Source organism: Achromobacter sp. ACM05 (genome assembly GCF_019218915.1).
Classification (GTDB): Bacteria; Pseudomonadota; Gammaproteobacteria; order Burkholderiales; family Burkholderiaceae_B; genus Achromobacter; species Achromobacter animicus.
The window spans coordinates 457,473-682,042 of record NZ_JAHUWQ010000002.1 but is presented as its reverse complement, the minus strand read 5'-3'; the positions used below and the strand labels follow the sequence as shown (position 1 = coordinate 682,042).

The 224,570-nt window shown below is 66.3% G+C and carries 220 protein-coding genes (2 of these 220 cut by a window edge); 109 read left to right on the top strand and 111 right to left on the bottom strand.

Translation table 11 applies throughout. The annotated features are described in order from the left end of the window. The 9 genes from KW836_RS14055 to KW836_RS14015 form a co-directional block, all read left to right on the top strand. Positions 1–211, top strand: partial view of an HlyD family secretion protein gene (locus KW836_RS14055; RefSeq protein WP_218343661.1) — the final stretch only. It extends 743 nt beyond the left edge of the window; the window shows 211 of its 954 coding nt (coding positions 744–954); its start codon lies off the left edge, out of view; its stop codon occupies positions 209–211. Then, positions 208–1,155, top strand: a complete 948-nt coding sequence (locus KW836_RS14050; RefSeq protein ID WP_218343660.1) for an ABC transporter ATP-binding protein — start codon at positions 208–210, stop codon at positions 1,153–1,155. The genes KW836_RS14055 and KW836_RS14050 overlap by 4 nt, the downstream gene beginning before the upstream one ends. Then, positions 1,152–2,297: an ABC transporter permease gene (locus KW836_RS14045; RefSeq protein ID WP_175121761.1), complete on the top strand. Its 1,146-nt coding sequence runs from the start codon at positions 1,152–1,154 to the stop codon at positions 2,295–2,297. Before KW836_RS14050 ends, KW836_RS14045 begins: the two co-directional genes overlap by 4 nt. A 5-nt stretch (positions 2,298–2,302) precedes the next feature. Continuing rightward, positions 2,303–3,772: an efflux transporter outer membrane subunit gene (locus KW836_RS14040; RefSeq protein WP_218343659.1), complete on the top strand. Its 1,470-nt coding sequence runs from the start codon at positions 2,303–2,305 to the stop codon at positions 3,770–3,772. Between the two features lie 132 nt (positions 3,773–3,904). Next, complete coding sequence (locus KW836_RS14035; protein WP_175185393.1) at positions 3,905–4,636, top strand: response regulator transcription factor; 732 nt, start codon at positions 3,905–3,907, stop codon at positions 4,634–4,636. Positions 4,637–4,702: 66 nt separating this feature from the next. After that, a complete protein-coding gene (locus tag KW836_RS14030) occupies positions 4,703–5,185 on the top strand; it encodes a YbaK/prolyl-tRNA synthetase associated domain-containing protein (RefSeq protein ID WP_175185394.1) in 483 nt (160 codons plus the stop codon). 23 nt (positions 5,186–5,208) lie between these two features. Further along, on the top strand, positions 5,209–7,233 hold the full coding sequence (locus KW836_RS14025; protein WP_255595598.1) for an FUSC family protein: 2,025 nt from the start codon (positions 5,209–5,211) through the stop codon (positions 7,231–7,233). 3 nt (positions 7,234–7,236) lie between these two features. Next, positions 7,237–8,022, top strand: coding sequence for an NRDE family protein (locus tag KW836_RS14020; protein WP_218343658.1), 786 nt, complete (start codon positions 7,237–7,239; stop codon positions 8,020–8,022). A gap of 142 nt (positions 8,023–8,164) precedes the next feature. Then, positions 8,165–8,599 carry a carboxypeptidase-like regulatory domain-containing protein gene (locus tag KW836_RS14015; RefSeq protein ID WP_218343657.1) on the top strand — a complete coding sequence of 145 codons (435 nt, stop codon included), beginning with the start codon at positions 8,165–8,167 and terminating at the stop codon, positions 8,597–8,599. A gap of 61 nt (positions 8,600–8,660) precedes the next feature. On the opposite strand, the gene KW836_RS14010 is transcribed toward KW836_RS14015, so the two are convergent. Continuing rightward, on the bottom strand, positions 8,661–9,035 hold the full coding sequence (locus tag KW836_RS14010; protein WP_056560668.1) for an MAPEG family protein: 375 nt from the start codon (positions 9,033–9,035) through the stop codon (positions 8,661–8,663). Positions 9,036–9,300: 265 nt separating this feature from the next. Between KW836_RS14010 and KW836_RS14005 the strand changes: the two genes are divergently transcribed. Continuing rightward, positions 9,301–10,137 carry a CPBP family intramembrane glutamic endopeptidase gene (locus tag KW836_RS14005; protein ID WP_239214558.1) on the top strand — a complete coding sequence of 279 codons (837 nt, stop codon included), beginning with the start codon at positions 9,301–9,303 and terminating at the stop codon, positions 10,135–10,137. Between the two features lie 12 nt (positions 10,138–10,149). On the opposite strand, the gene KW836_RS14000 is transcribed toward KW836_RS14005, so the two are convergent. The 4 genes from KW836_RS14000 to arfB all read right to left on the bottom strand — a co-directional run bounded on the left by KW836_RS14000 (position 10,150) and on the right by arfB (position 12,836). After that, on the bottom strand, positions 10,150–11,205 hold the full coding sequence (locus KW836_RS14000; RefSeq protein ID WP_175121768.1) for an alkene reductase: 1,056 nt from the start codon (positions 11,203–11,205) through the stop codon (positions 10,150–10,152). 51 nt (positions 11,206–11,256) lie between these two features. Next, the gene (locus KW836_RS13995) at positions 11,257–11,604 is read right to left on the bottom strand and encodes a helix-turn-helix transcriptional regulator (RefSeq protein ID WP_056560656.1); all 348 of its coding nucleotides are present in this window, start codon (positions 11,602–11,604) and stop codon (positions 11,257–11,259) included. Between the two features lie 69 nt (positions 11,605–11,673). Beyond that, positions 11,674–12,411: a DUF2238 domain-containing protein gene (locus KW836_RS13990; protein ID WP_218343656.1), complete on the bottom strand. Its 738-nt coding sequence runs from the start codon at positions 12,409–12,411 to the stop codon at positions 11,674–11,676. Between the two features lie 8 nt (positions 12,412–12,419). After that, positions 12,420–12,836 carry an alternative ribosome rescue aminoacyl-tRNA hydrolase ArfB gene (arfB, locus tag KW836_RS13985; RefSeq protein ID WP_175121770.1) on the bottom strand — a complete coding sequence of 139 codons (417 nt, stop codon included), beginning with the start codon at positions 12,834–12,836 and terminating at the stop codon, positions 12,420–12,422. Positions 12,837–13,037: 201 nt separating this feature from the next. On the opposite strand from arfB, the gene queE reads away from it, so the two are divergent. The 11 genes from queE (at position 13,038) to KW836_RS13930 (ending at position 23,988) form a co-directional block, all read left to right on the top strand. Then, on the top strand, positions 13,038–13,670 hold the full coding sequence (gene queE, locus KW836_RS13980; RefSeq protein WP_175121771.1) for a 7-carboxy-7-deazaguanine synthase: 633 nt from the start codon (positions 13,038–13,040) through the stop codon (positions 13,668–13,670). A gap of 28 nt (positions 13,671–13,698) precedes the next feature. Continuing rightward, positions 13,699–14,142, top strand: a complete 444-nt coding sequence (gene queD, locus KW836_RS13975; protein WP_175121772.1) for a 6-carboxytetrahydropterin synthase QueD — start codon at positions 13,699–13,701, stop codon at positions 14,140–14,142. A gap of 152 nt (positions 14,143–14,294) precedes the next feature. Further along, positions 14,295–14,768 carry a MarR family winged helix-turn-helix transcriptional regulator gene (locus KW836_RS13970; protein ID WP_175121773.1) on the top strand — a complete coding sequence of 158 codons (474 nt, stop codon included), beginning with the start codon at positions 14,295–14,297 and terminating at the stop codon, positions 14,766–14,768. Further along, positions 14,765–16,816: an FUSC family protein gene (locus tag KW836_RS13965; RefSeq protein ID WP_218343655.1), complete on the top strand. Its 2,052-nt coding sequence runs from the start codon at positions 14,765–14,767 to the stop codon at positions 16,814–16,816. The genes KW836_RS13970 and KW836_RS13965 overlap by 4 nt, the downstream gene beginning before the upstream one ends. Beyond that, a complete protein-coding gene (locus KW836_RS13960; protein WP_175121775.1) occupies positions 16,813–17,025 on the top strand; it encodes a DUF1656 domain-containing protein in 213 nt (70 codons plus the stop codon). The genes KW836_RS13965 and KW836_RS13960 overlap by 4 nt, the downstream gene beginning before the upstream one ends. 2 nt (positions 17,026–17,027) lie before the next feature. Continuing rightward, positions 17,028–17,939, top strand: coding sequence for an HlyD family secretion protein (locus KW836_RS13955; protein WP_218343654.1), 912 nt, complete (start codon positions 17,028–17,030; stop codon positions 17,937–17,939). Positions 17,940–18,005: 66 nt separating this feature from the next. Next, complete coding sequence (locus KW836_RS13950) at positions 18,006–19,427, top strand: efflux transporter outer membrane subunit (RefSeq protein ID WP_218343653.1); 1,422 nt, start codon at positions 18,006–18,008, stop codon at positions 19,425–19,427. A gap of 156 nt (positions 19,428–19,583) precedes the next feature. Further along, positions 19,584–20,417, top strand: coding sequence for a hypothetical protein (locus KW836_RS13945; RefSeq protein ID WP_218343652.1), 834 nt, complete (start codon positions 19,584–19,586; stop codon positions 20,415–20,417). A gap of 13 nt (positions 20,418–20,430) precedes the next feature. Continuing rightward, on the top strand, positions 20,431–22,155 hold the full coding sequence (locus tag KW836_RS13940; protein ID WP_218343650.1) for a thiamine pyrophosphate-binding protein: 1,725 nt from the start codon (positions 20,431–20,433) through the stop codon (positions 22,153–22,155). Positions 22,156–22,214: 59 nt separating this feature from the next. Further along, positions 22,215–23,192, top strand: a complete 978-nt coding sequence (locus KW836_RS13935; protein ID WP_175121780.1) for a tripartite tricarboxylate transporter substrate binding protein — start codon at positions 22,215–22,217, stop codon at positions 23,190–23,192. 1 nt (position 23,193) lies between these two features. Continuing rightward, a complete protein-coding gene (locus KW836_RS13930; RefSeq protein WP_175136681.1) occupies positions 23,194–23,988 on the top strand; it encodes an SDR family NAD(P)-dependent oxidoreductase in 795 nt (264 codons plus the stop codon). 91 nt (positions 23,989–24,079) lie between these two features. On the opposite strand, the gene KW836_RS13925 is transcribed toward KW836_RS13930, so the two are convergent. Then, entirely contained in the window at positions 24,080–24,904 is an 825-nt protein-coding gene (locus tag KW836_RS13925) for an IclR family transcriptional regulator (RefSeq protein WP_218343648.1), read from the bottom strand. Next, positions 24,904–25,608, bottom strand: a complete 705-nt coding sequence (gene ypfH / locus KW836_RS13920; protein WP_218343646.1) for an esterase — start codon at positions 25,606–25,608, stop codon at positions 24,904–24,906. The genes KW836_RS13925 and ypfH overlap by 1 nt, the downstream gene beginning before the upstream one ends. Positions 25,609–25,806: 198 nt before the next feature. Here ypfH and KW836_RS13915 point away from each other — a divergent pair, with 198 nt between their 5' ends. The 5 genes from KW836_RS13915 to KW836_RS13895 all read left to right on the top strand — a co-directional run bounded on the left by KW836_RS13915 (position 25,807) and on the right by KW836_RS13895 (position 33,402). Beyond that, a complete protein-coding gene (locus KW836_RS13915; RefSeq protein WP_255595588.1) occupies positions 25,807–27,312 on the top strand; it encodes an amino acid permease in 1,506 nt (501 codons plus the stop codon). Positions 27,313–27,431: 119 nt separating this feature from the next. Further along, positions 27,432–28,136: a translesion DNA synthesis-associated protein ImuA gene (gene imuA / locus KW836_RS13910; RefSeq protein WP_175121783.1), complete on the top strand. Its 705-nt coding sequence runs from the start codon at positions 27,432–27,434 to the stop codon at positions 28,134–28,136. Continuing rightward, on the top strand, positions 28,066–29,535 hold the full coding sequence (locus tag KW836_RS13905; RefSeq protein ID WP_218343645.1) for a DNA polymerase Y family protein: 1,470 nt from the start codon (positions 28,066–28,068) through the stop codon (positions 29,533–29,535). Before imuA ends, KW836_RS13905 begins: the two co-directional genes overlap by 71 nt. Before the next feature lies 1 nt (position 29,536). Next, positions 29,537–32,806, top strand: a complete 3,270-nt coding sequence (locus KW836_RS13900) for an error-prone DNA polymerase (protein ID WP_218343643.1) — start codon at positions 29,537–29,539, stop codon at positions 32,804–32,806. A 212-nt stretch (positions 32,807–33,018) separates the two neighbouring features. Then, positions 33,019–33,402 carry an I78 family peptidase inhibitor gene (locus KW836_RS13895; protein WP_175121786.1) on the top strand — a complete coding sequence of 128 codons (384 nt, stop codon included), beginning with the start codon at positions 33,019–33,021 and terminating at the stop codon, positions 33,400–33,402. Here the strand turns inward: KW836_RS13895 and KW836_RS13890 are convergent. From KW836_RS13890 to KW836_RS13840, 11 genes are all read right to left on the bottom strand, one after another. Further along, positions 33,399–34,424 carry a LysR family transcriptional regulator gene (locus tag KW836_RS13890; protein WP_370633027.1) on the bottom strand — a complete coding sequence of 342 codons (1,026 nt, stop codon included), beginning with the start codon at positions 34,422–34,424 and terminating at the stop codon, positions 33,399–33,401. The genes KW836_RS13895 and KW836_RS13890 overlap by 4 nt on opposite strands. Before the next feature lie 25 nt (positions 34,425–34,449). Beyond that, positions 34,450–35,184 (bottom strand): amino acid ABC transporter ATP-binding protein, encoded by a 735-nt coding sequence (locus KW836_RS13885; protein WP_175121787.1) that lies wholly within the window; start codon positions 35,182–35,184, stop codon positions 34,450–34,452. Positions 35,185–35,196: 12 nt separating this feature from the next. Then, complete coding sequence (locus KW836_RS13880; RefSeq protein ID WP_175122014.1) at positions 35,197–35,886, bottom strand: amino acid ABC transporter permease; 690 nt, start codon at positions 35,884–35,886, stop codon at positions 35,197–35,199. Continuing rightward, positions 35,879–36,568: an amino acid ABC transporter permease gene (locus KW836_RS13875; RefSeq protein ID WP_175121788.1), complete on the bottom strand. Its 690-nt coding sequence runs from the start codon at positions 36,566–36,568 to the stop codon at positions 35,879–35,881. The genes KW836_RS13880 and KW836_RS13875 overlap by 8 nt, the downstream gene beginning before the upstream one ends. Before the next feature lie 123 nt (positions 36,569–36,691). Beyond that, complete coding sequence (locus tag KW836_RS13870; protein ID WP_218343642.1) at positions 36,692–37,513, bottom strand: ABC transporter substrate-binding protein; 822 nt, start codon at positions 37,511–37,513, stop codon at positions 36,692–36,694. 74 nt (positions 37,514–37,587) lie between these two features. Continuing rightward, entirely contained in the window at positions 37,588–38,790 is a 1,203-nt protein-coding gene (locus tag KW836_RS13865) for an aminotransferase class I/II-fold pyridoxal phosphate-dependent enzyme (protein ID WP_218343641.1), read from the bottom strand. Continuing rightward, positions 38,787–39,467: an RraA family protein gene (locus KW836_RS13860; protein ID WP_175136690.1), complete on the bottom strand. Its 681-nt coding sequence runs from the start codon at positions 39,465–39,467 to the stop codon at positions 38,787–38,789. Before KW836_RS13860 ends, KW836_RS13865 begins: the two co-directional genes overlap by 4 nt. 157 nt (positions 39,468–39,624) lie before the next feature. Then, the gene (locus tag KW836_RS13855; protein ID WP_218343640.1) at positions 39,625–40,503 is read right to left on the bottom strand and encodes a hypothetical protein; all 879 of its coding nucleotides are present in this window, start codon (positions 40,501–40,503) and stop codon (positions 39,625–39,627) included. Between the two features lie 27 nt (positions 40,504–40,530). Beyond that, positions 40,531–41,142: an LON peptidase substrate-binding domain-containing protein gene (locus tag KW836_RS13850; RefSeq protein ID WP_175121793.1), complete on the bottom strand. Its 612-nt coding sequence runs from the start codon at positions 41,140–41,142 to the stop codon at positions 40,531–40,533. Positions 41,143–41,155: 13 nt separating this feature from the next. Next, positions 41,156–41,563, bottom strand: coding sequence for a carboxymuconolactone decarboxylase family protein (locus tag KW836_RS13845; protein WP_175121794.1), 408 nt, complete (start codon positions 41,561–41,563; stop codon positions 41,156–41,158). Between the two features lie 85 nt (positions 41,564–41,648). Further along, positions 41,649–41,993: a GFA family protein gene (locus tag KW836_RS13840; protein WP_218343639.1), complete on the bottom strand. Its 345-nt coding sequence runs from the start codon at positions 41,991–41,993 to the stop codon at positions 41,649–41,651. 121 nt (positions 41,994–42,114) lie between these two features. Between KW836_RS13840 and KW836_RS13835 the strand changes: the two genes are divergently transcribed. After that, the gene (locus tag KW836_RS13835) at positions 42,115–42,543 is read left to right on the top strand and encodes a VOC family protein (protein ID WP_218343638.1); all 429 of its coding nucleotides are present in this window, start codon (positions 42,115–42,117) and stop codon (positions 42,541–42,543) included. A 16-nt stretch (positions 42,544–42,559) separates the two neighbouring features. On the opposite strand, the gene KW836_RS13830 is transcribed toward KW836_RS13835, so the two are convergent. Continuing rightward, positions 42,560–43,414 carry an IclR family transcriptional regulator gene (locus KW836_RS13830; protein ID WP_175185415.1) on the bottom strand — a complete coding sequence of 285 codons (855 nt, stop codon included), beginning with the start codon at positions 43,412–43,414 and terminating at the stop codon, positions 42,560–42,562. Positions 43,415–43,549: 135 nt separating this feature from the next. Between KW836_RS13830 and KW836_RS13825 the strand changes: the two genes are divergently transcribed. Both KW836_RS13825 and KW836_RS13820 read left to right on the top strand, forming a co-directional pair. Beyond that, positions 43,550–45,211 carry a GMC family oxidoreductase gene (locus tag KW836_RS13825; protein WP_218343637.1) on the top strand — a complete coding sequence of 554 codons (1,662 nt, stop codon included), beginning with the start codon at positions 43,550–43,552 and terminating at the stop codon, positions 45,209–45,211. Between the two features lie 73 nt (positions 45,212–45,284). After that, positions 45,285–46,625 carry an MFS transporter gene (locus KW836_RS13820; RefSeq protein WP_175121799.1) on the top strand — a complete coding sequence of 447 codons (1,341 nt, stop codon included), beginning with the start codon at positions 45,285–45,287 and terminating at the stop codon, positions 46,623–46,625. A 78-nt stretch (positions 46,626–46,703) separates the two neighbouring features. Here the strand turns inward: KW836_RS13820 and KW836_RS13815 are convergent, their stop codons facing one another. The 3 genes from KW836_RS13815 to KW836_RS13805 are packed head-to-tail and all read right to left on the bottom strand — an operon-like array spanning position 46,704 to position 52,523. Continuing rightward, a complete protein-coding gene (locus tag KW836_RS13815) occupies positions 46,704–48,140 on the bottom strand; it encodes an efflux transporter outer membrane subunit (protein WP_218343635.1) in 1,437 nt (478 codons plus the stop codon). Positions 48,141–48,143: 3 nt separating this feature from the next. Next, a complete protein-coding gene (locus KW836_RS13810) occupies positions 48,144–51,305 on the bottom strand; it encodes an efflux RND transporter permease subunit (protein ID WP_218343634.1) in 3,162 nt (1,053 codons plus the stop codon). Between the two features lie 39 nt (positions 51,306–51,344). Next, complete coding sequence (locus KW836_RS13805; protein WP_218343633.1) at positions 51,345–52,523, bottom strand: efflux RND transporter periplasmic adaptor subunit; 1,179 nt, start codon at positions 52,521–52,523, stop codon at positions 51,345–51,347. A 211-nt stretch (positions 52,524–52,734) separates the two neighbouring features. On the opposite strand from KW836_RS13805, the gene KW836_RS13800 reads away from it, so the two are divergent. Further along, positions 52,735–53,286, top strand: coding sequence for a TetR/AcrR family transcriptional regulator (locus KW836_RS13800; RefSeq protein WP_218343632.1), 552 nt, complete (start codon positions 52,735–52,737; stop codon positions 53,284–53,286). 45 nt (positions 53,287–53,331) lie between these two features. Here KW836_RS13800 and KW836_RS13795 read toward each other — a convergent pair whose 3' ends face one another. The 3 genes from KW836_RS13795 to KW836_RS13785 all read right to left on the bottom strand — a co-directional run bounded on the left by KW836_RS13795 (position 53,332) and on the right by KW836_RS13785 (position 56,722). Then, complete coding sequence (locus KW836_RS13795) at positions 53,332–54,342, bottom strand: aldo/keto reductase (RefSeq protein ID WP_175136701.1); 1,011 nt, start codon at positions 54,340–54,342, stop codon at positions 53,332–53,334. 108 nt (positions 54,343–54,450) lie between these two features. After that, the gene (locus tag KW836_RS13790) at positions 54,451–55,503 is read right to left on the bottom strand and encodes a serine hydrolase (protein ID WP_175136702.1); all 1,053 of its coding nucleotides are present in this window, start codon (positions 55,501–55,503) and stop codon (positions 54,451–54,453) included. A 22-nt stretch (positions 55,504–55,525) separates the two neighbouring features. Further along, positions 55,526–56,722 (bottom strand): alanine--glyoxylate aminotransferase family protein, encoded by a 1,197-nt coding sequence (locus KW836_RS13785; RefSeq protein WP_218343631.1) that lies wholly within the window; start codon positions 56,720–56,722, stop codon positions 55,526–55,528. Positions 56,723–56,922: 200 nt separating this feature from the next. On the opposite strand from KW836_RS13785, the gene KW836_RS13780 reads away from it, so the two are divergent. The 7 genes from KW836_RS13780 (at position 56,923) to KW836_RS13750 (ending at position 64,548) form a co-directional block, all read left to right on the top strand. Then, positions 56,923–57,681, top strand: coding sequence for a GntR family transcriptional regulator (locus KW836_RS13780; protein ID WP_218343630.1), 759 nt, complete (start codon positions 56,923–56,925; stop codon positions 57,679–57,681). 23 nt (positions 57,682–57,704) lie between these two features. Next, on the top strand, positions 57,705–59,291 hold the full coding sequence (locus tag KW836_RS13775; RefSeq protein ID WP_175185423.1) for an ABC transporter substrate-binding protein: 1,587 nt from the start codon (positions 57,705–57,707) through the stop codon (positions 59,289–59,291). Positions 59,292–59,354: 63 nt separating this feature from the next. Next, complete coding sequence (locus KW836_RS13770; RefSeq protein WP_175121809.1) at positions 59,355–60,272, top strand: ABC transporter permease; 918 nt, start codon at positions 59,355–59,357, stop codon at positions 60,270–60,272. A 1-nt stretch (position 60,273) separates the two neighbouring features. Continuing rightward, a complete protein-coding gene (locus KW836_RS13765; RefSeq protein WP_175121810.1) occupies positions 60,274–61,182 on the top strand; it encodes an ABC transporter permease in 909 nt (302 codons plus the stop codon). A 2-nt stretch (positions 61,183–61,184) separates the two neighbouring features. Next, positions 61,185–62,174, top strand: a complete 990-nt coding sequence (locus KW836_RS13760) for an ABC transporter ATP-binding protein (RefSeq protein WP_105238664.1) — start codon at positions 61,185–61,187, stop codon at positions 62,172–62,174. Beyond that, complete coding sequence (locus KW836_RS13755; RefSeq protein WP_105238663.1) at positions 62,171–63,151, top strand: ABC transporter ATP-binding protein; 981 nt, start codon at positions 62,171–62,173, stop codon at positions 63,149–63,151. Before KW836_RS13760 ends, KW836_RS13755 begins: the two co-directional genes overlap by 4 nt. After that, the gene (locus KW836_RS13750) at positions 63,148–64,548 is read left to right on the top strand and encodes a M20 family metallopeptidase (protein ID WP_218343629.1); all 1,401 of its coding nucleotides are present in this window, start codon (positions 63,148–63,150) and stop codon (positions 64,546–64,548) included. Before KW836_RS13755 ends, KW836_RS13750 begins: the two co-directional genes overlap by 4 nt. Here KW836_RS13750 and KW836_RS13745 read toward each other — a convergent pair. From KW836_RS13745 to KW836_RS13735, 3 genes are all read right to left on the bottom strand, one after another. Beyond that, complete coding sequence (locus KW836_RS13745) at positions 64,532–65,446, bottom strand: MBL fold metallo-hydrolase (protein WP_175121813.1); 915 nt, start codon at positions 65,444–65,446, stop codon at positions 64,532–64,534. The genes KW836_RS13750 and KW836_RS13745 overlap by 17 nt on opposite strands. 83 nt (positions 65,447–65,529) lie before the next feature. Beyond that, positions 65,530–66,486 (bottom strand): alpha/beta fold hydrolase, encoded by a 957-nt coding sequence (locus tag KW836_RS13740; RefSeq protein ID WP_218343628.1) that lies wholly within the window; start codon positions 66,484–66,486, stop codon positions 65,530–65,532. A 141-nt stretch (positions 66,487–66,627) separates the two neighbouring features. Continuing rightward, on the bottom strand, positions 66,628–67,377 hold the full coding sequence (locus tag KW836_RS13735) for a hypothetical protein (protein ID WP_370633026.1): 750 nt from the start codon (positions 67,375–67,377) through the stop codon (positions 66,628–66,630). A gap of 117 nt (positions 67,378–67,494) precedes the next feature. Here KW836_RS13735 and KW836_RS13730 point away from each other — a divergent pair, with 117 nt between their 5' ends. Then, on the top strand, positions 67,495–68,199 hold the full coding sequence (locus KW836_RS13730; RefSeq protein ID WP_218343627.1) for a hypothetical protein: 705 nt from the start codon (positions 67,495–67,497) through the stop codon (positions 68,197–68,199). Positions 68,200–68,289: 90 nt separating this feature from the next. Here the strand turns inward: KW836_RS13730 and KW836_RS13725 are convergent, their stop codons facing one another. Further along, positions 68,290–70,743 (bottom strand): mechanosensitive ion channel domain-containing protein, encoded by a 2,454-nt coding sequence (locus tag KW836_RS13725; protein ID WP_218343625.1) that lies wholly within the window; start codon positions 70,741–70,743, stop codon positions 68,290–68,292. A 374-nt stretch (positions 70,744–71,117) separates the two neighbouring features. On the opposite strand from KW836_RS13725, the gene KW836_RS13720 reads away from it, so the two are divergent. Continuing rightward, complete coding sequence (locus tag KW836_RS13720) at positions 71,118–72,092, top strand: tripartite tricarboxylate transporter substrate binding protein (protein ID WP_218343624.1); 975 nt, start codon at positions 71,118–71,120, stop codon at positions 72,090–72,092. Positions 72,093–72,106: 14 nt separating this feature from the next. Here the strand turns inward: KW836_RS13720 and KW836_RS13715 are convergent, their stop codons facing one another. Together KW836_RS13715 and KW836_RS13710 are read right to left on the bottom strand one after the other, a co-directional pair. After that, positions 72,107–72,439, bottom strand: coding sequence for a hypothetical protein (locus KW836_RS13715; RefSeq protein WP_218343622.1), 333 nt, complete (start codon positions 72,437–72,439; stop codon positions 72,107–72,109). A gap of 100 nt (positions 72,440–72,539) precedes the next feature. Beyond that, complete coding sequence (locus KW836_RS13710) at positions 72,540–73,154, bottom strand: TetR/AcrR family transcriptional regulator (RefSeq protein ID WP_218343621.1); 615 nt, start codon at positions 73,152–73,154, stop codon at positions 72,540–72,542. Positions 73,155–73,379: 225 nt separating this feature from the next. Here KW836_RS13710 and KW836_RS13705 point away from each other — a divergent pair, with 225 nt between their 5' ends. Next, complete coding sequence (locus tag KW836_RS13705; RefSeq protein WP_191579145.1) at positions 73,380–73,973, top strand: hypothetical protein; 594 nt, start codon at positions 73,380–73,382, stop codon at positions 73,971–73,973. Between the two features lie 81 nt (positions 73,974–74,054). Here KW836_RS13705 and KW836_RS13700 read toward each other — a convergent pair whose 3' ends face one another. The 3 genes from KW836_RS13700 to KW836_RS13690 form a co-directional block, all read right to left on the bottom strand. Further along, on the bottom strand, positions 74,055–74,375 hold the full coding sequence (locus KW836_RS13700) for a hypothetical protein (RefSeq protein WP_255595561.1): 321 nt from the start codon (positions 74,373–74,375) through the stop codon (positions 74,055–74,057). Then, a complete protein-coding gene (locus KW836_RS13695) occupies positions 74,362–74,868 on the bottom strand; it encodes a DUF523 domain-containing protein (RefSeq protein WP_218343620.1) in 507 nt (168 codons plus the stop codon). The genes KW836_RS13700 and KW836_RS13695 overlap by 14 nt, the downstream gene beginning before the upstream one ends. A 145-nt stretch (positions 74,869–75,013) precedes the next feature. After that, positions 75,014–76,903: an NYN domain-containing protein gene (locus KW836_RS13690; RefSeq protein WP_218343619.1), complete on the bottom strand. Its 1,890-nt coding sequence runs from the start codon at positions 76,901–76,903 to the stop codon at positions 75,014–75,016. A gap of 120 nt (positions 76,904–77,023) precedes the next feature. Here KW836_RS13690 and KW836_RS13685 point away from each other — a divergent pair, with 120 nt between their 5' ends. The 11 genes from KW836_RS13685 (at position 77,024) to KW836_RS13635 (ending at position 86,876) form a co-directional block, all read left to right on the top strand. After that, positions 77,024–77,599 (top strand): GNAT family N-acetyltransferase, encoded by a 576-nt coding sequence (locus KW836_RS13685; RefSeq protein WP_218343617.1) that lies wholly within the window; start codon positions 77,024–77,026, stop codon positions 77,597–77,599. Between the two features lie 180 nt (positions 77,600–77,779). After that, positions 77,780–78,703, top strand: a complete 924-nt coding sequence (locus KW836_RS13680; protein ID WP_218343616.1) for a motility protein A — start codon at positions 77,780–77,782, stop codon at positions 78,701–78,703. Continuing rightward, complete coding sequence (locus tag KW836_RS13675; protein WP_175136723.1) at positions 78,700–79,788, top strand: OmpA family protein; 1,089 nt, start codon at positions 78,700–78,702, stop codon at positions 79,786–79,788. The genes KW836_RS13680 and KW836_RS13675 overlap by 4 nt, the downstream gene beginning before the upstream one ends. Positions 79,789–79,934: 146 nt before the next feature. Further along, positions 79,935–80,321, top strand: a complete 387-nt coding sequence (locus KW836_RS13670; RefSeq protein ID WP_175136724.1) for a hypothetical protein — start codon at positions 79,935–79,937, stop codon at positions 80,319–80,321. Beyond that, positions 80,318–80,509 (top strand): helix-turn-helix transcriptional regulator, encoded by a 192-nt coding sequence (locus KW836_RS13665; RefSeq protein ID WP_175121827.1) that lies wholly within the window; start codon positions 80,318–80,320, stop codon positions 80,507–80,509. The genes KW836_RS13670 and KW836_RS13665 overlap by 4 nt, the downstream gene beginning before the upstream one ends. Before the next feature lie 93 nt (positions 80,510–80,602). Beyond that, positions 80,603–80,956 (top strand): YciI family protein, encoded by a 354-nt coding sequence (locus KW836_RS13660; protein WP_056570518.1) that lies wholly within the window; start codon positions 80,603–80,605, stop codon positions 80,954–80,956. Positions 80,957–81,397: 441 nt separating this feature from the next. Continuing rightward, positions 81,398–81,811: a YciI family protein gene (locus tag KW836_RS13655; protein WP_218343615.1), complete on the top strand. Its 414-nt coding sequence runs from the start codon at positions 81,398–81,400 to the stop codon at positions 81,809–81,811. A 41-nt stretch (positions 81,812–81,852) separates the two neighbouring features. After that, complete coding sequence (locus KW836_RS13650) at positions 81,853–82,260, top strand: VOC family protein (protein ID WP_175121831.1); 408 nt, start codon at positions 81,853–81,855, stop codon at positions 82,258–82,260. Then, the gene (locus KW836_RS13645) at positions 82,257–83,555 is read left to right on the top strand and encodes an RNA polymerase sigma factor (RefSeq protein ID WP_218343613.1); all 1,299 of its coding nucleotides are present in this window, start codon (positions 82,257–82,259) and stop codon (positions 83,553–83,555) included. The genes KW836_RS13650 and KW836_RS13645 overlap by 4 nt, the downstream gene beginning before the upstream one ends. 106 nt (positions 83,556–83,661) lie before the next feature. Further along, positions 83,662–84,309, top strand: a complete 648-nt coding sequence (locus KW836_RS13640; RefSeq protein ID WP_218343612.1) for a TetR/AcrR family transcriptional regulator — start codon at positions 83,662–83,664, stop codon at positions 84,307–84,309. Next, positions 84,306–86,876 (top strand): PEP/pyruvate-binding domain-containing protein, encoded by a 2,571-nt coding sequence (locus tag KW836_RS13635; RefSeq protein ID WP_218343611.1) that lies wholly within the window; start codon positions 84,306–84,308, stop codon positions 86,874–86,876. The genes KW836_RS13640 and KW836_RS13635 overlap by 4 nt, the downstream gene beginning before the upstream one ends. Before the next feature lie 6 nt (positions 86,877–86,882). Here the strand turns inward: KW836_RS13635 and KW836_RS13630 are convergent, their stop codons facing one another. Next, a complete protein-coding gene (locus KW836_RS13630) occupies positions 86,883–88,361 on the bottom strand; it encodes a HAMP domain-containing sensor histidine kinase (protein ID WP_218343610.1) in 1,479 nt (492 codons plus the stop codon). Then, positions 88,358–89,077, bottom strand: a complete 720-nt coding sequence (locus KW836_RS13625; RefSeq protein WP_218343609.1) for a response regulator transcription factor — start codon at positions 89,075–89,077, stop codon at positions 88,358–88,360. The genes KW836_RS13630 and KW836_RS13625 overlap by 4 nt, the downstream gene beginning before the upstream one ends. Before the next feature lie 142 nt (positions 89,078–89,219). Between KW836_RS13625 and KW836_RS13620 the strand changes: the two genes are divergently transcribed. From KW836_RS13620 to KW836_RS13590, 7 genes are all read left to right on the top strand, one after another. Beyond that, entirely contained in the window at positions 89,220–89,939 is a 720-nt protein-coding gene (locus KW836_RS13620) for a cytochrome b/b6 domain-containing protein (protein ID WP_218343608.1), read from the top strand. 10 nt (positions 89,940–89,949) lie between these two features. Then, a complete protein-coding gene (locus KW836_RS13615; protein ID WP_175136732.1) occupies positions 89,950–90,738 on the top strand; it encodes a molybdopterin-dependent oxidoreductase in 789 nt (262 codons plus the stop codon). 40 nt (positions 90,739–90,778) lie between these two features. Continuing rightward, the gene (locus tag KW836_RS13610) at positions 90,779–91,135 is read left to right on the top strand and encodes a pentapeptide MXKDX repeat protein (protein ID WP_218343607.1); all 357 of its coding nucleotides are present in this window, start codon (positions 90,779–90,781) and stop codon (positions 91,133–91,135) included. 60 nt (positions 91,136–91,195) lie between these two features. Next, on the top strand, positions 91,196–91,705 hold the full coding sequence (msrB, locus tag KW836_RS13605) for a peptide-methionine (R)-S-oxide reductase MsrB (RefSeq protein WP_175136734.1): 510 nt from the start codon (positions 91,196–91,198) through the stop codon (positions 91,703–91,705). 33 nt (positions 91,706–91,738) lie between these two features. Further along, positions 91,739–92,458, top strand: coding sequence for a peptide-methionine (S)-S-oxide reductase MsrA (msrA, locus tag KW836_RS13600; RefSeq protein ID WP_218343606.1), 720 nt, complete (start codon positions 91,739–91,741; stop codon positions 92,456–92,458). A gap of 185 nt (positions 92,459–92,643) precedes the next feature. After that, positions 92,644–93,759 (top strand): diguanylate cyclase, encoded by a 1,116-nt coding sequence (locus tag KW836_RS13595; protein WP_218343604.1) that lies wholly within the window; start codon positions 92,644–92,646, stop codon positions 93,757–93,759. Between the two features lie 12 nt (positions 93,760–93,771). Then, positions 93,772–94,827 carry an RNA methyltransferase gene (locus KW836_RS13590; protein ID WP_218343603.1) on the top strand — a complete coding sequence of 352 codons (1,056 nt, stop codon included), beginning with the start codon at positions 93,772–93,774 and terminating at the stop codon, positions 94,825–94,827. Positions 94,828–94,881: 54 nt separating this feature from the next. Here KW836_RS13590 and KW836_RS13585 read toward each other — a convergent pair whose 3' ends face one another. Next, entirely contained in the window at positions 94,882–95,760 is an 879-nt protein-coding gene (locus KW836_RS13585; protein ID WP_218343602.1) for a LysR substrate-binding domain-containing protein, read from the bottom strand. Positions 95,761–95,905: 145 nt separating this feature from the next. On the opposite strand from KW836_RS13585, the gene KW836_RS13580 reads away from it, so the two are divergent. The 6 genes from KW836_RS13580 (at position 95,906) to KW836_RS13555 (ending at position 102,374) form a co-directional block, all read left to right on the top strand. Then, positions 95,906–96,301 carry a RidA family protein gene (locus tag KW836_RS13580; protein ID WP_218343601.1) on the top strand — a complete coding sequence of 132 codons (396 nt, stop codon included), beginning with the start codon at positions 95,906–95,908 and terminating at the stop codon, positions 96,299–96,301. 1 nt (position 96,302) lies between these two features. Further along, positions 96,303–97,454, top strand: a complete 1,152-nt coding sequence (locus tag KW836_RS13575) for an NADH:flavin oxidoreductase (protein ID WP_218343600.1) — start codon at positions 96,303–96,305, stop codon at positions 97,452–97,454. A gap of 115 nt (positions 97,455–97,569) precedes the next feature. After that, entirely contained in the window at positions 97,570–98,070 is a 501-nt protein-coding gene (locus KW836_RS13570; protein WP_175121850.1) for a hypothetical protein, read from the top strand. 174 nt (positions 98,071–98,244) lie between these two features. Continuing rightward, positions 98,245–98,751: a sigma-70 family RNA polymerase sigma factor gene (locus tag KW836_RS13565; protein ID WP_175121851.1), complete on the top strand. Its 507-nt coding sequence runs from the start codon at positions 98,245–98,247 to the stop codon at positions 98,749–98,751. A 47-nt stretch (positions 98,752–98,798) separates the two neighbouring features. Beyond that, on the top strand, positions 98,799–99,833 hold the full coding sequence (locus KW836_RS13560; protein WP_218343599.1) for a FecR domain-containing protein: 1,035 nt from the start codon (positions 98,799–98,801) through the stop codon (positions 99,831–99,833). 135 nt (positions 99,834–99,968) lie between these two features. Then, entirely contained in the window at positions 99,969–102,374 is a 2,406-nt protein-coding gene (locus KW836_RS13555; protein WP_218343598.1) for a TonB-dependent siderophore receptor, read from the top strand. Positions 102,375–102,425: 51 nt separating this feature from the next. Here KW836_RS13555 and KW836_RS13550 read toward each other — a convergent pair whose 3' ends face one another. Continuing rightward, complete coding sequence (locus KW836_RS13550; RefSeq protein ID WP_175121854.1) at positions 102,426–103,223, bottom strand: helix-turn-helix transcriptional regulator; 798 nt, start codon at positions 103,221–103,223, stop codon at positions 102,426–102,428. A 217-nt stretch (positions 103,224–103,440) separates the two neighbouring features. On the opposite strand from KW836_RS13550, the gene KW836_RS13545 reads away from it, so the two are divergent. The 3 genes from KW836_RS13545 to KW836_RS13535 are packed head-to-tail and all read left to right on the top strand — an operon-like array spanning position 103,441 to position 105,771. After that, positions 103,441–104,409 (top strand): tripartite tricarboxylate transporter substrate binding protein, encoded by a 969-nt coding sequence (locus KW836_RS13545; protein ID WP_255595548.1) that lies wholly within the window; start codon positions 103,441–103,443, stop codon positions 104,407–104,409. Then, a complete protein-coding gene (locus KW836_RS13540; protein ID WP_218343597.1) occupies positions 104,402–105,283 on the top strand; it encodes a PhzF family phenazine biosynthesis protein in 882 nt (293 codons plus the stop codon). The genes KW836_RS13545 and KW836_RS13540 overlap by 8 nt, the downstream gene beginning before the upstream one ends. Continuing rightward, positions 105,271–105,771 carry a RidA family protein gene (locus tag KW836_RS13535; RefSeq protein ID WP_218343596.1) on the top strand — a complete coding sequence of 167 codons (501 nt, stop codon included), beginning with the start codon at positions 105,271–105,273 and terminating at the stop codon, positions 105,769–105,771. The genes KW836_RS13540 and KW836_RS13535 overlap by 13 nt, the downstream gene beginning before the upstream one ends. Before the next feature lie 89 nt (positions 105,772–105,860). Here KW836_RS13535 and KW836_RS13530 read toward each other — a convergent pair whose 3' ends face one another. Then, the gene (locus tag KW836_RS13530; protein WP_175121857.1) at positions 105,861–106,412 is read right to left on the bottom strand and encodes a Dps family protein; all 552 of its coding nucleotides are present in this window, start codon (positions 106,410–106,412) and stop codon (positions 105,861–105,863) included. 158 nt (positions 106,413–106,570) lie between these two features. Between KW836_RS13530 and KW836_RS13525 the strand changes: the two genes are divergently transcribed. Then, entirely contained in the window at positions 106,571–107,749 is a 1,179-nt protein-coding gene (locus KW836_RS13525; protein ID WP_218344275.1) for an MFS transporter, read from the top strand. Positions 107,750–108,868: 1,119 nt separating this feature from the next. On the opposite strand, the gene KW836_RS13520 is transcribed toward KW836_RS13525, so the two are convergent. Then, positions 108,869–109,081 carry a YbdD/YjiX family protein gene (locus KW836_RS13520; protein ID WP_085945451.1) on the bottom strand — a complete coding sequence of 71 codons (213 nt, stop codon included), beginning with the start codon at positions 109,079–109,081 and terminating at the stop codon, positions 108,869–108,871. A 21-nt stretch (positions 109,082–109,102) separates the two neighbouring features. Then, on the bottom strand, positions 109,103–111,190 hold the full coding sequence (locus KW836_RS13515) for a carbon starvation CstA family protein (protein WP_175121859.1): 2,088 nt from the start codon (positions 111,188–111,190) through the stop codon (positions 109,103–109,105). A 314-nt stretch (positions 111,191–111,504) separates the two neighbouring features. Between KW836_RS13515 and KW836_RS13510 the strand changes: the two genes are divergently transcribed. The 7 genes from KW836_RS13510 (at position 111,505) to KW836_RS13480 (ending at position 119,005) form a co-directional block, all read left to right on the top strand. Further along, positions 111,505–112,929 (top strand): cache domain-containing protein, encoded by a 1,425-nt coding sequence (locus KW836_RS13510; protein ID WP_175121860.1) that lies wholly within the window; start codon positions 111,505–111,507, stop codon positions 112,927–112,929. Next, positions 112,926–113,582 carry a response regulator transcription factor gene (locus KW836_RS13505; RefSeq protein ID WP_175121861.1) on the top strand — a complete coding sequence of 219 codons (657 nt, stop codon included), beginning with the start codon at positions 112,926–112,928 and terminating at the stop codon, positions 113,580–113,582. The genes KW836_RS13510 and KW836_RS13505 overlap by 4 nt, the downstream gene beginning before the upstream one ends. A 153-nt stretch (positions 113,583–113,735) precedes the next feature. Then, entirely contained in the window at positions 113,736–114,281 is a 546-nt protein-coding gene (gene folE / locus KW836_RS13500; RefSeq protein ID WP_056316955.1) for a GTP cyclohydrolase I FolE, read from the top strand. A gap of 280 nt (positions 114,282–114,561) precedes the next feature. Beyond that, positions 114,562–115,590, top strand: a complete 1,029-nt coding sequence (gene tauA, locus KW836_RS13495; RefSeq protein ID WP_175121862.1) for a taurine ABC transporter substrate-binding protein — start codon at positions 114,562–114,564, stop codon at positions 115,588–115,590. Positions 115,591–115,696: 106 nt separating this feature from the next. Next, on the top strand, positions 115,697–116,530 hold the full coding sequence (locus KW836_RS13490) for a taurine ABC transporter ATP-binding protein (protein ID WP_218343595.1): 834 nt from the start codon (positions 115,697–115,699) through the stop codon (positions 116,528–116,530). Then, on the top strand, positions 116,523–117,350 hold the full coding sequence (locus KW836_RS13485; RefSeq protein WP_105238604.1) for an ABC transporter permease subunit: 828 nt from the start codon (positions 116,523–116,525) through the stop codon (positions 117,348–117,350). Before KW836_RS13490 ends, KW836_RS13485 begins: the two co-directional genes overlap by 8 nt. A 110-nt stretch (positions 117,351–117,460) precedes the next feature. Next, positions 117,461–119,005: a PLP-dependent aminotransferase family protein gene (locus KW836_RS13480; protein WP_218343593.1), complete on the top strand. Its 1,545-nt coding sequence runs from the start codon at positions 117,461–117,463 to the stop codon at positions 119,003–119,005. Between the two features lie 124 nt (positions 119,006–119,129). Here KW836_RS13480 and KW836_RS13475 read toward each other — a convergent pair whose 3' ends face one another. The 11 genes from KW836_RS13475 to xsc form a co-directional block, all read right to left on the bottom strand. Then, positions 119,130–120,545: an FAD-binding oxidoreductase gene (locus KW836_RS13475; protein WP_175139212.1), complete on the bottom strand. Its 1,416-nt coding sequence runs from the start codon at positions 120,543–120,545 to the stop codon at positions 119,130–119,132. A gap of 8 nt (positions 120,546–120,553) precedes the next feature. Next, entirely contained in the window at positions 120,554–120,946 is a 393-nt protein-coding gene (locus KW836_RS13470) for a nuclear transport factor 2 family protein (RefSeq protein ID WP_175121866.1), read from the bottom strand. A gap of 113 nt (positions 120,947–121,059) precedes the next feature. Continuing rightward, entirely contained in the window at positions 121,060–122,163 is a 1,104-nt protein-coding gene (locus tag KW836_RS13465) for a CobW family GTP-binding protein (RefSeq protein ID WP_218343591.1), read from the bottom strand. A gap of 1 nt (position 122,164) precedes the next feature. After that, positions 122,165–123,820, bottom strand: a complete 1,656-nt coding sequence (locus KW836_RS13460; RefSeq protein ID WP_218343590.1) for an amidohydrolase — start codon at positions 123,818–123,820, stop codon at positions 122,165–122,167. Positions 123,821–123,899: 79 nt separating this feature from the next. Further along, positions 123,900–124,922, bottom strand: coding sequence for an ABC transporter ATP-binding protein (locus KW836_RS13455; protein WP_218343589.1), 1,023 nt, complete (start codon positions 124,920–124,922; stop codon positions 123,900–123,902). After that, the gene (locus KW836_RS13450; RefSeq protein WP_175121870.1) at positions 124,919–125,920 is read right to left on the bottom strand and encodes an ABC transporter ATP-binding protein; all 1,002 of its coding nucleotides are present in this window, start codon (positions 125,918–125,920) and stop codon (positions 124,919–124,921) included. Before KW836_RS13450 ends, KW836_RS13455 begins: the two co-directional genes overlap by 4 nt. Next, on the bottom strand, positions 125,917–126,819 hold the full coding sequence (locus KW836_RS13445) for an ABC transporter permease (RefSeq protein ID WP_175121871.1): 903 nt from the start codon (positions 126,817–126,819) through the stop codon (positions 125,917–125,919). The genes KW836_RS13450 and KW836_RS13445 overlap by 4 nt, the downstream gene beginning before the upstream one ends. Further along, positions 126,816–127,784 carry an ABC transporter permease gene (locus KW836_RS13440; RefSeq protein WP_175121872.1) on the bottom strand — a complete coding sequence of 323 codons (969 nt, stop codon included), beginning with the start codon at positions 127,782–127,784 and terminating at the stop codon, positions 126,816–126,818. The genes KW836_RS13445 and KW836_RS13440 overlap by 4 nt, the downstream gene beginning before the upstream one ends. Positions 127,785–127,795: 11 nt before the next feature. Next, the gene (locus tag KW836_RS13435; RefSeq protein ID WP_218343588.1) at positions 127,796–129,373 is read right to left on the bottom strand and encodes an ABC transporter substrate-binding protein; all 1,578 of its coding nucleotides are present in this window, start codon (positions 129,371–129,373) and stop codon (positions 127,796–127,798) included. 124 nt (positions 129,374–129,497) lie between these two features. Further along, positions 129,498–130,418 carry a bifunctional enoyl-CoA hydratase/phosphate acetyltransferase gene (locus KW836_RS13430; protein ID WP_175139206.1) on the bottom strand — a complete coding sequence of 307 codons (921 nt, stop codon included), beginning with the start codon at positions 130,416–130,418 and terminating at the stop codon, positions 129,498–129,500. A 99-nt stretch (positions 130,419–130,517) separates the two neighbouring features. Then, positions 130,518–132,329: a sulfoacetaldehyde acetyltransferase gene (gene xsc / locus KW836_RS13425; RefSeq protein ID WP_218343586.1), complete on the bottom strand. Its 1,812-nt coding sequence runs from the start codon at positions 132,327–132,329 to the stop codon at positions 130,518–130,520. Between the two features lie 161 nt (positions 132,330–132,490). Between xsc and KW836_RS13420 the strand changes: the two genes are divergently transcribed. Then, a complete protein-coding gene (locus KW836_RS13420; protein ID WP_175139204.1) occupies positions 132,491–133,249 on the top strand; it encodes an IclR family transcriptional regulator in 759 nt (252 codons plus the stop codon). Between the two features lie 9 nt (positions 133,250–133,258). Here KW836_RS13420 and KW836_RS13415 read toward each other — a convergent pair whose 3' ends face one another. Next, on the bottom strand, positions 133,259–133,777 hold the full coding sequence (locus KW836_RS13415) for a hypothetical protein (protein ID WP_218343585.1): 519 nt from the start codon (positions 133,775–133,777) through the stop codon (positions 133,259–133,261). A 146-nt stretch (positions 133,778–133,923) separates the two neighbouring features. On the opposite strand from KW836_RS13415, the gene dbpA reads away from it, so the two are divergent. After that, a complete protein-coding gene (gene dbpA / locus KW836_RS13410) occupies positions 133,924–135,312 on the top strand; it encodes an ATP-dependent RNA helicase DbpA (protein ID WP_175186141.1) in 1,389 nt (462 codons plus the stop codon). A 93-nt stretch (positions 135,313–135,405) separates the two neighbouring features. Here the strand turns inward: dbpA and KW836_RS13405 are convergent, their stop codons facing one another. The 3 genes from KW836_RS13405 to KW836_RS13395 are packed head-to-tail and all read right to left on the bottom strand — an operon-like array spanning position 135,406 to position 141,769. After that, positions 135,406–137,775 (bottom strand): DUF6493 family protein, encoded by a 2,370-nt coding sequence (locus tag KW836_RS13405; RefSeq protein WP_218343584.1) that lies wholly within the window; start codon positions 137,773–137,775, stop codon positions 135,406–135,408. Positions 137,776–137,783: 8 nt separating this feature from the next. Beyond that, on the bottom strand, positions 137,784–140,381 hold the full coding sequence (locus KW836_RS13400; protein WP_218343583.1) for a DUF6493 family protein: 2,598 nt from the start codon (positions 140,379–140,381) through the stop codon (positions 137,784–137,786). After that, on the bottom strand, positions 140,378–141,769 hold the full coding sequence (locus KW836_RS13395) for an SWIM zinc finger family protein (protein ID WP_218343582.1): 1,392 nt from the start codon (positions 141,767–141,769) through the stop codon (positions 140,378–140,380). Before KW836_RS13395 ends, KW836_RS13400 begins: the two co-directional genes overlap by 4 nt. 349 nt (positions 141,770–142,118) lie before the next feature. Between KW836_RS13395 and KW836_RS13390 the strand changes: the two genes are divergently transcribed. The 4 genes from KW836_RS13390 (at position 142,119) to KW836_RS13375 (ending at position 145,163) form a co-directional block, all read left to right on the top strand. Continuing rightward, positions 142,119–142,526 carry a DoxX family protein gene (locus KW836_RS13390; RefSeq protein WP_175121881.1) on the top strand — a complete coding sequence of 136 codons (408 nt, stop codon included), beginning with the start codon at positions 142,119–142,121 and terminating at the stop codon, positions 142,524–142,526. 268 nt (positions 142,527–142,794) lie between these two features. Further along, the gene (locus tag KW836_RS13385; RefSeq protein ID WP_175139197.1) at positions 142,795–142,962 is read left to right on the top strand and encodes a hypothetical protein; all 168 of its coding nucleotides are present in this window, start codon (positions 142,795–142,797) and stop codon (positions 142,960–142,962) included. 31 nt (positions 142,963–142,993) lie between these two features. After that, positions 142,994–144,550 carry an adenylate cyclase gene (locus KW836_RS13380; RefSeq protein WP_218343581.1) on the top strand — a complete coding sequence of 519 codons (1,557 nt, stop codon included), beginning with the start codon at positions 142,994–142,996 and terminating at the stop codon, positions 144,548–144,550. Between the two features lie 76 nt (positions 144,551–144,626). Then, positions 144,627–145,163, top strand: coding sequence for a peroxiredoxin (locus tag KW836_RS13375; protein WP_175121884.1), 537 nt, complete (start codon positions 144,627–144,629; stop codon positions 145,161–145,163). A 40-nt stretch (positions 145,164–145,203) separates the two neighbouring features. Here KW836_RS13375 and KW836_RS13370 read toward each other — a convergent pair whose 3' ends face one another. Next, positions 145,204–146,652, bottom strand: coding sequence for a CoA transferase (locus tag KW836_RS13370; protein ID WP_218343580.1), 1,449 nt, complete (start codon positions 146,650–146,652; stop codon positions 145,204–145,206). A gap of 307 nt (positions 146,653–146,959) precedes the next feature. Between KW836_RS13370 and phrB the strand changes: the two genes are divergently transcribed. Further along, positions 146,960–148,378: a deoxyribodipyrimidine photo-lyase gene (phrB, locus tag KW836_RS13365; RefSeq protein WP_218343579.1), complete on the top strand. Its 1,419-nt coding sequence runs from the start codon at positions 146,960–146,962 to the stop codon at positions 148,376–148,378. 94 nt (positions 148,379–148,472) lie between these two features. Then, on the top strand, positions 148,473–149,495 hold the full coding sequence (locus KW836_RS13360; protein ID WP_218343578.1) for a PAS domain-containing methyl-accepting chemotaxis protein: 1,023 nt from the start codon (positions 148,473–148,475) through the stop codon (positions 149,493–149,495). Here the strand turns inward: KW836_RS13360 and KW836_RS13355 are convergent. Next, positions 149,485–149,817 carry a tetratricopeptide repeat protein gene (locus KW836_RS13355; RefSeq protein WP_218343577.1) on the bottom strand — a complete coding sequence of 111 codons (333 nt, stop codon included), beginning with the start codon at positions 149,815–149,817 and terminating at the stop codon, positions 149,485–149,487. The genes KW836_RS13360 and KW836_RS13355 overlap by 11 nt on opposite strands. Before the next feature lie 158 nt (positions 149,818–149,975). On the opposite strand from KW836_RS13355, the gene KW836_RS13350 reads away from it, so the two are divergent. Then, positions 149,976–150,467, top strand: coding sequence for a glutathione peroxidase (locus tag KW836_RS13350; protein ID WP_175139191.1), 492 nt, complete (start codon positions 149,976–149,978; stop codon positions 150,465–150,467). Here KW836_RS13350 and KW836_RS13345 read toward each other — a convergent pair. Then, positions 150,464–150,931, bottom strand: coding sequence for an Lrp/AsnC family transcriptional regulator (locus KW836_RS13345; RefSeq protein ID WP_105238577.1), 468 nt, complete (start codon positions 150,929–150,931; stop codon positions 150,464–150,466). The two genes, KW836_RS13350 and KW836_RS13345, sit on opposite strands and share 4 nt — an antisense overlap. Then, positions 150,909–151,055, bottom strand: coding sequence for a hypothetical protein (locus KW836_RS13340; RefSeq protein ID WP_175186130.1), 147 nt, complete (start codon positions 151,053–151,055; stop codon positions 150,909–150,911). Before KW836_RS13340 ends, KW836_RS13345 begins: the two co-directional genes overlap by 23 nt. Between KW836_RS13340 and KW836_RS13335 the strand changes: the two genes are divergently transcribed. From KW836_RS13335 to KW836_RS13310, 6 genes are all read left to right on the top strand, one after another. Continuing rightward, complete coding sequence (locus KW836_RS13335) at positions 151,054–151,959, top strand: DMT family transporter (RefSeq protein ID WP_218343576.1); 906 nt, start codon at positions 151,054–151,056, stop codon at positions 151,957–151,959. The two genes, KW836_RS13340 and KW836_RS13335, sit on opposite strands and share 2 nt — an antisense overlap. A 168-nt stretch (positions 151,960–152,127) precedes the next feature. Further along, positions 152,128–152,826 (top strand): glutathione S-transferase N-terminal domain-containing protein, encoded by a 699-nt coding sequence (locus KW836_RS13330; RefSeq protein WP_175139190.1) that lies wholly within the window; start codon positions 152,128–152,130, stop codon positions 152,824–152,826. Positions 152,827–152,843: 17 nt separating this feature from the next. After that, entirely contained in the window at positions 152,844–153,308 is a 465-nt protein-coding gene (locus KW836_RS13325) for a GNAT family N-acetyltransferase (protein WP_218343575.1), read from the top strand. Between the two features lie 38 nt (positions 153,309–153,346). After that, positions 153,347–153,622, top strand: coding sequence for a lipoate protein ligase C-terminal domain-containing protein (locus KW836_RS13320; RefSeq protein WP_218344274.1), 276 nt, complete (start codon positions 153,347–153,349; stop codon positions 153,620–153,622). Beyond that, a complete protein-coding gene (locus KW836_RS13315) occupies positions 153,619–154,395 on the top strand; it encodes a biotin/lipoate A/B protein ligase family protein (RefSeq protein ID WP_105238573.1) in 777 nt (258 codons plus the stop codon). Before KW836_RS13320 ends, KW836_RS13315 begins: the two co-directional genes overlap by 4 nt. Before the next feature lie 28 nt (positions 154,396–154,423). Continuing rightward, positions 154,424–155,242 (top strand): RsiV family protein, encoded by an 819-nt coding sequence (locus KW836_RS13310; RefSeq protein ID WP_175121894.1) that lies wholly within the window; start codon positions 154,424–154,426, stop codon positions 155,240–155,242. Positions 155,243–155,429: 187 nt separating this feature from the next. Here KW836_RS13310 and KW836_RS13305 read toward each other — a convergent pair whose 3' ends face one another. The 11 genes from KW836_RS13305 to mltG all read right to left on the bottom strand — a co-directional run bounded on the left by KW836_RS13305 (position 155,430) and on the right by mltG (position 165,715). Then, positions 155,430–156,719 carry a Glu/Leu/Phe/Val dehydrogenase gene (locus tag KW836_RS13305; protein WP_175121895.1) on the bottom strand — a complete coding sequence of 430 codons (1,290 nt, stop codon included), beginning with the start codon at positions 156,717–156,719 and terminating at the stop codon, positions 155,430–155,432. Between the two features lie 338 nt (positions 156,720–157,057). Then, entirely contained in the window at positions 157,058–158,005 is a 948-nt protein-coding gene (gene hutG, locus KW836_RS13300) for a formimidoylglutamase (protein WP_218343574.1), read from the bottom strand. Continuing rightward, positions 158,002–158,790 (bottom strand): amino acid ABC transporter ATP-binding protein, encoded by a 789-nt coding sequence (locus KW836_RS13295; protein WP_286898685.1) that lies wholly within the window; start codon positions 158,788–158,790, stop codon positions 158,002–158,004. Before KW836_RS13295 ends, hutG begins: the two co-directional genes overlap by 4 nt. Beyond that, positions 158,787–159,455, bottom strand: coding sequence for an amino acid ABC transporter permease (locus tag KW836_RS13290; protein ID WP_056570374.1), 669 nt, complete (start codon positions 159,453–159,455; stop codon positions 158,787–158,789). The genes KW836_RS13295 and KW836_RS13290 overlap by 4 nt, the downstream gene beginning before the upstream one ends. Next, positions 159,452–160,195, bottom strand: coding sequence for a transporter substrate-binding domain-containing protein (locus KW836_RS13285; RefSeq protein ID WP_175121897.1), 744 nt, complete (start codon positions 160,193–160,195; stop codon positions 159,452–159,454). Before KW836_RS13285 ends, KW836_RS13290 begins: the two co-directional genes overlap by 4 nt. A gap of 126 nt (positions 160,196–160,321) precedes the next feature. Further along, a complete protein-coding gene (locus KW836_RS13280) occupies positions 160,322–161,062 on the bottom strand; it encodes an IclR family transcriptional regulator (RefSeq protein ID WP_175139186.1) in 741 nt (246 codons plus the stop codon). 181 nt (positions 161,063–161,243) lie between these two features. Beyond that, positions 161,244–162,122: an ankyrin repeat domain-containing protein gene (locus KW836_RS13275; protein WP_218343573.1), complete on the bottom strand. Its 879-nt coding sequence runs from the start codon at positions 162,120–162,122 to the stop codon at positions 161,244–161,246. A gap of 38 nt (positions 162,123–162,160) precedes the next feature. Further along, a complete protein-coding gene (locus KW836_RS13270) occupies positions 162,161–162,931 on the bottom strand; it encodes a TatD family hydrolase (RefSeq protein WP_175186124.1) in 771 nt (256 codons plus the stop codon). Positions 162,932–162,948: 17 nt separating this feature from the next. Then, on the bottom strand, positions 162,949–163,998 hold the full coding sequence (gene holB / locus KW836_RS13265) for a DNA polymerase III subunit delta' (protein WP_218343571.1): 1,050 nt from the start codon (positions 163,996–163,998) through the stop codon (positions 162,949–162,951). Beyond that, positions 163,995–164,618, bottom strand: coding sequence for a dTMP kinase (gene tmk, locus KW836_RS13260; protein ID WP_175121902.1), 624 nt, complete (start codon positions 164,616–164,618; stop codon positions 163,995–163,997). The genes holB and tmk overlap by 4 nt, the downstream gene beginning before the upstream one ends. Further along, positions 164,615–165,715: an endolytic transglycosylase MltG gene (gene mltG, locus KW836_RS13255; RefSeq protein ID WP_370633025.1), complete on the bottom strand. Its 1,101-nt coding sequence runs from the start codon at positions 165,713–165,715 to the stop codon at positions 164,615–164,617. The genes tmk and mltG overlap by 4 nt, the downstream gene beginning before the upstream one ends. Positions 165,716–165,874: 159 nt before the next feature. On the opposite strand from mltG, the gene KW836_RS13250 reads away from it, so the two are divergent. Next, positions 165,875–166,873: a folate-binding protein YgfZ gene (locus tag KW836_RS13250; RefSeq protein WP_218343569.1), complete on the top strand. Its 999-nt coding sequence runs from the start codon at positions 165,875–165,877 to the stop codon at positions 166,871–166,873. A 53-nt stretch (positions 166,874–166,926) separates the two neighbouring features. Here KW836_RS13250 and KW836_RS13245 read toward each other — a convergent pair whose 3' ends face one another. The 7 genes from KW836_RS13245 to KW836_RS13215 all read right to left on the bottom strand — a co-directional run bounded on the left by KW836_RS13245 (position 166,927) and on the right by KW836_RS13215 (position 172,501). After that, complete coding sequence (locus KW836_RS13245; RefSeq protein ID WP_175121905.1) at positions 166,927–167,616, bottom strand: VIT family protein; 690 nt, start codon at positions 167,614–167,616, stop codon at positions 166,927–166,929. Positions 167,617–167,687: 71 nt separating this feature from the next. Beyond that, positions 167,688–168,125, bottom strand: a complete 438-nt coding sequence (locus KW836_RS13240; protein ID WP_218343567.1) for a PaaI family thioesterase — start codon at positions 168,123–168,125, stop codon at positions 167,688–167,690. Between the two features lies 1 nt (position 168,126). After that, positions 168,127–169,017 (bottom strand): 3-hydroxyisobutyrate dehydrogenase, encoded by an 891-nt coding sequence (gene mmsB, locus KW836_RS13235; RefSeq protein ID WP_175139178.1) that lies wholly within the window; start codon positions 169,015–169,017, stop codon positions 168,127–168,129. Positions 169,018–169,141: 124 nt separating this feature from the next. Continuing rightward, a complete protein-coding gene (locus KW836_RS13230; protein WP_191578054.1) occupies positions 169,142–170,317 on the bottom strand; it encodes an enoyl-CoA hydratase/isomerase family protein in 1,176 nt (391 codons plus the stop codon). Further along, a complete protein-coding gene (locus KW836_RS13225) occupies positions 170,314–171,468 on the bottom strand; it encodes an acyl-CoA dehydrogenase family protein (protein WP_175121909.1) in 1,155 nt (384 codons plus the stop codon). The genes KW836_RS13230 and KW836_RS13225 overlap by 4 nt, the downstream gene beginning before the upstream one ends. A 261-nt stretch (positions 171,469–171,729) precedes the next feature. Then, positions 171,730–172,077, bottom strand: a complete 348-nt coding sequence (locus tag KW836_RS13220; RefSeq protein ID WP_175121910.1) for an RnfH family protein — start codon at positions 172,075–172,077, stop codon at positions 171,730–171,732. After that, positions 172,067–172,501 (bottom strand): type II toxin-antitoxin system RatA family toxin, encoded by a 435-nt coding sequence (locus KW836_RS13215; RefSeq protein ID WP_056316825.1) that lies wholly within the window; start codon positions 172,499–172,501, stop codon positions 172,067–172,069. Before KW836_RS13215 ends, KW836_RS13220 begins: the two co-directional genes overlap by 11 nt. A gap of 137 nt (positions 172,502–172,638) precedes the next feature. Between KW836_RS13215 and smpB the strand changes: the two genes are divergently transcribed. Continuing rightward, complete coding sequence (smpB, locus tag KW836_RS13210; protein ID WP_224776897.1) at positions 172,639–173,148, top strand: SsrA-binding protein SmpB; 510 nt, start codon at positions 172,639–172,641, stop codon at positions 173,146–173,148. 1 nt (position 173,149) lies between these two features. On the opposite strand, the gene KW836_RS13205 is transcribed toward smpB, so the two are convergent. The 3 genes from KW836_RS13205 to KW836_RS13195 form a co-directional block, all read right to left on the bottom strand. Further along, positions 173,150–174,337, bottom strand: a complete 1,188-nt coding sequence (locus tag KW836_RS13205) for a GGDEF domain-containing protein (protein WP_218343566.1) — start codon at positions 174,335–174,337, stop codon at positions 173,150–173,152. A gap of 26 nt (positions 174,338–174,363) precedes the next feature. Then, positions 174,364–175,290, bottom strand: a complete 927-nt coding sequence (locus KW836_RS13200; RefSeq protein WP_008167745.1) for an SPFH domain-containing protein — start codon at positions 175,288–175,290, stop codon at positions 174,364–174,366. 96 nt (positions 175,291–175,386) lie between these two features. Further along, positions 175,387–175,818 carry an NfeD family protein gene (locus KW836_RS13195; protein ID WP_191578059.1) on the bottom strand — a complete coding sequence of 144 codons (432 nt, stop codon included), beginning with the start codon at positions 175,816–175,818 and terminating at the stop codon, positions 175,387–175,389. A 170-nt stretch (positions 175,819–175,988) separates the two neighbouring features. On the opposite strand from KW836_RS13195, the gene KW836_RS13190 reads away from it, so the two are divergent. After that, positions 175,989–176,729 (top strand): glutamine amidotransferase, encoded by a 741-nt coding sequence (locus KW836_RS13190; protein ID WP_175139174.1) that lies wholly within the window; start codon positions 175,989–175,991, stop codon positions 176,727–176,729. Between the two features lie 136 nt (positions 176,730–176,865). Then, positions 176,866–177,711: a bifunctional transcriptional activator/DNA repair enzyme AdaA gene (locus KW836_RS13185; RefSeq protein ID WP_218343565.1), complete on the top strand. Its 846-nt coding sequence runs from the start codon at positions 176,866–176,868 to the stop codon at positions 177,709–177,711. Between the two features lie 59 nt (positions 177,712–177,770). Here the strand turns inward: KW836_RS13185 and KW836_RS13180 are convergent, their stop codons facing one another. The 5 genes from KW836_RS13180 to ppsA form a co-directional block, all read right to left on the bottom strand. Continuing rightward, complete coding sequence (locus tag KW836_RS13180; protein ID WP_218343564.1) at positions 177,771–178,766, bottom strand: DUF6708 domain-containing protein; 996 nt, start codon at positions 178,764–178,766, stop codon at positions 177,771–177,773. Next, positions 178,766–181,366, bottom strand: a complete 2,601-nt coding sequence (locus KW836_RS13175; RefSeq protein WP_218343562.1) for a T6SS effector BTH_I2691 family protein — start codon at positions 181,364–181,366, stop codon at positions 178,766–178,768. Before KW836_RS13175 ends, KW836_RS13180 begins: the two co-directional genes overlap by 1 nt. A gap of 8 nt (positions 181,367–181,374) precedes the next feature. Further along, a complete protein-coding gene (locus tag KW836_RS13170) occupies positions 181,375–182,247 on the bottom strand; it encodes a DUF4123 domain-containing protein (RefSeq protein ID WP_218343561.1) in 873 nt (290 codons plus the stop codon). A gap of 7 nt (positions 182,248–182,254) precedes the next feature. Then, positions 182,255–184,405, bottom strand: coding sequence for a type VI secretion system Vgr family protein (locus KW836_RS13165; RefSeq protein ID WP_255595516.1), 2,151 nt, complete (start codon positions 184,403–184,405; stop codon positions 182,255–182,257). A gap of 268 nt (positions 184,406–184,673) precedes the next feature. Then, entirely contained in the window at positions 184,674–187,040 is a 2,367-nt protein-coding gene (gene ppsA / locus KW836_RS13160; RefSeq protein WP_175121919.1) for a phosphoenolpyruvate synthase, read from the bottom strand. A 215-nt stretch (positions 187,041–187,255) separates the two neighbouring features. Here ppsA and KW836_RS13155 point away from each other — a divergent pair, with 215 nt between their 5' ends. Then, entirely contained in the window at positions 187,256–188,083 is an 828-nt protein-coding gene (locus tag KW836_RS13155) for a pyruvate, water dikinase regulatory protein (RefSeq protein ID WP_175121920.1), read from the top strand. A gap of 42 nt (positions 188,084–188,125) precedes the next feature. On the opposite strand, the gene KW836_RS13150 is transcribed toward KW836_RS13155, so the two are convergent. From KW836_RS13150 to rpsB, 20 genes are all read right to left on the bottom strand, one after another. Beyond that, positions 188,126–188,602: a DUF2846 domain-containing protein gene (locus KW836_RS13150; protein ID WP_218343560.1), complete on the bottom strand. Its 477-nt coding sequence runs from the start codon at positions 188,600–188,602 to the stop codon at positions 188,126–188,128. 22 nt (positions 188,603–188,624) lie between these two features. Then, positions 188,625–189,104 carry a DUF2846 domain-containing protein gene (locus tag KW836_RS13145; RefSeq protein ID WP_218343559.1) on the bottom strand — a complete coding sequence of 160 codons (480 nt, stop codon included), beginning with the start codon at positions 189,102–189,104 and terminating at the stop codon, positions 188,625–188,627. Next, entirely contained in the window at positions 189,101–189,433 is a 333-nt protein-coding gene (locus KW836_RS13140) for a hypothetical protein (RefSeq protein WP_255595513.1), read from the bottom strand. The genes KW836_RS13145 and KW836_RS13140 overlap by 4 nt, the downstream gene beginning before the upstream one ends. Positions 189,434–189,600: 167 nt before the next feature. Further along, entirely contained in the window at positions 189,601–190,068 is a 468-nt protein-coding gene (locus tag KW836_RS13135) for a DUF2846 domain-containing protein (RefSeq protein ID WP_218343557.1), read from the bottom strand. A gap of 128 nt (positions 190,069–190,196) precedes the next feature. Further along, a complete protein-coding gene (locus KW836_RS13130; RefSeq protein ID WP_218343555.1) occupies positions 190,197–190,985 on the bottom strand; it encodes an RNA methyltransferase in 789 nt (262 codons plus the stop codon). Then, complete coding sequence (gene rnhB, locus KW836_RS13125) at positions 190,982–191,590, bottom strand: ribonuclease HII (protein WP_175121922.1); 609 nt, start codon at positions 191,588–191,590, stop codon at positions 190,982–190,984. The genes KW836_RS13130 and rnhB overlap by 4 nt, the downstream gene beginning before the upstream one ends. Further along, positions 191,577–192,773, bottom strand: coding sequence for a lipid-A-disaccharide synthase (gene lpxB / locus KW836_RS13120; RefSeq protein WP_218343554.1), 1,197 nt, complete (start codon positions 192,771–192,773; stop codon positions 191,577–191,579). The genes rnhB and lpxB overlap by 14 nt, the downstream gene beginning before the upstream one ends. After that, positions 192,770–193,564, bottom strand: coding sequence for an acyl-ACP--UDP-N-acetylglucosamine O-acyltransferase (gene lpxA / locus KW836_RS13115; protein WP_175121924.1), 795 nt, complete (start codon positions 193,562–193,564; stop codon positions 192,770–192,772). The genes lpxB and lpxA overlap by 4 nt, the downstream gene beginning before the upstream one ends. Then, positions 193,565–194,020 carry a 3-hydroxyacyl-ACP dehydratase FabZ gene (gene fabZ, locus KW836_RS13110; RefSeq protein WP_006385190.1) on the bottom strand — a complete coding sequence of 152 codons (456 nt, stop codon included), beginning with the start codon at positions 194,018–194,020 and terminating at the stop codon, positions 193,565–193,567. Positions 194,021–194,085: 65 nt separating this feature from the next. After that, a complete protein-coding gene (lpxD, locus tag KW836_RS13105) occupies positions 194,086–195,183 on the bottom strand; it encodes a UDP-3-O-(3-hydroxymyristoyl)glucosamine N-acyltransferase (RefSeq protein WP_175186111.1) in 1,098 nt (365 codons plus the stop codon). A gap of 18 nt (positions 195,184–195,201) precedes the next feature. Next, a complete protein-coding gene (locus KW836_RS13100) occupies positions 195,202–195,762 on the bottom strand; it encodes an OmpH family outer membrane protein (protein ID WP_175121926.1) in 561 nt (186 codons plus the stop codon). Between the two features lie 109 nt (positions 195,763–195,871). After that, a complete protein-coding gene (bamA, locus tag KW836_RS13095) occupies positions 195,872–198,208 on the bottom strand; it encodes an outer membrane protein assembly factor BamA (protein WP_175121927.1) in 2,337 nt (778 codons plus the stop codon). 53 nt (positions 198,209–198,261) lie between these two features. Then, complete coding sequence (rseP, locus tag KW836_RS13090) at positions 198,262–199,593, bottom strand: RIP metalloprotease RseP (protein WP_218343553.1); 1,332 nt, start codon at positions 199,591–199,593, stop codon at positions 198,262–198,264. Positions 199,594–199,635: 42 nt separating this feature from the next. Next, positions 199,636–200,835, bottom strand: a complete 1,200-nt coding sequence (locus KW836_RS13085) for a 1-deoxy-D-xylulose-5-phosphate reductoisomerase (RefSeq protein ID WP_218343552.1) — start codon at positions 200,833–200,835, stop codon at positions 199,636–199,638. Further along, complete coding sequence (locus KW836_RS13080; RefSeq protein ID WP_218343551.1) at positions 200,832–201,689, bottom strand: phosphatidate cytidylyltransferase; 858 nt, start codon at positions 201,687–201,689, stop codon at positions 200,832–200,834. Before KW836_RS13080 ends, KW836_RS13085 begins: the two co-directional genes overlap by 4 nt. 51 nt (positions 201,690–201,740) lie before the next feature. Beyond that, positions 201,741–202,505, bottom strand: a complete 765-nt coding sequence (uppS, locus tag KW836_RS13075) for a polyprenyl diphosphate synthase (RefSeq protein ID WP_175121931.1) — start codon at positions 202,503–202,505, stop codon at positions 201,741–201,743. A 175-nt stretch (positions 202,506–202,680) separates the two neighbouring features. Next, positions 202,681–203,241: a ribosome recycling factor gene (gene frr / locus KW836_RS13070; RefSeq protein WP_056316760.1), complete on the bottom strand. Its 561-nt coding sequence runs from the start codon at positions 203,239–203,241 to the stop codon at positions 202,681–202,683. A 15-nt stretch (positions 203,242–203,256) separates the two neighbouring features. Continuing rightward, entirely contained in the window at positions 203,257–203,973 is a 717-nt protein-coding gene (pyrH, locus tag KW836_RS13065; protein ID WP_054425864.1) for a UMP kinase, read from the bottom strand. Positions 203,974–204,152: 179 nt separating this feature from the next. Beyond that, positions 204,153–205,031: a translation elongation factor Ts gene (gene tsf / locus KW836_RS13060; RefSeq protein ID WP_092582300.1), complete on the bottom strand. Its 879-nt coding sequence runs from the start codon at positions 205,029–205,031 to the stop codon at positions 204,153–204,155. 180 nt (positions 205,032–205,211) lie between these two features. After that, on the bottom strand, positions 205,212–205,961 hold the full coding sequence (rpsB, locus tag KW836_RS13055) for a 30S ribosomal protein S2 (protein ID WP_175121932.1): 750 nt from the start codon (positions 205,959–205,961) through the stop codon (positions 205,212–205,214). Positions 205,962–206,924: 963 nt separating this feature from the next. On the opposite strand from rpsB, the gene map reads away from it, so the two are divergent. The 5 genes from map to KW836_RS13030 all read left to right on the top strand — a co-directional run bounded on the left by map (position 206,925) and on the right by KW836_RS13030 (position 212,221). Further along, positions 206,925–207,746 carry a type I methionyl aminopeptidase gene (gene map / locus KW836_RS13050; RefSeq protein ID WP_218343550.1) on the top strand — a complete coding sequence of 274 codons (822 nt, stop codon included), beginning with the start codon at positions 206,925–206,927 and terminating at the stop codon, positions 207,744–207,746. Between the two features lie 15 nt (positions 207,747–207,761). Next, complete coding sequence (locus tag KW836_RS13045) at positions 207,762–210,368, top strand: [protein-PII] uridylyltransferase (RefSeq protein ID WP_218343549.1); 2,607 nt, start codon at positions 207,762–207,764, stop codon at positions 210,366–210,368. A gap of 68 nt (positions 210,369–210,436) precedes the next feature. After that, positions 210,437–211,150: a MarC family protein gene (locus tag KW836_RS13040; RefSeq protein WP_056570280.1), complete on the top strand. Its 714-nt coding sequence runs from the start codon at positions 210,437–210,439 to the stop codon at positions 211,148–211,150. A 49-nt stretch (positions 211,151–211,199) separates the two neighbouring features. Further along, entirely contained in the window at positions 211,200–211,682 is a 483-nt protein-coding gene (locus KW836_RS13035; RefSeq protein WP_175121935.1) for a disulfide bond formation protein B, read from the top strand. A gap of 17 nt (positions 211,683–211,699) precedes the next feature. Next, on the top strand, positions 211,700–212,221 hold the full coding sequence (locus tag KW836_RS13030; RefSeq protein ID WP_175121936.1) for a M48 family metallopeptidase: 522 nt from the start codon (positions 211,700–211,702) through the stop codon (positions 212,219–212,221). 84 nt (positions 212,222–212,305) lie between these two features. On the opposite strand, the gene purF is transcribed toward KW836_RS13030, so the two are convergent. The 4 genes from purF to folC form a co-directional block, all read right to left on the bottom strand. Beyond that, positions 212,306–213,826 carry an amidophosphoribosyltransferase gene (gene purF / locus KW836_RS13025; RefSeq protein WP_175121937.1) on the bottom strand — a complete coding sequence of 507 codons (1,521 nt, stop codon included), beginning with the start codon at positions 213,824–213,826 and terminating at the stop codon, positions 212,306–212,308. Between the two features lie 30 nt (positions 213,827–213,856). Further along, complete coding sequence (locus KW836_RS13020; protein ID WP_175186107.1) at positions 213,857–214,345, bottom strand: CvpA family protein; 489 nt, start codon at positions 214,343–214,345, stop codon at positions 213,857–213,859. Further along, positions 214,345–215,175, bottom strand: coding sequence for an SPOR domain-containing protein (locus KW836_RS13015; RefSeq protein WP_175121939.1), 831 nt, complete (start codon positions 215,173–215,175; stop codon positions 214,345–214,347). Before KW836_RS13015 ends, KW836_RS13020 begins: the two co-directional genes overlap by 1 nt. A gap of 73 nt (positions 215,176–215,248) precedes the next feature. After that, entirely contained in the window at positions 215,249–216,559 is a 1,311-nt protein-coding gene (gene folC / locus KW836_RS13010) for a bifunctional tetrahydrofolate synthase/dihydrofolate synthase (protein WP_175121940.1), read from the bottom strand. Between the two features lie 166 nt (positions 216,560–216,725). Between folC and KW836_RS13005 the strand changes: the two genes are divergently transcribed. The 4 genes from KW836_RS13005 (at position 216,726) to KW836_RS12990 (ending at position 220,575) form a co-directional block, all read left to right on the top strand. After that, positions 216,726–217,142 (top strand): cupin domain-containing protein, encoded by a 417-nt coding sequence (locus KW836_RS13005; RefSeq protein ID WP_175121941.1) that lies wholly within the window; start codon positions 216,726–216,728, stop codon positions 217,140–217,142. A 67-nt stretch (positions 217,143–217,209) separates the two neighbouring features. Next, positions 217,210–218,181, top strand: coding sequence for a tripartite tricarboxylate transporter substrate binding protein (locus KW836_RS13000; RefSeq protein ID WP_191578080.1), 972 nt, complete (start codon positions 217,210–217,212; stop codon positions 218,179–218,181). After that, entirely contained in the window at positions 218,178–219,419 is a 1,242-nt protein-coding gene (locus KW836_RS12995; RefSeq protein ID WP_218343547.1) for a CaiB/BaiF CoA-transferase family protein, read from the top strand. Before KW836_RS13000 ends, KW836_RS12995 begins: the two co-directional genes overlap by 4 nt. After that, positions 219,409–220,575, top strand: a complete 1,167-nt coding sequence (locus KW836_RS12990; RefSeq protein ID WP_175139156.1) for an acyl-CoA dehydrogenase family protein — start codon at positions 219,409–219,411, stop codon at positions 220,573–220,575. The genes KW836_RS12995 and KW836_RS12990 overlap by 11 nt, the downstream gene beginning before the upstream one ends. A gap of 21 nt (positions 220,576–220,596) precedes the next feature. Here KW836_RS12990 and KW836_RS12985 read toward each other — a convergent pair whose 3' ends face one another. Then, positions 220,597–221,334 carry an IclR family transcriptional regulator gene (locus KW836_RS12985; protein WP_175121945.1) on the bottom strand — a complete coding sequence of 246 codons (738 nt, stop codon included), beginning with the start codon at positions 221,332–221,334 and terminating at the stop codon, positions 220,597–220,599. Between the two features lie 139 nt (positions 221,335–221,473). Between KW836_RS12985 and KW836_RS12980 the strand changes: the two genes are divergently transcribed. The 5 genes from KW836_RS12980 to KW836_RS12960 form a co-directional block, all read left to right on the top strand. Continuing rightward, positions 221,474–221,851 (top strand): flagellar protein FlaG, encoded by a 378-nt coding sequence (locus KW836_RS12980; RefSeq protein ID WP_175121946.1) that lies wholly within the window; start codon positions 221,474–221,476, stop codon positions 221,849–221,851. Positions 221,852–221,994: 143 nt separating this feature from the next. Beyond that, the gene (gene fliD / locus KW836_RS12975; protein WP_218343546.1) at positions 221,995–223,389 is read left to right on the top strand and encodes a flagellar filament capping protein FliD; all 1,395 of its coding nucleotides are present in this window, start codon (positions 221,995–221,997) and stop codon (positions 223,387–223,389) included. Positions 223,390–223,409: 20 nt separating this feature from the next. Continuing rightward, the gene (fliS, locus tag KW836_RS12970) at positions 223,410–223,838 is read left to right on the top strand and encodes a flagellar export chaperone FliS (RefSeq protein WP_175186102.1); all 429 of its coding nucleotides are present in this window, start codon (positions 223,410–223,412) and stop codon (positions 223,836–223,838) included. A 47-nt stretch (positions 223,839–223,885) separates the two neighbouring features. After that, positions 223,886–224,236, top strand: a complete 351-nt coding sequence (locus tag KW836_RS12965) for a flagellar protein FliT (protein WP_175121949.1) — start codon at positions 223,886–223,888, stop codon at positions 224,234–224,236. Then, positions 224,233–224,570: the 5' end (the start) of a flagellar hook-length control protein FliK gene (locus KW836_RS12960; RefSeq protein ID WP_218343545.1), read on the top strand. It continues 1,030 nt past the right edge of the window; only the first 338 of its 1,368 coding nucleotides appear in the window; the start codon lies at positions 224,233–224,235; its stop codon lies beyond the right edge, outside the window. The genes KW836_RS12965 and KW836_RS12960 overlap by 4 nt, the downstream gene beginning before the upstream one ends.

The window sequence follows — 224,570 nt, the reverse complement described above, 5'->3', positions numbered from 1 at the left end:
CGGCCAGCAGGCCACGCTGCGCTGCGACGGCTGCGGCGATCCGATCCCCGTGCGCATCGACTACGTGTCTGACCAGGCCGAATACACGCCGCCGGTCATCTACAGCCGCGAAAGCCGCAGCAAGCTGGTGTACATGGTGGAGGCCCGCCCCGCCGCCGACCAGGCGGCGCGGCTGCATCCGGGTCAGCCGGTGGAGGCGACGCTGCCATGAACGCGCCCGACGCCGGCAGCAACGTCATCGACGTGCGCGGCCTGAACAAGCACTTCGGCAACAAGCATGTCGTGAACGACGTGTCGCTGCAGGTTCGCGAAGGCGAGATCTTCGGGTTCCTGGGGCCCAACGGCAGCGGCAAAACGACGTGCATCCGCCTCATGTGCGGCCTGCTCACGCCGGATTCCGGCAGCGGCACATGCCTGGGCTACGACATCCTGCGCGACAGCGCCGAGATCAAGCGCAATGTCGGCTACATGACGCAGAAGTTCTCGTACTGGGAGGACCTGACCATCCGCGAGAACCTGGACTTTGTCGCGCGCATGTACGGCATGCCGCAGCGCAAGGAAGCCGTGGACCGCGCCCTGCAGGACCTCGGGCTGCAAACGCGCGCCGGGCAATTGACGGGATCCTTGTCAGGCGGGTGGAAGCAGCGCCTGGCGCTGGCCGCCTGCCTGCTCCACCAGCCCCGCCTGTTGCTGCTGGACGAACCCACGGCTGGCGTGGATCCGACGGCGCGGCGCGACTTCTGGGAACAGCTGCATGAACTGGCGGCGCGCGGCATCTCGGTGCTGGTCAGTACGCATTACATGGACGAGGCCGAACGCTGCCACAAGCTGGCCTACATCTCGTACGGCAAGCTGCTGACCCAAGGCACCGCCGACGAGGTCATCGCCGAGCAGCAACTGACCACCTGGGCGATCCACGGCGTCAACCTGGTGCCGTTGGGCCAGCAACTGCGCAGTGCGCCCGGCGTTGACCAGACGGTCGCGTTCGGATCCGCGCTGCACGTCAGCGGCCGGGACGCGGCCACGCTGGAAAGCACGCTGCGCGCGGCCATCGCGGGCCAGGATCTGCGTCTGGAACGCATCGACACCAGCCTGGAGGACGTCTTCATCTACCTGATGAACCGGTCCACCGACAACTTCGCGGGCCAGCCATGACCGCGCGCCTGAACGGCTTTTCGTGGTCGCGCTGGTGGAGCATGGTGCTCAAGGAGTTCCTGCAGCTGCGCCGCGACCGCATTACCTTCGGCATGATCGTGGGCCTGCCGATCATGCAGCTCGCGCTCTTCGGTTATGCCATCAACACCGATCCGCGCCAGATGCCCACCGCCATCATCGCGGCGGACCACAGCCCGTTCACGCGCAGCTTCATCGCGGCGATGCGGTCGTCGGACTACTTTCACATCGTCGAGGAACTGGACACCGAAGAAGCGGGCCGCGCCGCGCTGGCGCAGGGCCGCGTGCTGTTCGTCGTGACCATTCCGCCGGATTTCACGCGCAGCCTGCTGCGCGGCGAACGCCCGGCGCTGCTGATCGAAGCCGATGCCACCGACCCCATGGCGACCGGGATGGCGCTGGGCGCAGCAACGCAGCTGACCCAGGCCGTCGCGCAAAAGGATCTGACCGGACCGCTTGCCAGCCTGGCGGGCGGCCAGCCACCTTTCGACGTGCGCATCCACCAGCTCTACAACGAAGAGCAGATCTCGCAATACAACACCGTGCCGGGGCTGATGGGCGTGATCCTGACGATGACGCTGGTGATGATGACCGGACTGGCGATGACCCGCGAGCGCGAACGCGGCACCATGGAAAACCTGCTGGCGATGCCGGTGCGGCCGATCGAGGTGATGACGGGCAAGATCGTGCCGTACATCGCCATCGGATTGATCCAGGCCAGCATCATTCTCGCGGCGGCGCATTTCGTCTTCCACGTGCCCATCATGGGCAGCCTGCTGTCCGTGTACCTGGCCGCGCTGCTGTTCGTCGCGGCGAACCTGACCGTGGGCATCACGCTGTCGTCGCTGGCGCAGAACCAGCTGCAGGCGATGCAGCTGACCATGTTCTATTTCCTGCCGAACATGCTGCTGTCCGGCTTCATGTTTCCGTTCCAGGGCATGCCGATGTGGGCGCAGCACCTGGGCAACCTGCTGCCGCTGACGTATTTCAACCGGCTGATCCGCGGCATCCTGCTCAAGGGCAACGGCTGGTGGGACCTGTGGCCCAACATCTGGCCCCTGATGCTGTTCACCGTCATCGTCATGACCGCCGCCGTGAAGTTCTACCGCCGCACCCTGGATTGAAGCCCATGTCCTGCCCCGCCTTCATGCCCGCTTCCCGTCCCCTGGTCTCGATGGCGCTGTGCGCGCTGCTGTCGGCCTGCGCGGTCGGCCCCGACTTCGATACGCCCGCCGCGCCGGACGTTGCAGCCTATACGCCAAACGGGCAGGACGCGCTGCCCGCGGGCCAGCAGCGTCTGCAAGCGGGCGCCGACATTCCCGCGCAGTGGTGGCAATTGTTCCGGTCGGACGCGCTGGACCGGCTGGTGCGGCAGGCGCTGGACGCCAGCCCCACGCTGGAAGAAGCGCGTGCGCGCTTGCGGCAGGCGCAGGAAGACTTGGCCGCGGACACCGGCGGGCGCATGCTGCCCGCGGTGGACGGCAATCTGTCGGCGGCGCGCAAGAAGGTCGATCCCGCCGCCTACGGCGTGCCGGTGGCCGAGCCGCCCCCGCCTTTCACGCTGTACAACGCCTCGATCGACGTGTCCTACACGCTGGACGTGTTCGGCGCCAACCGCCGCGAGCTGGAAAGCCTGGCCGCCCAAACGGATTACCAGGCGCATGAACTGCAGGCGGCGCGCATGTCGCTGGCGGCCAACGTGGTCACCGCCGCGATCCGCCAGGCGGATCTGGCCGAGCGGCTGACCGCCACACGCGACCTGCTGGCGGCGCAAGTCAGCCAGCAGGACATCATGCGCAAGCGCCTGGACGCCGGGGGCATTGCCCTGGCCGATCTGCGCAACCAGGAGCTGCTGGTCGCGCAGACCCGCGCCACCGTCCCGCCGCTTGAATACCAGCTTGCGCAGGTGACCCACCAGCTTGCCACCTACCTGGGCGTGCTGCCCGCCGCCCTGCAAACGCCGCCGCTGCGCCTGGCGGACCTGACGCTGCCGCCCGACGTCCCGACCGGCGTGCCGTCGGCGCTGACGCGCCAGCGGCCCGACATCCTGGCGGCCGAAGCCCTGTGGCGCAAGGCGTCGGCCGACGTGGGCGTGGCGACGGCCAACCTGTATCCGCAGTTCACGCTGACCGCCAGTTTCGGGTCGCAGCGCACGGGCGTGAACGAACTGTCAGACGGCGTCAACGTGTGGAACCTGGGACTCGGGCTGGTTCAGCCCCTTTTTCATGGTGGCGAGCTGCGGGCCCGCAAACGCTCGGCGGAAGCGGCGTATGACGCTGCCGCCGCATCATTTCGCCAGACGGTGCTTGACGGCTTTCGCCAGGTGGCCGATGCGTTGCGCGCGCTGCAGACGGACGGTGACGCCTTCGCGGCCTACGACGATGCGTGGCGCCGCGCAGACGAGGCCGAACGCATCGCGGCGGGCCGCTACCAGGCCGGCGGCATCAGCCACCTGAGCCTCCTGGACAGCCAGCGGCAGGTGTTGCAGACCAGGATTTCGCGCATCGAAGCGGATGCCGCGCGCTACACCGACACGGCGGCGCTGTTACAAGCGCTGGGCGGCGGCTGGTGGAATGAGGCGGTTGCTCCCGCCCCGTAAGCCCGCAAAACGCGCTCTGCGCGGCCATGTTCGAGAATTCGGGTAGGAAAGTGTCGTTGTGCGGGGCTTGGGAAAGCGCGGTATCCCGTCATCATGCAAGCGCTCAAGCTGCATGATGTTTACAACGATTTCATGAATGACCTATTAGACCTGATCGTCTTCGCGCCCGACGCCGGCCAGCGCGTCCGCCGTAGCGACGAACTGGCCGAAATGGGGTTCTCGCCGCGCCCTTGCGAAGACTCCAACGGACTGTTCCGCCTGTTTCAGGCCCGCCGGACCCCGCTGCTCGTGATGCAGGCCGAATTCACCGATCTCTGCATGGCCGTCGCAGGTCTGCGCGCCATGGACACCACCGCCGGCATCGTTGCCATTTCCGCCTTCGATACCCCTGAGAACCGCATCCTCGGCCTGCATTGCGGCGCCGACGCCTGCTTTTCGCCCGAGGTCGTCACCGGCGAAATCGCCGCAGCCCTGCAGGCGCTGGTGCGCCGGGTCCCCACCACCGCCAACCGCCGCGGGGCGGCCGAGGCCGATGCCCGGCCCGCGCCGCCGCCCGTGGCGTCCGCCGAGCCGACCGGCAAGTGGCAATTCCTGGACGCCGCCTGGACGCTGGTCAGCCCCCAGGGCAGACGCCTGGCGCTGACCCAGGCCGAGCGCGAGTTCCTGCTCAAGCTGACCGGCGCGCCGGACAAGCGCATGCCGCGCGGCGATCCGCCTGGCATCGACCCGCATTCCGGCCGCGAGTCCATGCGCCGCACGGACGTCGTCGTCAGCCGCCTGCGGCGCAAGGCGCAGGACGTCGACGTGGAACTGCCCATTCGCACCGTCTGGGGCTGGGGCTACGCGTTCACCGGGGAAATCTGACGCGCGGCGGGCGTATGATTCCGCGTACAGGGCCGACTCCCGGCCCGCCTCTGCCCCATCCGTCCCATGGAAGTCTTTGAACGCCTGCAAGCCCTGCTCATCCAGAATCAGGCGCGCTACCGCCTGCTCGAACACGCTGCCGCCGGCAAGTCCGTCGAAGTCGCCGCCATCCGCGGCACCGAGGTCAGCCAGGGCGCCAAGGCGCTGGTCTGCCGCGTGAAGATCTCGTCCAACCAGCGCAAGAACGTGCTCGCCGTCTTTCCGGCGGACAAACAGGCCGACCTGGACGCCATCGCGCGGGCGGCGGGCGGCAAGAAGGCCTCGCTGGCCTCGCAGGACCTGGCACGTGAACTCACGGGCTGCGAGATCGGCGCCATCCCGCCCTTCAGCTTCAATCCCGACCTGACGCTGCTGGTGGATCCCAGCCTGCGAGAGCGCCACGACGAAATCGTGTTCAACGCCGGACGCCTGGACGCGTCCATCCTCCTGAACACCGACGACTACTTCCGCCTGGCCGCGCCCGACGAGGCGCCGCTGATCAAGGCCTGACCGGCGCCGCCCATGAGGCCACCTTGTCCCGCCCTTTGATGACCCACGGCGCGCGCGCCTCCAACATGCGCTGGCTGATGAGCCTGGCGCACATGGAGCCGTCGCCGGTCAACCCCTGGGTGATGCTGCGCGCCGCCCTGGCCATCGGCCTGCCGACCGCGGTGGGCATGGCGCTGGACCAGGGTGCGGCGGCCGCGCTGGTGGCGCTGGGCGCGCTGCCCGCCATCACCGGCGACAACGGCGGCCCCTACCGCAGCCGCGCGCTTTCCATCGGTTCCACGGTGTTCGGCGGCGCGTTCGGTTATCTGCTGGGCAACCTGATGTCCGGCCACGGCCTGTGGACGTCCGCCGGCATGACGCTGCTGGTGCTGGCGGCCAGCCTGGTCGGCACCTTCAACAACATCGCCGCGGTCGCGACGCTGCAATTTGCCACGTATGTCATCGTCGGCTCCAGCTTGACGCCCACGCTGCCGCCCTGGCTGCCGCCGGTGCTGGTGGGCGTGGGCGGCCTGTTCGGGCTGGCGCTGACGCTGTCCGGTTGGGTCGTCAACCCGATCGCGCCGGAGCGGGCCGCCGTGGCGCAGGCCTACCGCAAGCTGGCGGCGATGTTCGCGGCCATCGGCACCTCGCGCGTGATGGCCGCGCGCCGCGACATGGAAGCCGCCATGGCCACGGCCTACGACACCGTCCTGGCCGCGCGGGGCCGGTCGGCGGGTCCGTCGCCCAGGCTGGCGCGGCTGGCCGCACAGTTGCAGGCCTGCACGCCGCTCACCAACGCCGCGCTGGCGCTGGCGCGCGCCGGCCGCGTGTTGCCGGACGAATGTGCCCGGGTCATGAACCATCTGGCCGACCGGGTCGAAAACGATGCGCCACCGGACGCCCGCGACGACATCGCCGCGCTGCACCGCGCCGGCATGCCGCAGTTGGCCGAGGCGCTGGAACAGGTGCGGCCGCTGCTGCACGGCGCGCGGGCCAGCCAGGCCAACCAGGGCCCCGGGACCAGTGAAGCCAGCGAGGCCACCGAGGCCGACGCCTTCGCCACCCTGCAGCCCGCACCGGCGCGCACGCCGTGGCGGGTGCTGATCCGCACGTACCGGCCCGGGCCGACGACGGTCCGTTACCTGGTCCGGTTGGGCCTGTGCCTCGTCGCCGCCGAGGCCGTCGCCCTGGCGGCCGCGCTGCCGCGGTCCTACTGGGTGCCGCTGATCGTCGTGGTGGTGTTCAAGCCCAACTTCGGCTCGGTGTTCGCGCGCGCGCTGCAAAGCTGCGCGGGCAGCGTGGTCGGCGTGGCGATCAGCGCCACCGTGCTTGCGCTGGATCGTGGCGGTCTGGCCAGCCTGCTTACCGTTGCTGCGCTGGCCGCGTTGCTGCCGTGGTCGATACGGCGCAACTACGGGCTGTTCTCGGCGATTCTGGTGCCGATCCTCATGCTGCTGATCGGGGCGCTGCAGCCGGGAAGCTGGGCCATTGCGCTGGCGCGGCTGATCGATGTGGGCGTTGCGGCGGCCATCGTGCTGCTGGTGGGCTACCTGCCGTGGATCCGCATCGAACGCAGCAACCTGGACCATGCCGTTTCCGCCGCCACGTCCACGCTGGCGGCCTACCTAAACACCGTCTTCCAGACCGACCCCGGCAACCGGCATGACCTGCGCGCCCGCGCCTACGCGCGCCTGTCGGACCTGCGCATCGCCCTGCAGCGCGGGCTGTCCGAACCCCGGCTGGTCAGCCGCCGCGCACTGGCCTGGTGGCCGGTGGAAGTCGCACTGGAACGCGTGGCCAACGCGATTTCGGACACGGCCTGGTCGCTGCCCGCCGGACAGGACGCGCCCGCCGCCGCGCAGGTCGCCCAATTGGCCGCCGCGCTGGACGGCATTGCGGCCGCCGTCGAACAAGGCCTGCCCGTGCCCGCCGCCCCCATCGTGGCGCCATCACCGGCGCTGCGGGACGTCGCCGCCGAAATCGAATCCCTGCGCGTCACGCTGGCCGGCCCCGACTTCACGGCAACGCCCGGCCGCCCCGCCGCCCCTTCCCCCCTTCATCAGGTCTGAATCATGTGTCTTGCCGTACTGGCTCTGCATACGCTGCCCGGCATCCCTGTGCTGATCGCCGCGAACCGCGACGAATTTCATGCGCGTCCCACCCTTCCCGCGGCGCAATGGCCCGACGCGCCAGCCATCTACGCCGGGCGCGATGGTCAGGCGGGCGGCACCTGGATGGGCGCAACCGTTCAGGGGCGCTATGCGCTGGTCACCAACTTCCGCGAGCCCGGCCGGCATCTGGACAACGCCCCTTCGCGCGGCGCGCTGGTCGAGGACTTTCTGCGCGGCGAAATGACGCCGCAGGCCTACCTTGAGACGGTGCACGCCATGGACCAGGCGTACAACGGCTTCAATCTGATCGTGGGCGACACGCGGCAGGCGTGGTATCTGAGCAATCGCGACGGCGGGCCGCGTGCGTTGGACCCTGGCATCTACGCCCTGTCCAACCATCTGCTGGACACGCCCTGGCCCAAACTGGCGCGCACGAAGGCGGCGTTCTCGGCCGTGCTGGAACATCCGTCGCAGCCCGACCTGCCCGCGCTGTTTACCGCGCTTGGCGACCGCAGCCCGGCGGACGACGCCGACCTGCCGGCCACCGGCCTGCCCTTGGCGCGCGAACGCCTCTTGAGCAGCCCGTTCATTGTCAGCCCGGAATATGGCACGCGCAGTTCCAGCGTCATGGCGCTGCACAGCGACGGCGCCGGCGAACTGGAGGAACGGCGGTTCGCCCCGGACGGCTCGGTCAGCGGCGTCAGCCACCTGACGTTTTCCTGGCAAACGGCCGGCGGCGGCGTTTGATGCGCGGCGCTTGATACAAACGGTTGATTTCCGAGGCGGACGGACGCGAACTCGCCTTGCGCGCGCACGTCGAATGGTTGCAAGCTACCGGCGGAGGCAGCCACAACGCGCTGCCACGCCGGTTTTTCTGCAGGAGAACTCCATGAACAAACGTTTTGAACGCTGCACGATCACCGCCGCCATGACCCTGGGCACCTTTGCTTTAGCGGGTGTCTTGTCCACCGCCCAAGCAGCCATGCCGCCCGTGCAGCACCAGGGCGCTATCGAATATGTCAGCGGCGGCATCGGCATTGACGAATCCGAATCCATGAAAGCCGCGTCCAGCAGTTATCCGCTGGCATTGACCTTTGCTGCGCAACGCGGCGGCAAGGCCGATTATGTCGCCGACGTGACCGTCGCGATCCGGGATGCGCAGGGCAAGGCCGTGTTGCAGACGACCGCGCAGGGGCCCTACATGCTGGTGAAGCTGCCGGCGGGCAACTACCGCATCTCGGCCACGTTTGATGGCAAGGCGCAGGAGCGCGAGGTCACCGTGCAAGGCTCGGGCACCGCGCGCGCCATGTTCGAGTGGAAGTGATGGCGCTGAGGCGCGGCTGATACGGCCGCGCCCCCTATCCTGTTCAAAGGCGCCGGACGCGTCAGACGCCCGCGAACAGGATCGCAATGACAAAGCCCACGCCCGCCGTCCAGACCAGCGAGCGCAGCGCGCCCCAGTTCGCCAGGTACATCGCCAGATAGCCCAGCCGCGTGCCCAGCCAGCACGCCATCAGCGTCGCGACGTGCGCGGGGGACGCCTGGTTATACAGCGCAAACAGCACGGCGGCGTAGAAGAACGGCAGCGCCTCGAAGGTGTTGACCTGCGCGGCGTTGGCCCGCGCGCGCCACCCCTCCTGCCGGGCCAGCCAGGCCCGCGGATCGTTGTTGTCGAATTTCTTGCCGCCTGCCTTGGCGATGATCGTGGACACGAACGGCAGCAGCGCCGCCGCCAACATCAACCACGCGATTGTCTTCATTCCTGACTCCATTGCTGGCGGCTTGATGTCCGCCGGACGCGCGGGGCGTGTGCCGCCGCTGCCGCATGGTCGCCTGAAAAGCGGGGGAAGGCAAAGGCGCTATGGGGGCTCGGGCGGCACGAGTGGCACCGCCGGCGTTGGAGCTGAAGTTGGCGTTGGCGTTGGCCGCATCAACCTCGCCGGCGTCGAAAGCGCCAAGGTTGGCGAAGACCGCGCTTACACTCGGTCCTTTGCGATTGCCGCCCGCCTGTCGATGCCGCCTGTCATGCCTTGGTTTGCCCTGTTCCTGGCCGCCGCCTTGCTATGGCCGCCCTGCACGCGCCGCTGGGCGCTTGCCCCGCTGGCGGTGACATGGGCCTGGGCATTGGCCGACGGATCGGTCGACCTCGTTGCGCTCGCATGGCCCGCGTTGCTGCTGATTGCCGCGGCGCTGGTGCGATCCCACGCGGGGCCGGCCGCGCGCATGGCCGGGCACGGACTCTTCGTGATCCTGGCCGTGCTGCTCTTTGCACATCTGCTGCCCGGCTTTCACAACCTGCGCGTGATTGATCCCGCGCCGCTCAGTCCGGATGCAGTTCCTTTCAGCATGTACCTGAATCTGGACAAACCGCTCGTGGGCTTCTGGGTGGTGCTGGCGCTGGCGCCGCCCATGGCCGCGGCCCATGCGCGTCTGACCATGCAGGCGGCGATCCTCGCCTGCGCAGCCGCGGTGGCGGTCTGCCTGGGATTGGCGCTGGCGCTGGGCGTGGTGGCATGGGCGCCAAAATGGCCGGCGTCAGGCTGGATCTGGCTGATCAACAACGCCTTGCTGGTGACGCTGGCGGAAGAGGCGCTGTTCCGAGGTTATGTGCAGCAACGCCTGGCGCAGTGGTGGCGCCATCGCGCATGGGGCGCGTGGGCGGCGATGGCTGTGGCGGCCTTGCTGTTCGGATTGGCCCATTACGCGGGCGGTTGGCAGTGGATGCTGCTGGCTGGCCTGGCGGGTACGGCGTATGGCGCGGCCTATCGTTACGGCGGTCTGGGCGCCGCCGTGCTGGCGCATCTGGGCTTGAACGCGGCGCACTTCGGATTGTTCACCTATCCGATGCGCGCCGCGTTCTGAAAGGCCGCCGCTTCAGGCCGCCAGCGCCGGATAGTCCGTATACCCTTCAGGACCCGAGGCGTAGAAGGTGGCCGGATTCGGCGTATTCAGCGGGGCCTTGCGCGCCAGGCGCTCGGCCAGGTCGGGCGTGGCGATGTACGGCACGCCAAACGCCACGGCGTCGACCTTGCCGGCCGCGATGGCGGCCTCGGCGGTGTCGCGCGTGTAGCCTTCGTTGCCGATATAAACGCCGCCGAACTCGGCCTTGATCATCGGCGCCAGGCTGTCGGGCGCTTCGTGTTCGCGGGCGCAAATGAAGGCGATGCCGCGCTTGCCCAATTCACGCGCCACGTAGCCGAACAGACCCGGCAGATCCGAATCACCCATGTCGTGGGCATCGGCGCGCGGCGACAGATGTACGCCGACGCGGCCCGCGCCCCACACCGCCACGCAGGCGTCGACCACTTCCAGCAGCAGCCGCGCGCGGTTTTCGATGGAACCGCCGTATTGGTCCGTGCGGTGGTTGGTGCTGTCCTGCAGGAACTGGTCCAGCAGGTAGCCATTGGCGGCATGCACCTCGACGCCGTCAAAACCCGCCTCCTTCGCCATCTTCGCGCCGTGGCGGTAGGCTTCGACCACGCCGGGGATCTCTTCGGTTTCCAGCGCGCGCGGCGTCACGTATTCGCGCTTGGGGCGCACGTGGCTGACGTGGCCCTTGGCGGCGATGGCGCTGGGCGCGACCGGCAGTTCGCCGTCCAGGAACATCGGGTCGGAAATGCGGCCCACGTGCCAGAGCTGCGCGACGATCAGGCTGCCCTTGCCGTGCACGGCGTCGACCACCTTGCGCCAACCCTTGACCTGCTCCGGCGACCAGAGCCCAGGCGTGTCGGCATAGCCCACGCCCTGCGGCGTGACCGCCGTGGCTTCCGTCAGGATCAGGCCGGCGCCCGAACGCTGGGTGTAATACTCGACCATCAGATCGTTCGGCACGCGGCCGGCGCTGGCGCGTTGGCGGGTCAGCGGCGCCATCACGACGCGGTTGCGCAGGGTCAGGTCGCCGACTTTCAGCGGTTCAAACAGGGGGTTCATGCAAAATCCTTTCGTCCCGGCAATGGGGCGCTTGCGGGTATGGCAGACGGGCTACATATCCAGATTCAATTGCCGCAGAAATGCGGCAATCACGGGTTCATTGCGACGGAAAAAGACCCACTGCCCCACCTTGGTCGCCGAAATCAGGCCGGCGCGCTGCAACACGGCCAGATGCGACGAGACCGTCGACTGGGACAGGCCGCAGCGATCATCGATGTGGCCCGCGCACACCCCGTGTTCGAAGGTGTGGCCCGGACGCTCCTCGAAATACGCATGCGGCGTCTTCAGCCAGGCCAGGATGTCGCGGCGAACCGGATTGGCCAGCGCCTTGAGGATGGCGTCGGCGTCGATCGCGGGTTGCGCGGCGTTCTGGTCGGAGGGTGAGGAAGTTGCGGTCATATTGGTATATCGCAATTTATCGAATCATATATCGGGTTTATCCGATATATCGTTATGCCCCTGTTGCAATCAAGGATTTCGGGCGCCGGTCGCGCGATCCTGCGGCAGGCGGTCCTGCGCCCGGCGATCCGGCCGGCGGCTCTCCGGCTTCAGGCTATCGGCCCAGTCACGGGCAAGGTCGCGCTGTGCCTTCCAGTTGACCAGCGCCGTGATGGCCATGGCAATCACCGCGCCCAGCGCCGCCAGCGCCATGTCCTTCTGCGCGTCCCAGATGTCGCCCTGGGTGCCCAGGTAGGCCGCCCCCAGGTCACCGCCAAAGAACTCCGCGGCGCCCCACTCGATCAGTTCGTAGAGCGCCGAGGTCGACAGCGTCACGTCCATCGGCAGGAAGTACGCCCAAAAGCCGCGCACCTCGGCCACCCGGAGGAAGATCTCGCGGATCGGATAGGCCAGCAGCAGCCCATACGAAAAATGCACGACGCGGTCGAAATTGTTGCGTTCCCACCCGAGCACGCTGTTCAGGGTGCGGCCGGTCAAGGCGCGCCACCAGCCGTCGTACGGCACGAGCGAATACGTGTAGTGCGCGCCCACCGTGTGCAAGCACAGGAACAGAAAGATCAGCGTGTATGACACCCGCGAAAACACGAACGCCCGCCGCGTGGCAAACAGCACGAAGCCCAGTCCCAGCACCAGCGCGTTCTCCAGCGCCCAGGCCGAGCGGTCGTGCGGATTGATGGCCAGCGCCACCCAGATGACGGCGAACACGCCGGCCAGCGTGACCAGATAGCGGCGGCGCGCGTCGGCCATGGTGCGTTCTAGTCGCCCTGCACCCGGCCGCGCAGCCGCTTGACCTCGCCATGCAGCACCTTGCGCTGCACGCGGCGGCGTTGCGACGAGCGCGTCGGCTTGGTGGGGCGGCGCGGCTTGTCGACCTGGATGGCTGATCGCACCATGCCCACCAGCCGTTCGATGGCCTCGGCACGGTTCTTTTCCTGGCTGCGAAAGGATTGCGATTTGATGACGATCACGCCCTCTTTCGAGATGCGGTGGTCGTTGACGGCGCACAACGCATCCTGCACCTCGGGCGGCAGGCGGGAAGCGCGCACATCGAAGCGCAGGTGGACGGCGCTGGACACCTTGTTGACGTTCTGCCCGCCCGCGCCCTGGGCGCGAATCATGGTGAAGGTCAGGTCGCGCTCGTCGATGAAAAGCGAATCTTGGACGTGAAACATAGGCGGGAAGTCTACAGGGCCGGCCGTCTTCCTGCACCCGGCGGTTGAAACCGCTGGATCCGCGGCTTGGCGCGACACAGCGGCCATGCGCCGCCCGGCGGCGGACCCGTCTTGCAGGGTCTTTCGGCGGATATCGGCCGCGCCAAGTAAAATAGTGCGCTTTTGCTCGAATTCCGTGGCGCCCTGCCGCCCGCATCTCCTATGACTTACTCCGCCAAAGAAATCTTCAAGACCCTGCAAGGCGAAGGCGCCCACGCAGGCCGCGCGGCGGTATTCTGCCGGTTTGCGGGCTGTAATCTGTGGACCGGCCGCGAAAGCGACCGTGCCAGCGCCGCCTGCACCTTCTGCGACACCGATTTCATCGGCACCGACGGCGACGGCGGCGGCAAGTTCGCCACGGCCGAATTGCTGGCCGACGCCATTGCCGCGGCCTGGGGCCCGGACGCCGGCAACCGCTACGTGGTCTTTACGGGCGGCGAGCCGCTGCTGCAACTGGACGCGCCGCTGCTCGACGCGATCCACGCCCGCGGCTTTACCGTCGCCATCGAAACCAACGGCACGATCAAGCCGCCCGCCGGCATCGACTGGATCTGCGTCAGCCCCAAGGGGACGGCCCCGGTCGTGATCGAACGCGGCAATGAGCTCAAGCTGGTCTATCCGCAGCTCAACGCCCTGCCCGACGCTTTCGCACATCTGGATTTCGAGCATTTCTTCCTGCAACCCATGGACGGACCGGCGCGCGCAGCCAACACCGAGCAGGCCGTTCAATACTGCATGCAGCATCCGCAATGGCGGCTCAGCCTGCAAACCCACAAATACATAGGCATTCCATGATTTACCCCCACGCCTTGCGGAGCACGCGATGATTTCCGTGACCCGCAGGCTCGAGTTCGACGCCGGCCACCGCATCCCCGACCACCGCAGCCAGTGCCGCAATCTGCACGGCCACCGCTACGTGCTGGAAATCACGCTGACGGGTGACATCGTGCAGGCGCCCGGCGAGTCCGACAACGGCATGGTCATGGACTTCTCCGAGATCAAGCAAATCGCCAAGACGCATATCGTGGACGTCTGGGACCATGCGTTCCTGGTCTACGAGGGCGACGACGCCGTGCGCGGCTTTCTGGATACCCTGCCCGGCCACAAGACCGTCGTGCTGGACCGGATTCCCACCGCTGAAAACCTGGCCACCATCGTTTTCGAGACGCTGGCGCCGCAATACCACGGCCATTACGGCGCCGAACTGCGCCTGACGCGCGTGCGTCTGTACGAAACGCCGAACTGCTGGGCCGACTGCAACGGTTGATCCCCGATAGCGCATGAAGGCGGGCTTCGGGCCCGCCTTCAGTTTTCCACCCACGGAAAACCGCACCGCCATCTTCCCAATTGAAAGAATCTATCGCGATAGTCGCCATTTTCAATCATTAGTAAGCTAATAGATAGGATACAATCGAATTCATGCTTACTCCATCCGACTCCCAGCTCATGGCCACCACCGCCAACCTGATGGTGCTGTCGCGCGCCTACCGCGGCGCCGCCGATAAAGCGCTCGCCGACTACGGCCTTTCTCAAGCGACTGCGTGGCCCGTCATTCTGGCCGGCCGTCTTGGCGACGGAGTTCGCCAAGGCGCGCTGGCCGAAGCTTTGGGCGTCGAAGGCCCCTCCCTTGTGCGCGTGCTGGATCAACTTGTGGCCGCCGGCCTGATGGAACGGCGCGAAGACCCCCACGATCGCCGCGCACGCACCCTGCACCTGACCGAAGCCGGCCACGCGCTGCGCGCGCAGGTCGAAGACGTGCTGGTTGAACTTCGCCGCCGCATCTTTCACGACGTCAGCGAATCCGATCTGCAAGCCTGCCTGCGCGTCTTCGACGCCATGAAGGTGTCGCTGGGCCGCAGCGGCGCCGGTGCGCAAGAGGACGCCCGGCCATGAAACTGCCCAACGTCCGCGAAACCATCTTCTCGCTCAAGAGCTACCTGAGCGCCATCATGGCGCTCTATCTGGCTTACAGCATGGGTTTGCCGCGTCCGTTCTGGGCCATGACCACCGCCTACGTCGTGGCGCAGCCCTGGTCCGGCGCGGTGCGTTCCAAGGCGCTGTACCGTCTGGTCGGCACCTTCTTCGGGTCGGCGGCCACCGTGTACATGGTGCCGCGGCTGTCGAACTCGCCCGTCGTCATGACCGGCGCGATGGTGCTGTGGGTGGGCGCCTGCCTGTACATGTCGGTGCTGGACCGCACACCGCGGTCCTATCTGTTCATGCTGGCCGGCTACACCGCCGCGATGATCGGCTTTCCCAGCGTCACCGACCCTTCCCTGGTGTTCGACACGGCGCTGGCCCGTGTCGAGGAAATCAGCCTGGGCATCGTGTGCGCCACGCTGATCCACAGCATCGTGCTGCCGCGCGGCCTGGCGCCCGCGCTGACGCTGCAATTGGACAAGGCCGTGCGCGATGCGCGCAACTGGATGCACGACACGCTCAGCGGCAAGACCGCCGAACAGCGCGACAAGGACCGCCGCGAGCTGGCCAACGACATCACGCAACTGCGCCTCTTATCCACGCACGTTCCCTTCGACACCAGCAACCTGCGCTGGACCGCGGGCGCCGTGCGCGCCATGCAGGACCAGATCGCGGCGCTGACGCCGGCCGTGTCCGCCGTCGAAGACCGTATGCGCGCCTTGCAGGCCAATGGCCAGCCGCTGTCCGAACCCGTGCAGTCGCTGCTTGCCGATATCTCGGAATGGATCAACGCCGGCCCGCAGGCCTCGCACGAAACCGCCGTCCAGTTGCGCGCCGCCGTGACGCGGCTGACGCCCGGCATCGACAGCCGCTCCACGTGGCGCGACGCGCTGCTTGCCAGCCTGATGGCGCGCCTGCGCGAACTGATCGACACCTATGACGAATGCCTGGCGCTGCGCCGCGACATCCGGGCCGGGCTGCAGGGCGCGCCGGTTCGCGCCCCGCGCACGACCCGCGATCCGAACTCGGCGCTGCACCGCGACCACGGCATGGCGCTGCTGTCGGCGCTGGCCGCGGCGCTGGCGATTTCGGTCTGCTGCCTCTTCTGGATCGGCACGGCCTGGAGCAACGGCGCTACCGCCGCGCTGATGGCCGCGATCTTCAGCTGCTTCTTTGCGTCGCAGGACAATCCCGTGCCGGGCATCATGCAGTTCCTGACCTACACGGTGTATTCCATTCCGCTGTCGGCGCTGTATCTGCTGGGCATCATGCCGGCCATCCATTCGTTCGAGATGCTGGCGCTGTCCATGCTGCCGACCGCCTTCGTGCTGGGCGTGTTTATTGCCCGCCCGGCCAGCACCGGCAAGGCCATGGCCATGCTGTTCGGGTTCCTGGGCACGATGGCGCTGCAGGACACCAACACCGCCGACGTCGTGTCGTTCATCGACACGCAGGTTGCGCAGTGCATGGGCGTGGCCACGGCCGCGATCATTGCCGCCATCTTCCGCACCGTCAGCGTCGACTGGAGCGCGCGCCGCATCCAGGCCGCCAACTGGAAGGAACTGGCGACGCTGGCCAGCTCGCCCCGCGCGCCGTCGCGCCATACCTACACCGCCCGCATGCTGGACCGCATCGGCCTGTTGCAGCCGCGCCTGGCGCTGGCAAAACGGCCCGATGATCTGGTGGCCGCCGACGCGCTGAAGGACCTGCGCGTGGGCCGCGACATCACCGAGCTGCAGCGGGCGCGCCGCCAACTGCCGATGGCCGAGCCCACGATCCAGCCGGTGCTGAACAGCCTGGCGCAGTTCTTCAAGATCCGTTCGTCGGGCCGCATGCAGGACAAGACGCCCGAGTTCCTGGCGCAGATTGATCGCGCGCTGAGCAGTGTGGCCGCCACCCCGCAAGGCCCGCATGCGCGCGACCGCGCCGTGGTGGCGCTGGTCGGCATCCGCCGCGCCTTCTTTCCCGACGCGCCCGATTATCAACCCGCCCATCCGACCCTGGAGGGCCAAGCATCATGATTGGCGAATTCAATCTCTACGGCATTTATTTCCCCTGGCTGCTCGTGCTGGGCGTCGTCACCCTAGCCGTGGCCTGGGGCGTGCGCCGCGTGCTGGCGCGCGCCGGGCTGTATCGCCTGGTGTGGCACCCCGCGCTGTTTGACCTGGCGCTGTTCGTGGTGCTGCTGTACGGCGTCTCCCTCATTTCCCCTTATTTTCTTCAGAGATAGGTATGAAACTCCCCAATGCCCTTCGCCCTGCTGCTATCGGCAAGTTCGCTGTGACGGCTGTCGTCGTCGCCGCCGCCGCTTACGCCGGCTGGCAGCTTTGGGATCACTATGAAGTCGAGCCCTGGACGCGCGATGGCCGCGTCAAGGCCTATGTGGTGCAGGTGGCGCCCGACGTCTCCGGCCTGGTGACCAGCGTGCCCGTGCACGACAACCAGGACGTGAAGGCCGGCGACCTGCTGTTCGAAATCGATCGCGCCCGCTTCCAGTTGGCGTTCGACCAGGCGCAGGCCTCGGTCCGTTCGCAGCAGGTGGCGCACGACCAGGCGCTGCGCGACGCCAAGCGCAACCGCTCGCTGGGCCAGCTTGTCGCGGCCGAAGCGGTGGAACAGAGCCAGACCAAGGTGCAGCAGACCGAAGCCGCGCTAGCGCAGGCGCAGGTGCAACTGAACACCGCCCGTCTGAATCTGGAACGCAGCCGCGTCGTGGCCGCCAGCGATGGCCGCATCACCAACCTGGACCTGCGCGCGGGCTCCTACGCCACCGCCGGCCACGGCGTGATGGCGCTGGTGGACGCCGGTTCGTTCTACGTCGAAGGCTACTTCGAAGAAACCAAGCTGCCCGGCATCCACGAAGGCGACCCCGTCACCGTGACGCTGATGGGCGAACCGCGTCACATCCGCGGCCACGTCGAAAGCATCGCTCTGGGTATCGCGGACCGCGACCGCAGCACCGGCGCCAATCTGCTGCCCAACGTGAACCCGACCTTCAACTGGGTCCGTCTTGCGCAGCGCATCCCGGTGCGCGTGAAGATCGACGAGGTGCCCGAAGGCGTACGCCTGGTCGCCGGCCAGACCGCCACGGTGTCGGTGGACGACCGCCCGGCCCAGACCGCCGCCGCGCCCCACGCGTCCTGACGGGACGCAGGACCACTTTTCTCCGGAAACTCCGCAATTTCTTATCGACGCCAAGCCGTACCTGCCATGAAAACCAGACTCCTCCTTCCGCTGACGCTGGCCCTCGCGCTGGCCGGATGCGCCTCCGTGGGCCCCGACTACAAGGTGCCGCCGGAGGCCGTCTCCCAGCGGCCGAGCGCGCAATCCTCCTTTATAGAGGCGCAGGCCGGCGTGTATCGGCAAGAGGAAGTCCCTGGCCACTGGTGGCGCCTGTACAACGACCCCGTGCTGGATGGTCTGGTGGAAAAGGCCCTGGCCGCAAACACCGACCTGCGCGTGGCCAGCGCCAATCTGGAACGCGCGCAGGCCGCGGTGCAGGAAACGAAGGCGCAACAACAGCCGACGATCGGCGTCAATGCCTCGCCCACGTTCGGCCACGTTTCCGGCTTGCAGGAACTGCAACCCGGCATCGATCCGCCCAATCGCTGGTCGTACTCCACCGGCGCCAGTGTGTCGTATCAGCTGGACCTCTTCGGTCAGATCCGCCGCGCCGTGGAAGCCTTCACCGGCGACGCGCAGGCCGCCCAAGCCGCCTATGACGCCACCCGCGTCACGGTGGCGGCCGAGACCGCGCGCGCCTACGCCAACATGTGCGCGGCGGGCATGCAGCTTGCCTCGGCGCAGCATTCCGTGCAGGTGCAGAAGGAATCGGTTGACGCCGTCAGCCGCTTGCAGCGTGCCGGGCGCGGCACCGCGCTGGACGTCACACGGGCGCGCAGCCAGCTCGAACAATTGCAGGCCAATCTGCCGCCGTTCCAGGCGCAGCAGCGCACCGCGCTGTACCGTCTGGCTGCGTTGACCGGCCAGACGCCGGGCCAGATTCCGCAAGCCCTGCTGCAATGCGCCAGCGCCCCCAAGCTGACCGAAACCATCCCCGTCGGCGACGGCGCCGAACTGCTGCGCCGCCGACCCGACATCCGTCAGGCCGAACGGACGCTGGCCGCCTCCACCGCCCGCATCGGCGTGGCTACGGCCGATCTGTACCCGAAGATCACGCTGGGCCTGTCCGCCGCGTCGGGCGGCCCGGCCGCCATGTTCGGCGATCGCGGCACGTTCAGCTGGAGCGTGGGCCCGCTGATCTCTTGGACCGTTCCCAACACCGGCGCCGCGCAGGCCCGCATCGCCGAAGCCGAAGCCAACACCAAGGCCGCGGCCGCGCGTTTCGATGCAGCCGTGCTGAACGCCTTGCGCGAAACCGAAAGCGCGCTGGTCGTCTATGCCCGCCAGCTGGACCGCGACACCGCCCTGCGCGCGGCCCGCGACCAAAGCGCCGAAGCGGCCTCGCAGGCGCGCCGCCTGTTCCAGTACGGCAAGACGGATTACCTGACCGTGCTGGACGCCGAGCGCACGCTGGCCAGCAATGAAAGCGCGCTGGCCGCATCGCAGGCGGAGTTGAGCAGCGACCAGATCGCCTTGTTCCTGGCGCTGGGCGGCGGCTGGGAAAAGTAGCCCGCCAAAAATTGATTTCCATATTATGGGGATGACATTGATCTCCCCAAACCCCCGCTCCTAGAATCGTCTCAAGCCAATAACTACATCAGACGATTCGACGGCATCGCGCCGGCCACGCCGACACGATACTCGAGGACGGGGACAATTCATAATATGGAACAACCTGCAAGCGCCGGCGACGCGCGCGTGCTGGACAGCATCACCAAGCTCACGCCGCAGGATGCCGGACGCATCGTGATCGCCGGGTCGCATGGCGGCAGCTATGCCGCCTACTGCGCGGCGCGCGGTGGCGTGCTGGCCGTCGTCTTGAACGACGCCGGCGTGGGCTGGATGCGTGCCGGCATTGCAGGCCTGGACGACCTGCAACGCTGGGGCGTGCCCGCCGCCACCGCAAGCTATCAAAGCTGCCGCATCGGCGATGGCGCGGACATGGCGCGGCACGGCGTCCTCAGCTTTGCGAACGCGCTGGCGCAAGAGCTGGGCTGCAAACCGGGTATGCCAGTGGCCGAGGCCGCCTCGCGGCTGGCGCGCGCGTCGCGCAGCGCCCGTCCGCCCGCCGACGTCAAGGAATCCCGCACGGTATTCAAGACAGGCCCGGACGGCGCGCCGCTGGTGATCGGCGCCGACTCCGTCTCGCTGGTCGACTCCCGCGACGACGGTCTCATCGCCATCACGGCCTCGCACGGGGAGCGGCTGGCGGGCCTGCAATCGGACGGTGTCCGCGCGTCCCCCCGCCTCGTCACGTTCAACGACGCGGGCATCGGCAAGGACAGCGCCGGCATCGGCCGCCTGCCTTTGCTGGACCAACGCGGCATTGCCGCCTTGACCGTATCCGCGCAAACCGCCCGCATCGGCGACGCCCGTTCCTGCTACGAGGAAGGGACCATTTCTTCTGCCAACGCCCGCGCCCGAAACCTGGGCTGCCGCGTCGGCACGCCGCTCAAAACCTTCATCGACGCCCTGCTGACCGGGCGCGACCCCTACTAGGAGCATCACCCGCATGTCCGAAAAACTGGAAATCACCGGCGGCGAAGCCATCGCCCGCATGTTCGCGGCGCACGACGTCGGCCTGATGTTCGGCATGGGCGGCTTTCAACTGCTGCCTTTCTATGACGCGGCGCGCCGCCTGAAGCTGAATCACAACCTGATCAACGACGAGCGCTGCGCGGTGTTTGCCGCCGACGCCTATACCAAGGTCAGCGGCCGTCCCGGCGTGTGCGACGCGACGCTGGGTCCGGGTGCGACCAATCTGGTGACCGGCCTGGCCGAAGCCTACAACGCCGGCACCGCGCTGGTCGCGCTGGTCGGCGACGCGCACCGGATGCACGCGTGGAAGAACATGACGCAGGAAGCCCGGCAACTGGAAGTGCTGCGCCCAGTCGTGAAAGACGTGCTGCGCGTGGAGATGGTCGAGCGCATTCCTGAACTGGTGCGGCGCGCGTTTGCCGTGGCCACCAGCGGACGTCCCGGCCCGGTAGTGCTGGACGTGCCCGAGGACATCGCACACGCCGTCCATGCCTTTGACGCCGACGACTTTTATTCCAGCCCCAACTACCGGCGCTCGCCCGCGCTGCGCTGCCGGCCATCGGCCGAGGACGTGGCGCAAGCCGCCAGCATGCTGGCCGGCGCCGACCGCCCGCTGATGCTGTGCGGCGGCGGCGTACACATCAGCGATGCGGCCGAGACGGTCCAGGCCTTCGCCCGCAAGTTCGGCATCCCCGTCGCCCATACCATGAGCGGCAAGGGCGCGATCGCCTGCAACGACCCGCTGAACGCGGGGCTGTTCGGCCGCTACAGCCGCATTGCCAACGACCTGATCGCCAAGTCCGATTGCCTGTTCGTCGTCGGCTGCAAACTGGGCGAGGTGGCGACGCGCCGCTACGACCTGCTGGCCGCCGGCGCGCCGATCATTCATCTGGACATCGTGGCCGAGGAATTCGACCGCACCACCACGCCCGCCCTGCGGCTGTGGGGCGACGTGCGCGCCACGCTGGATGACCTGGACACGCGCCTGGCCGCCCACGGCGAGCACGCGCGCCAGAACTACGTGGACGAGGTCGGCCAGGCCATGCACGCATGGCGCGAATCCGTGAACGCCAAACTGACGTCGGCCGACCGGCCTGTCGGCATGGCGCGGCTGCTGCACGAGATCAACGCCTCGCTGCCGGAAGACGGCATCCTGGTCGCGGACGGCGGCTTCGCGGCACACTGGGGCGGCCTGCTGTTCGACACCAAGCGCGCGGGCCGCGGCTTTGTGCCGGATCGCGGCTTTGCTTCCATCGGCTACGGCATCCCCGGCGCCATCGGCGCAGCCGCGGCGGCGCCGGGACGCCAGGTGATCAGCCTGACCGGCGACGGCGGCTGCAACATGTCGCTGGGCGAACTGGAAACCGCGGTGCGCATGAAGCTCGCCTTTACGCTCGTGGTGGTCAACAACGCGGCCTCGGGGTACATCAAGGCGCTGCAGCATCTGATGTACGGCGCGGGCAGCTACCAGTCTTCGGACCTGGTCGACACCAATTACGCCAATGTGGCGCGCGCGCTGGGCTGCCACGGCATCCGCGTCGAAGACCCCGCAGAGCTGCCGGCCGCGCTGGCAGAGGCGTATGCCTGCAAGGACCGTCCCACCATCCTGGACGTGGTGGTCACGCGCGACCCCGCGCACATGCTGCCGGGCGTGGACAGTCGGGCGGCCAAGATCAAGCCGGGCGACCGCATCGCCTGACGGCGGCGCGCAACGCCCGGTTCAAGACACAACAAAATCAAGCAAGGAGACAACCCATCATGAAGCGCAGAACCTGGATCAAGCTGGCGGCCGCCGCTGCAACGCTGTCGCTGGCGGGCGCCGCCGCGGCGCAGGCCACCTACCCCGACCGCCCCATCCGCCTGATCGTGCCCTTCCCGCCCGGCGGCACGTCCGACGTGGTCGGCCGCATCTTCGCCGAGGCGCTGGCCAAACAGATCGGCCAGCCCGTGGTGGTGGAAAACCGGGGTGGCGCGGGCGGCACCGTCGGCAGCCGCGCCGTGGCCTCGGCCGCGCCGGACGGTTATACGCTTCTGCTGGGCACGTCCAGCACCAACGGCACCAATCCTGCCGTGTACAAGAACCTGCCCTACGACGCGGTGAAGGACTTCACGCCGGTCACGCAGATCATCCGCGTGCCGGGCGTGATCGTGGTGAACAAGAACTTTCCCGCCAAGGACTATGCGTCGTTCACCGCCTTGATCAAGGGCGCGCCCGGCAAGTATTCCTATGCCTCGTCGGGCAATGGCGGCGCCACGCACATGGCGATGGAATACTACAAGTCGCTGTCCGGCCTGGACATGATGCACGTGCCTTACCGTGGCACCGGCCCCGCGCTGAACGACGTGATCGCCGGCCAGGTGCCCATCCTGTGGGATACGGCGGCGTCTTCGATGGCGCACATCCAGTCGGGCAGTCTGCGCCCGATCGTGGTGGCCGCCAAATCGCGCCTGCCGCAATTGCCCGACGTGCCCACCTTTGCTGAGGTCGGCCTGCCCGACTACGACGCGGAAATGTGGAACGGCCTGCTGGCCCCCGCGGGCCTGCCGAAAGACGTGCTGGCCAAGCTGAACGACGCATCCCGCAAGGCGTTGGCCGACAAAGACGTGCAGGCCAAGTACGCGGGGGTTGGCGCGTATGTGGTCGCCGACAAGCCCGAGGCCTTTGCCGCGATGATCCAGGACGACGTGGCCAAGTGGAAGAAGGTGGCGGACTTCGCCCACATCTCGGCGGAATGACATGGGCGAGCGGCTGAAGGACAAGGTGGCGCTGGTGTTTGGCGCGGGGTCGTCGGGGCCGGGCTGGGGCAACGGCAAGGCCGCGGCGGCGCTGTATGCGCGTGAAGGCGCGCGGGTCTTCGCGGTGGACGTCAGGGAGGACGCCGCGCGCGAAACCTGCGCCATCATCGAGGCCGAGGGCGGCCGTTGCCAGGCGTTGACCGCCGACGTAACGGACTCCGCGCAGATCCAGGCCGCGGTCGCCGCCGTGCTGGCGGCCGCCGGACGCATCGACGTGCTGCACAACAACGTGGGCATCACCGAAATGGGCGATCCCATCGAGGCCAGCGAGGAAAGCTGGCATCGCGTGCTGGACACCAACCTGACCGGCGTGTTCCTGACCTGCAAGCATGTGCTGCCCGCCATGCTGGCGCAGGGCTCGGGCAGCATCGTCAACATTTCGTCGCTGGCGTCGATTCAGGTCAATTCGTATCCGTACACCTCGTACTACGCGGCCAAGGCGGGGCTGAACCATCTGACGCGGTCGCTGGCGGTGCGTTATGCGCCGGACAATATCCGCGTGAACGCCGTGCTGCCCGGCGTCATCGACACGCCGTTGATCTACAAGCAGATTGCGGGGCAATTCGACGATGTCGAGGAAATGCGGCGGCGGCGCAATGCCGCCAGTCCGATGGGGAGGATGGGGGATGCGTGGGACGTCGCCCACGCCGCGCTGTTCCTGGCGAGCGACGAGGCCAAGTACATCACCGGGGTGTGTCTGCCGGTAGACGGCGGCAAGGCCTGCGCGGGGCGTTGATGCTCGCGGGCGCGCGGCTTTTCGCCGAGGCGCCGGCTGCGCGGCGTTTCCTGACGGGCCGGGCGCCGGACTTCCGTTTGCCCGGCAGCGATCAGAAGCGCGGGGCCAGGTCCGCGGACAATTCCGAAGCCGCCCGCTGCAACGCGGCCACCACGTCCGCGAGGCGCGCGCCGGACAGGCGCGAACGGATCGCCGCCACGCTCAGCGCCGCCACCACGTGCTGCTCGCGGTCGAACACCGGCACGCCCACGCCTAGCATGTCGGGAATGATGCGGCCCGGGTTGAGCGCGTAGCCGTTCTTGCGCGCGGCGGCGATGTCATCGCGCAGCATGTCGGTGGACGGCAGATCGGGCGCGGCGCTGGCGTCGTAGCGCGCCAGTACGCGGTCGATATCGTCGTTGGGCAGGAATGCCAGCAGCGCCAGGCTGCCCGCCCCCACGCCCAGCGGGCGGCGGTGGCCGACTTCCAGCGTCAGGATCTTGATGGGAAAGTCGCCCGTCTTGCGGTCCACGCAGACCGCTTCGTGTCCCGATCGCACCGACAGGAAGCTGGTGTCGCCCGTGGACTGCGCAAGCCGGAGCACGGCGGATTCGGCGATGGCCTTGATGCCGTGCCGGCTTTCGGCGGCCAGCCCCAGGATGTAGGACTCGCGGCCCAGGCTGTAGGTCTTGAGCCGCGGATTGAGCGACAGAAAGCCTTCCTGCAGCAAGGCCGACAGCATGCGGTGCGCGGTGGGCGGCGTCAGGCCGACGTCACGCACCACATCCGTCAGACCGACGCCGCGCGCGGGCGCCGCCCCGACGTATTTAAGGATGCGCAGCACGCGGAAGATGCTTTGCGCGCCGCCGACGGCATCGGCCGCGCGTTGCTGCGCGGGCGCGGAGGTTTTCGCGCCGGTCGTGGCAGATGCCGCCATCAATGCACCGTCGTCCCGTCCGGCGGCGTCTGGTTCAGGCCCAGCGCGGCCTCCCAACTGCGCAGCGGCACGCAGGTCTGCAGGCGGACGATGGCGCGCTGGATCAGGGCGGGATGCAATTCGTGACCGACGTGGGTGGCGATGTCAATGGTGGAGTCGCCGTGCAGTTCGGCCAGGCGGGCCTGCGCGGCCTGCGCCTGCGAAACGCTCATGACCGCGTCGTCGGCGCCGTGCAGCAGATGAATCGTGGTGTACAACGGGGCGTTCTTGGGCAGTTGCGCATAGCGGCCCGAGAACGCGATGACGCGGCCGGCCATGCCGTCGTGCGCCTGCACCAGTTCCAGCGCCATGATGGCGCCTTGCGAAAAGCCGGCCACCGCGGTGTCGGACTGCAGCAGGCCGAAGCGCGCCTGCGCCTCGCGCACGTAGGTTTCAAGCTGCGGCATGGCCTGGGCCACGCGCTCGGCGCGGTTGTCTTCGGTGACGCCGCGCACGGAGAACCACTGCCGGCCCGCCCCGCCGCCATCAAAGACCTCGAAACCTTCGGGGATCAGCACGGCCGCCGTCGGAAAGGCCGCGCGCACCGCCTGGGCCAGGGGCTCCAGGCTGGCGGGCGATCCGCCCACGCCGTGCAGCAGGATGAAGAGCTGGCGCACGTCGACGCCCGGGTCGGGAAGAAATTCGATAGAACTGGAAGACGCCATGAAACTGCTCCGTGCTGGCCTGGGACGGTGGGACTGCGCCCCGATTGCCGCATTGTAAAATGCGCCGCGCCTGGCATCGTACCGACGACGCCGGGCTTTTTTGCACGCCGCCCCGCGCTTGCCCGCAACGACGGGCGCCCGCCGTTGGCAATGTCCAGCGCCGGCGATGTCCGGGCGGCGGCCACCACACGCCTTGTCATGCACACACCGAACATCGACTCGGGCGCCGCCGCGCCTGTCAGCAACACTGCCAGCAACACTACCGGCGACACCGCCGGCAACAATCAGCTGCACCGCGTGCTGAAGGCACGCCACCTAACGATGATAGCGCTGGGCGGGGCCATCGGCACCGGCCTGTTCGTCGCTTCCGGCGCGGCCATCGCGCAGGCGGGCCCCGGCGGCGCGCTGATGGTCTACCTGGTGATCGGCCTGATGGTGTACTTCATCATGACCAGCCTGGGCGAGCTGGCCACCTTCATGCCGGTGTCGGGTTCGTTCTGCACGTATGCGTCGCGCTACGTGGATCCGGGTTTCGGCTTTGCGCTGGGCTGGAACTTCTGGGTCAGCTGGGCCACGGTCGTGGCGGTGGACGTCGTGGCGGCGCAGCTCGTTATGGCGTACTGGCTGCCGGACACGCCAGGCTGGATATGGAGCGTGGCGTTCCTGGCGCTGACCTTCGGGTTGAACGCTTTCTCGGCGCGCAGCTTCGGCGAGGCGGAATACTGGTTCGCCATCATCAAGGTGGTGGCGGTGCTGTGCTTCATCGTGGTGGGCGTGGCGATGCTGGCCGGCATCATCCACGGCGGCGGACCGGTGGGACTGGACAACTGGAAGGTGGGCGACGCGCCCTTCGTCGGCAACGCGGCGACGTGGGTGGGCGTGGCGATGGTGGTGGCCTACTCCTTTCAGGGCACCGAACTGGTGGGCGTGGCGGCCGGCGAGTCCGAAAACCCCCGGCGCAACGTGCCCCGCGCGATCAACAGCGTCTTCTGGCGCATCCTGCTGTTCTATGTGCTGGCCATCCTGATCATCGGCCTCTTGGTGCCCTACACCGATCCGCAACTGCTGCGCAACGAGGTCGAGGACATCGCGGTCAGCCCCTTCACGCTGGTGTTCGAGCACGCGGGCCTGCTGTCCGCGGCCACGGTGATGAACGCGGTGATCCTGACGTCCGTGCTGTCGGCCGGCAATTCGGGCATGTATGCGGCGACGCGGATGCTGTTCAACATGGCGGCCGAGGGCCAGGCGCCGGCGATCTTCAAGCGTCTGACCCCGCGCGGCGTGCCGCTGTATGCGCTCTTGGCCACGACGCTGCTGGCTTGCCTGTGCCTGTTCAGCGTGGTGTACAGCCCGAAGGCGGTGTACATCTGGCTGCTCAATTTTGCGGGCATGACGGAATTCATCGTGTGGCTGAGCATCGCGGTCAGCCACTACCGCTTCCGCCAGGGCTACGTGAAGCACGGTTACGACACGGCCGACCTGCCCTACAAGGCGGGACTTTTTCCGTTCGGGCCGCTGCTGGCCTTCGTGCTGTGCCTGGTGGTCACGCTGGGACAGAACTATCAGGCGTTCCTTGAAGAACGCATCGACTGGATCGGCGTGGTGTCGACGTACCTGGCCATTCCGCTGTTCCTGGGACTGTGGATCGGCCACCGGCTGCTGCGCGGCTCGCGGTGGGTGAAGTACCAGGACATGCGGTTCTAGCACTTTTCGGGGACACATTCGGGACACATTCGGGGGCACTTTTCGATACGTCCGCCCGGCGCAAAGCCCGGTACAATACTGTACATTCATACAGGTATTGAGCACCGGGCGCTTTCGCCATGCAGTCCCCCGAACAGATCCATCCCGCGTTGTGGCGCGCCACGCAGTTGGCCAAAGGCGCCGCACGCACCCTGCCAACCGGGCACGCGGCGCTGTCAGCCGAACTGCCGGATAACGGCTGGCCGCTCGGATCGCTCGTTGAACTGCTCACCCCCCATCCCGGCATCGGAGAAATCCGCCTGCTGCGTCCCGCGCTGGCCCAACTGGAAACCCGTCGTCCCATTGCCCTGGTGCAGCCGCCGCACGTGCCGCACATCGCCAGCTGGATGAGCTGGCGGCTGGATCCCCGGCAACTGCTGTGGGTGGCGCCCGAAAAGCCGGTCGACGCGCTGTGGGCCAGCGAACAGATCCTGAAAAACGCCAGTTGCGGCGCGCTGATCTGCTGGCTGCCCCACGTGCGCCCCGAATCCCTGCGCCGCCTGCATCTGGCCGCCCAGGCCAGCGACCTGCTGTTCATCGCCGTGCGCCCGTCCCGCGCCGCGCAGACCGCCACGCCCGCCGCCTTGCGGCTGGCGCTGGCGCCCGCGCCCGGCGGCCTGTCCGTCCACATCCTGAAGCGCCGGGGGCCTGTCTGCGACACCCCGCTGTACGTGGGCCTGGAGCCCGGCGCGCTTACCCCCTCTTCTCCCCGCCATGCGCCTCTGGATCGCCGCCTACCTGCGCTGCCTGCCGCTGGACGCCATACGCCCGCACTGGCCGCATGAACAGGAGGCTTTCGCCGTTCTGGATCAGGAACGGGTCGCCGCCCTGACCCCCGCCGCCCGCCAGGCCGGCGTGACGCCCGGCATGCGCCGCGCGGGCGCGGCGGCCATCGCCCCCGGCGTGGAACTGCTGCCCCGCAATGCGCTGGCCGAGGCCGACGCCCTGCACGGCGCGGCGCTGGCCCTCTTGCAGTACACCCCGGAAATCGCGCTGGCCGACGGCGACACCGTGCTGCTGAACGTGGGCGCCAGCCTGATGTTCTTCCGCGGGCCGCGCGCGCTGAGCCGGCGGGTGGCCGCCACGCTGCGGGCGCTGGATCTGCGGGTGTCGCTGGGCATGGCGCCCACGGCCAAGGGCGCCTGGCTGCTCGCGCGGCGCGCCGGCCGGCGCGTGCCCCGGCGCACACTGAAGCTGCCCACCCTGGCGCGGCGGCTCGATGCCCTGCCGCTGTCGCTGCTGCCCCAGGCGCAAGACCGCCGCAACTGGCTGGACGACATCGGCTGCCACACGCTGGCGCACCTGCGCGCCCTGCCGCGCGGGGGGCTGCAGCGGCGCAGCGCGCCCGATCTGCTGCAGGCGCTGGACGCCGCCTACGGCCAGGTGCCCGAACTCTACCGCTGGCTCGAACCGCCCAACCAGTTTTCGCGGCGGATCGAGCTCATGGACTACATGGAGAACACCGATGCCGTGCTGGCCGTGGCGGGCCGGCTGGCCGAGCAGCTGGGCGGCTGGCTGACCGCCCGGCAACTGGCCGTGCGGCGCGTGGTGCTCAGCATGGACCACGAACGCGGCCGCCACGCCCGCCCGCCCACCGAACTTGAAGTGGCCCTGGCCCAGCCCATCTGGCAGGCGCCGCAGCTGCTGCATCTGCTGCGCGAAAAACTCAACCACTTCACGCTGGAAGCCCCCGTCATCGCCGTGACGCTGCACGCGCCCGACACCGTCGAGCAGCCCGCGGCCAGCACCACCCTGTTCCCCGAACCGGGCGGCACCGCCGCCGACCACGCGCGGCTGCTGGACCTGCTGGTGGCGCGGCTGGGCCGCGACCGGGTGCGCCATGCCCAGCCCACCGCCGACCACCGTCCCGAAGCCGCCAATTCCTGGGGCGATGCGCTGGCCGCGCCCGAACGTCCCGCTCCCCTGCCGCCGCTGCTCGACCGGCCGTTCTGGCTGCTGGAAACCCCGCAGCCCCTCAAGCTGTCCGGTCATCGCCCCCACTACGCCGGCCAGGCGCTGCGGCTGATGCGCGGCCCCGAACGCATCGAAAGCGGCTGGTGGGACCCCGCCCTGACCGTGCGCGATTACTTCGTCGCCGAAGACGCGGCGGGCGCGCGCTACTGGATCTACCGCGAGCGCGACGCCGAGGACGCGCGCTGGTTCCTGCACGGACTGTACGCCTGACATGCGCATGGACGACGACGCCCCCGATCCCCTGGACCCGGCCGAGGTCCTGGCCCAGCTGCCCGGCTACGCCGAGCTGCAATGCCAGTCCAATTTTTCGTTCCTGCAAGGCGCCTCGCATCCCGAGGAACTGACCGCGCGGGCGGCCGAACTCGGTTACACCGCGCTGGCCCTGACCGACGAATGCTCGCTGGCCGGCGTCGTGCGCGCCCACACCGAAGCCAAGACCCTCAAGCTGCCGCTCATCGTGGGCGCCACGTTCCAGCTGCGCGCCGCGCCCGACGCCGCGCCGCTGGGGCTGACGCTGCTGGCGCAGACGCGCGAAGGCTACGGCAACCTGTCGGAATTCATCACGCTGGGCCGCACCCGGGCGCCCAAGGGCGAATACCGGCTTTCCCCGCAAGACCTTGCCGATCCGCCCGCCGGCTACGCGCACCTGCGCAGTCTGCCGGAATGCCTGGCCATCCTGACGCCCGCCTACGGCACCGACGCCGACCGCATGGCTGACCAGGCGCGCTGGCTGGCCCGCGTCTTTCCGGGGCGCGCGTGGGTGGGACTGAACCTGCTGCACCAGTCGCGCGACGACCTGCACCGCGCCGCCGTCGAACACGCAGCCCAGGCCTCGCAATTGCCGATCGTGGCGGTCGGCCAGGTGCAGATGCATGTCCGGTCGCGCAAGCCGCTGCACGACACGCTGACCGGCATCCGCACCCGCCAGCAGGTGTCGCAATGCGGCTACGAACTGTCGGGCAATGCCGAACAGCACCTGCGCAGCCGCATGCGGCTGGCCAGCCTGTATCCGCCCGACGCGCTGGCGCAGACCCTGGCGGTGGCGCGCCGCTGCACGTTTTCGCTGGACGAGCTGCATTACGAATATCCCGACGAGATCGTGCCGCCCGGCCACACGCCCGCCAGCTATCTGCGCCAGGAAGCGCTGGCCGGGGCGGACCGGCGCTTTCCCCAGGGCGTGCCCGACAGCGTGACGGCGCAGATCGACAAGGAACTGGACCTCATCGCGGACCTCAACTACGAGGCCTACTTCCTGACCGTCTACGACATCGTGCAGTTCGCCCGCAACGCCGGCATACTGTGCCAGGGCCGGGGCTCGGCCGCCAATTCCGCCGTCTGCTATTGCCTGGGCATCACGGCAGTGGACCCGCAGCGCGGCAACAACCTGTTCGAACGCTTCATCAGCAAGGAACGCAACGAACCGCCCGACATCGACGTCGACTTCGAACATCAACGCCGCGAAGAAGTCATCCAGTACATCTACGGCAAATACGGCCGCGACCGCGCCGCCCTGACCGGGGTGGTCATCTCGTACCGTCCGCGCAGCGTGCTGCGCGATACGGGGCGCGCGCTGGGCGTGGACCCGGGTGTCATCGACGCCGTGGCCCGCGCGCACCAGTGGTGGGACGGCAAGAAGGAAATGCTGCGTACGCTGGGCGCCTGCGGTCTGGACCCGGAATCCCAGGTGGCGCGCCAGTGGGCATCGCTGGCGCAGACCATGATGGGCTTTCCGCGCCACCTGTCGCAGCACCCGGGCGGCTTCGTCATTTCACGCGGCAAGCTCTCGCGCCTGGTGCCCATCGAGAACGCCGCCATGGAAGACCGCAGCGTCGTGCAATGGGACAAGGACGATCTGGACGCCCTGAAGCTGCTCAAGGTCGACGTCCTGGCGCTGGGCATGCTGTCGGCCCTGCGCCGCACACTTGAACTGGCCAGCCAGCGCCGCGGCCGGCCGCTCGCCCTGCAGGACATCCCGGAAGGCGACGTGCCCACCTACGACATGATCTGCGACGCCGACACCATTGGCGTCTTCCAGATCGAATCGCGCGCCCAGATGACGATGCTGCCGCGCCTGCGGCCGCGCGAATACTACGACCTGGTGGTGCAGGTGGCGATCGTGCGCCCCGGACCGATCCAGGGGGGCATGGTCCACCCCTACCTGCGGCGCCGCCAGGGCAAGGAGGACGAAACCTACCCCAGCGAAAAAGTGCGCGGCGTGCTCAGCCGCACCATGGGCGTGCCCATCTTCCAGGAACAGGTCATGCAGATCGCCGTCGTGGCCGCCGGTTTTTCGCCCGGCGAGGCCGATCAGCTACGCCGGTCGATGGCGGCCTGGCGGCGCAAGGGCGGCGTGGACAAGTTCCGCGTCAAGCTGGTGGGCGGGCTGCTGGCCCACGGTTACACGCTGGACTTCGCCGAAGCCCTGTTCCGCCAGGTGGAAGGGTTTGGCGAATACGGCTTTCCGGAAAGCCATGCCGCCAGCTTCGCCCTGCTGGCGTATGCCAGCTCCTGGCTCAAGCGCCACGAACCGGAGGCCTTTCTGGCCGCCCTGCTCAATTCCCAGCCGATGGGGTTCTACGCACCCGCCCAACTGGTGCAGGACGCGCGCCGCCACGGCGTCTGCGTGCTGCCCGCCGACGTGACGGTAAGCGGCTGGGATTCGGTGCTGGAAACGCTGCCCGACGGGCATCCGGGCGCCCGCCGCCGTCCCCACCCCCACGCGCCGTCCGCAGAGGCGTCGGGCGTCGATACGCCGGGCGTCCCCACGCCCCGCCCCGCCGTGCGGCTGGGACTCAGCCTGCTGCAAGGCATGCGCGAGGACGCCGCCCGCCGCATCGAGGCCGCGCGGGCCGACGCCCCCTTTGCCAACACCGCCGACCTGGCCCGCCGCGCCGGCCTGAATCGCCACGACCTGAACGCGCTGGCCGCCGGCGATGCGCTGCGCACCCTGGCCGGCCACCGGCGCCAGGCCAGCTGGGAGGCCGCCGCCAGCGTACAAAGCCGCGACCTGCTGCGGGACGCCGAAATCGTGGAAACCCAGGCCCCGCAGCTGTCCGCCCCGTCGGAGAGCCAGACCGTGGCCGCCGACTATCGCAGCGTCGGCCTGACCCTGCACAGCCATCCCGTGTCGCTGCTGCGCCCCCAACTGGCCGCGCGCAACTTCCAGCCCGCCTCGGTGCTGAACGACTATCCCAACAAGCGGGTCGCGCGCGCCTGCGGCATCGTCACCGTGCGCCAGCGCCCCCAGACCTCCAAGGGCGTCATCTTCGTCACCCTCGAAGACGAGACCGGCCCGGTCAACGTGGTGGTCCGCCCCGACCTGATCGAACGCCAGCGCCGCGAGCTGCTGGGCGCCACCCTGCTGGGGGTGTTCGGGTCCTGGCAAAGTGTGGACGGGGTGCGCCACCTGATCGCGCAGCGGCTGGTGGACATGTCCGACCTCCTGGGCGGGCTGACGTCGCAGAGCCGCGACTTCCATTGAGGATGCGGGAGCAACTTGACGGTGTCTGACACCCTTGAAGCACCCTTCAAGCCTGAAGACCGTCCATACGGGTGTCAGACACCTGGCGAACACCTGACGCGCGCCCAGCCGCACCGTTGTTGCCCGGTTGCACATGCCCGCGGCGCCTTGAGCACAGCGCACCGCCGCTGGTCTATCATGGCTTTTTGTCCGCTCGTTGTAAGGAGTCCTACATGATCCGCAAGCTGATCCCCTTCCTGCTGGTTGCCAGCCTGGCTGCGTGCGCCAATACCGGCGGTTCGCGTACGTCCAGCGCGCCGGCCTCCAGCTCCTCGAGCGCATCCTCTTCATCGAGCACCGGCGCCGGCTCTTCCTACGGTTCGTCCTCGGCCATGCCCGGCAGCAGCACCGGCAAGACCTGCGACGCCGGCCCGCTGCAATCGCAGATCGGTCAGAAAGCCACGCCGTCCGTCATGGAAGACCTGCGCACGCGCAGCGGCAGCGCCACCGCGCGCATGCTGCGTCCGGGCCAGCTGGTCACCATGGAATACAACAACACCCGCCTGAACCTCATCGTGGACGACAAGGACGTGATGACGGCGATCCGCTGCGGTTAAGCGCGCCGGCCGGCCGGACTTCCGTCCGGCAAGTCGCCTTCCCCTGCCTCGATGGGCCGCGCCGCCGGCGGCACATGGGGCAGGAAGGCCCCCGCCACCTCAAACGCGCATTCCTCGCGCGCAATGTCGATCACCCGGGATACGACCGGATTGACGATGTTCTTTTTGTGCACCGCGTAGTAATTGATGGTCGGCAGGTCCGGCTGCACATTCAACTGGCACAGCGCCCCGCGCGCCACCAGCGGCGCAAAGTACGCGCCCGGCAGGTAACTGATCCCCAATCCCAGCATCGTCAGCTGCGCCATCATGCCCAGGCTGTTGCAGGTCAGCACGCGCTTGACCGGCATCCCCTGTTCCGCGAACCATGCGTCGTACAGATGCGATAGCGCGGAATTGGTGGGCTGCGAGATCACCGGATACGGCGCCAGATCCTGCGGCGTCAACGCGGCAGCGACATCGATGTCCAGCGCCGGACTCGCCATCCAGACATTGGTGACCGCTCCCAGGTGCGTGCAATCGTACTGGTAGCCCCAGAACGGGCCGGGCATGATCGCCAGATCCAGTTCGTCCTGCTCCAGCCGTTCATAGAGCGTGATGCCGCCATCGATCTCGGGCATCAACTGCACGCGGGGGTAGCGCTGGCTGATCTGCTTGATCAGCCCGGCAAGCCAGGTCATGCCCACCAGTTCCGTCACGCCCAGACGCACCACGCCTTCGAAGCTGGCCGGATCGGCCATGTTCTGCACGATGCGGCTGTTCAGCTCCAGCATCTGGCTGGCCAGCTCGAACAGCTTGCGGCCCTGCGGGGTCATCAGGAGTTTCTTGGCGCGCCGCTCGAACAGGGGCGCGCCGGCAAAGGCCTCGAGTTCCCCCACCCGTTTGGCCACGGCCGATTGGGTGGTGTGCAGCTTGCGCGACGACGCGCTGAAGCTGCCCAGTTCGGAACTCCAGTAAAAGGCCTCCAATTGCTTGAGGGTGTACATCGCCGCGGTCGAAGAAAAGCGCATGGAAACCCCAGACATTACCACCGCGGACGATCGGCGCGGATCAACCCCGCGGATGCAGGATGTCCGCCAGGAAGCGCTGCGCGCGCGGATGCGCCGGCGCGCTGAAGAAGCGCTCGGGCGTATCCATCTCCAGGATTTCGCCCGCGTCCATGAACACCACGCGGTCGCAGACGTCGCGCGCAAAGCCCATTTCATGCGTCACGCACACCATCGTCATGCCGTCCTTGGCCAGGCCCTTCATCACCTGAAGCACCTCGCCCACCATTTCCGGATCCAGCGCGCTGGTCGGTTCGTCGAACAGCATGACGGGCGGCTGCAGCGCCAGCGCGCGCGCGATCGCCACGCGCTGCTGCTGCCCGCCCGACAGCGATCCCGGATAGGCATCGATCTTGTGCGCCAATCCCACGCGGTCAAGCAGGCTGCGCGCCAGCTCCACGGCCTCCTTGCGAGGCTGCTTGCGGATGTTCACGGGCGCGAAGATCACGTTTTCCAGCACGCTCATGTGCGGAAACAGGTTGAACTGCTGGAACACGAAGCCGATCTTCTGGCGTAGCGCATTCAGGTTGGCGCCCTTGCCGTAGATGTCCGCGCCGTCGATCAGGATGCGGCCCTTTTCGATGGGTTCCAGCCGGTTGATCGTGCGGATCATCGTGGACTTGCCGGACCCCGAGGGTCCGCACACCACCAGCACCTCGCCGCGCGCCACCGACAGGTCCACGTCCTTGAGCACATGATGCTCGCCGTACCACTTGTTCACTTTCTCGAGTTTGATCATGTTTTTGTTCCTTTAAGCCATGGCCCGCGTGCGGCGGATGCGCAGGTCCAGCCAGCTCAAGCCACGGCTCAGGCTGAAGCACACGATGAAGTAGATAATGGCCAGAATGCCGAACACCTGCAGCGGCTGGGTCAGCACCAGGTTGTTGACCTGGTTGGCGGCAAACGTCAGCTCATTGACGCTGATGACGTAGCCCAGCGAGGTTTCCTTGACGGTGGACACGAACTGGCTGGTCATGCTGGGCAGCACGTTGAACAGCGCCTGCGGCAGCACCACCTTGCGCATCGTCGTCCAGTAGCCCACGCCCAGCGAGCGCGAGGCCTCGATCTGCCCGCGCGGCACCGCCTCGATACCCGAACGGATGACCTCGGACAGGTAGGCGCTTTCGTACACCACCAAGGCAAAGATCAGTGTCCAGAAGCCGCTGACCACCTGGCCGGTGATCTTGGGCACCACAAAGTAAGCCCAGAAAATCAGCATCAGCAGCGGCATGCCGCGCACCACATTGACCAGCGCCTTGCTGGCCGTGCGCAGCCACCCGTAGGGACTCACCCTGGCCAGCGCGATCAAGAGCGCCAGCGGCAGGGACATCGCCAGACCCAGCGCGGCCAGGATGAGCGTCAGCGCCAGTCCGCCAAGCGGACCGTTGGGGTATTGGCCCACAAGCAGTGTGGGCCAGTATTGCATCAGGAGATCAAGCACCATGGCCTCCGCGGTTCAGACGATAACGGGCGTAGATGCGCGATCCGAGCGCCATGATGAGGAACGATCCCAGCAGGTACATGATCGTCGCCGCGCCGAAGGTGGCGAAGGTGCGGTAGGTCTCGTTCTCGATTTCCCGCGCCTGGTAGGTCAGCTCCATCACGCCGATCGCCATGGCCACGCTGGTGTTCTTGAAGAGCAGCAGCGCGCGTCCGACCAGCGGCGGAATGGAGATGCGCAGCGCCTGCGGCACGATGACGAAGCGCATGCATTGCAGGTAGCTGGCGCCCAGCGCGCGGGCAGCCTCGAACTGGGTGCCGGGAATGGCACGCAGCCCGCTGCGGATGTCTTCGGCGATATAGGCGGCCGACCCCAGCGCCAGCGCGATCGCGGCCAGCGACATTTCGGCGTTGTGCGCATACAGCCACATGCGGAATCCTTCGGGCAGCAGCTCGGGCATGCCGAAGTACCAGAACAGCACCTGCACCAGCAGCGGCACATTGCGGTGGTATTCCACATAGGCGTCGACCACCCAGCGGCATGGCGCCAGGTTGGTGGCGCGCACCACCACCAGCGTCACCGCGATGGAAAACGCCATCACCCAGGCAACAAGAAACAGTTGCACGGTGACCGCCATGCCGCTGAGCAGCAGCTGGTATTGGGAAGCGTCTAGAAAGCTCATAAACCTGTCAATCTCCTGCGTTCGGGCGCGCAACGCCAAGCATCACGGCTTCCCGCGCATCGCCTTGCAAGACGCGGGAAGCCGTGACGGATACTGGCGAACGGCAGCGCTCGGATCGACCCCTTAGCCGGCGATCGGGCCGATCTTGAAGCCGCGCTCCAGCTTGTAGGGGGTGTCGGGGCCAAACCACTTGTCGAACAGCCTGGCAGCCGCGCCCGAGGTTTCGGCCTCGTCCAGCGCCTGGTTCACCGTTTCCAGGAATCGCGGCTCGGACTTGCGCACGCCCAGACCCCACGGCTCATCGAACACGGCCTTGCCGATAACAGTGACGGGCGCGGTGGGCGGGCTTTGCAGCACCAGTCGCGCCAGCACCAGCTCCGACGCAAACTGCGCGTCCACCTTCTTCTGCTGCAGCGCCAGGTACGTGGCCGAGCTGTCGCCGTAGCCGATCACCTGCGACTTGTCGAGAATGCGCTTGATCTCGCGCTCGGAGCTGGAACCCTTGGTCGCGCCGATGCGGCGGCCGTTCAGGGCTTCGATCGAGTCCAGGCCCGAATCCTTGCGCACCATCAGCTTTTGCGGGCTGACGTAGTACGCGTGGCTGAAGGCGATCTGCTGCGCGCGGTCGGGCGAATAGCCCAGGTTGGCCGCCAGGATGTCCACGCGCCCTTCGTTCAGTTCCGGCACGCGCGCCGCCACCGACAGCAGCTTGTAGTTGACCTTGACGCCCAGCTTGTCCGCGACGAGCTTGCACACGTCCACGTCATAGCCCACGAGCTGGCGCGTTGCGCCGTCCTGGAAGCTGAACGGCTGCGACGTGCCCAGCGTGCCGCAAACCAGCTCGCCGCGCGCCTTGATGTCGTCAAGCTGGTCGGCGTGGGCAATTCCGCCCGCGGCCAGCGAAGCCAGGGCCAGGCTGGCGGCGATGAGAGTGTGACGCTTCATGGTTCATTCCCCTTGAATGGTTGTTAGGTGTACAGACTGGCGATGACGCCGTATGGGTGCGAAAGCGTGGCCCGTCAGGCCAGCTTGGCGCAGGCCTCGCGGATGGCCGCGCATCCCTGCCGGATATCGTCCAGCGAGGCGGCAAACGACAACCGGAACGTGCCGGGCGCGCCGTAGGCATGGCCGTCGATGACCGCCACGCCGGCTTCGCGCAGCAGGTAGTGCGTGAGGTCCGTGTCGCTGGCGATCACGTCGCCGGCCGGCGTCTTCTTGCCCAAGAGGCCCGAGCAGTCCGGAAAGACATAGAACGCGCCCTGCGGCACGACGATGTCCAGGCCCGGCGCGCCGGACAATTCGGCGATCGCCAGGTCGCGACGCTCGCGGAATACCTTGGCAAACTCCACGACGCAGTCCTGCGGACCCGTCAGCGCTTCCAGCGCGGCCGCCTGGCTGACCGACGAGGCGCCCGACGTGCTTTGCGACTGCAGGATCGCCATTGCCTTGATCAGTTCGTCGGGACCGGCGCCGTAACCGATGCGCCAGCCCGTCATGGCATAGGCCTTGGACACGCCATTGACGACCAGCGTGCGGGCGGCCAGTTCCGGCGCCACTTGCAGCGGATGCACCGTCGGTTCGCCGGTGAAATTCAGGCGTGCGTAGATGTCGTCGGTCATCAGCCAGACGTGCGGATGACGCGCGAGGACCTCGGTCAGACCACGCAGTTCGTCCGCGCTGTAGACCGATCCCGTCGGGTTGCTGGGGGCATTCATCATCAGCCACTTGGTGCGGGGCGTGATGGCGCGTTCCAGGGCCTCGGGCGTCACCTTGTAATCGGTGGCGGGCGACGTTTCCACGGCCACCGGCACGCCGCCGTTGACCAGGACCATGTCCGGGTACGACACCCAGAACGGCGCGGGGATCAGCACTTCGTCGCCGTCGTTCAGCGTCGCGGCCAGGCCATTGAAGATCACCTGCTTGGCGCCGGTGCTGACGATGACGCGCGATGCCGGGTATTCCACGCCGGTCGCTTCCCGCAGATGGACGGCGGCGGCCTTGCGCAGCGCCACCGTGCCCTGCGCCGGCGGGTACTTGGTTTCGCCGCGGTTCATGGCGGCGGTGGCGGCCTGGCGGATGTGTTCGGGCGTCGAAAAATCCGGTTCGCCGATGGTCAGGTCGATGATGCGGCGGCCCTGCTCGCGCAGTTCCGCAATGATGGCGCGCGCGGCGACGCTGGGCGACAGCTTGATGCGCTTGATGCGGTCGGCAACGATGCTCATTTTGCCGCTCCCATCTTTTCCGCCAGCGTCTTTTCCAGCCACGGCTTGGTGTACGTGCCGGCGCGCAGCTTTTCCTTGGCCACGGCTTCGTCGGCTTCCTTCTTCAGCGCCAGCGCCAGCACGGCGCTGGCGTGTTCGGCAGGAATCACCACCACGCCGTCGGCATCGCCCACGACCACGTCGCCGGGATTGACCACCTGGCCGCCGACCGACACGGGCACGTTGATCTCGCCCGGGCCGTCCTTGTAGGGCCCCTTGTGCGACACGTCGCGCGCAAAGCAGCCGAATTCGCCCTGGGCGAACACGTCCGCATCGCGCACCGCGCCGTCGATCACGAAGCCTTCGATGCCGCGCGACTGCGCATCCATCATCATCAGTTCGCCAACCAGCGCGTTGCTGGTGTCGCCCGAGCCGTCCACGACGATCACGTCGCCCGCGCCGCCCAGCGAAATCGCCTTGTGGATCATCAGGTTATCGCCCGGACGGGTCTTGACCGTGAGGGCCACGCCCACCGTGCGGCGTGCGCCGTTATGCAGCGGACGCAGGCCCGACACGCCGTACAGGCGATTCATGCAGTCGCTGATCTGGGCCGAGCCGATGCTGGCAAAACCGGCCAGCACGTCGGCGGCGACGGCCGTCTCGGGCCGGGAAAGAATGCGATATCCGATGGGATTCATAAGGAAAGTCAGGTGTGAATGCAGGAAGCGTTGAAGCGAACCTGCATTACAAAGCCGCGCAAGCCTTTCCTCAAAACGATATAAATTCCCAGCGATCCACGAATTTTTTTCGTGGATTATGCAGTTTAAGGGTTATCCCTTATTCCTGCATCGACGCTCAATCATCCCCGCTGCCGGATCCGCTGCGGGCTTCCGACAACGCGACTGTCAGGTGCATGACCTTCTTCTTGAGCTGATCGCGTTCATCGGTCAGCTTGGCCAGCAACTGGCGCAGCCGCGCGATTTCCGCCGGCATGTCCGCGATGTTTTCAATAGGTTCTTCCGGCGGCGCCTCGCGCGGCGGCGCCTTGGCCTGCCGGACCTCCCGGGCGGCCTGCTGCAGTTCCTTGCGCCCGCCTGCAACGGCGGCGGTCTGCCGCTCGGCCGGCAGCGACGCCACGGCCGCCGCGGCGTTGATGGAGATGGCGCCTTCCTTCACCGCACGCACCAGTTCCGGCGCCGCGGACTTCTGGATCTTTTCGATCTGATTGAGCGTATTGCTGCTGATGCGGGCGGCGCGCGCCAGCGCCTGGCGGCTGGGGACGGCGGGCTTCCAATCGGGATTGGCATGCCCGCGCATCGGCGCGGCGCTGGCCCCGGGCGCGTCCTCGTCCCAAGGCGGGGAATCGTCCGCCGGCCCACCTTCGGCCGCACCGCCCGCTTCCGGGCCGGTGCGCGCCAGCAGGATTTCTTTCTTGCGAAGCGCCAGCACCCCGCGCTGGAAGTCCGACACGCTGCGCCGACCCAGATGGTTTTCGATCATCCACAGATGCACGTCGTCCATGGACTTGAAGTGCGGATGCTGAATCGTCTGGAACGGGATGTTGTGCTTGACGCAGATGGCGTAACGGTTGTGCCCGTCGATCAGCAGGTCGCCCCACAGGACCAGGGCGTCGCGGCACCCCTCGGCCAGCAGGCTGCGCTCCAGCGCGGCGTGTTCGTCCTCGGTCAGCGGGTCTATATAGGCACGCAGGCCTTCGTCTACTCTGATTTCCATGGTGTCCAAATAAAGTCGGGCGGCGCCCTACGCCAGCCCCTGTCCGCGCAGCACGTCCTGGATCGCGGCCAGGCGCGCCACGGGGTCCGTCAGGCCCAGCAGCGTCGCCTTGTCGTCCGGGGGCAGCGGCAAGAGTTCGCACCAGCGGTTTGCCACCCAGCCGCAATCGTCCAGCCGGAACGGCGGCGCCAGCGGCATTCTTTCGGCGGGCACGCCGTCCTGCTGCCACTGCGCCACCAGGCGCCCCAGCGCATCGGCGCTGGCCTGCATGGCCGCGGGCACGGGCGTGGGCGGGTCATCGGCAATGGGCTCGGCCTCGCCCATCCAAAGGCCGTATTTTGCCACCTCGCTGGACCGGAGCCGAAAGCGCGAGGTGCCCCGGCACCGGATTTCCAGCAAGGCCGGCATGGGCGCCTCCCAGGTTTCGACCCGCGCCATGGTGCCCACGGGCGACAGCGTCTCGACGCCCTCGGGCGAGCGGACCTCGCTGCCGGCCAACAGGCCCACGATGCCGAACTCGGTGTTGTCGGCGATGCTGCGCCGGATCATGTCCAGATAGCGGACCTCGAAGATGCGCAGATGCACCACGCCCGCGGGAAACAGCGCATTGGACAGCGGAAACAAGGGAATCAGCGACATGGCCGCCTCCTGGTCATTTCACGTGGAAGGCATCGTCCACGGGCACCTGCAGCGCCGTCGCCAGCGCGTTGGTCTGCGACGCCATCGCCATGACCGCCAGCAGTTCGGCGTGCTGGCCATCAGTCATGCCCTTGGCCCGGGCCGAGGCCGTGTGGGAATGGACGCAATACGAGCAGCCATTGGCGGTGGACACCGCGATGTAGATCATTTCGCGCACCAGCGGCGAGAGCTCGCCCTCGGCCATCATCACCGTCTTGAGCTGCTCCCAGACGCTGCGCATCCTCGGGGGATCGTTGGCCAGCGCCCGCCAGAAGTTGTTGACGAAGTCCGACTTGCGCGTGGCGCGGATGTCCTCGAACACCGCCCATGCCTCGGGACTTCTGCGGATCTCGTCATCGCTCAGCAGCCTTACCGTGCTCATTGCCCCTCTCCATCGTGACAAAACACATCGGCCCACCGCATCGCGGCGGCCCCCTTTTGACCCGTCCAGGAACGCAGCCGGCCGCTCAAGTGTTGCGGCCGTCGTACGGAATGCGGGTCAGCGTATTCAGGTCGACGGTTTCCAGGCAACGCACGTTGACCGCGGCCGTTTCCTTGCCTTCTGCCCCGACCCCGAACCCGAAGGGCGCACAGCCGCAGTTGGCGCAGAAATGGTGCGAGATCACGTGTTTGTTGAACGTATACGTCGACATGGCCTGCGTGGACGACGTGATGCGCAGGGCGGCGCGCGGCACGAACCACAGCAGATAGCCCTTGCGGCTGCAGTGCGAGCAGTTGCATTCCAACACCTGCGACACATCGCCATCGACTTCATAGGCGATCTGTCCGCAGTGGCAGCTTCCTAGTTGCATGGATTGTCTCCCGGCCGTAATCGGATCAGACTCCCATCATAGGCCTGCCCCGCCCGCCTTGCCCATGCGGACGCACCGCACCCCAGCCCCAACCCCACCCCCGGCCACGCACGGAGCCATCATGCCCCAGTTATCCGCGTATCTCAGTTTTGACGGCAATTGCGCCGAGGCCATGCGCTTTTACGAACGCGTGCTGGGCGGCCGCCTTGACGCGCTGGTCCGCTACGCAGATGCCCCGCCCGATGCCGCCATGCCGGTGCTGTCGGACGAGGACGCCGGGCGCATCATGTACGCCCGCCTGACGTTGGACGAACAGACCTTGCTTGGCAGCGACGCCACTGCCGGCCATCCCTACCCCGGCAATCGCGGGGTGGCGCTGGCGCTGGTGTATCCCACCGTGTCGGATGCGCATCGCGTGTTCGAGCACCTGGCCGAAGGCGGCAGCGTCACGATGCCGCTGCAAAAGACCTTCTGGGCCGAAGCCTACGGCGCGCTGGTCGACCGGTATGACACGCGGTGGATGGTAAGCGGCGGCCGCATGAGCCACTGAGCGCCCCGCACCCTTCCTAACCGCCCGGCCGGTGCGCCGCCAGCACGTCGTGCAGCGACTGCGCGGCGCCTTGCAGCACCGGCACCGCACGCAACAGATCGTCCAGCATCACCCGCGCGGTCGGCGCGTGGCAGGCCACCGCCGCCACCACGCGGTCCTCGCCATCGCGCACCGGCACCGCCACCGCGCTCATGCCGCGCACGAACTCCTCGTTGTCGATGCCGATGCCGCGCACGGCCAGCCGCTCCAGCTCGGCGTCCAGCTTGGCCGGGTCGGTGAACGTGCGCGGCGTATTGCGCGTAAGCGGCAGGCGCGCCAGCACGTGGCTGCGCTCAAGGCGGTTCATCGACGCCAGAAACAGCTTGCCGCTGGCCGTGCAATGCATGGGCACGTGGCTGCCCACGGCAAAGAACAGGCGTAGGGGCTCGGACGTCTCGACGCGTTCCATGTAGACGACCTGGTCGCCGTCCGGCGCGGTCAGGTTGCACGTTTCGCCCAACGTGCCCACCAGCTTGGTCAGCACCGCGCGGCATGCGCGCGTGAAGGCGCTGGCGCGCAGCGTAGCCAGCGCCAGCGATGTCGCCTGCGGCCCCGTCACGAAGCCGTTTTCAGTCGGGGTGGCGGCCACAAAGCCCGCGCGCTGCATGGCCGCCAAGAGGCGCATCAGCGTGGTCTTGGGCATGTCGAGCCGTTGCGCCAACTGCGCGAGCGTGGGCGGATGCTGCGCGCGGGCCAGGTGATCCAGCACCAGCAATGCCCGCAGCGAACGGGCGGCTTCCTGGTGCCCGCCGCTGTCGTCGGACCGGCCGTCGGCCGCCTGTTCCGATGCTGCACTGCGATTTTGAAACCGACGCTGCATGTTCTGTTCCATTTGTCTGCCCCAGCGCGTGTTGTGCTTTGTTCTGTGTGCGCGCTTCCTAGAATCGCCTCAGATGCCGGCCTGGTCCGCATTGCGGAGCGCGAGCCGGTCGGACCTGCCGAACAATATAAGGGAGACCGCGCGGATATGTCCGATACCGTCGATTACATCGTGGTGGGCGCCGGCTCGGCCGGATGCGTGATGGCGAACCGGTTGAGTGCGGACGGCGCGCACTCGGTGTGCCTGCTGGAGGCCGGTCCCAAGGACACCTATCCGTGGATCCACATTCCGATCGGCTACGGCAAGACGATGTTCCACAAGGTGGTGAACTGGGGCTTCTACACGGACCCGGATCCCAACATGCTGGACCGGCGCATCTACTGGCCGCGCGGCCGCACGCTGGGCGGATCCAGCGCCATCAACGGCCTCATCTACATCCGCGGACAGCGCGAAGACTACGATGCGTGGGCGGGGGCCGGCAACGCGGGCTGGGGCTGGGACGACTGCCTGCCGTGGTTTCGCAAGCTGGAGAACAACGACCTGGGACCCGGCCCCACCCGCGGTACCGAGGGTCCGCTGAACGCCACGTCCATCAAGACGCCGCATCCGCTGGTGGAAGCGCTGATCGCCGCCGCGGGCAAGCTGGGCGTGCCGCACGTGCGCGACTTCAATAGCGGCGACCAGGAGGGCGTGGGCTATTACCAGCTGACCACGCGCAACGGCCGCCGCTGCTCCACCGCCGTGGCTTACCTGCGCCCCGCGCAAGACCGCCCCAACCTGCGCATCGAGACCGATGCGCACGCGATGGGCGTACTGTTCGAAGGCAGCCGCGCCTGCGGCGTGCGCTACCGGCAAGGCGGCCAGGTCCGCACGCTGCGCGCCCGGCGCGAAGTCGTGCTGTGCGCGGGCGCCCTGCAATCGCCGCAACTGCTTCAGCTATCCGGCGTCGGGCCCGCCAGCCTGCTGCGCGAGTTCGGCATCGGCGTCGTGCGCGACCTGCCCGGCGTGGGCGAAAACCTGCAGGATCATCTTCAGATCCGCCTGATCTACGAGACCACCCGCCCCATCACCACCAACGACCAGTTGCGCAGCCTGACCGGCCGGGTGCGCATGGGGCTGCAATGGCTGCTGCTGCGCAGTGGTCCGCTGGCCGTGGGCATCAATCAGGGCGGTCTTTTCTGCCGCGTCGATCCGGCCAGCCGCACGCCCGACACCCAGTTCCATTTCGCGACCCTGTCCGCCGACATGGCGGGCGGCAAGGTGCATCCGTTTTCCGGCTGCACCTATTCGGTGTGCCAGTTGCGCCCGACCTCGCGCGGCCGGGTGCGCCTGCGCAGCACGGACCCGTTCGAGGCGCCGTCCATGCAGCCCAATTACCTGTCGACGGACCTGGACCGCCGCATGGCGGTGGCCGCCGTGCGGTATGCGCGCCAGGTCGCCGCGACCGAGCCGCTGGCCGGCCTGATGAAACGTGAGTTCCGGCCCGGCCCGGACGTGCACACGGACGACGAGATCCTTCACTTCTGCCGCGAGTATGGCGCCACCATCTTCCACCCGTCAGGCACGGCGAAGATGGGACCGCGCAGCGATCCGCTGGCCGTCGTGGACGAGCGCCTGCGCGTGCACGGCGTGTCGGCGCTGCGCGTGGTGGATTGCTCGATCATGCCCACGCTGGTTTCGGGCAACACCAACGCGCCGGTCGTGATGCTGGCCGAGCGCGCGGCGGATTTCATGCTGCAGGACGTGCGGCAGGCGCGCGCGCAAGTCCTGCACACGCCCGCCCGGATGGAGATGACGGACCCCGGCTAGGAAACCCATATCGCAGACAGACCCGGCCGCGGCAGCGCAGATTGCCAGGCCGACCCACCAAAGGAGACTGGACATGGCCAAGCAAAACGAAGCGGCGGTGCGCAAAGTCGTTACCGCCTCGCTGATCGGCGCCACCATCGAGTGGTACGACTTTTTCCTGTATGGCGTCGTCGCCGGCATCGTATTCAACAAGCTGTACTTTCCCACCGGGGACCCGCTGGTCTCGACCATGCTGGCGTACACGACGTTCGCCGTCGGTTTCGTCACCCGGCCGCTGGGCGGGCTGATCTTCGGCCATTTCGGCGACCGCATCGGCAGAAAGAGCATGCTGGTGATGACGCTGATGATCATGGGCATCGCGACCTTCCTGATCGGTCTGGTGCCCACGTACGACATGATCGGCATCTGGGCGCCGATCCTGCTGCTTCTTTTGCGCGTGTTCCAGGGCATCGGGCTGGGCGGCGAATGGGGCGGCGCGGTGCTCATGGCCTATGAGTACGCGCCGCCGGAGAAAAAAGGCTTTTACGCGTCGTTGCCGCAGATCGGTCTGGCGATCGGGCTGTGCCTGGCGTCGGGCACGGTGGCGCTGCTGTCCGTTCTGCTGACCGACGAGCAGTTCATGGCGTGGGGATGGCGCATCGCCTTCCTGGCGTCCGCCGCCATGGTGGCCGTGGGCATGTACATCCGGCTCAACATCAAGGAAACGCCGGAGTTCACGGCAGTCAAGGCGCAGAATGCCGAAAGCCGCATCCCGTTCATGGACATGATGCGGCGCTATCCCGGCAACGTCGTCAAGGGCATGGGCGCACGCTATATCGACGGCGTGTTCTTCAACGTCTTTGGCGTGTTCTCGATCTCGTTCCTGACGCAGTCGGTCAAGATCACGCGGACCGAGGCGTTGATCGGGGTGATGGCGGCGGCGCTGGTGATGTGCTTCTTCATCCCCTTCTTCGGCCGCCTGTCCGACCGCATCGGCCGCACGCGCGTGTACTTCTGGGGATCGCTCATCACCGCCGCGGCGTCGTTCCCCGGCTTCTGGATGATGATCAACAGCGGCGGCAACGTGATGCTGATCTGGCTGGCCATCATCATTCCGTTCGGGATCCTGTATGCCGCCATCTACGGCCCGGAGGCCGCGCTGTTCTGCGAGCTTTTCGACGCCAAGGTGCGCTACACCGGCATCTCGTTCGTCTATCAGTTCTCCGGCATCTTCGCGTCCGGCATCACGCCCATCATTGCCACCGCCCTGCTCAAGACGGGCGGCGGGCAGCCGTGGCTGATCTGCCTGTACGTGCTCTTCGCGGGCGTGGTGTCGGCGTTCTGCGCGTGGCTGATCGGGCGCGGCAAGCAACCGGTGGAACTGGACGGCGCGGGTCAGCCGTCCATGCCGCGGGCGGGGCTGCGCAAGGCGTAGCCGGCGGGCGGGCCCCGATGGGCGGTGCGCGCAGGGGCCCGGGCCGTCGCCGTTCGGGTTCGGCGCGGCCCGCCCCGCTCAGTCCAGCGCTGCCTGCGGCGGCTGCTGGGCCGGCCAGCCGCCACCCAGCGCCTTGAACAGCGTCGCCAGCGCCGCCTGGCGCTGGGCGCTGACGTCGATATAGGCGATCTGATCCGTGTACGCGCTGCGCTGCGCGTCCAGATAACGCAGATGACTGTCGACGCCGCCGCGATAGCGCGCCTCGGACAACTGCATGGCGATCTGGCTGGATTGCGCCAGCGCCAGGCGCGAGGCCTCTTCGCGGCGCAGCGTCTCGGTGGCCACCAACGCGTCGGACACCTCGCGGAACGCCGTCTGGATCGTCTTTTCATACTGCGCCACGGCGATGTCCTTGCGCACGGAAGCCAAATCCAGATTGGCCACATTGCGCCCGCCGGCAAAGATCGGCAGCGTGATCTGCGGCGTGAACGACCAGGCGCGCTGCCCGGATTCGAACAGGCCCGACAGGTCCGCGCTGGAACTGCCGAACAGCCCGGTCAGCGAAATGCTGGGAAAGAACGCCGCCCGCGCCGCGCCGATGCTGGCATTGCGCGCCTGCAACTGATGTTCGGCGGCCAGGATGTCGGGGCGGTTTTCCAGCAGCGCCGACGGCGCGCCCGCCGCGATCTCCTGCACCAGCATCGGGGCATCGGCCGTGCGCGCCGGCAGGTACGGCGACAGGTCGCTGATCCCCACCAGCAGGCCGAGCGCATTCCCGGCCTGGCGGACCTCGCGGTCCATGCGTTCCAGTTCCGCGCGCGACTGCTCGGTCAGGCCCAGCGCTTCCTGGTAGTCCAGCGCGGTGGCCGTGCCCGCCTGGCGGCGCTTGACGATCAGTTCCAGCGACGACTCGCGGCTGGCCAGCGTCTGGCGGGTGACATCCAGGCGGCGCTGCGCGCTGTCGCGGGCCACATAGGCCTGGATCACCTCGGCCACCAGGCTGATCTGCGCGCTGCGCGCCGTGGCCTCGGTCGACAGGTACTCCTGCAACGCCGCGTCCGACAGGCTGCGCACGCGGCCGAACAGGTCCAGTTCAAAGGCGGTGAGGCCCAGGCCGGCCTGGTAGCTGCTTTGCACCGCCGACTCGCCGGTGGTGTTCAGGTCGCCGGGGACGCGCTGGCGCGTGCCCGTGCCCTGCGCATCGATGCCGGGCAGCCGGTCGGCCCGCGTGATCTGATACTGCGCCCGGGCCGCCTCGATGTTGAGCAGCGACTGGCGCAAGTCGCGATTGTTGGCCAGCGACAGCTCGACCAGCTTGCGCAAGGCGTCGTCGGTGACGAAGGACTGCCAGTCCAGCGTCGCCGCCGCGGATTCGCCGGGGCCGGTCGATGCCAGGCTCCAGTTGTCACCGACGGGGGACGCCGGACGTTCGTAGACGGGCGCCAGCGAGCAGCCCGCCAGCGCCGCGGTCAGCAGCAGCGTGGACATCCGCAGGGGAAAGAAGGTCTGCAACATGAATTACTCCTGCACCGTGCGCGGCGTGGCATCGGGGGTAGGCGAGGACTTGGGCGAGTCTTTGCCCCGCTTGCGCTGCACCAGCGACAGCACCCACACGAAGAAGATGGGGACGAAGATCACCCCCAGCAGCGTGGCGGTCAGCATGCCGCCGATCACGCCCACGCCCAGCGCGCGCTGGCTGGCCGCGCCCGCGCCGGAGGCCAGGGCCAGCGGCACGACGCCCAGGATGAACGCCAGCGACGTCATGACGATGGGACGGAAGCGCAGCTTGGCGGCCTGGATGGCGGCGTCGGCCAGCGAATGCCCCTGTTCGCGCAGGCTCTTGGCAAACTCCACGATCAGAATGGCGTTCTTGGCCGCCAGCCCGATGATGGTGATGAGCCCCACCTTGAAATACACGTCGTTCGGCATGCCCAGCACCGTCACCGCCAGCACCGACCCCAGCGCGCCGATCGGCACGATCAGCATCACGGACGCCGGGATCGACCAGCTTTCATACAGCGCAACCATCAGCAGGAACACCACCAGGAACGCCAGCGCAAACAGCATGGGCGCCTGCGAGCCGGCGAACTTCTCCTGGTACGACAGGCCCGTCCACTCGTAGCCGATGCCTTCTGGCAGCCCCGCCACGATGCGCTCGATCTCGGCCATCGCCTGGCCGGTGCTGCTGCCGGGCATCGCGTCGCCCGCGATCTTGAAGGCCGGATAGCCGTTGTAGCGGGAGATCTGCACGGGGCCGTTCTCCCAGTCCGTCTTGACGAACGCGCTCAGCGGAACCATGCCGCCCGTTTTGTTGGGCACGTTCAGTTGCAGGATGCTTTCCGGCGTCATGCGGTCACGTACGTCGGCCTGCACCACCACGCGCTGCAGGCGTCCGGCGTTGGCAAAGTCATTGACCGTGGCCGACCCATAGGCGGCAGAGATCGCCGTGCTGATGACGTCAAAGCCCACGCCCAGCGCCTCGGCCTTCTCGCGGTCGATGTCCAGGCGCAGCTGCGGCGCGTCGGCCAGGCCTTCCATCATGGCGTAGGCGATCACGGGCGAGCTGTTGGCCTGGGCCAGCAACTGGTTGCGAGCGTCGGTCAGCGCCGCACGGCCCAGTCCGCCCCGGTCCTGCAACCGCAGCGCGAAGCCGCCTGAGTTGCCCAAGCCTTCGATGGGCGGCGGGTTGACGGCCATGACTGCGCCGTCGTCGATCGCTGCAAATTTCGCGTTCACGCTATCGGCCACGTCGGTGGCCGATTGGCCCTCGCCGCGCTCGGACCAGTCCTTGAGCGTGGGGAAAGCAATGCCCGCGTTCTGGCCGGTGCCCGAAAAGCTGAATCCCATGACGGTGAAGGCGTCGCCCATCGCGTCCAGCGACAGCAGGTGCTGTTCGACGTCGGCCACCACCTTGTCGGTGCGCATGTGCGTCGCGCCCGGCGGCAATTGGACGTCAACGATGACGTAGCCCTGGTCTTCCGGCGGAACGAAGGATTCGGGCACGCGCACGTACAGCACGGCCAGCACCGCGACGATGGCCGCGTAGATGATCATGTAGCGGCCCGTGCGGCGCACCAGGCGCGTATTCAGCGCCTCGAAGCGGCCCGTCAGACGGTTGAAGACGCGGTTGAACCAGCCGAAGAAGCCCTTCTTTTCGTCGTGATGGCCCTTGGGGATGGGCTTGAGGAACGTGGCGCACAGGGCCGGCGTGAACGTCAGGGCCAGGAAGCCCGAGAACAGGATCGACACGGCCAGCGACAGCGAGAACTGCTGATAGATCACACCGACGGAACCGCTCATGAAGGCCAGCGGCAGGAACACCGCCGACAGCACCAGCGTGATGCCGACGATGGCGCCGGACACCTGCTCCATGGCCTTGACCGTCGCTTCGCGCGGCGACAGCCCTTCCTCGGCCATGATGCGTTCGACGTTCTCGACCACGACGATGGCGTCGTCCACCAGAATGCCGATGGCCAGCACCATGCCGAACATGGTCATCATGTTGACCGAGAAGCCCAGCACCGACATCACTGCAAACGTGCCCAGCAGACACACCGGCACCACGATCGTCGGAATCAGCGTGTAGCGGAAGTTCTGCAGGAACAGGAACATCACCAGGAAGACCAGCACCATCGCTTCCAGCAGCGTGTGCACCACCTTCGTGATAGCCACGCTGACGAACTTGGACGTGTCGAACGGCACCGAATACTCAACGTCCTCGGGGAACGAGGCCGACAATTCTTCCAGGCGCGCGTTCACGGCCTTGACGGTGTCGATGGCGTTGGCGCCCGGCGCAAGCTGCACCGCCGCACCCACCGACTTCTTGCCGTTCAGGCGCGTTTCAAAGTCGTAGCTTTGGCGTCCCACTTCAAGACGCGCTACGTCAGCCAGGCGCACGGACGAGCCGTCCGGGTTGGCGCGCAGCACGATGCGCCCGAATTCGTCCGGATTGTCCAGCGTGCCCTTCACGGCCAGCGTCGCGGTCAGCTCCTGCTCGGGCGCGCCGGGGCGGCTGCCGAAACTGCCGGCCGGCACCTGCACGTTCTGCGCGGCAATCGCGGCGTTGACATCGGCCACCGACAAGCCCAGACCCAATAGCTTCTGCGGGTCGATCCACACGCGCATGGCGGCTTCGGCGCCAAAGAACTGCACCTTGCCCACGCCGTTCACGCGGCGGATTTCGTTGTTGATGTGGCGTGCGGCGTAGTCGGACAGACCGACCACGTCCTTGTGCGCGTCATCGCCCTTGTACGTCAGGGCGTAGATCATCAGGAAGTTCGAGCTGGCCTGCTCGACCTGCAGACCCTGCTGCGTCACGGCGGACGGCAGACGCGCCTCGGCCTTCTTGATGCGGTTCTGCACATCCACCTGCGCCAGGTCGGGGTCCGTGCCCGGCTGGAACGTGACGGTGATTTCGGCGCTGCCGCTCGAGCTGCTGGACGACTCGTAATACAGCATGTTCTTCGCGCCGTTCAGCTCTTCCTCGATGACGCTGGTCACCGAATCGACCAGCACCGTCGCGGACGCGCCCGGATAGGTGGCGGCGATGGTCACCTGCGGCGGCGCGACCACCGGAAACTGCGACACGGGCAGCGACGGAATCGCCAGCAGCCCCGCGAGCGAGATGAAGATGGCCACCACCCAGGCGAAATTGGGGCGGCCAATGAAAAACTTGGACATGGTCTAACCTCGGATTTGCGCGCGGTTCATGAGGGCCGCTTATTGCCTGGCGGGCGCGGCGGCATCGCCGGCGGCGGCCACCTTGGGCTCGTTCACCGGCGTCACGCTGACTTTCTGGCCGGGCACGGCGGCGCTGACGCCGCCCACGATCACCCGGTCGCCGGGGGCCAGGCCCTCGGTGATGTGCCAATCGCCGCCGCGCATCGTGCCGGTCTGCACCGCGCGGGTCTCCACGACGTCGTCCGCGCCGACCACCAGCACCTGCGGCTTGCCATCGGTGCTGCGCGTGACGGCGCGCTGCGGAACCAGCATCGCTTCCGGATCTACGCCCTGGTGCGTGCGCACCCGGACATACATGCCCGGCAGCAGCAGCACGTCGGGGTTGGCGAACTCACCGCGCAATGCCACCTGGCCGGTGCTCCGGTCCACGGCAATGTCCGAGAACAGGAGGCGCCCTTCGCGCTGCTGGTCGGTGCCGTCGATCGTGATGGAGATGCTGGCGCCCTCGCCTTCGCCCAGGCTGCCGTTCTGCATGGCCGCGCGCATGCGCAGCATGTCGCCGACGGGCTGGTTGAAGTCCACGTAGACCGGGTCCAGTTGCTGGATCGTCGCCATCGGCGTGGCCTCGTTCTGGCCCACCAGCGCGCCTTCGGTCACTTGCGCGCGTCCAATGCGGCCCGAGATGGGCGCCTTCACGGTGGCGTAGTCCAGATTGAGCTGCGCGGTCTCGACATCGGCCTGGGCCGAGCGGCGCGCGGCCAATGCGCTCTTGAGCGTGGTGTTGGCCGTGTCGAAGTCCTGCTGACTGACGGCTTCGATCTTGACCAGGGGCGTGTAGCGCTTGACCACGGCCTGTGCGTCGGACACGGCGGCCTGGGCCTTGGCCAGCTCGCCTTCCGCACGTGACAAGGCCGCCTTGAACGGCGCCGGGTCAATGCGGAAGAGCACGTCGCCGGCCTTGACGTCCGCACCTTCCACGAAGTTGCGGCTCAGCACGATGCCCGCCACGCGGGCACGGACCTCGGCCACGCGCATGGGTTCGACCCGGCCGGGCAGCTCGCTGATCAGCGTGTAGCGCTGGGGTTGCACCGCCACCGCCTGGACCGGACGCGGCCCCGCCGCCTGCGGCTCTCCGCCATCGGACCCGCCGCAACCGGCCAAAACGATTGCCGTCGCCAACACCGCCAGGGGCAGCCGCCATGCTTGATTGACCTTCATTCACTACCCCCGCGCTGCGCGTTCTGAATTCAAAGAGACGCCGATGCTACCTGAAAGGACGATTTGAATCAATATTGATTCATTTGCTGCTTTCAGGCTTAAATCTGACGACTCACAAGTCTTTACTTGATAAATTCGCGGAAGTTTGTACAAAGTGAATCGCCCGTGATCCAATACCGGCCCAGGGATAACCACAAATGGGGAGGAGGCAATGTCTGAAGAGGCAGGCCACGAACGGCTGCTGGTCGCGCTGGCGCTGGCGATGGTGGATCAGCCGCGCGCGACCTTGCAGGAGCTGGCCAAGGCCGTCGGCGTCAGCAAGGCGACCTTGTACCGGTTCTGCAAGACCCGGGATCAGCTGGTGCTGCGCCTGATGACGCATTGCGCGCAGGTCATGAAGCAGGCACTGGCGGATTCGCACCTGGACAGCGCCCCGCCCCGCACGGCGCTGCGCAGCCTGATCGAACAGCACCTGGCGCACAAGGAATTGACGGCGTTCCTGATCTACAACTGGAAGCCCGACACGGAACTTGAGCCGGACATCATGAACAGCTGGTCCGGCTATCAGGAAACCCTGGATGCATTCTTTTTGCGTGGTCAGCGCGAAGGCGCGTTCCGCGTGGACATGACCGCCGCCGCGCTCAGCGAACTCCTGATCGGAATCATCACCAGCATGGTGGACGCCGAGCGGCGCGGCCGGATTGCGCGGATGGGCATCGCGCAGGTGGCCGAACAGATGATGCTGCACGGCATCTCGGCCTAGCCCGCGGCTGTGCGGAGGTGACGCGGGGCAAGGCCCCGCGCCTGCTTACGCTGCCGTCACCGGACGGCCATAAAACGGATAGTTGGGATCGTTGTAGCCGTGCGCCGAGGCATGGCCCGGCGTCACCCACTCGTTCACGACCGTTTCGTCCTCGGGCGTGATCGTCACGTCCAGCGCCGCGTAGTAATCGTCCATCTGCGCCAGCGTACGCGGACCCGCGATAACGGCAGTGATGACCGGATTGGCCAGCACCCACGCCGTTGCGAAATGGCCCGGCTGGACGCCGCGCGCGGCGCTGTGCTGCACCAGCTTCTGCGCGATCTGCAGCGATTCCTCGCGGAATTCGGTCGCCAGGATGCGGCGGTCGCCGCGTCCGGCGCGCGTATCCGCTGCGGGCGCCTGGCCCGGCAGGTACTTGCCCGTCAGCACGCCACGCGCGATCGGGCTGTACGGCACCACGCCCAACCCGTAATGCTTGCACGCCGGCAGGATCTCGACTTCGGGTCCGCGGTTCAGCATGTTGTAGTACGGCTGGCACACCACCGGTTGCGGCACGCCGAGTTTTTCGCATAGACGCATCACCTCGGCGATGCGCCAGCCTCGAAAGTTCGACAGCCCGAAGCTGCGCAGCTTGCCCGCGCGGATCAGGTCGCCCAGCGCCCACAGCGCTTCTTCCAGGTTTTCTTCGTGGTAGTCGCGATGCAGGTACAGGATGTCCATGAAATCCGTGCCCATGCGCGACAGGCTCTGCTCCACCCCGCGGATCAGCCACTGGCGCGAGTAATGCGCCAGGTTCGGCCCCTTGCCGACCGGATTGCCGATCTTGCTGGCCAGCACCCAGTCGTGGCGCTGCCCCTTGAGCAGCTTGCCCACGACCTCTTCCGACCGGCCTTCGTTGTAGACGTCGGCGGTATCGATGAAATTCAGGCCGTGATCGCGTGCCGACGCAACGATGCGCGCCGCTTCGTCATCAGGCGTCTGCTCCCCGAACATCATCGTGCCCAGGCAGAGCGGCGACACCCGGAGATTGCTGGTTCCCAGTCGGCGGTAATTCATGGCGTGGTTCCTTGATCGGATGAAGGGATAAGGCGTGGCCGCGCGTCACCGCGCAGCCGAACGCCACATCTTGCCCGAAAAAACCTGACATGCCGCAAAACCTGGAAGTTACACACCCGCATCCACCGCCGCCAGAATCTTCCCGAACAGCGCGTCCGCATGGGCCGAATTCAGCCAACGCACGATCACGACCATCTTGCGTTCCGGTTCCACCCAGGTGAACGAGCTGCCCGCGCCAACCCCAAAGAAGCTGGACGACGGCACGCTGGGAAACACCTTGCCTTCGTGGTTCAGCCAGATCAGATAGCCGTAGTACGGGGCGATGTCGCACGGGGTGCGCATGGCCTGCAGCCATTCGCGCGACAGGATCTGCTTACCATTGGCCTGGCCGTCGTTCAGCAGCATCTGGCCGATCAGCGCCTGGTCCTTGGCGCTGATGGACATGCCGCCGCCCCAGTGCGAGCCGCCGGGCACCGACGGCATGCGCTGGCCGTCGATCTCGACCCAGGCATTGTCGTAGCCGACCCATTGCCAATCCTCGCTGCAGCCGATAGGCCGCGTGACGGCCTCGCGGAACACTTCCGGCAACGGCTTGCGGAACAGATGCAGCAACGCGTAGGACAGCTGATTGATGCGGACGTCGTTGTATTCCCAATACGTGCCGGGTTCCTGCAGCGGACGCGCATCGCCCTTCTTGCCATCGGGCGGCACGCCGAAGGTGACGGCGCGGTAGCGGTCCGCCTGGTCCGACACGCCGAAGCGTTCGCCTTCCCATTCGCTGGTCTGCTGCAGCAGATGCCGCCACGTGATCGACGCATTGCGGCCTTCATCAAAGCCGATGCCAGGCACGCGCTTGCCGACGGGTTCGTCCACGTCCGGCAGCAGGCCGCGGTCATGCGCCACGCCGGCCAGGATGGCCAGGTACAGCTTGGCGACGCTGAACGTCAGGTCGGCGCGGTCCGGCTCGCCCCACTCGGCCACCGTCTTGCCGTCCACCACGACCACGCCGGACACCGGCCCGCGGTCATGGATGGGGCCGAGCAGGCGGTTCCAGGGCGGCGGATCGTTCAGGTGCACGCCAAAATTGCCTTTGACGCTGCGGTCCCAGGTCGATTCGTGGTCGTTGGCGAACTGGATCGCCTGCTGCATGAGCGTATTCATCGGTTCCCTCGTTGTTGTGTGTTCATTGCCCCGCGCTTTGTGTCGCGCGGGTCAGATATTCCATGGCCGCCTGCAACCCGCCCGAGCGGTGCGGGACGCCGGCCGCGGCCAGCCCCATCTCCACGCCGGCCAGCGTGCCGCATAGCGTCAGATCGTTGAAGTGGCCCAGATGTCCGATGCGGAAGATGCGGTCGGACAGTTTGCCCAGCCCCTGCCCCAACGACATGTCGAAGCGGTCCAGGATGACCTTGCGCAGCGCGTCGGCGCTGTGCCCGTCAGGCATCAGCACGGCGGTCAGCGCCGGACTGTGCGCGGCCGGGTCCGCACTCAGCAGTTCCAGCCCCCAACCCGCCACCGCCAGGCGCGTGGCGCGGGCATGGCGTTCGTGACGCGCGAATACCTGCGGCAGCCCTTCAGCCGCCAGCATGGCCAGCGCCTCGTGCAGGCCGTACAGCAGGTTGGTCGACGGCGTATACGGAAAGTACCCCTTGGCATTGGGTCCGAGCATCTCGCGCCAATCCCAGTACGACCGCGGCAGACGCGCGGTCTCGGCCGCCGCCAGCGCGCGCGGCCCCACCGCGTTGAACGACAGGCCCGGCGGCAGCATCAGGCCTTTTTGCGAGCCAGCCACCGTCACGTCCACGCCCCATTCATCGTGGCGGTAGTCGATGGAGCCCAGCGACGAAATCGTGTCGACCATCAACAGCGCCGGATGACCGGCCTGGTCGATGGCGGCGCGCACCGCGGCGATGTTGCTGGTGACGCCGGTGGAGGTCTCGTTGTGCACCACGCACACGGCCCTGATGCGGTGCTGCGAATCTTCCGAAAGCCGCGCGCCAATCACGCCGGCATCGACCGGATGACGCCAGTCGCCCTCGATGTAATCCACTTCCAGCCCCAGCCGCCCGGCAAGCTTGCGCCACAGGCTGGCGAAGTGGCCGGTCTCGACCATCAGCACGCGATCGCCCGGCGACAGCGTGTTGACTAGCGCAGCCTCCCACGCGCCGGTGCCCGACGCCGGAAAGATCACGACGGGCGACTCGGTCTGGAAGATGTGCTTCAGGCCCGACAGCACCGCCTTGCCGAGTTCACCGAACTCCGGTCCGCGGTGATCGATGGTGGGCAGGTCGATGGCGCGCAGGACCCGGTCGGGCACGTTGGTGGGTCCGGGAATCTGCAGGAAATGCCGGCCGGACGGGTGGGTGTTCAGCGTGAGCATGCGTGGCCCCAATGTGGACGGTTTGTATACCAAGGCGGCTTTGCGCGGCGGTCAGGCAGCGCGGGGCGGCCTGGCGGACTTGCGGCATGCGTCACTCTATCCCATTGTTTTTACGTCGATAACCTAGGGTATACACCCATCAAAACCACCGTGAAGACAGGTTTATAGTCTGCGAAAACAAGGGGAATTTTTGTATACCAATGCGCAGCGATCCTAGCTTCTTGCCGGATCATGCCGAGGCCGTTGCCTCGTCCGATCTCACGCCCGATTCCGCCCCGACGGCCGTCCGCGCCGCCGGCGACGGGCGCACGCTGGCGGGATCGGCGGCCGGATCCCTGCGCGAACGCATCATCCAAGGCGAATTCCCGCCCGGCACCCGGCTGAACGAACGCGCGCTGTGCGACCTGCTCGGCGTGTCGCGCACTCCGCTGCGCGAAGCGTTCCGCGTGCTGGCTGCCGAAGGCCTGGTGCAGATCGAACCCAACCGCGGCGCGCAGGTGGTCGCGCTGTCGGAAGCGAACATCCGCGAGGCCTTCGAAGTGATCGGCGGCCTGGAGGCCATGTCGTGCCGCTTTGCGTGCGAGCGCGCGACGGACGTCGAGATTGCGGAAATCCGCGCGCTGACCTACGAAATGATGGCCAGCCACGCGCGCCACGACCTGCCCACGTACTTCCGCGTCAACCGCGAGATCCACGAACGCATCAGCCTGGCCGCGCACAACAGTTTGCTCAAACAGCTTTACGACGCGCAGAACGCGCGGATCCAGAACCTGCGCTTCGTCTCGAACGAAGACCGGCAGAAATGGGATCTGGCGATGCGCGAACACATAGAAATGGCGGAGGCCCTTGCCGCGCGCGACGCGGACCGGCTGGCAGCCATCATGCGGCAGCACCTGCAGCGCAAATGCGACGCGGCGCTCAAGAGCCGGAGCGAGACGATAGATACGCAACACATGTAGTGTCATCAAGAGGAGCCTTCACCATGGCTGATAGTCGCTTCACACCTTGCTGCTTCACCCCCGCTACCCCTGCGCTGTCCTCCCGCCGTTCCACCCCGCTCAAGGCCCTGGCCGCCGCCCTGCTCGCCTGCGCCGCGTTCGCCACCCAACCGGCGCTTGCCGGCAAGAAAGACGACACCCTGCGCATGGCCTACGACCAGGCGCCGGAAAGCGTCGACCCGTACTTCAACAACGTCCGCATCGGCGTCATCATCGCCGCCAACGTGTGGGACACCCTGCTCTACCGCGACCCCGTCACCAATGAGTACAAGGGCCAACTCGCCAAAAGCTGGAAACAGGTCGACGACAAGACCATGGAGTTCGAGCTGCGCGAAGGCGTCAAATTCCACAACGGTGAAGAGTTCGACGCAGACTCTGTGGTCTACACGCTGAACTACGTGGCCGATCCGAAGAACAAGGCCGTCACGCAACAGAACGTGTCGTGGATCGACAAGGTCGAGAAGATCGACAAGTACAAGGTGCGCCTGACCACCAAAGAGCCCTTCCCCGGCGCCAAGGAATACCTGTCCACCACGGCCGCCATTCACCCGGCGAAGTATTACCAGGAGGTCGGCCCCAAGGGCATGAACGCCAAGCCGGTGGGCTCGGGTCCGTACAAGGTCGTCGACTACCAGCCTGGCAAGTCCATCACGCTGGAACGCAACGCCGACTATTTCAAGGATTCGCCCAAGGCGCAGCCCAAGATCGGCAAGGTCGTCATCCGTTTCATCCCCGACCGCCAGACGCAGATGGCCGAGGTCATCTCGGGCGGCGAAGACCTGATCATGAGCGTGCCCAAGGACCAGGCCGAACAGCTGGGCGGCATGCCGAACCTGCAGATGGTCACGGGCAACACCATGCGCATCGTGTTCATGCAGATGAACATCCTGGAAGGCACGCCCGCGCCGCAGCTGAAGGACGAGCGGGTGCGCCGCGCGATCATCCACGCCATCGACCGCGAATCCATGCTCAAGAACATCGTGGGCGAAGGCGGCGGGCTCATCAACACCATCTGCACGCCGTCGCAAGTGGGCTGCACGCAGGAAGGCGCGCCGACCTACAAGTACGATCCCGCGCAGGCCAAGAAGCTGCTGGCCGAAGCGGGCTACCCGAATGGCTTTGATATCGACATCGTCGCGTACCGCGAACGCAACCAGACCGAAGCCATCATCAACTACCTGCAGGCCGTCGGCATCCGCGCCAAGCTGAACTTCCTGCAGTACGCCGCGATGCGCGACATGATCCGCGCGAACAAGGCGTCGCTCACGCACCAGACGTGGGGCTCGAACCTGGTGAACGACGTGTCGGCGTCCACGCCGGTGTACTTCGCCTTCGGCAGCGACGACATCACGCGCGACCCGAAGGTGCGCGACCTGCTCAAGAAGGGCGATACCACCATCGAACCCGGGCCGCGCAAGGCGGCTTACAAGGAGGCGCTGGACATCATCGCGGAGAAGGCCTACGCCGTTCCCCTGTGGACGCTGCCCGCCTACTACGTCGCCACCAAGGACGTGAACTTCAAGCCCTACTCGGACGAGCTGGTGCGCTTCTGGGACATGAGCTGGAAGTAAGGCGCGGTCCGCGCCGGGCGGGCTTCGCAAACGCCCGGCGCTGCTGAACAGAGAGGAAGTCCTATGCTTTATTTCACGCTGAGGCGCCTGGGCCTGGCGGCGCTGGTGGCGCTGACCGTGTCGATCCTGGCGTTCCTGCTGCTGCACCTGTCGGGCGACCCGGCGCTGGCGCTGGCCGGCGAAGGCGCGCGGCAGGCCGACATCGACATGATCCGCAAGACCTACGGCCTGGACCGCCCGATCATCGTCCAGTACGCCGACTGGCTCTGGCACATCCTGCAGGGCGACTTCGGGACGTCGGTGTACTTCAAGACCGAGGCCGGGCCGCTGATCCTGTCCAAGCTGGCGACCACGCTGAAGCTGGGCATGGCGGCGCTGGCGTTTGCGCTGTGCATCTCGATTCCGCTGGGCGTGCTGGCCGCGCTGTACAAAGGCAGCCTGATCGACCGCGTCTGTCTGGCGATCGCCGTACTGGGCCAGGCGCTGCCGAACTTCTTCTTCGCGCTGATCCTGATCATGCTGTTCTCGATCTCGCTGCGCATCCTGCCGGTGTCGGGCAGCGGCACGTGGCAGCACTTCGTCATGCCTGCGATCGCGCTGGGCTATTACGTCGCGCCGGCGTTCATGCGCCTGATCCGCGCCGGCATGATCGAGGTGCTGAGCGCCGACTACATCCGCACCGCGCGGGCCAAGGGGCTGCCCGCCCGCAAGGTCATCTTCAAGCACGCCCTGCGCAACGCCATCGTGCCGGTGGTCGCGCTGGCCGCCGTGCAACTGGGCTACCTGCTGGGCGGCTCGGTGGTCATCGAGACCATCTTCGCGCTGGACGGCCTGGGATATCTGGCCTATCAGAGCATCACGTACAAGGACTATCCGGTCATGCAGCTGATCGTGCTGCTGCTGTCGGTGCTGTATGTGCTGCTGACGCTTGCCGCCGATGTGGCCAACGCGTGGCTCGATCCGCGCATCCGGGTGTCCTGACATGAACACGCCTACGCTCACCCCCGCCACCCCCGCCGCGGCCCCGCTGGAACTGTCCGCCTCCACGCTGCGCTGGCGCCGCCTGCGGCGCAACAAGGCGCTGCTGGCCGGCGGCGGCATCCTCTTCGTCATCGTGCTGATCGCGCTGCTGGCGCCGTGGATCTCGCCCCACGATCCCTATTTCCAGGATCTGGCCTACCGCACCGCTCCGCCCGTCTGGTACGAAAAAGGCACCTGGCTGCACCCGCTGGGCACCGACCAGCTGGGACGCGACTACATGTCCCGCCTGTTCTACGGCGCACGCATCTCGCTCTTGATCGGCATCAGCGTCGCGCTCATCTCGGGCCTGATCGGCACGGCGATGGGCATGGCGGCCGGCTACTTTGGCGGCAAGGTCGACATGGCCGTGTCGTTCCTCATCACCACGCGCCTGTCCATGCCGGTGATCCTGGTGGCGCTGGCTACCGTGGCCATCGTCGGCGGCTCGCTGTGGGTGGTGATCCTGGTGCTGGGCCTGCTCAAGTGGGACCGCTACGCCGTCGTGATGCGCAGCGCCACGCAGCAGGTGCGCTCGCTGGAGTACGTGGCTGCCGCGCAGGCCGCCGGCGCCAGCACCTGGCGCATCGTCTGGGGCGAGGTCCTGCCCAATGTCGTGCCGCAGCTCATCGTGATCGCCACGCTGGAGGCCGCCAGCGCGATCCTGCTGGAAGCCTCGCTGTCCTTCCTGGGCCTGGGCGTCCAACCGCCGCTGCCGTCGTGGGGCTTGATGATCTCCGAGGCCAAGGCCTACATGTTCTTCTCGTTCTGGCTGATCGCCATTCCCGGGTCGGCGCTGGCGCTCTTGATCTTCGCGATCAACCTGGCCGGCGACGGACTGCATCAACTCCTGACGCCTGAAGAGAGGGCCTGAGCATGAACGGCACCGATATCGTCCTGGACGTCCAGGGACTGACCGTCGACATCGCCACGCCACGCGGGCCGCTGCACGCGGTGCGCGATGTGTCGTTCCAGGTCAAGCGCGGCGAAACGCTGTGCCTCGTGGGGGAATCGGGCTGTGGCAAGTCCATGACCTCGCTGGCCATCATGGGTCTCTTGCCCAAGGCCGCCCGGCGCAGCACGCGCCGGCTGGCGGTGCTGGGCGAGGATCTGTCAAAAGCCCGCGGGCGGCGCGTCAACGCGCTGCGCGGCAGCAAGATGGCGATGATCTTTCAAGAGCCCATGACGGCGCTCAACCCCGCCTACGCCATTGGCGAACAGCTCACCGAACACTACATCCACCACTGCAAGGCGAGCAGCCAGCAGGCGCGGGACCGCGCGGTGGAACTGCTGGAAAAGGTCGGCATCGCCTCGGCCGGCCAGCGGCTGGGGCAGTATCCCCATCAGTTGTCCGGCGGACTGCGTCAGCGCGTGATGATCGCGATGGCGCTCATGTGCGGCCCTGAGCTCTTGATCGCCGACGAGCCCAGCACCGCGCTGGACGTCACGATCCAGGCGCAGATCCTGCGGCTGCTGGCCGACCTGCAGGCGGAACTGGGCATCGCGATGGTGCTGATCACGCACGATCTGGGCGTCGTCGCGCGCATCGCGCGGCAGGTGGCCGTGATGTATGCGGGGCAGATCGTCGAGGAAGGCCCCGTCGCCGACATCTTTGCGACGCCGCATCACCCCTACACGCAAGGGCTGCTGGGCTGTATCCCCGTGCCTGGCCGCACGGCGCCGGGCGAAGCGCTGGGCACCATACCCGGCGTGGTGCCGTCGCTGGTCGGCGACTTGCGCGGCTGCGCCTTTGCCGACCGCTGCCGCTACGCGCAGCCGCAATGCCGGCAGGCCGTTCCCGTCCACGGCCAGGCGACTGGCCAGCAATGGCGCTGCATCCTCAGCGCCGAAGGAGTCCCGGCATGAGCGCGCTGCTGCAAGCCGATGGCGTCAGCCGCCAATTCACGGTGCGCGCCGGCATGTTCCGTCCGCGAAGCACGCTGCACGCGGTCAATGGCGTGGACCTGGCGGTTGACCGGGGCGCGGTGCTGGGCATTGTGGGCGAGTCCGGCTGCGGCAAGTCCACCCTCGCGCGCATGCTGCTGGGGCTGACGCCGCCGACCGAAGGCGCCATCCGCCTCGACGGCCAGGACATCCGGCAGATGGACCGGCGCGCCCTCGCCCGGCGCGTGCAGCCCATCTTCCAGGACCCGTATTCGTCGCTGAATCCGCGCCGCTCCATTGCGTCGATCGTGTCGCTGCCGCTGGAGGTGCATGGCATCCCGAACCCGAAGATGCACAAGGCGATCGACATGCTCGAGCGCGTGGGCCTGCCGCCGCGGCTGGCCCACAATACGCCCGGGCAGCTGTCCGGCGGCCAGCGCCAGCGCGTGGCCATTGCGCGCGCGCTGGTCATGCAGCCCGAGCTCGTCATCTGCGACGAACCCACCTCCGCGCTGGACGTGTCGGTGCAGGCGCAGATCATGAACCTGCTGATGGACCTGCGGCGCGACTTCAACCTGACGTATGTGTTCATCAGCCACAACCTGGCGGTGGTCGAACACATCGCCACCCACGTGGCCGTAATGTACCTGGGCCGCGTGGTGGAATCCGCGCCCACCGCCCGGCTCTTTCACGACCCGCGCCATCCCTACACGCAGGCGCTGCTGGCGTCGGTGCTGACGCCTGAACCCGGGCTGGGCATCCCCGACATGGGGCTGGGCCTGTCGTTCCCCGACCCGCTGCACCCGCCATCCGGCTGCCCGTTCCATCCGCGGTGCCAGCACGCGATGGCGCAATGCAAGACCGAACGGCCCGCATTGACCGTGCGGGAAGGCGCGCTGGTCGCCTGTCACCTCTATCCGCCCGTCCCCTCGACTTCCAATGGAGCCACCCAGCCATGACCCGCGCACACGCCATCGCCCAGGCGGAACACTGCTTTGATTCCGGCGCCTTCCGCACGCTGTTGGCGCGCCGATTGGCGCTGCCCACGGAAAGCCAGAACCCCGAACGCGCCGCCGTGCTGGCGGACTATCTGCAGGATGAGATCCGTCCGGCGTTCGAGGCCCTGGGATTCACCTGCCGCACCCTGACGCATCCGAAGGCGCTGGCGCCGTTCCTGTACGCCGAACGCATCGAGGACCCGGCCCTGCCCACGGTGCTGGGCTACGGGCACGGCGATGTGATTCGTGGTCTGGAACGGGAATGGAAGGAAGGCCTGTCGCCGTGGTCGCTGACCGAGGCCGAAGGCCGCTGGTACGGCCGCGGCATTGCCGACAACAAGGGCCAGCACACCATCAACATGGAGGCGCTGCGGCTGGTGCTGGAGACGCGCGGCAAGCTCGGCTTCAACGCCAAATACCTGATCGAGATGGGCGAGGAAACCGGCTCGATGGGGCTGCGCGAACTGTGCACCGAGCACCGCGACCTGCTGGCCGCCGACCTGCTGATCGCCTCGGACGGCCCGCGCCTGAGCGCCAACCGCCCCACCATCTTCCTGGGCGCGCGCGGCAGCCTGAATTTCGACCTCACGATCGAGGCTCGCGCTGGCGGACATCATTCGGGCAACTGGGGCGGACTGATCTCCAATCCCGGCCTGCAGCTGGCCCACGCGATCGCCAGCATCGCCTCGCCCGTTGGTCAGATCCGCATCCCGGAATGGGTGCCGAAGGAACTGCCGCCGGCCGTGCGGCGCGCGCTGGCCGACTGCCAGGTCGACGGCGGCACGGACGGCCCCGAGATCGAACCGGATTGGGGCGAGCCCGGTCTGTCGCCCGCCGAACGCGTGTTCGGCTGGTGCTCGTTCGAGGTGCTGGCCTACAAGACCGGCAACCCCGACACGCCCGTCAACGCCATCCCGCCGCGCGCCTGGGCGCGCTGCCAGTTGCGCTTTGTGGTGGGCGTCGACCCGGACGACCTGATTCCGGCCCTGCGCCGCCATCTGGACAGCCACGGCTTTCCGATGGTGAAGATCTCGCTGACCCGCGAATCCATGTTCCGCGCGACCCGCATCGACCCGGACGACGCCTGGGTGCGCTGGGCCGTGGACTCGCTGGAACGCACCTCTGGCCAGAAGACCGCGCTGCTGCCCAACCTGGGCGGCTCGCTGCCCAACGACATCTTCACCGACGTGTTGGGCCTGCGCACGATCTGGGTGCCGCACTCCTACCCCGGCTGCTCCCAGCATGCGCCCAACGAGCACCTGCCGCCGGAACTGCTGCGGCAGGCGCTGGGGCTGATGACCGGGCTGTACTGGGACCTCGGCGCGGGCGGCACGCCGGAGATCAGAAGTCCCAGATGACCGGCACCCAACGGAACGCGTTGCCTTCCACGGCGACGCGTCCCACCGAGGGAAACGGCAGGTGCGCCGCCACGAGCAGACCCTTGTTTTCGGCCAGTTCGTTGAACAGCGCGAAGCGCACGCGGGCCGATTCCTCGGGGTCGTGCTCGAAGCCGTTGTGCCATTCGGGATGGTCGAAGGCCACCGGGAACACGGCATCGCCCGCAAACGTCAGGCGCTCGCCGCCGGAGATCAGGTCGACGACACAGTGGCCGGGCGTGTGGCCGCCGGTATGGCGCACGATGACGCCCGGCGCCACTTCGTGGCGGTCTTCGAAGACGCGGATCTGATCGCGGTACGTTTCATAGAAGCTGGTCGCCGTCGAGCGCAGCACGGCGGGCACCGGCTTGGGCATGACCGTCTGCGAAAAGTCGGGCGAGGTCCAGAACGCCACTTCGGTCGCATTGACGTGGATGCGCACATCTTTGCGCAGGCGCTCCTTCACGCCGGGGACCAGCAGGCCGCCCACGTGGTCCATGTGCATGTGGGTGATGATGACGTCCGTCACGGACTCCAGCGGAATGCCCGCAGATTGCAGCCGCTGCGGAAACTGGCCCGCGCGCGGAAAGCCCGAGAACTGGCCGCCCAGCCCCGCGTCGATGAGGATGGTCTGGTCACCGCTGCGCGCGACCATCACGTTCAGCGGCCAATCGAAGGCGTCCGGCGGCATGAACATGTGATCGAGCCAGTTGGCCAGATCGGCCGGGTCGGCATTGGTGGCCATCGTCGACGTGGGCAGCGGCAACACGCCGTCGCTGACGACCAGCGCATCGATATCGCCCACCTGCACGGCGTAGCGGGATGGCACCAGATCGATGGCCTGGTGGGTGATGGGGTCCAAAGTGTCTGCGGAAAACATGGCGGAATCTCCTTGAAGGCGGCCGGTTGATCCGGCCGGAAACCGGCGCCCTCGCGCCGGGTCGTTGCGTGGCGGCGCGTGCGTCAGCCGCGCAGGAAAGCCAGCAGATCGGCGTTGATGCGGTCCTGCAGGGTGGCCGTCAGGCCATGCGGGGCGCCGGGGTAATAGATCGCCTGCGCGTTCTTCACCAGACGCACGGCCTTCTTGGCCGAGTCGTGGATCGGCACGATCTGGTCGTCTTCGCCGTGCATGAACAACGTGGGCACGTCGATCTTCTTCAGGTCTTCGGTGAAATCCGTTTCCGAGAACGCCTTGACGCACTCGTAGGCGTTCTTCTGGCCGCTCTGCATGCTCCACAGCCAGAACTGGTCCAGCTGGCCCTGCGACACCTTCGAACCCGGGCGATTGGCGCCGTAGAACGGCACGGCCAGATCCTTGTAGAACTGCGAGCGATCGCCCGCCACGCCGTCGCGGATGCCGTCGAATACCGACAGCGGCAGGCCTTCCGGATTGGCGGCCGACTTCAGCATCACCGGCGGCACCGCGCCGATCAGCACAGCGCGCGACACGCGCTTCGTGCCGTGCCGGCCGATATAGCGCGCCACTTCGCCGCCGCCGGTGGAGTGGCCCACCATCGCGATGCTCTTGACGTCCAGCGCCTCGATCAACTGCGCCAGATCGTCGGCGTAGGTGTCCATGTCGTTGCCGTTGGACGGCTGCGAAGAACGCCCATGGCCGCGGCGGTCATGCGCAATCACGCGAAAGCCATTGCGCGCCAGGAAGTGCAGTTGTCCGTCCCACGCATCCGCGTTCAGCGGCCAGCCGTGCGAGAACGTAACGACCGGGCCGGCGCCCCAGTCCTTGTAGTACAGCGTCGTGCCGTCTTTGGTGACGAAGGTGTTGCTGTTCATGGGAGTGCTCCGTTGGGGTTGGGAATTGCGCTGCGGGGCTGCTTGTGCGCCGATGGCAATGGCGCTGCCAGCCAGGAGCGCGCTGCCGGCAAGCAGCGTGCGCCGGGCGGCGTTATACGAGTCGTTCATGGGGATCCTCAAGGTCGGAAGAGACAGTGAGGGCATCGTAGGACTGCGCCCGCAAGCGCGGTAGACACGGCGCGGGAAGCACGATGTTGTGCGATGCGCACCAATGCCGGCGGGAGGTTGCCGGCGTGCGCGAGACAGGCGCTATTCGGGCAGCGCCGAATCCCGATACGCCACGGCGATCATCGCCGTCAGCACGAAGGTCATGGCGACGCACGCCACTGCGCCCAACACGCCCTGCAGCGCCTGCACGCCCACGTAGTCGTACATCAGCGGGAGCAGATCGTTGGTGGCATGCGCGGCCAGGACCAGCAACACCAGGAACCCCAGCATCAACGGCCAGCGTGGATAACGCATCGCGACGCGCACCGCGCCAAAGCCATATTCGCCGGTGACCGCGACGCGTGGCAGGCTTACGCCGTACACGGCCAGCCCGTACAGCACGGGCACCCACACCACCACCAGCAGCGCGATCAGCACGCCGTAGAACAGCGGTTCGTTGGCGCCGCCCATCAGCATGTACAGCACATACGGCAGATCGCCGGTGGCGCGCGCAAGCGCCATGACGCCAACCACCAGCCCGCCCAGCAGCACCAGATGCCGGGCTTCCGGGTTGCCGCCGCGCGGCGCGGCCGCATGCGCGGTCTCGCCAAGCAGGATGACCCGATGCCAGGCGTAGGTGGTGCGCGCGAGGGCGATCAGGCAGACGAGCGCCAGCGCGAGGATCAGCCAATCCACAAGCCCGTACAGCCGGGACGTCATCAGCGCAAACGGCAACGTCAGCGTGAACACGGCCAGTGACCACGGCGCGGCGGCCAGCATGGCGCGGCCGTGCTGCCTGATGACGCCCACTGTCGCGGCGATGAAACGACCTGCTCCGGGTTTGCTGGACACGAGACTCCCTTGCTCAGAAATGATGGTGCTCGTTTATACCGCACGCAGCCTATTCACCCGATCCCATGTCGCGCATCTCGGTTACCCTTGCGGACCTTTTCTTTCTACCGAGTCTTCATGAAGTCGCTTCCCCTTGCATTGGCTGCCTTTGCCACCGCCCTGCTGCCCACGCTGGCCCACGCCGCGTACACGCCCACCGAGATCGAACGGGCGGTGCTCGAGTACGGCATACGCGAAGAACATGATGCCTTGCTCCGGGCCGACTGGCGCCTGCTGGGCCGGATGATGGACATATCGCGTGTGGACCCCGCGGATATCTCGGACATGTACGCCAAGGGTCCGACGGACAAGGCGCCGGCCGTGATCGAAGATTCCTTCGTGTTCAAGGCGACGATCGATGCGGCAGCGGCGAAGGCCGGCGTCGTGACGTTCGCCGGCACCCGCGGGGCCACCGTCCGCGCCACGCTGCCGGCAGGCGCGAAGTCCGCCAACGACCTGATGTTGACCTGCGCCAAGCTGGCCTTTGCCGATGGCGTCGCCACGTTCTCGCAGTGCCAGAACTGGACGCCCGTCGCCGAGAAAACCGTTGCGGATTTTCGCGCCGACATCGCCGAATTCCTGCAAGGCAAGCCCGCGAAGAAGTACGTGGCCAAGTTCGTGATCGACTACTTCGTCGTCGCGGGCGACATGCCGGCCAAGGCCGGCTGCCCCGACGACCGCAAGGCCTGCGACGAGGCGATCCGCAAGACCGACATGACGCGCGCGGGCTATCAGGCCGTGACGGAGCGCCTGAACGCGGCGGGCGTGCAGACCGGGCGGTAAGCCTTTCAGGCCATTCCTGCGTGCCCTCCATTGCGGGCGCGCAGGCAGCCGCCACACAGGCGGCGCCCAGCGTCACTAGTCCCGAGGCGTTCAGCTGCGGCCGGGCTCCGTCCTGGCCGCAGCGGCGTTGGCCTGCGTTTCGGCCTGTACTTCGGCCTCCGCCTCGGCCTCGGCCCGAGCCTCCAGCTCATTGCCCAGCACCTCGGCCGAATCCTCGTTGCTGGCTTCCGGCTTCAGGCGGCGGCGCGTATGGCCCGCGGCGCGCGCGCTGTCGCCCTCGTCCGCACGCTCGGCCTGCACGTGCACATTGGCCGCAGGCGCGTAGCCGCGCTTGTCCTGACCGAAGTAGACCACCGTGTGCGGGTACGGCAGCTCGATGCCTGCGGCGTCGAAGTGCTTCTTGAGCAGGCGGTTGTAGCCGCGCTGCACCGCCCACTGCATGCCCGGCGTGGTCTTGATGAGGATGCGGATGGTCACGCCCTTGTCGTTGACCGCCGTGACGCCCGCCACCGTCATGTCTTCCAGGATCTCCGGTCCAAGCACCGAATCGGTCATCAGCTCGGCAAACGCCGCACGCAGATGCTCGATGGCGTCGTCCACGCTTTCGCGGTGGGCAATCGTGTATTCACCCAGGTGATACGAGAAATCGCGCATGTGGTTGGCCACCACGTCCACCGACGAGAACGGCACCAGATGGTAGCCGCCGTCCAGCGTGCGGATGCCGACCGAGCGGATGGTCATCTTCTCGACCGTGCCGAACACGCCGGCCACCTGCACCACGTCGTTCTCGTTCATCCCGTTCTCAAGCTGGATGAAGACGCCGGTGATGATGTCCTGCACCAGCTTCTGCGCACCAAAACCGATGGCCAGACCGACCACGCCAGCACCCGCGATCAGCGGGCCGACGTCGATGCCGATCTGCGACAGCAGCACCATCAGCGTCATCGTCACAATGACGATCAGCGCAGCGTTGCGGAACAGCGCCAGCAGCGTGCGTTCGCGCGCGCTGGGCATGCCACGCTCTTCGCTTTGGCTGAGGCGATGCTCGATGATGCTGGCGATCACCGTCCAGGCCAGCATGGCGATCATCAGGACGATCACGATGTTCAGCACCACCTTGATCGCGGCGGCGCCCGCGTCCGACGCCAGCCAGCGCGACAGGTCAAAGGCCTGCCACGCGTCCAGGATCAGCAGCACGATGATGATGCGGATGATCCAGCCAACCACCTTCAGCGCAGCCGGCACGTACGCGTTGACGCGTGCCTCCAGCAGCGGCAAGCGCCGCCGCAGGTCGTCCGACAGGCGGATCGGCTTGGCCAGCACCGCGTTCAGCAGCAGGATCAGCAGGCTGCCCACGCCGATGACCAGCAGCGTCTGCGCCGTGGCGCGCGCCATGAACGGCAGCGCATCGGTCGGGTCGACCTGGCTGACCACAAGCAGGATCGTGAAATAGAGGATGCCCAGCACGTGCCAGATGCGCGACAGCAGCCGCAGCCGGGATCCCATGAATGTGGCCGCGCCCGCGGCCCGGCGGTCCAGCCGTTCGCGGACCGCCTGCCGGTTATGCCAGATGACGCGTACGGCGTAGATGTACACCGCCAGCATGATGAGCATCGTAGTCAGCCGGCCCAGCGCCGGCGACAGCGCTGCCGCCATCACGGGTCCGACCACCAGCGTGCCGTAACCCGCAGCCGCCACGATGCGCACCAGCCACGCGTTCCAGTACTTCGCCAGTTCGTCCGACATCGGCAACAAGCGCAGATGCGGATGGCGCACGGCGAACACCGTGCGGATCAGCACCTTCACAATCTCCACCGCCACGAAGGCCTGCAGGAACAGCGAGGCCAGTCCATCCAGCGTGCCGCGCCCCGGCGTGCTCCACAGCGCCGCCGCGCCGCCTGCCATGGCGGCCAGCAAGACGACGGCGACGTCGATCGCCAGCGCACCCACGATCGCGCCCGCGCGGCGGGTCAGCACCTTCATGGAAGCCGGCTTGCCCCAGACGGGGACCGACCCGGTTTCGCAACCGTGCTCGGCCACCCAGCGGTCGATCCGCGTATAGATGCGCATGGCGATCATGCGCAGCAGGATGAAGGCGATGATGGTGGCCGCGGCAGCCAGCGCCAGCGGCAGCAACGCGCTGCGCGCCGTGCCGCTGTCCATGCGCAGATTCTGGCCCGAGGCCAGCGCGCGCATGTCGTCAACGCCCTGCCCCATGTCGGCCGCGACCCCGGTCAGGAACTGCTGAACGCCATTGGCCATGCGCTCTTGCAACGTCGGCTCGGCGGGGGTGGCGGGCGTCGGTTTCGCCGTCGCGGTCTTGGCTGGCGTAGCGCCAGCGGCGGCCGGTTTGTCACTGGCCGCCTGCGCGCGCAGCTGGTCGATCAGGGCTTGGCGCGCTTGGGGGTTGTCCAGCAGATCGGCCAGCGCGGCGGGCGTCAACGCCGAGGCCGCGGGGGCCGGCTCAGCCGCCGCCGCGGGGGTCAGCAGCGGAAAAGCTGCCATGGCCGGAGCGTGCCAGAGGATCGATAAACAACTCAACATCGCTGCCAACAGCCAGGCCGCCAGCCAGGGCCTTTCCCGTCTGCGCCGCCAGGAGACGGCGGCATGGTGGCGGGAGTGAAGGGATCGGGATGCTGTCGTTGCGGATCGAACCACTAATAAATCTCCTGTGCGATCAGGGCATGGACGCCATAGGTAAAAAGAGAAGCCGGCGACTGCGGGAGACCGGCTTGGGCAAAGGGCACATGATAAAGCCCCGAGTCTGTCCCCTTTAGCGGTGGCCTCCTCTTATCGCTGGAAGCAATAAACAAGCGGCGATTAATTCGTTGGTCCGGACGGCTTGAGTGTTTAGAGTCCAACGCCGCCATGCCCGCGCCGCATTCCGACAGGCGCGCGCCCAACCACGAGTCCGCTTCATGACCACCCGATTCCAAGCTGCACGCCGCAACACCCTGCTCGCCCTTGCTCTGGCCGTCACCGGCATGGGCGCCGCGCAGGCCGACCAACGCGTCATCCGCATCGTCGTGCCCTACGGCACCGGCGCAGTCCAGGACACCATCGCCCGCGCGATCGGTGACGAACTGGGCCGCGCGCTGGACGCCTCCATCGTGATCGAAAACCGCGCCGGCGCCGGCGGCACCGTGGGCACCGCCCAGGTCGCCCGCGCCAAGCCCGACGGCAACACCCTGGTGCTTGCCGCCGCCAGCCACAACATCGCCGGGTATCTGTATAAGAACCTCAGCTACGACCCCTACAAGGACTTCACGGGTGTCGCCTACATCGGCAACACCGGCTACATCATCCTTGCGTCCGCCTCGCTGAACGCCAAGAACACCGCCGAATTCATCCAGGCCGTCAAAGCCAAACCCGGCGCTTTCGATTACGCGTCGGCCGGCAACGGCAGCGCCTCGCACCTGGGGATGGCGTCGTTCCTGACCGCCGCCGGCGCGCAGATGCAGCACATCCCCATGAAGTCCACCGGCGACGCCGTGACCGAACTGCTGGCCGGCCGCGTTCAGGCCGTCACCGCCGCCACCATCGGCGTGACCGCATACCGCAACGACCCGCGCGTCACGTTCCTGGCCTACACCGGCAAGACCCGTTCACGCTTCGCGCCGGATCTTCCTACCGTCGCCGAAAGCGGCCTGCCCGGCTACGCCTTCGATTCCTGGCTCGGTTTGCTCGCCCCCGCCGGCATCGCCGCGGCCGACCGAGACAAGATCAATACCGCGGTCAACAAGGTGCTGGCCGACCCGAAGGTGCAAGCGCGATTGGCTTCGCTGGGCGTCGAAGCTGAAGCTAAGTCTGCCGCGCAGTTTCAGGCGTTGCTGAAGGCGGATTTTGAAGCGGCAGGAAAGGTGGTGAGCGCTTCCGGGGCGCGGGTGGAGTAGACCCTGATTCTTCGTTAAGCCAAGGTGTCGATCAGGTGTTGATGCGGATCAGCACCCGAAGCCACCGGTCCGGTTTCGGGTCGCACGGGGCACGGCTTTACCGGTTCAAGGGTGTACACGAGCTGTTCCACGACATTGGTCATGGAACAGCGGGCTTCAAAACGTGCCTGTTCGTCCAGATCCCGATAGGCCGAAAAATAGAAGAACGAAATCTTTCGGGTCTTGAATTCGATGCCCAATTCGCTATTGGCCGAATAGTGAAGGCCCCAGTGGGGACAGCTGGGGGTCTGATACTGATTCTTGGGCAAAAACAACCATCCCCCGGACACCGCAGGAAGCGTAGCCACATTTTGTGACGCCTAAGCGATCACATGATGCATCCCACTGCAGGGGGCCGTCGTCCTCACACGCCCGGTTGGCGCCCAGGCGGATGATGCAAAGGACGTTTCAAGCTTCGGGTCGCCGACGCATCCCGTCGAGCAATAAATCCGTAATGAACTCCGCCACCGCCTGCTGCCTTGCCGCGTCGGGCAGCAGCCGAGCGAAACGTTCGATGATGGCAATGAGCGACTGACCGAACCACTCGGGCGAAATCTCCGGGCGGAATAGTCCCGCCTGCTGCTCCGACCGGACGTTCTCGGCGATCAGGATCACCAGCTCGTCTTTCAGCGCCTCGGCCGCCTCGGCCTGGAAGAAGCCGATGCGCGTGAGATTTGGATCTTCCTGCAGGATGGCAAGCAACGTCCCGATACCCTGCCGGATGCGGTTGACCAGCGCTTCGCCCTGCAGGTGGCCCGGCAGGCGGGCCTCGCTGATCGCCCGGCGCAGCCGCTGCGCGAATAGCCCCACCAGCTCGTCGTAGGCCGCTTGCTTGCTGGTGAAGTATTGATAGAACACGGGCTGGGTCACGCCGGCGCGGGCAACGATATCGCTGACGCGGGTGTGCTGGAATCCCCGTTCGGCGAATTCGGCCGCGGCGACTGCCAAAAGTTGTAGCCGTGTGCGCTCTCCCTTGGTGAGACGCCTGTCCTGCGGTGCCGAATCGGGTAGTGCCATGATCATCGCGGAAAAATACTACCTATCCACGCTTTCCGCCACTGCGACAAGCGCAAATTGCCACACTTCGGTCCAGGCGGCGGTTCTTCCTTAGCGTCTTGTCACAGTACTGAAATCAGTTGAAATCCCCGTATCGCTTGAGACACCTAATCCGCGCGCCCCAGCAGTAAAGTACGTCTATCGTCCGGCGGCCGGCACAGTGCCGCCGCCGGATGGCTCAGGAGCAAGATCATGAAGCGGTTTACAGGCCGGGTGGCCATTGCGGCGTTGGCGCTGGCGGTTGCTGGTGCGCCGGCAGTGGCTGGCGGGCGTGGCGGAAATTGGGGCGGCCATGGAGGGGGTTATGGCGGCGGCTATCACCACTATCACGGCGGCGGTGGAAGCAGTTCCAGCGGCTGGTGGATCGGCGGCGCCTTTGCACTGGCGACGGTCGGACTGCTGCTGGCGGCCAATTCGGGGCCGTCCTATGTGCAGACCGGGGTTTACTCATCGGGGGTGGGCTACACGAGCCCGCCGCTGTACGCCGCGCCCGTGTACGGCACGACGGTCTATGAAGCCGCGCCGGTCTACACCGCCCCGGTTTACGAAGCGCCGCCCGTTGCCTATTCCACACCAGTGCCCCAGTACGCGCCCGTACAGTACGAGTCCGCGCCCCCGGTCAATGTCGCCCAGGCGAACGCCACCACCGACTGCCAGCGTTGGGCCATGAACCAGAGCGGTTACGATCCTGCCACCATCACCCAGTGGACCACCCAGATCATGGTGGATACGTATAACCGCGCGCTGGATTCCTGCATGACCAGCCGCGGATATCGCGCCAACTGAGAGGCGTGATCGCGGGTTTCGCCGGCTGACCTCACGCGCCGGCTCGCACGTGCAGCATGCCGGCGCGCCGGCCGCCGCGCTTCAGCGGCGCCAGCCGCGCCAGGCAAATATCACGCCGGCGGCCAGGAGCAGACCGGCCGGCAGCACCCAGACAAAACCTGAGTCCGTATAGACGACCTGTTCAATAGGATCGTAGTAGCGGCCCAACTCGTTGAATTCCCACCGCAGGTACTGCGCGTACCAGGCGTAGAAGCAGACGGCGGACAGGGCCAGGCTTATCAGGGCGGCCACGCGGGCAAACACCACACTGCGATGGGTGCGAACGGCCCCCTTCCAGGCCAGGTAACCGCATCCGGCCACCCCGGCCAACACCATCCAATCGCCGACCTCAGCGAGCATCATCCGCCTCCAGTTCGGCCAGGAATGCCGCCGCGTCGGCCCACTGATGCTCGCTGAAGACGTGCACCCCCGCGCCGCGCAGCAATTGCGCGGTCACGCCCATGCCGGGCTGACGGCGGCCCGCGAAATGGCCGTCGTAGACGTAACTGCTGCCGCAGGACGGACTGCCCTCTTTCAGGACGGCCATACGAATCCCTCGCGCTTGCGCTGCCGCCAGCGCCTCGTGCGCGCCGCGCACGAAAGGCGCCGTCACGTCGTCGCCCGTCACCGCCACGACACGGGCACGGCCCGCCAACACCGAAGCGGCGTTTTCGCCCGGGTCGATCTCCGCCGGGGGCCGCGGGATCGGCATGCCGCCCGCCACCTCGGGACAGACGGCCACGACACGGCCTTCTTCCCGCCAGCGCGCCAGGATGGCATCGCCATGGGGCACGCCGCGTCCGTCGTAACGCACGGGGTTGCCCAGGAGGCAGGAACTGATCAGAACACGATGCATGGGCAGGTGAAATCGGTAGATGAGCGGCCGCGGGCGGCGCGGCCAGGCAGGTCACACCAGCCGGCCCCGCAAGCAAACGGCGCACAAGGCGCCGTCTGAAGCGTTCGTCAGTGCTGCCTGACGGCGGGCCGGGCCGATCGCGACGTCAAGCCGCGTCGGTTTTCTTCGCGGTCTTGCGCGGCGCCGTCTTGCGGGCCGTTGTCTTGCGCGCCGCTGTCTTGCGCGCCGGTTCAGGGGCCGGGGCGGTCTCGGCGGCGGGCGCCGCCAGCGTTTCCGCTTGGGCCGACGGGCTCTCCGATTTGGATGGCGCCTTGGCCGTGGTCTTGCGGGCACTGCGGGCGGGTTTGGCGGCGGACTTGGCGGAAGCAGCGTCGGAAACGGTTTCGGAGGCGGCCCGGGAAGTCACGTCCGACCGGGATCCGGCAGCCGACCGCGTCGCGCCGGCGAAGGGATCTGGCGCCTCGCCCCGGCGTTCGCGTTCGGTGTTGGCCGGCGGCGCAACGAACGTCCACTCGGCCACATTCACCACCGGCGGCGGACCGGAAACCAGCGCCGACTGCGGCGGCGGGGGCACCGGACGCTTGAAGGCAGGTGGAGCCACGTCTTCGCGCTGGCGAGCCGGCGCCTGCCCCTCGGACGAAGCTTGCCCCTCGGACGAAACCTGCGCGCCGGACGAACCCTGACGTTCCGCCTGAGCTCTCGCTTCGGCCGCACCCTGCCCTTCAGAAGCCCCCCGCCCCTCAACCGAACCTCGCGGCTGACCGGCTCCTTCCAACGACTCCGCGTGACTCGACGACCGGGCATCATCACCCGCCCTCGCGCCCCGACCACGGCGGCCCGAGCGACCCTGACGGCCGTTATCCGACTGTCTGCCGCTGCGCGCCTGCGGCGAGCCGCCGGCAGCATCGCCGCCAGCAATCTGACCTGGCGCTTCCGACACGTCCACTACCGTGCCGTCTTCCGTCTGCTGCGGCGCGTCGGGTTGTTTCCACGCATCCGCAGCCTCGGTGAATCCGTCCGGCGCGGCAGTCACGGCATCTTCCCGCTCAGTGCCTTCGCCGTGCGAGCCCGCCGTCCGACCGCCCGCCGTCTTGCGTCCGCCACGCGATTTACGTGTATTCCGGCCGCCAGCGCCCGGCGCGTCAGTGGCATCGGCCACCCCATCTGCCGCACCGCCATGCGCCTCGCCAGCCTGGGCAGAGGATGCCTCGCCCGAGCCATCACGATAGACATACGTACCCGACTTCTCTTCGCGCCCGACCTCCAGGAACCCGCGCGACTGGGCCTCTTCCAGCAGATTGCCGAACGCGCGGAAGCCATAGTAGGACTCGTTGAAATCGGGCTTGCGGCGCTTCAAGGCGTCTTTCAGGGCCGATGCCCAGATCTTGCCGCTGTCGCCACGTTCGGCCATCAGCGCCTCGAACGTTTCGACCACCATCTCGACCGCCCGCGTCTTGCGGGCGTCCTGCTCTTCCTTGCGGCGGCGCTCCTCGTCGGGCGAGCGGCGCTGGGCGCTAACGCCGCGATTGTCGCGGCGCGCCTCGGCGGTGCGCTGGCCTTCGCGGGCCAGATCGTCATAGAAAATGAATTCGTCGCAGTTGGCGATCAGCAGGTCGGACGTGGACTGTTTGACGCCCACGCCGATGACCTTTTTGTTGTTCTCGCGCAGCTTGGACACGAGCGGAGAAAAGTCGGAGTCGCCGCTGATGATGACGAAGGTGTTGACGTGGGACTTGGTGTAGCAAAAGTCCAGCGCGTCCACGACCAGGCGGATGTCCGCCGAATTCTTGCCGGACTGGCGCACGTGCGGGATTTCGATCAGCTCGAAATTGGCCTCGTGCATCGGCGCCTTGAATTCCTTGTACCGCTCCCAGTCGCAATAGGCCTTCTTGACCACGATGCTGCCTTTGAGCAGCAGGCGCTCGAGCACCGGCCGGATGTCGAACTTCTGGAATTTGGTGTCGCGCACACCCAGCGCCACGTTCTCGAAGTCGCAGAAAAGCGCCATGCTGACGTTTTCGTTGGGGTTGTTCATGTTCTCTCCAATGCCGCGGTCGGAAGGCCAGGCCCAGGCAATGCCCGGCCTTACACCGCCAGAATTCGCCCATGATATACATTTCCGCTTGGTCTCCCCCTTCATCCGCCCCGAGCCGCCATGACCGACACCCAGCCGCCGCCCGAACTCGTCACCGACCGACTGGTGCTGCGCCCCCTGTCCTTGGACGACGCCGACGCCATCCAGCGCACGTTTGCCCAATGGGAGGTCGTGCGCTTTCTGGCCGACAAGGTGCCTTGGCCATATCCCGACGATGGCGCGCGCCAATTCCTGCAACACGCCGCCCTGCCCGCCATGCGCCGCGGAACGCAATGGCATTGGTCGGTGCGCACGCGGGCGCAGCCTGACCAGCTGATCGGCGTCGTCAGCCTGATGGACGACGAGCCCGGCAATAACCGCGGATTCTGGCTGGATCCGGCGCATCAAGGGCGGGGTTACATGACCGAAGCCAGCGCGGCCGTCACGGCCTACTGGTTCAACGTGCTGGGCAAACCAGTGCTGCGCGCGCCCAAGGCCATCGCCAACACGGCCTCGAGGCGGATTTCGGAAAGCAGCGGCATGCGGCTGGTGGGCACCGAGGAACGCGGCTTCGTCAGCGGCCGGCATCCCGCCGAGATCTGGGAGATCACCCGCGAGGAATGGTTGGCGCAGCAGGACGCCACGCGGCAAGCCTAGGCCGTCCCCGATTTGCGCCCGCGAATCGTCGGCGCGCCGCCCGCCTGACTGCCCGATTAAGCCGGCGCTTACCGCCTATTTCGCCCCGCTTTCCGGCCAATTGACCGGCGCTTGCGCTGGCTAGAATTCCCGACAATCCGGCATTCCGCGCGTGGGATGCCATGTTTTCGGGCAAGATCCATGAATCCGTCTACCGTCATCGGCGCCGTTGTCGGCCTGCTCACCCTGATCATCGTGGTGGCACTGTCCGCCAACGACACCAGCCTGTACTTCAACCTGCCGGGCCTGGCGATCGTGCTGGGCGGCACCTGCGCCGCGCTGTTCATTGCGTACCCGCTGCAGGAAGTGGTGCGCGTGTTCAAACTGGTGCGCACGGTGTTCCGCAACGACCAGCACGACCAGCAGCGCGACATCGAGGAACTGGTGTCGATGGCGCAGCTCTGGATGAACGCCGACGTCCACAAGGTCGAACACGAGCTCAAGAAGGTCTCGAACCCGTTCCTGCGCACGGGCGTGCAGCTCATCATCGACAACACGCCTGAAGACCAGATCATCGAACTGCTGAAGTGGCGCGTCGCCCGCCTGCGCGCCCGCGAACAGGCCGAGGCCCAGATGTTCCGCGTCATGGCCACCTTTGCGCCCGCCTTCGGGATGCTGGGCACGCTAGTTGGCCTGATCAACCTGATGGCCGTCCTGGGCGATGGCAGCATGCAGACCATCGGCCAACAGCTGGCCATCGGCCTGATGACCACGTTCTACGGCATCCTGCTCGCCAACCTGATCTGCAAGCCGATCGCGCTGAAGCTGGAACGCCGTACGGCGCGTCGCGTGGAATCGATGAACATGGTGCTGCAAGGCATCTCGATGATGTGCGAGAAGCGCGGTCCGGCCATGGTGCGCGAGACCCTGAATTCCTTCGTCATGCACGTCGAAGACGAAATCTACGACGGCGGCGCCGACGCCAAGCCCAAGGCCAAGACGGAAGGCCAGGTCAAGCCCGGTGCAACCGCGCCGGCCGCCGGATCGCCGGCCGCCGGCTCGCCCGCCCGCGCCACCGCCGCCGCCTCCGTCTCCATCGCCCGCCCCGCTTCCGCGCGTCAATGAGCCTGATTTCCCCTTCCCTTGCGCAGCGGATCGAGCAGGCCCGCCAGGCGCAACTGCGCGCGCAGAAGGCGTCGGCCGCGAGCGCCTGGCGCCCTAGCGACAGCGACCGCCAGGACCGCTATGCGCGCTGGCACGTCGAAGACGCCGTCGAGCAGGATTCCGAGAACTGGCTGCTGAGCTATCTGGACCTCATCACGCTGCTGCTCGCGATGCTGGTCGTTATGTTGGCCGTCGCCATGTACGGCGGCGGCTCCGGCAAATCCGGCCAGCCCGTCGAGCTGGTCGGTACGCTGGGCGCCAGCGGCCTGCCCAAGTACGACGGCGAGTATTCGGAATTCGAAACCGTGCAGATCCCGGCAAGCTGGTCAGCGCAGCCCACGCCCGCGCCGGCCCTCGCCGCGGCCGCGCCTGCGCTGGCCGAAGACGAAGTTGTCGTGGCTGACGCCGCCCCGCCGCTGACCGCCCCGTCCAAGGAATCGCTGGGCCTGGCGGACCTGGGCAATTCGGTGGACGTGATCGTCAACGAGCAGTCGGTCAGCTTTCGCATCAGCAACGAACTGCTGTTCGCTTCCGGCCAAGCCACGCTCAGCACCGCGGGCCTGGACGTGATCAAGCGCCTGGCCGGCATCCTCAACAAGAACGACTACCAGGTCTCGGTCGAAGGCCACAGCGATCCCGTGCCGATCCTGACCAAGCAGTTCGCGTCGAACTGGGAGCTGTCCAGCAGCCGTGCCACCAGCGTCTTGCGCGAGCTGGTGCGCGATGGCGTGACGCCGCAGCGGCTGCGCGCGGTGGGCTACGCGGAAACGCGCCCGATCGAGTCCAACGACACGGCCGCCGGCCGCGCGGCAAACCGCCGCGTCGAGCTCATCATGGACATCACGCCGCCGCAGGCCAAGACTGCCGCCGCCCCGCAGGCGCCCGCTTCGGGCAAACCGGCCACCGCGCCGCAAGCGGCCGCCCCCGCGGGCACACCGTCCAAGCCGGCGGCGACCCCGTCCACGGCGAAGGCGGCCACACCTGACGCCAAAGCGCCTGCGAACGCCATGACGGCGCCCGCGCCCGCCACCCCGGCGCAATCCTGATCCGCGATTCCTTCCCTTAAAAAAACCGGCGCAAGCCGGTTTTTTATTGCCCGCTTACCGCACTTTCATGATGTAAAGGACACTTGACATACCACCACTCGGCCGCCAGAATGTCAAGCACGCTTTACATCAACAAGGGCATTCCCATGAATCAACTCCAGGCCAAGCGCCGCTATTTCAAGGAACTGGGCTTCTCGATGGCGCTGTATGCCGTACTTCTGGCCGGCGCGCTGTGGCTCAGCCTCGACATGCAGCCCGGCGCCCTGCGCACCGTCGTGCTGCTCACGCCCATGCTGGCGTTTCTGCTGGCGCTGCGGGCCGTGGTGCGCGCCGTGCGCCAGTCCGACGAATTCATCCGCAAGACCACGCTGGAACACCTGGCCATTGCCGCCGCCGTCACCGCCGGCGTCACGTTCACGTATGGCTTTCTGGAAATCGCCGGCTTTCCCAAACTGAGCATGTTCGTGGTCTGGCCGCTGATGGGCGGCGTCTGGGCGTTCACCACCATCGTCGACACGTTGCGCCATCGATGAAAAACTGCATCCGCGAACTGCGCGCCGAGCGCGGCTGGAGCCAGGCCGCGCTGGCCGAACGGCTGGACGTCTCGCGTCAGACCGTCAACGCCATCGAGACCGGCCGATACGACCCGAGCCTGCCGCTCGCCTTCGCCATCGCCCGCGTGTTTGAAACATCCATCGAATCGATCTTCCAGGAAGGCTAAGGCGCAATTTCCGGCATGGCGCCGACGCGGGGATCGGCGTTAACCTAGCGGACCCGCCGTTCGCGGCGACCGCAGTCCCTAGCGGAAGTCCCCATGCCCTACATGCTGCTGATCGTTGAACCGGTGGGCCAGCGCGCCCAGCGCACGCCCGAAGAAGGGCGCGAGGCCTATGCGCAGATGGTGCGCTACGCCGAATCCCTGCAATCGCGCGGCCTGCTGACGCGCGCCGAATCCCTCAAGTCCGATGCGGAAAGCGTGCGCCTGCGCGTGCGCGACGGGGAACGCCAACTGATGGACGGCCCCTACGCCGAGGCCAAGGAAATGATCGGCGGATTCTTCCTTCTGACCTGCGAGTCGCGCGAAGAAGCGTTGGCGCTGGCCGCCGAATGCCCCGCCGCGCAGTGGGCCACGGTTGAAGTCCGGGAGTTGGGGCCCTGCTTCATGTAGGGCGAGTGACGGCCTGCGCAAATGCGCGGGGCCAGACCGGCCCTGCTTTCCCGGCCGGCCGCCGCCACATCAGCAATTGCCCTTTTTGGCCTGTCCAGGCGGACAGAAGCCGCCCCGGCCGCCGCCGTCATGCGGATCGACAACCACGGAGCCTTGCGGCGTGTACACGGCACAGCCGGACAAGACGGAGACGATGAGGGCAAGACTGCACAGAACTTTCATGGTGTTGCTTCAGGGTGGTTAAGGACGCTGCGAGTGTATGGGACACGCCTGCAACAAGGCCTGGACCTTCGTAACCGGGTGCTAGGCGCCCCAGACACCTCGGCTGACTCAGTATTTACCCTAGGCGCGCTTTGTTGTTGTCGATCCACTGCCGCGCCGTTCGTCGTACCTGTACAAGCGCCCCTTACGGCCTTGCTATCCCTCCCCTGGAGACCTCAGATGCGATTCATGATCATCGTCCGGGCCACGCCCGACAGCGAAGCCGGCAAGATGCCGGACGACAGCCCGCTTGCCTCGATGGCGACCTATCACGAAGCCCTGGTCAAGGCCGGCGTGTTGCTGGACGCCAATGGCCTGCACCCGACCTCCAAAGGTTGGCGCGTGCGGTACGACGGCAGCGGCGAACGCAAGCTGCTTGACGGGCCGTTTGCCGAAACCAAGGAACTGATCGCCGGCTACACGATGATCCAGGTGCGTTCCCGGGAAGAAGCAATGCAATGGGCGATGCGCTTTCCGACGCCCTTCCCCGGCCAGGACTGCGAGATCGAGGTGCGCCAGGTATTCGAGCTGGACGACTTCGAGCCCAGCAAGGAAGTCGAGCGCTTCCGCCAGATGCCGACGCCGAACGTCTGATTTCCCTGCGCACCACCCCGAACAATCAAGCGAGACACGTCATGCACAAGCAGATCTTCGTCAACCTGCCCATCAACGACATGCAGAAGTCCCAGGCATTCTTCAAGAAACTGGGCTACAGCTTCAATCCCGACTTCACCAACGACCAGGGCGCCTGCATGGTCGTCGGCGACAACCTTTACGTGATGCTGCTGGTGAAGGACTTCTTCCAGAGTTTTACCGGCAAGCCAGTGGCGGACGCCACGCAGACCACGGAAGTGCTGGTCTGCCTGTCCTGCGAAAGCCGAGCCGAGATCGACGACCTGGTGGCGCGGGCCGTCGCCGCGGGCGGCACGGCGCCGCGCGCGCCGCAGGACCACGGCTTCATGTACGCGCACGGGTTCGAGGACCTGGATGGGCACATCTGGGAGTTCGCCTACATGGTTCCCGGCGAAGCGACCGGCGCATGACGCAGGCGGCCACGCATCGCGCCATCGAGGCGGTCTGGCGGATCGAGGCCGCCAGCGTCATCGCGGGGGTGGCGCGTCTGGTGCGCGACGTGGGACTGGCTGAAGAGCTGGCCCAGGATGCGCTGGTTGCGGCGCTGGAGCGCTGGCCCCAGACGGGCGTGCCGGACAATCCCGGAGCATGGCTCATGACCACCGCGAAGAACCGTGCGCGTGACCGGCTGCGGCTGGATGCGCTGCACACCCGCAAGCACGAGCAGATCGGCCACGAGCTGGAAGCCTTGCAGGCCGACGTGGAGCCCGACTTCGTCGACGCGCTGGATGCGGCGCGCCAGGACGACATCGGCGACGATCTGCTGCGGCTGGTCTTCACCGCCTGCCATCCGCTGTTGTCCACCGAGGCCCGCGTGGCGCTGACGCTGCGCCTCTTGGGCGGGCTGACGACGGCCGAGATCGCGCGCGCGTTCCTGGCATCGGAATCGACCATCGCGCAGCGCATCGTGCGCGCCAAACGCACGCTGTCCGCCGCCAATGTGCCCTTCGAGGTGCCCTCGGCCGCCGACCGCGCGCCGCGTCTGGCCTCGGTGCTGGAAGTCATCTATCTGATCTTCAACGAAGGCTATTCCGCGACCTCGGGCGATGACTGGATGCGGCCGGGCCTGTGCGACGAAGCGCTGCGCCTGGGCCGCATTCTGGCGGAATTGACGCCGTCGGAGGCCGAGGTGCATGGTCTGGTCGCACTGATGGAACTGCAGGCGTCGCGCCTGCATGCGCGCACCGATGCCGAGGGCCGGCCGGTGCTGCTGATGGAACAGGACCGCCGCCGCTGGGATCCGCTGCTGATCCGGCGCGGGCTGGCGGCGCTGGACCGGGCCGATGCGCTGGGCGGCGCGCGTGGGCCCTATGCGCTGCAGGCCGGCTTGGCTGCCTGTCACGCGCGGGCCCGTACGCCCGGGGAAACCGACTGGATGCGAATCGTGGCGTTGTACGATGCGCTCGCCCAGGCGGCGCCGTCACCCGTGGTCGCGCTGAACCGCGCCGTCGCGATCGGCATGGCCTTCGGCCCGCAGGCCGGCCTGGATCTGGCTGACCAGTTGGCGTCGGAGCCCGCGCTGGCAAACTATCACTGGCTGCCCAGCGTGCGCGCCGACCTGCTGGCCAGGCTGGGCCGCAAGGCCGAAGCCCGCGCAGAATTCGAACGCGCGGCCGGCATGACCCGCAACGCCCGCGAACGCGAGCTGCTGCTGGCGCGCGCGCGGGAAATGTCCGGGGAAACGGGCGACGTCAGCGGCGATTGAGGGAGCGCGACGCTGCCTCGGGCCCGACCGTCTGGCGCCGATTCAAAACACCGAATTATTAGACGACGTATAATTTTTAACGTCGTTTAATTATTTTGGTTTGATCATGCCCGACTCCCATCTCCTCCTGCCCGGCGCGGACGCCACCGACATCGGCCGCCGCGAACGCAAGCGCCAGCAGACGGTGGACCATCTGACACAGACCGCCTGGCGCCTGTTCGAAGCCCTCGGCTACGACGCCGTCACGATGGAGCAGATTGCCGCGCAGGCCGACGTGTCCAAGGGCACGCTCTACAACCACTTTCCCGTCAAGGAGGCGCTGCTGGCGCAACGCTTCCACGGCGAGCTGGCCGGGTCGCTGACGACGCTATGGCCCGCGCTTCAAGCCCTGCCCACCTTCGCCGAACGGCTGACGCGGCTGCTGCACGCATCGGCGGATTGGGCCGAATCGCACCGCGCTTACCTTGGCCCTTATCTGCGTTACCGCTTCGCCACCATGCAGGCGGGCACGCAGAACGACGAGCGCCATTCGCGTAGCGGCCTGCACCGCGTGTTTGCCGCGCTGATCCAGAACGCGCAGGCCGCCAACCAGGCCCGGTCCGACATGGACGCCGAATTGCTCGCCCATCATCTTCAGTTCCTTTACCTGGGCGCCCTGCTGCGCTGGCTGGACCAGCCCGGCGCGTCGCTTCAGCAGGAATTCGACGCCGCCATAACCTTGTTCGTGCACGGTATTGCCGGGAGCGCGGAATGACTGCCTTGGTGCTGGACTGGCCGGCCGCGGCGCAGGCCGGTCCGCAAGCGGCGGGCGGCAAGGGCTGGCAGTTGGGCCGCATGGCGCAGTTTGGCGTGCCGGTGCCCGACGGCTTCGTGCTGGCGGCGCAGGCCAGCGCCGGGCACCGGCCCGGCCAGGACCTGCCGCCGGCCATCACGCAAGCGCTGCGCCAGGCGTTGCATGAACGCGGCTGGCTGGACCGTCCCCTTGCGTTGCGCTCGTCGGCGCCGCAAGAGGATTCCGCCGGCGCGTCGTTCGCCGGCATCCATTTGTCCTGCCTTAACGTGCGCGGACCCGATGCCGCCGAGCAGGCGCTTGGACGTATCTGGGATTCGCTATGGACGCCGCAGGCGCAGGCTTACCGGCAGCGCCTTGGCCTGCCGATCGACGGCGCGGGCGGCATGGCGGTCGTCGTCATGCCGATGATCGAAGCACAGGCGTCGGGCATCGCCTTCACCATCGACCCCGCCACGGGCCGCCACGACGAGATGATCATCCACGCCAACTGGGGCCTGGGCGAATCGCTCGTGAACGGCGAGGCGGACGGCGATGACTACCGCCTGCGCGAAGACTATCTGCGCCAAGCCTGGCCGGTCGTTTCGCGACGCATCGGCGCGAAACGTCACGCCACGCAGCCCGCCGCCACCGGCGCAGGCACACAGTTGACCGACACGCCCGCCGCCCGCGCCGCGCAAGCCGTGCTGACCGACGCGCAGGCTGAGACGCTGGGCGACATTGCCCGCGACGCCGCCCGCGCATTGGACTACAGCGGCGCGGCGTACGACCTTGAATGGGCCTGGGACGGCGACCGGTTCTGGATCGTGCAGGCGCGCCCGGTGACCGCGTCGGCGCGCCACACCTATCCCGCGCTGCAAGACCAGCCGGATTACTGGTCGCGCGGCAATACCCGCGAGGTCCTGCCGCAAGCCATGTCAGCCCTGGAATGGGACGCGGGCCGCGTCATGGCCCAGCGGATGCTGACCTGCGGCTTCGAGTTGAGCGGTTACCGCACGCTCCCCGGCGTGCCCCTCGCCGCACTGTTCCAGGGGCGCGCCTATCTGAATGCCTCGGTCATCCAATGGGTCGGCCATGACGCGCTGGGCGTCAGTCCGCGCGACATGAACGCGTTGCTGGGCGGCCCGCAGCCCGAGATCCGTGTGCCACCGGTCACCGCCATGCAGCGGCTGCGGCACGGCCTGCGCATCGTGCGCTATCTGCGCCGGGCCGCGCCGCTGCGCCGCCAGGCCGCCACCGATCTGCCCCGGCTTCTGGCCCGCGCCCAGGAGTGGCTGGACGCGCCGCTGCCCGCCTCCGACGCCGCGCTGGGCGCGCAGTTGCGCGAGCAATTCCAGACCGTCCTGGCCGCGGATCAATTGTTCTTCTTGCAGGGTTCGGGCGGCGGTGCGCTGTCCAAGCTGCTCGACATGGTGGAAAAAGCCGTGCCCGGCGAAGGCCACGCGTTGACCGCCGCGCTGATGGCAGGCGGCGACCCCAGCGTGACCGCCGAGCAAGGCTATGCGCTCATGGCGTTGGCGCATTTGGCCGAACACGATGCCCAGGCGCTCGCTTGGCTGCGCGCGCCGAACCGCAACGATGCCGCGTGGGCGGGGACATTACCCGATGACAGTCCATTCAAGAAGGCTTTTGCCGACTTCCTGCATCGTTACGGTCACCGCGCCGTCTACGAAACCTACTTGCGCAATCCGCGCTGGCGCGAAGCGCCCGGCTATCTGCTGGACAGCATCCTGAATCTGATCGGCGCCGATCCCGCCGCCCTGCGCGCCCGGCAGGACGACGCCGCGCGGCAGGCGTGGCAACGCGTTCGCCGCGCCTTGCCCTTCTGGCAGCGGCCGCTGGCCACCATGCTGCTGACGGCATCCCGCCTGGAAGGCAACCAGCGCGAGGCCGCGCGCAGCGTGCTCGTGGCGTATCTGGCCGTGGCGCGCAAGCGTGCGCTGGAACTGGGACGCCGCAACACCGGCCCGGACGGACTCGCGAACGCCGACGACATCTTTCATCTGGATGCGGCCGAGATCTTTGCACTGGCGGATGGCCGGATGGATGCCGCCGCGCTGGGCCGGCGCGCAGCCGCCCGGCGTACGCAATTGCAGGCATGGACCGCGCTGCCGGACATTGACGTCATCACCGAACACGCAGACCACGCCGCACCGCCTGCGCCAATAACCGCGTCTGTTGCGGCCGCATCGCGCGATTCCTGGCGCGGCACGCCGGTGGCGGGCGGACGCGCACGCGGCCGCGCGTTCGTGGCGCGCTCGCCGGACGAAGGCCTGTCCATGCCCGCCGGCGGCATTCTGGTCGCGGCGTCTTCCGACCCCGCGTGGACGCCCCTTTTCCTGCGCGCGGGCGCTGTCGTGATGGAAGTCGGCGGATATCTGTCGCATGCCGCCATCGTGGCGCGCGAGTTCGGCGTGCCGGCCGTCGTCAGCGTCCACGGGGTTCTGCAAGGGGTCGCCACCGGCGACATGCTGGAAGTCGATGCCGTGAAAGGCGTCGTCACCCGGCTGCGGGAGGAAGCCCCGGACTGAACCCGCCTACCCTTGCGCGGCCGTCGCCAATTCGAACTGAAACACCGCTCCGCCCCCCGCTCCGTCCACCAGCCGGATCTCGCTCTGGTGCAGTTGCAGAATCCGCTGCACGATGACCAGTCCCAGTCCGCCGGCCTCGCCCGGCCCGCGGTTCAGCGCCGACGCCCGCGTGAACAGCCCGGCGCGCAACGCCTGCGGAATGCCCGTCCCTGAATCGCTGACCTGCACCTGCACCCGGTTGCGCGACAGGCCAAGCTGCAATGCAATCTGTCCGCCCGGCGGGCTATGCCGGATCGCGTTGTCCAGCAGGTTCGTCAGCACGCGTTCGATCAGCCCCAGATCGGCGCGCACCGGCGGCAGCGCCTGCGCAATGTCCGTGGTCAGATGCTGCTGACGCGCCTCGGCCGCCAGCTCGAACTTCTGCATCACGTCCTGCACCAGTTCCGGCAGCGAAAACGTCTCGGGTTCCAGGCGCACCAGGCCGGACTCCAGCCGCGCCAGTTCGAAGAGTTCCTGCGCCAGCCGGCCGACCTTGCGGCTTTGCGCCAGCGCGATGTCCAGATAGCGGCGGCGTTCGGCGGGATCAAGCGCCTCATCCTTTAAACGCAGCGTTTCCAGATAGCCATGCAGCGACGTCAGCGGCGTGCGCAGGTCGTGCGAAATATTGGCGACCAGATCGCGGCGCTGCTGGTCCTGCCGCGTCAGCTCGCGCCACTGATCCGAGATCCGCCGGCCCATCTGCGCAAACGTGCGCCGCAGCACCGCGATCTCGTCGCCGTTGCGCGCCGATTGGTCCGCCGGCTGTTCCAGCGCGGCCAGCGCCTGGCCGTCGTCGCCGTCAAAGGCGCGCACCGCTCGCGTCAGCGACCGCAACGGCCGCGTGATGAGCGCAAACGCCGCCAGCCCCGCCACCAGCCCCAGCAAGGCCACCAGCGCAATCGACCACAGCGTCGTGCGCAGCACCGACGTGCGCGACACGTCCATCGCCAGCGCATCATGCGCCTGGCCCTGCAACACCACGTAGACATACCCCTGTTCGCGGCCATCCACGCGCACCGGCGCCGCGCTGAACACCTTTTGCGCGTCAAGGCTGCGCGGATCATCGCCCGTGATGGGCAGCATGCCGCCGGCCAGCAGCCGCTTGACCGGCGCCAGGTCGACGCGATCACGCTTGATCTGTCCAGGCGGCGCGGCGTCGCCGACGATGCGGCCATCGTTGGACAGCAGATAGACCTCGACCGCCGGATTCACCGTCATCAGCATGTCGAACATCGAGCGCACGGCATCCGGCTTCCAGCCGCCCGCGTCCATCAGTTCGGTGGACCCCGCGATGTGCTGCGCCAGGCCGCTGGACAGCCGCTGCACGACCTCCTGCTCGTAGCGCGAGTTGGCCGCGATCTGCAGCCACGCGGACGCGCCGCAGCACGCCAACAGCAGCAGCGCAAAGACGCCGGACAGGCGCTGAGTCAACGTGAATCGCTTCATGGCTGCACCCCGGGCGCCGCCGCGAACTTGTAGCCGCGGCCCCAGACCGTCAGGATGCGCTGCGGGTTGGACGGGTCGGCCTCGATCTTGGTGCGCAGCCGGTTGATGTGGGTGTTGACCGTGTGCTCATAGCCTTCGTGCTGATAGCCCCACACCTGATTCAGCAGGTCCATGCGCGAAAACACCTTGTCCGGATGCCGCGCAAAGAAATGCAGCAGATCGAACTCGCGCGGCGTCAGATCCAGCCGGCGGGCGTCGACATCGACCGTGCGGGCGATCGGATCGATCGACACGCCATGCACGGCCAGGCTGCCGGCGTCCTGGCGGGCGTTACGTTCGATGGCATCACTGCGGCGCAGCAGCGCCCGCACGCGCGCCACCAGTTCCAGCATCGAAAACGGCTTGGCCAGATAGTCGTCCGCGCCCAGTTCCAGGCCCAGGATGCGGTGCACCTCGCTGGAGCGGGCGCTGGTGATGATGATGGGGATGTAGCGCGCCATCGCGCGCGCCCGCTTGCAGATTTCCAGGCCGTCGATGCCGGGCAGCATCAGGTCCAGCACCAGCGCGTCCCAGCCGCCTTCTTCCAGCAGGCGCATGCCCGCGTTGCCGTCGGCCGCGTGTTCCACCGCGTAGCCCTCGTCGCGCAGATGCAGGCGCAGCAGTTCCGCGATGTGGGCGTCGTCTTCAACTATCAGTACGCGGCGGGACGTATCCATGGGGCAACCTGGGGCGTGATCAATGCGCCTATTGTCGCCAATCGGCGCGGGGCAAAGTTAACGATTAATTTAACTTTGCGTGAGGACTTCGGTATGGGCCAGGAGGAAGAATGCCTCCATCGACAGCCCACCGGAGACCGCCATGCTGGCCCGACCCGCCCTCAACAATACGCCGCTTGCCCCGCCGGTGTCCGCGCTGTCGCCCGCCGCGTCACCGTCCACCGCCGCCGAGTCCGACGCGAAAAAACGGACTGGCCAGCCGGCGCCTCCGGCTATCTCCCCCGTCATCCACCCCCGCTGGCTGCGCGTGACGCACTGGTTGAACGCGCTGGCCGTCGTCGTCATGGTCATGAGCGGCTGGCGCATCTACAACGCCGCGCCCTTTTTCGATTTCACCTTTCCCAACGGCATCACGCTGGGCGGGTGGCTGGGCGGCGCGCTGCAATGGCACTTTGCCGGCATGTGGCTGCTGTTTGCCAATGGCCTGCTCTACCTGGCGCTGAACGTCGCCACCGGCCGCCTGTGGCGCAAATTCCTGCCGGTCAGCCCCGGCGGCGTAGCGCGCGACCTGCTGGCCGCGCTGCGCGGCAGGCTCTCGCACGCCGACCCGCGCCGCTACAACCACGTCCAGCGCCTGGCCTACCTCTTCGTGATGGCCGACATTGCCGTGCTGATCCTGTCCGGACTCGTGCTGTGGAAGTCCGTGCAATTCGACCTGCTGCGCGACCTGATGGGCGGCTATGAAGCCGCACGGCGCGTGCATTTCTTCGCGATGGCCCTGCTGGCCGGCTTTGTCGCCGTGCACCTGGCGATGGTCGCCCTGGTGCCCCGCAGCCTGCTCACCATGATCCGCGGCAAATAAGGAACCCGCCATGACCGAAAAACGCCGCCTCCTGCCGGGCCTGGACGCCCCGGCCATCCTGCGCGAAGCCGGAAAGCTGCTGGACAAGCGCGTCGAGCAGCCCTCGCGCCGCGCCTTCCTGCGCCGCGGCCTGACGCTGGGCGGCCTGGCCATGCTGTCCGGGTGCTCGCTGTCCGACGACGAAAGCGTCGAACAGGCGCTGTCGGCCGTCTCCCGCTTCAACGACCGCGTGCAGGGCTGGATCTTCGACCCCGCCAAGCTCGCGCCGACCTATCCCGAATCCATGATCACCCGGCCGTTTCCCTTCAATGCCTTCTACGGCATCGACGACGTGCCCCAGGTGGACGAGGCATCGTTCCGGCTGGAGGTCACCGGCATGGTGGCCGACAAGCGCCGCTGGCGGCTGGACGAACTGCGCGCCATGGCGCAAGTCGATCAAGTCACGCGGCACATCTGCGTCGAAGGCTGGAGCGCCATCGGCAAATGGGGCGGCGTGCCGTTTTCGGCGTTCTTGAAGCGTGTGGGCGCCGACCTGTCCGCCAAGTACGTCGGCTTCAAGTGCGCCGACGACTACTACACCAGCATCGACATGCCCACCGCGCTGCACCCGCAGACCATCCTGGCCCTCACGTACGACGGCCGGACGCTGCCCCCCGAATACGGCTTCCCCATGAAGCTGCGCATGCCCACCAAGCTTGGCTACAAGAACCCCAAGCACATCCAGGCGATCTTCGTCACCAACACCTACCCGGGCGGTTACTGGGAGGACCAGGGCTACAACTGGTTCGGCGGCAGCTAGGTGATTTCCCGCTTTTTTTCACTGTCAAAAGGAACGCATCATGAACAAACTCACCACCGCCGCATTGTCCGTGTGCCTGGCCCTCGGGGCCACGGCCGCTTACGCTGCCGACACCATGGGCAAGGAAGGCATGAGCAAAAGCGGCATGTCCAAGGAAGCGCCGGCGCAGGACGGGATGAAGAAGGACGGCATGTCGCACGACGGCATGAAGAAGGATTCGATGTCGCGCGATGGCATGTCCAAGGGGTCGATGTCGAAGGATTCCATGTCCCGCGATTCGATGTCGAAGGGGTCGATGTCGAAGGACGGCATGTCGAAGGACGGCATGTCGAAGGACGGCATGTCGAAGGACGGGATGTCGAAGGACGGGATGAGCAAGGACGGCATGCAGAAGTAACGCTCGCGCCGGGGCCGCGCCCGCCGGCCCCCGGCTCGAACCATTCGCACGGAACTCGCCATGAACCTCACACGCAGACATTTCCTTGGCCTGGGCGGCGCCGCGGCAGCCGCCGTGGGCATCGCCCCGCTGCTGGTCACGCGCAGCGGCCCGGCACAAGCCGCCACGCCCGCGGCCAGCTTTCCCTACACCCTCACCGACGCCCAATGGCAAGAGCGCCTGACGCGCGAGCAATACCAGGTGCTGCGCCGCGACGGCACGGAACGGCCGTACTCAAGCCCGCTCAACGACGAACACCGCAACGGCACCTTCGCCTGCGCGGGCTGCGAACACCCCTTGTTCTCGTCGTCCACCAAGTTCGATAGCGGCACCGGCTGGCCCAGCTTTTGGCAGCCCCTGCCCGGCGCCGTCGGCGAGACCCGCGACCGCAGCTTCGGGATGACCCGCACCGCCGTGCATTGCGCCAACTGCGGCGGCCACCTGGGGCACGTGTTCGACGACGGCCCTCGACCCACCGGCCTGCGCTACTGCATGAACGGCGTGGCCATGACCTTCGCCCCGCAAGCCTGATCCGCCACCGCATCGCTACAAGGACCCGACATCATGTCCAAGCACCCCACCCTCCGCCGTCTCTGCGCCGCACTTGCCACCGCGGGCGGCCTGATCGCCTCGACTGCTGCGTCCGCCGCCGAACGCGCCTTCATCATCCCCCCGCCCGCTGCGGAGCAGCCCGCTAATGCTTCCGCGGCGCCCGCCACACAGGAGAAAGCCGTCATTGCCGGCGGCTGCTTCTGGGGCGTGCAGGCGGTCTTCCAACACGTCAAGGGCGTCAGCAACGCCGTCTCGGGCTACGCCGGCGGCCAGGCCAACACCGCCAACTACAACGCGGTCAGCAGCGGCCGGACCGGCCATGCGGAAGCGGTGGAAATCACCTATGACCCCGAACAGGTCAGCTACGGGCAACTGTTGCAGATCTATTTCTCGGTCGCGCATGATCCCACCCAGCTCAACCGCCAGGGGCCGGATCACGGCACGCAATACCGATCCGCCGTGTTTCCCGCCAACGACAGCCAGCGCAAGGTGGCCGAGGCCTATATCGCGCAGTTGAACAAATCGGGGGTGTATCCGAAGCCGCTGGCAACCACCATCGAACCGCTGCAGGCGTTTTATCCGGCTGAGGACTATCACCAGGACTATCTGGTGCGCAATCCGAACAGCATGTACATCGTGATCAACGATGTGCCCAAGGTGGAGAACCTGGCGAAGACGTTTCCGGATGCATGGCGGGACAAGCCGGTGCTGGTGAGCGCGAAGGACAGATAGCGCTGGGGGGAAGCGCAGGCGCCCCGGGCCGGCCCTATCGTAAACTTCAGCCACTTTGGGATACGGAGGGCGGCCTGCGGAGGTCGCCCTTCGGACACCGTTAACTCTCGAAATTTGGCCCGCGCGCAAGACGCGCCGCCGCTTCGCCCGAGGCCCCGATGGTAGGTTCGCAAGTCCGAGTGACGTTGTCATTGATCGCGCCAGCACTGCTGCTGATCTTCGGACTTACCTTCCTTGCCATCTGGTTCTTCTTCCAGCGCAAACGCTTCCTGCTGCACCTTGCCGCAGGCTGTATGACATTTGCCTGTGGGGCGATTTCACAAGTCCTGTACGTGCCCCGCGACACGGGTCTCAATGCGCTCGTCTCGGGTTTTCTATACACGGCTGCAGGATGTCTGGTGGTGCAGGGCGTTCTCGATCGCGCACGCATTCGCGTGCCCTGGGCCGCATTTGGCCTGTATGCGGCGGCCATCATGGGCGCGCTCTGGTACTTCTTCTATATCGATCGCAACCTGCTTGTCCGCGTTTATGTGCTGAATGCGGGCTTCGGACTGCTGTTCTGCTTTGCCGCGTGGCGCATGCGGCGATCTTCGCGTCAGCGTCCGGTCGACAAGGCGCTTTTCTTTGTGGTGTTGCTTTTCGGCCTGCATTTTCTGCCGCGCACACTGCTGAGTATGGGGACGCTGGCGCCACAAGGCGCCCTTGCCTTTGCCGACTCGCCGTTTTGGCAGATGTTGCAGCTTTCGCTTGCGGTATTCAGCGTCGCGCTGGCGCTCACGCTGCTGGTTGCGATCGCCGCCGACGCCATTGACGAGGTCCGCAAGGAAGGCGACAAGGATTGGCTGACCGGCGTCTATAACCGGCGGGGCTTCGAAGCGCGCGCCCGATCGCACATATCGAATGGCAACGCTGCGGTGGCGCTCATCGTCTGCGATGTCGACAACTTCAAACGCATCAACGACCTGCATGGCCACCAAAGCGGAGACAACGTGCTCAAGCAAGTGGCCAAGGCCCTCAACGACGCGGTGCGCAAGCACGACGTGCTCGGGCGCATTGGCGGCGAGGAATTCGGCATCTTCCTGCCAGCCACCGAGCCGCCCGAGGCCCTGCGCTGCGCGGAACGCCTGCGCGCAGCCGTTGAACAGAGCGTGCGGGATCCGAGCGACGAAGCGCCGGTCACGATCAGCGCGGGCGTGGCGCACACGGATCGCGCCGAGTCCTGGGAAGTCATGTATCGGCGGGCTGACGCCAAACTGTATCAAGCCAAGCGGGCGGGCCGGAACCGGGTCGAGGCAGAGTAAAATCCGCCCCCCATGCGCTTTTCCGACTTCACCCATCGCCTCACCGCTCTTGGCGCCCTGCCCGTTCACCGTGGCCGGGTCGTGCGCGTCTGGCTGAACGGGCAAGCGCTCGACACCGGCACCCGGCGGCGTAGCGCCGAGCACTTTCTGCCTCTGGCCCTACGTGACGCCATCCCCGAGGTGACGGCGGAACTGGACAGTCTTGCCCGGATCCGCTCCGAACACGCGGGCAGCGACGGCTCGCGATTGCTTGTCGAACTGGCCGATGGGCAGATGGTGGAAAGCGTGCTGTTGCCGCGCGATGGCCTGTGCGTTTCCACGCAGGTTGGCTGTGCGGTCGGCTGCCGCTTCTGCATGACCGGCAAGAGCGGGCTGATCCGTCAGGTCACGAGCATGGAAATCCTTGCCCAAGTCGTGCTGGCGCGGCGTCAGCGTGCGGTGAAGAAGGTTGTCTTCATGGGCATGGGCGAACCCGCGCACAACCTGGACAACGTGCTCGAAGCCATCGACCTGCTCGGCACGGAAGGCTATATCGGCCACAAGAACCTTGTGTTCTCGACCGTGGGCGATCAGCGGGTGTTCGACGCCCTGCCGAAACAACGCGTCAAACCGGCGCTGGCGCTGTCGCTGCATACGACCAAGGCCGACCTGCGCGCCCACCTGCTGCCGCGCGCGCCGAAAATCACGCCTGAAGCCCTGATTGAACTGGGCGAACAATACGCTCGCGACACGGATTACCCGATCCAGTATCAATGGACGCTGCTCAAGGGCATCAACGACGGCGACGACGAACTCGATGCCGTCGTGCGTCTGCTCAAGGGCAAGTACGGTGTGCTGAACGTCATCCCGTTCAATAGCCTCGAGGGCGATGACTACCAGCGCCCTGATGCCGAGCGCATCCGCGAGATCGTCCGCCATCTGCACGGCCGTGGCGTCCTGGCCAAAGTCAGGAACAGCGCCGGGCAGGACGTGGACGGCGGCTGTGGCCAGTTGCGCGCGCGAGCAGTCGGCGCGGCGCAGGTGGTTGAACTGCGCCGCAAGCCGGCGTCAGTTGCCCACGCAACATAAATCCTTGCGCGCGCCTGCGACACGCTCCACGCAAGTCAGGCCGGAAAGGGGCCTTCACACCTGCGCCCGCAGCCACCCCGCCACCGCCTGCACGGCCACCGACGCGTCCCGCTCCCCAAACATCGCCAGGTGATACGTATGCCCCTCGATCTCGGGCCCGAACGGCTGCACCAAATGCCCTGCCCGCAGCTCATCGTCCACCAGCGCCAGGCTGACCAACGCAATTCCGTGCCCCGCCACCGCCGCCTGTATGGCGTGCCCTTCATCTGAAAACCGCAACTGCCCGGCCTCGGGCGGCAGCGGACGCCCGGCCACCGCAAACCAGCGCTCCCACGTCGGGTTTTCGGGTTGCGCGCGTTTCCAGTCGAAGCGGATCAACGGCACCCGCCCCAGATCGTCCGGCGAGACAACGCCCAGGCGCGGATTGGCGACCGGTCCGAATCGATCGGTGAACAACGGCTGCGTCACCAGCCCGGGATACGGACCCCGCCCATACCGGATCGCGATATCAACCGAGGACGAGCGCAGATCGACAAGGTCGTCGCTCGCCTGCAATTGCAGGTCGATGTCGGGATGCTGGCGGCGGAAATCGGCCATGCGCGGCACCAGCCACTTCACGGTGAAGGCATTGGTGGCCGAGATGCTGACCTGCGCCCGCGTGCGCTGTTGCGTCAGCCGCGCCAAGGTCGCCTCGAACTTGTCGAAGCCGTCGCGCAGCACGGGATATAGCTGCGACCCGGTTTCGGTCAACGTGACCTTGCGCACCTGGCGATCGAACAGCGCGAGACCCGTCCCGGCTTCAAGCGCGCGGATCTGATGACTGACGGCAGTCGGGGTGACGGCAAGTTCCTCGGCGGCGGCCTTGAAGCTGCCCAGACGGGCGGCGGCTTCGAAGGCGCGCAGCGCAGAGAGCGGAAGGGATCGGCGTTGCATGGGCGGCTGCCTATGGATGAATTTTTCTCGTCTTATAGCTGACAAACGAACCTTTGTCACCGATTCGTCACCACCCTACATTGTCTTCACTAACCGGCACCCCACTCCCCCAATCCCGCCGGCCATAGATGAAGGAATTCGCATCATGCTCAAACAAGTCATCACCCAGCCCGACAACTACGCGCCTTTCCTGCTGTCGCAAGGCATCCAGTTCGGCAATCTGCTCTTCATTTCGGGTCAGGCAGGCGCCGCCGACGACGGGAAGATCGTGGACGGCGGCTTTCTGGCGCAAGGCGAGCAAGCCTTCCAGAACCTGCGCCGCGCACTGGAAGCCGGCGGTTCCAGGTTGAAAGACGTCATCAAGGTCACGATCTTTGTCACCGATATGGGGCATTTCGACGACGTGGTGGCGCTGCGCCGCAAGTTCTTCTCGGCGCCCTACCCGGCCGACACCATTGCCGAGATCAAGGCCCTGTACGATCCGGCCGCGATGATCGAGATCGAAGCCATCGCGGCGGTCCGCCAACCGGAGGGCCAGTAAGATGACCACGCTCGACAATCGTCTGCAGACCAACGCGCCGACGCTTCCCGCCATGCTGTTCACGCCGCTGCGCGTGGGCACGCTGAACCTGCCTAACCGGCTGGCCGTCGCGCCCATGACACGCGTCAGCGCCACGGCGGACGGCCGAGCCACGGCGCAGATGGCCGACTACTACGAGGCCTTCGCCGCTGGCGGCTTTGGCCTGGTGATCACCGAAGGCATCTATACGGACAAGGCGCATGCGCAGGGCTACCTGTTCCAGCCCGGTCTGGCGGACGATGCGCAGCGTGAGGCATGGCGACCCGTGGTGGATCGTGTGCATGCGCGGGGTGGACGCATCATTGCGCAGCTGATGCATGCGGGCGCGCTGTCGCAGGGCAATCCGCATCGGTCCCGGACCAAGGGACCTTCGGCCGTGCAACCGGCGGGACAGCAGATGACCTTCTACCGCGGCCAAGGGCCTTACCGGATGCCGGAAGCGATGACGATCGATGAGATTGCCGAGACGGTCGACGGCTTTGCGCAGGCGGCGCGCCGGGCGCAGGCGGCGGGATTCGACGGCGTGGAGATACACGGCGCCAACGGCTATCTGCTTGATCAGTTCCTCACTGCCCACACCAACCTGCGCGAGGATCGCTACGGCGGCAGCGTGGAAAACCGCCTGCGTCTGACGTTGGACGTGATCCAGGCGGTGCGGCAGTCGACGACAGCGGACTTTGTCGTGGGCGTGCGCAGTTCGCAGGGCAAGGTCAACGACTTCACCCACAAGTGGACGGGCGGCCAGGACGAGGCCGCGCGGATCTTCAGCACGTTGGGCACGCAGCCCATCGATTACCTGCACACAACCGAGTTCGAGGCCTGGCGCCCCGCATTCGGCGAGGCCGGTCCAAGCCTGGCGGCGCTGGCGCGCAAGCATGTCCCGGTGCCGGTGCTGGCCAATGGTTCGTTGCATGACGCCACGCGGGCCGAAGGCCTGATCGCCCGGCAGGAGGCGGACTTCGTTTCGCTGGGACGCGGCGCGCTCACGCATGCCGACTGGCCGGCCAGACTGCGCACCGGCAAGCCACAGGAGGAATTCGACCGGGGCCTGCTTGCGCCGATTGCCGACCTGGACAACGCGGTCCGCCATCGCGCGCAGGCTCAGGCTGCGTGACACCCGTGACAACCGCGTCACCCGCCCTGCCCGCGCAGTAGGCTACAGTGCTGGGTCGCCCTCAAGGCCCGCGGCGTCATCGCCGCGCATCAACGAATCCAGGAGCAGTACCGCAGTGAACGACACTTCCACGCCGGACACCGATATTTCCGACGCGCCCAAGGAACAGGAAGCCAGGCTCTGGCGCGACGACGGCTGGACCGCGCGCGTCATAAAGAACGAAGACGACGACGGCTGGGCCGTCGAAATGACGCTGGACGGACAGGCCGAGCCCGCGCTGGTCGGCCCGTGGACCATGGGCCGCGACAAGAAGAACCCCAAGCCGCTCGACGCGCCGGCCTTCCACACCCTGGTCAAGACGGCCAACGAAGTCCTGCGCCGCCACGAGCAGCAATTGCACGCCACGCTGCACAAAAGCGTGAAGATCGACACCGACGAAGGTCGCCTGACCATCAAGCTGGACATCGTGCCCGACGAGGACGAGCCCTATGCCACGCTCAGCGCCTACGACGAATTCGGCGATCAGCTCGCGCAGATCCGCGTGCCGCCGACGTACAAGCTGAACGTGCAGCGGGCGTCGGAATGGGCAGCGGGCGGCTTCGCCAGGCAGAGCTGATATTCCCGGCCTGTGAAGACTCCGCCCGAGCACGCGCCACAGCGTGCTCAGGCGGGCGGCTGCCGGGTAGTGAGCTGCCGCTTGTCGTCACATCGCGGCTTCTCTTAGAATGCGGATGATTCTCATTTTTCATGGTGCCGGGATTCTCCAGCCCCGCGACGCGCTGGAGGCAGAATGTCCGCGACTGAGTTTGCAGTGCCGCAACAGGGCATCGATGTCCTGTACGCGAATCACCATGGCTGGCTGAAAGGATGGCTGCGGCGGCGGCTGGGAAATTCATCCGATGCTGCCGATCTTGCGCACGACACCTTCATGCGCCTCCTGGTCCGCGGCGACACCGTCGAGGTGCGCGAGCCGCGCGCGCTGCTCACTACCGTGGCCCAAGGCGTGGTGTCCAATTTCATGCGGCGCCGCAGGATCGAAGAAGCCTACCTGGCCACCCTTGCCGACCTGCCCGAGCTTGAAACGCCCGGCCCCGAAACGCGCGCCATCCTGCTTGAAACCCTGGTCGAACTGGACCGCCGCCTGGATACGTTGGCCGCTCCCGTGCGCCGGGCGTTCCTGCTGTCTCAGTTGGAAGGCATGAAGCAGGCCGACATCGCCGCCACGCTGAACGTCTCCCTGGCCACCGTGCAGCGCTATATCGCTAAGGCCGCGCACCTTTGCTTCTTCGGCGCCTGAGCATCGGCACGGCCGCAGCCGCCTGTATCAAGAACGCCCCCTTACCCATGCCCAACTCGCCCGCGGACTCAAGCCCGACGGCCTTCCCCCAGCTTGAGGGCCCGCCATTGCCCGCCAGCGTCAGTCTGCGCGCCGTGGACTGGCTGGTCGCCCTGCAGGCGCCCGACGCCAGCGACGCCACGCGCGAGGCCTGCCGGCGCTGGCGCGAGGCAGACCCCGACCACGAGCGCGCCTGGCGGCACATCGAGACCTTTGGCCAGCAGTTGCGCGGATTGAACACGCCGCTCGTACGCGGCGCGCTGACGCGCGAGGGCCGGAACCGTCCCGCGCGGCGCCAGGCCGTCAAGGCGCTGGCGGTGGCGCTGTTTGCCGGCGGCGGCGCCTGGCTGGCGCGCGATAACCTGTGGCGCGGCTGGCTGGACTGGCAGTCCGATCACCACACTGCAGCCGGAGAACGCACGAGCATCCTGCTGGCCGACGCCAGCCGCATCGACCTGGACACGGCAAGCGCCATCGATGTCCGGTTTGACGGCTCGCAGCGCCTGGTCCGCCTGCTGCACGGCCAGATCCTGATCGCCACCGCGCCCGACCCGGCATCCCAGGCAGGGCGCCCTGCCCGTCCTTTTCTGGTGGAAACGGCGCAAGGCCGCGTGCGCGCCCTGGGCACACGCTACAGCGTGCGCCAGTTCCCTGGCCGCAGCCACGTCGCGGTGTTCGAGGGCGCCGTGGAGATCCGCCCCGAACACCAGGCGGATGCGCCGCGCGTCATTCACGCGGGCGAACAGGCGTCGTTCACCCGCGACGCCGTCGGCGCCACGCAGGTGGCGGACCCGCGCGATGCGTCATGGTCCGTTGGCATGCTGGTCGCGCAGGACATGCCGCTGTCCGACTTCATTGCGGAGCTTGCCCGGTATGTGCCCGGCCGGCTGGCCTGCGACCCCGCTGCCGGTCGCCTGAAGGTCTCGGGCATCTATCCGCTGGACGACACCGACCGGGTGCTGGACATGCTGCGCCGGACGCATCCGATCGAGGTCGACCAGGTGACGCGCTATTGGATCACCGTGCGCCTGCGTGACGCCTAGCGCCGCGCAGGCCGCCTCGACTCGCCGCGCTATTCATCGACCCCAAAAATTTTTCGCGCCAACATGAGGGGTTTCCGTTTCCCAAGTGGCAAACCTAATAGAAGCCACATTTTTTCACCGGAAACCGGACCACTCATGCCCCCCCGTCAGTCTCGGCGCGCCGCGCGCCTCATCGCACGCAATACCCTCGCGCTGGCGGCAAGCCGCGCCCTCTGGCTCACAGCATCGGGCATCGCCCTGTCGGCCGGAACGGATGCCGTACAGGCCCAGGCCAGCGCGAAAAGCTACGCGATCCCCGCCGGATCGCTGGAAAGCGCCCTGACCCGCTACGCCCTCGAAAGCGGGTTGATGTTGTCCTATTCGGCCACCGACATCTCGGGCAAGCGCAGTCCCGGCTTGCAGGGCAGCTTTGACGCGCCCGAGGCGCTGGCCAGGCTGCTGGCAGGCACCGGACTGGCTGCCCGGCCACAGCCGAATGGCGGCTACATCCTGCGTCCGGTGCCCGGCAGTCAGCCGGGCCAGGACGCCGCGCAGACCCTGCCCGCGGTGACGGTGACGGGCGTTGCCGAGGAATCCGCTTTCGGCCCGGTGCAAGGGTTTGTGGCCCGGCGCAGCGCAACCGCCACCAAGACGGACACGGCGCTGCATGAAACGCCCCAGTCCGTATCGGTGATTCCGCGCGACCAGGTTGTCGCGCAGGCGGCGGACTCGCTGGACCAGGCACTGGGCTACACCGCCAGCGTCCAGTCGCTGGAAGGCGGGGCGCTCAGGCACATCGGCACGGGCTTCACGATCCGTGGCTTCAACGTTACCGGCGCGGCTCCGTTGTACCTGAACGGCACCAAGTTCCCCATCAACTCGCTCAGCGGCGCCATCGAGCCCTACAACTTCGAACGCATCGAGCTGCTGAAGGGGCCGGCCTCGATCCTGTACGGGCAGGCCGCACCCGGCGGCATCATCAATCTGGTCAGCAAGCGCCCCACGGCGGAGCCGCTGCGCGAGCTCGAATTGCAGACCGGAAGCTGGAACAAGAAGCAAATTGCGATGGACCTGGGCGGTCCGGTCACCGAGGACGGCAATGTCCGCTATCGCCTCACCGGACTGGCGCGCAACAGCGACAGCATGGTCGACTACATCAACAACGACCGCACCTCGCTGGCCGGCGCGCTGGAGTGGCAGATCAGCGATGCCACGCTGATCACGTTCCTGGCCAGCTACAGCCGCACCGATAGCCCCTACGATGTGGGCAAGCCCCTGGAAGGCACCCTGCTGCCCAACCCCAACGGCCGCATTTCGCGCACGCGCTTCGTTGGCGAACCGGACTTCGACCGCTATGTCACAAAGGGCGCCACGCTGGGCTACCTGCTCGAACACAAGCTGAACGACGACTGGAAGGTGCGCCAGAATCTGCTGACCTACAAGCAGCGGGCCGACAATCAGTACGCCGGGGTAGACACGCGCGTGGACGCGTCGGCCCCGGCCCTGGCCACCCGCTATGCCCTGACGCGGTACGACACCGACAAGGGGCTGGCCGTGGACAACCAATTGCTGGGCAAGCTGCGCCACGGCAGCTTTGAACACACGCTGCTGTTCGGCATCGACTGGAGCAAGAACGAGTTCTCGCGCGCCCAGAGATCCGGCTCCATCGCGCCGCTGAACCTGTACCACCCCGTCTATGGCGCCCGGCCGGACCTCGGCCCCACCGGTTATGGCGAAGACAGCACGCGCCAGCTGGGCTTCTACGCGCAGGACCAGATCAAATTCAACGAACGCTGGATCGCGCTGCTGGGCGGGCGCTACGACTCCGTGCGTACCGAGTCGACGCCGGGCACGGGCGCACAAAACTCCCACGCCTTCACGCCGCGCGTCGGCCTGATGTATCTGTTCGACAACGGCTTGGCGCCCTACTACAGCTACAGCAAGTCGTTCCAACCCGTGACGGGACTGGACTTCGCCGCCAATCCCTTCAAGCCGACCACGGGCGTGCAGCACGAGATCGGATTGAAGTACGAACCCAAGGGCGTGGATGCGTCGATCACGTTCGCGCTCTACGAAATCACCCAACGCAATGTCCTGACCAGCGACCCTGACCACGTGGGATTCCTGGTGCAGACGGGCGAAGTCCGCTCGAAAGGCGCGGAAATCGAGGCCCGGGCCAGCCTGAACCGGCAACTGGACCTGGTGGCCGCCCTGGCAACGACGGACGCGCGCGTGGTCAAAAGCAATTTCGGCAACGAAGGAGCGCGGCCCGAATCGGTTCCTCGCAACATGGCATCGCTCTGGATGGACTACCGGTTTTCATCCGTGCCGGGCCTGAGCGCGGGCGTGGGCGTGCGCTATGTAGGCCGCCAGGAAATCAACGAAATGCCGATACCGTCGTACACCACGTATGACGCCGCGGTGCGCTATCAACTGGACAAGTGGCAGTTCGCGCTGAACGTGAAGAACCTGGCCAACAAGACCTACGTGGCCGCGTGCCCCTACACCTGCTATTACGGCGACGAGCGCAACATCACGCTGACGGCGCGCGTCAACTGGTAGGCCGCGTTCGTGTGGCAAACCGGGATTCGCGCCGCCCCGCTGCCTGCCCGTTCAGGGTTGCGTGGCGATGCCGGTTTCTGATGAAGGATCGACCGCGCGCAGCAGCCGGCCCAGGTGGCCGCTGCTGGAAAAACCCAGTTCGGCGCTGACTCTTGCCGCCGGTTCGCCCATCGCAAGCCGCTGGCGCGCGGCCTGCGCCAGGACCATGCGGCGCAATGAAATCGGAGACTGGCCGTAGGTCTCCATGCAGGCGCGCTGCAGCGTACGGGTGGTGGCGCCGAGCACGCTGGCCGAATCGGCGATCGCCGGCAACGGCTGCCCCGCTTCCAGCCGCTCGCGCAACAGTTCCAGCCATTGCCGCGCCAGCGGTAGCGGCGCCTGCGGCGTAATGATCTGACCGTGGATCCGGTGCGTCGCATCCAGTTGGGTGATCAATGCCTCCACCAGCATCGGCAACGCCGACGCCGACAACGCCGGCTTCCAGAGCGCATCCAGCATGGCCTGCGCCGCGCCATCCAATTGCAGCACGCCCCCCGCCCGGCAGGCCCGAAGCAATTCCGGAGCCAGATAGAGTTCGCCGTGCTGTTGCGAGATGCTCTCGGCGCGCGTGCTGTGCTCGACATGAGACGGCAACAGCAACGCCTGGCCCCGCACCAGCCGGCAGCGGCGGCGGGCGCCCGCCTCGTCCCGCCAGGCGCTGTCCAGGGCGCCGGCCCGCGGCCAAAGCAGCATGGCGCAGTCGTGCTCATGCCAATGGAAGGCATAACGCGGCTGCCGGCTGGCCGCCAGGGCGAAACCTGTCTGGGCGATGAGGTCCTGTTTGGAGGAAAGCGGGACGGAACGCGACATGGGGAGTGCGGGCGTGTGGTGCGCTGGGCGTTGCCCGGCAACGGCAAGATTGGGCGTTGGGCCAGTATCGGCGCGCGGCCGTTTTCATGCAAGCCCGGCGCGGGCGCGTGGTTTCCGTTGTCGCGCTTGGGATCAGCTTCTGTCGCGTCGCGGTTCGCCGCCAGCTCGGCCGCTGCCTACGATCTGGGTCATTCAACAAACACACAAGGGAAAATCCATGATTCGCACACTTCCGTCGGCCTTGCTGTCCGCCGCCCTGCTTGCCCTTCCGCTGGCCAGCGCCCTGGCTCAACCCGCCTGGCCGGACAAGCCGATCACGCTGATCGTCCCCTTCCCGGCCGGCGGCGGCACGGATCTGGTGGTGCGCACGCTGCAGCCGGCGTTGACGCGCGAATTGAAGCAGACCGTGATCATCCAGAACGCCGGCGGCGCGGGCGGCACCGTGGGTTCGGGCCAGGCCGCGCGCGCCAAGCCGGACGGCTACACCGCGCTGGCCGTCACGACCAGCACCACCGCGCTTGCCGCCCACCTGTACAAGAACCTGCCGTACAAGCCGGCCCAGGATTTCGATTACATCGGCTTCATCGGCACGTCGCCCTATGTGCTGGCAGTGCAGCCGGCCCTGAAGGCGGCCACACTTCCCGAAGTGGTCCGCGCATTGAAAGCGCGCTCCGTCGGCACGTATGCGTCGGTGGGCGCCGGTACGGTGTCGCACCTGCTGGGCGAGATGTTCAAGAAGGACGAGAAACTGGACCTGACGCACGTTCCCTACCGTGGCGCGGCGCCCGCCTACACGGATCTGATCGGCGGTCAGGTCGACATCATGTTCGATAACCCCGTGGGCCTGGCGCCCTTCGTGCAGAGCGGCAAGCTGATTGCGGTGGCGACCACCAGCGCCACCCCCATCCTGCCCAACGTCCCCACCTTCGCGGCCCAGGGCATGCCCGCCTACACGCAATCGCTCTGGTACGGCCTGGCCTTTCCCAAGGGCACGCCGCCGGCCATCGTGGAAAAGATGAACGTTGCCTTGAATACGGTGCTGCGGGACCCGGCCATTGCCGCCGACCTGGCCGCCAAGGGCGTGGACGTCAAACCCGGCACGGCAGAGGCGCTGACCCAAACCGTCTCACAAGACCTCGCCTTCTGGGGCGACCTCATCACCAAGACCGGAGTCCAGTTTGACTGACCTTCACCCCAACCTCGTCCCCGCCCAGCCTCCCGCCGGCCAGGCGGCCCTGCTGCGCGTATTCGTCGATCCGTCCCAGCCCCTGCAAGGCGGAAATCCGGTGCCGTTGGTGCTTGACGCGCGCGGCATGTCGGCGGCCGACATGCAGGCGCTGGCCGCGCATCACGGCCACGAGTCGTCCTTCGTGGTGCCTGCCGACCGCGATGATTACCTGTGCCAACTGCGATTCTTCGTGCCCGGCCACGAAATGGAGATGTGCGGCCACGCGACCGTGGGGACGCTCTGGGCGCTGCGGCAATGGCAACGGTGGAGCACGCCGCGCGCCCGCGTTCAGACCCTGAGCGGCAGCGTGGACATCGAATGGGACGAGGCTGGCAATCGCGCCTGGGTGTCGCAACCAGCCGTCGCCACATCCGCGCTCACGCCCGCGCAATGCCGCGCGATCGCCACCGTGCTGCGTATCGACCCCGACTTGCCCGGCCTGCACATGATCAATGCCAGCACCAGCCGGGTAAAGACGTTGGTGCGATTGCCGGCCGTGGCCGACCTGAATGCCTTGGCGCCGGACTTCGATGCGATGCGGGACATCTGCGAAGCCATCGGCTCAACCGGCCTCTACCCTTATGCGCTGAGCGCGGACGGCGCCAGCGCGCGGCAATTTCCCAAGGCGTCCGGCTACCCCGAGGATGCCGCCACCGGCATCGCCGCCGCGGCCTTGTGGGGTTACCTGAACGAAACGGGCAGCGTGCCGGCGGACGGGGTGTACACGGTCCGCCAGGGCGTGGCCATGGGCTCGCCGTCGGCGATCCAGTTGCGCCGGCGCGCGGACGCCCCCGGCTGTTGGCTGAGCGGCGAGACGCAATGGATAAGGTGACCGCTGGCGGCACGCCCGACTCGCGGCTGGCTGCGGCCGGCTGGCGCCTGCCTGCGGCGCCCGTTCCGCGCGGCGCCTATGCGCCCTACCACTTGGCGGCCCTGACCGGCGCAACACTGGTCTGCATCAGCGGCCAGGCCAGCCGGCGGGACGGCACACCGATCGTGGGGATATGCCGGCCTGGCGCCGATCTGGACGCCGCCCGCGCCGCCTGTGCACACGCGGCGCTGAGTGCGCTGAGCGCCCTGCGCGAAGCCTGCGGCGGCAATTTGGACCGCGTGCGCGCCGTGCTGCAATTGCACGGCTATCTGCGCAGCGAGGCGGAATTTGAAGACCACAGTGCGGTGTTGGACGGTGCATCAGCAGTGCTGGAAGCGGCATTCCCGCATATGCCGCGTCCGGCACGCAGTGCGGTGGGAGTAACCAGCCTGCCCGGCCGCAGTTGGGCGGAAATCGAAATCAGCGCGCTGCTGGACGACCGCGGCTGACCCGCCAAGCCAACCCGCCCGCGCTGTCGGGCGGGCGGCACTGATACGACGATAACGGTACGGCTGCCCCGCCGCTTCGGCGGCCAGACTCAATGCCCCGTCGCGTCACCCTGACGACTGGCTTCGAACAGAAACCACGTGCGCCGCTCGGTCTCGTCGATCCAGTTTTCGATCAGGCTGGAACTGGCGATGTCGCGATGCTCGTCGGTGACGTTGTGGGCTTCGCGCAGCGCGGCCGCCAGGACCTTGTTGTCTTCGCGCAGTTCGGCCAGCATGTCCAGCGGCTGCACGTAGTCGGCGTCGTTGTCGGCAATGCGCTGCGACCGCGAAATATGCCCGATGGACCGCAGCGTGGTGCCGCCAATCTTGCGGATGCGTTCGGCGAGGGGGTCGGTCATGGCGAACAGCTGATCACCCTGCTCGTCCAGCAGCAGGTGGTAGTCCCGGAAGTGGGGACCGCTGATGTGCCAATGAAAGTTCTTGGTCTTCAGATACAGCGCAAACACGTCGGCCAGTATCTGGTTCAGCGCGGCGGAGATGTCGCGGGTGGCCTCAGCGGCGAGGTCGGTGGGCGTCGCCAGCGGCGCCTTGCGGCGGTCCTTCAGCGCCTTGGTGGTCTTCTCATTCAGTTTCTTGGCCATGAATCGCAGCTCCTGATTAGAAATCGGAAAACACGTTCGCGGCGCACTTGCAGCCGGCCGCGAGGCACAGCGTAAATCTCCGGCTGCGCTTTGCCAATGGCCGGCACAACGAAGGAGTATGCTACGCCGCTTCGCATCTCCCAGCTTCCCTCACCACCATGCGCGGCAATCCCGACGCCAGGCAAGGCGCCATCGCGTTGCACGGGTTCTATTTCCTGTACTACGGCTTGCAGGGCGTAAGCATCCCGTTCCTGCCGTTGTGGTTCGCGAGCCGGGGACTGGACCCGGCGCTGATCGGGCTGATCGTCGCCACGTCGTTCCTGCCCAAAATCCTGTCGACGCCGATCGTGGCGCACGTGGCGGACCAGACAGGCCGCGCTCATGCGTTGATCGCGTCGGCGCTCGCGGCATCGCTGGCGCTTTTCCTGTGTTACCCGTTCAGCCAGAGTTCAGCTTGGCTGCTGGCAATCACGTTGCTGCTGAACGCGGTGTTTCCCGCCGTCCTGCCGCTGATGGACCGGATGGCGATTGCAAGCGGGCGGGGACAAGGCAATTCCTATACGGTGATGCGCGCGTGCGGGTCGCTGGGATTTGCGACGGTGACGGTGGCGGGCGGCTATCTGATCAAGACGTTCGACACGGACTGGGTGATGTGGCTGTCGATCCTGCTGATCGTCGCGTGCCTGGCCTGCGTGCGCCTGCTGCCGCGGGCAGCACGGCCGGCGGCGGTTGACGCCCCCGTCGATCGCGTACGCCTGCCGATGCGAGAGGTCCTGCGCGACCGCCCTTTGTTGATGTGCATCGCGGCCGCGTCGCTGGTGCAGGCGAGCAACGGCTTTCTGTATTCGTACTCCACGCTGCATTGGACCGCGAACGGGTTGTCGACGGCGATGATCTCGCTGCTGTGGGTGGTGGGGGTGACCAGCGAAGTTCTGTTCTTTTTTCTAGCGCCGCGCATTTTGGCTCGCACGGGTGCGCAGTGGCTGATTCTGACATCGGCCGTCATGACCGCCATTCGCTGGACGGGACTGTCCGCCACCACGGATCCTGCGATTATCGCGGGCCTGCAATTGCTGCAATGCTTCACCCTGGCGGGCAACAACGCCGCGATCATGTGGTACATCACTCGCCGCGTACCGGCGGCATGCAAGACGTCCGCCATCGCCCTCTACGCCATGCTTTCAGGCGGCGTCTTCATGTTCGCCAGCATCCAGCTGGGCGGCGCTCTGTACCGGGCCTATGCACCTGGCGGGTTCCTGGTCATGGCGATATGCGCTGCCGGAGCAGTGCCGCTGGTGATTTATTCGGAGAAGCTGCGGAAGCGGGGTATCGAGTGACGGCAGTATCGTTTTCGAGATTTTTATATCTACGCATGTGATTTTTTGGTTTGTGTTTTTGGGGTTTGACGGGTGCGGATTGCTGGCGATGGTCGGCGTTCTTGGGACGCCCGGCGCGGCGTGGGCCTGGGGTGGGCGGGGCTCCGATTGCGGTCCGGAGCCTTCGCTCCGGACTGCCCCGTGCTCAACCTCGTCCGCCTTCGGCTCCCTTCGGTTTCCGCCGGGCGCATCTAAACGCCCCGCCCACCCCAGGCCCACGCCACACCGGGCTCGAATTGCTTGATCTTTGCGGGCGCTGGGGCGAGTTGGGTTCTTTAGGTTCTTGCATACGGCGGGGTGGTCGAGAAGCGTCTTGCGGTGCCCGCCCCCGGGCGGCCGCGCGGGCGGCCTTCGTGGGCTTACGCGCTGTCTTACGTCGGGGCGATGACGCTTCGCGTGTGGCTGCGTCTGGGTAAGGTGTCTGACACCGGCAGCAGCAACCACCTGCACATTTGTAAGACGGATTCGGGTGTCTGACACCCGAATCATCAGCGCCATTTGATCTGCTATCCATTAATCGTCATTTGAACTCCAGTGCCCGATGGGCGGCGCGCGTACGGGTCGGCAAGCTGACATTGACCGTCGCCGCGCGCCGCCCATCACCGCCCCACCCCCGTATTGGAGCGCCCATTAGCAATCACCTCCCCGCCAGCGCGCAAGCGCACACCGCCCCGACGTCCCACCGCTCATATGCCGGGTTGCCGCCGTCCGGGCGGCAGCAACCCGGCGACCCCGCAAATCCCCTTCCCTGCACACAGGTCTTGTAGCGCGCAAACCAAAGACCCTGGTAGCACGGCGTCGCGGTCACCGGGGAGGCGAGCGCCGTCGATGCGCCCGAGGGAATCTGAAGGCAGTCGCCGAAGGCGACAACGAAGATGACGACGGGGGAGTCCGGAGCGAAGGCTCCGGACCGCAATCGTGGGCGATCGCCTCCCCGGTGACCGCGGCGTCGGGCGACCTACGAAGATCTAATGCAGCCTACGAAGAACGTATCGCGAACAAAGACCGCACCTCTACGAACTGCATAGCCGAACCAACAAAAAAAGGCCCTGCATCAGCAAGGCCTTCCATCCAAAACACTCAGCAGCACCCAATCCGCTTCTTCCCCCCGTATCGCGCCTCCTGGCGCTCCCGGAAGAAATCCTCATAGCTCATTGGCTCCTGGTCAGGATGCGTCCGCCGCATATGCTCGACATACGTCTCGTAATCCGGCACGCCAACCATCAACCGGAGCGTCTGCCCCAGATACCGGCCGGCGGCGCCGGCCGCTGAAGTCATATTGCTGAACAGCATGCGGCTTCTCCTGGATGAAGGTCAGTCCGCGCCAGCCGCAGCGGCTGCGGGCAGCGATTCGTAAGGCGTTTCGCGGGACGTCGGCTTGTTCTCGTTGCGGGCGCGCTGCACCGACTTCAAGCCGAACACCACGATGCTCACCACGACAAAGATGAAGATCGCGCACAGCCCGGCGTTGATGTAGTCGTTCATCACCACCCGCGACATCTCGCCCAGCGACTTCGCCGGCGCCAGCACCTTGCCTTCGGCAATCGCGGCGTTGTACTTGTCGGCGTGGGCCAGGAAGCTCACGCGCGGGTCCGAATGGAACAGCTTCTGCAGACCGGCCGTCAGCGTGCAAGCCAGCAGCCAGAGCGTCGGCAGCACCGTCACCCATGCATAGCGGTCGCGCTTCATCTTGAACAGGACCACCGTGCCCAGCGTCAGCGCAATCGCGGCCAGCATCTGGTTGGCGATGCCGAACAGCGGCCACAGCGTATTGATGCCGCCCAGCGGATCCACCACGCCCTGATACAGGAAGTAGCCCCACGCCGCCACGCACAGGCCCGTGGCGATCAGGTTGGCCGGCAGCGAATCCGTGCGCTTGAGCGACGGCGCGAACGTGCCCAGCAAATCCTGCAGCATGAAGCGGCCCGCGCGGGTGCCGGCGTCAACGGCCGTCAGGATGAACAGCGCTTCGAACAGGATGGCGAAGTGATACCAGAACGCCATCATGCCCGGACCGCCCAGCGCCTGATGCAGGATGTGGGCCATGCCCACCGCCAGCGTCGGAGCGCCGCCCGCGCGCGAGATGATCGTGCTTTCGCCTACGTCCTTGGCCGTCTGCACCAGATCGGCCGGCGTGATCACGAAGCCCCAGCTCGACACCACCTGGGCGACCTGCTCAGGCGACGTGCCGATCACGGCCGCCGGGCTGTTCATTGCGTAGTAGATGCCCGGCTCGATCACGCAAGCCGCGACCAGCGCCATGATGGCGACGAAAGACTCCATCAGCATGCCGCCGTAACCGATGTAGCGGGCCTGGGTTTCGTTCTCGATCAGCTTGGGCGTCGTGCCCGAGGAGATCAGCGCGTGGAAGCCCGACACCGCGCCGCAGGCGATGGTGATGAAGAGGAACGGGAACAGGTTGCCCGACCACACCGGACCGGTGCCGTCGACGAACTGCGTCAGCGCGGGCATCTTCAGTTCCGGGGCGACGACCACGATGCCGATCGCCAGACCGACGATCGTGCCGATCTTCAGGAAGGTCGACAGGTAGTCACGCGGGGCCAGCAGCAGCCACACGGGCAGCACCGAGGCGATGAAGCCGTAGACGATCAGGATCCAGGTCAGGCCCTTCCCGTCGAAGTCGAACATCGGGCCGATGACCGGATGCGCGGCCACGTCCTGACCGAACGTGATGGCCGCCATCAGGCCGACGAAGCCGATGATGGAAACCTCGCCGATCTTGCCCGGACGGATGTAGCGCAGGTACACGCCCATGAACAGCGCGATGGGGATGGTCGCGGCCACCGTGAAGGTGCCCCACGGCGAGTGCGTCAGCGCCTTCACGACGATCAGCGCCAGCACGGCCAGGATGATGACCATGATCATGAACGCGCCGAACAGCGCGATCACGCCCGGGATCTTGCCCAGTTCCGACTTGACCAGGTCGCCCAGCGAGCGGCCGTCGCGGCGGGTCGAGATGAAGAGGATCGTGAAGTCCTGCACGGCGCCGGCGAACACGACGCCGGCCAGGATCCACAGCATGCCGGGCAGGTAGCCCATCTGCGCGGCCAGCACCGGTCCGACCAGGGGGCCCGCGCCGGCGATGGCGGCAAAGTGGTGGCCGAACAGCACGTGCTTGTTGGTGGGCACGTAGTCCAGGCCGTCGTTGTACTTCCAGGCCGGCGTCATGCGCGTCGGGTCAAGCTGGAAGACCTTGCGCGCGATGAAGCGGCTGTAGTAACGGTAGGCGATGAGATAGACGCAGACGGCGGCAATCACCACCCATAGCGCGTTGATGGTCTCCCCTCTGGCCAGCGCCACGGTGCCCAGCGCAAACGCGCCCAGTACCGCAACCGCCAGCCAGACCAGGTGCTGACCCAGTCCCTTACTGCTGGTGTGCATAAGTGCTCCTCTTGCCTCCCGCCATGCTCTTGGCGTGAAACGCTTTTTTCGTCCCGCGGAAGGCAGACTCATTGTTGTGGGGTGGCGGACGCACGCGTCCGCGCTGCGTCAGGTCGACGCGGGCGCCAGTATTGCGCTCTGGCCATCGCGCCAACAAGCGCGGAACTACGCAAGCGAGCTACGTGTTACTACGTCATGCGCCGCAGCAAATTTCCGTGAAAACCGTAAAATCTCCGAACTTTCCGCGTTCCCGCCTCGATACCCTTCCGGTTGATGCGTCGCAGCAAATTCGCTTCGGCCTGATACAAATCCTTATGAAGCTGCGTCTCAAAATCTTGCTGCTTGCGGCAGTCCCGCTGCTGGTGGCCGTCGCCGCCATCACGGTCGCCGTCTACGTGCAGGGATTGCAGTTGGCGCAGCGCGAAAAACAGGTGGTCGAAACCGCCTGGCTGGCCAGCAAGGAAGGCGAGCTGCGCCATTACGTGAACCTGGCGTACAGCGCCATCGCGCCGCTGCAGGCCGCAGGCGACGACGCGGCGACGCGCCAGCGCGCGCTGGACCTGCTGGCGCAGATGGAGTTCGGCCACGACGGCTATTTCTTCGTCTATGACCTGCAGGGCAAGAACCTGATGCATCCGCGCCAGCCCGAGCTGGTCGGGCAAGACCTTTGGAACCTGCGCGACACCAAGGGCCAGGCCGTCATCCAGAACCTGCTGACGGCCGCCCGGCGCGGCGGGCAGCAAGGCGAGGTGGTGCATTACCTCTGGGAAAAACCGTCCACCAACCAGACCGTTGAAAAGCTCGGATACGTGGTGGTGCTGGAACGCTGGGGCTGGATGCTGGGCACCGGCATCTACCTGGACGACGTGCAAGAGGCCCTGGTGCGCATCGACGCCGCGGCGCAGGCCAATATCCGCGACATGTTCGCGTGGGTGGCGGGCATTGCGGCTGTATCCATCCTGGGCGTGGCCGCCTGTGGTCTGGCCCTCAATATCAGCGACCATCGCCAGTCCGACGCCAAGCTGCGGCTGATGGCCCGCCAGATCGTGCGGTCGCAGGAAGACGAGCGCGCCCGCCTGTCGCGGGAACTGCACGACGGCATCAGCCAGGTGCTGGTGTCGGTAAAACTGTCGCTGGAGGCCGCCCGCGAGCGGCTGCGCCAGTCGCACTCGGACGATTCGCGCGCGCTTGCGCACATCGATACGCCGCTGGGCGGCGCCCTGGACCGTCTGAACATGGCGGTGGGCGAGGTCCGCCGCATTTCGCACAACCTGCGTCCCACCCTGCTCGATGACCTGGGCCTGCCCGCCGCGCTGGAGCATCTGGGCCGGGAATTCGCCATCCGCCCCGAGGACGGCGCCCCGCCGCTGGCGGTGGACCTGCACACGGTCGGCCAGCCAGTGAAGCTGCCCGACGCCTACGCGACGGCGCTGTTCCGCGTGACGCAAGAGGCGCTGACCAACGTCATGCGCCATGCCGGCGCCACGCGCGCGGATCTGACTCTGGCGTATTCGGCGCGCGATTTGCGCCTGACCATCACCGACGACGGCTGCGGCTTTGACGACGCCGAGGTCCAGCAGGACCCGCATCGCGGCATCGGCCTGCGCAACATGCGAGAACGCATGAGCGCGCTGTCCGGCACCCTGACCTTTCATTCCACCGCGCAAGGCACGACCTTGCAGGCCTGGCTTCCCCTGCCGCCTCCCGGCGGCCCCCTTCCGACGCCTCCCCAAGCATGATCGACAAACCCGACGCCGTCCGCCTTCTGCTGATCGACGACCACCCCCTGGTGCGCGACGGCCTGCGCCTGCGCCTTGAAACCGTGCCGACGTTGCGGGTAGTAGGTGAAGCCAGCAACGCCGCCGCCGCGCAGGCTTTTCTGGCCGCCTGCATGGCTGAGGATCCGCAGGGCGGCACCCTGCCCCATCTGGCGCTGATGGACCTGAACATGCCCGGCGTCGGCGGCCTGGAGCTGACGGCGCTGCTGCACGAGCGCTATCCGCAGATCGCGGTGCTGGTGCTGTCCATGCACGACAACCCCGAGTACATGGTGCAGGCGGTCAAGGCCGGCGCCCGCGGCTATCTGCTCAAGGACGAGCCCGCGCAGGAGATCATCACCGCCATCGACGCCGTCATGGCCGGCCGCAGCTATTTCAGCGCTGCAGCGGCCGTGCGGCTGTCGCAGGCCAGCGCCCTGGCCACGTTGCTGACGCACCGCGAGCGCGACGTGCTGCGCCACATCGCCGACGGCCATGCCAACAAGCAGATCGCGCAGACGCTGGGATTGTCGGTGCGCACCGTCGAGACGCACCGCCTGAACATCAAGCGCAAGCTGGGCATCGACGGACAGGCCGAACTCATCAAGTACGCGGTCGAAAACCGGGGCGTCTGAACGCAGGAAATACCCCCACACGCCACGGGTAAGCCCGCGGTCCGCCCGCCGCGCTGAGGTAGACTTGCGACACCTACGCATTACGCCCAGCGTTACGCCACGCATCACCCTTTGCATCACTGCGCGCCAGAGGGCGCGCCGCCAGGAGTCCCCATGTCATTGGAAAAGCACTACACCGCCATTCTCGAAGCACTAGGGGAAGATCCGTCCCGCGAAGGGCTGGCCGACACGCCGGCCCGCGCCGCCAAGGCCATGCGCCACCTGTGCCGCGGCTACGACCAGAACCTGGAAGAAATCGTCAACGGCGCGCTGTTCACGTCGGACACGCGCGAGATCGTCCTGGTCAAGAACATCGAGCTGTACTCGCTGTGCGAGCACCACATGCTGCCCTTCATCGGCAAGGCGCACGTGGCCTACCTGCCCGCCGGCAAGGTGCTGGGCCTGTCCAAGGTGGCCCGCATCGTCGAGATGTACGCGCGCCGCCTGCAGATTCAGGAAAACCTCAGCCGCCAGGTGGCTGAAGCCGTGCAAAGCGTCACCGGCGCGGCTGGCGTTGCGGTCGTGATCGAGGCGCAGCACATGTGCATGATGATGCGCGGCGTCGAAAAGCAGAATTCCTCCATGGTCACGTCGGTGATGCTGGGCGAATTCCACGAAAACCCGTCCACGCGTGCGGAGTTTCTCAGCCTGATCCGCTGATCGGTGTCTGACACCCTGGTGGCACAGCCGTGATCTGACGGCGCTCTCTGCAGGGTGTCAGACACCTTGCCAGCCATCTCATCCATTTGGCGCATATCGCGGGCCCGCCCGCTGCGACGACGATGCCCGTTCGGGCATGGGCGGCGCAGCCGGCGGGCCCGGTTGCTTTTGGCACCTACTGATCCGGACATCTGGCCCTAGCGTTCTGGTCCCATCCGGGCAAACTGGCACCAGCAAGCCGGTCGCGCCGGGGCGCGGCCGTTCTCTCCCGGAGATCTCCATGAACGCGATATACCGCCTGATTCGCCGCTGCACCCTGGCCGGCCTGGCCGCCGCGCTACTGGCTGCGCCCGCCTACGCGCAGACCAAACTCGTGGTGGGCTACCAGCTCATCGTCGGGCCGTTCCTGTCCGCCATCGCGGACGGCAGTTTCGACAAGGCCCTGAAAGAGGCCGGCTACCAGGTGGACTGGCGCCAGTTCACCTCGGGCGGCGACATCTCGACCGCCCTGGCCTCGGGCAACGTGCCGGTCGGCGTGCTGGGATCGACCGGGATCACCTCGGCCGCCACACGCGGCGTGGACATGCAGCTCTTCTGGATCCTGGACAATATCGGCAAATCCGAAGCGCTGGTGGCGCGCAACGGCTCCGGCATCAACAGCACCGCCGACCTTAAGGGCAAGCGCATTGCCACGCCGTTTGTGTCGACGTCGCACTTTCATTTGCTGGTCGGGCTTGAGCAGGTCTGGAAGGTGCCGCCGCGCGACGTGCGCATCCTGAATATGCAGCCGCCGCAGATCGTGGCCGCCTGGCAGCGCGGCGACATCGACGCCGCCTACGTCTGGCCGCCCGCGCTGACCGAGATCGCCAAGACCGGCAAGATCATCGCCGACTCCGAACAGATCGGCGCGGCCAGCGTGCCGACCTTCGACGGCATCGTGGTGGACAAGGCCTGGGCGCAGAAAAACCCGAAGTTCATGGCCGCCTTCACGGGGGTGCTGGCCAAGTCCTACGCGGACTATCGCGCCAACAGCGCCAAGTGGACGGCGGATTCGCCGCAGGTCAAGGGCATCGTCAAGCTGATTGGCGGAAAGCCTGAAGACATCGTCGAGGCACTGGGCCTCCTGGTCTTCCCGACGGTGGAAGAACAGGCCTCCAAAACCTGGCTGGGCGGCGGCAAGGACTCGGGCGCCGCGCGCGCCTTCGCGGCCAGCGCCAAGTTCCTGAAGGATCAGAAGCAGATCGACAAGGCACTGGACGACTACAGCCCGTTCGTGACGGATCAGTACGCGAAGGCGGCCGCGAAGTAATTCACGCGACCCGTCCGACCCGGCCCGGCGCCACCCCGGCGCCGGCCGCAGCGCGAAGACGAGGCCTGCCGCCGCAGGCCTCGCCACAACGATCAGGGGGAACAGCATGACCATGCAGTCCACATCCGCCGCGCAGCGCCTGTGCGCGGAAGGCGTCAGCGTCACCTATCCCGGCCTGCACGACAGCGGCCCCGTCATCGCGCTGCACGACGTCAACCTGACCATCCAGCCCGGCGAGTTCGTCGTCGCGTTGGGAGCATCAGGCTGCGGCAAGACCACGTTGCTCAGCCTGCTGGCGGGCTTTCTGTCGCCGACCGAGGGCGAGATCACGCTGGGCGGAAACCCCATCGTCGGGCCGGGCGCCGACCGCGGCGTGGTGTTCCAGAAGCACGCCCTGCTGCCCTGGCTGAACGTGCTGGAAAACACCGAATTCGGCCTGAAGCTGCAAGGCGTCGACAAGGACACCCGCCGTGCCCGCGCCCGCCGCAATCTTGAACTGGTGGGCCTGCAGGATTTTCACCGGCACATGATCTACCAGCTGTCGGGCGGCATGCAGCAGCGCGTGGGCATCGCGCGCGCGCTGACCTGCGACCCCGCCATGCTGCTGATGGACGAGCCCATGGCCGCGCTGGACGCGCTGACCCGGGAAACCATCCAGGAGCTGCTGCTGGATATCTGGCGGCAGACCAACAAGATGTTTTTCTTCATCACCCACAGCGTGGAAGAAGCGCTCTTCCTGGGATCGCGGCTGATCGTCATGTCGCCGCGCCCGGGCCGGATCACGCACACGTTCGAGCCCGCCTTCAACCGGCGCTACCTGGAGACCCGCGATGGCCGTGGCATCAAATCCAGTCCCGACTTCATCGCCATGCGAGAAGAAGTCCTCGGCATCATCTACGGGGACGAGCGCGCCGCCTCCCCGCACGCCCTCCATGCCTAAGCGCCGCATCGGCCACACGCCGGCGGCGCCGGGCAAGGTGTACGGGGCGCCGGGAGCGGGCTACAGCGGCCACATCAGCCTGCTGACCAGCCTGGCGCTGATCGCGCTGTGGTTCCTGGTGACCAGCGCCGGCTGGGTGCGGCCGCTGTTCCTGCCGTCGCCCATCGCGGTGTACGACAAGTTCGTCTTTGCGATGACCGAAGGGGTGGCCAATTCCACGCTGACCGAGCACGCGCTCGCCAGCCTGGGCCGCGTGTTCGGCGCGTTCTTCCTGGCGTGCGTCACGGCCATTCCGGTCGGCATCCTGATGGGCGTGAACCGCTACGCGCGCGGCGTCTTCGATCCGCCGATCGAGTTCTACCGCCCGCTGCCGCCGCTCGCTTATCTGCCGCTCATCATCATCTGGTTCGGCATCGGCGAATTCCCCAAGATCCTGCTGATCTACCTGGCCATCTTCGCGCCCATGGCAATCGCCGCGCGCGCGGGCGTACGGTCGGTGTCGATCGAACAGATCCACGCCGCCTACGCCATGGGCGGGACCAGCCGCCAGATCGTCTGGCACGTGATCCTGAAGGCGGCCATGCCGGAAATCTTCACGGGCATGCGCATCGGTATCGGGGTCGGCTGGACGACGCTGGTCGCCGCCGAGATGGTGGCGGCCGACCGGGGCCTGGGCTTCATGGTGCTGAACGCCGCGCAGTTCCTGGCCAGCGACACGGTCATCATGGGCATCATCGTGATCGGGCTGTTCGCGTTCGCCTTCGACCTGCTGGTGCGTTACCTGGAACGCTTCGCCATTCCGTGGAAGGGACGAATCTGACAGGGCAATCCCGCATTCCTTCCCCCATCCGGCTCCTTTATTCTGAGACTCGGACACCCCGGGCGCGGCAGCGCGGCGCCCGTGAGGTCCGCAGTCAAAAGGAGCCAGCCATGTCCAGCCAGGCCTCGATGCTCAAGCCTGTGTTGTGGGAACGCCTGTTCGAAAAGGCCAGCGCGCCCAACCTCAGCCTGCAGGGGCGCGTGCGCCAGATGCTGGTGTCGGCCATCCTGAGCGGCCACCTGCCGCCCGGCATGCCGGTGCCGTCCAGCCGCTACCTCGCCGACCAGTTGCGCATCGCGCGCAATACCGTGGTGTTTGCGTACCAGCAACTCGTGTGCGAAGGGTATCTCGTGTCGCGCGAACGCAGCGGCCACTTCGTCAGCGATACCGTCATGGAAGGCCACTCGGGTCCCGCGACGGACGCTTCACCGGCGGACGCGCCCGAAACCGGTGGCGTGCGCTGGGAAGAGCGTCTGCGCTTTCGCCCCTCGCGGCAACGCAACATCACCAAGCCCCGCGACTGGCAGAAACAGCCCTATCCCTTCGTCTACGGCCAGTTCGACCAAGACCTGTTCCCTACCGCCGAATGGCGCGAATGCTGCATCAAGGCGCTGTCGGTGCTGGACATCCGCAGCTGGGCGCCGGACCTCATCACGCACGACGACCCCGCGCTCATCGAACAGATCCGCACGCAGGTGCTGCCGCGCCGCGGCGTGTGGGCCGACGCCGAGGAAATCGTCATCACGGTCGGCGCGCAGCACGCGCTTTATCTGCTGGCCGATCTGCTGGTGAACGAAGACACCGTGGTCGGCATGGAAGACCCGGGCTATCCGGACGCGCGCAATATCTTCGCCAGCCACACGCGCCATCTGCTGCCGCTGCCCGTGGACGAACAGGGGCTGCGCACGGGGACGCAACTGCTCGGATGCGATTACCTGTTCGTCACGCCGGGCCATCATTGTCCGACTACCGTCACGCTGTCGATGGAGCGGCGCGCCTCCCTGCTGGCAATGGCGCGGCAGGCCGACAGCCTCATCATCGAGGACGACTTCGAAAGTGAAAGCCGCTGGGGCGAAGGCGCGATCCCCGCGCTGAAAAGCCTGGACCGGGACGGCCGCGTGATCTACGTGGGCAGCCTGGCCAAGTCCTTCGCGCCGGGCCTGCGCATCGGCTACATCGTCGCGCCGCGCGAGCTGGCCGCCGAGCTGCGCGCGCTGCGCCGCCTGATGCTGCGCCACCCGTCCGCGTACATCCAGCGCGCGTTCTCGCTGTTCATCTCGCTGGGGCATCACCATTCGCTGCTGCGCCGCCAGTCGCAGGCTTACCAGAAGCGCGGCGCCGAACTGGCGCAGGCGTTGGCGCGGCACCTGCCGGACTTCACGGCCATTCCCATCACCGGTTCGTCCTCGTGCTGGCTGCAGGGGCCGCCGTGGCTCAATGCGGCGGCGTTGTCCGAAGCCGCGCTGGCCGAAGGCGTCGTGGTCGAACCGGGGGATGTGTTCTTCATGGACGGCGCCAACGCGCCGCGGAACTTCCTGCGCGTGGGGTTTACGTCGATCCGGCCGGAGCATATCGAACCGGGCATCGCGCGGCTGGCAAAGGTGGTCGACGCCCAGCGGCGCGTGGCGCAGGATCTCGTGCTGGACGGTGTATGACACCCGAATCAGTCCTACGTTCTGATGGGGTGTCTGACACCTGAATCCGTCCTACGTTTTGACGGGGTGTCTGACACCTCAATCAGTCCTACAAGTCTTGAAGGTGCCAGAGGCCCGCGTACTGCTACAGCAACTCGTCCCGCAGGTAATACCAGCGATACAACAACCCCTGCCCGATGCGGCGGAACGGGGCGAACAGGTGTCCCGGTAGCGGCGTGTCGTAGATCGGCAGGTTCCACGCGATCCCATCCTTGCCCATCATCCGTTGCGCCAGCCGCCTGCCGGCATGCGCCGAAAACGCCACCCCGTTGCCGCCATAACCGAAGGCGTAATACACCTGCTGCGCCGGGTCCGGTTGCGTGACGCGCGGCATCATGTCGTGGCTGACGTCTACCCAGCCCCACCACGAATACGCCACGTCCACACCGCGCAGCGCCGGGAACTTGCGGGCGAGGCCCTCGCGCAGCAGCGCTAGGTGGCGCGGGTTTTCGGCGTCTGCGCCGCGTAGCGCGCTGCGGCTGCCGATCTGCATGCGGCCGTCGGGCAGCAGGCGGTAGTAGAAGCGCAGCGTGCGCGTGTCCGTGATGAACACCGTGCTTTTCAACCCCGCCGCCTCGCGTTCCTCGGCCGACAGCACGCGCGTGACCATCGAATTGGACAGCACCGGCATGATGCGGTTGTCCAGCAGCCGGTTGACGCCCTGCGCGGTGTAGCCGCCGGTGGCGAAGGCCACGCGCCGGGCGCGCACCGTGCCGCCGGGGGTTTGCAGCCGGTACATGCCGTTTTCCACGCGCCAGCCCAGCACGGGGCTGGACGGATGGATGCGCACGCCCAGCGCCCGCGCCTGCCGCAGATAACCGTACGCAAGCTTGAGCGGATGCACGCCGACACCGTCGGGCTCGTGCATGGCGCCCACCGCCTCGCGATCATCCACATACCGTTCGTGCAATTCGGCGCGGCTGAGCATCTTGGTGTCGTAACCGAAGACGTCGTGCATCACGCGCGCTTCGTTCTGCAGGAAGGCCATCTTCTTCTGGCGATGCGCCGTGTACAGATGGCCGCCGGGCTGCGCGTCGCAGTCCACCTGCGCGACCAGGCTCTTCCAATACTCGAAGCCTTCGCGGATCTCCGCGTCCAGGCGTTTGGCCGTGTCCAGCCCCCAGCGTTCGATCCACTGCGAGCGGTACAGGCGCCCCGACGCATTCTGCCCCTGGCCGCCATTGCGGCTGGTGCACCCCCACACCGCGCGGTTGGCCTCCAGCACGACGGCCTTCACGCCAAAATCGCGTGCCAGCGCCAGCGCCGCCGACAAGCCCGTGAAGCCGGAGCCGACAATCACCACGTCAGCGTCGATGTCGCCGCGGATCGGCCCGTCGTCCTCGGGCGGTGCGCCGGCCGTCGCGACCCAGTAGGTGGGCGCGTAGTCCTGGCCCTGTCCGGGCGGCGATACCAGCGGATCGTAGGCCGGGTTGTAGGCGTTGATGGCGGCGCCGGACGCGGGCGCCGGGCGGGAGATGCCGGCCGACATTTGCGTATCCATGATGGCGGCTAGGCACGTGCCGGCAAGGCGGGACGCTGCTTGCGGAACGCGTTCTTCACCTGGATCTTGCCGTCCTTGAACGTGAACACGTCCACCATGTCGGCCTCCACCCGCGAGCCGTCCGCCGCCGTGCCGCGGAACGTGGACTCGGAGACGCCGCGATCGCCGGCCACCCAGTGCCGGCCGTTCTCCCATTGCGCGTCCGGGAAGTTCTTCCAGGCCGCGGCAAAGGCCGCGCGCACCGCTTCCGGGCCGGCATGGCGGCTGCCGTACTGTTCGGGGCCGCCGACGGTCTCGAACACGCAGTCTTCGCTCATGAATGACATCAGGGCGTCGATATCGTGCCGGTTCCAGGCGGCCGCAAACTCGGCCAGCATTTCCACGGTGACGGTCTGTTGCATTGCCTACCCTCCTTCGCTGGCGCGGCGCGAGATGCGTCCACGCTGAACCCTCAAGGTACGTGCGCGGCGTGCGCGCCGGTAGGACCAGACGCGGGGAATCGCTTGCACCAGAACTAGCGCAGCGGCACGGCGTGGGCCGCGTCCAGGGTGACGTCGACATTGATGTCGTGCAGCGCCGCCCGGTCCAGAAGCGTCGCGATTACCGGCATGTTGGTGACGCCGCGCATACCAATCACGACCAGCGAGGGTTCGCATCGATCAGCCGGCGCGCGCGCCTGCGTGTCAAAGCGCACGCGCCGTCCCGCGAATTGCACCAGCACCCAACCGTGCCGGCTGGTGCGGACCCAGCCCTTGGCGCGCAGCACGTCGCGGGGCAACTGCTTCAGGCGCTCGGCGAGCATGTCGGCGTCCAGTAACGCGGGGGCTCGCCATAGCCAGCTTTGGAACGGATGGGCGGGATCGGACGGGTCGACGTGGCGCGGCATGTGTCCGCCCACGCGAACGCCGCCGAGCTCGTCGCCGTGGGCGCCGACAACGCGGCCGCCATGGCCGTGTCCGCAGATAGCACCATCGCCGTGCCTGTCGCCATGGCCGCAACCATGCTCCGCCTCATGCCCGCTTGCCGTCCCCTCACCCACGCCGATCAACACCCCCAAATCCACCCGCCCCTCACACGCCCGCACCACGGGCGCGCCGCCGCTAGCCTCGCGCAGCCAATCCTGAACTGCCGCCAGCGCATCCGACGCCACCAGATCGATCTTGTTCAACACCAGCAAATCCGCCGCGCGAAGCTGCCGCTGCACCGTATCGGCCAACAGCGGATCCGCCGCCACCTCGCGGATGGCCCCCGCATCGACCAGCACCACCACGCCCTCCAGTTGCAGCAGCGGATCGGCCATCCCCACCTGCGCGATCCGACCGGGATCAGATACGCCACTCGCCTCGATGACAATCCATTCGGGCAACGGATCCAGCGCCAGCACACGCGCCAGCGCATCATCCATTCCGCCCGCCATCGAGCAGCAGACGCAACCGTTGGCCAGCCGGATCACGTTGTCGGCGCGATCCGCGATGAGGCCTGCATCGATGTCCACGGGCCCGAAGTCATTCACCAGCACCGCCGCGCGGCGCGCGCTGGCGGTCAGCACATGATTCAGCAAGGTGGTCTTGCCCGCACCCAGAAAGCCGCCCACCACCGTCAGCGGAATGCGCGCCACGTCACGCCTCCCGCAGCGGCAGCGGACGCCCGCCGATGACCGTGCCCAGCACCTTCAGATCTTTCAGCGTTTCCGGCGCGGCGGCCGACGGATCGTCCGCCAGCACGCAGAAATCCGCATATTTTCCGACCTCGATCGACCCGACCAGATGGTCCATGTGCAGCGTGTAGGCCGCGCCCAGTGTGATCGCATGCAGGGCGGCGTCAACGCCGATGCGCTCGGACTCGCCCAGCACGCGGCCGGAGGCCGTCTGCCGGTTCACCGCGCACCATGCCGTGAACAGCGGCCCAAGCGGCGTGATGGGCGCATCGGAATGGATGGCGTACGGCACCCCTGCGCGCGCCGCCGACGCGCAGGCGTCCATGCGGTTGGCGCGATCCGGTCCCATCGTCAACGCGTAGTGGGCGTCGCCCCAGTAGTAGATGTGATTGGCAAAGAGATTCACGCACATGCCCAGGCTCGCCATCCGGCGGAACTGGGCGGCGTCGGCCATCTGGCAATGCTGCAACGTGTGGCGATGGTCGCGCCGCGGCGTGCGCTGCAACGCGCGGTCCACGGCTTCAATCGCAAGCTGCGTGGCCTCGTCGCCGTTGGTGTGGATGTGAAGCTGCGCGCCGGCGTCGTGATAGGTCTGCACCATCGCATCCAGTTCGGACGGCGCGATCACCCAGATACCGTTTGGCGCGCCGTTGAAATAGCCGGGCCAGCGCACGCGTGCCGTGAAGCCCTGAATCGATCCATCGACCACCAGCTTCACCATGCCCAGATGCAGCTTGCCGTGATTCAGCCGCCGCGCGGCCGCCAGCTTTTCCAGGCAGCCCGCCGCGTTGCCCGCGTAGGTCAGCGCCGAGGCAGCGGGCACGATGCGCACCGGATAATCCAGCTCACCCGTCACCCGCGCCAGCGTCGCCAGGCCTTCATCATTCAACTCATTGACCAAATCCGTCGCGGTGGTCACGCCGGCCCACTGCGCTACCTTGCCGAACATCCGCAGCCCTTCTTCCGTCAGGCCGACCGTGCGGAACGGGCTGCCGATCAGCCGCATGACCGGGAACATGGCCGCGAATTCGCAGAGCTCGCCGCTGGGTCTTCCATCATCGAGCCGCGTCACGCCCTCGATGTCGGTGTCGCGATCGATGCCCGCCCGAGCCAGCATGGGCGAGTTGACGTTCATGAGGTGCATGCTGGCGTGCATGACCACGATGGGCCGCTGCGCCGACACGGCGTCCAGGTCATGAATGCTCATGCGGTCGCCGCCGAAGAAGATGGGATCGAAGCCCCAGCCGATCAGCGTCTCGCCCTGCGCCAGCGCGCCCTCGGCATCCCGAAGCCGCGCCGCCACTTCCGCGAAGCTTTTCAGGCCGGACCAGAGCTTGCCGTCCGGACCGCGCCGGTCATAAAAGCCCACGTAGACGAACTTCCACATGCCGCCCTCGGGCAGATGGCAATGGCCTTCCACCAGGCCCGGCATCAGCACGCTGTCCGCGAAGCGGTCATCGACTTCTGCCGGCCCCCAGCCGGCCAGATCCTCCCGGCTGCCCACGCCAAGAATCCGGCCATCGCGCACGGCAACATGCGTGGCGCGCGGCTGCGCGGGGTTCATGGTCAGGATGGATCGGGCGACATAAAGCGTCGTGGAGCCGGAAGGCTGGGTCATCGGGGTTCCTTGTCAGTCTGGAGGATCGGTACGCCCACATCGGTACGCGCACATCGGGACACGCACATCGGCAAGCCCGTCAGCCTTGCAACGGCGACACCGTCACGCCATCGCGCGTCTCGACAAAATGGCAGGCCACGTGATGCGCCGGCGCCACCTCGCGCAATTCAGGTTCACGGGTGGAACACAGCGCCTGCGCGGCCGGACATCGCCCCGCGAAGCGGCAGCCGGGCGGCGGATTGACCGGGTTGGGTGGATCGCCGGACAGCCTGACGCGCCGCGCCGCCGTTTCGCGGCCGCCCTTGACGGTCGGCACGGCAGACATCAGCGCCACGCTGTACGGATGCAGCGGCCGCGAGAAAAACGCCCGCCGCGAGGCCCGCTCGATGATCTTGCCCAGATACATCACGGCGATGTCGTCACACACGTGCTCCACCACCGCCATGTCGTGCGAGATGAAAAGAAACGACTGCCCCTGTTCGCGCTGGATGCGCCGCAGCAGATTCAGGATCTGCGCGCGGATGGCGATGTCCAGCGCCGACACAGGCTCATCGCAGACGATCAGGTCCGGCGCGCTGGCCAGCGCCCGCGCGATATTCAGCCGCTGCCGCTGCCCGCCGGAAAACTGGTGCGGAAACAGTTGCCGCTGTTCGGGCCGCAGCCCCACCAGTTCGAACATCAGCGCCACGCGCGCCTCGCGGCCGCCGGGCGGGTCGATGCCCATCAGGTCCAGCGGCGTGCGCACGATCTCCTCGGCGCGCTGGCGCGGATTGAGCGACGAGTAGGGATCCTGAAATACCAGTTGCAGGCGCCGCCGCATCCGCCGCAGCGCCGAGCCGCGCATCGCGGTCAGATCGCTGCCGTCGAAATGGATGCTGCCCCCCGTGGGGTCCGCCAGCCGCAGCACCGACAGCGCCGTGGTGGTCTTGCCCGAACCCGACTCGCCCACGATGGCCAGCGTGCGGCCGCGCTCCAGGTCGAACGACACGCCGTCCACCGCCCGCACCACCACCGGCTTGCCATCGCGCCCGCGCCCGCCCACCGGAAAATGCACCGACAGGTCGCGCACCGACAACAGGGATGACGACTGCGCCTGGCTCATTGCGATGCCTCCGGATAAAGCCAACAGGACACGCCCTGCCCGCCATCCAGCACGGTCATAGGCGGAAACTCGCGGCTGCAACGCGCCATGGCGCGGTTGCAGCGGTCGACGAACGGGCAGCCGACGCCACGCTCCCACACCGACGGCACCACGCCCGGAATCTCGGGCAGGTCGGGCCGCTCGTCATCGGGTTCGCGGTCCAGTTCGGGCAGGCAGGCGATCAGGCCCTGCGTGTACGGATGGCGCGGCTGCGCCAGGATCTGGCCGACGCTGCCCTGCTCCACCACCCGCCCGCCGTACATCACCACCACGCGGTCCGCCATCTCGGACACCGCGCCCATGTCGTGCGTGATCAGCAGCACGGCTGTGCCACGGCGCGCCTGCTGCTCGCGCAACAGGTCGAAGATCTGCGCCTGTACCGTCACGTCCAGCGCGGTGGTGGGCTCGTCGGCGATGAGCACGTCCGGGTCGCACGCCAGCGCAATCGCGATCATCACCCGCTGCCGCATGCCGCCGGAAAGCTGGTGCGGATAATCGTCCACGCGGCGCTCCGGCAACGGGATGCCCACGGACTTGAGCATCTCGATGGCGCGCTCGCGAGCGTCGCGCTTGGACAGTCCTTGATGCAGGCGCAGCGGCTCGCCTATCTGGTCGCCCACCGTGTACACCGGATTGAGCGCCGTCATCGGCTCCTGGAAGATCATCGAAATGTTGTTGCCCCGCACCCGGCGCATCGCCTCGTCATCGTGCATGGCGAGGTCGGCGCCGCGCAGGCGCACGTGGCCCGCGCCCACGCGCGCCAGCGGCGGAATCAGCCGCATGATGGCCAGCGCCGTCATGCTCTTGCCGCAGCCGGATTCTCCGACCAGGCACAGCGTTTCGCCTGGACGCAGGTCGAAGCTCACGTCGCTCAGCACTTCGGCCGCCCGTCCGCGCGTGCGGAATTCCAGGCTCAGGCCGTCCACTTCCAGCACGGGGGCCATGTCGGCGGCGTTCATGCCCGGCCTCGCGACGTTGGATTGAGCGCGTCGTTCAGACCGTCGCCAATCAGGCTGACGGCCAGCACGGTCAGGAAGATGGCTGCGCCGGGCAGCGTCACCGCCCACCAGGCGGTCAGGATGTAGGGGCGGTTGCTGCCGATCATCAAGCCCCAGCTCATCACATTGGGATCGCCCAAGCCAAGAAACGACAGCCCTGCCTCGAACAGGATCGCCGTGCCGATGGCCAGCGTGGCCGACACGATCAGCGGCGCCAAAGCGTTCGGCAGGATGACGCGCCAGATGATGCGCGCGTCTCCGGCGCCGATCACGCGCTCGGCAAGGACATACTCGCGCCGCTTGAGCCGCAGGAACTCGCCGCGCGCCAGCCGCGCCGTGCCGGTCCAGCTCACCACGCCGATGGCGACTGCGATGGTGGCGAGCGACGGGCTGAACAGCGTCACCAGCACCATCGCAAAGAGCAAGGTGGGCAGCACCTGGAAGAACTCGGTGATGCGCATCAGGGTCTCGTCGACCCAGCCGCCGTAATAGCCCGCCAGTGCGCCAACGGTGATGCCGATGGCCATGGACAGCACCGCCGCCACCACGCCCACCAGCAACGTTGCGCGGCCGCCGTAGATCATGCCGGTCAGCACGTCGCGGCCCAGGTAGTCGGATCCCAGCAGCAGCTCGCCGCCGGGCGGCTCCATGGGCGCCGCGGCGATTTCAAACGGGTCGGCGTGCATCAGCATCGGCCCGAAGATCGTGATGGCCAGGATCGTCGCCAGCAGCAGTACGCCGGCCAGCGCGCTGGGGTTGCGCGCGAACACGCGCAGCGCCTCATAGGTTGGCCGGGGCGGCGGCTTGGGCCGGGCGTCGGCGCCGGCGGCGCCGGGCAGCGCAATGGGTGCGGGTCTCATGATGTCTTGATCCGGGGATCGATCAGGCGATACGCCAGATCGGTAAGCTGGTTCATCACCACGACCAGCAACGAGGCAAAGAGCAGGATGCCGAGCAGCGTCGGATAATCACGGCGCAGCACGGAGTCGAACGCCAGGCGTCCCAATCCGGGCCAGTTGAAGACCGTCTCCACCAGAATCGCCCCGGCCAGCACGTTGCCAAACTGCAGGCCCAGCATGGTCACCACCGGCAGCACCCCGTTGCGCAGCGCGTGCTTGTACAGCACGGTGTTCTCGGGCAGCCCCTTGGCGCGCGCGGTGCGGATGTAATCGGCCTGCAACGCGTCCATGACGCTGGCCCGCGCCAGCCGGCTGTATTGCGCCAGGTACACGAAGGCCAGCGTAAAGGCGGGCAGCACCAGGTGATGCAGCACGTCCAGCGCGCCCGCCCAGCCATCCTGCGGACCGCCCGCCGACCGCATGTCCGACACCGGGAAGATCGGCCACACCGAGGCAAACAGGATGATGAGGATGATGCCGGTCCAGAACACCGGCGCCGAATAGCCCACGACCGACAGCAGCGTGATGCCTTGCGACAGCAGCCCATTGGGCTTGCGGGCGGCCAGTGTGCCCAGCAGCGTGCCGATCAGGAACGCCACCGTCACCGACGTCACCACCAGCAGCAGCGTGGCGGGCACGCGGTCCCAGATCAGCTGGGCGACCGGCACGTTGAAGAAGTAGGAGTAGCCCAGGTCGCCGCGCACGACCTGCCCCAGGTAGATGCCCAGCTGCGTGAGGAACGGCTTGTCCAGCCCATACTGCACCCGCAGCTGGGCGCGCAGTTCTTCGCTGATCCCGCCCATCGACCCCGCGATGGTTTCCACGGGGTCGCCCGGCGAAATATGAATCAGCAGAAAGTTCAGCGTCACCACGGCCAGCAGCAGGATCGCGGCGTAGACCAGGCGGCGCGAGAGATATCGCAGCATGTCGGCTCCCGCTACTGCACGGAGGTTTCATCCAGCGGCGACAGCAGGCCCCAAATGCCGGACGGCAGACCCTGCACCTTCTTGGACGACAGCGTGTGGTACGGAATGACGGTCAGGAAGTCGATCGGCACGTCCTCGGTCACCAGGCGCTGGAATTCCCCATACAGCGCGCGGCGCTTGTCCGCGTCGGTCTCGGTGCCCGCCTGTTCCAGCAGCGCATCGACCTTCGGATTCTTGTAGGACTGCGTGTTGGTCCAGATGATGTCGCGGATGTTGGACGACATGTACGTGCGATGCACGCCGATGACCGGATCGCCCCAGTTGAAGACGATGTCTGTGGTCATGTCGAAGTCCTTGCCGGCGATGCGCTTGGCCCAGGTCGGAAAATCCGGCGAGGCGCGCACCTGCACGTTGATGCCCACCTTCTTCAGCTGGCTGCGCAGGTATTCCGCGACGTTCTTGCCCTGCACGTCGCTGCCCGGCATGTAGTCCACCGTGAGCGTCATGCGCTCGCCCTTGCCGTCCTTCTTGAAGCCGGCCTCGTCCAGCAGCTTTTCCGCCTGCTTCAGGTCCAGCGGGTATTTCTTCACGTCGTCGCTGGCGAAGGGGCTGGTGCCCACGATGGGGCCGTGCGCCGGCGCGGCAAAGCCGGCGTTCAGCGCCTTGGTGATGAAGCCCTTGTCGGTCGCGTAGGCGATAGCCTGGCGCACCCGCACGTCGTCCAGCGGCTTGCGCGCCGTATTGAACGCCAACCAGCTCAGTGCGCCGATGCCTTCATAGCCTTTGTTGGTCATGACGATGGACGGATTGTCCTTGGCGCGGCGCAGGATCGTCGGCTCGGTCATGAACGGCAGCGCGCCGATGTCGCCACGCTCCAGCCCGATCAGCAGATTGGTCGCATCGGGATTGATCTTGACCACCACGCGGTCCAGAAGCGGCTTGCCCTTGATGAAGAACTTGTCGAAGCGTTCCAGCACGATCTCCTGGCCTGGCTTGAATTCCTTGAAGATGAACGGCCCGGAACCCACCACGTTCGCAGAGTTGCGCGGGTGCGTCTTCAAGTCCTGGCCGTCGCCGTAGATGTGTTTGGGCAGCACGGGCATCAGCGCCGGCGACAGCGCCAGCAGAATGGCCGGATGCGGCTTGCTCATGCGCAACACGGCGGTGCGCGCGTCGGGCGTTTCCACACTGTCGACAGGCGCGAACATGGTCTGGAACGGATGGTTCTGCTTGACAGCCATGATCGAGAACGCCACGTCCTCGGATGTCACGGGCTTGCCGTCATGGAAGAGCGCGTCGCCGCGCAGGTGCAGCGTCAGCGACTTGCCGTCCGGCGCCAGTTCCCACGACTCGGCCAGGTAAGGCTGCGGATTCCAGTCGGCGTCGTAGCGCAGCGGACTGGCAAAGAGCTGCGCACTGGGCAGCGCGGTGGCGGTGCCCGATTGCACTGCGCCGTTCAGATGCCGGGGCACCTGCGTGGAGCCGATGACAAGCGTGCCGCCGGCCTTGGGTGCATCCGCCGCGGCGGCGCCCCCCGCCATTGCAAACACTGACAGAATCGTGGCCAGGCCTAGTCTTGCGCTGCGCATGTGCTACCCCTTTGATGTTGTCGCGTGGACCATTCATGGATGGCTTGCGGTCTAGCGTAGTCATCCCCCGGATGCGCGCTTAGTACCAAACCGCCGGACTTGGTGGTGCCAGGCTTGCCCGCATTCAACTGCCCAGCGCGTGCGCGTACAGCGCCGCGACCGCGCAACTGTTGACGCGTGCCTCCATGGAGTCGGACCGGCTCGTCAGCAGCACCGGTACGCGCGTGCCCAGCACCAGGCCCGCCGCGCCGGCGCCCGCCAGCCACGTAAGTTCCTTGTAGAGCATGTTGCCGGCCTCGATGTCCGGCACGAGCAGGATGTCCGCGTCGCCCGCCACACGCGACACGATCCCCTTCTGGTCTGCTGCTTCGCGCGAGATCGCGTTGTCGAACGCAAGCGGTCCGTCGATATCGCCGCCGCGGATCTGCGACCGGTCCGCCATCTTGGACAGCGCCGCGGCATCCAGCGTGGCCGGCATCGCCGGATTCACCGATTCGGTGGCGCACAGCACGGCCACCTTTGGCCGCTCCACGCCCAGCGCGCGCGCCAGGTCGATCGCGTTCTGCGCGATGTCCGCCTTTTCCTGCAGCGACGGTGCGATGTTGACGGCCGCATCCGTCAGGATCAGCAGCTTCGGATAGGCCGCCACCGCCATCACGAAAGCGTGGCTGATGCGCCGGTTGGTGCGCAGTCCCGATTCGCGCGTCACCACCGCGGACATGAAATGGTCGGTGTGCAGGCTGCCCTTCATCAGCATGCTGACCGCGCCATCGCGCGCCAATGCCGCGGCGGCGCGGGCGGCCAGCAGTTCGTCGTCCGGCGTGTCGATGATTTCCATCGAGCCCGCACGCAGGCCTTCCTGCGCCATCAGCGCGGCGATGCGGCCGGCCGGCCCAACCAGCACCGGCTCGATGTAGCCGGCCTCGCTGGCCTGCACGGCGGCGCGCACGCTGACGGGACAGAGCGGATACGCCACCGCGGTGCGCAGCCGCCCGGCCGCCAGCGCGGCAACGCGCAGCGGCTCGAACAAACGGTCGAAAGCCATGTCTTCGCTCCTGCCGCGGCCGCGCGTGCGGCGGCCGGGTGAATGACCGGCGCGGATCAGGACGACAGAACTCGCCCCGATCCGCGCCGCGCGCGCCGGTCAGCGTCCGACCGGCTCGATCGGCAGCGGCACCTCGCCCGCCTGGAACGGCTGGTTCACGTACTTGCGGTACTTGTCCAGGAAGCGCACCGGCTGCTTGAGCGCATCGCGGCGGAACGGATCCCCCAGTTCCTGGCTGACCATCATTTCCAGCACGGTCGTCTTGCCTTCCAGCTGCGCCTGGCACGCGGCCTGCAACGCCGCGCCGACCTGGTCCGCATGTTCCACGCGGATGCCTTCGGCGCCCATGGCCCGCGCCAGCTCCGAGAAATTCGGATTGAGCAGGTTGCTGCCGACGAAACGGCGGCCGTAGAAGTCCACCTGGTTCTTTTTCTCGGCGCCCCACTGGCCGTTGTGAAACACCACCGCGGTCACCGGGATCTGCTCGCGCACGCAGGTCAGCAGTTCCTGGAAGCTCATGCACCAGGCGCCGTCGCCCACGTAGGCCACCGCCGGGCGGTCGGGTCGGCCAAGTTTGGCGCCGATCAGCGCGGGCAGCGCATAGCCGCAATTGCCGAAGCTCATGGCCGCGAGCATGGAATTGGGCTCGTCAAAACGCAGGTAGCTGTTGGACACCGAGCAGATGTTGCCGATGTCGGTGGACACCATCACATGCTTGGGCATCGCGCGTTCCAGCTCGCGCAGCATGCGGCGCGGGTGCATGCGGCCGCCGCCCTGCTCGATGATGTCCAGGCTCCAGTCGTCGCGCTCGTGCGACCAGCTGTCCAGCTCCTGTTCCCACTCGGCCTTCTGGGCGGCGATCTCGCTGGCGCGTCCTTCCTTGGTGCGCGTGCAGGCTACATCGCGTGCCTGCAACCGGGCCGTCAACGCGGCGGCGGCCGGCTTGGCGTCGCCGCAGATGCCCACCGACACCGGGCGCACCAGGCCCAGCATGCGGTGGTCGGCGTCGACCTGGATGATGCGCGCGTTCTGCGGCCAGTATTCCAGGCCATGCTGCGGCAAGGTGCCGAAGGGCCCCAGCCGCGTGCCCAGCGCCAGCACCACGTCCGCCTGCGACAAGAGCTTCATCCCCGCCTTGGCGCCCTGGTAACCCAGCGGGCCGCACCACAGCGGGTGACTGGCCGGGAAGGCGTCGTTGTGCAGATAGCTGGTGACGACAGGCGCGCCCAGCAGCTCGGCCAGCGCCACGCATTCGGCCTGGCCGTCCGAGAACAGCACGCCCCCGCCCGCCACGATGACCGGGAACTTGGCCTCGGCCAGCATGCGCGCCGCGGCTTCCAGGTCCTCCTCCGAGCCGGGGCCGCGACGGATGCGGCGCGGCTCCGGGATGGCCACGTCGATCTCGCCGTAGAAATAGTCGCGCGGAATGTTCAACTGCGCGGGGCCGCGTTCGGCCATCGCATTGTCGAACGCCTTGGCGGTGAATTCCGCCATGCGATCCGGCCGGTTCACGTGCGCCTGGTATTTGGTGATGCGCGAAAAGATCGGAAGCTGCTCGGTCTCCTGGAAGCCGCCCAGCCCCATGCCCGACGTGCCGGTCTCGGGCGTGATCGCCACGACCGGACTGTGCGCCCAGTAGGCGGCCGCTACGCCGGTCACAAAGTTGGTGATGCCGGGGCCGTTTTGTGCAATGCACACGCCGTGCCGGCCGGTCACGCGCGAATAGCCGTCGGCCATATGCGCCGCGCCCTGTTCGTGCACCGTCGGCACAAAGCGGATGCCGGCCGCGGGAAACAGGTCCAGCGCATCCATGAAGGCCGAACCGACGATGCCGAAGACATCCTTGACGCCCTGCGCGACCAGCGTCTCGACAAACGCTTCGCTGGGGGTCATGTGTTGCTTGCTGCTCATGGTCTCTCTCCTGGCGGGCCGGCGCTTGTCCGATTGCTGATTGGCCGGTGTGATCCGATACTGCGCCAGAAACCCGCGGCTTCCCACCCCCGCGCGTTCCATTTTCTGCAGTTTCTGTGCGAGGATGGGCAGCCGATCGCTGAAATCTCAATTATTGAAAGATGAAAGACGAATCCTCCGCCGCCCTGCGCGCGCTGACCTTGCTGGAACAGGTGGCGCGCTCGGCCCAGCCCGTGTCGCTGGCCGAACTGACCGAGGCCACCGGTCTGCCCAAACCCTCCGTGCTCCGGATCCTGTCGCGTCTGGTCGATGCCGGCATGCTGCTGCGCGAGCCCGCCGGTAAAAGCTATGTCAGCGGCCCGCGCCTGGGTGCGCTGGCCCGCGACACGCTGCTCAATTCGCCTTTGCGCGGCGAGCGCCATCGGATCCTGGACAGCCTGGTCGACGAAATCGGCGAGACCTGCAACTGCACCATGCTCGACGGCGACGAGGTCATCTACCTGGACCGCGTGGAAACCGCCTGGCCGCTGCGCGTCAACCTGCAATCCGGATCGCGCGTGCCGCTGCACTGTTCGGCCAGCGGCAAGCTGTTCCTGGCCTACATGCGCCGTGAAACCCGCCAGCGCATGCTGGCCGCCGCGCAACTGCCGCGCTACACGCCGAACACGCTATGCGATGTGGCATCGCTGGAAGAAGAGCTGCGGGTCATCAAGAAGGAAGGCGCCAGCTTCGACCGGGAGGAATTCCTGCTGGGCATCGTCTGCATGGCGGTGCCGATTCTGCACGGGTCGCGGGCGATTGCGGCCGTGGCGCTGCATGCGCCTGTGGCCAGGTTGTCGATCGATGGCGCCCGGGCGTGGCTGCCGCGCATGCAAGAGGCGGCGCGGGCACTGGCGGGGACGTATGAGGCGTCCGCGTAACGCCGTAAATCAGCCGTCGCGGTCCTTGTTTGCGGCGCCCGATTGCGCGCGCTCCTGACGGCGGTTACGTGCCCCTTCAATCTTCGCAAGCAGCGGCTGCTTCTTCTGGATGACGATTTCCAGATAGCGTTCCCGGGGCAGGACCAGCCTGATGACGGTGGGCAGCGCCTCGTAAGCGCGTTCCAGCACGTCCTTGACCATCGCATCGTCCTTGAGCTTTTCGGCCGACACGCTGAGCAGGCCGTCGACTGTCACGCGCTCGATGGTCTGCCAATGCTGCTCAACAAGCGCGCTGCCTTTTTCCGCCGTGGCGCCGGCCAGTTCCCGGCCCTTTTCCGCGGTGGCGCCTGCCAGTTCACGCCCCCTTTCCGCCGTGGCGCCCGCGAGCTCAAGGCTCTTGGCCCGCGCACTCGCCGCGGCCTCGCCCAACTGGGCTTTTGAGCTTTCGAGCGCGCCTGCCGTGCGGCTGGTCAGCGCCTTTGCCTTGACGGCTGCGCCTTCCCGTAGCGCCTTCAATTTGTCGAACATGATCCACCCTGGCGTCGATTGCTTGTTGTGATCGGGTCAGGCCCGCCCCGCAGCCGGCCATGCCCGTCGGCAGATCATACCCACTCAGGCTTTACACTAGCGCGCAACTCAGCCTTTTTCCGATCCCTTGCGGGATCCGCCCCGCCGTGACCGACACCGCCTTTTCCTCCCTCCCCCTCCTGCCGCCCCTGCTCGAAAACCTGAAAACCCTGGGTTTCGAACAGATGACGCCGATCCAGGCGCAGGCCCTGCCGCTGATTCTTGAACGGCGCGACGTGATCGCGCAGGCCAAGACCGGCAGCGGCAAGACCGCCGCGTTCGGCCTGGGCGTGCTGCAGAACCTGGACGTGAACCGCCTGGTCCCGCAAGGACTGGTGGTTTGCCCCACCCGCGAACTGGCCGACCAGGTCGCGCAAGAGCTGCGGCGGCTGGCGCGCCTGATTCCCAACGTCAAGATCCTGACGCTGTGCGGCGGCGCCGCAGCCCGGCCGCAGGCCGAATCGCTGGCCCGCGGCACGCATCTGGTTGTGGGCACGCCCGGCCGCATCCAGGACCACCTGGAACGCGGAAGCCTGGACCTGTCGGGGCTGAATACGCTGGTGCTGGACGAAGCCGACCGCATGGTGGACATGGGCTTTTACGACGACATCGTCGCCATCGCCTCGCACTGCCCCGCCAAGCGCCAGACGCTGCTGTTCTCGGCCACCTACCCCGACAACATCCGCAAGCTCAGCGCGCGGTTCCTGCGCAACCCGGCCGAGGTCAAGGTCGAGGCGCAGCACGACGCCAGCCGCATCGAGCAGATTTTCTACGAGATCAACGAAGGTGAACGCCTGGATGCGGTGGCAAAGCTGCTGGCGCATTTCCGGCCGGTGTCCACCCTGGCTTTCTGCAACACCAAGATCCGCAGCCACGATCTGGTGGAACGCCTGCAGGCCGAAGGCATCAGCGCGCAGGCGCTGAACGGCGACCTGGAACAGCGCGAACGCGACGAAATCCTGATCCAGTTCGCCAACCAGAGCTGCGCCGTGCTGGTCGCCACCGACGTGGCCGCGCGCGGGCTGGACATCCAGAACCTGGGCGCGGTCATCAACGTGGACGTGACGAAGGACACCGAGGTCCACGTGCACCGCATCGGCCGCAGCGGCCGTGGCGATCAGAAGGGGCTGGCGCTCAGCCTGTGTTCGCCCGAAGAGATGCGTTGGGCCAACCTGATCGAGCAATACCAGGGCGCGCCGCTGAAGTGGGCCGACTTGAAGTCGTTGCGCCCCAAGGCCGATCGACCGCTTCGCGCCCCCATGGTCACGCTGAGCATCCAGGGCGGCAAAAAGGACAAGCTGCGTCCCGGCGACCTGCTGGGCGCGCTGACCGGCGACGGCGGCCTGACGTTCGAGCAGGTCGGCAAGATCAACATCACCGAGTTCAACTCGTACGTGGCCCTGGACCGGCAGATCGCCAAGCAGGCGTTCTCGCGCATTTCCAACAGCAACATCAAGGGACGGCGCTTTCGCATGCGCTTTCTGGAAGAGTTCTGAGCGAATTGCTGCCGAAGCGGATTGAAGGCGGGTTTACACCTTGGCGTTCTTTCCGCCCCGCAAGCGACGGCGGCGCTGACGCCGCCGGTCGCGCTATGGCGTCTTCAGCGCCAATAGTGCCTTGGCAGCCTTGGCGGCGGCTGACGTGCCGGTAAAGCCCGCCAGCCAGCCGCGCAGGTCCGCATCCGCGACAGGATGCGCATGGCGCAGCGACTCATCCAGCAGCACCGTGAGCAACGATCCGATACCGCGTGCTTTGTGATCCAGGTGGGGCAACAGGCCGCCCAGCACAGCGATGACGGCAGCAGGCGCCAGCGTCGCCGCGTCGGTGAAGGACGCCGCCCAGCGCGTGAGTACGATCGCCGGCGCGCAGGCGGCGTAGGCTTGCGCCGCGACCGTTGCGTCCACGCGATGCGGGATCACGGCCGCAAAGACTTCCACCGCTTGCGCGCGCACCTCGGACTGCTTGGCCGACATTCCCAGGGCCAGCAACTGGACCGTTTCCAGCTGCCAGACGCCCGGATGCACGGCCAGGACGCGTAAGACGGCAGGCGCCCGATGCTCGGCCTCATCGCCCGCCGCCGCGTTCATGATCTCCACGCTGGCCACGGCCAGCGGCAGGGTCGATGCCGGATTGGCCAGGCCGAGTTCGGCGCAGACCAGCGCGTGGGCGTCGACGCCTTCCTGGTGTTGCGGCGGGCCTGACGGAATCAGCGCTGGCTGCGTGGCCGTCGGCGCCTCGGCAGGCTCGGCATGGACCACCGGACTCCACCACACCCACCGCGGCGAGCCATCGGCCTTCAAGGCGCTCGATCCGCGACTGCGCCACTCGATCCGCACCGAATCGGTGATCTGCGGCCCCGCGCCGCCGGTCGCCTCGACCACCCTCGCGCGGTCCTCGGGATGTACGCGCAACAAGGCCTGCACGAGATCGACCGGGAGCGGCGCGCCGCTGTCCCTGCCTGCCGCGAATCGGGCCAGCAGGACATCGGCGTCGATCCAGCCCTGCGTGTCGGTGGGCGTGGCCAGCAGCGGCCGGCGCGGCGCCCTGCCTTGAACGATCTCGACCACCTCGCGCAGGCGGGTAATGAAGCTGGGCAGGAGGGACGATTGCTCGGCGCTCGGCAGCGGCTGGGGTTCGCCCACGTTCTCATACACCCACTCGCCGTTGACGACTTGGCTGGTGGTTTTCTGCCAATACTTTTGCGGCAGGAATGGGGCCTTGGGATCGTGCGCCGCCAGCAGCAGTGCCGCCGCGTAGTGCTGGGCGTCGCGCTCCGCCAGTTGGCGTGCGCGCTTGGCCAAGGGCGCGACGGTGGCAGCCACTTGTCCGGACGTTGCCAGCCACGCCAGCGCCAGCTCGAATTCCAGCACGTCGGCGGGCGCTTCCAGCAGCACCGCATAGCGTTCAAGGGCGTCAGTGTCGGTCCACGGGCGCAGCGGCCCGGGCGAGGGCAAGCCGGTCGGCATGTTTGACGGGAGATGCGCATGGGCGCCTTCCGCGGCCCCATCCGGCAGCAGGACGGCCACCGCCGGCGCCAGCGCGTCGCGCTGCTGCTGCGCCAGATCTGTCCGCCCCAGCTTCGCCAGCGCCTTCACCGCCGCCCGCTGCACGTCGGCATGCGGATGCGCGAGGCCCAGGGTCAGCGCCTTCGCCACGGATTCGGGTTCGGCACGCGCCTGCGCGCCCAGCGCCTCCAGGATGCGCACCACAGACACCCCAGCGGCCTTCGATCCCGAGAAAGCGCCCCCGCAGGCGTCCACGAAGGGCGCGGCGTCGAGCAGACCCTGCTTGTGCAGCGCTTCGAACTGCTTCACGGCCAGCGCGACCGTGGCCGTGATCGGCGAGCCCAGACTCTGGCGCAGCAGCGGCTGGTCCGCCGCTGCCTCGTCGGGCGCGGGGGCCAGCGTTACGTACAGACGCGAGAACCAGCCGGCGCGATAGGCGGAGAAATCCCGGTTGAGCGCCTCCAGGCAGCTGCGCAGCACGCGGCGACGATCCAGCGTGCCTTCGTTGGTCAGCAGCACGACCGTGTTGTGCCAGTTCAATTCCTCACGCGAGAACTTGTCGATGTTGGCGAGCGAGATCTCGCCGCCGCCCTCCACCTCGAAGATCCGCCAGAACGCCCCATCGCGCAGCGCATGATCGTGGCGCAGCATGAAGAGGCGCACTTCCTGTTCCTGCCGTCCGCCCAGCCCGCCGACCATCGCCAGCACGTAGTCATCCGTAGGGTCGACCTGCAGCCCGTTGAATAGCTCGTTCAGGCGGATCGGCAAAAAATTCGGGCGCTGGGACCAGCCCTGCGCCATCTCGCGCAAGCGCTTGGGCGAGGCCTGCACCGCGCGCATGTCTTCCGACTGCACGCCCAGCATGGCGTCGTACAGCGTGCGCAACGTTGCGCCCTCCTCGATCAGCCGCGCCGTATCGCGGTAGAAGTCCCAGAGGTTTTTGTAGGGGGTCATGCGAGGGGCTATCCTTCGAGAGATCGCTGCGCGGCGGCAGCGGCGGTTGTGGCCAACGACGTCACGCGCGGCGCGACGGCTTCCAGACTGCGCAGGGTTACCGCCAGCACGGACGCGCCCTTGCGCCGCGCCGCCAGCGTGGCGGGCAAGACGATCGGCATACCGTAGTCGTTGGACAGGCGTGCAGCCAGTTCGATGAGCTTGCCGGCCTGGGCCAGCGGCTTGCCTTCGGCATCGAGCAATTGCGGCAGCAGCGCCTCCAGCGTCTGAAGCGCGCGGCAGCCGGTGATCGCGCTGATGGATGCGGCGTCTGCCAACGTCTGCGCGAGCCGTCCGGCCAGGGCGAAGCCCTGCACCAGATGCGCCGCGATCTGCGCGGCGAACGGCTCGGGGTCCAGTAAACCGGCGTCGGCCAGCCGCGCGATTGCCTCAGCCGCCTGCGCGCGCTGTTCGGTCATCTTCGCCGATGCGGCCAGCGCCAAGGCCGAGTACACGGGCTCGCCGGGCGGCAACCGGGACGCGCCCAGCGCCGTCAGCAGTGGCCCCAGGCCGCGCACGTTGATGACCTGCACCGCCGCGCACCACATCGGATGGAAATGCGCGGCCAACGTGTCGGGGTTGGATTGCAGCAGCCAGGCCGTCCATTGCACGACCTGGTCGTAGCCATCCTGCTCGCGCGCCTCCTGGGCGCGGAAAGTGAATTCAGCGGGCACGTCCGCGACATCGAGGGCCGGCGACGCGGAGGCCGCGGTGTCCGTCGCCATCCAGAACGGCTTGGCGCCATCGCCCAGCACGGCCAGGTCTCGCGAAAACGTGCCATCGCCCGACTCGGCAAGCACGCGCTCCCACCCGACGCGCTGCGCGGGGACGGGCGCCGGCGGGCGGAACGGCGTGCCCTGCGCCCGGCTCGACCGCAGGTCGTGAAAGACGCCGGCCAGCAAGGCCAGCGGCGAATGCGTCGGCAGATATTGGCAGCCCCAGCGGGAAGTCCAGGTTTCATCGGCCTTCCAGTCGCCAGTCTCTGCGTCGTAGCGGCTGCTGGAGACCGTTTGTTCTTGCAATGCCACGCCGACGGGATCCGGCTTACCCGCGATGGCCACGACGTACCGGGCATAGCCTCGAAAACTGACGTTTTCCCGGCCCAGCAGCGCGGCGGCCAGCAGGCGGCGCGGCGACGCGTCGCGTTCCTCCCACACCGACTCGATGATCTCGCCGGCGCGGTGTTGCAACGCCTCGGGCAGCGGTTGGTGCGGACGGACGGCCAGGTAATCGAAGATGCGCGGCAAGTCGGCGCCGTGCCCGGTGCCCTCGAACTGCGCCGCGATCAGCGCGTGCAATTCCTCGTCGCCGCAGATGCCGGGCGCTTGCTCGGGGAGATCCGGCAGCGGCTTGCGGCGCGGCGCCGGCATCGTGATCGCCTGCGATGCACAGTCGCCGCCAACCTTGGCGCGCGCCTGACCATGCGCTTGACCATGCGCCTGACCGCTGGCCTCGGCCGGCTGCGTTTCGGGGGATGGCGTCACCAGCTTGCGCGCCAGCGACGCCAGGTCCAACGGCATGCCGTCCAGCGCGTCGCCCACGATCCGCGAGACGCGATCCTGCTGGCCGGCATCTGTCTTTAGCGCCGCAAACAGCCCGAGCTGGGCCTTGACGAGCTTCTTTTCCGAACGGGTCAAAACCGCGGCTCCGGCCTCGATCATCGCTTCCACATCCAACTGTCCGGTGGCGCGCTTGAGCATGTCCAGCGCCAGTCCGACCGCGGTGCTGGGCGCCGTGCCCAGCACGGCAAAGTACGTGTGCTGGCGGGCCGCGATCTCATGCGAGGCCGGATCGGCCAGGCGATGCATGCGCAAATACCACGCAATGGTCTTCGCTGGAAAATCGCGCAGCAGCGCTTCCAACGATTCGGCGAGCAGGCGGTCGCGGAACGCGGGGGTGTCCTGGCAAAGCGTGAGGACGGCGGCGTCCCAGGCGGGACCGGTGCGCTCCATGAGCAGGTAATCGGCGCCCATGCCCTCAACCCGGAACAGGGCCCAGAACTCGCGCTCGATCTGATCGGGGTGCGTCTGCAGATAGGCGGCCATGCACTGGCCATGATCCACGTCCAGCTGTCCGTCCCCGCCGATGGCGCTGACCTGTTGCACGAAACAGCGCAGATAAGGCATGGGTAACGGCGCATCGCCGTCCAACCGGACCAGCGCGTGGCATACCGGCCAGGCCAGATCCTCGGCCCACCAGCGCTGCTCCGCCAGCAGCTCGACGAACGCGGCGCGCCACGGCGCGTCCCGGCCCGCCGCGGCTTCGGTGACAGCCGGCGCCATCTCGACGTGTCGCCCGGCATATTCGCGCTTGCGCACCATGTCCGCGGGCGCCAGCGTGTCCGCCACGGGCTTGGGCTTGCCCAACGCCGCCAACACAAAGCACGCCCGGGGCGTGGGACCTTCCGCGCTGAACAGGCGGGATGGCGGCAAGGTCTTGGCCAGCGCGGCGCGATCCTTTTCGTTCGCGCCATCCAGTGCGCGCGCAAAAGACGCAATATCCGCCGCGTCGCCGCCGGCGGCGGCCTCGCGCAGCGCCGCACGGCGTTCGGTCAGGCAGAGGGTCATGCGTCGGTTCCAGATGCATTAAGCGGGTCAAGAAACAGGCGTACCGCCAGCGTGTGCTTGCAGGGCCCGCGCGTGCCTTGATATTTGGCGTGCCAAGGGCAGGTGCATCGGTCCAGGACGGGCTCGGCGCCCAGCGCAACCCGGTAGCGCTGCTGCGCCGACTGTACGGAGTACTGCCCCTCGCCTTCCCGCTGGACGCCACCGCCGGCCACCAGCTTGCGTGCGTCGGCAAGCCGCGGATGCAGCGTATCGAGCAGGCCCGCCTGCACCGGCAGCGGCCGATGGAAATACGCGCCGGCCGCCAGATCGAAGCCCACCTGGCCGGAAGACGCCAGCACACTCAGCGCGGACAGGATCTGCGAATCCGGCAGCAGAGCCCGCTTGGCCAGCCGCGCAATATCGATGCGCGGCTCGAAAGCCAGCAGCGTCGATACGAACGCCGCATCCTCATTCGCATCTGCGCCCGCGACCCGATGCAGCACCGCCCCCTCGCCCGAGAATCCGCGCGATTTCTCCGGGCTGAGGCCCAGCGTGACCCGCGCACCCGGCAACTCCAGCACCCAGGCGCTGGCTAGCGGCAACGCCCCTGCCGCCACATCGGCCCCATACGCGCGCAGCGCCGTGGCATGTCGCAGCAAGGGTTCGAGGACGCGCAGCCGTTCCGGCCCCGCCACGCAGACCGCGCCGGGCGTGGCCTGCGTGGCCAGCCGTAGCGAACGGGCAGCCTGCGTCGCCCACATCACGGTCTTGGTCGCCGACGACCGCGGCAAGGCCTGCACGAACTGACGCAAGGCCGGCCCCGTCAGCGCGTGGCGGCACGCCATGTCCGCCGACAGCATCTGCGTCTCGGCAAAGCCGTTGAGCCAGCGCGCGGGCAGCGGCACTTTCTCTTCGACGATCTCACCCGCCTGCGTCGTCACCCGCAACGCATCGCTACCCACGTTCAGGTGCAGGGCCTCCGACGGGCGCAGCCCCGCCAGCGCTTGGCGCAGCGGCGGATTCACGTCCACGTTGGTGACGCCTGCCGCCAGGTGCGTGGCGTCCAGCGCCGCCACGTCCACGTCCAGGCGCGCGTACACGCCGCAGCACACGCTGAAGGACTCGAAGCGCAGGCCCTCGGGCGTGGACGTCACGACCGGATCCGCCGCCCGCAGCACCGCTGCCAGCGTGTTTGGCGGCACGTAGAAGCGCGTGCGCGCCACCCGCGCCAGCATCAGCAGCGCTTGCGCCACCACGGCGGGCTGCGCGACAAATCCGGAGAAGAAGAAGGGATGCGCCACCGCGCCCGACGGCGCAAGACCGCCGCTGGTGGCCAGGTTCAGGTCGGCCTGGCCCTGCCGCTGGGCGATGTCGGAGGGGGCAAGATAGGCGTAGGCCAGCTCCGTCATGCTTTATGGCTCCTGGACGGCGGCGAAACGCGGCGCGGCTCCTTTGCCGTCAAAGGCAGGGACGAATACGGGCGATCTGGCTGGGGCGCACGCCTGCCGCAGGGGGTCAGCGCCAATGAGACTTTCAGCTGCTTGTTCATTGGGGACACATCTTAACTGGCCTGGGCAGGCGCCCGGCCACCGACTGCGCGCAAAGCTTGTGGGTTTTACACCGGCTTTGCCATAATGGCGCCGCCTGTACGCCCGTATGCTGGATTTTTCGAATGTGCGGCGGGCACGGAACCAAAGGCAAGCGGTGCGTTCCAACTCGGCGCACTGTCCCCCTTAACCATCAAAAGAGAAACTCACCATGATCAAGTCCGATGACACCGGCAAGCTGATCCTGCGCCTGACCCTCGGTATTCTGATTCTGCTCCATGGACTGGCCAAACTGACCGGCGGCGGCGTCGGCGGCATCAGCGGCATGCTGTCCTCCCACGGCTTGCCCGGGTTCCTGGCCTACGGCGTCTACGTGGGCGAAATCATTGCCCCTGTCCTGCTGATCATCGGCGTCTACACGCGTCTGGGCGGTCTGATCATCGCCATCAACATGGTTGTCGCCATCCTGCTGGCGCACAGCGGCAGCATTGCCAGCATGACCAACAACGGCGGCTGGGCGCTTGAACTGCAAGGCATGTTCCTCTTCACCGGACTGGCCATCGCCTTCATGGGCGCCGGCCGTTTCAGCCTGGCCGGCAACGGCGGACGCTGGAACTGACCTTACGTCGCGCCCGCGCGCATTGCCGCGGGCGATCACGGCGACAGGGGACCGCATCATGCGGTCCCTTTCTTTTTGCGACGCAAATCACGCGTGTCCGCAGACATTGATACGAACGACATCGACCGTCACGCAGGCGCAATCACTGGTCACGCGAAAGCTGTTTCGGAACGATTACAGTCCCGAACTCGACCCCGCGGCCGTGGCCTAATCCCTTTGAGCGCAGGAAAGGCGTATCTCGCGCCTTGCGCCCGGCGGGAGCCGAAATATGAAGAAGCTTGTGTTGTTGTTGATAGCGATGGCCAGTGCCCTGAGCGGCTGCGTGGTTGTGCCGGCCCGGCCGGCCTACTACCGACCCGCGCCGGTCTATTACACGCCGCATTATTACTACTACCCGGCGTATCCCGCCCCGCATTATTACTATCGCGGCTATTGACCCGCGGACCTGCTGCGCAAAGGACATTCTCATGAACCCATCCTTCCAGATCGCCCGCTTGCGCCCCCTGGCCACTGCTGCGCTCCTGGCGGCCAGCGCGGCCGCTGCCGCGCAGAACGTCTATTCCACGCAGCAGGTGCCGGCTCCATCCGGCGCGAACGTCTATTCCACGCAGCAGGCGCCGGCACCATCCACCTATCAGCCCGGGTACGACGACGGCGACCCCGCCAACGCAAATCTCGCATTGGTCGACCGCAGTCCCGAACCGCCCCCGCCCCTGCCCGTCTATGTGCAGCCACCCGCCCCGGCCGATGGCTATATGTGGGTACCCGGCTACTGGAGCCGCAACCGCTACGGCTTTTTCTGGGTCCCGGGCGCGTGGGTGCTGGCGCCGTATCAGGGTGCGCTCTGGACGCCAGGATACTGGGGCTTTTCCAACGGCGTGTATCTCTGGAACCCGGGCTACTGGGGGCCCCATGTGGGCTTTTATGGCGGCATCAACTATGGCTTCGGCTATACCGGCCTGGGGTATGTCGGCGGCTACTGGAAGCGCGACCGCTTCTACTACAACCGGTCCGTCACGAACGTGAACGTTACGCGCGTGACCAACGTCTACCACCGCGACATCATCGTCAACAATGTGGACAACCGCCGTGTCAGCTATCACGGCGGACCTCAAGGTGTGCGTCGCAACGCCGACCCGCGTGAACTGGCCGCGCGCCGCGACCGCCATTCCGGCCCCACGGACGTGCAACGCGGCTACATCCGCGATGCGGGCGGCAACCGTGCGCAGTTCTATGAACACAACAAGGGACGGCCGCCTCAGGCATACCTGGATCATGCTGACAACGGCAGACCAGGTCGGGATGGCAGGAATGCGCAAGGCCGTCCCGACAGCGGCCCCACCGCAGTCCAGCGGAGCTTGGGGCTGACGGATGATCGGGGCCGCGACGGTCGGCCGCAAGGGCCGTCGCCGCAGGACCGCCTGCCGCAGGACCGCCTGCCGCAGGACCGCCAGCAGCAAGCGCGTGACCAGCAGGCCCGTGACCAGCTCGTCCGCGATCAACTCAAGAACGACCAGCGGCGGCAGCAACAGGTCCGTGAGCAGGACAACCGCAACCGGCTGCAGAACGACGCCCAGGCTCAACAGCAGCTCAGGCAGCAGCAGATGCGGGACCAGCAGGCGCGCCAGCAACTGCAGCGTGACCAACAGAACCAGCAGGATCTGCGCGATCGGCGGCAACAGGAACAACAGGCGCGCCAGCAGCGCGATCGCGATGACAGGGCCAGGCAGATGGCGCGCGACCGGCAGGAGCACGAGCAACAGGCGCGGCAGGAGCGGCAGGAGCGGCAACGTGACCAGCAGCAGTTGCTCCAGCAATCCAGACAGCAACAGCAACGCGATCAGCAGTCTCAGCAAGCCCGCCAACAGCAGCAGCAACAGCTGATTCAGACCCGTCAGCAACAACAGCGTGATCAGCAGGCCCAGCAGGCTCGGCAACAACAGCAGCGCGATGCCCAGCAATCCCGCCCGCCCTCCGTGCGCGACCAGCTCAAGGGCAACGGGCGCGGACCGGATGGCGGCTGAACTGGACCCTCGTTCGCCTCGCCGCTACAGTAGGCAGCTTGCCGCGGCATTTCCGCGGTCCCGATAGGAGACACCCATGAAGCGCATTGCCCCCTGGATCCTGGTCTGCGGCCTGATGGCCGGGACGTCGGCGCACGCAGCACTTCCCGTGGGCGCAGCCGCGCCGGACTTCAGCGTGCCCGCCTCGCTGGGCGGCAACGAATACACATTCAAGCTGAACGAAGCGCTCAAGCAAGGCCCTGTGGTGCTGTATTTCTTCCCGGCGGCATTCACGCAGGGCTGCACCATCGAAGCCCACAACTTTGCCGAAGCCACCGACGAATACAAGGCGCTGGGTGCCACCGTCGTCGGCGTCTCCACCGACAACATCGACACGCTCAAGAAGTTTTCCGTCAGCGAATGCCGCAACAAATTTGCCGTCGCGGCAGACAGCGACGGCAAGGTGATGAAGGCGTATGACGCTGTGCACGACAGGCGGCCCGAGTATGCGCAGCGCGTGTCGTACGTGATCTCGCCCGAAGGCAAGATCCTGTATGAATTCACGGACATGAGTCCCGAATCGCACGTGGCGAACACGATGCGGGCGCTGCGGGACTGGAAGGCAAAGCAGTAGGACGGCAGCGCGCCAACAAGATACGCGCCGCCTGCAAGCCTTAATTGAACGGCCAGACCGTCGGGTGCGTGCCCGGGGGGCTGGACGGCCGGATCCATCGCGCCGGCGTCTCCGAGAAGCGCGCTGCATGGCGCACGGCGACCAGTTCACCAAAGCCTGACGGCGACGTCTCCATCAGGCCGTCAAATCCAGGCATCGCACAGTCCAACCCGCCGTCCACCCGGCCCAGGCCGCGCAGCCAGTGCGCCGTCTGAGCAAGCGACACGCGCACGTGCCAGCTGCCGCCTTCGGTCGCCTGACGCGCCAGCGCCACCTGCGCGCCGAACGCCATCAGATAACCGGACGCATGATCCAGGATCTGCATGGGCAGCGCTTTGGGCGCGGCTTGGCCGGCCGCCAGCGCTTCCGCGTGGTTGAAGCCCGTGGCCGTCTGCACCAGGGAATCGAAGCCGCGGCGGTTCGCCCACGGGCCCGTCGTGCCATACGCACTAAGCGACACGTAGACAATGCCGGGCCGGATGCGCGCCGCATCCTGCGGACCGAAGCCCAGCGCGGACATCCCGCCCGGCCGGTAGCCCTGCACAAAGATGTGCGCGCTGCGCAGCAGGTTGCCCAGCGCGATGCGCCCATCGGCCGTGTCCAGGTCCGCCAGCACAGACAGCTTGCCGCGGCTGGTGTCAATGATGTTGTCGATGTTGGGCAGTTGCGGACTGTTGACCAGCATGACGTCCGCGCCGTAAGCCGCCAGCGCCCGGCCGCAAACCGGACCGGCGATGATGCGCGTCAGGTCCAGCACACGGATGTCCTGCAACGGACGCGCGTTCTGTGCGTACTTGGGCAGCGGGCGCGGGTCGGCCTCGCCGATGCGTTCGATGGTCAGCAGCGGCTGCGCCGCGACGGCCTGCCCTTGCGGGTGGCGGTCCCATTCCTCGAAAGAGCGCATGGCTGACACGACCATGCCGGCATCGGCAGCAACCTGTTCGAAGTCCAGCGCCTTCCAGCGGCTCAGCGCGCGCTCCACCGCCTCGCGCGTCGCGCCGTCGCCGGTCGGGCAGCCCAGCAACGCCAGCGCCCCGTCGCGGTGATGCGCGAAATTGGCGTGAATGCGCACCCAGCCGCCATCGCCGCAGCGATAGACACCCGTAATGGGATCCCAGATGTTGGGCGTGACCCCGTTGATCGTGAAGTGGCTGCGGCACTCCTGCGCCGCGTGCAGCATGTCGACGCTAACCTGCTGCCGCGCGCCGCCGCGCAAATGCCAGACCTCTGCAGCGGCCAGCGCGGCGGCCGACATGCTGGCCTGCGCGGCGGTACCCACGGCGAACGAGGAGGGGACGACAGGGTCGGCGCCCGTCAGCACCACGTGCTCCAGCGACTCGCCCGGCAAATCGACCGATTGCCAGAGCTTCTGCAAGACATCCCGGGTCGTCTTGCCGGCGGGTGTTCGTCCCTTCAGAAAGGACGGGCGAAAGTCCATCAGATTTCCCATAGCGTTTGCCTGCTTTAGTCGTTTATTTGCATTACATGGCGCGCCCCACCCTGCGTCAATACGCCCCGCGGGCCAGCGTGTTTCGGGGTTTGACGGCAAAATCCGGCCCGCCGGCCTCCCGCAGGCCTGCCCGCCGCTGCCCCTCGCGCGGGCCCGGCGCAGCGGGTTGCACCGCAATACCCGTCACATCTCCTCGTAGTTTTTACATCGGCTTCCAAGCGCCGCCCGCCGGGGGCAGGGGCAGGCACAGGATAGAATCGCAGCCTCGCCGGCCCGCCCGCCCGGCCCGTCTCCTGGAGCTCTCCCGATGAATACGCTGCTCTGGTTACGCACCGACCTGCGCATGCACGACAACGCCGCGCTGGCCGCGGCGGCCGAGGCCGGCACGGTCACCGCCCTATTCCTGGCCGCCCCGGGTCAATGGCGCCAGCATGGCGATTCCCCGGCCAAGGTGGATTTCTGGCTGCGCAACCTGCGTGAGCTGTCCCGCGACCTGGCGCAAGCCGGCATTCCTCTGAAGCTGGTGACCGTGGACGACTGGCGCCACGCGCCGCGCGCCTTGGCCGGGTTCTGCCAGGAGCACGCGATCGAACAGGTCCATGCCAACGCCGAATGGGGCATCAACGAGCGGCGCCGCGACGACGCGGTCGCAAGCGCCCTGGCGGACATCGGTGTCGACTGGACCCTGCACCATGGCGCAACGCTGCTGCGTCCCGGCACCGTGCTTAACGGCAAGGGCGAGTGCTACCGCGTCTACACGCCCTACGCCCGCACCTGCCGCGAGCGACTGCGCAGCGCGCCGCTGCGTCCCATCCCCGCGCCGCGCGCTCAGACGCCGCCGCGCTGGCAGGCCGATCCGCTGCCGGAATCGTTCAAGGGGTTCGACGCGCCCAATGACGCCGTCCGGGCGCTGTGGCCGGCGGGGGAAACCGCGGCCAGCGACCGTCTGGCCGCCTTTGCCGACGACGCCATCTTTGCGTACAAGGACGAGCGCGACTTTCCGTCGCTGCCCGCAACCAGTTGCCTGTCGCCCTACCTAGCCGCGGGCGTCCTGTCGCCGGGGCAGGCGCTACGCGCCGCGCTGTCGGCCAACCAGGGTGAGATCGACAGCGGCAAGGCCGGCGCCGCCACCTGGATCAACGAACTGCTTTGGCGCGAGTTCTACCAGCACCTGCTGGCCGCCTTTCCCGCCCTGTCCATGCACCGGCCCATGAAGCCGGAAACCGCCGCCGTGCCGTGGCGCGACGCGCCCGACGACCTGGCGGCCTGGCAGCAGGGCAAGACCGGCATCCCGATTGTGGACGCCGCCATGCGCCAGATGCTGGCGCTGGGCTGGATGCACAACCGGCTGCGCATGGTGACGGCCATGTTCCTGTCCAAGAATCTACTGATCGACTGGCGTCTGGGCGAAGCGTGGTTCATGAGCCAGCTCGTGGACGGCGACCTGGCCGCCAACAACGGCGGCTGGCAATGGAGCGCCTCGACGGGCGCCGACGCCGTGCCCTATTTCCGCGTCTTCAATCCGTTGTCGCAATCGCGCAGGTTCGATCCGCGCGGCGTGTTCCTGCGCGAATGGCTGCCCGAGCTGGCGCACCTGGACGACAAGGCGATCCACGATCCCAACCCGATGGAGCGCGCCGCCGCAGGCTATCCCGAGCCGATCGTCGACCTGGCGCAAAGCCGGTTGCGCGCGCTGGAAGCCTTCGGCAACCTGCCCGCCGCCTGAGGGGCGTTGAACCCTGAGCGGCGTTGACGTACGTCATTGCCGCCGCCGCGGCAGTCCCCGATCATGCCCTCGCCCATCACAGGACGAGCAACGCATGCGCAACAATCAGCCGGTCAATGACCGGGAATATGTACTACGCGACGAGCAATACCTGATCTCCCGCACCGATTCCCGCGGCCGGATCATCTATGCGAATCCGGCCTTTATCGAGGTCAGCGGCTTCTCGCGCGAGGAACTGGTCGGCGCGCCCCACAACATCGTCCGCCACCCGGACATGCCGCCCGCCGCCTTCGAAGACCTGTGGCGCACCGTTCAGCGCGGCGAACCGTGGACGGGCATGGTCAAGAATCGCCGCAAGGACGGCGGCTTTTATTGGGTGCTGGCCGATGTCACGCCTATCATCGAGCGCGGCGTGACGGTCTGCTACGCGTCGGTGCGCGTGAAGCCAACGCGCGCGCAGATCGAGGCCGCGCAAGCCGCCTACGACAAGCTGCGGACCGTTGCTGCGCCTGGCATCCAGTTGCACGGCGGCCAGGTCCGGCCCACCGGGCTGCGCGGCATCCTGGCGCGGTTGACGCATGGACGGCTGACCGGCGTGCGCGCCCGCATGCTGGCATGGGCGGTGCTGTCGTCATCCCTTTTCCTGGCCGCGGCCGGCGCGGCGATCTACGGTCTGCACACGCGCCTGACCCCCGAGGCATTGGCCTTTGCCGCGGCGTTGACCGCGGTCGGCGTCGCCCTGATCTTTGCGGCGGGCTGGAGCATTGCCCGGTCCATCGCCGGGCTGCTGGGGTCGGCAACCGACTTCACGCGCCAGATCGCGGCGGGCAACCTGAGCGCGCCGCTTCCCGACGCCCTGCCCCGGGACGAAATCGGCGAGCTGAAGTTCTCCCTGGAAGTCATGCGCAAGAGCCTCGTCAGCATCACCCGCGACGTGCACGCCGGCATCGACGCCGTAAGCCGCACGATCACCGAAACCGATAGCGCCGCGCAGGACAACACCGCGCGTGTCGAGCTGGCCTCACAGGCCGTGGAAAATCTGCGCACCGATGGCGCCCGGTTGCGTGACGCCATCGAAGTGTTCCGCGTGTCCGCCACCGGCGCGTTCAGGCGCTAGCGGCCGCTTCCTTGTCCAGGCGCTTGATGAACACCTGCAACTCCTTGACGACCTGCTGGTCGCCCCGCGCCTGAGCCGCCTGCAATCCGGACTCCCAGGCGGCGCGCGCGCCCGGCTTGTCGCCCAGCCCGAGACAGGCCTTGCCCAGCCATTTCCAGGCGACGGAATACGTGGGATCAAACGCCAGCGCCGCGCGCAGATGCGTGGCGGCTTCGGCATAGCTTTCCCGCTCCGCATAAGCCTTGCCCAGCGAATACCGCAGCAGCAGGTTGTCCGTGCCCTTGGCCAGCATCGCCTCAAGCCGCTCGATCATTCCTTCCATGCGGGGCTCCTCTCATCTCTGATCTTCAGCAACACCGCATCATAGAACCGGCATGGCCTCGCGGCGCCAAAGCCCCCACGCCCCTGTCCGGCGCTACACTCGCAGGTCTGCCCCGCGCCCGCGCCGCCGCGCACGGACGCCCGATTTCAGGAGCCCGCATGAGCACGATCCATGATTTCTCCGCCCGCGCCATCGACGGCACGGAACAGTCTCTAGAAACGTACCGCGGCCGCGTGCTGCTGGTGGTGAACGTCGCGTCCAAATGCGGATTCACACCGCAATATGCGGGCCTCGAGGATCTTTACCGGTCGTTCCACGACGACGGACTGACCGTGCTGGGTTTTCCGTGCGACCAGTTCGGCCACCAAGAGCCCGGCGACGAGGCCGAAATCCAGAATTTCTGCAGCACCCAGTACGACATCACCTTCCCGCTGTTCGCCAAGATTGACGTCAACGGCGCAAACGCCCACCCGCTGTATCAGTGGCTCAAGGGCGAGAAGCCCGGCGTCTTCGGCACTGAAGGCATCAAGTGGAACTTCACCAAGTTCCTGGTCGGGCGCGACGGCCGCGTCATCAAGCGGTATGCGCCCACCGACACGCCGGCCAGCCTGCGCGAGGACATCGAGAAGGCCCTGTCCGCCCCCGTCTAACGCAGCGGCGGCAGCCGCCTGCGCACCGTGTGCGCCTTGACGATGGCGGTGTTGGTCTCGGCAAATTCGGTCACGCGCTCCAGTATGCCGTCCAGATGCGTGATCGACCTGAGCACCATGCGGGCGATGAAGCAGTCATCGCCCGTCACCTTGTCGCACTCCACGAATTCCGGAATCTGCTGGATCAGGCCTTCCACGTGGCGCAACTGCCCGGGCAGCGGCCGGATGCGCACAATGGCCTCCAGCGTATAACCCAGCGCCACCGGATCCACATCCAGCGTGTACGCGCGAATCACCCCCGACTCTTCAAGCCGCCGCATGCGGTCCGCGACGCTGGGCGCCGACATGCCGACCTGCCGCGCCAGATCGGCCGTGGTGGTGCGCGCATTGGCCGACAGCATCTCCACCAGACGGCGGTCGATTCCGTCCAGGACCGGACTTTCATTTTTTAGGTCGTTCTGCATAAATTCCACCCAAAGCAAGGTTGAATCGCGAAAGTGCCACGGCAAGATCATATAAGCGGATTGAACCGCCTGGGATAATTTCTCCATCAAATTCCTGGCCAGACGGCCCTTGGAGAACCATCATGATCCCCTCGACCGAACGCACCGGCCTCCTGCAGATGGCAGCCGCCATGACCCTGTCGGGCACCCTGGGCGTTTTCGTACTGGAGTCCGGGCAAAGCGCCTGGAACGTCGTCTTCTTTCGCTGTGTGTTCGGGGCGCTCTCGCTCTTTCTGTATTGCTGGGCGCGCGGTCTGCTCAAGCCCGGTCTTTTCACCGCGAAAACACTGGCCCTGGCGCTGATCGCCGGCGCGGCGCTGGTGCTGAACTGGGTGCTGCTGTTCTCGGCCTACCGCCTGGCGTCCATTTCGCTGGCCACTGCCGTCTACAACGTGCAGCCGTTTTTCCTGATCGGTCTGGGCGTGCTGTTCCTGGGTGAACGTCCTTCGCGCGGCAAGGTCGCCTGGTCGCTCGTGGCCTTTGCGGGCCTGCTGCTGGTGCTGCGTCTGGGCGACACCGGCGCGGCGGGCGGCGGCGCGTATCTCTCGGGGCTGATGCTGGGACTGGGCGCGGCCGCGCTGTATGGCATCACGGCCATCATCGTGAAGCGCCTGAAGGGCATCCCGCCGCAAGTGCTGGCGCTGGTGCAGGTGACGCTGGGCGCGGTCATGCTGCTGCCCATGGCGGACTTTAACGCCCTGCCCGCGCAGCCCGTGCAATGGGGCTATCTGGTGGCGCTGGGCCTCATCCATACCTGCCTGATGTACATCCTGATGTACTCGGCCATCCAGAAGCTGCCCACCACCTCCACCGCCGCGCTCAGCTTCATCTATCCCGCGGTCGCCATCCTGCTGGACCTCGTGGTCTACGGCCATCGCATGGATGCGACGCAGGTGGCGGGCGTGGCGCTGATCTTCCTGGCCGCTGCCGCCGTCAGCCTGAACTGGAACTGGCGCCTGCCGCGCAGCCCGCGGGCCGGTGCAGTCTGAACAGGCGGCATGGCCGGGGTCTTGCCCGCAGGAGCTGTCGAGGCAGCCTGCGGGCAAACCCGCACCCGGTCCCCGGTTATTCAGGCGTGCGTCCGGTTCGCGCCGCTATCATGGCCCTTCCCATCCGCGGGCGGCTGCCCGCGGCGCCATGATGAACAGGACACTCCCATGATCGATCTCTATTACTGGACTACCCCCAACGGTCACAAGATCACGATGTTCCTCGAAGAGACCGGGCTGCCGTACAAGATCCACCCGGTCAACATCGGCCGCGGCGACCAGTTCAAACCCGAATTCCTGGCCATCGCGCCCAACAACCGCATCCCCGCCATCGTCGACCAGGCCCCTGCCGATGGCGGCGCGCCGATTCCGTTGTTCGAATCAGGCGCCATCCTGCAGTACCTGGCCGAAAAGACCGGCAAGTTCCTGCCCGCCGACGTGCGCGGCCGCGCCGAAGTGTCGCAATGGCTCTTCTGGCAGATGGGCGGCCTGGGTCCCATGGCCGGCCAGAACCACCACTTCTCCGGCTATGCGCAGGAACGCATCGCCTACGCCATCGATCGCTACGTCAACGAAACCAATCGCCTGTACGGCGTGCTGAACAAACGGTTGGCCGACCGCGAATTCGTCGCCGGCGACTATTCCATCGCCGACATGGCGGCCTACCCTTGGATCGTGCCGCACGCCAAGCAGGGCCAGGACCTGAACGACTTTCCGCACCTCAAGCGCTGGTTCGACGCCATCCGCGCGCGCCCCGCGACGCAACGCGCCTACGCGCTGGCCGACACGGTCAACACCACGCCCCCGCTCAGCGACGACGAAGCGCGCCGCATCCTGTTCGGCCAGACCGCCCAACACGTCCGCTAACGCCAAAGGAGCGTGCCATGAACGCACCGCAACGCGTCTTTCGCCGCGCGCGCGCGGCCGATCTGCCTGCCATCGTGGCCATGCTGGCCGATGACGACCTGGGCGCCGGTCGCGAGGACGCCTCCGTCCCGCTGAACCCGCGCTATGTTGCCGCCTTCGCGGCAATTGAGCAGGATTCCAACCAATTCCTGGCCGTGGTTGAGCAGGATTTACAACTGGTGGGCTGTTTGCAGTTATCGTTCATACCCGGCCTGTCGCGGCTGGGCCTGTGGCGGGGCCAGATCGAAAGCGTGCGCATCGCGTCGGCGTTCCGCGGCGCGGGCCTGGGCCGCGCCATGTTCGAATGGGCCATCGAACAGTGCCGCAGCCAGGGCTGCGGGCTGGTCCAGCTCACCACGGACCGTGCGCGCCCCGATGCGCGCCGGTTCTACGAAAGCCTGGGTTTCAAGGCCAGCCACGATGGCATGAAGCTCAGCCTGTAACGTCTGATTCTGATTTTCGAAAGGAGCGCCCAATGCCCTTGCATGGCGAATACAAAGTCCCCGGCGGCAAACTGGTGGTCGCGGATCTGGAAGTGCGCGATGGCCGCCTGGCCGACGTGCGCATCAGCGGCGACTTTTTTCTTGAGCCGCCCGAAGCGCTTGAAGCCATCAACCGCGGCCTGAACGGCATGCCCGCGGACGCCGGCGAACTGGAACTCGCGGTGGCCGTGCAATCGGCCCTGCCGACCGACGCCGAGATGTTCGGCTTCTCGGCCGAAGCCATCGCCGTGGTGCTGCGGAGGGCGCTTGCATGAGCCGCACCGACTGGAACGACTACGACTGGCAACTGATCCACGAAGGCCCGCAGCCGCCCGCGCTGCACATGGCGCTGGACGCAGTCATTACCGACGAAGTGGGCGCCGGCCAGCGGCCGCCCACGCTGCGCATCTGGGAATGGTCGGCGCCGGCCGTCGTGATTGGCCGCTTTCAATCGCTGAAGAACGAAGTCGATCCGGACGGCGCTGCGCGCCACGGCATCGAGGTGGTGCGCCGCGTGAGCGGCGGCGGCGCGATGTTCATCGAGCCGGGCAACTCCATTACCTATTCGCTGAGCGCTCCGCAGGCGCTGGTCCACGGCATGAGCTTCCAGGAGTCATACGCCTTCCTGGACGCCTGGGTGCTGACCGCGCTGCAAGGCCTGGGGATCAAGGCCTGGTATCAGCCGCTGAACGACATCGCCTCCGACATCGGCAAGATCGGCGGCGCGGCGCAGGCCCGCCGTGCGGGCGCCGTGCTGCATCACGTCACCATGTCCTACGACATCGACGCCGACAAGATGGTCGAAGTCCTGCGCATCGGCCGCGAGAAGCTTTCCGACAAGGGCACCACCAGCGCCAAGAAGCGCGTTGACCCCCTGCGCACGCAGACCGGGCTGGCGCGCGAGGTCATCATCGATCGCATGGTGGAAACTTTTGCCGGCCTGCATCGTCTGACCCCGGGCAGCGTAGGCAGCGAAACGCTGGCGCGCGCCCAGGCGCAGGCGGACGAAAAGTTCTCCCGCGCCGAGTGGACAGGCGTCGTACCCTGACGGCGCCTCGGTTTTTGGAGGTAATTGCATGAGTCGCACATTCACGCCGCCCGGCGCGATACGCGGTCTGATCCTGGGCGCCGCCCTGCTGGCCATCGCCGGCTGCAGCAGCACGCCCCCGTCGAACATCACGCTGGCCGATTCCAACGCGCAATCTTCAGCCACGCCCCAAAAGGTGGGCGACCTGTCCACCGAGCGCATCAAGTGGGCCGCCAGCAAGCCGGGCTGCGAGGGCGACTGCCCGCGCATCGAGATCGACAGCGTGGCCTTCCCGGGCATCCCGAAGCTGACGGCGCTGGTGGACCACGTGCTCGCCTACATGACCGGCACCGACGCCAACCGGCGCGGCCCGTACGACACGCTGTCGGAATACACGAAGTATTTCTGGTCCACGGCGCGCCCGCGCGACGCGACCTACTTCAAGGCCAGCGTGAAGGACACGGTCGGCGACATCGTTGCCATCGAACTGCATACTGAGCAGTACCTGACCGGCGCCGCGCACGGCATTCCGGCCACGCAATATCTGAACTGGGAGCGCAGCCGCGGCCGCGTCATGAGCCTGGACGAAGCGCTGATCCCGGGGCGGCGCGCCGAGTACGTCGCGGCCCTGCAGCGTGCGCACGCAAAGTGGCTGACCGGCAACCCGGACGCCAAGCGCGACCCGGCGGCGTACAACAAGATGTGGCCGTTCCAGGAAAGCGACAACTTCGCGCTGACGCGGGACGGCATCGTGGTCAAGTACGACGCCTATTCCATCGCGCCGTATTCGCACGGCGAGCCTGAGTTGGCGATTTCGTACCAGGATCTGCGCGGCATTTTGAAGCCGGAGCTGCTGCCGGCGTCGTAAAGCCCCCGCGGCGGCCGGCTTCATGAATCCACGGCCCAGGCCGGCCTCCGCAAACGAAAATGCCGGGCATCCGCCCGGCATTTTCTTGCGCCACAAATAGGAATCGCCCCTTGCGGAGCGATTCCTTTTTTTTGTCTCTCTCGGCCTCCTCGACGACGCGCCCGCGGGCGCATCGCCGATTCAGTCTTTACGGATACAGACCGCGCACCTGGCGGGCCTGCAGGATCCGCGTGCAAGCCACGATGAACGCGGCGGTGCGCAGCGTCACCTTGTGCTCGCGCGACACCTGGGCCACCGCGGCGTAGGCCTCGCGCATCAGGCGTTCGAGGCGCTGGTTGATCTCTTCTTCGCTCCAGAAGAAGCTGGAGAAGTCCTGCACCCACTCAAAGTAGCTGACCGTCACGCCGCCGGCGTTGGCCAGCACGTCCGGCACGACATAGACGCCGTTCTCGGCCAGGATGTCGTCCGCTTCCGGGGTCGTCGGGCCGTTGGCGCCTTCGACCACGATCTTGGCGCGCACCTTGGCGGCGTTGTCGACGGTGATCTGGCTTTCCAGGGCTGCCGGGATCAGGAATTCGGTTTCCAGCGTCCAGAACTCAGCCTTGTCCAGCGCCTGGCCGCCCGAGAAGCCGCCCACGCCGCCGGTCTGCGACACGTGCGACAGCAGCTTGTGCACGTCCAGGCCAGCCGCGTTGTGCACGGTGCCGGTGTGATCCTGCGCGGCAATGACCTTGGCGCCGGCTTCATGGAACAGGCGGGCGGCGGTGCCGCCCACGTTGCCGAAGCCCTGCACGACGACGCGCGCGCCGGCCACATCGATGTTCCGGTCGCGCGCGGCTTCGCACGCCACGACAAACACGCCGCGGCCGGTGGCCTCGACGCGGCCCAGGCTGCCGCCCAGCGCGATCGGCTTGCCGGTGACCACGCCCGTGGCGGTGGCGCCTTCATTCATGGAGTACGTGTCCATCATCCAGGCCATGGTCTGGGCGTTGGTGTTCACGTCAGGGGCGGGAATGTCCTTGGACGGTCCGATGATGACGCCGATTTCGCTGGTGTAGCGTCGCGTCATGCGTTCAAGTTCCGAGGCGGAGAGCTTGCGCGGGTCGACACGGATGCCGCCCTTGGCGCCGCCGTACGGCAGGTTGACTGCGGCGTTCTTGACCGACATCCAGGCGGCCAGCGCCATCACTTCGGACAGCGTCACGTCCTGGTGGAAACGCACCCCACCCTTGCCCGGACCGCGCGACACGTTGTGCTGCACACGGTAGCCCTCGAAGTGGGCGATGGTGCCGTTGTCCAGTTCGATCGGCACATCGACGATCAGCGAGCGCTTCGGACGCTTCAGCGTCTCGACCCACCGGCTCAGGGAACCGAGGTACGGCGTGACCCGGTCGACTTGTTGCAGGTAATTACCCCAAGGGCCGAGGTCCTCGGCATTCAGATAAGACGGCAAGGCATGGGTGGGAGTTTGAGACATGAGCATGCTCTCCTGACAAAGTTGCGCCATTTTATCCACGAAAGTTATAGCGTCCCTATTTAAAGTTTAAATATTTTAAATAGGGACGCATCAACGTTGCGGATACCGAACGGGTCGCAGGCGGGCCCGGAAGCTGCACCTATCCTAAGCCGCGAAACTGGCGGCGTCCAGCCTGCGGCCGGGATACTCGGGGCGAAAAAAAGGCGGCCTCTTTTGGAAGACCGCCCTTTACATCCACGCCTACCTTGCAGACCGCCCCGGTGTCGGACACCGGGGTAAGGCGCGCTTTCACGGTGTGCCACCGAAGCAAAGGCGTCGGACACCTCTGCCGCGCCGAGTCACGCCGACAGCAACTGCCACGCCAGACGCGCCGCCGCGCGCGCGCCATGGCCGTCGACGTCGAACTTGGGGTTGAACTCCGCCAAGTCCGCCAATCGGAGCTTGCCGCTCGCCTTGACCCGCAGGACGATTTCCTCGATCACGGCCATCGGCACGCCATAAGGCGCCGGCGCGGACACCCCCGGCATCACGCCGGCGGGCAGCACGTCCAGATCGATCGTCAGATACACGTGCTGCGCCTTGGCCAGCAGCGCGTCCACGTCGGCCAGACGGGCTTCGAGATGCCGCTCCTGCATGTCGCGGTCTTCGATCCACACGGCCCCGATTTCCGCGGCGCGGGCATAGAGCGCTGGCGTGTTGGCCAGCCGCGAGACGCCCAGGCAGGCGTATTGCAGCTCACGCCCGCGTGCCTCGCTGTCTGTCGCGATCTGGTCGAACGGGGTGCCGGAACTGCCGGGACGACCCGTGCGCAGATCGAAGTGCGCGTCCAGATTCAGCACCAGCACGGCGCCCGCGTCGCCGCGCGCGTCCAGCCAGCGGGCCAGCCCCTGGAAACTGCCCCAGGCGATTTCATGGCCGCCACCCAGGACGACCGGGCGCGCGCCCCGCCCCATCAGTTCGGCCAGACGCAGGCCCAGGCGTTCCTGCGCGTCTTCCAGCTTGTCACCGTGGCAGTCGACGTCGCCGGCATCCAGCAGGCGCGTCAGCCCATGCGCCGGCAGGCCCGCCAGATACTTGCGGATGCCCGCAGGCCCCGCGGCGGCGCCCACCCGGCCCTGATTGCGCGCCACGCCCGCATCGCAGGCAAAGCCCAGCAGCACCGCCTCGCCCATCTCGCCCTGCCCCGCTTCGGCCTCGACGATGTGCGCGAGCCGGCGGGTGTCGCCCTGCTCGGCGCTGTCGTCGCGGGCCTTCCAGAGGCTCTTGTCCAGTTTCGGCGCGCTCATGCTGCGGCTCCCGGACCGGCGCTCAGGACCGCCTGCAGGAACTCGCGGGTGCGGGCTTCGCGCGGCTCGCTGAAAATCACCTCCGGCGGGCCGGATTCCAGGATGACGCCGCCGTCCATCACGGCCACCACGTCCGCCACATCACGGGCAAAGCCCATCTCGTGCGTCACGACCATCATCGTCATCCCTTCGCGGGCCAGCAGCTTCATGACCTGCAGCACTTCGCCGACCAACTCCGGGTCCAGCGCCGAGGTCGGCTCGTCGAACAGCATGACCTGCGGCTGCATGGCCAGCGCGCGCGCAATGGCCACGCGCTGCTTCTGACCGCCGGACAGGCTGGCGGGCATGGCCGCCATCTTCTGCGACAGCCCCACCTTGTTGAGCAGGTCCGCCGCCAACGCATTGGCCTGTTCGCGGCCCATGCCCAGCAGCGTGCGGGGCCCGACGGTCACGTTGTCCAGCACCGACAGATGCGGGAACAGATTGAAGCCCTGAAACACCATGCCCACCTGCGTGCGCAACTGGTTCAGTTCGGCTTCTGGCAACATCGCCCCGTCTTCCTGCAGCGTCTGGCCGCAGATATCGACCGTGCCGCGCTGGGCGACTTCCAGCCCGTTGCAGCAACGCAGCAAGGTGCTCTTGCCCGAGCCGCTGGGCCCGATGACCACCACCACCTGCGACTTCAGCACATCGAAATCGATGCCGCGCAGGACGGCGTGATCGCCGTAGGACTTGTGCAGGCCGCGGATGCGGATCATTTCCTGACCTTCGATGACGAGGCTCATTGCACCATCCCTCCCGCGCGCAGACGATGCTCGATCTTGCGCAAAATCACCATGGCGGTCGTGGTCAGCGCCAGATAGATCAAAGCCACTACCAGGTAGGTTTCCAGCGAGCGATATGACACGCTGATGATCTTCTGCCCTTCGTGCATCAGATCGTGAATGGTCAACAGCGAGACCAGCGCCGAGTTCTTGATGAGCGCGATGAACTCGTTGCCCAGCGGCGGAATCATGCGCACGAATGCCTGCGGCAGGATGATAATGCGCATCGCCTGGCCGGACGACATGCCCAGCGAGCGCGCCGCCTCCGTCTGGCCGCGATCCACCGACTGGATCGCGCCCCGCACGATCTCCGACACGTAGGCCCCGGAATACATACCCAGGCCCAGCACGCCGCAAGCGAACGCCGGGAGCGTCACGCCGAACTGCGGCAGGCCGAAGAACCAGATGAACAGCTGCACCAGCAGCGGCGTGCCCCGGAAGAACAACAGGTACGTGCTGCACAGGTGGTACGTGATGCGGCGCTGCGGGTTGAGGCGGCCGATCCCGACCAGCAGCCCCATCACGCAGCCCAGCAGCAAGGCGCCGGCGGTCACCTCGATGGTGACCAGCGCGCCCCGCATCAGCGCGTCGAAGTCGGCGAAGACGGGTGAAAATTCCAGGTTCATTTCGCGGGCGCCTCGAACCACTTGTTCACGATGGCCTGGTAGCTGCCATCGGCCTTCAGCTTTTGCAGCGCGGCGTTCAGGTCGCGCGTGAGCTCAGGCTTGTTCTTGGGCACGGCGATGCCATAGTCCTCGGTCGTGACCTGATCGTTCAGCACGGTCAGGCCGTTGGTGCTCTGCGCGAACAGCTTGGCCGCGGGCTTGCCCGTCACCGCGGCATCGGCGCGGCCGATCTGCACCAGATTGAACATCTCCTGGTTCTTCTCGACCTCCACGCGCTGCACCTTGGGGAAATGCTCTTTCAGGTAGTTCACCGACTTCGTGCCGACCTGCACCGACACCTTGCGGCCATCCAGATCCTTGATCGACTTGACGGGGCCGTCGGCCTTGGTCAGGACCACCAGGCCGCCCGCGTAGTACGGATCGGTGAAATCGACGACCTTGCTGCGCTCGGGCGTGATGTAGATGGCGGACACCGCGATGTCGGCGCGGCCGGCCTGCAGCGCCGGAATCAGGCCCTTGAAGTCGATGTCGATCCATTCAACCTTCTTGCCCATCGCGCCGGCCAGCGCTTCGACCAGCTCGATGTCAAAGCCGGTGCGCTTGCCGTCCTTGACGAATTCCATCGGCGGGAAGGTGGCGTCGGTGACGGCGCGGATCGTTTCCTGGGCGTGCGCGGCGCCGGCGGCCCAGGCGAGGCTCAGGGTCAGGGCGGCGGACAGCAGGGTGCGGCGAGTGGTCATGGTGGGGTCCTATGGAGGTGGGTGCGACAGGTGGTACGACGGTGGGTACGACGATCGTTGCGGCTAGGAACGGGCTAAGCGATGAAGCAGGTGAAACAGGTATTCGATAAGGCGGACAATACGGCGTCAGGCGGCCTTCAGGCGCTCCGAGATGCGGCGGGCGGCCGCGAGGGTCATCTCGATCAGCGCGTCCGGATGCTGCGCGGCGCGGGTGGACGGCGCCATCAGCGTGATCGAGGCCACGGCCTGGTTCGCCCGTTGAAAGATCGGCACGCTCACGCCCCACACACCGGCGTCGACTTCGCTGTCGGTCACCGCATAGCCCTGCGCGCGGATGGCCTCCAGCTCGCCGGTCAGGCGGGCGGCATCCACGCCGGCTTCGTCGGCCAGGTAGGTCAGCGCGGCCTGCAGGCGGGCCTGCGGCATGAACGCGAGCAGCGACTTGGCCGACGCGCCGCGCGCCAGCGGCAGCCCGCGGCCCTTGGTGAACGAGCAGCGCAGCGGATGCTGGCTTTCCACCATGTCCAGGCACACGGCCTGGTCCTTCACGGCGACGAGCAGGCCGATGGTTTCGCCGGACGACGCGGCCAGCGCCGCCATGTCGGGTTGCGCTTCGTGAATCAGAAACGACGACTGGTCAAAGCCCCAGGCGAGCTGCACGCACAGCGGGCCGGGTCCGTACTCGCCTTCGTGTTCGGCGACGAATCCCCAGCGCTTGAGGAGCGCGATCTGCCGGTAGAGCGTGCTCTGCGCCAGGCCCGTTTTCTCGGCCAGGGCGGCAATGCTGAGCGGGCCGTCGTGCCGGGCCAGGGTGGCCAGCACATACAGGACGCGATCCGCGCCCGCCCCGACAGACGATTCCGACATGAAGATTCAACTCCCAGCAATATAGGAGCGAGATTATCAATTTGTGGCGGTTTCCCTTCCGATTTTTCCCATCCGTTGAGAATCGCAAGGGAAAACCCCGAAAACCGGGCGTAAAAAAACCCGCCGTGAGGCGGGTTTTGATGGGCCGGTAGCGGGATGTTTCCGCATCTACCGGCGATCATCACGGCGCGGGGGGCTTCTCGTAATCCGACAACCCGACGCCGGAGACGCCCTTCACACCACCACCGGGCGCCGAAGCGGCCGGTGCCGGCGCCGACGGGGCCGCAGGCGCTGGAACCGCCGCCGGCGCCTCAGCCGCCGGCGCGGTATCCGCTCGCTGGGGCGCGCCCTGCGCGGCTGCGCGGCGTTTGCGCCTGGCGTCCTCTTCCTTCTCGACCAAGGCCGTCAGCTCGGCGGCCAGCGACGCCGACTTGCCCGTGGCCGCCCACGCGGCGGCGTCCTGCCCCTTCGTGTCCTGCGTGGTAACGTCGGCGCCGGCCTTGAGCAGCAGCTCGACCATGGGCTTGCGGCCGGACAGCGCCGCCATCATCAGCGGCGTCTCGCCATTGGGCGCGGGCGCATTGACCATGGCCTTGTTCGCCAGCAGCAAGCGCGCCATCTCCATCTGCCCCTTGGACGCGGCGTAATGCAGCGGCGTCCAGCCCAGGCGGTTGACCTGCGCGCCACGGGCGATCAGCTTTTTGGCGCGTTCGGTTTGCCCAGCAATGGCCAGGTACATCAGCGGCGTCTCGCCCGCCGGGTTCTCGGCGTTGACGTCGGTGCGCTTGTCCGCGGCCAGCACGTCGAAGACGTTCCAGGCGTTGTCCACGACCGCGCGCATGATGGCCGGCTGGCCGTTCTTGTAGCGCACGTTGGGATCCGAGCCTTGCGCCAGCAGATCCTTGATGTCATCGGGATAATCGTTGGCGACGTAGACCCACCAATCGGCGGGATTGGCGGCCTGCGCCGCGGGTGCGGCCAGGCCGATGGCCAGCGCCAGTAGACCGGCGCGGCCGCATGACAGGAAGGCTTGACGGGCGGAGGCGATGCGGATGGCCATGGCTGTCCTCGGATGCAAATTCAGTGAATCGGGATGACCTATTTCTTGATCTTGCTGAACAGCTTGAAGAAATTGTCGGTAGATGCGCGCGCGACCTCGGCCGCCGTGATACCGCGCAGGTCCGCGATCTTTTCGGCCACGTGGATCACCTTGGACGGATCATTGAGCTTGCCGCGGAACGGCACCGGCGCCAGGTACGGCGAGTCGGTTTCGATCAGCAACCGGTCCAGCGGGACCTTGGCGGCCACTTCGTGCACGATCTGCGCGTTCTTGAACGTGACGATGCCGGACAGCGAAATGTAGAAGTTCTGGTCCAGCGCGGCCTGCGCCACTTCCCAGGTCTCGGTGAAGCAGTGCATTACGCCGCCCGCCTCGGCCGCCTTTTCCTCGGCCAGCATGCGCACGGTGTCCTCAGCGGACGACCGGGTGTGCACGATGAGCGGCAGGCCCGCGTCGCGCGCGGCGCGGATGTGGCGGCGGAAACGTTCGCGCTGCCAGTCCAGCGGTTCGGACAGCCGGTAGTAGTCCAGCCCGGTTTCGCCAATGGCCACGACCTTGGGATGCTCGGCCAGGCGCACCAGTTCTTCGGGCGTGGGGTCCGGCGTATCTTCGTAGTCGGGGTGCACACCCACCGACGCCCACAGGCGCGGCTCGGGCTCGACCAGCGACATCAGGCCGGGCCATTCCGGCATATTGACGCTGACGACCAGCGCGTGCGTGACTTGATTGGCGGTCATGCGGTCAAGAATGGCCGGCAGATCGTTGGCAAGCTCGGGAAAATTCAGATGACAGTGTGAATCGACGTACATGGAGAGTCTGGTAGGGCTTACGCCTGGCAGGATAGCACCACGCGTTGCAGGGTGGCGTGGGCGAAAAGCTTGGCGTTCAGCGGGTGCGTGGCCAGCGCGCGCTGGCGCGTCAGCCAGCGGGCCGATTCGGCCACGCGGGCGGGATTGATACGGGCGGCGACCTGCGTCACACCGGCTTGCAGCGACGGGAAATAGCGCACCGGCGCGCCCGCGCTGGCCAGCATCAGATCGGTGTAGAGCCGTTGCAAGGCATCGATCCATTCAGCCGCCGCCACCTTTTCCAGGGATTCGGCCAGCGTGCCGACATCGGGCGTCTGGCCCTTGGACAACGGATTGACCAACTGGCCCAGCCACGCCGGACAGGCGGATTCGCCCGACTGCGCCAACCGCAATGCCGCCAGCGGCGCGCCGCCTGCGGCAGCCAGCCATTCGCGCGCCGGTTCCACGTTCTGGTCACGCAACCATTGCAGCGCCGTATCCGCATCGGGCGCGGGCAGCGGCAGCCGGCGGCAGCGCGACACCAGCGTGGGCAGCAACCGGTCCGGCGCGTCCGCGACCAGCAGGAAGACGGTATGGGGAGGCGGTTCTTCCAGCACCTTGAGCAAGGCGTTGGATGACACGACGTTCAGCGCATGGGCGGGATACAGCAGCGCCACGCGCCAGCCGCCACGGTGCGTGGCGGTGTTGAACCAGGACTCCAGCGAGCGGATCTGGTCGATACGGATTTCCTTGGAGGGCGCGCGCTTGGCGGCGCCCGCCGCTGGCTCGGCGTCTTCGGCCTGTTCGGCCGCGTCCGCGCCCTCTTCCACGGCCACCGCCTCGGGGCGGATACGGCGCAGGTCCGGGTGATTGCCGCTGGCGAACCAGTTGCAGGCCGCGCAGTGGCCGCAAGCCAGCCCGTTCTCGGGCGTCTCGCACAGCAGGCTGGCTGCCGCCGCGATGGCGAAATCCAGCTTGCCGATGCCGGCCAGCCCGTGCACCAGCCAGGCATGCGCGAACCGGTCACGATTGCCCAGCCACGCACGGGCCGTCTCCATCTGCCAGGGGTGGAACTGGGGCGCGCTCATGCGGGAACGGCCAGCAGCTCGCGCAGGCCCGCCTCGAGGTCTGCGCGGATCTGAGCAATGGAACGGGTGGAATCGACGACGCGGATACGGTCGGGATCGGCCTTGGCCCGGGCATGATAGGCCTCGCGGGTGCGCTCGAAGAACGCCGCGCCTTCGCGCTCGAAGCGGTCGGGCTCGCGCGCATCGGCCAGCCGCGCCCGCGCAACTTCCAGCGGCACGTCGAACAGCCAGGTCCGGTCCGGGCGGCCGGCGCGCATCCAGTCTTCCAGGACCGCCACGCGCTCGGCGCCCAGGCCGCGGCCGCCGCCCTGATAGGCGTAGCTGGCGTCGGTGTAGCGGTCGCAGACGACCCACGCGCCGCGCGCAATCGCCGGCTCAATGACCTGGCGGGCGTGTTCGCAACGGGCGGCAAACATCAGCAGCGTTTCGGTGTCCAGCCCCATGGCATCGTTCAGCACCAGCGCGCGCAGTTTTTCGCCAAGCGGGGTGCCGCCCGGCTCGCGGGTGGACACGACCTCAAGGCCCTGCCCCCGCAGGAAATCCGCGATCCAGTCCGTGTGCGTGCTCTTGCCCGCGCCGTCCACGCCCTCCAGCGTAATGAAGCGTCCGCGTGAGGTCATTGATCTTGTCCTTGTGCTGATTCGGGTTCGGGGTCGGCCGGCGCGGCGGCGGGCGCGGGAGTTGGCGTAGGCGCGGGTGCGGGCGTGGCGCGCTGGCCCTGACCCAGAATGTAGCGGGCGACGTTGCGGTTGTGCTCGGACAGATTGGCCGAGAACTCGCTGGTGCCGTTGCCGCGCGAGACGAAATACAGGAACTTGTGCTGTTCGGGCTGCACGGCGGCCAGCAAGGCGGCGCGGCCCGGCGCGGCGATCGGCGTGGGCGGCAGGCCCGGACGCGTGTAGGTGTTCCAGGGCGTGTCGGTCTGCAGGTCGCGCTTGCGGATGCGGCCCTGGTAGGCCTCGCCCATGCCGTAGATCACGGTCGGGTCGGTCTGCAGCAACATGCCGATCTTCAGCCGGTTGGTGAACACGCCCGACACGCGGCGGCGCTCCGGACCGTGGCCGGTTTCCTTCTCGATGATCGACGCCAGGACCAGCGCTTCATAGGGCGTGGCGACGGCCACGTCGGATTGGCGCTTGTCCCAGGTGTCGTTCAGGATGCGCTGCCCTTCCTGGTAGGCGCGGCGCAGCAGGTCAAAGTCGGTGCTGCCCGGCGTGAAGATATAGGTGTCGGGGAAGAACAGACCTTCAGGGTGCTTGATGCTCGAGCCCAGCCGCTCCAGCAAGTCTTCGTCGCTGACGCCGTCCAGCGTCTGCTTGACGTCCGGGTTGTCGCGCAGCGCCTGGCGGATCTGGCGATAGGTCCAGCCTTCCAGGAACGTGATCTGGCGCTGGGTCATGTCGCCGCGCGCCAGGCGTTCGAGCAGCAGCCACGGCGTATCGCCATTGATCGCCTGATAGCCGCCCGCCTTCATCAGCTTGTCGCGTTCAGACAGACGCGCCATCCACACGAAACCGGGCTCCCACATCGGCACGCCGGCCGCGTTGAGCGCGCGCGCGACGGTGCGCGGACTGCTGCCCGGATCCACCACAAAGTCGATCTTGTCGGCCGCCAGCGTCATCGGGCGGTGCATCCACATGTAGGCAGCGCCCACCGCGCCGCCAACGGCCAGAACGATGAGCAGCAGGAACCACAGGACGAAATTTCGGAGTCGCATCTTCATAAGTGTCGGAAGTTTAATGGATCGCGGGCCTTGCCCGGGACACAACCGGGGCCGGATGGCGCGGCGCGCCCCTTTGCCCATCGGGGACATGGCAAGCCCGTGCCGGGATCGGGGCTATCATCAGCACTTTGATGACGCGATAACCCCGCCGCCATGCACGCCTATTACGCTTCGATTCCCGTCCGCGCCGAAGGTTGCGCCCAATGCGCCCCGCTGGAAGATCTGACGGTCTTCACCGCCGCCGGCGCCGACGCCCTCACCTTTCTGCACGGCCAGCTCACGCAGGACGTCACCGGTCTGACCCCGGACGCCGCCCGCCTGGCCGGCTATTGCACCGCCAAGGGCCGCCTGCTGGCCACGCTGGTCATGTGGCGCGGGGCGGGCGATGCCGATGACGCGCCCCAGTTCTACGGCATGGTCCGGCAGGACCTGTCCCAGGCCCTCATCAAGCGCCTGTCCATGTTCGTGCTGCGCGCCAAGGTCAAGCTGGCCGCCGCGCCGCTGCACGTGGCCGGGGTGCAGGCCACCTCGGAACAGGCCGCCGCGCTGGAAGCCCTGACGGGCACGTTGCCGCGCGCCACCTGGCAGCGCGCGGACCTGCCGTCCGGCACGTGGATCGTCGCGCCGTCGGCCGACGACCGCCTGCGCTGGTGGTGGATCGCCTCGGACGCGCAGCTGGAACAATCCGGCGCGCTCACGCAGGCGCTGGGACTGGCGCCGGCCGCGCACTGGCATGCAGGAGACCTGGCGGCCGGCATTCCCTGGATTGCCGCCGCCACGCAGGATGTCTTCATTCCGCAAACGGTCAATCTGGACCTGATCCAGGGCGTCAGCTTCACCAAGGGCTGTTATCCCGGCCAGGAAGTCGTGGCGCGCAGCCACTACCGGGGCACCGTCAAACGGCGCATGGCCTACGGCACCGTTGCCGACGCCGGCCTGAAAGTCCCGGCGCTCGCGGGGGTGGATGTGTTCGACGCCGCGCAGCCCGGCGAAGCCATTGGCCGCGTGGTGCAAGCCGCCACCGACGCGGGTGTCGTGTCGGTGCTGTTCGAAACCACGCTGGCCGCGCTGCCCGAAGGCGATCTGCGTCTGGCCAGCGCCGACGGTCCCCGCATCGCGGCGGCGCCGCTGCCGTACTCGATCAATCCCTGATCCTTCCGGGCCTGCCGCGCAGAAGCCCGCGCGCGCAGGCCTGGCGGCCATCGTCAGACCGCCACCCCGAACAACGCCCCCACGCCGGCCGTCACGGCCATCGCCGCCGCGCCCAGCACGGTGACGCGCAACGCGGCGGGCAGCTTGGGCGCACCGCCCGCCTTCGCGGCCATGGTGCCAAGCGCCGCCAGACAGCACACCGACGCGCCGATGACCCAGCCGATCAGGTGCGGTCCGGGCGACACCGCCGCCACCGCCAGCGGCACTGCGGCGCCGCCGGCGAACGACGCGGCCGACGCCAGCGCCGCCTGCACCGGTCGCGCACGGTTGTGCAGCGAGATGCCCAGTTCGTCGCGCGCGTGCGCGTCCAGCGCGTCGTGGCTGGTGAGCTGGCGCGCCACCTGTTCCGCCAGATCGCGCGTCAGCCCCCGGGCCACATAAATGTCCACCAGTTCGGCCAGCTCTTCGCCGGAATTGCGCTTTAGCGAGCGTTGTTCCATGCGCAGGTCGGCGGCTTCGGTGTCGGCCTGGGTGCGCACCGACACGTATTCGCCCGCCGCCATCGACAAGGCGCCGGCCACGAGGCCCGCCAGTCCGGAAGTCAGAATGGCGCCATGCGAGGCCTGGGCCGCGGCAACGCCGGTGATGAGGCTGGCTGTCGAGACGATGCCGTCGTTGGCGCCCAGCACCGCGGCGCGCAGCCAGTTGCTGCGGAAAATTCGATGATGTTCTTTTGCTGGCATTGCCGGAAAACCCATGCGAGGCGCGACAGACGCGAGGCGCGCCAGGCATGGCCCGGCGCCCCGCGCGGAGTTCATCGCGGCGTCACGCGCACCGCGGTCAGCAAGCCTATCACGCACAGCGTGGCGTGTTCGCCGTCGTAGGCATGCATTTCCACCTGGCAGACCGAAAGACGCTTGCCCGGCTTGACCACGCGCCCGCTCGCGACAAAACGGTCACCCTTTGCGGGCGCCAGGAAGTTCATTTTGAACTCCGACGTCAGCACGTCCTCGCCCGGTCCGAACAGCGTGAACGCGGCATAGCCGCCCGCACTATCGGCAATGGTGGTGGAAATGCCCGCGTGCAGATAGCCGTTCTGCTGGCAGAGGTCGGCGCGGTAAGGCAGAACGATGTCCACCCTGCCCGGCTCGACCGTGTCCAACTTGGCGCCCAGCAGCGCCATGATGCTTTGCTGGCTGAAACTGGCCTGGACCCGCGAGGCCGGGTCCACAGCGGCGTTGGTCGGCGTCACGTCAGTCCTGCTCGCGCTTGACCAGGTTGACGATGCTGGAAAAGTCCAGCTTGCCGGAGCCGCCGCCGCTATGCAGCGAATACAGATTGCGCGCCAGCTCGCCCAGCGGAATCGAGGCGCGCGCCGACAGCGCCGCCTCGGCCGCCAGGCCCAGATCCTTGAGCATCAGGTCCACGCCAAAGCCGCCGGCATAGCCCTTGGACGCCGGCGCATGCTCCATGACGCCAGGCCACGGGTTGTAGAGTTCGGTCGCCCAGTTGCGCCCCGAGCTCTTGGCGATGATGTCCGACAGCACCTTGGGATCAAGACCGTTGGCCACGCCCAGCGCCAGCGCCTCGGACGTGCCGGCCATCAGGATGCCGAGCAGCATGTTGTTGCAGATCTTGGCCACCTGCCCCGCGCCTGCCGGGCCCGCATGGAAGATGTTCTTGCCCATTTTCTCGAGCACGGGACGCGCGCGTTCCAGCGAGGCTTCGGCGCCGCCCACGATGAAGGTCAGCGTGCCCGCGGCCGCGCCGCCCGTGCCGCCCGAGACCGGCGCGTCGATCATGGCGATGCCGCGCGCCTCGGCCGCCTGGGCCACCTTGCGCGCCGAATCCGGCGCGATCGTGCTGCATTCGATGACCAGCGCGCTCGAAGCGATCTTGCCGAGCAGATCCTGATCCAGGTACAGGCCCTCGACGTGCTTGCTGGCCGGCAGCATCGAGATCACGACCTCGGCCCCTTCGACCGCTTCCGACGCGGACGCCGCCGCCGTCGCGCCGGCGTCGGTCAGCAGCTTGATGGCCGCCGGCACCAGGTCAAACACCTTCAGGCTGTGGCCGGCCTTGACCAGGTTCAATGCCATGGGCGCGCCCATGTTGCCCAAACCGATAAACGCGATGCTGCTCATGATGTCTTGTCTCCTGTTGCTATTGCTGTAGGTATGGATTCATCGTGACCTGCGTAACTGCGTGACCTGCGTGACGGGCAGAAGCCAAGGGCCGACTGGCGGGCCGGCCTCTATCAGCGACCGATCAGCGCCCTTCCTGCCCCAGATCGGCCAGCGGATGCGGCTCCCCCTCAGGCCAGGGTTCCTCAAAGAATTTCTGCACCCAGGCGTCGGTGGCCATGTCGATGACGGCCGGGTTCCAGCGCGGGTTCTTGTCCTTGTCGACCAGCAACGCGCGGATGCCCTCGGCAAAATCGCCATGCGCGGTGCATGCCAGCGCGGCGATGTACTCGACGCGGAACACGTCATCCAGCGACCGCAGGCGCGTGCGCTGCTGCAGCGCGAACGCCAGCCGCACCGATCCGGGCGAGCCCGCCAGCATGGTCTTGGCGGCGCGCGACAGCCACGGATCCTCGTGGTCCTTCAGGAAGGACAGTTCCTCGTAGATGTCGTCCAGCCGGTTGCCGTTGCACAGGTTGTTGACGACAAACGAGTGCTGGCGCAGCGGGCCGGGTTCCAGCGGCGTGGCCGGCTCAAGGGCGGTCAGCGCGCGGCGCAACAGGCCGTCGTTGATGGAGCGCGGCGGAATGGCGTCTTCGGCAGCGCCTGCGGCCTGCCCGGCCCACGGCTGCTGTTCCAGCGACGACAGCAGCGCAGGCCAGTCCGCGCTGTTCAGGCGGAAGTCCGCCAGACCCGCAAAGAAGGCGTCGGACGTGTTCAACTGCGCGCCCGTCAGCGCCAGGAACACGCCGCTGCGGCCCGGCATACGGTTCAGCAGCCAGCTTCCGCCCACGTCCGGGAACAGCCCGATCGACACCTCCGGCATGGCCAGGCGGGAGGTCTCGCTGACGACGCGGTGGCTGGCGCCCATCATCAGGCCAATGCCGCCGCCCATGACGATGCCGTGGCCCCAGCACAGCACGGGCTTCGGATAGGTGTGGATGCGATAGTCCAGCCGGTATTCGCGTTCGAAGAAGGTGCGCGCGTAAGTGTTGCTCCAGCCGGGCTTGCCCGCGTTCTCTTGCATGCTGCGGTACAGGCCGTGCAGATCGCCGCCGGCGCAGAACGCCTTGTCGCCCGCGCCTTGCAGCACCACCAATGCCACACCGGGATCCCGCGCCCACGCGTCCAGACGGTCAGCCAGCAGGTCCACCATCTCGAGCGACAGGCCGTTCAGCGTTTGCGGCGCGTTCAGCGTCGCAATGCCGAAACGCATTCCATTGGCAGCGGATCTTTCTTCGAACAGCACCGGTGCATTCATCTTATGTCGGCTCCTTTTTCCAACAATTGGCGGGCAATGATCACGCGCATGATCTCGTTGGTGCCCTCCAGAATCTGATGAACGCGAGTATCGCGCACCAGACGCTCCAAGGGATAGTCTTTCAGGTAACCATAACCACCATGGATCTGTTGCGCGTCCAGGCAGATCTGGAAGCCCATGTCGGTGGCAAAGCGCTTGGCCATCGCGCAATAGGTGGACGCGTCAGCCGCGCCTGCGTCCAGCTTGCAGGCTGCAAGCCGCACCATCTGGCGCGCCGCGACCAGGTGGGTGGCCATGTCCGCGAGCTTGAATTGCAACGCCTGGAATTCCGCCAGGCGGCGGTTGAACTGACGACGCTCGTCCATGTAACGGCGGGCAGCGTCCAGCGCCCCTTGTGCGGCGCCCACCGAGCACGTGCCGATATTGATCCGGCCGCCGTCCAGGCCCTTCATGGCGATCTTGAAGCCCTCGCCTTCCACGCCCAGCATGTTGGCGGCCGGCACGCGGACGTTTTCAAAGGTGATGGGGCGCGTGGACTGGCTGTTCCAGCCCATCTTCTCTTCCTTGCGGCCGTAGCCGATGCCCTCGCTGTCGGCCGGAATCGCAAAGGCGCTGATGCCCGCGGCGCCCTCGCCGCCGGTGCGGGCCATCACCACCAGCAGGTCGGTGTCGCCGCCTCCGGAGATGAAGGCCTTGGCCCCGTTGACGATGTAGCTGTCGCCGTCGCGCTGCGCTCGCGTGGCAAGCGATGCCGCGTCGGAACCGGCGCCCGGCTCCGTCAGGCAATACGAGGCCAGCTTTTCGCCGCTGGCGAGCAAAGGACCCCAGGCGTCTCGCAGGCCCGGCTGGCCCCACTTGCCCACCATCCAGGTCGCCATGTTGTGTATCGTCAGGAACGCCGTCGTGGACGGATCCACCGCCGCCATTTCCTCGAACACCAGCGTGGCATCCAGTCGCGGCAGACCCAGGCCGCCGATGTCTTCGCTGGCGTAGATTGCGCAAAAGCCCATCTCGCCCGCCCGGGCGAAGGCTTCGCGGGGGAAGATACCCTCGGCATCCCAGCGCGCGGCGTGGGGAGCCAGTTCGCCCTCTGCGTAATCGCGCGCGGCCTGCGCAAACGCGCGCTGCTCGTCGGTCAGTTCCAAGTCCACAGCCTGTCTCCTGTTGTAGTCGGTATTGTCTGGTGGCGTTGCTGCCGTCTCGTGAACGCCAGCCCGCCGATTTTGACATGACGTTGACGTAAACGTAAACGGACACCCGGGTTAATGTTACGCCCGAAGCGGCCGGGTGTTTTGTCTTATTGACGACAATGTGCGGAGACGGCCGGCGGCGACGGCCGCCAGCAGGGAAACAGGGCGACGCGCCGCGGCGGTGTCACGCCGGGGTGGCGATCAGGGCGTCAGTGCAGCGAGCTACAGCAGCCCCGCCGGCCTGACGCGCCCATTGCGGGCGGTCTTGGTGCGGCGGTGCTCGGCGCGGCGACGGCGCGATTCCTTGGGGTCGAAGGTCAGCCCGCGATAGATTTCCACGCGGTCACCATCGGCCAGGCGCGCGTGCGGCTCGGTGGCGCGGCCAAAGACGCCCACGCCCCGTTCCCATGGCTTGACCACAGGAAACGCCTGCGCAAATCCGCTGGCGGCCAGCGCGTCTTCGACCGTCGCACCGTCGGGCAGGCGCACTTCCCGCTGCCACGCGTGGCCGGGCAAGGCGTAGCAGACGACGACGCCGATCTGCCCTGCCGCGGACGCCTCACTCGCCATACTTGGCCTGCGCGCGCTTGGTGAAGGAATCAATGAAGCTGGTCGCAATGCGGTTGAAGACCGGCCCCACCACCATCTCCAACGGCCGGTTCGAGAACGCATATTCCATGGTGAACAGGACCTTGCAGGCGTCTTCGGCCAGCGGCTGGAACACCCAATGGCCCACCAGGCTGGAGAACGGACCATCCACGAGTTCCAGGTCGATCCGCTCGGGATAGACGTGGGTATTGCGCGTGGTGAAGCGCTGCTTCATGCCCGCAAAGGAAATCAGGATGGAGGCCTGCATGCCGTGTTCGTCGCGGGTCTGCACCTCGGCGCCGCCACACCACGGCATGAACTCGGGGTACTTCTCCACGTCGGCGACCAGGTCGAACATCTGGGCGGCGCTGTAAGGCACCAGGACGGATCGTTGTACTTTGTGCATCGACTATCGCAAATGGCTAGAATGGCAAGATTTTACCGGCACAGCGCTTTGTGGGCCTAAATGGGCCGAAACACTGGACCAGCACATCGCGCAGAATAACGAGCAATCCCCGTTCGCAACAACCCGCAATCGGCCGGATAGCCAGATTCGCAGAATCCCAGCAAGAAGGCTTTATGAGCATTATCGACAACCGCAAGGCCACGCACGACTATTTCATCGAAGACCGCTACGAGGCCGGCCTTGTCCTGCAAGGCTGGGAAGTCAAGGCGATCCGGGACGGCCGCGTGCAGCTCAAGGAAAGCTACGTCATCGTGCGCGATGGCGAACTCTTCCTGCTCGGCATGCACGTCAGCCCCCTGCCCACGGCCTCCACGCACATCCACCCGGACGCCATGCGCACGCGCAAGCTGCTGCTCAAGGCCGAAGAAATCAGCAAGCTCATCGGCAAGGTCGAGCAGCGCGGCTACACGCTGGTGCCGCTGAATCTGCACTACAAGAACGGCCGCATCAAGCTGGACTTCGCGCTGGGCCGCGGCAAGAAGCAGTTCGACAAGCGCGACACCGCGCGTGAAAAAGACTGGGCGCGCGAAAAAGAACGCATCATGAAGCACGACACCCGCGCCCCCCGCCGCAGCAAGGACGACTGATCTACGCGGCCACCGGCAACGCCGGGCGCTCGGCCTCGTGGCCGGGGCCCACGATGCGGTTGCGCCCCGCCGACTTGGCCGCATAAAGCTTGCGGTCGGCCCGTTCAAACAGCACCTGCAGGTTCTCGCCGGGTATCCAGTCTTCCACACCCGCGCTGAACGTATACGAAATCGTGCTGCCGCCGTGCGCACACGGCGTGCGCCGCACAGAATCCAGCAGCCGCTCGGCCACCTCCAGCACCGCGTCGCTGCGCATGTCCGCAAACAGCACGCAGAACTCCTCGCCACCCACCCGGCCCACGTGATCGCCGGTACGCAGCGTAGCCGTTGCCAGCAGGCCAAAATGGCGCAGCACCGCATCGCCGGCTGCGTGGCCGTGCGTATCGTTGATGCGCTTGAAATGATCGATGTCCAGCAGCAGCAAGGTCAGCGGACGGCGCATGCGCAGGGCCTGGGCGCAATAGCGCTCGGCCTGCAACCACCACGCCTTGCGCGACATCAGACCCGTCAGGAAGTCAGTACTGGCCTCTTGTTCGCGATCAGCCAGCATGCGGTCGTGGATGATCATGATGGTGCCCAGCGTCAGGCAAGGCATGATCAGCACCCCCAGCGTCAGGAAGGCGACGCTCCACAAGGTGGGCTCCAGAAACGCCGACACCATGTCCAGCTCGACCAGGTAAACCGCCGCACGAAGCGCGCAGACCGCGGCGGAGATCAGCGTCACCACCCACACGAAACGGTAGCTGTAGCGCGAGCGGTGCGCCGGCATGTTGCGCTGGACGACGATGGCCACGGCCAGCATGAAGCCCATCTGCAGCAGCGACATCGCCACGATGCGCGGCCCCACCTGCCAGTCCACGTACGTATAGACTGCCACGACCGACAGCGCGGCCACGCAGCCCAGCGTCATCAGATGCCGGGGCACCGTCAGGCCAAGCAGCCGGCGCACGCCGGCATAGTACGCACAGAGGGCAAGCGCGATGGCCGTATTGGGCACCAGGATGGACGCCCACAGCGGCGCCTTGGTGCTCTGCAGCGCAAAAGTAGAAAACGCCAACAGCGTGAGCAGGTTGGCGCGGATGGTTTCTCGGATGCCGGCCATGCCGCTGCGCGCCAGCGACCCCAGCACGCAAAGGGAAAGCACTCCCGCCAGCGCTGCTATCAGAAGCAAATTAACGGGAGCGATCATGGGCGGGCGCGCCGCAAGGCGCGGTATCAGGTGTTGCGCGTGGACTTCACGATGGTCATGGCGGAGGCGATCATGCCGCCCACGTCGGACAGGTTGGCCGGCAGGATGAGCGTGTTGCCTTCCTTGGCCACGTTGCCGAACGCCTCGACGTAACGCTCGGCGACCTTCAGGTTCACGGCTTCCATGCCGCCCGGCTGGCGTACAGCATCGGCAACCTGCGTGATGGCCTTGGCGGTGGCTTCGGCGATCGCCAACACCGCGGCGGCTTCGCCCTGCGCCTGGTTGATCTGCGCCTGCTTCTCGCCCTCGGAACGTGCAATGGCGGCTTCACGTTCGCCGGTGGCGATGTTGATCTGTTCCTGACGGCGGCCTTCGGAGGCGGCGATCAGCGCGCGCTTCTCGCGTTCGGCGGTGATCTGTGCCTGCATCGAGCGCAGGATTTCGTTGGGCGGCGTCAAATCCTTGATTTCGTAGCGCAGCACCTTCACACCCCAGTTCAGCGCCGCCTCGTCCAGCGACGAGACGATATTGCTGTTGATGGAATCGCGCTCTTCAAAGGTGCGGTCCAGTTCCATCTTGCCGATGACCGAGCGCAGGGTCGTCTGGGCCAGCTGCGTGATCGCCGAAATGTAGTTGGACGAACCGTACGACGCGCGCATCGGGTCGGTGACCTGAAAGTACAGCACGCCGTCGACTTGAAGCTGCGTATTGTCGCGCGTGATGCAGACCTGGCTGGGCACGTCCAGCGGAATTTCCTTCAGCGAATGCTTGTAGGCCACGCGTTCGATAAAGGGAATCACGAATCCGGCGCCCGGCGACAGGACGCGGTCGAACTTGCCCAGCCGTTCGACCACCCAGGCATGCTGCTGCGGCACGATGGCGATCGCCTTGACGACTATCAGGATTGCCAGTGCAACGATGACGAGCAGCACGATGGTTGAAGTATCGATCATGGTGTGAAGCCTCTTTTCGAGTGGGTGCGCTGGCCTGCCCCGCCATGCCGGCCAGGGTTCCAGCGTTTGCCCGCGGCGCTGCGCGGGCGCGTTCTGCTATGCCGAGCCGCCGCGCTTGGGAGTAAGCACGAGGATCGAGCCGCGCAATTCAGTAATGGTGTGTTCGCCGGGCTGGGCGGCATGCCCCTTGGCCAGTTCAGCCTGCCAATGTGCGCCGCGGTACCAGACGCGCGTCGACCCGCTGTCGGACCAGGCCTCGACCGTGACGGTCTGGCCTATGTCCAGAATGACGTCGGCGTTGCGGGCGGAGTTGACCTCGCGCTTTTTCAGTACCCGCGTTTTGCGCAGCACCACGAGTCCCAGCAGCAGCACGACGCCGCACGCCACCAGCTCCCATTGCAGGCCCGCATTCAGCCAGGCGGCAATACCGCCGGCGGCCAGACCCAAGGCGACCAGCAGCAAATAGAAGGTTCCTGTCGCCAGCTCACCGATGAGGGCCAGCGCGGCCAATCCCAGCCAAATCCACATAGTCTCGAGAATCGTCTGTAAGGATGAGTATCTGAGCGGATTGTACGTATTTCCGGGACGGAGCGGGAATTGCCGTGCGCCGACGGGAACATTTTCGCTGGATTATGATGTGCCCCTGGCGCGCCGGGTCGCGGGACCTTCGCGCCGCCCTTATTCATCCACACGCTTTTATGACCGCTGCAACTTCTTCTGCTCTCCCCGTCCTGATCCTGCATACCGGCGATCCGGACGACACGCTCAAAAGCCAGTTCGGCGGCTATGCCGAACAAATCATGCAGGCGGCCGGACTGACCCCCAGCGCCGTCGACATCGTCGCGGTCTACGAAGGCCAGCGTCCGCAGGCTCCCTCCAGCTACCGCGCCGCTTTGATTACCGGTTCGCCCGCCATGGTCTCCGACAAGGAACCCTGGAGCGAAGACACCGCCGCCTGGCTGCGCGAGGCCCTGGAAGCCGGCCTGCCCATGTTTGGCGTCTGCTACGGCCATCAATTGCTGGCGCACGCGTTCGGCGGCAAGGTCGGCTACAACCCCGCCGGCCGCGAAGTCGGCACCCAGACCGTCGAATTGCTGCCGACGGCCGGCGGCGATCAGCTCATGGCCGGCGTGCCGACCACCTTCCCCGCCCAGATGCTGCACGCGCAGACCGTACTGCAGCTGCCCGCGGGCGCGGCCGTGCTGGCGCGCTCGGACCTGGACGAGCACCAGATGATCCGCATCGGCCGCAACGTCTTTTCCACCCAATTCCACCCCGAGTTCGGCCCGGACTTCATCCGGGCCCACCTTGAACGCTATGGCCGCCGCTACGCAGCCGAAAACCTCGACGTGCCGGGGCTGTCCGCCAACGTGCGCGCGACGCCCGTGGCGGCCGGCCTGCTGCGCCGGTTCCTGGAAACCTACGCGCCCGGCGCCTGACGCCCACGCCCGCGGCTCCGCCGGCAATGCGGAGACCGCCGGCAGGGGCAGCCGCAACAAGCGGAGTGCGCAGGCCGGCCAGCCTTGAGACCATAGCGCCAAGCGTACGAAATCACGCAAGAGCCAGGAGTCCCTTATGAGCCCCGCCGCCGCCCCCTTGAGCAAACAGCACGCCGCCGCCGTGGAGCGCGCCTGCCGCGCCCTGGAAGCCGACCAGCCGCCCGATCTGTCGGCGCTGGCCGAACAGGCCGGCATGAGTCGCTTCCATTTCCACCGCATTTTCAAGGCCGCCACGGGCATCACGCCCAAGGCATATGCCAACGCCCTGCGGGCCAGCCGCGCCCGCCAGCGCCTGGAAGACAGCGCCAGCGTCACCGACGCCATGTACGACGCCGGCTTCAATTCAAGCGGACGCTTCTACGAAGCCGCCCCCGCCATCCTGGGCATGACGCCCACCGCGTTCCGCAAGAACGGCGAAGGCGTGGACATCCGGTTCGCGGTGGCGCAGTGCTCGCTGGGCGCGCTGCTGGTGGCCGCCAGCAGCACCGGCATCTGCGAAATCGCGCTGGACGAGGACCCGGGCCGATTGGTCCAGAATCTGCAGGACCGCTTCCACGCGGCGAAACTGATCGGCGCCGACCCCCGGTTCGAAAGCTGGGTGGCGGACGTGGTCGGCTTTGTCGAAGATCCTTCGCGCGGCCTGGACCTGCCGCTGGACGTGCGCGGCACGGCATTCCAGCGCAAGGTCTGGGAGGCGCTGTGCGAGATCCCGCTCGGCGAAACCGCCACCTACTCCGAAGTGGCCGAACGCATCGGCGCACCCGCCGCTGTACGCGCCGTCGCCCGCGCCTGCGCCACCAACAACATCGCGCTGGCCATCCCCTGCCACCGCGTAGTGCGAACGGACGGATCGCTGGCGGGCTACCGCTGGGGCATTGACCGCAAGCGCGAACTCATTGCCCGCGAAGCGCGGGCCGCCTGATCTGTGCGCGGCCTGATCTGGGCCCCAGACCCCTCGGTGCGCTAAAAGCAGCTTCGGGATTATCGTCCCGCCTCTTCGATGTCGCGGGGAAATCTGGGCTCATAGCACAGCAGCAGCGAAAGCCAGTGGCCGGCAGCATGGATCAAGATAGCGGGCAACATCAATAGGTTCGCTACGACAAACACCCATAAGCGGCTGTGGCGCAGGAACTGAGTGTCCAAACCCCAGGCCGCCTTGAACGAAAGCCAGGGCCAGGGGAACTTGTTGATAAGCCTTTTCGGCGCAGGCGCGGCAGCGGGGCCGTCCTCCATGTAGCGACGGATGTACTCCCAAAACGCCAGGAGCTCGCTGGCATTGCGAGTAGGTTTACCCACGAAGGTGACTTCGATGTTATCGGTAGGCGTTCCCTGCAAATCCACACCATCGCCCCGATCCCAAACCAGAATGACAAAACCTCCGGTGCCCTCCAGTTCGCTCATGCCTTTGTCCATAAGTACCTCGGTCTTATCCCAATCCATGATACGGATGCCGCCTAGATGCTCGGGGCGTAGCAAGTAAACCTTGCGGGTAGCTCGGTTGAAACGAACGATGATGCGACGAGCGGTGAGGGATTCCAACCGAAAATACCGTAATGTGTATTTTAAGAAAATACATAGGACCGCAAACCAGAGCACCGGAAAAAGTATCAGGAAAAAGTAATCCTCACCATCCAGTGGCAAATCATCATAGTAGCCATGACCTTGACGGATGTAGTCCACGGACACGATCACGGTACGCAAGCACGCGTAGATCAGAAACCCATAAATCCATCCTAAAAATGCGGTGATTACTCCTCTCTTCTCATCGTTTGGCGTGCGAAGATCCATAGCCGAGTCGGTCAAGGCATATACCGACTCATTGTCGTAGACGTCGCTGCAAACACACTCGCCAACACCTTCGGGAGCACGAATTTCTGCCTGCCCCGGCTGGCGTTGTTGCTTGCCCAATTCTTCAGTCGCTTCCTCGTAGCTCATCAAATTTCGCGACCACTGAAAACCGCGCTCCAATAAATACATCAGTACACTGCCTTCACTGATCGTTGCATGAGTTCGATCTCCATTTCTTCTGTCGCCACTGGACCGTTGCGGCGGTTTTTACGAAACGAGCAGTGATCCAGAAATAGTTCCAGAGCATCAGGAAGGATATATATTTCAACCGCAGCAAAAGCCAAGATCGCGAGATTCACGCTCAGGAATATGCGGAGCATCAAGACCATCCGGCCAGCCAGGGCTGTTGACAGCCTGGAGCCCGCGTTGAGCGCACGCCCTAACATTCGACTGGTTCCATACCTTCGCGATAAATGCTCCAAGTAAGCGCCCGCCGCACCCATCCCGACCGCAACGGATAGTGTGGCTGCACCTAGCTGGGCGCTAGCCCGCAAAAAGTAAAAGCCAGCTATCGAGAATCTTCTGAAGACGAAATTCTTATTGAAGTCTTGGAAGTCATAGGTTGCCCCGACTAGCGAAGCTGCGCCAGCCAAGATCCCCGCCGTCAAGCGAAGGCCACTGCGGAGTACCTTGGCACCTTGCTGCACAGCAGCGCTGCCACTTTTCTCCGCAAAGCTCACCGCGCCCGCACCCACTTCGAAACCCGTTGCAGTTAGCGCCACCAGCGCCGCGACAATCTCCACATACTCCTTGCTTCGCTTGTTTTCCGCCGTCAGTCTGTTGTACAGATTCCACATTTCCAAGAAGACCAGAGTGCTTCCAATGCGGATTTCAGTCATTGGACCTTTTGCTCCCGTCCGCAGGGCCTCCTCGAACTGACGACTGGCGGAGCGGCCCATGCGTGCCATTGACCCTCGGCTCAGTTCCTTGCCGTTCCGCAATTCGAGGCGATAATGCTGCGCGTATCGACCCAGGCGCGAGAGCAGCACTGACGCCGCGAGCTTGTTGAATGGGGCGTCGACAATGGCGGCAGCAGTCTTGCCCTGGAACGTTGAGTTGCCTAGCGTGTTGATCAGCATCGCACCGCCGACCAAGTGGCCGGACGGTGGACCTACGCCCGTTGAGGCATCTGCCATCGAATCGAGCATGGCGTGGCTCTTTTCGTAAAGATCCGCCAGCTTCTTTAGTCGGTTCTGCAACGCGACGGGGTCGACGGATTTCAGCGTCTCGCGCTCGCCGAAAAGTCGATTCACTTCGCTTTCCATGCTCTCCTGGTTCTGCGCCAACGACCGCCAGAACAGGTTTTCTCTGGATATCCCCGCTTTGCGCCAGCGATCAAGCAGTTCCTCGCCAACCGCCGTGGCATTCATGCCGGCGATAGCCTTTCCCATTTGGTCTTCAAATAGCAAGGCTTGCTCGGTATCGTTGCGGTCAAATGTGTCGAGCGCGTCGAGAAGCGGTTCGCTCTGCAGCCAGAGAAGGTGGTCCGAGGCCCGCGCGTCTTTGGCCGCGTCCGCCTTATCGACTTCTTCCCGATAGCGCTTCAGGAAATCCTGACGCATTTCCTCATCGATGTAGTCGGCGTACTTGCTCCAACTTTTGGCACGGCGCTCCTTGGCTGCGGCTTCCTGAACTTGCCGTTGATGCTGCGGGTTGCGAAAGTTGATGAAATCACCCCGCGATTGCAAAGTCATGTGGTTGTTGCTCATCTCGTACCCGCGATCCGAGTAACGCACGCCGTAGTTCTGCTGCTCCTTGTAATAGAGTTTCTCGGCTTCGTCCTCTACCAGTTTCCTGATGTTCTCAATGCCGAAAGCGATCGTGAACTTGCGATGGTTGGTAAGCTTTTCGTTGTCCTCGTACGCCATGAATGCATCGAGTGCGTCGACACTCGCATTGCGCCAGGCGTTCAGTTCCTGAGTAATGCCGAGAGCGTCCTCTACGACGATGGCCGCACCACGGAACCGATTGTGCGCGGCCGTGGGCCGCATTTCAGCCTGGGTCGCCTGCAGGGGTGGCGCAAGAATACTGAACGCCTGCGTTTTGAGCAGCGTACTCAATCTGGGCTGGTTTACAGCCGCGAAGTCGGCAACGCAATCAAGCTGATCAAAAGTCAGCACGCCGTCTTGCGAGCGGACACAATCCATTTCTTCGGTAGGCAGCGACGCAAGTTTGGCGACATCCACCGAGACCAACTTATCCCTGCTTGCCGGGAGCGAGCGATATCTGCGCAGCGTTTCCTTGGTCAAAGGGCATGGGCTAAAGAGCAGGCGAAGATCCTTGATGTCGTCTACGTCATGGACTTTGAACATCCACTTCCAGCCGGTGTATGCATCCATGATGCCCTGCCCCGCGGCGGGTTTCGGCTCCCACGGCTCGTCGGCATTCATGTAGGCGAGGGTTCCGGCTTCCGATACCCGGTACTGGCTGTGCCATTCATAGGTCCCCGCGCTCACGCGCTGCACAAGGACGTACAGGAATCCCTGACGCAGCGGGCGTATGGCGTAAGTCGATTCGCTCAGACTGCCCACTCTGCTTGGCTTATTCAAATGCTCGGGCAAGGACGGAAGGAGTTTGCGCCGTTCGGCGCTACCTCCCACGGCGCCATACCGCAGCGGAAGTATCGTGAAGGTCCGAGTGCAAGTTACCTCCGCCCCGCGATTCAAGATTCCATCGAGAAGCGTGCGATTCTCTGCACACGCATTAAAGGTGTCGTTCCAATCGAACATTGACGTCCTCAACCATTTTCTCTGCGCATGCGCACTTGCAGCGCCTGCGCCAGGGGTTCTCGCAGCGCTTTCGCCTCGTGCAATGCGTCGTTCCATGCCGGAGAACCTTCGAGCGCCTTGCCTTGCAACGCCATCAGGGTCACGTAGTCGATTCGGTCGCTCTGTCGGCTCAGACCGATGCGATCCGCTTGAGCTAACAAGTCATGTACGAGTCCAAGCCGGGTGCCATGGCAGTTTTCGCGGTCGCCCTTCTTTTCAAGCGGCGCCCGAAGCTGGTCCGCCAGACGGTACGTGAGCGGGTCGCCCGCAAGCGCCTCCCAGCATGACTCGTCCAATTGAATAACTGGCGTGCGATACGGCTTGGTCGAACCGTGACCTGTAAAGTGTTTCCAGGCCTTGCGCTCTCGGTGGGGAAATACCAGCCACCATGATCGGACCGGCGCCAGCCAGTCCGAGATTCCCGGGAGATCCTGGCGCGCATGAAGCACGGGAAAGGCCAATTCCGTGTGAAAGCGCAGCAAATAGGTAGCGCCATCCGGGCCCTTCGCTGTCGTGGCATGGCCAAGGTGCTCGGCCAACTGAGGGGGCGACATGGCACTGGTCAGCCAGACGCAAACTGCGTCTCCGGCAATGCCAGCAACGTCGCAGAGAAAGTCGTACTGTCCTTGCAGGTTGTTCTGGGCGGAAGGCGTGAACAACCATGGGCCAATCTCGCGGAGATTCTCCAACTCTCGCTGCTGCAGTAGCGGCCAACCGGAGAATCGCTCCATCAGGTGCCTTCGGACATCAGCCTTCATGCGAGCCATTTCGATGATGGCTGTCAGCCCATGATCGGGGAGCTGGCGCAGTTCGTTTACGACGCTTTCAGAAAATGGATTCATGTGTGGCCTATCCACCGAACCGCACGATGCTGCGGCCTTCTGCGATGGCTTTCAGCAGGCATCCCACACAAACGGGTTCGCCGGGCTCCGGCGTGCCGTTGACGGAGATAGAGTTCGTGCCGCCACCGGGCTTTTGATTCATCGGACCCTCGATCAGAATGGCGACCCCATCAAGCGTGATACCTGACGCGTCGATTCGGATGGTTCCCCCCGGCCCCTTGATAGTCAGGCTCTCTGCCGCTTGGCTCTCAAAAACCTTCGTGCGCTGCCGGATCGCCTGCCCCGCCTGCAGTTCCGAGTGCCCCTCGACCGTATGCTCCTGGTGTCCGCCTATACTCACCCAATGATCTGCTGCGGTCTTGTCGCGGCGGTGGTTGCCCACTTCCTCGGTGCGGTCCTTGGCGGTGTGGATGATGTGATTGCGCCCCACGGTCAAACAGTCATCGCGCCCTATGTCATGCCGCCGGTCCTGGCCGATGTTGACCTGTTCGTCGTTGCCCACCGTCTCCATGCGGTCGTGGCCGATGATGATGGCTTCATCGTTCTCGACCTGCTCGCTGCGGTCATGGCCCACAAACGTCGACTCGTCGTTGTTGACGTGGATGTTCTGGTCCTTCTGCGCATGGACGTAGATTTCTTCCTGGTCCTTCTCATCTTCAAAACGCAGTTCGTTGTACCCCTCGCCCTTGTGGGTCTTGCTCTTGATCGTCATCCGCGTCTTATGTCGCGGCAGTTCGTAGGGCGGCAATTGCAGGCGGTTGTAGGCGCGGCCGGTGATCACAGGCTGGTCCGGATCCCCATCGAAGTAAGAGACGATGACATCCTGCCCAATGCGCGGGATGGCCATGTGACCCCAGGTCGCGCCGGCGATGTCCTGCGAAACGCGGATCCAGCAGGAGCTGCGTTCGTCCTCCTTGCCGAGCCGATCCCACGGGAACTGGACCTTCACCCGGCCGTACTCATCGGTATAGATCTCTTCATTGGGCGGGCCGACCACCATGGCGTTCTGCGGGCCATCGATGCGGGGCCTGGGTAGCGGTTCTGCCCGCCACTCGGCGTCGTCCGGGACCAGTTCGGCTTCGTAGCTGTAGTGCGTACCCATCTGGGCTTGTGCACTTTCCTCGGCCTGACTCGTGTGTTGGATGCCCCGGTGGACAATGCGCACCGGACGCCAGCCGCGGTTCAGGTCTTCGCGCGGATGATCGGCGAGGGTGAATGAAATGCCTGGCTGGAGCCGCGGGTCATCGCCTTCAACGAAGGCGACGCGCGAATCGCGGCGATGGCCGCGCAGACGGTTCTCGGCGAAGGGCTTGCCGGCTTCGTCGAACTTGGCCCGAGCGGGATAGTCGTAGCGCTCGTAACGGCGGCCTTGATGGTCCAGATCTCGGCCATCGCGGCTGTGCTGGTGGGTGTAGCGCGGATGATGAAAGGTGTAGTCGCGCTGGGTCTGGCGCGCGGTGCGCACGTTCTCGGTGTACGAGAAGCGGCGCAGCGCTGGCCGCGGCTGGTCGCCGCCGGGCGTGGGGTTGTACTGAACCGGTTCATCACCGACGCGGCCATGGATGAACAGGCGGTCGCTGTGGATCAGCTTATGGCCTTCGGCACCATGGCGGAAGGAGTAGAAAAAGCCTTCCTCGCGCATGATGCGCTCGACGAAGTGATAGTCGGTGTCGCCGGCCTGCACGCAGTATTCGCGCGCCTGGTGTTCGGTGGTGCGGCGCTGCTCGTAATCCTGGTTGAGGCCATGCGCCTTGAGCACCGCCTCAGCGATCTGCGGGACGCTTTGCGACTGGAAGATGCGCCAGTCGGAACTTAGCTTCAGACGCGCGAGGCGCGGCTCGACGATGGCGGAATAGCGCGTGCGCCGACAGCCCGTGTCGCCCTGGACGAACGACGAGACCGCGCCGTGCACGTAGCGCACGGGCTTGGAGCCGTGCCAGATCGTAAGCAACGCGGCGCGGTCCAGCACCACGCCGAAATCGATGGCGGAATTGGCGCTGGCCAGGTCCACTTCCAGCAGGAAGGTCTCGGACAACCCTTCCTGCAGCGTAAATTCGACGACTTCAAATGACTCGTCGCCAATGGTGAAAGTGAACCGCAGATCGGATTGGGTAGGAATGACGTGCTCCCGCAGCGACAGACCTTTCGCACTTGCCATGAGCGCGCGGTCCGCCTATGGAAACGCGTCCGCTGCAAATGAAGAATTTCGCAACGGACGCGAATGGAATACGGGGTCCATTACGTCACACGATCCAATCTATGGATATCAGAAGACTCTTACTTTGATCGGGGGCATCTGAAGAGAGCATTCGTCGCCGAGGCTCGACGAGCACTTTTCCATTAGCGCGGCTGCGCCCTATTCCCACGCCGTATAAAAAAAGCCCCGCGTCCCATAAGGACGCGGGGCTTTCCCTTCAACCGGCCAATCAGTTCTTGGCCAGACGCTGCCACGTATCGACAACGGTGTCCGGGTTCAGCGACATCGACAGGATGCCTTCGTCCTTCAGCCACTGCGCGAAGTCCGGATGGTCGCTGGGGCCTTGGCCGCAGATACCCACGTACTTCTTGGCGGCCAGGCAAGCCTTGATTGCACGGCGCAGCATGAACTTGACAGCTTCGTCGCGCTCGTCGAAGTCGGCGGCCAAGAGTTCCATGCCCGAGTCGCGGTCCAGGCCCAGCGTGAGCTGGGTCATGTCGTTCGAGCCGATGGAGAAGCCATCGAAGTACTGCAGGAATTCGTCGGCCAAAATGGCGTTGGACGGAACCTCGCACATCATGATCAGCTTCAGGCCGTTTTCGCCGCGCGCCAGGCCGTGCTTGGCAAGCAGGTTCACGACCTTCTCGGCCTGACCCAGCGTGCGCACGAACGGCACCATGATTTCGACGTTCGTCAGGCCCATTTCATCGCGCACCTTCTTGAGCGCTTCGCATTCCATGCGGAAGCACTCGGCGAAGTCTTCGGCGATGTAGCGCGACGCGCCGCGGAAGCCCAGCATGGGGTTCTCTTCCTCGGGCTCGTAGCGCGAGCCGCCGACCAGCTTGCGGTATTCGTTGGACTTGAAGTCCGACATGCGCACGATGACCGGCTTGGGGTAGAAGGCGGCGGCGATGGTCGCCACGCCTTCAGCCATCTTCTCGACGAAGAAGGCGCGCGGGCTGGCATGGCCGCGGGCGGCCGATTCCACGGCCTTCTTCAGCTCGCCGTCCACGTTCGGGTAGTCCAGGACCGCCTTCGGGTGGATGCCGATGTTGTTGTTGATGATGAATTCCAGGCGAGCCAGGCCGACGCCGCCGTTCGGAATCTGGGCGAAGTCGAACGCCAGTTGGGGGTTGCCCACGTTCATCATGATCTTCAGATCGATGGCGGGCATGTCGCCGCGGCGCACTTCCTCGACCTCGGTTTCGATCAGGCCGTCATAGATGCGGCCTTCGTCGCCTTCGGCGCACGACACGGTCACGGCCTGGCCTTCCTTGAGCAGGTCGGTCGCGTTGCCGCAGCCCACCACCGCCGGAATGCCCAGCTCACGCGCGATGATCGCCGCGTGGCACGTGCGGCCGCCGCGGTTCGTCACGATGGCCGAGGCGCGCTTCATCACGGGCTCCCAGTTGGGATCCGTCATGTCGGTGACCAGAACGTCGCCCGGCTGGACCTTGTCCATGTCGGAGATGTCGCCCACCACGCGCACCGGACCCGAACCGATCTTCTGGCCGATGGCACGGCCGGTGATCAGGACCTGGCCGGTCGCCTTCAGGCGGTAGCGCTGCTGCACGTCATTGACGCCCTGCTGCGACTTCACGGTTTCCGGACGCGCCTGCAGGATGTAGATCTTGCCGTCGATGCCGTCGCGGCCCCACTCGATGTCCATCGGACGCTGGTAGTGCTTTTCGATGATGACGGCGTAGCGGGCCAGTTCGTTGACCTCGTCGTCGGTCAGCGAGTAGCGGTTGCGCTCGGACACCGGCACATCCACCGTGCGCACGGCACGACCTTCGGGGCGCTCGGGATCGAATTCCATCTTGATCAGCTTGGAGCCGATACGGCGGCCGACGATGGGATAGTGGCCCTGTTCCAGCGTGGGCTTGAAGACGTAGAACTCGTCGGGGTTGACGGCGCCCTGCACGACGGTTTCGCCCAGACCATACGAGGACGTGATGAACACGACGTCCTGGAAGCCCGATTCGGTGTCGATGGTGAACATGACGCCGGCGCTGCCCTTGTCGGAACGCACCATGCGCTGGATGCCGGCCGACAAGGCGACGTCGGCGTGGGCGTAGCCCTTGTGCACGCGATAGGAAATGGCCCGGTCGTTGTACAGCGACGCGAACACGTGGCGGATCTTGTCCAGCACGTCATCGATGCCCACGACGTTCAGGAAGGTTTCCTGCTGGCCGGCGAACGAGGCGTCGGGCAGGTCTTCCGCCGTGGCGGAGGAGCGCACGGCAAACGAGCCCTTGCCGTCAGCATCGAGCTTGGCAAAGGCTTCGCGGATCTGCGATTCGAACTCGGGCGAGAACGGCGCGTCGACGATCCATTGGCGAATCTGCGCGCCGGCGGTGGCCAGTTCGCGCACGTCTTCGGGATTCAGCGTGGTCAGGCGTTCGGCGATCCGCTTGTCCAGGCCGGAGGCCTTCAGGAAATCGCGGAAGGCGTCAGCGGTCGTGGCAAAGCCGCCCGGCACGCGGACGCCCGCGCCAGACAGCTGGCTGATCATTTCGCCAAGAGATGCGTTCTTGCCTCCTACCGAGTCCACGTCCGTCATGCGGAGCTGCTCGAACAAAACAACATACGACATTGAAGTCACCTTTTACAATGGAATGAAAGCGAGTTTGGTCAATGGCTGAATCGTGCTGTTTTTGATGCCGGAAAAACCGCGTTTTCCGGCCTTCACAGAACCGATTTCAGACGCTGACCAAACTGGCCTTGGACCGCCCTTGGGGTGACTTATAGGGGCCTGATTGTACTCGGTGGAGTACGTCCGGCCATCTGCCTGGTTGGAATTTTTTACACATGACATCTACCCCTATCGTACGCACGGTATACATCGTTTCCGACAGTACCGGCATCACCGCGGAAACGTTCAGCCAGTCCGTGCTTTCGCAGTTCGAAGAGGTCAATTTCAAGCCCATCCGGCTGCCCTTCGTGGACACGCTGGAAAAGGCTGCGGAAGTCGCCATGCGGATCGACCGGAGCGCCCAGGACGCGGGCGTCCCGCCCATCGTTTTCAGCACCCTGGTCAACCCGGAAATCCTGGCCCGCGTTCGACAGGCGAACGGAATTTTCCTGGATCTGTTCGGCACATTCGTCAGCCACATCGAGCAGGCGCTGGGGTTGAAGTCCAGCCATTCCATCGGCCGGTCGCATATGCAGGCCAACTCGGAAAAATACCGGAACCGGATCGACGCCATCAACTTCAGCCTGGCGCATGACGACGGCCAGTTCGTGAACCAGCTCGATCAGGCCGACGTGATCCTTGTCGGGGTCTCGCGCTGCGGCAAGACGCCCACCAGCCTGTATCTGGCCATGCAGTACGCCATCAAGGCCGCCAACTTCCCGTTGACGCCGGACGACTTCGAACGCGGCACCCTGCCCTCCACCATTGCGCCGCACCGCGCCAAGCTGTTCGGCCTGTCGATCCAGCCGGAACGCCTGGCGGAAGTCCGCAACGAACGCCGCCCCAACAGCCGCTACGCCCAACTGGAACAATGCCGCTACGAAGTGGCGGAAGCCGAACGCATGATGCGTCGCGAGGGCATTTCCTGGCTGTCCAGCACCACGAAGTCGATCGAAGAGATCGCCACCACGGTGCTGCAGGAAGTTGGACTGGATCGCGGATAAAAAAGGGCGCGCCAAGGCGCGCCCTGCTTCTGCGGCGGGAAATCAGGGACGTAGCTTGACGCGTTCGCGAGATCCAGCGCCCCAGTACTTCAGCGGCGAGAGTTCATGCTGAGCCACCGCTTCGGACTCTTCCAGACGCATATCCTGCCGGCCCACGCTGCCATTGCCGGTTGCGCCTTCGATGCTCAGACGCACGTACCGCGTCTGTCCTGGCGCCAGGGTGAACGACAGCGACTCGCCGTCGCGCAGCGTATCGATCTCGTACTTGCCCGCGGGGCGGTTCACGTAGAAGAAACTGCCCGGCTTGGACCGGCCAACCTTCATGCCATTGACGCGCAGATACGGCTGACTCGACACCACGCCAAGCGGCGCCGGCGGCTGATAGAAATAGATGCGGCCGGTGTCCGGAACCATGACGGGAATGGTGCCCGCCACATCCTTGTAGCGGGGACCGCCGCAACCGGCCAACAGGGCGGCGCCCAACGCGGCGGCAGCGATCATCTTGAAACTGCGGGTCATCGGATATCTCTACTGTCAGAGACTAGCGCAGGCCCGAAACCTGCTCGGACGAAGCGGCGCCCCAATAGCGCATCTTCAGGAGTTCGGCCTCGGCGACTTCCGGGGGATCCACCAGTTCCATGGACAGCTTGCCGACAGTGCCGGTGCTGCCCAACGATTCGGCCGTGATGCGCACGTAACGCGTCTGGCCGGGGTCGAGCTTGAAGCTGACGCCATCGCCCGTCCAATACAGGTTGGTCACGACGTAATTGCCCGCCGGACGGTCCACGAAGAAGAAGCTGCCCGGCTTGTTGCGGCCGACGACATCCTGGTTCACGCGCAGCTTATGCTGCGCCGACGCGGCAGCCGAGGGCTGGGCCTGGGGCTGGTAGAAGTAGATGCGCCCATTGCCTTGCTCCACGGGCGGCATGCGCCCCTGCAAGGATTGATACTGCGCGCCGGCACAACCGGCCAATGCGACCACCGTTGCGGCCGTTGCCGCCAATTTCAGCCAGATCTTCATTGACGCATTTCCACAGGCAAGGTGACAGGACGGTTGAGCGGCAGATAAGCCGTTTCGCCGGGCAGGTAAAAGCCGACAAGCTTTCCGGAAGACGCCACGAGGTAGGCCTCGCCCTGGCGCCGCGTCTGGACGGTGAACAGCCCGTCGAGCGCACGGTAGACGCCACCGTGCGGCAGGGCTCCCACACGCTGCCATTGCGACGCCGCCGGCAGATTGGCGATGCTGTCGTTGGGCAGTTGGGCGCTGACCATGCGAGACAACTGGATCACGCTGACCGGCTCTGAAGCCGCAACGGGAACCAGGCTGACCTTCTGCGTGGAGACGGACATGCATGCGCTCAAGGACAGCATGCCCGCGAAGGCCAACGCCGCAAACCTGCCTAAGCGGGCTGCGCCCGCGACTTTCGGAACTACCGACGACACCATTGTTACCCCGGCTACGAACGAAGTGCGTAAGTATAGGGGTGCGTCAGAAATCTACAAAACGTGTCGCGCGATCAATAGCGCAGCGCCTCGCGTTCGCGGTTGGTGGCGCCCCAATACCGCAGTCCGGACAGGGCTTGCTGCGCAGCCTCGGCCGAGGGTTCCAGGCGCAGCACCTGCTTGCCGCCGTCGATGTCGACCCTCACGTACTGGGTCTGCCCTGCCACGAGCGGCACCACCAGCGGGTCCTTGCGCTCCTTGCGATCCGTTGACGTGATCACGTCGAGCGTGCCGGCGGCGCGATCCACAAAAAAGAAGTGGCCGGCCTTGGATTTGCCGACGCGGGCGTTGTCCACCAGGATCGCCGGCGGCCGAACCTTGTCGCCATTGGCCGTCTTGGGCTGGTAGAAATAGATCCGGCCTTCGCCCGGCTCCAGCGCGGAGATCTTTGCCGACACGTCGGCGTATCGCGGCCCGGCACAGCCCGCCAGCAAGGTTGCGGCGCCCAGCGCAGCCAGGCTCAGTTTGATCCAGTTCTTCATGTATCCCCTCCCCGGGTCCAGATAAGCGGGCAGCGCATCCTGAACGCGGCCCATGTTGCATGAGCGCGGCAGTATACGGGGAGGGCTCCGCCTTCAATCGGCGGAAAAGCGGGGGGTCCTGCGCCGGATCAGGCGGGGCTGCGCACGCTCGCCTGGCGCCGCTGCTCGAACAGGCAGATCGCCGCGGCGGCGCCGACGTTCAGCGACTCCACGGCCACGGCGTCATGCGGAATGCGCACCTTCAGGCTGGCGGCCGCCAGCAGCGCCGGCGCCACGCCCTGGCCTTCGTGGCCAAAAATCCATGCGCACTGTTCAGGCAGGCGGTCCGCGAAAAGATCGCGCGAGCCGTCCAGGGCGGTCGCCACCAGCGGCACGCGCAGGCGGGGCAGCAGAGCCTCCAGGTCGGCGTGCTCGTGGATCTCGAGAGCAAAGTGCGCGCCTTGGCCACTGCGCAGCACCTTGGGCGACCACGCCGCCGCCGTCCCTGTTGCCAGGAACACGCGCTTGATGCCCGCTGCGGCGGACGTGCGTAACAGCGTACCCACGTTGCCGGGATCCTGGATACGGTCAAACAGGACGCAGGTTTCATCGACCTGCGCAGGCAGCACTGGAACGGGCGGCGTGACCAGGAAGGCAACGCCCTGCCCGCTTTCCACCGCGGCCACGGCGTGCATCAGCCGCGCGTCCAGCGCGAGGCTGACGTTGTCCGGCACGGCCGCGGCAAGCGCGGCGATATCGGGCTGGGACAGGCGGTCCACGTCGAAGATCGCCCGATCCGGCGGGCCGTAATGCTGCAGCCAGGCCTGGCACAGATGGACGCCGTCGAGCAGCACGGGTGCGCCGCGCTTACCGGCCGTGCCGGCCAGCTTGACCAGCGCCTTGACCGCCGGGTTGTCCCGGGAACTGATGTGCTTCATGAAACCAGGCCGAAAGCCTTGATGGGAGCAAAGCTGCGCCGGTGTTCGGCGCACGGGCCGTGCTCGCGCAGCCGTTGCAGATGCAGCGCCGTGCCATAGCCCTTGTGCTGATCGAACGCGTACTGCGGATACAACGTATGCAGGCGCAGCAGGTCCGCGTCGCGAGCGGTCTTGGCAAGAATGGAGGCGGCCGAGATGGCAGGCACGAGCGCGTCGCCCTTGATGACGGTTTGCACGGTGCAGCGCAGCTTGGGCGCCTGATTGCCGTCCACCAGGGCCAGTTGCGGCACGGTGGCCAGGCCTTGAACGGCCCGCTGCATGGCCAGCATGGTGGCGCGCAGGATATTCAGGCTGTCGATTTCGGCGACGGTGGCGCTGGCGATGCACCAGGCAAGCGCCCGTTCCTTGATCTGCAGTGCCAGTTCCTCGCGGCGGACCGCAGTCAGCACCTTGGAATCGGCCAGCCCGTCGATGAAACGTGACGGATCAAGAATGACGGCGGCCGCGTAGACCTCGCCTGCCAGTGGGCCGCGGCCAGCCTCGTCAACGCCTGCGGTCAGCAACGCAGGCTGCTCGGGCGCCACGAAAAGCTCAGGCTGCTCCATCGGCCACCTCCAGGATCGCCTGCGCGGCCAGCGCCGGCGTATCGCGCAACAGGTCTTGGTGCATGGCGGTAAAGCGCGCCTCCACGCGTGCGATGAGCGCGTCGTCGGTCAACGCCTGCCAAGTCGCTTCGGCCAGTTTATCGGGCGTCGCGTCGTCCTGCAAAAGCTCAGGGACAACAAAGTCACGCAGCAGCACGTTGGGCAGACCCACCCACGGCAGGTACGGGCGCTGCTGGCCGGACTTCCAGGCCATGATGCGCCGCATCCACGGCGACAACACGTAGGAAATGACCATGGGCCGCTTGAACAGCGCCGTCTCGAGCGTAGCGGTGCCGCTGGCGACGAGGACCGCCGTGGCGGCTTCCATGACGGACCAGGCCACCGGCGCCTTGCGGTCGCCGCCCTCGCCGTGCAGGTCCTGCGCGGTGACGCAGCGCAGGCCGGGCACCGGGTGCTGCGCCAGGATTTCAAGGAATTCAGCCCGCCGCTGGTCATTGACCATGGGCACGATGCACTGCAAGGCCGGATCTTTCTTCAGCAGTTGCTGGGCGGCCTGCAGGAAGCGCGGCGCCAGCAGGCGGATCTCGGACGACCGGCTGCCGGGCAGGATCGCCAGCACGCGGGCGTTCTGGTCGATACCCAGGCGTTCGCGGGCGGCGGCGCGGTCAGGCTGCATCGGCACGGCGCCGGCCAGCGGATGGCCCACGTACGTAACCGGAATGCCTTCTTTGCGGTAGATCTCTTCCTCGAACGGAAACAGCACCAGCATGTGCGATACCGATTCGCGGATCTTGTGAATGCGTTCGTAGCGCCACGCCCAGATCGAAGGCCCAACGAAATGCACCGTCGGCGTACCCGCCTGCCGCAACTGATGCTCAAGGCGCAGGTTGAAATCGGGCGCGTCGATGCCGACGAACACAGCGGGCGGCTCGGCAAGCCAGCGGCGTTTGACGTCGCGGTAGGTGACCAGCAGGCTGGGCAGGCGCTTGAGCGCGTCCACGTAACCGAACACGGTCAGCGCGTGCATCGGGTGCCAGGCTTCAAAATCACGGGCCTGCATCTGCGGCCCGCCGATACCCTCGCAACGCACGCCGTTGTCGCGCGCTTGCAGACCGGCAATGATGCGCCCGGCCAGCAGGTCGCCCGAAGGCTCGCCGGCCACCATGCCGATCCGGGTGCTCATGGGCGGATGATGCCGCGGGAGGCGACGTCCAGGAAGTCCAGCAACGTCTGCAGGTGTTCCGCAGCTTCGGGGATGGCCTGCTGGCGGTCGCGCAATTCGGCGCGTGCCGCGTCCAGGGACAGGCCCCGGCGGTAGATGATCTTGTAGGCTTCGCGCAGGGCCGAAATGGAGGTGGCGGAAAAACCGCGACGCTTCAGGCCTTCGACGTTTACGCCCACCGGACGGCACGGGTTGCCGGCGGCCAGGACGAACGGCGGGGTGTCCTGCATAAGCGAGCTGTTGCCGCCCGTCATGGTGTGCGCGCCCACGCGCGAGAACTGGTGCACGCCGGTCAGGCCGCCGATGATTGCCCAGTCGCCCACGTGCACGTGGCCGCCAAGCTGCACCGAGTTGGCCAGGATCGTGTGGCTGCCGATGTGGCAGTCATGGGCCACGTGAACGTAGGCCATGATCCAGTTATCGTCGCCCAACGTCGTTTCGCCGCCGTCTTGCGTGGTGCCGGTGTTCAGCGTGACAAATTCGCGGACCGTGTTGCGGTCGCCGATGGTCAGCCGGGTGGGCTCGCCCGCGTACTTCTTGTCCTGCGGCATGCCGCCGATGGAGCAGTACCGGTAGAACCGGTTGTCGCGACCGATGGTGGTCACGCCGTCGATCATGCAGTACGGGCCGATTTCGGTCCCCGCACCGACGGTCACATCGGGCCCCACCACTGCGAACGGGCCGATGACCGCGGTCGGGTCGATTTTTGCCGCCGGATCGACAACAGCGGTGGGATGGATGTTTCCTGCCATTTACTCTTCCAGGCTGCGAATCGCGCACATCAGCTTGGCCGACGCCACTTCCTGGCCATCGACGGTCGCGCGTGCTTGATACTTACAGATGCTGCGGCTCAGGCGTTCAGCTTCAACCTCGATACGCAGTTGGTCGCCCGGAACGACGGGACGGCGGAAGCGCGCGCCATCGATGCCGACCAGGTAATAGGCGGTCTTGGCGCCTTCGCACTTGAGGCCGCCGTTCTCGTCCGTGAAGGAGAACAGCGCCGAGGCCTGGGCCATAGCTTCAACGATGAGCACGCCCGGCATCACCGGATGGTGAGGAAAGTGACCGTTGAAAAACGGCTCGTTGATCGAGACGTTCTTGATGGCGACGATGGACTTGCCAGGCACCATTTCCACAACACGGTCAATCAGCAGCATCGGGTAGCGATGCGGCAGCCTCTCCATGATCCCCTTGATGTCGAGTTCCATTTTTCTATGCGTTCCTGCGAAATTAAATAAGGTGGCGGCGCGCGCGCCAGGGCGGCGAACGCGCCCTAGTCCTTTTCCAGCGTGCGCAAACGGCGGCGCAATTGCGCCAACTGTTGTATCACGGCGGCGTTGCGCTGCCATTCGCCATGCTCCGCGTACGGGAAGACCCCGGTATAGCGGCCAGGCTTGGAAATATTGGACGTCACAGCCGTGCCGCCCGAGATATGCACGTCGTCGCCCAGCACCAGATGGCCCGAAAGCATCGCGGCGCCACCGATGGTGCAGCGCTCGCCGATGGTCGTGGAGCCTGCCACCCCGACGCACGCCGCCATCGCGGTATGCGCCCCGATGCGGCAGTTGTGGCCGATCATGATCTGGTTGTCGAGCTTCACGCCGTCAGCCAGAACGGTGTCTTCGAGTGCGCCGCGATCGACGGTGGTGTTGGCGCCGATTTCAACGTCGTCGCCGAGGGACACGCCGCCAAACTGCGGAATCTTGCCCCAGGCGCCCTTGCCCAGCGAAGGATCCGGCGCAAAGCCGAAGCCGTCGGCACCCAGCACCGATCCGCTATGCAGGATGACCCGGGCGCCGATCTTCACACCTTCGTACAGCGTGACGTTGGCATGCAGCCGGCCGTCGGGACCGATGGACGAACCAGCGCCGATGACGCAACCCGGACCCAGCACCGTGCCGCGCCCGATGCGCACGCCAGCTTCGACGACGCAGTTGGGGCCGACGCGCACACCCTCTTCGATGATGGCGTCTGGCGCGATCACGGCGGAGGGATGCGTATCTGCGGGCAAGGCGGGTCTGCGGGCAGTGTCAAACCACTGCGCGACGCGCGCGTAAAGCAGATAGGGATGCTTGCAGACGACCAATGCGAACGGCGGCCGGTCGGTGCCCTGGGCCTCAAGCGCCTCGGCGACGTCGGGAGAGACGATGACCGCCCCTGCTCCGGTTGCGCCAAGCTGGCTTTGATAGCGGGGGTTGGACAGGAAGGAGATTTCCTGAGGACCGGCCGAAGACAGGGTCCCGATGCCGCAGACCCGCATGGGGTCTGCGCCGGGAACCGCACTGATACGCCAGTCCATACCCTGGGTATTGGCGGCGCTCAACATTGCTTCGAGTGTCGGCGCGCGGGCAAGATCCAGTAAAACCGGCATGACTAGACGGGTATCGCTTTACTTGCCCAGGCTCTGAATCACCTTGTCGGTGATGTCGATGCGGGGGTTGACCGTCACTGCGTCCTGGATGATCAGGTCGTAGTTTTCCTGTTCGGCGATGCGCTTGATGGCGTCATTGGCCTTGGACACGATGCCCGAGAATTCTTCGTTGCGGCGGCGGTTGAAGTCTTCCTGGAATTCGCGGCGCTTGCGCTGCAGGTCGGTGTCCAGGTTGGCCAGTTCGCGCTGGCGCTTGACGCGGTCGGATTCCGACAGGACGGGGGCGTCCTTGTCGAACTTCTCGGCTTGCGAGCGCAGGCTGTTGTTCAGGCGTTGGAGTTCGTCGTCGCGCTTCTTGAATTCGGCTTCGATCTTGCTCTGGGCAGTCTTGGCCGGACCCGATTCGCGCAGGATGCGTTCGGTATTGACGAAACCGATCTTGGTGTTTTGCGCTTGGGCGGGGATCGCGGCAGCCGAACCGAGAATGAGCGCACCCACCAGGGCAATGGAGCCGCCCAGCTTGCCACGGCGCTTCGCGCCCAGCGTCTTCGATGATTTAAGTGCGAAATCAGACATCATGAAAATCTCACCTTCCAGTAAGGCAAAGCCAAAGTGTGTATTGTGCCACTAAACAGCAAGGACGCTGGGCCGGTGGGCCCTGCCCTTGTTTTCAAGAGTAACGCCTCGCTTAGAATCCGGTCCCGATCTGGAACTGGAAGCTTTGCTTGTCGTCGCCCGGCTTGGAATTGAGCGGCCGCGCATAAGACAACTGCAGCGGACCCATCGGCGATTGCCAGGACAGGCCCACGCCCGCCGAGAAACGCCAGCCGCACGGATCTTCGACCTCGGTATTGTCCCGGCCGCCCGTGCAGGAGAGGCCGCTGCCTGCCGACACCTGACCGGCGTCGCTGAAAATGAACCAACGCAACGTGCGGTCCTTGGACGCGCCCGGGAACGGCAGGTAGAGCTGCGCGTTTGCCACGATGCGGCGCGTGCCGCCCAGGTAGTCGCCCGTCTTGACGTCGCGCGGACCCAGCGACGAGCCTTCATAGCCGCGGACGGTGCCGATACCGCCGGCATAGACGTTCTTGATGACCGGGTAATCGTTGCTGCCGTAGCTCCGGCCCCAATCAACCATGCCGTTGAGCGCCAGCGTGTACGAGCCGCCCAGCGGCACGTAGTACTGCTGCTGCGCGGTCAGCATGGTGTATTGCAGGTCGACCGTCGACAGGTCGGCCTTCAGGCGCGTGTACGAACCCTTGGTCGGCGCCAGCGCGCTGTCACGCGTGTCCTTGGACCAGCCGGCGCTGAAAATCACCGAATTGGTCGAATCGCCATACTGGTCGACGAAGTGCTCGTAGGCCGCCGGCGAGTTGTTGTACAGGTCGATCTGGTTGCGTTCGAAGTTGGCGCCCAGGAAGACGCGGTCATACTCCGAGATCGGGATACCGAAGTTCATGCCCAGGCCCATGGCCTTGACGCGGTAATCGCCGTCGTTGTTGTTCCAGGGCTCGGTCACGCGGTAGTACGCGGATGTGGTGCGGCTGATGCCGTCCTTGGTCCAGTACGGATCGGTGTGCGACAGCACCACCGCGCGGTTCGTCTTGCTGGTGTTCAGTTGCAGCGTCAGGTTGGTGCCGCTGCCGAAGACGTTGTCTTCGCTGATGCCAGCCGACAGAATCGCCTTTTCGGACGAGCCGTAGCCCACGCCCAGATTGATCATGCCGGTGGGCTTTTCCTTCACGTCGACGTTGACGTCGACCTGGTCGGGCGAGCCCGGGACCGGATCGGTCTTGACATTGACGTCGCTGAAGTAACCCAGGCGGTCGACGCGGTCGCGCGAAGTCTTGATGTCGGCAGCGTCGTACCAAGCGGCTTCCTGCTGGCGCATTTCGCGGCGCACGACTTCGTCGCGGGTACGGGTGTTGCCGCCGATCTGGATGCGGCGCACATACACGCGGCGGCTCGGATCGACGTAGAAGGTCAGGTCGGCTTCGTGCTTGGCGCGGTCGAGCTGCGGGTTCGGGTTGACGTTGGCGAACGCGTAGCCCAGTTCACCCAGGTAGTCGGTGATCGCCTTGGCGGAATCGTTGGTCTTGGCGGCCGAGAAGGTCTCGCCAGCCTTGATCTGCACCAGGTCGTTGATTTCCTTGTCCAGGCCCAGCAGGTTGCCCGCCAGCTTTACGCTGCGCACCTTGTAGGGCTCGCCTTCATGGACGGTGATCGTGATGCGGATATCCTTGCGGTCCGGCGAAATGGTGACTTGCGGCGGCTCGACCGAGAACTCAAGGTAACCCTGATCCAGGTAGAACGAGCGCAGGCGTTCGAGGTCGCCCTCGAGCTTTTCGCGCGAGTATTTGTCGGTATCCGTGTACCAGGTCAGCCAGCCTGGGGTGGTGAGCTTGAATTCGTCCAGCAGATCGCTTTCCGAGAAGGCTTTATTGCCGACGAAACGAATTTCCTGGATGCGGGCGACCGAGCCCTCGAACACATCGAAACTGACGCCGACGCGATTGCGCGGCAGCGGCGTGACGGTGGAGGTGACTTCGACGCCGTATTTGCCCTTGGACAGATACTGCTGTTTCAGTTCGTATTCAGCGCGCTCGAGCATGGAGCGGTCGAAAATGCGGCCTTCCGCAAAACCGACCTGGGCGAGCGACGTGGTGATGGCCTTGGAGTCGAACTCGCGCATGCCGTTGAAATTAACGGAGGCGATGGTCGGACGTTCCTGGACGACCACGACGACGACATTATTGTCCGTCTGGATCTGAACGTCGGTGAAAAAGCCCGTGCCATACAAGCGGCGAATGGCTTCAGTGGCCTCTTCTTCGGTGAATTTCTCGCCGACTTTGACGGGAAGATAACCAAAGACGGTGCCGGCGTCGGTTCGTTGAATACCCTCTACGCGGATATCCCGCACGACAAAGGGTTCGAAGGCGTGGGCCAAGGCCGGCAACATCAATGCGGCGGCAACGAGACCCGGCAGTACACCCTTTTTGTGTTGAAACATCCGGCGAAAAGACATCCTTGAGTATCCTCGGTCGTGCAAATGGCGGGGGATTTTATGCTAAATCGCGTTCAAGTGAACAAACGCGTGAAATCGTTGAACAGCGCAAGCCCCATAAGGCTCGCCAATATGCCTATGCCAGCGCGTTGTCCGATGTCGATCCATCTGGCAGGCGGGGGGCTGCCCCGCACAATTTCGACGAGATAGTACAGCAGATGGCCACCATCCAGCATAGGAATGGGAAGCAAATTTAAAACGCCAAGGCTGATACTGATCAATGCGATATAGGCGATATACGCAACAATGCCAATCCGGGCGGTCTGGCCGGCATAGTCGGCAATCGTGACCGGACCGCTGACATTGCGCCACGACACGTCGCCCGTCACCATCCTGCCCATCATGCGCAGCGAAAACCAGGCGGTATCCCAGGTGCGGACGGCGCCGCGCCACAGGCTGTCGAAGACGCCATAGCGCACCGTCACCATCGGCACGTTGCCGCCCAGCTGCACGCCGACGCGGCCGATCTCCTGGCCGTTGACGACTTCGGGGCGAGGCGTGACGTTCAGGGTGACGCTGGCGCCGTTGCGCACCACGGTAAGCGCAAGCGGCTTCCCGGCGCTTTCCTGGATCTGCTTGACGAGTGCGCCGGTATCAGGGGCCGGCTGGCCATTCACGGCCACGACCAGATCGCCGGCGCGCAGGCCCGCGGCCTGCCCTTCACCGCCGTCGATCACGGCGCGCACCGCGGGCTTGGGTTGAGCCAGACGAACACCAGCGGCGGCGAGCGGGTCGCCCTCGGCCGGGTCCATCGTGTTGGGGGGAAGGTCGAGTTCGCGCTGCTGAACGGCGCCGGACGGGGTGCTGACCTCGATGCTGGCGCGCCCACCGGTGGACATCACGTCCATCAGGCGCCAGCGGGCGTCGGACCACGATGCGACTTCCTGGCCGTCGATGGCCAGGATGCGATCGCCGCCCTGCAGACCCGCGCGGGCGGCAGGCGTCTCGGCGGCGGGCGGCGCGATGATGGCGACGGGCTCCTCGGTGCCGGCCATATTCAGGCCCGCATACAGAAACACCGCAAGTATCAGATTGAAGATGGGACCGGCCGCCACGATGGCGATGCGCTGCCCGACCGGCTTGGTGTTGAACGCCGACGCCGCCACGGCGGGCGAAGCCCCGGGCGGCGCGTCGTCCAGCATCTTGACGTAACCGCCCAGCGGCAGCGCGGAAACCGCCCATTCGGTGCCGTGCCGGTCGGTGCGGCGCAGGATGACCTTGCCAAAGCCGACTGAGAAACGCAGGACCTTCACGCCACACAGGCGGGCAACCCAATAGTGCCCAAGCTCATGGAAAATGATCAGTGAGCCAAGCGCTACGGCAAAGGCCAGCAGGGTGAAAAGCATGGGGTCGGAATCTAGGAAATCAGAGGCAGGCGCGGCCCGCTATCAGGCCAGTCCGAGGTTGCCCGAAAAGGCGCGCGCCTCGGCGTCAAGCGCAAGTACGTCGTCAAGACTGCTGAGCGTAACAGATGCCTGCCGCGCTTGCCACTCGAGCGCCGCCTCGATGACCCGCGGAATCCAGGTATAGGCAAGCCGCCCTTCCAGGAAGGCGTCGACCGCAACTTCATTCGCGGCGTTGAGCGCCACGCAGGCGCCCTGCCCCGCCCGCATTGCGGCGAACGAATGGGCCAGGCAAGGAAACCGGGTCAGATCCGGCTTTTCAAAGTCGAGCCGGCCATGGCGGGTCAGGTCCAGCGGACCGACGCCGCTCTCGATGCGATCGGGGAATCCAAGACCGTAGGCAATGGGCGTGCGCATGTCGGGCTGTCCCAACTGCGCGAGAACGGAGCCGTCGTCGTACTCAACCATTGAATGGACGACGCTCTGCGGGTGCACCACCACGTCGATCCGATCGGCGGGCATTGCGAACAGCCAATGGGCTTCGATGACCTCCAGGCCTTTGTTCAGCATGGTGGCCGAGTCGACGGATATCTTGCGACCCATGCTCCAGTTGGGATGGGCGCAAGCTTGCTCGGGGGTGACGTCGTGCAGGTCTTCGAGATCGCGCCCGCGGAACGGGCCACCCGACGCGGTCAGCAACAGGCGCCGCACACCCTTTGCCGGACTATGCGGCGCATCGGCGCGTCCTTGGTGCGGCAAGCACTGGAAGATGGCGTTGTGTTCGCTATCGATAGGCAGCAATTCGGCGCCGTTATCGCGGATTGCCTGCATGAACAGTGTGCCGGCGGCAACCAGCGCCTCTTTATTGGCCAGCAGTACGCGCTTGCCTGCACGCGCGGCGGCCAGTGCAGACGGCAAGCCTGCGGCGCCGACGATGGCGGCCATGACGGCGTCGCATTGGGGATCCGCGGCCGTGTCGGCCAGCGCCTGCGCGCCGACGCGGATCTCGGGCATGGGCTGTCCGCCCTGCCACGCGTCGATGAATTTCTGACGGGCGGCGGTGTCGGGCACCACCACGACGGCAGCCCGGCTGGCCAGCGCCTGCTCGGCAAGGCGCTGCATCCTGCTGTGCGCCGACAGCGCATAAACCGCCATCCGCTCCGGATGGCGAGCAATTACGTCCAGCGTGCTTTCACCGATGGATCCGGTCGATCCCAGCACGACGACACGTTGAAAAGCCGTCAAAACAAGACTCCAGACAAAAGTAGCGCGAACGGCGCGACGGGCAGGATCGCATCGATGCGGTCATACACACCGCCATGGCCAGGCAAGAGCGTGCTGGAATCCTTGCGGCCCGCGCGTCGCTTGAGCAGCGATTCGAACAGGTCTCCCACAATGGACAGCACGCCCAGAACAGCGGCGATCGGCAATGCAAGCCAGAAGGTCCAGCGTTCGACCAGGGCATGACCGAAGGTGCCGTCCCACAGGCTGGACAAGCCAATCCACACCACCGCGCCCAGGACGCCGGCAATGGCGCCTTCAATGGTCTTGCCGGGACTCACGCGCGGAGCCAGTTTACGCTTGCCGAAGGCCCGGCCGGCAAAATATGCCGCAATATCAGCCACCCAGACGAGGGCGAGGAGGGACACGACGAACACCGCGCCGCGCGCGACGTACATCTGGGCCAGAACCGCCCAGGCGGCAAACGCGGCCGGCACGGAGAAGACCGACCAGGCCAGGCTGGCCGGCGGCGCATCGGAACGCCCGCGCACCACGGCGGTCACGCCGCCAAACAGCCAGACGGCCGAGACGGCAGGAACCAGGTAGCGCAGCACCCAGCCCGGATCGCCGGCGCCGCTACGGTCGCCCGCCAGCCAGGCGGAGGTCAACACCAGCATGCCGGCGAACAGCAGCACGGCGACGCCGATGGAAATGACGGAGGATGGCGGTTGCGGCAGCGTCAGGCGCAGCCACTCCCAATTGGCGCAGGCGGCCGCAAGGGCCAGCAACGCGACGAACCACCATGGATTGGCGCTCGCCATGGCGGCGGCCAGAATGGCCAACAAAACGACGGCGGTAACGATACGCTGGCCCAGCATGTGACGGTCTCCTCTTGTGCTGCCTGGAAAGACGCGCGCGTCGCGATCAGCCTACTTGGCGGCGGCTTCGCTGACTTGGGCGCTGGTGCGGCCGAAGCGGCGCTCGCGCGTGCGGTACCAATCAAAGGCGGCCATGAGTTCATTGGCGCCGAAATCCGGCCAATAGCGATCCGTGAAGTAGAACTCCGCGTACGCCATCTGCCAGATCAGGAAATTGGAAATGCGCTGTTCGCCGCCGGTGCGGATGAACAGGTCGGGCTCGGGAGCCCATGCCATGGAAAGATGCCTGGAAAGGCGCTCTTCGTCCACCCGGTCAGGGTGCGCCGCGAGGTCGGGCTCGGCCGCCAGCATGGCTCGGGTGGCTTGCAGGATGTCCCAACGGCCGCCGTAGTTGGCGGCGACAGTCAGGTGCAGCCGGTCGTTGTGCGCGGTGCGTTCCTGGGCAGCGGCAATGAGCTCGCGCAGGCGCGGCTCGAAGGCGCTCAGGTCGCCGATCACGTGCAGACGCACGCCCTGCTCTTGCAGCTTGCCGACTTCACGCTCAAGCGCCTGCACGAACAGGCGCATCAGCAGCGACACCTCTTCGGCCGGTCGGCGCCAGTTCTCGGAACTGAACGCGAACAACGTCAGGTAACGCACGCCTGCGCGTCCGCAGGCCTCGACCACGCGCCGGACGGCCTGCACGCCCTTGGCATGCCCGGCAGTGCGAGGCAGCAGGCGCCGCGTCGCCCAGCGTCCGTTGCCATCCATGATGATGGCGACGTGCTCGGGGATGTCACGGATATCGGGGACCGCCTGAGTCGAACTGGTTGCCATTAGTTTGGGGACTGCGCGCGGCGGACCGGCGAAAAAGACGAATACGGGAAAAAACCTGCGCCGTCGATTCCATCGCTACGAGGAAGTACCGCGAGGCAATGGACGGGACGGCGCATGTGCAATGAAATCCTGACGCCAGGCGGGCCGCAATGCGGCGCCTCGTGGCGTGCTGGGATTATACGGTCATGATTTCGGCTTCTTTCTGGACGACCATCTTGTCGATGTCGGCGACGGCGCGATCCGTCAGCTTCTGGACGTCATCTTGCGAACGACGCTCGTCGTCCTCGGAGATTTCCTTGTCCTTGACCAGCTTCTTGAGCGCTTCGTTGGCCTCGCGGCGCAGGTTCCGCACCGCGATCTTGGCGTCTTCGCCTTCGCTGCGCACGACCTTGGTCAGGTCGCGGCGGCGCTCTTCGGTCAGCGCGGGCATCGGCACGCGGATCGTGTCGCCCATGGAGATGGGGTTCAGACCCAGGTCCGACTCACGGATGGCCTTTTCGATCGGGCCGGCCATGTGCTTTTCGTACGGCTGCAGGCTGATGGTGCGGGCGTCGACCAGGTTCACGTTGGCGACCTGGCCCACCGGCACGGGCGAACCGTAGTATTCGACCTGCACGTGGTCCAGGATGCCGGTGTGGGCGCGGCCCGTGCGGATCTTGGCCAGGTTGGTCTTGAGCGTATCAAGCGACTTGGCCATTCTGGCCTCGGCGGATTTGCGGATTTCTGCTGCGCTCATGGAATTTCCTTTTCTTTAAACGTGTACCAACGTGCCTTCGTCCTCGCCGCTCACGACTCGCTTGAGCGCGCCGGACTTATTGATCGAAAACACCTTGATCGGCAGTTTCTGGTCGCGGCACAGCGCAAACGCGGTGGCGTCCATGACTTCCAGACGGCGGACGATCGCCTCGTCGAAGCTGATGCGCGCGTAGCGCGTTGCGGTGGGATCCTTGTTGGGATCCGCGCTGTAGATGCCGTCCACCTTGGTGGCCTTCAGCACGATCTCCGCGCCGATCTCGGCGCCGCGCAGTGCCGCAGCCGTATCGGTGGTGAAGAAGGGGTTGCCGGTGCCCGCGGCGAAGATCACGACCTTGCCCTCTTCGAGGTAGCGCAAAGCCTTCGGCCGGATGTAGGGCTCGACGACCTGATCGATATTCAGCGCGGATTGTACCCGGGTGTCGATACCCTTGTGCTTGAGCGCGTCTTGCAGCGCAAGCGCGTTCATGATGGTGGCCATCATGCCCATGTAGTCGGCGGTCGCGCGGTCCATGCCCTGCGCACCCGGGGCGACGCCACGGAAGATGTTGCCTCCGCCGATGACGATGGCCAGTTCGACGCCCGTGGCGGCGACTTCAGCGATCTCATCGGTCATACGGACGATGGTGGAGCGATTGATGCCGAATGCATCGTCGCCCATCAGCGCCTCGCCGGAAAGTTTGAGAAGAACCCGTTTGTATGCCCTGCTGCTCATAGGTGATATCCCGAAGAACAATCCGACGAAAGTGTAAGTCAAGAATGGGGTTGACCCCCAGCGCCGCGCCCGCGAGGCGGGTTGGGCACCCCCGAGGCGTCTGCCTTTGGGGGCCCATGCGGCGAAAAAGGCCGGACTAGAATTTAATCTAGCGCCGGCCTTTAAGCACTACCTAGAGGTCAGGCGGCGCCAGCGGCGGCGGCGGCAACCTCAGCGGCAAAGTCGCTGGTCTTCTTCTCGATACCTTCGCCGACGACAAACAGCACGAACTTGCTGATCGACGCGCCCTTTTCCTTCAGGTGCTGTTCGACCGTGTGCTTGTCGCTCTTGACGAAGGGCTGCGACAGCAGCGTCACTTCCTTCAGGAACTTCACGACCGAGCCTTCCACCATCTTGGCGACGATGTCGGCCGGCTTGCCGGATTCAGCGGCCTTCTGTTCGGCAACCGAGCGCTCGGCGGCGATGTCGGCCGGGTTCACGCCGTCGGCGTTCAGGGCCTTGGGCTTGGTGGCGGCGATGTGCATCGCCAGGTCCTTGCCCACTTCTTCGGCGCCGGTGTATTCGACCAGCACGCCGATCTTGCCGCCGTGCACGTAGCTGGCCAGCGAGTTGGCGGTCTCGATGCGCTCGAAGCGGCGGATCGAGATGTTTTCGCCGATCTTGCCGATCAGGGCGGTGCGGGTGGTTTCGACGGTACCTTCACCGTACGGCAGCGCCGACAGCGCGGCGACGTCGGCCGGGTTCTGCGTCGCGACCAGTTCGGCCAGCTTGTTCACGAAGCCGACGAAGTCGTCGTTCTTGGCGACGAAGTCGGTTTCGCAGTTGATTTCGATGACGGCGCCCTTCTTGGCGTCGGCGGAGATGAACAGACCGATCAGGCCTTCGGCGGTGACGCGGGCAGCAGCCTTGCTGGCCTTGTTGCCCAGCTTGACGCGCAGGATTTCCTCGGCGCGGGCCAGGTCACCTTCGGCTTCCGTCAGGGCCTTCTTGCATTCCATCATGGGCGCGTCAGTCTTTTCGCGCAGTTCCTTGACCAGGGCAGCGGTAATTTCAGCCATGTTTGCTCCAAATTTTGCTAAGACACGCCCCGGCGGGCCGGGGCTGTGATTTGATTCGATGGGACGCCCGCACTGGGCGGGCCTGGAAGATGGGAGCCCAGCTTCGCAGCGCCGGCGGGGCGGAAACGGGCCGGTTTCGGCGCCGCTTCCAGACCTTACCCGCCGGACATGACAACCGGCTTAGGCCTGGTTGTCTTGAACTTCGACGAACTCTTCCTGACCTTCGCCCAGTTCTTCGACCAGACCGTTCAGGTTTTGCTCGCGGCCTTCCAGGACGGCGTCGGCGATGCCCTTGGCGTACAGCGCGATGGCCTTGGCCGAGTCGTCGTTGCCGGGGATGACGTAGTCGATACCTTCGGGCGAGTGGTTGGTGTCAACCACGGCGACCACGGGGATGCCCAGCGTCTTGGCTTCGGCGATGGCGATTTTGTGGTAGCCGACGTCGATCACGAACATGGCATCGGGCAGACCGTTCATGTCCTTGATGCCGCCGATCGACTTGTTCAGCTTGTCCAGTTCGCGTTGGAACAGCAGGCCTTCCTTCTTGATCATGCGCTCGGCGCCGCCTTCGGCGACAACGGCTTCCATGTCCTTCAGGCGCTTGACCGAGGTCTTGACCGTCTTGAAGTTGGTCAGCATGCCGCCGAGCCAGCGGGCGTCGACGAAGGGCATGCCGCAACGGGCGGCTTCGGCGGCGACCAGCTCGCGAGCGGCGCGCTTCGTGCCGACGAACAGGATGTTGCCGCCGCGAGCAGCCAGCTGCTTCACGAACTTGGTGGCTTCTTGGTACTTATCAACCGTCTTTTCGAGGTTGATGATGTGAATCTTGTTGCGGTGGCCGAAGATGTACTGCGACATCTTGGGGTTCCAGTAACGGGTCTGGTGACCAAAGTGGACACCCGCTTCCAGCATTTCGCGCATCAAAGACATTTAATTCTCCAAGGGTTGGTTTCTTGCGCCGCACCTGCATCAGCATCCTGCTGACACCCTGGGTGGTGTTGCGCGCGATTTCCCGCAAAAACGCGGGATGACAAAAATTTTAACCGGGCCGGCCGATCACTGCCGCAATAACTACGACGCTCCAGGCGTGTTGCCTGTAGCGGCGCGCCTTTAACGACTTCTACTACGCTGCCGCGATAAACCCAGACGGCCGCCACACGACAAGAGACTTGCATTGCGCCTGTCCGACACTCCAGGAGTTTCCTGGAAGTTTCTTCGAGACGCACCCGGAGTTGTTTTGTTGGCGGCGAAATCCAGTTCTTCGCGAACGTGGCCGCTAGGCCCGCCCGCGCATCAGGCCGCTGTGGCAGTTCTTAAGGATCCCTTTCAGGATGCGCTTTTCAGCACACGCTTTTCAGCACACGCTTTTCAGCACACGCTTCTAAGCACGATTCCAAGAACTTAATCCAGCGCCCATACCGAACCTGCATCGCCGCTCGAAAACACTTCCGGGCTTGCAAGCACACCGCGCCCAGCCAGTGTCGGCATCCATGCCCCAAGCGCCATGCCAAAAGCTTCATGCCCTAAGCGCATCCAGCCGGATCTCCGTTTTTCGCCCACTTTTTCCTCAACACCAGCAGCCTGCCCGAATTCGCTCCACAACCTTCGCTTGCGGTGAAACTTCAGGGCTTGCCGCGGTATCTCAAGAAAGAACCGCGCGAAACCAGATTTCCTGCCGGGTGTGCACTAGAACCTCTGCTCTAGACCTGTGCTTTGGACCCAAAGGCCAGCACCCGCCGGGTTTGGCTGGGAGCCCGGATGTTCCCACCCTGACGGATGTTCTTGTCCTGACTCTTCTTGCCGGTAACCCGATTGCTCCCCAAATTTTTAGGGAAGCCTATAATTCTACTATTCTTTCAAGCAGACATTCAAGCGACTCGTCGCAAGCATTCCATGGGCACAATCACCAATCCGGCCGACCTGGCCAAGATGCGCGCCGCCTGCCAGGACGCCGCCAAAGTTCTCGATTTCATCACCCCGCACGTCAAGCCGGGGGTCACCACGGGCGAACTCGACCGCCTGTGCCTGGAATACCTGACCGACGAGCTCAAGGTGAAGTCCGCCACGGTCGGCTATGCGCCCCCGGGCTACCCGCCCTTCCCCGGCGCCATCTGTACCTCGGTCAACCATCAGGTGTGTCACGGCATCCCGGGCGACAAGGTCCTGAAAAACGGGGACTCATTGAACATCGACGTCACCATCATCAAGGATGACTGGTTTGGCGACACGAGCCGGATGTACGCGGTGGGCGAGCAGTCCATTCTGTCCCGGCGCCTGTCCGACATCACGTTCGAGTGCATGTGGAAAGGCATCCAGCAGGTCAAGAACGGCGCCACACTGGGCGACATCGGCAATGCGATCCAGAAGCACGCCGAATCGAACGGCTTCTCGGTGGTGCGCGAATTCTGCGGCCACGGCATCGGCGAACGCTTCCATGAAGACCCGCAGGTGCTGCACTACGGCAAGCCCGGCACGGGCGTGAAGCTGGTAACCGGCATGCTGTTCACCATCGAGCCCATGATCAACGCCGGACGCCGCGAGATCCGCCAACTGGCCGACGGCTGGACCGTCGTCACCCGCGACCACAGCCTGTCCGCGCAATGGGAACACGCCGTCTGCGTGACGGAAACCGGCTACGAGGTCCTGACCCTCTCGCCCGGCATGCCCCAGCCGCCCGCGTTCATCACCGAACCCATCGTCATTCCCGCCGTCTGAAGCCCGCAGCCACCCATGACCGCCGAAATCCTTACCAAGCTGCGCGAACGTATCCAGGAATCCCGGCGGGCCGCGGTGGCCCAGTTCCGGGAACACGAACGGCCGGACATCCTGCTGACCGAATTGCGACGCATCGTGGATGCCGCCCTGCGGGATCTGGTCAAGCATTGTCCGCTGCCGATCGGCGCCACGCTGGCTGCCGTGGGCGGTTATGGCCGTGGCGAGCTCTACCCCCATTCCGACGTCGACCTGCTGATCCTGCTGCCCCACGCCCCGACGCCGGACGAAGAAAGCGCGATCGAAAAACTGGTGGCTTCGCTGTGGGATCTGGGACTGGAGCCCGGCCACAGCGTGCGCACCATCGAGGATTGCGAGCGCGAGGCGGACGCGGACATCACCGTGGAAACCGCGCTGCTGGAATCCCGCTGGCTGGCCGGCAGCCGCGTGCTGATGCGCAAATTCGATGCCGCGACCAAGTCCCGGCTTGATCCGCAGGCGTTTTTTCTGGCCAAGCGCGTCGAAATGCAGCAGCGCCATGCGCGCTACCACGACACCCCGTACGCGCTGGAGCCCAATTGCAAGGAATCGCCGGGCGGCTTGCGCGATCTGCAAGTCATTCTATGGATGGCGCGTGCAGCCGGTTTCGGCAATAACTGGCGCTCGGTGGCGCAGGCGGGGCTGCTGACCTCGTCCGAGGCGCGCGACCTGCGCAAGGCCGAGCAGGCTTTCAAGCGCCTGCGCATTGAACTGCATCTGCTGGCCAACCGTCGCGAAGACCGGGTGCTGTTCGATCTGCAGCCTGCGCTAGCCGAGGTCTACGGCATCCACGCCACCGCCACGCGGCGGGGCAGCGAACTGCTGATGCAGCGCTACTACTGGGCGGCGCGGCTCGTGACGCAGCTGAACGGCATCCTGGTGCAGAACATCGAGGAACGGCTGTTCCCGCGCCCCGACAGCGACGCGCGCGACATCGATGACGATTTCCGCAACCTGCGCGACCGCCTGGACATCATTCGGGACGACGGCTTCGAGCGCAATCCCACCCTGCTGCTGCGCGCCTTCCTGGTGATGCAGCAGCACCCCGAGCTGACCGGCATGTCGGCGCGCACGCTGCGCGCCATCTGGCATTCTCGTCACCGAATCGACGCGCAGTTCCGCCGCAACCCGGTCAACCGCAAGCTGTTCCTGCAGATCCTGCAGCAGCCGCGCGGCATCGTGCACGAACTGCGGCGCATGACCATGCTGAACATCCTGCCGCGTTATCTGCCGGTGTTCCGCCGCATCGTGGGCCAGATGCAGCACGACCTTTTCCATGCCTATACGGTGGACCAGCACACGCTGGCGGTGGTGCGCAACCTGCGCCGATTCACCATGCCCGAGCACGCGCAGGAATATCCGCTGGCCAGCCAGCTGATCGCCGGCCTGGACCGGCACTGGCTGCTGTACGTGGCGGCGCTGTTTCACGACATCGCCAAGGGCCGCGGCGGCGACCATTCCGAACTGGGTGCGCGCGAAGTGCGCAAGTTCGCAGCGGATCACGGCATGGACCCTGAAGACGCGAAACTGGTCGAGTTTTTGGTGCGTCAGCATCTGCTGATGTCAGCGGTGGCGCAAAAGCGCGACCTGTCTGACCCCGACGTCGTGCAGGAATTCGCCGCCACGGTGAAGGACGAGCGCCATCTGACCGCGCTGTATCTGCTGACGGTGGCGGACATTCGCGGCACGAGCCCCAAGGTCTGGAACGCCTGGAAGGGCAAGCTGCTGGAAGATCTGTACAAGCTGACGCTGGCGGCGCTGGGCGGCGCCCATGCCGACGCCCATACCGTGCTGGCCGAGCGCAAGGAAGAAGCAGCGCGGCTGACCCGGCTGGCCGGCCTGCGCGACGACGCGCGCGAGGCGTTCTGGAATCAGCTCGACGTGGCGTACTTCCTGCGCCATGACGCGTCCGACATCGCCTGGCACACGCGCCACCTGTATCACCAGGTCGCGCCGGCCAAAGCCGTGGTCAAGGCGCGCCCCACCGAGCAGGGTGAAGGCCTGCAGATCATGGTCTACACGCGCGACGCCCCCGACCTGTTTGTCGCCATTTGCGGTTATTTCGACGCCAAGTCGCTGTCCATTCAGGACGCGCGCATCCACACGACCCGCCATGGCTGGGCGCTGGACAGCTTCATCGTTCTGCTGCCGGAGGGCGCCAGCGACCTGCGGGCGCAGGCCACGCTGGTCGAACACGAGCTTGCCGAACGCCTGAAGGATCCGCAGGCGGCCGCGCAGGCCCAGCCCGGCCGCGGCGGTTGGTACGGTCGTGGCCGGCAGTCCCGCGTGTCGCGCGTGTTTCCGGTCATGCCCCAGGCCGAACTGCAGCCGGACGAGCGCAGCACGTCATGGCGCCTGTCCGTCACGGCGACCGACCGCCCCGGGCTGCTGCACGCCCTGGCGCGCGTCTTTGCGCGTCACGAGATCAACCTGCTCATGGCCAAGATCATGACGCTGGGCGACCGCGTGGAAGACGTGTTCATTGTGGATGGATCCGCACTGGCGCGCCCCCGCAGCCAGATGCAGTTCGAACGCGACATCCTTGACGCGCTGTCGGGCGACGAAACCCAGCAGCGCGCCGCCTGACCCGGCATCGCCAGACCCGGCCCGGACCGCATACAATCCGGGTTTTCGGCCAGGCGATGCTTGCTCACATGCAGCTCAACGACTATCTGCGCATTTTCGGTGGCAGCTTTTTCTTCGCGCTGGCCACCCTGCTGCCGTTCCTGAATCCGCCTGCGATCGCCCCCATCTTTCTTTCGCTGACCGAGGGCGCGTCCTCGGCCACGCGGGTGGTGCTGGCCAAGCGGGTCGCGATCAACGTGTGCCTGATGCTGATCGTGGCCATGGTGGCGGGCAACGTGCTCCTCAGTTTTTTCGGCATCTCGTTGTCCATCGTGCGCGTGGGCGGGGGCATGCTGGTGATCGCCAGCGCCTGGCGGCTGGTGAACTCGCCGGATGCCGACACCGAGCGGGTGGCGCGCATGGCCGAATCGTTCACGCCCGAGATGGCGAAGGCGCGCGCGTTCTATCCGCTGACCTTCCCCATCAGTTGCGGCCCCGGCTCCATTGCGGCCGCCATCACGGTGGGCGTTTCGCTGCGGGACACGAACCACGCATGGAGCCTGGTGCGGCTGGCGGGGTCCATTCCCGGCATCATCGTCGTGTCCCTGACGCTTTACGTCTGCCTGCGCTTTGCGGCGCAGATGCTGCATCGCCTGGGCGATAACGGCACGGCGGTCTTCATGCGGTTATCGGCCTTCATCATGCTGTGCCTGGGGGTGCAGATTTTCTGGGAAGGCGCGCGGGAACTGCTCCTGAGCGTGCTGACGCAGGTGATGCAACCAATTCCCGTCCCGAAGGCCTAAGCAAGTCCGGCCGCCGCGCCGGCTTCGTCCAACTCATTCCAACGCAACAATGACCTCTCGCTCAGAACGCCTGCTCCGCCTGATCGCCCTCTTCTCCTTCGGCGCGGTGGGCATCGCCCTCGTTTCCCAGCACGTCTTCGACATGCCGCCTTGCGCCTGGTGCGTGATGCAGCGCCTGATCTATCTGGTGATCGGCGTCGTCGCGCTGATCGGCGGCTTTGGCGGCGGACGCGCGCTGACGCGCATTTGCGGCTTTCTTGCTGCCCTCTTGTCGCTGTCCGGAATCGTAGCCGCCTGGTATCAGTACAGCGTTGCCGCCAACATGCTGTCGTGCGACCAGACGTTTGCCGACCGCTTCATGACCGGCATCGGGCTGGAAAGCGCCATTCCGCCGCTGTTCGGCATCTATGCCACCTGCATGGACGCCAAGGTGCCGGTGCTGGGCGTCGAGTACGCCCTGTGGAGCCTGGCGCTCTTCGTGATCCTGTTTTTCATGGCCCTGCCGGTGGTGTTCCGGCGCGGCCACGCCTGAGCCGGCCGCTTCGATCCGTGCAGACGCTGAAATACCTGACCGGCTACCCGGAACCGCTGCTGGCGCAAGCGCAAAAGCTGCTGGACCAGGACAAGCTGGGCGCGGCCCTGCTTGCCCGGTATCCAGGTGGCGCGCATGAAGTGCGCACCGACAAGGCGCTGTACCAGTACGTGACGGACCTGAAGAACGCCTACATGCGCAACGGCGACCAGATCAACAAGGTGGCCTTCGACAGCAAGATCCACGTGATCCAGCATGCGCTGGGCCAGCACACCTATATCTCGCGCGTGCAGGGCGGCAAGCTGAAGGCCAAGCACGAGATCCGGGTGGCGACGCTGTTCAAGAACGTGCCCGCGGAATTCCTGAAGATGATCACCGTGCACGAACTGGCCCACCTGAAGGAAAAGGACCACAACAAGGCGTTCTACAACATGTGCCTGCGCATGGAGCCGCACTACCATCAGTACGAGTTCGACCTGCGGCTGTACCTCACGCATCTGGAGGCCACGCGCACGCCGCTGTGGGAAGCGCAGGGCTAGCCATTGCCTGCGGCGCTGCCCCGCCGATGAAAAAATGCCGTCCCGAGGGACGGCATTTTTGTCTGCGCGAAACGCCGGGAGAAATCAGGCGTCGTCGGACGTGTAGCCCATATTGAAGCGCAGACCGCCCGCGTCTTCGTCCTTGCCGGGCTCGGAGCGCGACTGCCCCAGGCGGGCCAGGTACTCGGGCGTGATGTCGCCGGTGATGTACTGGCCGTCGAAGCACGAGGCCTCGAAGCGCGTCAGCTTGGGGTTGATGTCGCGAACCGCCTGCTGCATGTCGTGCAGGTCCTGGTAGACCAGGCTGTCGGCGCCGATCGCGCGGGCGATTTCCTCGTCCGTACGGCCGGTGGCGATCAGTTCGCTTTGCGTGGGCATGTCGATGCCGTACACGTTGGGGAAGCGCACCGGAGGCGCGGCCGAGGCGAAGTACACCTTGTTGGCGCCGGCTGCGCGGGCCATGTCGACGATTTCGCGGCTGGTCGTGCCGCGCACGATGGAGTCGTCGACCAGCAGCACGTTCTTGCCCTTGAATTCCATGCCGATGGCATTGAGCTTTTGGCGCACCGACTTACGGCGCACGGCCTGGCCCGGCATGATGAACGTACGGCCCACGTAGCGGTTCTTGATGAGCCCTTCGCGATAGTCCAGGTTCAGACGCGCGGCCAGCTGCATGGCGGCCGGGCGCGAGGAATCGGGAATCGGCATGACGACGTCGATGTCGCCCAGGCGCATGTTGCGCGCAACCTTGTCGGCCAGGTATTCACCCATGCGCAGACGCGCGTCGTACACCGACACGCCGTCGATCATCGAATCGGGGCGGGCGAAGTAGACGTACTCGAAAATGCACGGCACGAGCTGGGGGTTGTCGGCGCACTGGCGGGCGACCATGCGGCCGTCCAGGTCGATGAACACGGCTTCGCCAGGCTCGACGTCGCGCACGAAGGTGAAACCGCTGCCTTCGAGGGCCACGGATTCCGAGGCCGCCATCCATTCCACGCCTTCTTCGGTCTCCTGGCGGCCGATGCACAGCGGACGGATGCCGTTGGGATCGCGGAACGCGAGCAGGCCGTAACCGGAAATCTGGGCCACGACGGCATAGGCGCCGCGCACGCGCTTGTGCAGGGCGGCAACCGCGCGGAACATCGCGTCATCGTCCAGCGACACGCCGTTGGCGGCCGATTGCAGCTCGTGCGCCAGCACGTTCAGGAGGACTTCGGAATCGGAGTTCGTGTTGATGTGGCGGCGGTCGACGCGATAGAGCGATTCACGCAGTTCGCGCCAGTTGGTCAGGTTGCCGTTGTGGGACAACATGATGCCGAACGGGGCGTTGACGTAGAAAGGCTGGGCCTCTTCTTCGCTGGCGCTGGAGCCGGCGGTGGGGTAGCGGACCTGGCCGACGCCGGACGTGCCGGGCAGCGCGCGCATGTTGCGCGTGCGGAACACGTCGCGCACCAGGCCGTGCGCCTTGTACATATTGAACTGGTTGCCTTGCGACGTCGCAATGCCCGCGGCGTCCTGCCCGCGATGCTGCAACAGCAGCAAGCTGTCATAGAGCAGCTGGTTGACCGGCCCGCGCCCGATGACCCCTACGATTCCACACATGGTGAGATTTCCTGGTTGATTTGAAGCTAATCAGTACGGCAGCCACGTCGCCAGGGTTGGCGGCAGCCACGTCTTGATATGTTTGATGGCCTCGATGGCCGAATGCGAAAACATGGCGTCCTGCCACCATGGCTCTTGCGGCAGCGGCGTATACCCGGCGGCGGCGACCAGCGCCAGCACAATCAATAGACCACGGGCCAGCCCGAACATTCCGCCCAGGCCGTGATCGGCCGGGCTGAGTCCGGTGCTGCGGATCAGGGCGGCAAGCGTCATATTGACCAACCCCACGCCGAGCAACACGATGATGAACACCGCCGCGTAGGAGACTCCCATGCGCAGCAGCGTCGTTTCAATATAGGGCTCCAGCCAGGTATAGACCGTGGGACCCCACCAGATCGCGGCCACGAAGGCCAGCAGATAGGCGACCAGCGACAGCACCTCTTTGAGCAGGCCGCGCACCAGGCCCAGCACACCCGATACCGCCAGGATGGCCAGCACGACGAAGTCGAAGCCGGTCACTATTGGGCGGCGATGAAACCATTGTCATAGCCCAGCGTGCGCAACCGCGCCTGGGCCGCCTGAGCCGCCTCGCGCGACGGGAACGGGCCCACGCGCAGACGGTACTGCTGCTTGCCATTGATGGTGGCCTGCTCGACAAATGCGTTGGTGACCCCGGCCTGATGCAGCTTGCCGCGGCGCGACTGGGCGTCTTCCGACGTGGTGTACGCGGCGATCTGCAGCACGAAGTTGCCCTTGGAAGCAGCCGGCTTGGGCGTGTCGGGCTTGGGCGCGGACGCCGGGGCGTTACGGCCTTCGAGCAGCGCCAGGGCGCGCGCGCCGTCGTCCGAGCGCGTCTCGGGCTTGGGCGGCGTCGTGGGCTTGGCCGGCTCGGGCTTGGGTTTGACCTCGGGCTTGGGCGGCGTGACCGGCGGCACGGCAGGCGTGGCCGGCTGCGTGGCGGGCGGCGTGGTGTGTGTCGTAGCAGGCGGCGTGTTGGACGCGGCGGCCACCGGCGGCACGGACGTCACGCCAGGCGGCGTGGGAACGGCGGCAGGGTCGGTGGGCGCGGAAGGCTCGGTCGGTGCGGCGGCCTGGGGTTCGGAGACCTGCGGCTGGAACGGCGTATTGCGTTCCGGCACCTTGATGGGAATGTTGTCGTCGACCGGCGTGGGCTGCGAATCGAGCACCATGGGAAGGACGATGACGGCTGCCAGCACCAGCGCTACTGCGCCCGCAAGCCTGCGACGCGCGCGGCCACGCAACTCGGCGGCCTGGACCTCGCTTGGCACGGCAGCCCGTTTGGAGGTCTGCGCCTGCTCGGCGGGATCTTTGCGTTTGAAAAAACCCATGGAAGAGAATTCCTTGCGGCGCCTTGCGGCATTGAGGCGGCGCGGCCGCCATGACGCGAATGGCCCGATTTGCCTATGCCTTGCGACCCAGAGCCTGCAAAACGGAGGCTACGGTGAGAAACGATCCGAATATCACGATTCTATCATTCTCCCCTGCCCGTTCGCGCGCTGCGGCAAAGGCCTGGGCGGGATCGGCGTAGGCCTGGATGCCGGGGGATTCGCTGCCGGCGGGCAGCGGCGGGAGCGCCGCCGCGACCTGATCCGCGAGCGCCTGACCGGCGGTGCCGCGCGGTCCCGGAAGGCCGGCGCAATACCAGTAATCGATCCGGGAGCCCATCTTGGCCACCACCCCGGCGAGGTCCTTGTCGTTCAGCATGCCGAACACCGCGTGGGTGTAGGGATGAAAGCCCATGTTGTCGAGGTTTTGCGCCAGCACGGCGGCGGCGTGCGGGTTGTGCGCGACGTCGAGGATAACCGTGGGCTGACCCGGCAGGATCTGGAAGCGGCCCGGCAGCGAGGCCTGCAACAGCCCCAATCGAACGGCCTGCTGCTGCACGGGCAGGCGATCGCGCACGGATTCCAGCGCGGCCAGCGCCGCCGAGGCGTTGAGCAGTTGGTTGGCGCCGCGCAGCGCCGGATAGGCCATCGCGCTGCGGCGCTGTTCGCGACCGCCGTAGGCCCACTGCTGGCGGTCGCCGGAATAGTTGTAGTCGCGTCCGAACAGCCACAGATCTGCACCGATGGCTTCGACGTGATCCAGCAGCGACTGCGGGGGGACGGGATCGCTGCAGATGGCCGGCCGGCCGCTGCGATAGATGTGGGCTTTTTCGAAGCCGATTTTTTCGCGCGTGTCGCCCAGCCAGTCGGTGTGGTCCAGGTCGACGCTGGTGACGATGGAGACGTCGGCATCGACGATGTTGACGGCATCCAGGCGTCCGCCCAGGCCGACTTCGAGCACCACCGCGTCCAGCCGAGACTGCGAGAAGAGGCGCAGAATGGCCAGCGTGGTGAATTCAAAATAAGTCAGCGACACATCGCCGCGCGCGGCTTCGACGGCCTGGAACTGCGTGATGAGGTCTTGGTCGGAGGCGATCTGGCCATTGACGCGGGCACGCTCGTTGAAGTCGATGAGGTGCGGCGAGGTGTACAGGCCCACCTTGTAGCCAGCCGCAAGCAGGATGGCCTCGAGCATGGCACAGGTGGAACCCTTGCCGTTGGTGCCGCCGACCACGAATTTGATGCCGGGCAGCGTCAGTTGCATGCGGTCCGCGACCTGGCGCACCCGGTCCAGCCCCATGTCGATCGCGGTGGCGTGGATGGACTCCAGGTACTGCAGCCAATCGGACAGGTTGGCGGCGGCGTCAGGCGTGCGGACAGAGGACATGAGGCGGGTTCGCGAAAGGAAATCAGCCTGCGATTTTAGCAGTGTGCGCCCGGTGTTTTCCCTAATCCCCTAGGGCGCGGCACGGTATCCGCGGGCAAAAAGTACTTGCCCATGTTTTTTTCATACGTAAAAATAAATTCATGTATGGAAAATAAAAGGAAGAGACATGACGCAGCGTTCGACTCCCAAATGGCTGGTGCGTGAAGCCGACGTACCGGGCTACAGCCCCGCCAATCACACCGGCACCCTCAACCGCCGGCTGATCAGCCCGGAAACCGTCGGCGCCCGCGGCGTGGAAGTGTTGCTGGGGGTGATCGAAAAGGGCAAGGGCGCCCTGCCGCACGCGCACCCCGGCATCGAACAGGTCTGTTATCTGATTTCGGGCACCGCCCGCGCGCAGGTGCAGGACGAATGGGCCGACATGGGCCCCGGCGACTGCTGTTACTTCCCCCCGGACATCCCCCACGTCTTCACGGTGACGAGCGACGAACCGGCCCGGTTGCTGGTGATCTACACGCCCCCGTACGAAGAATCCCCCGATCGCGTGATCCGCGACTTTCCGGCGCCACCCTCAGCCGCTTGACGCGGCGTTTGCGCAGGCAGCGGCCGCGAGAGCCGCGCCTCATTACATAAATACAGGAGACACACCCATGCAATCCCTACGCCTGCTGGGCGCCGCGCTGGTCAGCGGCGCCGCCTTGATGGCGGCTGGCCCCGCCCATGCCGCCGATTACCCCAACAAACCCATCACCCTGGTGGTGCCCTTCCCCGCCGGATCGGGCACGGACGCCGTGGGACGGATCTTCGGCGCCGAGTTGTCGACCCTGCTGGGTCAGCAGGTCGTGGTGGAGAACAAGCCGGGCGCCAATGCGACGATCGCGGCCAACTACGTGGCCCGCGCCAAACCGGACGGCTATACGCTCTTCGTCACCACCAACACCTCCCATTCGGCCGCCCCCTGGCTGATGAAGAACGTGCCGTATGACCCGGTCAAGGACTTCACCCCGATTGCGCGCGGCGGCAACCTGCCCTTCATCCTGGTCGTGAATCCCAAGCGCCCCTGGAAGACGGTGGGCGACCTGGTGGCCGACGCCAAGAAGAATCCTGGCCGCATCACCTACGCCAGCGGCAACAGCACCGGCATCGTCGCGGGCGCCACGCTGGCCAACCGCGCCAAGATCGACATCCTGCATGTGCCCTACAAAGGCACGCCGCAGAGCCTGACCGACGTGGTCGGCGGACAGGTGGACTTCATGTTCACGGACCTGACCTCTGGCCTGCCCTTCGTGCAATCGGGCCAGTTGCGCGCGCTGGCCGTCTCCACCGCCGAGCGCAGCGCCATCGTGCCCGACCTGCCTTCGATGGCCGAAGCGGGCGTGCCAGACTTCGATTTGAACTCCTGGAACGGCTACTTCGGCCCCGCAGGCATGCCGCCCGAGATCGTGGCCAAGCTGAATGCGGCCATCAACCAGATCGTGGCAAAGCCCGACGTGAAAAAGCGCCTGGCGGGACTGGGGTTTGACGCCTTCTCGAGCACGCCCGAAGCCTTCGCGCAGTTTGTCGGCGAACAGCGCGACCTGTGGGGCAAGTTGATCCGTGACGCGGGGATCGAGCAGCAATGATCGACCAGCCCCTGCCTGAAACGCCGGTTGCCGGGCCGCTGGCCGGCGTGCGCATCCTGGATCTGAGCTCGGTGGTGATGGGGCCGTACGCAACCCAGGTCCTGGCGGACCTGGGCGCGGACGTCATCAAGGTGGAGTCGCCGGCGGGGGACAACATGCGGGCCGTCGGCCCCATGCGCAACCCCGGCATGGGGCATCTCTACCTGCACCTGAACCGCAACAAGCGCTCGATCGTGCTGGACTTGAAGACGCCCGAAGGCCTGGAAGCCTGCCTGAAACTGGCCGAAAGCTGCGACGCCCTGCTCTACAACATCCGCCCCCAGGCGATGGCGCGGCTGGGCCTGTCGTACGAAGCGGTCACGGCACGCAATCCGCGCATCGTCTACGTGGGCGCCTATGGGTTCGGCGAGGCGGGCCCCTATGCCGGCCGCCCCGCCTACGACGACCTGATCCAGGGGCAGACCGGCATTGCCGCGCTGTCCGCGCAGCAAAGCGGCGACGTGCCGCGCTACGCGCCGCTGACCCTGGCGGATCGGGCGGTGGGCCTGCACGTCGGCATTGCGCTGGTGTCCGCGGTGCTGAGCGCCCGGACGCTGGGCCGCGGACAGCCGGTGGAGATCCCCATGTTCGAGGGCATGGCGCACATGGTGCTGGGCGACCACCTGGGCGGCTCGACGTTCGAGCCGCCGATGGGACCCACCGGCTACGCGCGCCTCTTGGCGCCGCATCGCCGGCCGTACGCGACAGCGGACGGCTACATCTGCCTGCTGATCTACAACGACAAGCACTGGCGCAACTTCTTTGAACTGATCGGGCGGCCGGAGCTGTCGCAGGACCCGCGTTTCAGCACCCATGGCGCCCGCGCCGCGCACATCAGCGAGGTCTATGCCTTCGTGGCCGAGGTGATCGCCACCCGTCCCAGCGACGACTGGCTGCGCGAGCTGGCGCGCGCCGACATTCCGGCCTCGCAGCTCTACACCATCGACGGCCTGATCCAGGACAAGCACCTGACCGCGACCGGTTTCATCCAGGAAATGGACCACCCCTCGGAAGGCCGCATCCGCACCACCGGGACGCTCGGCCGCTACGCCGGCACGCCGACCTCGATACGCCGCCCCGCCCCGCGGCTGGGCGAGCACAGCCGCGAGGTGCTTGCCGAAGCGGGCTATGGACAGGAACAGATCGACGCCATGCTTGCCCGTGGCATTACCCAGGACGGAAACAACGATGGACTTTGAATTCACCCCGGAACAACTGGCGTTGCGCGACGCCGTATCCCGCATCTGCGAACGCTATCCCGACGAATACTGGCTGGAACGCGACCGTGAAGGCGGCTTTCCGGAACCGCTGCACGCCGACCTGGCGCGCGACGGCTGGCTGGGCATCGCCATGCCGCAGGAATATGGCGGCGCGGGCCTGGGCATGACCGAAGCCGCGCTGATGATGCAGACCATCGCGGCGTCGGGGGCCGGCTTCACGGGCGCCTCGGCCGTCCACATGAACATCTTCGGGCTGAATCCGGTGGTGGTGTTTGGCACCGACGAGCAGCGCGGCCGCTGGCTTGAACCGCTGATCGCCGGCCGGGAAAAAGCCTGCTTTGCGGTCACCGAGCCCGACGCCGGGCTGGACACGACCAAGCTGAGCACCCGCGCCGTGCGCCAGGGCGACGAATACATCGTGCATGGCCGCAAGATCTGGATTTCGACCGCGCAGGTGGCCAGCAAGATGTTGCTGCTGGCGCGCACCACCCCGCTGTCCGAGGTGGAAAAGCCCACGCAGGGCCTGTCGCTCTTCTACACCGACCTGGACCGCGAAAAGATCGAGGTTCGGGAGATCGAGAAGATGGGCCGCAAGGCCGTGGATTCGAACATGCTGTTCATCGACGGCCTGCGGATTCCGGTCGCCGACCGCATCGGCGAGGAAGGCCGTGGCTTTGAATACATCCTGCACGGCCTGAACCCCGAGCGCATCCTGATCGCCGCCGAAGCGGTGGGGATCGGGCGCGCCGCGCTGGACCGGGCCGTCAAGTACGCGGGCGAACGCACCGTGTTCGGCCGCCCCATCGGCAAGAACCAGGGCATCCAGCATCCGCTCGCCCAAGCATGGATGCAACTGGAGGCCGCGGACCTGATGGTGTTCAAGGCAGCCAGCCTGTACGACGCGGGCAAGCCGTGCGGCCCCGCCGCCAATTCGGCAAAGTACCTGGCGGCCGAGGCCGGCTACAACGCCTGCCAGACGGCAGTGATGACGCTGGGCGGGATGGGGTATGCCAAGGAGTACCACGTGGAGCGGCTGCTGCGCGAAAGCTTCATCCCGCGCATCGCGCCGGTCAGCCCGCAGCTCATCATGTGCTTCATCGCGGAAAAGGTGCTGGGGCTGCCCAAGTCGTATTGAGCGGACGGCGGCAGGCGCGGGTCAGGCCTGCTGCTCCAGTCCCGTGCAGGCCGCCCGCAGGATGCGGGCGTAGGTTTCCTGTTCTGGCTCGATCCGGTAGATCGGGCCGCCCACCGAAATGGCGTAGTGTTCGCCGGACAGCGTGACCGGCCAGGCAATCGCGCCCACGTCGGCAATGGACTCGCCGCTGTTCATGAACCACCCCCGCTGCCGCGCGGCGTCCAGATCCGCCAGCAGCGCCTCGCGGGTGACGAGGGTCCGATCGTTGTAGCGGGTCATCGGGATGTCCGCCAGCAAGGCGTCACGGGCCGGTTCGTCCAGCAGCGACAGCAACGCCTTTCCCAGCGAATTTGCGTGAACATCCTTGAACTCGCCTGCAACAGGCGCGTATCGGATCGTATGCGGCGAATCCAGAACATCCAGATAGACAACGCGGCCATCCGGCGACAGCTTGGCAAAGACCACGGTTTCGCGGGTGGCGTCCCTTAGTTCGACAAGACTGGGATAGACGCGATCCAGAACGGGATCAGCCCGGGCGATGCGCTGGGCCATGGCGAGCAGCCGGCCTGTCGGGTAATAGCCCTGGCGGCGGCCCGTTTCATAGAGGTAGCCCAGGCTGGTCAGCGTGCGGATCAGCGCCAGGCAGCTGGACACGGGCACATCGAGCAACCGGGCCAATTCCGACAAGGGCAGCGCGCGTTTCTCGCGGGCGAAGGTTTCGATGATTTCGATAACTCGCAACGCCGTCTTGACACTCATTGCCCGATCCAGACTCTTAGCACGTGAACCATCCATTTGCGCAAGGCTAAAGTTCCCTGCGAGGGTGCCGTTATGGTAACTGAGAATTTCCTGAAAACAGCGCGTTCTCCGAGACGCCCCCCTCGCCGTTGGAGTGATCATGGCCGTAACCCCGTTAGCCCCCGCAGCGTTCGCGTCGTTACCGGTTTCGACCGTTATCGCCACGCCCGACCCTGCTGCCACCGCCACGCCGGCGCCCGCGACCACCGACAGCAGCGCCTCCGGCGGCGCCACGTCCGACCAGGCGAATTCGCAAAAAATGCCCCTGGATAAGGCGCTGGATGAGATCAACGAACAGATGAAGGCCTGGTCGACCCAGCTTCAGTTCGAAATCGACCCGAATGTGCACCAGGTGGTGGTGTCGGTGATCGATGCGGAGTCGGGAGACGTCCTGCGCACCATCCCCAGCGAAGCGGTGCTGAAGATCGCCAAGATGATCGTGAACATGCAAGGGAACGGTATCAAGACGTCGGCCTGATCCGGCACTTAAAACACCGTTCGCCAAGATTGACGCGCGGCCCGGTGAGAGAACCGCCGAATTAGGCCCGCCTTATGCCTTTACCCGGCCAATAGCCGGGATCACATTTTTGTCAGAATTGCATCGCTAGGAAGGAATTTCACATGGCCACCATTACCAACCTCGGTTCGAATTCAGGCTTGCCCCTCGAGGACATCCTCTCGAAGCTGGAAGCCGCCGAGGAAAAGAGGCTGCAGCAGTACACCGTACGGCAGACCAGCTTCGAGACCCGCGTTACGGCGTTCGGCCAGCTCAAGAGCGCCGTGGAAGCCGTGCAGAAGGCTGCCGCCGCGCTCGGCAAGCCCGAGACGCTGGGCGCCGTGAAAGGCAGCGTGACCGGCGGCGACGCCCTCACCGCGACCGTGGCTGCCGAAGGCGCCGTGGCCGGCGAGTACACGATCAACGTGAAGAACGTTGCCACTTCCCAGACCCTGCAATCGGGTGCGGTTGCGGACCGCAAGGCGTCCAACGGCGACACGGGTTCGTTTGAGGTCGAACTGGCCAATGGCAAGAAGAAAACTGTCGACCTGAAAGGCGACACGTCGCTCAACGGCATCGTCAAAGCCATCAATGCGGACGATACGCTGGGCGTGCGTGCCACCGTCATCACCGACGGCGATGGACCGGATGCCAAGAGCTATCTGATGCTGTCCGCGAAAGACACCGGCGTCCAGGCTTCCGTGAAGTCCATTACCGTGACGGGTGACGACCAGCTCAAGAACATCCTTAGCTATAGCAGCACCGATGCAGCCAATAGCAAGATGACGGCCACGGCCGCCGTCGACGCTGAAATCGACATCAACGGCATCACGATCAAGAGCGGCACGAACAACATTTCGACCGCCATCGACGGCGTCACGCTCAACCTGTCCTCGAAAACGGAAGACGGCAAGCCGATCAAGCTGAAGCTGGAAAGCGACCCCTCGGTGGCCAGCAAGGCCATCCAGAGCTTCGTCACCGCCTACAACACGCTGCAGACGACGATCAAGAACCTGACAGCCTTCGACGCCGCCGCCGCCACCAATCAGCCGCTGACCGGCGACGGCACGACGCGCGCCATCCAGTCGTCCCTGGCGGGTGCGCTGCAGGTGCTGTCGGGCGAAGGCTCCCTGCGTTCGCTGGCCGACCTGGGCATCACGACCAACCCGCAGACGCGCCAGCTCACGCTGGACCAGACCAAGCTGGACAAGGCACTGTCCACGAACGGCGCCGACGTCTCGCGCTTGCTGACCGGCACGAACGGCCTGGCCGCCAATTTCGAAAAGGCCACGAAGGACATCCTGAGCGACACCGGTTCGATCAAGACCAAGACCGACGGCCTGGCCAAATCGATCGCCACCGTGAAAGACCAGTACACGCGCGCCAAGGCAGCCGGTGAAGCCCAGCTCGAGCTGATGCGCGCCCAGTTCGTCCAATTGGACAAATTCGTTGCGCAGCAATCGGTCACGGCCAACTATCTGACGCAGCAATTCGCGGCCATGAACAAGTCGTCGAAGTGATAACCGAGAAGATGCATTAAATGACGTACGCCGCGCGCCGCCCCACAGGCTCATACTCTGTCCGCTCCTACGCCGATATCGGCTTGGAGACCCAAGTGATGAGCGCCACGCCGGAAAGGCTGATCACCCTGCTTTACCAGGGTGCGCGCGCGGCAATCGGACAAGCGCGCCTGCACATGCAGGAAGGTCGCGTCGCCGAACGCGGGACAGCTATCACCAAGGCAATCAAGATCGTCGACGAGGGCCTGAAGATGGGCCTGAACATGGAAGCCGGCGGCGACATCGCCGCCAACCTGAGCCGGTTGTACGACTACATCGTCCGCACGCTGCTCATGGCAAACCTTAAAGCGGACGTCGAGCAGCTCGACATCGCAGACCGCCTGCTGGCGGACCTTTCCGACGCCTGGCAGACCTCCATCGATCGGCCTGCCCCGGACGCAACGCTTTGATGGCCCCCACAACGACTATTGCCAGCCATCGCTCGCCCGAGATTTCTATGACGTCGCTCACCCAGTACTCCGCCATCCTGGAACAGTATCAGGAGATCGCCCAATCAACGGGCGAGATGTTGACGGCCGCCCAGGCCGGCGACTGGGACACCGCGCTTGTGCACGGTCAGCTCTACTGTGAACAGGTCGAACGCCTGCGGCATGCCGAGCCGTCCAGTCCGCTGGACGAGGCCGGCCGCAGCATGAAATACGACCTGCTTGTGCGCATTCTTGAAAACGATGCCATGACGCGTGATCTGGCGCTGCCCCAGTTGGCGCGGCTGGGCGAACTTCTGGGACGCATGAAGCGCCAGCAGACCCTGCTGTCGGCCTACGGCAACCAGGCGTCTGACCAATGAGCATCGGTCCCGCCGCGCTTGGCAATGTCCTGGTGCAGCGGTTGGACGCCGTGCTGGGCACGACGATGTCCGCCGCGAACGCCAACCAGATTTCCGGCGCGCGGCCGGACGCGGTCAGCCAGCCTGGCAGCCCGGAGAAGGCCGGGCCGTCGGACGGCTCCGCGCGCGATACCCGGCAAGGCATACAGACTGGCGGCGCCCGAGGCGACCGCCAGAATACTGTTGTCGACCCCAAAACCGCCGCTGCGCTGGCGCTGGCCGCGCGCGGCCTGGTCACCAGCAGCGACACCACGGCCTCGGCGCCGACCACGTTGGGCACGACCGCGCGCACCAT

What these genes read in the sequence shown, in the direction of transcription:
- KW836_RS14050 (WP_218343660.1), top strand. Translation starts at nt 208, where the DNA reads ATGAACGCGCCCGACGCCGGCAGCAACGTCATCGACGTGCGCGGCCTG.
- KW836_RS14045 (WP_175121761.1), top strand. Translation starts at nt 1,152, where the DNA reads ATGACCGCGCGCCTGAACGGCTTTTCGTGGTCGCGCTGGTGGAGCATG.
- KW836_RS14040 (WP_218343659.1), top strand. Translation starts at nt 2,303, where the DNA reads ATGTCCTGCCCCGCCTTCATGCCCGCTTCCCGTCCCCTGGTCTCGATG.
- KW836_RS14035 (WP_175185393.1), top strand. Translation starts at nt 3,905, where the DNA reads ATGAATGACCTATTAGACCTGATCGTCTTCGCGCCCGACGCCGGCCAG.
- KW836_RS14030 (WP_175185394.1), top strand. Translation starts at nt 4,703, where the DNA reads ATGGAAGTCTTTGAACGCCTGCAAGCCCTGCTCATCCAGAATCAGGCG.
- KW836_RS14020 (WP_218343658.1), top strand. Translation starts at nt 7,237, where the DNA reads ATGTGTCTTGCCGTACTGGCTCTGCATACGCTGCCCGGCATCCCTGTG.
- KW836_RS14015 (WP_218343657.1), top strand. Translation starts at nt 8,165, where the DNA reads ATGAACAAACGTTTTGAACGCTGCACGATCACCGCCGCCATGACCCTG.
- KW836_RS14010 (WP_056560668.1), bottom strand. Translation starts at nt 9,035, where the DNA reads ATGAAGACAATCGCGTGGTTGATGTTGGCGGCGGCGCTGCTGCCGTTC.
- KW836_RS14005 (WP_239214558.1), top strand. Translation starts at nt 9,301, where the DNA reads ATGCCTTGGTTTGCCCTGTTCCTGGCCGCCGCCTTGCTATGGCCGCCC.
- KW836_RS14000 (WP_175121768.1), bottom strand. Translation starts at nt 11,205, where the DNA reads ATGAACCCCCTGTTTGAACCGCTGAAAGTCGGCGACCTGACCCTGCGC.
- KW836_RS13995 (WP_056560656.1), bottom strand. Translation starts at nt 11,604, where the DNA reads ATGACCGCAACTTCCTCACCCTCCGACCAGAACGCCGCGCAACCCGCG.
- KW836_RS13990 (WP_218343656.1), bottom strand. Translation starts at nt 12,411, where the DNA reads ATGGCCGACGCGCGCCGCCGCTATCTGGTCACGCTGGCCGGCGTGTTC.
- arfB (WP_175121770.1), bottom strand. Translation starts at nt 12,836, where the DNA reads ATGTTTCACGTCCAAGATTCGCTTTTCATCGACGAGCGCGACCTGACC.
- queE (WP_175121771.1), top strand. Translation starts at nt 13,038, where the DNA reads ATGACTTACTCCGCCAAAGAAATCTTCAAGACCCTGCAAGGCGAAGGC.
- queD (WP_175121772.1), top strand. Translation starts at nt 13,699, where the DNA reads ATGATTTCCGTGACCCGCAGGCTCGAGTTCGACGCCGGCCACCGCATC.
- KW836_RS13970 (WP_175121773.1), top strand. Translation starts at nt 14,295, where the DNA reads ATGCTTACTCCATCCGACTCCCAGCTCATGGCCACCACCGCCAACCTG.
- KW836_RS13965 (WP_218343655.1), top strand. Translation starts at nt 14,765, where the DNA reads ATGAAACTGCCCAACGTCCGCGAAACCATCTTCTCGCTCAAGAGCTAC.
- KW836_RS13960 (WP_175121775.1), top strand. Translation starts at nt 16,813, where the DNA reads ATGATTGGCGAATTCAATCTCTACGGCATTTATTTCCCCTGGCTGCTC.
- KW836_RS13955 (WP_218343654.1), top strand. Translation starts at nt 17,028, where the DNA reads ATGAAACTCCCCAATGCCCTTCGCCCTGCTGCTATCGGCAAGTTCGCT.
- KW836_RS13950 (WP_218343653.1), top strand. Translation starts at nt 18,006, where the DNA reads ATGAAAACCAGACTCCTCCTTCCGCTGACGCTGGCCCTCGCGCTGGCC.
- KW836_RS13945 (WP_218343652.1), top strand. Translation starts at nt 19,584, where the DNA reads ATGGAACAACCTGCAAGCGCCGGCGACGCGCGCGTGCTGGACAGCATC.
- KW836_RS13940 (WP_218343650.1), top strand. Translation starts at nt 20,431, where the DNA reads ATGTCCGAAAAACTGGAAATCACCGGCGGCGAAGCCATCGCCCGCATG.
- KW836_RS13935 (WP_175121780.1), top strand. Translation starts at nt 22,215, where the DNA reads ATGAAGCGCAGAACCTGGATCAAGCTGGCGGCCGCCGCTGCAACGCTG.
- KW836_RS13930 (WP_175136681.1), top strand. Translation starts at nt 23,194, where the DNA reads ATGGGCGAGCGGCTGAAGGACAAGGTGGCGCTGGTGTTTGGCGCGGGG.
- KW836_RS13925 (WP_218343648.1), bottom strand. Translation starts at nt 24,904, where the DNA reads ATGGCGGCATCTGCCACGACCGGCGCGAAAACCTCCGCGCCCGCGCAG.
- ypfH (WP_218343646.1), bottom strand. Translation starts at nt 25,608, where the DNA reads ATGGCGTCTTCCAGTTCTATCGAATTTCTTCCCGACCCGGGCGTCGAC.
- KW836_RS13915 (WP_255595588.1), top strand. Translation starts at nt 25,807, where the DNA reads ATGCACACACCGAACATCGACTCGGGCGCCGCCGCGCCTGTCAGCAAC.
- imuA (WP_175121783.1), top strand. Translation starts at nt 27,432, where the DNA reads ATGCAGTCCCCCGAACAGATCCATCCCGCGTTGTGGCGCGCCACGCAG.
- KW836_RS13905 (WP_218343645.1), top strand. Translation starts at nt 28,066, where the DNA reads ATGCGCCTCTGGATCGCCGCCTACCTGCGCTGCCTGCCGCTGGACGCC.
- KW836_RS13900 (WP_218343643.1), top strand. Translation starts at nt 29,537, where the DNA reads ATGCGCATGGACGACGACGCCCCCGATCCCCTGGACCCGGCCGAGGTC.
- KW836_RS13895 (WP_175121786.1), top strand. Translation starts at nt 33,019, where the DNA reads ATGATCCGCAAGCTGATCCCCTTCCTGCTGGTTGCCAGCCTGGCTGCG.
- KW836_RS13890 (WP_370633027.1), bottom strand. Translation starts at nt 34,424, where the DNA reads ATGTCTGGGGTTTCCATGCGCTTTTCTTCGACCGCGGCGATGTACACC.
- KW836_RS13885 (WP_175121787.1), bottom strand. Translation starts at nt 35,184, where the DNA reads ATGATCAAACTCGAGAAAGTGAACAAGTGGTACGGCGAGCATCATGTG.
- KW836_RS13875 (WP_175121788.1), bottom strand. Translation starts at nt 36,568, where the DNA reads ATGAGCTTTCTAGACGCTTCCCAATACCAGCTGCTGCTCAGCGGCATG.
- KW836_RS13870 (WP_218343642.1), bottom strand. Translation starts at nt 37,513, where the DNA reads ATGAAGCGTCACACTCTCATCGCCGCCAGCCTGGCCCTGGCTTCGCTG.
- KW836_RS13865 (WP_218343641.1), bottom strand. Translation starts at nt 38,790, where the DNA reads ATGAGCATCGTTGCCGACCGCATCAAGCGCATCAAGCTGTCGCCCAGC.
- KW836_RS13860 (WP_175136690.1), bottom strand. Translation starts at nt 39,467, where the DNA reads ATGAATCCCATCGGATATCGCATTCTTTCCCGGCCCGAGACGGCCGTC.
- KW836_RS13855 (WP_218343640.1), bottom strand. Translation starts at nt 40,503, where the DNA reads ATGGAAATCAGAGTAGACGAAGGCCTGCGTGCCTATATAGACCCGCTG.
- KW836_RS13850 (WP_175121793.1), bottom strand. Translation starts at nt 41,142, where the DNA reads ATGTCGCTGATTCCCTTGTTTCCGCTGTCCAATGCGCTGTTTCCCGCG.
- KW836_RS13845 (WP_175121794.1), bottom strand. Translation starts at nt 41,563, where the DNA reads ATGAGCACGGTAAGGCTGCTGAGCGATGACGAGATCCGCAGAAGTCCC.
- KW836_RS13840 (WP_218343639.1), bottom strand. Translation starts at nt 41,993, where the DNA reads ATGCAACTAGGAAGCTGCCACTGCGGACAGATCGCCTATGAAGTCGAT.
- KW836_RS13835 (WP_218343638.1), top strand. Translation starts at nt 42,115, where the DNA reads ATGCCCCAGTTATCCGCGTATCTCAGTTTTGACGGCAATTGCGCCGAG.
- KW836_RS13830 (WP_175185415.1), bottom strand. Translation starts at nt 43,414, where the DNA reads ATGGAACAGAACATGCAGCGTCGGTTTCAAAATCGCAGTGCAGCATCG.
- KW836_RS13825 (WP_218343637.1), top strand. Translation starts at nt 43,550, where the DNA reads ATGTCCGATACCGTCGATTACATCGTGGTGGGCGCCGGCTCGGCCGGA.
- KW836_RS13820 (WP_175121799.1), top strand. Translation starts at nt 45,285, where the DNA reads ATGGCCAAGCAAAACGAAGCGGCGGTGCGCAAAGTCGTTACCGCCTCG.
- KW836_RS13815 (WP_218343635.1), bottom strand. Translation starts at nt 48,140, where the DNA reads ATGTTGCAGACCTTCTTTCCCCTGCGGATGTCCACGCTGCTGCTGACC.
- KW836_RS13810 (WP_218343634.1), bottom strand. Translation starts at nt 51,305, where the DNA reads ATGTCCAAGTTTTTCATTGGCCGCCCCAATTTCGCCTGGGTGGTGGCC.
- KW836_RS13805 (WP_218343633.1), bottom strand. Translation starts at nt 52,523, where the DNA reads ATGAAGGTCAATCAAGCATGGCGGCTGCCCCTGGCGGTGTTGGCGACG.
- KW836_RS13800 (WP_218343632.1), top strand. Translation starts at nt 52,735, where the DNA reads ATGTCTGAAGAGGCAGGCCACGAACGGCTGCTGGTCGCGCTGGCGCTG.
- KW836_RS13795 (WP_175136701.1), bottom strand. Translation starts at nt 54,342, where the DNA reads ATGAATTACCGCCGACTGGGAACCAGCAATCTCCGGGTGTCGCCGCTC.
- KW836_RS13790 (WP_175136702.1), bottom strand. Translation starts at nt 55,503, where the DNA reads ATGAATACGCTCATGCAGCAGGCGATCCAGTTCGCCAACGACCACGAA.
- KW836_RS13785 (WP_218343631.1), bottom strand. Translation starts at nt 56,722, where the DNA reads ATGCTCACGCTGAACACCCACCCGTCCGGCCGGCATTTCCTGCAGATT.
- KW836_RS13780 (WP_218343630.1), top strand. Translation starts at nt 56,923, where the DNA reads ATGCGCAGCGATCCTAGCTTCTTGCCGGATCATGCCGAGGCCGTTGCC.
- KW836_RS13775 (WP_175185423.1), top strand. Translation starts at nt 57,705, where the DNA reads ATGGCTGATAGTCGCTTCACACCTTGCTGCTTCACCCCCGCTACCCCT.
- KW836_RS13770 (WP_175121809.1), top strand. Translation starts at nt 59,355, where the DNA reads ATGCTTTATTTCACGCTGAGGCGCCTGGGCCTGGCGGCGCTGGTGGCG.
- KW836_RS13765 (WP_175121810.1), top strand. Translation starts at nt 60,274, where the DNA reads ATGAACACGCCTACGCTCACCCCCGCCACCCCCGCCGCGGCCCCGCTG.
- KW836_RS13760 (WP_105238664.1), top strand. Translation starts at nt 61,185, where the DNA reads ATGAACGGCACCGATATCGTCCTGGACGTCCAGGGACTGACCGTCGAC.
- KW836_RS13755 (WP_105238663.1), top strand. Translation starts at nt 62,171, where the DNA reads ATGAGCGCGCTGCTGCAAGCCGATGGCGTCAGCCGCCAATTCACGGTG.
- KW836_RS13750 (WP_218343629.1), top strand. Translation starts at nt 63,148, where the DNA reads ATGACCCGCGCACACGCCATCGCCCAGGCGGAACACTGCTTTGATTCC.
- KW836_RS13745 (WP_175121813.1), bottom strand. Translation starts at nt 65,446, where the DNA reads ATGTTTTCCGCAGACACTTTGGACCCCATCACCCACCAGGCCATCGAT.
- KW836_RS13740 (WP_218343628.1), bottom strand. Translation starts at nt 66,486, where the DNA reads ATGAACGACTCGTATAACGCCGCCCGGCGCACGCTGCTTGCCGGCAGC.
- KW836_RS13730 (WP_218343627.1), top strand. Translation starts at nt 67,495, where the DNA reads ATGAAGTCGCTTCCCCTTGCATTGGCTGCCTTTGCCACCGCCCTGCTG.
- KW836_RS13725 (WP_218343625.1), bottom strand. Translation starts at nt 70,743, where the DNA reads ATGTTGAGTTGTTTATCGATCCTCTGGCACGCTCCGGCCATGGCAGCT.
- KW836_RS13720 (WP_218343624.1), top strand. Translation starts at nt 71,118, where the DNA reads ATGACCACCCGATTCCAAGCTGCACGCCGCAACACCCTGCTCGCCCTT.
- KW836_RS13710 (WP_218343621.1), bottom strand. Translation starts at nt 73,154, where the DNA reads ATGATCATGGCACTACCCGATTCGGCACCGCAGGACAGGCGTCTCACC.
- KW836_RS13705 (WP_191579145.1), top strand. Translation starts at nt 73,380, where the DNA reads ATGAAGCGGTTTACAGGCCGGGTGGCCATTGCGGCGTTGGCGCTGGCG.
- KW836_RS13700 (WP_255595561.1), bottom strand. Translation starts at nt 74,375, where the DNA reads ATGATGCTCGCTGAGGTCGGCGATTGGATGGTGTTGGCCGGGGTGGCC.
- KW836_RS13695 (WP_218343620.1), bottom strand. Translation starts at nt 74,868, where the DNA reads ATGCATCGTGTTCTGATCAGTTCCTGCCTCCTGGGCAACCCCGTGCGT.
- KW836_RS13690 (WP_218343619.1), bottom strand. Translation starts at nt 76,903, where the DNA reads ATGAACAACCCCAACGAAAACGTCAGCATGGCGCTTTTCTGCGACTTC.
- KW836_RS13685 (WP_218343617.1), top strand. Translation starts at nt 77,024, where the DNA reads ATGACCGACACCCAGCCGCCGCCCGAACTCGTCACCGACCGACTGGTG.
- KW836_RS13680 (WP_218343616.1), top strand. Translation starts at nt 77,780, where the DNA reads ATGAATCCGTCTACCGTCATCGGCGCCGTTGTCGGCCTGCTCACCCTG.
- KW836_RS13675 (WP_175136723.1), top strand. Translation starts at nt 78,700, where the DNA reads ATGAGCCTGATTTCCCCTTCCCTTGCGCAGCGGATCGAGCAGGCCCGC.
- KW836_RS13670 (WP_175136724.1), top strand. Translation starts at nt 79,935, where the DNA reads ATGAATCAACTCCAGGCCAAGCGCCGCTATTTCAAGGAACTGGGCTTC.
- KW836_RS13665 (WP_175121827.1), top strand. Translation starts at nt 80,318, where the DNA reads ATGAAAAACTGCATCCGCGAACTGCGCGCCGAGCGCGGCTGGAGCCAG.
- KW836_RS13660 (WP_056570518.1), top strand. Translation starts at nt 80,603, where the DNA reads ATGCCCTACATGCTGCTGATCGTTGAACCGGTGGGCCAGCGCGCCCAG.
- KW836_RS13655 (WP_218343615.1), top strand. Translation starts at nt 81,398, where the DNA reads ATGCGATTCATGATCATCGTCCGGGCCACGCCCGACAGCGAAGCCGGC.
- KW836_RS13650 (WP_175121831.1), top strand. Translation starts at nt 81,853, where the DNA reads ATGCACAAGCAGATCTTCGTCAACCTGCCCATCAACGACATGCAGAAG.
- KW836_RS13645 (WP_218343613.1), top strand. Translation starts at nt 82,257, where the DNA reads ATGACGCAGGCGGCCACGCATCGCGCCATCGAGGCGGTCTGGCGGATC.
- KW836_RS13640 (WP_218343612.1), top strand. Translation starts at nt 83,662, where the DNA reads ATGCCCGACTCCCATCTCCTCCTGCCCGGCGCGGACGCCACCGACATC.
- KW836_RS13635 (WP_218343611.1), top strand. Translation starts at nt 84,306, where the DNA reads ATGACTGCCTTGGTGCTGGACTGGCCGGCCGCGGCGCAGGCCGGTCCG.
- KW836_RS13630 (WP_218343610.1), bottom strand. Translation starts at nt 88,361, where the DNA reads ATGAAGCGATTCACGTTGACTCAGCGCCTGTCCGGCGTCTTTGCGCTG.
- KW836_RS13625 (WP_218343609.1), bottom strand. Translation starts at nt 89,077, where the DNA reads ATGGATACGTCCCGCCGCGTACTGATAGTTGAAGACGACGCCCACATC.
- KW836_RS13620 (WP_218343608.1), top strand. Translation starts at nt 89,220, where the DNA reads ATGCTGGCCCGACCCGCCCTCAACAATACGCCGCTTGCCCCGCCGGTG.
- KW836_RS13615 (WP_175136732.1), top strand. Translation starts at nt 89,950, where the DNA reads ATGACCGAAAAACGCCGCCTCCTGCCGGGCCTGGACGCCCCGGCCATC.
- KW836_RS13610 (WP_218343607.1), top strand. Translation starts at nt 90,779, where the DNA reads ATGAACAAACTCACCACCGCCGCATTGTCCGTGTGCCTGGCCCTCGGG.
- msrB (WP_175136734.1), top strand. Translation starts at nt 91,196, where the DNA reads ATGAACCTCACACGCAGACATTTCCTTGGCCTGGGCGGCGCCGCGGCA.
- msrA (WP_218343606.1), top strand. Translation starts at nt 91,739, where the DNA reads ATGTCCAAGCACCCCACCCTCCGCCGTCTCTGCGCCGCACTTGCCACC.
- KW836_RS13590 (WP_218343603.1), top strand. Translation starts at nt 93,772, where the DNA reads ATGCGCTTTTCCGACTTCACCCATCGCCTCACCGCTCTTGGCGCCCTG.
- KW836_RS13585 (WP_218343602.1), bottom strand. Translation starts at nt 95,760, where the DNA reads ATGCAACGCCGATCCCTTCCGCTCTCTGCGCTGCGCGCCTTCGAAGCC.
- KW836_RS13580 (WP_218343601.1), top strand. Translation starts at nt 95,906, where the DNA reads ATGCTCAAACAAGTCATCACCCAGCCCGACAACTACGCGCCTTTCCTG.
- KW836_RS13575 (WP_218343600.1), top strand. Translation starts at nt 96,303, where the DNA reads ATGACCACGCTCGACAATCGTCTGCAGACCAACGCGCCGACGCTTCCC.
- KW836_RS13565 (WP_175121851.1), top strand. Translation starts at nt 98,245, where the DNA reads ATGTCCGCGACTGAGTTTGCAGTGCCGCAACAGGGCATCGATGTCCTG.
- KW836_RS13560 (WP_218343599.1), top strand. Translation starts at nt 98,799, where the DNA reads ATGCCCAACTCGCCCGCGGACTCAAGCCCGACGGCCTTCCCCCAGCTT.
- KW836_RS13555 (WP_218343598.1), top strand. Translation starts at nt 99,969, where the DNA reads ATGCCCCCCCGTCAGTCTCGGCGCGCCGCGCGCCTCATCGCACGCAAT.
- KW836_RS13550 (WP_175121854.1), bottom strand. Translation starts at nt 103,223, where the DNA reads ATGTCGCGTTCCGTCCCGCTTTCCTCCAAACAGGACCTCATCGCCCAG.
- KW836_RS13545 (WP_255595548.1), top strand. Translation starts at nt 103,441, where the DNA reads ATGATTCGCACACTTCCGTCGGCCTTGCTGTCCGCCGCCCTGCTTGCC.
- KW836_RS13535 (WP_218343596.1), top strand. Translation starts at nt 105,271, where the DNA reads ATGGATAAGGTGACCGCTGGCGGCACGCCCGACTCGCGGCTGGCTGCG.
- KW836_RS13530 (WP_175121857.1), bottom strand. Translation starts at nt 106,412, where the DNA reads ATGGCCAAGAAACTGAATGAGAAGACCACCAAGGCGCTGAAGGACCGC.
- KW836_RS13525 (WP_218344275.1), top strand. Translation starts at nt 106,571, where the DNA reads ATGCGCGGCAATCCCGACGCCAGGCAAGGCGCCATCGCGTTGCACGGG.
- KW836_RS13520 (WP_085945451.1), bottom strand. Translation starts at nt 109,081, where the DNA reads ATGCTGTTCAGCAATATGACTTCAGCGGCCGGCGCCGCCGGCCGGTAT.
- KW836_RS13515 (WP_175121859.1), bottom strand. Translation starts at nt 111,190, where the DNA reads ATGCACACCAGCAGTAAGGGACTGGGTCAGCACCTGGTCTGGCTGGCG.
- KW836_RS13510 (WP_175121860.1), top strand. Translation starts at nt 111,505, where the DNA reads ATGAAGCTGCGTCTCAAAATCTTGCTGCTTGCGGCAGTCCCGCTGCTG.
- KW836_RS13505 (WP_175121861.1), top strand. Translation starts at nt 112,926, where the DNA reads ATGATCGACAAACCCGACGCCGTCCGCCTTCTGCTGATCGACGACCAC.
- folE (WP_056316955.1), top strand. Translation starts at nt 113,736, where the DNA reads ATGTCATTGGAAAAGCACTACACCGCCATTCTCGAAGCACTAGGGGAA.
- tauA (WP_175121862.1), top strand. Translation starts at nt 114,562, where the DNA reads ATGAACGCGATATACCGCCTGATTCGCCGCTGCACCCTGGCCGGCCTG.
- KW836_RS13490 (WP_218343595.1), top strand. Translation starts at nt 115,697, where the DNA reads ATGACCATGCAGTCCACATCCGCCGCGCAGCGCCTGTGCGCGGAAGGC.
- KW836_RS13485 (WP_105238604.1), top strand. Translation starts at nt 116,523, where the DNA reads ATGCCTAAGCGCCGCATCGGCCACACGCCGGCGGCGCCGGGCAAGGTG.
- KW836_RS13480 (WP_218343593.1), top strand. Translation starts at nt 117,461, where the DNA reads ATGTCCAGCCAGGCCTCGATGCTCAAGCCTGTGTTGTGGGAACGCCTG.
- KW836_RS13475 (WP_175139212.1), bottom strand. Translation starts at nt 120,545, where the DNA reads ATGGATACGCAAATGTCGGCCGGCATCTCCCGCCCGGCGCCCGCGTCC.
- KW836_RS13470 (WP_175121866.1), bottom strand. Translation starts at nt 120,946, where the DNA reads ATGCAACAGACCGTCACCGTGGAAATGCTGGCCGAGTTTGCGGCCGCC.
- KW836_RS13460 (WP_218343590.1), bottom strand. Translation starts at nt 123,820, where the DNA reads ATGACCCAGCCTTCCGGCTCCACGACGCTTTATGTCGCCCGATCCATC.
- KW836_RS13455 (WP_218343589.1), bottom strand. Translation starts at nt 124,922, where the DNA reads ATGAGCCAGGCGCAGTCGTCATCCCTGTTGTCGGTGCGCGACCTGTCG.
- KW836_RS13450 (WP_175121870.1), bottom strand. Translation starts at nt 125,920, where the DNA reads ATGAACGCCGCCGACATGGCCCCCGTGCTGGAAGTGGACGGCCTGAGC.
- KW836_RS13445 (WP_175121871.1), bottom strand. Translation starts at nt 126,819, where the DNA reads ATGAGACCCGCACCCATTGCGCTGCCCGGCGCCGCCGGCGCCGACGCC.
- KW836_RS13440 (WP_175121872.1), bottom strand. Translation starts at nt 127,784, where the DNA reads ATGCTGCGATATCTCTCGCGCCGCCTGGTCTACGCCGCGATCCTGCTG.
- KW836_RS13435 (WP_218343588.1), bottom strand. Translation starts at nt 129,373, where the DNA reads ATGCGCAGCGCAAGACTAGGCCTGGCCACGATTCTGTCAGTGTTTGCA.
- KW836_RS13430 (WP_175139206.1), bottom strand. Translation starts at nt 130,418, where the DNA reads ATGGCTTTCGACCGTTTGTTCGAGCCGCTGCGCGTTGCCGCGCTGGCG.
- xsc (WP_218343586.1), bottom strand. Translation starts at nt 132,329, where the DNA reads ATGAGCAGCAAGCAACACATGACCCCCAGCGAAGCGTTTGTCGAGACG.
- KW836_RS13420 (WP_175139204.1), top strand. Translation starts at nt 132,491, where the DNA reads ATGAAAGACGAATCCTCCGCCGCCCTGCGCGCGCTGACCTTGCTGGAA.
- KW836_RS13415 (WP_218343585.1), bottom strand. Translation starts at nt 133,777, where the DNA reads ATGTTCGACAAATTGAAGGCGCTACGGGAAGGCGCAGCCGTCAAGGCA.
- KW836_RS13405 (WP_218343584.1), bottom strand. Translation starts at nt 137,775, where the DNA reads ATGACCCCCTACAAAAACCTCTGGGACTTCTACCGCGATACGGCGCGG.
- KW836_RS13400 (WP_218343583.1), bottom strand. Translation starts at nt 140,381, where the DNA reads ATGACCCTCTGCCTGACCGAACGCCGTGCGGCGCTGCGCGAGGCCGCC.
- KW836_RS13395 (WP_218343582.1), bottom strand. Translation starts at nt 141,769, where the DNA reads ATGACGGAGCTGGCCTACGCCTATCTTGCCCCCTCCGACATCGCCCAG.
- KW836_RS13390 (WP_175121881.1), top strand. Translation starts at nt 142,119, where the DNA reads ATGATCAAGTCCGATGACACCGGCAAGCTGATCCTGCGCCTGACCCTC.
- KW836_RS13385 (WP_175139197.1), top strand. Translation starts at nt 142,795, where the DNA reads ATGAAGAAGCTTGTGTTGTTGTTGATAGCGATGGCCAGTGCCCTGAGC.
- KW836_RS13380 (WP_218343581.1), top strand. Translation starts at nt 142,994, where the DNA reads ATGAACCCATCCTTCCAGATCGCCCGCTTGCGCCCCCTGGCCACTGCT.
- KW836_RS13375 (WP_175121884.1), top strand. Translation starts at nt 144,627, where the DNA reads ATGAAGCGCATTGCCCCCTGGATCCTGGTCTGCGGCCTGATGGCCGGG.
- KW836_RS13370 (WP_218343580.1), bottom strand. Translation starts at nt 146,652, where the DNA reads ATGGGAAATCTGATGGACTTTCGCCCGTCCTTTCTGAAGGGACGAACA.
- phrB (WP_218343579.1), top strand. Translation starts at nt 146,960, where the DNA reads ATGAATACGCTGCTCTGGTTACGCACCGACCTGCGCATGCACGACAAC.
- KW836_RS13360 (WP_218343578.1), top strand. Translation starts at nt 148,473, where the DNA reads ATGCGCAACAATCAGCCGGTCAATGACCGGGAATATGTACTACGCGAC.
- KW836_RS13355 (WP_218343577.1), bottom strand. Translation starts at nt 149,817, where the DNA reads ATGGAAGGAATGATCGAGCGGCTTGAGGCGATGCTGGCCAAGGGCACG.
- KW836_RS13350 (WP_175139191.1), top strand. Translation starts at nt 149,976, where the DNA reads ATGAGCACGATCCATGATTTCTCCGCCCGCGCCATCGACGGCACGGAA.
- KW836_RS13345 (WP_105238577.1), bottom strand. Translation starts at nt 150,931, where the DNA reads ATGCAGAACGACCTAAAAAATGAAAGTCCGGTCCTGGACGGAATCGAC.
- KW836_RS13335 (WP_218343576.1), top strand. Translation starts at nt 151,054, where the DNA reads ATGATCCCCTCGACCGAACGCACCGGCCTCCTGCAGATGGCAGCCGCC.
- KW836_RS13340 (WP_175186130.1), bottom strand. Translation starts at nt 151,055, where the DNA reads ATGATGGTTCTCCAAGGGCCGTCTGGCCAGGAATTTGATGGAGAAATT.
- KW836_RS13330 (WP_175139190.1), top strand. Translation starts at nt 152,128, where the DNA reads ATGATCGATCTCTATTACTGGACTACCCCCAACGGTCACAAGATCACG.
- KW836_RS13325 (WP_218343575.1), top strand. Translation starts at nt 152,844, where the DNA reads ATGAACGCACCGCAACGCGTCTTTCGCCGCGCGCGCGCGGCCGATCTG.
- KW836_RS13315 (WP_105238573.1), top strand. Translation starts at nt 153,619, where the DNA reads ATGAGCCGCACCGACTGGAACGACTACGACTGGCAACTGATCCACGAA.
- KW836_RS13310 (WP_175121894.1), top strand. Translation starts at nt 154,424, where the DNA reads ATGAGTCGCACATTCACGCCGCCCGGCGCGATACGCGGTCTGATCCTG.
- KW836_RS13305 (WP_175121895.1), bottom strand. Translation starts at nt 156,719, where the DNA reads ATGTCTCAAACTCCCACCCATGCCTTGCCGTCTTATCTGAATGCCGAG.
- hutG (WP_218343574.1), bottom strand. Translation starts at nt 158,005, where the DNA reads ATGAGCGCGCCGAAACTGGACAAGAGCCTCTGGAAGGCCCGCGACGAC.
- KW836_RS13295 (WP_286898685.1), bottom strand. Translation starts at nt 158,790, where the DNA reads ATGAGCCTCGTCATCGAAGGTCAGGAAATGATCCGCATCCGCGGCCTG.
- KW836_RS13290 (WP_056570374.1), bottom strand. Translation starts at nt 159,455, where the DNA reads ATGAACCTGGAATTTTCACCCGTCTTCGCCGACTTCGACGCGCTGATG.
- KW836_RS13285 (WP_175121897.1), bottom strand. Translation starts at nt 160,195, where the DNA reads ATGACCACTCGCCGCACCCTGCTGTCCGCCGCCCTGACCCTGAGCCTC.
- KW836_RS13280 (WP_175139186.1), bottom strand. Translation starts at nt 161,062, where the DNA reads ATGTCGGAATCGTCTGTCGGGGCGGGCGCGGATCGCGTCCTGTATGTG.
- KW836_RS13275 (WP_218343573.1), bottom strand. Translation starts at nt 162,122, where the DNA reads ATGGCCATCCGCATCGCCTCCGCCCGTCAAGCCTTCCTGTCATGCGGC.
- KW836_RS13270 (WP_175186124.1), bottom strand. Translation starts at nt 162,931, where the DNA reads ATGTACGTCGATTCACACTGTCATCTGAATTTTCCCGAGCTTGCCAAC.
- holB (WP_218343571.1), bottom strand. Translation starts at nt 163,998, where the DNA reads ATGAGCGCGCCCCAGTTCCACCCCTGGCAGATGGAGACGGCCCGTGCG.
- tmk (WP_175121902.1), bottom strand. Translation starts at nt 164,618, where the DNA reads ATGACCTCACGCGGACGCTTCATTACGCTGGAGGGCGTGGACGGCGCG.
- mltG (WP_370633025.1), bottom strand. Translation starts at nt 165,715, where the DNA reads ATGCGACTCCGAAATTTCGTCCTGTGGTTCCTGCTGCTCATCGTTCTG.
- KW836_RS13250 (WP_218343569.1), top strand. Translation starts at nt 165,875, where the DNA reads ATGCACGCCTATTACGCTTCGATTCCCGTCCGCGCCGAAGGTTGCGCC.
- KW836_RS13245 (WP_175121905.1), bottom strand. Translation starts at nt 167,616, where the DNA reads ATGCCAGCAAAAGAACATCATCGAATTTTCCGCAGCAACTGGCTGCGC.
- mmsB (WP_175139178.1), bottom strand. Translation starts at nt 169,017, where the DNA reads ATGAGCAGCATCGCGTTTATCGGTTTGGGCAACATGGGCGCGCCCATG.
- KW836_RS13230 (WP_191578054.1), bottom strand. Translation starts at nt 170,317, where the DNA reads ATGAATGCACCGGTGCTGTTCGAAGAAAGATCCGCTGCCAATGGAATG.
- KW836_RS13220 (WP_175121910.1), bottom strand. Translation starts at nt 172,077, where the DNA reads ATGGCGAGTGAGGCGTCCGCGGCAGGGCAGATCGGCGTCGTCGTCTGC.
- KW836_RS13215 (WP_056316825.1), bottom strand. Translation starts at nt 172,501, where the DNA reads ATGCACAAAGTACAACGATCCGTCCTGGTGCCTTACAGCGCCGCCCAG.
- KW836_RS13205 (WP_218343566.1), bottom strand. Translation starts at nt 174,337, where the DNA reads ATGATCGCTCCCGTTAATTTGCTTCTGATAGCAGCGCTGGCGGGAGTG.
- KW836_RS13200 (WP_008167745.1), bottom strand. Translation starts at nt 175,290, where the DNA reads ATGATCGATACTTCAACCATCGTGCTGCTCGTCATCGTTGCACTGGCA.
- KW836_RS13195 (WP_191578059.1), bottom strand. Translation starts at nt 175,818, where the DNA reads ATGTGGATTTGGCTGGGATTGGCCGCGCTGGCCCTCATCGGTGAGCTG.
- KW836_RS13190 (WP_175139174.1), top strand. Translation starts at nt 175,989, where the DNA reads ATGACCGCTGCAACTTCTTCTGCTCTCCCCGTCCTGATCCTGCATACC.
- KW836_RS13185 (WP_218343565.1), top strand. Translation starts at nt 176,866, where the DNA reads ATGAGCCCCGCCGCCGCCCCCTTGAGCAAACAGCACGCCGCCGCCGTG.
- KW836_RS13180 (WP_218343564.1), bottom strand. Translation starts at nt 178,766, where the DNA reads ATGTATTTATTGGAGCGCGGTTTTCAGTGGTCGCGAAATTTGATGAGC.
- KW836_RS13175 (WP_218343562.1), bottom strand. Translation starts at nt 181,366, where the DNA reads ATGTTCGATTGGAACGACACCTTTAATGCGTGTGCAGAGAATCGCACG.
- KW836_RS13170 (WP_218343561.1), bottom strand. Translation starts at nt 182,247, where the DNA reads ATGAATCCATTTTCTGAAAGCGTCGTAAACGAACTGCGCCAGCTCCCC.
- KW836_RS13165 (WP_255595516.1), bottom strand. Translation starts at nt 184,405, where the DNA reads ATGGCAAGTGCGAAAGGTCTGTCGCTGCGGGAGCACGTCATTCCTACC.
- ppsA (WP_175121919.1), bottom strand. Translation starts at nt 187,040, where the DNA reads ATGTCGTATGTTGTTTTGTTCGAGCAGCTCCGCATGACGGACGTGGAC.
- KW836_RS13155 (WP_175121920.1), top strand. Translation starts at nt 187,256, where the DNA reads ATGACATCTACCCCTATCGTACGCACGGTATACATCGTTTCCGACAGT.
- KW836_RS13150 (WP_218343560.1), bottom strand. Translation starts at nt 188,602, where the DNA reads ATGACCCGCAGTTTCAAGATGATCGCTGCCGCCGCGTTGGGCGCCGCC.
- KW836_RS13145 (WP_218343559.1), bottom strand. Translation starts at nt 189,104, where the DNA reads ATGAAGATCTGGCTGAAATTGGCGGCAACGGCCGCAACGGTGGTCGCA.
- KW836_RS13140 (WP_255595513.1), bottom strand. Translation starts at nt 189,433, where the DNA reads ATGTCCGTCTCCACGCAGAAGGTCAGCCTGGTTCCCGTTGCGGCTTCA.
- KW836_RS13135 (WP_218343557.1), bottom strand. Translation starts at nt 190,068, where the DNA reads ATGAAGAACTGGATCAAACTGAGCCTGGCTGCGCTGGGCGCCGCAACC.
- KW836_RS13130 (WP_218343555.1), bottom strand. Translation starts at nt 190,985, where the DNA reads ATGAAGCACATCAGTTCCCGGGACAACCCGGCGGTCAAGGCGCTGGTC.
- rnhB (WP_175121922.1), bottom strand. Translation starts at nt 191,590, where the DNA reads ATGGAGCAGCCTGAGCTTTTCGTGGCGCCCGAGCAGCCTGCGTTGCTG.
- lpxB (WP_218343554.1), bottom strand. Translation starts at nt 192,773, where the DNA reads ATGAGCACCCGGATCGGCATGGTGGCCGGCGAGCCTTCGGGCGACCTG.
- lpxA (WP_175121924.1), bottom strand. Translation starts at nt 193,564, where the DNA reads ATGGCAGGAAACATCCATCCCACCGCTGTTGTCGATCCGGCGGCAAAA.
- fabZ (WP_006385190.1), bottom strand. Translation starts at nt 194,020, where the DNA reads ATGGAACTCGACATCAAGGGGATCATGGAGAGGCTGCCGCATCGCTAC.
- lpxD (WP_175186111.1), bottom strand. Translation starts at nt 195,183, where the DNA reads ATGCCGGTTTTACTGGATCTTGCCCGCGCGCCGACACTCGAAGCAATG.
- KW836_RS13100 (WP_175121926.1), bottom strand. Translation starts at nt 195,762, where the DNA reads ATGATGTCTGATTTCGCACTTAAATCATCGAAGACGCTGGGCGCGAAG.
- bamA (WP_175121927.1), bottom strand. Translation starts at nt 198,208, where the DNA reads ATGTCTTTTCGCCGGATGTTTCAACACAAAAAGGGTGTACTGCCGGGT.
- rseP (WP_218343553.1), bottom strand. Translation starts at nt 199,593, where the DNA reads ATGCTTTTCACCCTGCTGGCCTTTGCCGTAGCGCTTGGCTCACTGATC.
- KW836_RS13080 (WP_218343551.1), bottom strand. Translation starts at nt 201,689, where the DNA reads ATGCTGGGCCAGCGTATCGTTACCGCCGTCGTTTTGTTGGCCATTCTG.
- uppS (WP_175121931.1), bottom strand. Translation starts at nt 202,505, where the DNA reads ATGGCAACCAGTTCGACTCAGGCGGTCCCCGATATCCGTGACATCCCC.
- frr (WP_056316760.1), bottom strand. Translation starts at nt 203,241, where the DNA reads ATGAGCGCAGCAGAAATCCGCAAATCCGCCGAGGCCAGAATGGCCAAG.
- pyrH (WP_054425864.1), bottom strand. Translation starts at nt 203,973, where the DNA reads ATGAGCAGCAGGGCATACAAACGGGTTCTTCTCAAACTTTCCGGCGAG.
- tsf (WP_092582300.1), bottom strand. Translation starts at nt 205,031, where the DNA reads ATGGCTGAAATTACCGCTGCCCTGGTCAAGGAACTGCGCGAAAAGACT.
- rpsB (WP_175121932.1), bottom strand. Translation starts at nt 205,961, where the DNA reads ATGTCTTTGATGCGCGAAATGCTGGAAGCGGGTGTCCACTTTGGTCAC.
- map (WP_218343550.1), top strand. Translation starts at nt 206,925, where the DNA reads ATGGGCACAATCACCAATCCGGCCGACCTGGCCAAGATGCGCGCCGCC.
- KW836_RS13045 (WP_218343549.1), top strand. Translation starts at nt 207,762, where the DNA reads ATGACCGCCGAAATCCTTACCAAGCTGCGCGAACGTATCCAGGAATCC.
- KW836_RS13040 (WP_056570280.1), top strand. Translation starts at nt 210,437, where the DNA reads ATGCAGCTCAACGACTATCTGCGCATTTTCGGTGGCAGCTTTTTCTTC.
- KW836_RS13035 (WP_175121935.1), top strand. Translation starts at nt 211,200, where the DNA reads ATGACCTCTCGCTCAGAACGCCTGCTCCGCCTGATCGCCCTCTTCTCC.
- purF (WP_175121937.1), bottom strand. Translation starts at nt 213,826, where the DNA reads ATGTGTGGAATCGTAGGGGTCATCGGGCGCGGGCCGGTCAACCAGCTG.
- KW836_RS13015 (WP_175121939.1), bottom strand. Translation starts at nt 215,175, where the DNA reads ATGGGTTTTTTCAAACGCAAAGATCCCGCCGAGCAGGCGCAGACCTCC.
- folC (WP_175121940.1), bottom strand. Translation starts at nt 216,559, where the DNA reads ATGTCCTCTGTCCGCACGCCTGACGCCGCCGCCAACCTGTCCGATTGG.
- KW836_RS13005 (WP_175121941.1), top strand. Translation starts at nt 216,726, where the DNA reads ATGACGCAGCGTTCGACTCCCAAATGGCTGGTGCGTGAAGCCGACGTA.
- KW836_RS13000 (WP_191578080.1), top strand. Translation starts at nt 217,210, where the DNA reads ATGCAATCCCTACGCCTGCTGGGCGCCGCGCTGGTCAGCGGCGCCGCC.
- KW836_RS12995 (WP_218343547.1), top strand. Translation starts at nt 218,178, where the DNA reads ATGATCGACCAGCCCCTGCCTGAAACGCCGGTTGCCGGGCCGCTGGCC.
- KW836_RS12990 (WP_175139156.1), top strand. Translation starts at nt 219,409, where the DNA reads ATGGACTTTGAATTCACCCCGGAACAACTGGCGTTGCGCGACGCCGTA.
- KW836_RS12985 (WP_175121945.1), bottom strand. Translation starts at nt 221,334, where the DNA reads ATGAGTGTCAAGACGGCGTTGCGAGTTATCGAAATCATCGAAACCTTC.
- KW836_RS12980 (WP_175121946.1), top strand. Translation starts at nt 221,474, where the DNA reads ATGGCCGTAACCCCGTTAGCCCCCGCAGCGTTCGCGTCGTTACCGGTT.
- fliD (WP_218343546.1), top strand. Translation starts at nt 221,995, where the DNA reads ATGGCCACCATTACCAACCTCGGTTCGAATTCAGGCTTGCCCCTCGAG.
- fliS (WP_175186102.1), top strand. Translation starts at nt 223,410, where the DNA reads ATGACGTACGCCGCGCGCCGCCCCACAGGCTCATACTCTGTCCGCTCC.
- KW836_RS12965 (WP_175121949.1), top strand. Translation starts at nt 223,886, where the DNA reads ATGACGTCGCTCACCCAGTACTCCGCCATCCTGGAACAGTATCAGGAG.